This is a genomic window from Bradyrhizobium sp. OAE829, assembly GCF_040546575.1.
In the GTDB taxonomy this organism is placed as follows: Bacteria; Pseudomonadota; Alphaproteobacteria; order Rhizobiales; family Xanthobacteraceae; genus Bradyrhizobium.
This window is the reverse complement of record NZ_JBEPOE010000001.1, coordinates 3,393,009-3,615,209: the sequence shown is the minus strand read 5'-3', so window position 1 is coordinate 3,615,209 and position 222,201 is coordinate 3,393,009. Positions and strand designations below refer to the sequence as shown.

The following is a 222,201-nucleotide window of genomic DNA, read 5'->3' as shown; positions in this document are numbered from 1 at the left end:
GAGCGCCGTCCCGACGGTACCGCCGGTCAACAAGACCAACGCCAGAATGGGATCGATGGATCGTCGCCTCCAATAGGATATCGCGCCCGAGAAGGAGGAAGCCGCGATGTGGCTCGCGACCGAGGCGACGGCGACCGCGGGCGCGATGCCGACGAAGATCAACAGCGGCGTCATCAGGAAGCCGCCGCCGATGCCGAACATGCCGGAGACGAAACCAACCGCCGCGCCCATCGCCAGGATGAGGAAAACATTGACGGGAATGTCTGCGATCGGAAGGTAGAGCTGCACGCGCGTCTGCTTCTCGTTGTCTGCCGCTGACCTGGCCTAACGGCCGCCCAGGGCATGGTTTCGAGCATTTGCCGGCAGTGGAATCCGATTGGCGCGCAGGGTCAGCGCACGCGGACCGGTTGCCGCATCTTTGCATAACCCAGATCAGTGGCAGGGGGGACTAAAGAATGCCCCGGAAGGCAATTATTTGCCGCACCTGCACACATGCGTGACCGGTGCCTGATAATTTTTCGTCGTCCCGGCCTTGAGCTCAGATGTGCAATTGCACATCGGGGGACCCATACTCCGCGGCCTGCCTTGCTGAACGAGGAAGATAACGTTTAGCGCGCAAAACAATTGCGGCCGGTGGTTATGGATCCCCCGATGTGCAATTGCACATCTGAGCTCAAGGCCGGGACGACAGCAATCAGGGCTTCCCCACCGGATCGGTGACGAGGTTCATGGCGAGCGCCTCCTTGGGCGCAAGCCAGCGGATGTCCTTGGTCTCGGACATCGCCTGCACGACCGACGATGAAACCCCCATTTTGGTCATATAGCCGAGCACCGCGCCTGAAATCTTCTGGGCTTCGGCGAGCGGATCATCCACTTGCTTTGTCGTGGTAAACCGGTGCACGCCCAAGCCTGAGCCCAACACGCCAATGCGGCTCTTGCCGCCGGCATAGACCAGCACGCAGGCGCTGGCGCAATAGGAGGGTTTGACGCGGCCCGCGGCATCGGCGGTGCCGACCGCCGTCATCAGTCCGCGCGAGCGAATGAGCTCGCCCATGATCGCGGCCTGATTCAAGTCGCCGCCGGGCGAAGACATCAGGATCACGTCGCCTGCGGCAAGCTGGGCCTCGTCCAGTTTCTCGCGGAACCATCTTGCCGCCCCGGGTCCGATCTCTCCCTTGATGAACAGGGCGCGCCGGTCACGCGCGGCGCCATTGAGATCGAGCTTGGCGACCACGGAGGAGGTCAGGCTCGGCGAGACATACTGGTCTTTCCAGTAATCCCAGGCGTCGGGCCGCGACAGGTCGCGATAGGCTTGAATGCCGATGCTGGCAAGCAAAAGCACGAAGATGAGAATGGAGCCGAGCGGCCATTGGCTCCGCGCCGTTTGCGGTTGCTGCGGAGGAGGCGGCGGCTGAGATCGCCACGGCGAAGGCGCGGACTGCTCGGCCAGCTTGCGCGGCGGCGCGACCGAAGGCCCGGTTGGCGACTTTCGGAAACGGTCTTCCCCGTCCTGACCATCTTCGGCAGACAATCGATCCTCACTGCAAAGCCGCGCGAGGCCACGCCGGCCCCGTCAGATCATACGGCTTTATATGGAGGGATTATCGGGTCGATGCCAGCGGCGCCGCCGCCGAGGCTGCGGCGCGCTTGGTCGAAGCCTGCTTGGCGGCGGGTTTGGTCGCAGCTGCGGGCGCAGGCGCCGGGTCCCAGCCACCGGCCGGGGTTGCGACATTGACGGCGGCGTCGGGCTGCGGCTCCGGCGTAAAGGTCTGGATCGCGAGCTTGGCTGCCGCCAGCGACTGGGCGTCGAGACGCTTGGCGATATCGTCACGCTTGCGGCCGGAATCCGCATCCCCCTGGGCCGCCGCGAGGCTGAACCATTTGAAGGATTCGGCGAGGTTCTGCTCGACCCCGATGCCGCGGGCATAGAGGATGCCGAGGTTGAACTGGCTGTCGGCGACGCCGCGATCGGCCGCCTTGCGGAACCATTGCGACGCGACCTTGTAGTTGGCGCCCTTGCCGCCGCCATCGGCGTCGAGCACGGCCAGATTGTGCATCGCCTTGGCGTTGCCGCGTTCGGCCGCCTGCAGATAGTAACGCCGCGCGACATCGGCGTCCTTTTTGACGCTCATGCCCTTCTCGTAGAAGGTGCCGAGCCGGAAGATCGCGGGCACCACGCCGGCTTGCGCCGCGCGGTCATACCATTTTGCGGCTTCGTCGAGATTGGCTGCTACGCCCTTGCCCTCGGCAAAGCGCACGCCGACTTCATAGGCTGCGGTCGGATCGCCCTTCAACGCAGCGGCGCGCAGCATCGGTCCGCCGATGCCATCGGGCAGTTGCTCGCCCTGCGGCACCTGCACCATTCCAGGCTTGCCGTTGGCTGGCAGGGCCGGGAGCGCGCCGGTGATGTCGCCGGCATTGATCGGCGACATTGCCCCCTGCGCCGGGATGGACATCGCCGCCTGCGGCGCGATCGCGGTCTGGGGAATAGCGGCTTGAGTAATAATGCCCTGAGGAATCGTGGCCTGAGGAATCGTGGATTGGGGAATAGCGACTTGCGCGCCGTCCAGCGTGTTCGGTGCGGAGGAGTTGTTCGATTGCCGTCCGATCGGGGCGGGCGACATCATGGAGGGCCCAGCCGGCGCCGGCATGGCGGGCTTGGCGCTGTTCTCGGCCGGTGCTTTTGAGGCCGGCGCCGGATCGGTGGATTCCATCTGCGGAATTTGCGGCGCGCTGCCGGTGTCGAGCAGCGTCATCGCCAGCTGGAAGGTGCTGAGCACGATCGCGAATACGCTCGCGCCGACCAGCAGCGAGCGGATCTTGGAGGTGATGTTCGACGGCTCCTTGCCGTCGGTCTTGCCCTTGTCGATCGCGGTGACCTTGGCGGCCTTCGCGTTAGCCTTCGCAGCGGCCTTGGCCGCCTTCTCGTTGGCGGGCGCGGCGGCAGCAGCCTGCGCGGCGCGGCGGGCGGCGGCGATAAAGCTCGACGAACTGACCGGCTCCTTGGCGGCCGCGGAAATTTCGTTGATCACGCTTTCGGATGCGGCGATCCGCTCCGATGGCGACGACGCCCGTGCGGTCGGCCGTGTGCCAGGCTCCAGCGGATGATCCGGCGGCAATTCCGGCGCGATCGCGGTGCGCGGCGGGGCTGCGTGCGGCTCGAGGATTTCGCTGATGGCGCGCGGCGTCATCGGCGGAATGGCCGGCGGCGCTACCGGCTCCGCGGCATGGAAGTCGCGCGGCGCGGCGGCAAAATACTCCTGGGAGGCTGCGGGATTCGGCAGCTCAGGTTTCGGCTGCGGCGCAAAGGCCTGCGGCTGAGCCTGAGGGACATAGGCCGGCGGTGCAAAGCTGGGCGGCGGCATCGCCGCACGGGGTGCTTCCGCGGGGGCTTCGAATGCAGAGGGGGCGGGAGCTGCCGCGGGCGGTGCGGCGCGAACCGCGCGCAGATCGCCTTCGATCATCGCCAGCCGATCGACCACATGGCCGAGCGTGCTGTGAACCGTCTCCAGCGAATCCTGCGTGCGGCGATCGGTTTCCGACTGGCTGAAACGGAGGTCCGACAATTCGCGCTTGACGGCTTCGACGATGCCGGAATCCATCGACTGCGGCGCCGCATAGCTGCTGGTATTGTCGGCGAGCCTGACCAAATTCGCGTGCTGGTGTTCGAGATGGCGCAGGATGTCCTGCAGTCCTTCCTCGACACGCCCGAGATTGCCGCTGCCAGAACCGCCCTGGCCGCCGGAGGTCTCCAGGCGTTCCAGCAGATAGGTCACGCGCTGTTCGAGATGGGTGAACGCCGAAGCATTGTCGTTGCCGGCCGGGATCCGATCCAGGCGTTCGGACAGCGAGCGCAGCGCGCCTTCGATATATTCGGAATTGTCGCTTGCGACCGGCCGTTCGCGCGTTTCGATCGACGAGGTCAGCGCGGCAATTCGCGCTTCGAGGCTGGCCAGCGACTCGCTGTTGTCGCCGGCGCGGGACAATTGGTCGACCTTGGCCGACAGCGCATGCAGATCGTCGGAAACCCGTGCCAGCGCATCGTTGGACGCAACGTTGGAGGCGATCGCCCGCATTGCCGAGATCGCGTCTTCGAGCTGACGCACCGTCGACGGATCGTCGTTCGTACGCAGGATCAGGTCGAGCTTGGTGCCGAGATTGCGGATCGCGTCGTCATAGCCCGCGAGTTGCTCCGCCGGCTTCAGCGAACGCAGCGCGTCGTAGATTTCGCCGAGCGCGCGCTCGAGGTTGGCCAGCACGTTGGCATCGGTGCCGTTCTGGCGGGTTTCGTCGATCCGGCGCGACAGCGAGCGGATTTCGTTCTCGATCGAATCGATCGCCTGGCGCGGCATCGCTTCGGTAATGGCGCGGCGGATATCGGCAAGTTCGGTGCGGAAGGCCGCGATCGACTGCTCGACATTGTCGGGGCGCTGCATCGCCTCGATCTGGCTCGTGATCTTGAGCAGATGCCGTTCCAGCGACGAAAAATCCGGACCGGCGGGGATGGGAGCAGATGCGGGCGCCGGTGCAGGCGGCTGCATCGGTGGCGCATAAGCCAAGGCAGGGGCGCTCGGCGCCATCGGCGGCACACCTGCCGCCATCGGCGGCGCGCTGCGCGGCGGCATCTGCCGGGACGGCACCCCGTCCAGTTCGTTCTGGCGCGCGGCGATTTCGGCGATCGCCGAATCAAACGACGCCGGGCTCAGCGGCGGCGAGGGACGATAGACTTGCGTCGCGGCGCGTTCGACCATCTCGGCCTGGCGCTGCCGCTCCTGCACCGTCGGCTGGCGCGGCGCGTGGCTTGAAATCTGCGACAGCCGCGCATCGAGGCGCGAAATGGCGTCGTTCAGCTGCCGCGCGACGGTTGGTTCAGCGCGGGGCGCTTCGGTTCGGGGCGCGTCGCTCCGCGGGGCGGGGCGGGAAATCTGATCGATCTGCCGGGTGATCGAATCGAGCCGCTGGTGAATGTCCGCGACCTCGCGGCTCTCCGCGCTCGGCATCGCCGGCTGCTCGTCATAGGGCGCACGGAAATTCGGCGGGGCGGAATCGCCGATGGTGGAATTGAGCCAGTCGCTCAGCGACATGCCAGCGCGCCGCGCGGCAGCCTCGGCCCTTTCGCGGACCGATGGATCGATGCCCTCTACACTCCACGATACGCGCGAATTCATGCTCTCGTCCGGTTCTGACTCTGGCGCTTCCTGCGCCTTCAGCCTCCCCGCGCGTCCCATCCAGGAGACAATCGAATTTCGCGCAGGTCGTCTGCCTCAGAACCTGACTTTTTCGCGTTACGGTAAATAACGGGTTAAGGAATGCGGCCGCACGGCCCTAAAGTTAACTTTGGAACCCGGCCAGCCGGTTCCGCCGCCGCTCAGCCGTTGTTTTCGCGGCTGGTGTCTTCGAGCAGCAGGACCGAAGCAGGTTTCGCGACGGCGGCCAGGGTCTCGATCGCCTCTTCGCACCATTCCGCCACGGCTTGTTCGTGGCGCAGACCGATGCGCAGTCCCAGCAGCTTACCGGTGTCGGCGACGGAGGTGGCCTTGCCGTCCGGAAACAGCTTGTTCAGGATTCGCTCATAGCGAGCGTAGCGGTCGCGGTGATGTTCCAACCGCGCCATCAGGTCGGCGCGCAAGGGCTCGATGTCGAAGCTGTCGAGCGCGCACAGCCGAACCAGCAGGTCGTCCTTCATCATTGGCGGGCTGCTTGGTCGGGCGCCCCAGTGCCGCAGCGCGGCCCGGCCCTCCTGTGTCAGCGTATAGACCAGCTTGTTGGGCTTGCCGGACTGGACCACCTCGTGGCCCTGGATATGGCCGCGATCCCTGAGCTTCGAGAGTTCGCGATAGATCTGCTGGTGGTCGGCCTTCCAGAAGAACCCAATCGAGGAGTCGAACGTCTTGGCGAGCTCATAGCCCGACATCGGACGTTCCGTCAGACAGGCAAGGATTGCGTCACCGAGCGCCATTAGGCCGATCCCTCAAAATCGCGAAAACAACCCCATGCAAAGAAAGGAAAGTGCCCCGTCGCTCGACCAAATTGTCGCGTTGACTTTATGCATAAAGTTGCATATGCGTCAACGTGCATAAAGATTGGGCTAAACCCGTATCGAGCCGATCGGAGACGCATCATGACCGTGACTGCACTCGACAAATGGTACGGCTACATGAAGTCGCACGATTCCGCGGCACTTTGGGATCTGCTGCACCCCGACGCGGTGTTCGAGAGTCCCGTCGTCCATACCCCGCAGCGCGGGCGTGACATCACCTTCAAATATCTGTCGAGCGCCGAGAAAGTGCTGGGCGGCCCGGGCTTCAGATATGTCGGCGAATGGCGCAGCGACAATGGCGCCGTGCTCGAATTCGAAAAAGAAATCGACGGCATCGTGATCAACGGCGTCGACATCATCACCTTCGCGGAAGGCAAGATCACGCACTTCAAGGTGATGGTGCGGCCGCTCAAGGCGATGAACCTGCTGCATCAATTGATGGGCGCGCAGCTCGCAAAAGGGTGAGGCCGCGTCGTCCGGAACCGGATAAGGTCCGTCTCTGAAATCCGAAGCGCCTGCTGGCTTGCCGACTTTCACCTGAAACGTAATCAGCCGATTCATTCTGCCCTGCCGGGAGAACACCATGCCGACCTACAAAGCCCCCGTTGAAGACGTCACGTTTCTGCTCAACGATGTGTTCCAGATCGACCGCTACGACAATCTTCCGGGTTTTACCGACGCATCCGCGGATGTCCGCGAAGCGATCCTCGGCGAAGCGGCGAAGCTTTCCGAAGAAGTGCTGCAGCCGCTGAACCGGGTGGGCGATCTCGAGGGCTGCGTCCGCCACGATGACGGCCGCGTCACCACGCCGAAGGGTTTCAAGGAAGCCTTCAAGCAGGTCGCCGAAGGCGGCTGGCTCGGGCTGTCGGCTCCATCCGAATATGGCGGGCAGGGGCTGCCGGTCACGCTGAGCCAGGTCGTGACCGAATTCCAGAGCTCGGCCAACATGGCGTTCTCGATGTATGGCGGCCTGACCATGGGCGCGACCGCCGCATTGATGGTGCACGGCAAGCCCGAACAGAAGAAGATGTTCGTGCCGAAGATGGTGGCGGGCGAGTGGACCGGCACCATGAACCTCACCGAGCCGCAATGCGGCACGGATCTCGGTCTGCTCCGCACCAAGGCGGTCAAGCAGGCCGACGGCAGCTACAAGATCACGGGCACCAAGATCTTCATCTCCGCCGGCGAGCACGATCTCGCCGACAACATCATCCATCTCGTGCTGGCGCGCATCGAAGGCGCGCCCGCGGGCATCAAGGGCGTGTCGCTGTTCGTGGTGCCGAAGGTGCTGGTCAATCCCGACGGCTCGCTCGGCGCTCGCAATGGCGTGTCCTGCGGCTCGATCGAGCACAAGATGGGCATCCACGGCAATTCCACCTGCGTGATGAACTACGACGGCGCCACCGGCTGGCTGATCGGCGAAGAGAACAAGGGCATGCAGGGCATGTTCGTGATGATGAACGAGGCCCGCCTCGGCGTTGCCGTGCAGGGCCTCGCGCAATCCGAGGTCGCCTATCAGAACGCGGTCAATTACGCGCGCGAGCGCCTGCAGGGCCGGTCGCTGACGGGCGCCAAAGATCCGGACAAGCCGGCCGATCCGATCATCGTGCATCCCGACGTGCGCCGCGTGCTGCTGACGATCCGCGCCTTCAACGAGGCTGCCCGTGCGATGGTGGTGTGGACCGCGCTGAAGAGCGACGTCGCGCATCGATCCACCGATCCGAAGGATCGCCAGGAAGCCGACGACCACATGGGCCTAATGACGCCGGTCATGAAGGGCGTGATGACCGATGTTGGTTTCTCCAATTCGGTGCTGGCGCAGCAGATGTATGGCGGCCACGGCTACATCGCCGAACACGGCATGGAGCAGTTCGTGCGCGATGCGCGCATCGCCATGCTGTATGAAGGCGCCAACGGCATTCAGGCGCTCGACCTCGTCGGGCGTAAACTGCCGCGCGACGGCGGCCGCGCTGTGATGGCGTTCTTCGGCGAGGTCGGAGCCTTCGCCAAGGAGCACGGCACTGACGAGGCGATGAAGCCGTTCGTGACGCCGCTCTCCACCGCGCTCGGCCATCTGCAGCAGGCCACCGGCTGGCTGATGCAGAACGCGCTCACCAAGCCCGACAATGCCGGTGCCGCCGCCACCGACTACATGCAATTGTTCGGCCTCGTCACCTTTGCCTATATGTGGGCAAAGATGGCCAAGGTAGCCCAGGACAAGATTGCGGCGGGGAGTGCCACGCCCTATCTGACCACCAAGCTGGTGACCGGCCGCTTCTTCATGGAGCGGATGCTGCCGGAAACGACGGTGCACCTCGCGCGCATCCAGACCGGCTGCGCGACTACCATGGAACTGGCGGCGGAAGCGTTCTGAAGCGTCCTGCAAAATTCTATCGTCATTGCGAGCGCAGCGAAGCAATCCATAGACCCACAACGGAAGCATGGATTGCTTCGTCGCTTCGCTCCTCGCACGACGACCTAACGATCTGACTGTTCTGCAATTCGTCTGGCTCGATCAGGGCCTGCACCGAAACGGGAGAAAACCATGCCTGAGGCATATATCTACGATCACGTTCGCACCCCGCGCGGCCGCGGCAAGGCCGACGGCTCGCTGCATGAAGTGACCGCGCTGGCGCTGGCCACCGTGCCGCTGCAGGCGCTGAAGGAGCGCAACAATCTCGCCGTCGACGTTGTCGACGACGTCGTGCTCGGCGTGGTCGATCCGGTCGGCGAGGCCGGAAGCGACATCGCGCGCTTTGCGGCGCTCAAGGCCGGCCTCGGCCAGGCCGTCCCCGGCGTTCAGATCAGCCGCTTCTGTGCTTCCGGCCTCGATGCCGTGAATTTTGCCGCCGCCCAGGTCATGGCCGGCCAGCATGAGCTCGTGATCGGCGGCGGCGCCGAATCCATGAGCCGCGTCGGCATCGGCGCCTCCGGCGGTGCCTGGCCGATGGATCCCTCGATGGCGGTGCCGGCCTATTTCATGCCGCAGGGCGTCTCGGCCGATCTGATCGCGACCAAATACGGCTTTTCGCGCGATGACGTCGACGCCTACGCGGTGCAGAGCCAGCAGCGCGCCGCGAAAGCCTGGGAAGAGGGCCGCTTCAAGAACTCCGTGGTGCCGGTGAAGGACATCAACGGCCTCACCATCCTTGCGAAGGACGAGCATATGCGCCCGACCACGACGATGCAGTCGCTTGGCCAGCTGCAGCCATCGTTCGTGGCGATGGGCCAGATGGGCGGCTTCGATGCGGTCGCGATCCAGTCGCACCCCGAAGTCGAGCGCATCAATTACGTGCATCACGCCGGCAACTCCTCCGGCATCGTCGACGGCGCGGGCGCCGTGCTGCTCGGCAGCAAGGAAGCCGGCGCCAAGCACGGCCTCAAGGCGCGCGCGAAAATCCGCGCCTTTGCCAATATCGGCTCCGAGCCCGCGATGATGCTGACCGGCCCGGTCGACGTCACCGAAAAGCTGTTCGAGCGCTCCGGCATGAAGAAGTCGGACATCGACCTGTTCGAACTCAACGAGGCCTTCGCCTCGGTGGTGTTGCGCTACATGCAGGCCTTCGACATCGACGCTTCCAAGATCAACGTCAACGGCGGCGCGATCGCGCTCGGCCATCCGCTCGGTGCCACCGGTGCGATGATCCTCGGCACCGTGCTCGATGAACTCGAACGCACCAACAAGTCGACCGCGCTGGTGACGCTGTGCATCGGCGGCGGCATGGGCACCGCGACCATCATCGAGCGGGTTTAATTTTTTCCCTCTCCCCTTGTGGGAGAGGGTGGCGCCTCACGCAGTGAGGCGACGGGTGAGGGGTTCTCTCCGCGGAGAGATTTCTCTCATTGGATAGAGACCCCTCATCCGGCGCGCGTTGCGCGCCACCTTCTCCCACAAGGGGAGAAGGAAGACCAAAATCGGGAGCAACACATGGCCTTCAAGAATTTCAAGCTGGAAACCGACGCCGACGGCATCGTGCTCGTCACCTGGGATACGCCCGGCCGTTCGATGAATGTGCTCGACGAGACCTCGGCCACCGAACTTGAGGAGATCGTCAAGCAGACCACCGCCGATGCCGCCGTGAAGGGCGTCGTCATCACCTCGGGCAAGGAAGCGCTGTGCGCCGGCGCTGACCTGTCGATGCTCGAAGGCATGGCCCATCAATATGCCGATTTGCTCAAAGCCAAGGGCGAAGAAGCCGCCAACCAGATGCTGTTCGACCAGAGCCGCCGCTTCTCGCAGGTGTATCGCAATATCGAAATTTCCGGCAAGCCGTGGGTCGCCGCGATCAATGGTCTTGCGCTCGGCGGCGGTTTTGAACTGACGCTGGCCTGCCACTACCGTGTCGCCGCCGACAACCCGAAGACCCGGCTCGGTCTGCCCGAGGTGAAGGTCGGCCTGTTCCCCGGCGCCGGCGGCACCCAGCGCGTGCCGCGTATCGTGCAGCCCGCCGATGCGATGCAGCTGCTGCTCAAGGGCGAGGCTATTAACCTCACCCGCGCCAAGGCGCTCAACCTCATTCACGCCATCGTCCCGCCCGCCGACATGATCAAGGCGGCGAAGGACTGGATCAAGGGCGGTGGCAAGGCCATCGCGCCCTGGGACGAGAAGGGTTTCAAGCTTCCCGGCGGCCCGGTGTTCTCCAAGGCGGGCATGCAGATGTTCCCGGCGGGCAACGCGATCTACCGCCGCGAGACCTACGACAATTACCCGGCGGCGCGCGCCATCATGAGCTGTGTCTATGAAGGCCTGCAGTTGCCGATCGACGCGGCGCTCCGCGTCGAGTCGCGCTACTTCACGAAAGTACTGCGCTCCAACGAAGCCGCCGCGATGATCCGCAGCCTGTTCCTGTCGATGCAGGAACTGAACAAGGGTGCACGCCGCCCGCAGAACGTGCCGCCGACCAAAGTGAAAAAGCTCGCGGTGATCGGCGCCGGCTTCATGGGTGCCAGCGTCGGCTACGTCTCCGCGCGCGCCGGCATCGACGTGGTCTTGATCGACCGCGATCAGGCCAGCGCCGACAAGGGCAAGGGCCACGCCCAAACCGTGATCGACGATCTCATCAAGAAGGGCCGCGCCAAGGAAAGCGACCGCGACGCCGTGATGTCGCGCATCAGCGCCACCGCCGACTATGGCGTGCTGAAAGACTGCGACCTCGTCATCGAGGCCGTGTTCGAGGATCGCAAGGTCAAGGCCGAAACCTACGCCAAGGCGCAGCCGCTCCTGAAGGATGGCGCGATCTTCGCCTCCAACACCTCGACGCTGCCGATCAACTCGCTGGCCGAGGAGTTCAAGGACCAGGGCAAGTTCATCGGCATCCACTTCTTCTCGCCGGTCGAGAAGATGATGCTGGTCGAGATCATCGTCGGCAAGAACACCGGCGATGCCGCGCTTGCCACCGCGCTGGATTACACGCGGATGATCGGCAAGACGCCGATCGTCGTCAACGACAGCAGAGGCTTCTACGCCAACCGCTGCGTCGGCCGTTACATCGCCGAAGGCAACGAGATGTTCCTCGAAGGCGTGCCGCCGGCGATGATCGAGAACTGCGCCAAGATGGCCGGCATGCCTGTCGGCCCGCTGTCGCTCTCCGATGAAGTGGCGCTCGATCTCGGGCTCAAGGTGATGAAGGCGACCGAGGCCGATCTCGGGCCGAACTCCATCAACCCCGATCAGAAGAAACTGATGGTGGAGCTGGTCGAGAAGCAGGGCCGTCTCGGCCGCAAGAACAGCAAGGGCTTTTACGACTATCCCGAGAAGGGCAAGGGCCAGAAGAGCCTGTGGACCGGACTTGCCGATCTGCAGCCGAAGAAGCTCGACCCCGACACGCTCGACATCGAGGAACTGAAGCAGCGTTTTCTCGTCGTGCAGGCGGTGGAAGCCGCACGCACGGTGGAGGATCACGTCATCACCGACATGCGCGAGGCCGACGTCGGCTCGATCCTCGGCTTCGGTTTTGCGCCGTTCACCGGCGGCACGCTGTCCTATATCGACTTCATGGGCACCAGGAAGTTCGTCGAACTCTGCCACAAGTTAGAGGCCAAATACGGCTCCCGCTTCACGCCGCCGAAATTGCTGGAGGACATGGCCGCCAAGGGCGAGACCTTCTATGGCCGCTTCCCGCCGAAGAAGCTGGCGGCGGCGTAACGCTAATCCATCGTCGTCCCTGCGAAAGCAGGGACTCATACGCCGTGTCCTATCGAATGGGCACAACGGCAGCTACCTTCTTTCACCACGAGCATTCGTGGTTATGGGTCCCGGCCTTCGCCGGGACGACATGTGGAAAGAGCACGCCAGATAAAACAAAAAGGGCCGGATCCATCGATCCGGCCCTTATTTTGTGAATAGATTTTTGAGCGAGCTCACGCGACCCGGCGTGGCTTGAGCGTCAAGCGCCATTCTGCGCAGGGCATCCGCGCCTTTTCCACTGTCGCGATCTGGTGCAGCTGCTCGTAGATTGGTTGAAGCAGGACTTTGAAGCAGGACTTTGAAACAGGACTTGGCGACAGGTCGCTGACGTATGCAAAGGTGATCGCAACAATGCGAAGCGTTATCGTTCTCGGCGCCGGAATGGTCGGGGTCACGACCGCGCTGCAGTTACAGCGCCGCGGCTGGTCGGTCGTGCTGCTCGATCGCAATCAGCCCGGCCGCGAGACCAGCTACGGTAACGCCGGCTTCATCCAGGCCGAAGCGGTGCGGCCCTATCCGATGCCGCGCGATCTTACGACGCTGGCGGCGATCGCAACAGGGCGCGCCAACGATGTCCATTACCGCGTAAAATGGCTGCCGCGGCATCTTGGTCCTTTGCTGCGGTACTGGTGGCATTCCGCTCCGAATCGGCACCAGCACATATCGCAGGCCTATGCGCGGATCATCGCACGGGCGACAAGCGAGCATGACGTGCTGATCCGGGAAGCCGGCGCGGACAATCTGGTGCAGCGAAGCGGCTATCATTCCCTGCGCCGCACCCAGGCTGCGCTGGATGAAGTGGCGCTGGTCGCCGAGACGCTGGCTAAAGAATTCGGTGTGCGATCGGAAATTATTAGCCCGGCACAGCTTGCCGCGGCCGAACCCGGGCTAAACGAGACCGGGGCGGGGGCTGTTCACTGGCGCGACCCATGGACGGTCTCGGACCCGGGCGGGCTCGTATCGGCCTATGCCGATCTGTTCACACGCGCAGGCGGCACCTTCGTCAACGGGGATGCGACCACGTTGGCGCCGGGTCCTGCCGGCTGGACGGTTCAGTCGGATGACGGCCCGATCGACGCCGAGGCGGCCGTGGTGTCGCTGGGTCCGTGGTCTCCCGATCTGTTGCAAAGGTTTGACTATCGTTTTCCGATGCTGCGCAAGCGTGGCTACCATCGGCATTTCACCGGGGGCGGAAGGCTCAATCTGCCGCTGCACGACCCCGAATTCGCATACGCCATGGCGCCGATGGCGAAGGGATTGCGGATCACGTCGGGCGCCGAATTGATGGGACCGGAAAGGTCGTCGCAGTCGCGCCAGCTCGAACGGGCGGAACAGGCGGCACGGCGGCTTGTCGATCTCGGCACCGCGGTGGAGGCCGAACCCTGGAGCGGGGTCCGCCCCTGCATGCCCGACATGCTGCCGGTCGTGGGGGCTGCACCGAAGCACAAAGGCCTGTGGATGCATTTCGGGCATGGTCATCACGGCCACACCCTTGGCCCCACCACAGGCCGCCTGCTCGCCGAGATGATGAGCGGCGAGACGACATTTACCGACGCATCAGCGTTCAGTCCGGCGCGATACTGATCGCGACGCCACTGACGAAAAACAAAAAGGGCCGGATCATCGATCCGGCCCTTCCTTCATTCGAATACGAAACCGCTCACGCCGCCTTGAGCAGGCCTTCCTTGGTCAGCGCTTCCTGCACCTTCGGGCGGGCGCCGACGCGGGCCTTGTAGGCCATCAGGTTGGAGAGATCAGCGAGATCCCATTTCATCCGTTCGGCCCATGACAGCATCGTGAACATGTAACCGTCGGCCACTGAGAACTGCTTGCCCATCAGGTAGTCTTTCCCGGCGAGTTCGCCATCGACATATCTGAACTTGCCCATTGCCCGGTCCTTGAAGAATGCCTTGGCGTCATCGGCGAGCAGCGGGCTGAACTGCGGGCCGATGTTCTTGTGCAGTTCGCTGTTGATATAGGTGAGCCAGGCCTGCAGCTTGTAGCGATCGGCATGGTCGCGGGTGGGGGCAAGATTCTTGTCCGCGGCTTTATCGGCGATCATCTGGACGATGACCGGGCCTTCGGTGACCAGTTCGCCGGAATCCAGCGCCAGCGCCGGCACCTGGCCCTTCGGGTTGACCTGCAGATAGTCGTCGCCGTTTTCCAGCTTCTTGGCGCGCAGGTCGACCTTGACCAGATCGTAGGGAAGACCGGCCTCCAGAAGCGCGATATGGGGAGACAGCGAGCAGGCGCCTGGCGAATAGTACAATTTCATTGGATTTTCTCCCTTTGGAAGTTCTTGCGCTTGGAAACCTTGGCTTGGGGCCGCGAAACGACTAAATGCATCTGCATGTAATAGTCAAGATTGATGCAGCTGCATTTAGTGCGGTACACTGACCTGTGACAGACACGTGACCTGTGACGGATACGGACCAGACCATGAAACGCAAACCATCGACCGAGGCGACCAACGCCTGGATCCGCCTGATGCGGGTGCAGAGCCGGGTGCTCGACGCCGTCGAGCACGATTTGAAGAAGGCGGGCTTCCCGCCGCTCGCCTGGTATGACGCGCTGCTGGAATTGTCGCGCGCGCCGTCGGGCGAGATGCGCCCCGTGGAGCTGGAGAAGCAGATGCTGATCCCGCAATACTCGACCTCGCGCCTGATCGACCGTCTGGTCGATGAGGGGCTGGCGGCGCGGCGCGAATGCAAGATCGACAAGCGCGGCCAGTTCGTCGAAATCACCGAGACGGGACGCGAGCTGCAGAAGAAAATGTGGAGCGCCTATTCGGCGGCGATCGAAAAACACGTCGGCTCCAAACTGTCCGACACCGACGCCATCAAGCTCTGCGGTCTGCTCGACCGGCTGGGCTGCTCCTGCAGCGAGGTCGGGGCGGCCGCTGTGCGAGACGGCGTTCCCGCCCGATGATACGCCTTCATCTTATCGTTTTTGCGGATAACGCTGTCCGCAATGCTCCCTGCCACACGGCGCGTTCGGTCGAATCGCCAAAGATCCGGGTTTTTCATGGCGCGTGACCAAATCGATATGACGCCGTTGCAATCGCGCGACGAACTCGTGGCGTGGCTGGCGGCCGGCGTGAAGCCGCCGTCGGAGTTCCGCATCGGCACCGAGCACGAGAAGACCCCGTTCACGCTCGAGGGCTATCACCCCGTGCCATATGAAGGCGCGCGCGGCATCGGCGCGCTGCTGGAGGGCATGCAGCTTCTGCTCGGCTGGGAGCCGATCATGGAGCGCGGCAACATCATCGGGCTGTACGACGTCACCGGCGGCGGCGCGATTTCGCTGGAGCCCGGCGGGCAGTTCGAGTTGTCGGGCGCGCCGGTCGAGACCGTGCACCAGACCCAGGCGGAGCTGATGGCGCACCTGGCGCAGGTGCGCGAGATCGCGACGCCGCTCGGCATCGGCTTTCTCGGCCTTGGTATGACGCCGTCCTGGTCGCGGTCGCAGATCCCCGTGATGCCCAAGGGCCGTTACAGCATCATGCGCAACTACATGCCGAAGGTCGGCCAATACGGCCTCGACATGATGTTCAGGACCTGCACGGTGCAGACCAATCTCGACTTCTCCTCCGAAGCCGACATGGTCAAGAAGCTCAGGGTGTCGGTGGCGTTGCAGCCGATCGCGACCGCCCTGTTCGCCAATTCGCCGTTCACCGAAGGCAAGGCCAACGGCTTCCTGTCGTTCCGTTCCGAAATCTGGCGCGATACCGATAATGCACGTTCCGGCATGATCCCGTGGGCGTTCGAGGACGGCATGGGTTTTGAGCGCTGGGTCGACTATGCGCTCGACGTCCCCATGTATTTCGTCAAGCGCGGCGACAGCTATATCGACGTGTCAGGCTCGTCGTTCCGCGCCTTCTTCGACGGCAAGAGTAACGCGCTCCCGGGCGAGCGGCCGACGCTGTCGGATTGGGCCAATCATCTCTCGACGATTTTCCCGGAAGTGCGCTTGAAGCGTTACCTGGAAATGCGCGGCGCCGACGGCGTGCCGTGGGGCCGTTTGCCGGCGCTGCCGGCGTTCTGGGTCGGCCTGTTGTACGACGACGCCACGCTGGACGCGGCATGGGATCTCGTGAAGCACTGGACGGCGGCCGAGCGCCAGGCGCTGCGCGACGACGTGCCGCGCTTCGGCTTCAAGGCCCGGATCCGCGACCGCTATCTGTTCGAGATTGCCCGGGAATGCGTGAAGCTGTCGCATGCCGGCTTGCGGCGGCGCGGCCGGATCGATCACCTCGGCCGTGACGAAAGCCGTCACCTCGAGCCGCTGGAGCGGATCCTCGAATCCGGCCGCACGCCGGCCGAAGAGATGCTGGAGAAATTCAACGGCGCCTGGGGCGGCTCCGTGGAACCGGCCTACAAGGAATACGCTTTCTAACGCATGATCCGGCAAAGCATGGCCCTGCACTTGATGCGGGGTGGGTACCGGTTTTCCGAGAAAGGTCATGCGCAAACAAAAGGATAGAGCGTGATGAGATCATCACGCTCGGCTCGTTGCCGCGTTTCCGGGCCGTTCATCCGCCGTACAGGTTGATGCCGCTCCAATGGCAATCTTCGGAACGCGCGCATTCGAAAGCAATCACATGGGCATAGGCCGCCTGCTCAGGGCGTGTTTGGTGACGCTCGCCTTTTTGGCGGCGGCAGCACCCGCGCGCGAGGCCGCGGCGCAGGCCAATTTCGACCGCCCCGGCGGCGATTATCTGAGCTCGCCGGTGATCTCGGGCGATCCGGCCGACTGCGCGCTGGTGTGCGAACGCGACAAGCGTTGCCGGTCGTGGAGCTTCAACTATCCGACCGACCTGACCAGCGGCGCGGTGTGCTGGCTCAAGAGCAACGTCCCGTCGCGTGTCCAGGACAGCTGCTGCGTCTCCGGCGTGCGCGGCGCCGGCGTGGTCGAGCCGAGGAACAGCGCGATCGAAACCTCGATCGACCGGTTCGGCGGCGACTACAAGAATTTCGACGTCAAGAGCAAGGACGGCGACGACGCCTGCAAGGCCGCCTGCACCGCCGACAATAAATGCCGGGCCTGGACCTATGCGCGCCCGGGCTATGCCGGCAAGGAAGGCCATTGCTTCCTGAAAAAAGACATCAAGCCGCCGCGGCGCAAGGCCGGCTTTACGTCTGGCGTGGTGCGGTGACCCGTAGCCCGTATGGAGCGAAGCGCAATCCGGGAACCCACGATCCGCAAAGAAAGTCCCGGATTTCGCTGCGCTCCATCCGGGCTACGATCATTCCGTCTCCGCCGCCAGCACCGTCACCTCCGGCCACAGCATCTTCCACCGCGCCGCCTTCTTCGCATAATTCGCTGCGGAAAAATTCGGGCCCGGATTGGGCCGCACGATCAGACCGGCAGCGTCGTCGAAACCATCGGGTGCGTAGACGTCGTAGCCATCGCGCGTGCGGCGGATGCCGATCTGCGTATTTCTCGTCAGAAACCGATCAATGCCTTCGGTCGAGCAGCGCAGCGGCGGGTAGGGCAGACGATGTTTTTCGCCGTACCAGAGATGGACGCGCGCCTGGTTGCGCGCCTCGACCTTGGCGTCGAGCTTGCGGAGCGCGTCGTGCAGGCGGCGGATCACGGCGTCCTCGGCCGCCCAGGATGTATCGGGATCGAAATAGAACACGTCGTAATCGTTGATGCCGTAATCGACATCGCGCCCGGTCAGCACGTTCCACACCGTCTGCACCAGGCATCCCGCCGCGATCCAGGCATCCGGCAGCGCCAGATCGTACAGTTTTTCGGTCATGATTTTGTTGGCGGGGTTGCGTAGCGCAAGGTTGAGGAATTCGTCTTGGGTCATGGATGCTCTTTCCACGTCATTGCGTCGCAACGACGGGATGATCTATGATTCGTCGTATTCCTTCACCGCCTTCTTCGATGCCAGCGTGCGCCAGTGCCGGCGCAGCAGCGGCTCGACGATGGCGCGCCTGGCCTTCGAGAGGCGGATCAGCACGATGGGATAATCGCGATAGTGGTCGGTGAAGTAAAAAATCTTCGGCTGGCTTTCGATCAGCATCTCGCGTTCGTCGAAGGGGACGCCGAACATGACGAGGCTATCGTTGTCTTCGCGCAGCCGCGCCAGCAGCTTCTTGCGCACCTTCAGCGCCGGCGTGCCGTGGGACGTGCCGTCCTCGACCTCGTCCCACAGCAGCGCGAACGTCCTGACGTCGTCGAAGGTCACGTCGTATGCCCCAGCAAATCGTAGCCCGGATGGAGCGAAGCGAAATCCGGGTCCACTCGCCCATGCAAGAGCCCCGGATTTCGCTGCGCTCCATCCGGGCTACGGGTCGCGTTAATGCACCGAGGTAAAAAACCGCGCCATGCGAAAGCCTGAGAGCCAGGTCCATACCGGCTGGCTGCGGATGCCGAGATCCCAGGAGCCGACCACGGCGTCGGCGCGGCCGATCAGATTGTCGATCGGCAACAGGCCCACGCCGCCGTCGCGCACCGCGACGCGGCTGTCGGCGGAATTGTCCCTGTTGTCGCCGAGCACGAACAGTTTTCCCGTCGGCACCGTTACCTCTGGCGTGTTGTCGAGCCGGCCGTTGTCGCGCATCTTGAAGATCGCATGCGTGACCCCGTTCGGCAGCGTCTCGACATAGCGATAGGCCTTTTCGCTGCCGCCTCGATCGTCTTCGGCTTCACCCACGCCATCCGGCTTCAAGGTCGCAGCATGGTCGTTGATGAAGAGCTGGCCCTGCCGCATCTGGATGCGGTCGCCGGGCAGCCCGACCACACGCTTGACCCAGGCCTGCGAGCGGTCGCCGGGCCAGCGGAACACGACGACGTCGCCGCGCTTGGGCGTCTCGCCGAACAGGCGGCCGGTTTCCGGCAGCGTGATCTGGATCGGCAGCGACGCCGCGCCGTAGCCATAGGGGAATTTCGACGCCAGCAGCGCGTCGCCGATCAGGAGCGTCGGCTCCATCGAGCCGGACGGCACGTAAAACGGCTCGGCCAGCGCGCCCTTGGCGACGAACACCACCATCACGATGGCGGCGAGTTGCGCGACCTGCGCGCGCCAGCCTGCAGGTTTTGCCGCAGGTTTTGCGACCGTGGATTCGTTCTCGCTGGTCACTAGCCGGTTCCTCCGACCGTAATGCGCTCCATCCGCAGCGTCGGCTGGCCGACGCCAACCGGCACGCCCTGGCCGTTCTTGCCGCAGGTGCCGATCCCGGTATCGAGCGAGAGGTCGTTGCCGACCATGGTGATGCGATGCAGGTCGGTCGGGCCGTTGCCGATCAGCATCGCGCCCTTCAGGGGCGCGCCGATCTTGCCGTTTTCGATCTTGTAGGCCTCGGTGCACTGGAACACGTATTTGCCCGAGGTGATGTCGACCTGGCCACCGCCGAAATTTGCGGCGTAGATGCCGTTCTTTACCGAGGCGAGGATTTCGGCGGGGTCGCGCTGGCCCGACAGCATGTAGGTGTTGGTCATGCGCGGCATCGGCACATGGGCGTAGCTCTGGCGCCGTCCGTTGCCGGTCGGCTTCATGTTCATCAGCCGGGCGTTCTGGCGGTCCTGCATGTAGCCGACCAGGATGCCGTCCTCGATCAGCACGGTGCGGTTGGTCGGCGTGCCCTCGTCGTCGATGGAGAGCGAACCGCGCCGCGAGGCCATGGTGCCGTCATCGACCACGGTGACGCCCTTGGCGGCGACCTGCTTGCCCATCAGGCCTGCGAAGGCCGAGGTCTGCTTGCGGTTGAAATCGCCCTCGAGCCCGTGGCCAACAGCTTCATGCAGCATGACGCCGGGCCAGCCGGCCCCCAGCACCACGTCCATTTCGCCGGCGGGGGCAGGAACCGATTCCAGATTGACCAGGGCTTCGCGAATCGCGCCGTCGGCGGCATCGCGCCAGGCCTTGGTCTCGATGAAGCGCGCATAGCCCTCGCGGCCGCCATAGCCCTTGCTGCCGCTTTCCTGCCGGTCGCCCTGGCCGGCGACCACGGAAACATTGACGCGCACCAGGGGGCGGATGTCGCGGTAGCTTTCGCCGTCGGGCCGCAGGATTTCCACCACCTGCCAGGTGGCGGAAAGGCTGGCCGTCACCTGCCGCACCCGCGGGTCCTTGTCGCGCACATAGGCGTCGATTTCGGCGAGCAGCTTCACCTTGGCTTCAAAACCCGGCGCATCCAGCGGATTGTCGTCGCCATAGAGTCTCACATTGGTGTGAGCGGGCGCCGCCGCAAAGTTGCCGGAATAGCCGCCACGAACCGCCGCGACCGCGTCCGCAGCGCGGATCAGCGCCGGCAGCGAGACGTCGGAGGAATGCGCGTACCCGACCGCGTCGTCCTTGACCGCGCGCAGGCCAAACCCCTGCGAAGTGTCGTAGGTCGCCTGCTTCAGCCTGCCATTGTCGAACATCAGCGCTTCGGTCTGGCCATATTCCAGGAACAATTCGCCGTCATCAGCGCCTTCGAGCCCGCGCGCGATCTCCCGGCGGACGGAATCGCGGTCGAGATTGGCGCGGTCGATCAGGGAGGTTGTAGCGGGGGAGTTGGTCATTACATTCAGTCCGTTGTCGGAGGGGTGCAACCAAGATAGTTGTTTCCTCGTAGTTTCGCGAGAGGCTGGATCAACACGTTGCAGGCACGATGGCTACGATCGAAATTGTTCCGATAACGCAAGGCCATATCGATAGCTTTCACCGGACCCTCGATATCGTGGCGCGGGAGCGGCGCTATCTGTCGTTCCTGGAGGCCCCCCCGCTGGAAGCGACGCGGGCGTTCATTCTCGACATTATCGAGCAGGGGTATCCGCAATTCGTCGCGCTGTCGGGCGGTGAAGTCGTCGGCTGGTGCGACGTGACCCCGAAGCCGAGGCCGATTTATGCCCATAACGGCGTTCTCGGCATGGGCCTTTTACCACAGTTCCGGGGCCGGGGCATCGGCAAGCGCCTGATCGCGCAGGCGCTCGGCGCCGCACAGGCCTTCGGGCTGCAGCGGGTCGAACTGACGGTCCGGGAAAACAACGTGAATGCGATCGCGCTCTATAAGAAGGTCGGCTTCGAGATCGAGGGCGTGCAGCGCGAGGCAATCCTGGTCGATGGCAGCTACGAAAACCTGATTCTGATGGGGCTGCTGTTCTAGCGGCAGGGCCAAGAAAAACCTGCGAAAACCTGACGACGCCCAATCAGATCAGGGCTGGTGCTGGCGGCGACCGGTTGCCAATCCCGATGCCGCGTCCCGCGGGGACTTCACACTGTGCTCGACGCGCACGATTTCAAACCATTTGCCGCCGGATACGATGTCGAGTTGCTCCCCGGTCAGCTCGCTGTTCGCAGCGTGTGCACGGGTCTCGAACGTACGGTCGTTCGTCATGATGGTTTTCCTCCGCGTTGATGGGGAAACCTATTGCAGGATGACCATTGCTCGGGCTGTGAGCGAGATCACTCAGTTCGCAATGACGGGAACCTACTTTGGCTGCGCCTTTTTGTCGGAAGAAGAACCCTTGTTGTTGGAAGAAGAGCCCTTGGGCTGCGTCGCGGTCGGAAAGCCGTGCTCCTGCGACCAGCGAAACAGTTCATCGAACACCGGTTGCAGGGCTCTCGCCGAGGGCGTGATCTCATATTCGACGCGCGGCGGCACCTCGGGATAGACCGTGCGCTTCACCAGTCCATTGGCCTCGAGATCGCGTAGCTGCGTCGTCAGCATGTGCTGGGTGACGCCGGGGATCGATTGGCGCAATTCGCCGAACCGGTGCTTGCGCTGGACCAGTTGCCAGAGAATGTCGCCCTTCCATTTTCCGGCCAGAACGCCCAGCGCACGATGAAATTGCTCCAGCACCCCGCGCTCGCACGGTTCCGGGGCGGCGATATCCTTGCTTTCTGCAATAGTCATCTTTTTCATACTACCTCACAAAAAGCATCCTACTTGTGCTTTTCATCTTACTCCCGAATTTTGTGTCTCGAAAGCCTTCGCGGGGTCGGCCACGGCGCTGAACTGCTGGAACATATCGGGAGCGACCAATGTCACTTGCTGTTGCATCGGCGCCACCGCGCTGGAAGTCCGCCGGTCTCTGGGTCGTCAGGGGATTGCTGGCCCTTGCCTTTGCAGGCGCAGGCGCCGCCAAGCTCTATGGCGTGCCGATGCTGGTTGAGTCATTTCAGCACATCGGCCTTGGTCAATGGTTCCGCTATTTGACCGGGGCGCTGGAAGTGCTCGGGGCCATCCTGATCCTCACGCCGTCGCTGGCGGCCGTCGGCGCCGTGCTGCTGATCTGCATCATGATCGGCGCGACCGTCACTCATCTCTTTGTGGTCGGCGGCTCGGCTGTGCCTGCTCTGGTGCTGTTGGCACTGAGCGCCGTCGTCGCCTACGCCAAGCGCGGCCAGATCGCATCGCTTGCCAGTCACTTGTGAACAAGCATTTGTGAGGCCGCCGCCATGCGCTTTTCTCGCCGCGAATGGACGATTGCCGCGGGTCTTATCCTGGCCTTCGTGGTGCCGCTGACCGTGACCCTGTTGCTGACAGGATCGGAGGCGGCGAGCCCAAAGCCGCCGGCGAAGCCCGCTCCGGTCGCGATGCATCGGCTGGTGCTGCCGATCAACACCGATGATCCCACCACGATGCGGGCGCTGATCTCGACCTCGCTCAACCTTCCAAAATACTACCAGGAGCGGAACGAGGCGTTCACGATCGAAGTCGTCGCCTACAATGCCGGCGTTCACATGCTGCGCGCCGACACTTCGCCGGTAAAGGACATGCTGCGCATCCTCCGGACGGTCAATTCGAACATCCGCTTCGTGGTCTGCGACGCCACCAAGCTCGGCATGGAGCGCCAGGAGGGACGTCCGGTCATCCTGATCGATGGCGTCGATATCGTGCCGAGCGGGCCGGGGCGCATCATCGAATTGCAGGAAGCCGGCTGGTCCTACATCCGATCGTGATATTTGGATTCAGAACTGCACAGCGGAGTATCCGACATGACCTCGCCCCGCAGCCCGACCCGCCGCAGCTTTGTCGCGGGGATCATGGGCGCGGCCGCCTCGCTTGCGATACCGCCCCTGCCGGGACGTGCCGCGGCCGGCGGGCCGCCGCCATTCGCCACCGCCCGGCATCAGTTCACGCTCGTTCGCGGCGCACGGCCGGTCCCGCCGGTCCCGATCCCGCGTCTCGGCGGAGGGGTGCTCGATTTGCAGTCCTTCCGCGGCAAGGTGGTGCTCGTCAATTTCTGGGCGACCTGGTGTGCAGCCTGCCGCACGGAACTGCCGATACTGGATCAACTCGCGGAAAGCCGCCGCGCCGACCTCGCCGTCGTCGCCATCACCACCGATCGCGATCGATCCGTGGTGCCGCCGTTCGCCAAGAAGTTGAAGCTTCGTCATCTCGGAATCGGCTTCGATCCCGGCGGACTGGTGGGACGTGCCGGCGCAAGCGACGGTGTCGACACGCCCTTCGCGCTGTACGGCATGCCGATCACCTTCCTGCTCGGCGTCACCGGGCAAGTCGAAGGCTACATCACGGGTGAAGCGGACTGGCTCTCGATCGAGGCGCGCCGGCTATTCGACTACTACACCGGCGCCGCGCGCGACTAAGCGAAGCGGATGTTGAGGCGGCGCCCCGGTGCCTCACGGCAGCTTGTCGTATCCCTCGCCGATCCCGTTCAGGCTGAGCGGGAAGCCGATGCCCTCTTCCGGGGTCTCGAAGATAATAAAGGTCGCGGTCTTGGCGGTGCGGAGCTGGCCGAGCAGTTTTTCGTCCATCACGACTTCGGCAACGCAGCCATTGGGCAGGCAGCGGACAAAACCGGCGCGGCCGACGTCCTGGTTGTCCAGTTTCAGGCCGAGCCCGGAGGGCAGCAGCACGCCCAAGGGGGCCACCACCCGCATCAGTTTGCTCTTCTGGTCGGCGGTCTTCAGCACGATCACGGTGAGGCCGGCGTTGGAGCGGTCTTCGGCTACCACGCTCTGGATCAGGGCGCATTGCTCGCCCTGAGCCCCCGGGGGGGTGTCGCAGCGGATCTGCCAGTCGCCATGGACCGAGCGTACCGCGCCCTGGGCGCTGGCAACCTCGGTCAGGCCGAGCAGGAGTATGGTGGCGAGCAGTCCGCCCAGCCAGCGGCCTGGCCCTGGCTTGCGTCCTGCCTGATGTTTTGAACGCCTCATCCGGGTCGATCCTCTGAATGATTACTCGGACTGATACGTAATGACGGCGCCTTGAAGGCGGTCTTTCGCTAAATCTCGAAGCAATTCCCAAGCCTGATATCAAGCCCGATGCGAAGCCGGGAAGGGTGCTTCAGCGGCGAATCAGGTCCCCGCGGCGCACCCTTCCTGTGCGTACATCCAGTAATCCGCCTGTCAAGCGGCGCAGCTGGACAAAAAGGCGGATTTTGCCTGATTCACCGGGAAAACCTGACATGCAGAGATTAGCCGGTGACGCATGGCTTTGGTCCCCACTACTGCATTGCGAGAGCCTGCGAATTATGGTTTGAGAGGCTGGATTTCGAAGCGTTCTAGCGATCTGGCCCCGGTACTTTTGAGGTGTGCTCCCAAGCCACCTCCGGCGGGCTGTTTGTAGGGGCGGATCGTGCGGCATTTCCGGCCATCCGGTGGGGATGCTTTGGGGATTTATCAAGGGAGCGCGAGCGGCATGAAGATGTCGAAGGGCCAGATTGGCCGGCGGTTGCTGGGATTTGCGGTGGCGGGCATGGCCCTTGTCGCCGGCGGTACGGCGTCAGCCGAATTGGGGCAGCCAGCGCCGTGGGAATGGACCCTGCAGGAATCGGCCTCGCCTGTGATGGACTACATCATCTGGTTCCATAACTGGCTGTTCGCCATCATCACCATCATCACGCTGTTCGTGCTGGTGCTGCTGGTCATGGTCGTCGTCAAGTTCAACGCCAAGGCCAACCCGGTCCCCTCCAAGACCACCCACAACACCCTGATCGAAGTGGCCTGGACCCTGATCCCGGTGCTGATTCTGGTGGCAATCGCGGTGCCGTCGTTCCGGCTGCTGTTTCTGCAGCTCGACGTGCCAAAGGCCGATCTCACCATCAAGGCGACCGGCAAGCAGTGGTATTGGAGCTACGCCTATCCCGATCACGGCAAGTTCGAGTTCGATTCGCTGATGGCCGCGGACAAGAAGCCCCGGCTGCTCGGCGTCGACAATGAGATGGTGGTGCCGGTCAACAAGGTGGTCAAGGTTCTGACCACCGGTGCTGACGTCATCCACGCTTTCGCCGTACCGGCCTTCGGCATCAAGATCGACGCCATCCCCGGCCGTCTGAACGAGACCTGGTTCAAGGCCACCAAGACCGGGATGTTCTACGGCCAGTGCTCCGAACTGTGCGGCAAGGATCACGCCTACATGCCGATCGCGGTGCGGGTGGTGAGCGATCAGGAGTTCGCGGCCTGGGTGGAAACCGCGAAGAAGAAATATGCGACCAACCCGGCGAATTCGTACGCCTCGGCTGGTGGCGCGGTGGCGCAGTAAGCCGCAAAGCTCAGGCAAGCTTTAAGGCTTAGGCGCAAGGGACAAGGGCGACGGGACCGCAAGGTCCGAAAAGGGACTGCAAGGCAGGATTTGAACATGGCAACAGGCGCAGCGACACACCACGATCACGCCCATGATGACCACGCGCACGCGCATCCGACCGGATGGCGGCGCTTCGTCTATTCGACGAACCACAAGGACATCGGCACGATGTACCTGGTGTTCGCGGTCATCGCCGGCGTCATTGGCGCGGCGATGTCGATCGCGATCCGCATCGAGCTGATGTATCCCGGCGTCCAGCTGTTCCACGAAGCCCATACCTACAACGTGTTCGTGACCTCGCACGGCCTGATCATGATCTTCTTCATGGTGATGCCGGCGATGATCGGCGGCTTCGGCAACTGGTTCGTGCCGCTGATGATCGGTGCGCCCGACATGGCGTTCCCGCGCATGAACAACATCTCGTTCTGGCTGCTGCCGGCCTCGTTCGCGCTGCTTCTGATGTCCACCTTCGTCGAGGGTGAGCCGGGCGCCAACGGCGTCGGTGCGGGCTGGACCATCTACGCGCCGCTGTCGACCTCGGGCCATCCGGGACCGGCGGTCGATTTCGCGATCCTGTCGCTGCATCTGGCCGGCGCCTCGTCGATCCTCGGCGCCATCAACTTCATCACCACGATCTTCAACATGCGCGCGCCGGGCATGACCCTGCACAAGATGCCGCTGTTCGTCTGGTCGATCCTGGTCACCGTCTTCCTGCTGCTGTTGTCGCTGCCGGTGCTCGCCGGTGCGATCACCATGCTGCTGACCGACCGCAATTTCGGCACCACCTTCTTCTCCGCCGACGGCGGCGGCGACCCGCTGCTATTCCAGCATCTGTTCTGGTTCTTCGGCCATCCCGAAGTGTACATCCTGATTCTGCCCGGCTTCGGCATGATCAGCCAGATCGTCTCGACCTTCTCGCGCAAGCCCGTGTTCGGCTATCTCGGCATGGCCTACGCCATGGTCGCGATCGGCGGCATCGGTTTCGTGGTGTGGGCGCACCACATGTACACGGTCGGCATGTCCAGCGCGACGCAGGCCTATTTCGTCGCCGCCACCATGGTGATCGCGGTGCCGACCGGCGTGAAGATCTTCTCCTGGATCGCCACGATGTGGGGCGGCTCGATCGAGTTCAAGACGCCGATGCTGTGGGCGATCGGCTTCATCTTCCTGTTCACGCTCGGTGGCGTCACCGGCGTCGTGCTGGCCAATGCCGGCGTCGACCGCGTGCTGCAGGAAACCTATTACGTCGTCGCGCACTTCCACTACGTGCTGTCGCTGGGCGCCGTGTTCGCGATCTTCGCGGGCTGGTACTACTGGTTCCCGAAGATGTCCGGCTACATGTACTCGGAAACGATCGGCAAGCTGCACTTCTGGGTCACCTTCATCGGCGTCAACCTGGTGTTCTTCCCGCAGCATTTCCTCGGGCTGTCAGGCATGCCGCGCCGCTACATCGACTATCCGGATGCGTTCGCCGGCTGGAACCTGGTGTCTTCGCTCGGCTCCTACGTCTCGGGCTTCGGCGTGCTGATCTTCATCTATGGCGTGATCGATGCCTTCATCAAGAAGGAGCAGGCGGCGGATAATCCGTGGGGCCCCGGCGCCACCACGCTGGAATGGACGCTGTCGTCGCCGCCGCCCTTCCACCAGTTCGAAGTGCTGCCGCGGGTGCAATAAACCTTATCGTTCGCGGCGCGCTCCTTCGGGCGCGCCGCGGCCTAGAACCAAGCGAGATCAATCTTGTCGGTCGTCGATCACAACGCCATCGAATTGCCCCGGATTTCCGAGGCCGAGGTCGGCGACTACCTCGCGCTGCTGAAGCCGCGGGTGATGTCGCTGGTGATCTTCACCGCGCTGGTCGGCCTTGTGATCGCGCCCGGCCATATCCACCCGATCCTGGCGTTCACTTCCATCCTCTGCATCGCGGTCGGCGCCGGCGCTTCCGGTGCGCTGAACATGGCCTATGAGGGCGACATCGACGCCAAGATGTCGCGTACCGCCAACCGGCCGATCCCGCGCGGCCGCATCACGCGCGAAGAGGCGACCGCGTTCGGGCTGATCCTGGCGTTCTTCTCGGTGATGACGCTCGGCATCCTCGTCAACTGGCTCGCGGGCGGGCTCCTGGCGTTCACGATCTTCTTCTACGTCGTGATCTACACCATGCTCCTGAAGCGCTGGACCGCGCAGAACATCGTGATCGGCGGCGCCGCAGGCGCGCTGCCGCCTGTCGTGGCGTGGGCCGCGGCGACCGGTTCGCTGTCGATGGAGCCGGTGCTGCTGTTCCTGATCATCTTCTTCTGGACCCCGCCGCATTTCTGGGCGCTGGCGCTGTTCCGCAGCGACGACTATGCCCGCGCCGGCGTTCCGATGCTGCCGGTCGTTGCCGGACCCGACGCGACCCGGCTGCAGATCCTGCTCTATACGGTCGTTTTGGTCGCGATCGCCGTCGCCCCCTGGCCGCTCGGCTATTTCGACGCGATCTATGGCATCACCTCGCTGGTGCTCGGCGCCGGCATGATGGCGCTGGCGATCAACGTCTACCGCCGCCGCGAAGGTACCGAGGCGCTGCGCGCGACCAGGCGGCTGTTTGCTTTCTCGATCCTTTACCTGTTCGCGCTGTTTGCGACGCTGCTGCTCGAAGTCGTCGTGCGCGGCGTCATGGCTTTGATCGGGTAGGGGGCGCATGGGACCGGAATGGACGACAAGCGGATGCCAGATGGAATCGTCCTCACCGAGGCGCAGAAAAGAAGCCGGCGCCAGCGGTCGGTCGCGATTGCGCTCGCGCTCCTCGTGCTCGTCGTGCTGTTTTTCGCCGTCACCATGGTCAAGGGGCCGGCCGTTCTAGTGCGGCCCATGTAATCTGGAAACTGTAGACTGGAATCTGGGCAGGTGGACATGGCAGACCAACCGATCGCGCAAAGGGAGCCGGAGGCAAGCCGCAAGGCTTCGCGCCGCGGCCTGACGCGCGATGCGATGGTGGCCTCGATCTGCGGTTTCGTCGTGGTGTTCATGGTCGGCGCGGCCTATGCCGCCGTTCCCTTCTATAACTGGTTCTGCCGCGCCACCGGCTTCAACGGCACCACCCAGGTCGCCACCTCGGCGCCTTCGCAGGGCCCGCTGGCGCGCAAGATCTCGGTGCGGTTCGATGCCAATGTCGGCGCCGGCCTGCCGTGGAAGTTCGAGCCGGAGCAGAACGAGATCGAGGTCAGGATCGGCGAGGTCGTCACCGTGTTCTATAGGGTGACCAACCAGGCGGCGCGGCCCACGGTCGGCCAGGCCGCGTACAACGTGACCCCGCTGACGGTCGGCGCGTATTTCCAGAAGATCAACTGCTTCTGCTTCACCGAACAGACCATGGCGCCGGGCGAAAAGCGCGAGATGCCGGTCGTGTTCTACGTCGATCCGGCGCTGATCGCCGACACCGAGAGCGACGGGCTGAACACCATCACGCTGTCCTACACCTTCTATCCCGTGCGCGATCCGGCGCCGAAGCCGGTGGCTTCGGGCGAGTCGGACAAGCGCAAGGGAAGCCTGTAACTCCGGGAATTTCGGCCTTCCGAAATTCCCGACTTTGAATTTTGAGACGAAGATGTGCCGAAGGATCCGGCACCGCTAACGGAGAGACCGCAATGGCTACGGCGCACGCGAAGCATCACGACTACCACCTCGTCGATCCGAGCCCGTGGCCGGTCGTCGGCTCGATCTCGGCCTTCATCATGGCCGTCGGCGCCGTCGGCTGGATGCACCATATGTATGCGGCGGCGCCGATCGTGTTCGGCGTCGGCACCATCGGCGTGCTCTACACCATGGCGAGCTGGTGGGGCGACGTGATCCGCGAAGCCCAGTTCAAGGGCGACCACACCCGCGTGGTGCAGATCAGCCACCGTTACGGCATGATCCTGTTCATCGCCTCCGAGGTGATGTTCTTCGTCGCCTGGTTCTGGGCCTTCTTCAATTCCGCGCTGTTCCCGGCCGACGCCATTCATGCCACCCGCGACGCGGTGTTCGGCTGTGGCGCCGGCACTGCGGCGGGCGCCTGCAGCGTGCCGGGCACCTGGCCGCCGAAGGGCATCGAGACCTTCGACCCCTGGCATCTGCCGCTCCTCAATACGCTGCTGCTGCTGACCTCGGGCACCACGGTGACCTGGGCGCATCACGCGCTGCTGGAAGGCGATCGCAAGGGCCTGAAATACGGCCTGATCCTCACCGTCGTGCTCGGCGCGCTGTTCACTTGCGTGCAGGCCTATGAATACGCCCACGCCACATTCCACTTCTCCGGCAACATGTATGGCGCGACCTTCTTCATGGCGACCGGCTTCCACGGTTTCCACGTGCTGGTCGGCACCGTGTTCCTGCTGGTCTGCCTGTTCCGCGCCTATGCCGGACACTTCACGCCGACCCAGCATCTCGGCTTTGAATTCGCCGCCTGGTACTGGCACTTCGTCGACGTGGTGTGGTTGTTCCTGTTCATCTGCATCTATGTCTGGTTCCGCGGTGCTGGACCTGTCGCCGGGCATTGAACTGACGTCATTGTGTTACAAGGGGCGGTCGTGCGACCGCCCCTTTTTCATTTTTTACGAAGTGAAGCCATGCCTGATGATGCTCTTCCCACGCTGACCGAGAGCGCATTGCGCGGCATCGCCTGCCGCTGCCCGCGCTGCGGCAAGGGCAAGCTCTATGCGGGCTTCATCGACCTTCGGCCGAACTGCGAGGCCTGCGGGCTCGATTACGCATTCATCGATGCCGGCGACGGGCCGGCGATCTTCATCATCATGATCGCGGGCGCGATCGTGGTCGGAGCGGCCTTGATCGTGGAGATCAAATACCAGCCGCCGTTCTGGCTGCATGCGGCGTTGTGGCTACCATTAATTCTGGCGACCACGCTGTTGCCGCTGCGCTCGATGAAGTCGCTGCTGATCGCGCTGCAGTACCATCACAAGGCCGCGCCCGGCCGCCTGATCGATCGCGAGCCGAAATGACCGGCGTTGTTGCGCGGCGGCGCGGTACGCTCGGCTTTGCCATCTTCACGCTCGTGATGATCGTGACCTGTCTCGGCCTCGGGATCTGGCAATTGCAGCGGCGCGTCCAGAAGCACGCGCTGATCGCGGCCCTGAATGAAAGGCTGGCCGATGCGCCCAAGGCGCTGCCGGAACAGGCGCAATGGGGCACGCTGACACCAGCCAAGGACGAATTCCGCCGCGTCAGTTTCACCGGAACTTACGTGCGGCTTCCCGATGTAATGGTCTATAGCTCCGGCTCTTCGGTCCGTAACGACGTGTCCGGCCCGGGCACCTGGGCGTTCCTGCCGGCGCAAACCGCCGATGGGGCAATCGTCGCGGTCAATACCGGCTTCGTGCAGAACACGATGCAGGACCGTGCGCAGGAAGACCGCGCGGTCGGCCGGCTCGTCACCGGCGAACCGGCAAAACTCACCGGCTATCTTCGCTTTCCGGAAGCCGCCGGCACGCTGACGCCGTCGGAGAATATCGCCAAGCGGCTCTGGTTCACCCGCGATCATCTGGCGATGGCGCGCGCGCTCGGCTGGGGCGAGGGCGGCAAGGCTGTCGCGCCGTTCTATATCGATCTGGAATCCCCTCGGCCCGAGAGCGGCATCCCGAAACCGGGGCCGCTCATTGTCCATCTCAAGGACGACCACATGCAATACGCCATCACCTGGTTCAGCCTGGCGGCGGCAGTCGTGATCGCCTTCGGCGTGTGGTGGCGCGCGCAAGGGCGGAGCGCAGCTTCGTAGCTTCGTGGTGTCGTAGGGTGGGTGAGCGAAGCTAAATAAATTTGTGTCTCGCGGTAAGACCGCGTGAGACAGTGAACGTCGTCGGGCGTTGCCGAGCCGGAATAAAGATCGGTGGTTTGTTTTTCATGGTGCCGCCCTTTCTACCAACCGACGCCGCTCATCCAGGCCGTCGCGTTCGCGCGCCGCATCGCCGTAAATCTTGGTCCTTTTCTTGTAGTTGAATTCATTTAAGCAAACGATTGGGTCCAATCCGCTCGTCATGCCAAGGTCCCCGAGTGAATAGGGACCGGGCACCGGGTTGGCGGCTTTGTGCACGAACATCAGCTAATTCCTCGAAGGATTATTAAGTCTGCACAACCGGTCGAAATGAATGCTTCCCCCATTTGTCGGTGGGGTCGTCTTACCAAAGGACAATGCGACAACAGACCACTGTTTGCGCGGCCGGCACCTGACATCTCTCCCCATGAATTTAGGCATTCTTATTCCGTTGATCTACATCAACGCTCGTCACTGACAGCGCAGCAATTTCCCATCCCGGCAGGGTTTGTAGAAAGAGGTTCAGCCATGCTTCGTTGTATTCTTGCTGCTCTTGCAGCACTCGTTCTACTCACGGCCAGCCTGATCCCGGACGATGCCTACGCTCGCGGTCGCGGCGGTGGTGCCTATCGGGGCGGCGGCGGATTTCACGGTGGCGGTTACCGCGGCGGCGCGGTCGCGGTTCGAGGCGCGCGGGGTAGCGCTGTCGCAGTGCGCGGCGGTCGCTACGGTTATGGCGGCTACGGGTATCGTCGGGGCTACGGTGCGGCAGCGGTCGGCGCGGCTGCTGTTGGAGCTGCGGCAGCAGGGGCCTATTACGGCGGCGGCTGCGGCTACGATACCTACGGCAACTGGGTTTGCCCGCGCTACTAATCCGTATTGAGGCGGCCGCGCGCCGGTGGCACGGCGCTCGGCTGCCGATCTCGGCGGCCCTTTAGTGCATTGGACGGTCGAGAGCGGGTGCCACCCGCGCAGCCGCGCTCGCCGGCATCCGGCGATGGACCGCGAGTTTTAGTTCGCGGGTAGCGGCTTCAGCCGCCTGCGAACAATAGAGCAGCAACCAGCCCGACGTTCATCAGGCCGAGGGCGATGATGCCTGCGCGATAGAGCAATTCGACTACCATGGCGTCGTTCCCTCATGACGCGAGTAGAATACAATACACCCGCGGGGTTTCCCGTGGCATGTGCAGTTTGTGCCATTCGCGGTTTGTCAGCGTGCTTCGTGGATCAGCGCGCCGAGGCGGCTATGGATACGCCGCGACGTTGCAGGTCGTGCAATAGAAGTCTGGGCCTTTGTTGGTAAAAACTAACTCGAAGCCATCCGGAATGACCTCGGCAATCGGCAAATGTCCCTCTTCTTGGGACAGCGTTGCCATGCCAGTCTTGCCGCACTTTGGGCAACGAAGCTTTTCGTACCAGTCATTGGTCATCGAACTGCGGCATGAAACATTCGCCCCGCAAAGCCATGCTCGTCGGCTGTGAATATATACGAAGACTTCAAGTCTGTCCGGTTTCCACGGCGCATCCTACTCGGGATGCAGTTCGGTTTTTTTGATTTCCATTTCCGAAATCAAGGCGGCGATGCCGTCAAGCGTTTGCTTGTCCAGCATTCGAGAGGCCACGTCTCGAAGGTGCGTAATCTTGACGTCGATTTGGTCGCACTGACTACACATGAACGGTCTACGGCTATGGGGCTTTTTGTTACGGCCGCCGGAAATTAGGCCAGGCCGTCCCGCCGGCCCCTAGGTGCGAGCGAATGCCGACAGTGCGCCGGCCTTGCGCTCGGTCCTCAACCGGATTTCGCAAGCTTGCCGCTCGGCCGACGTTGTGCGCCTGGCGCGCTAACCCCCTTGGGTCAGTTGCTGCATAATCTGTTGAAACATTTGGGCCGGGTCGTTCTGACCACCACCCGTTCCTTCGCCGCCTTTGCTGGCTTCCAGCACTTTGACGGCCACTAAAGGGAGCCGCATAAAGCCGCCAGACACCGCATCGAGGTCGCCATCCAGAACTTCGCTGTTCGCATTGATTGCATCGGTCATCGCAGTTCCCCTTGATTTGACCAGCGGGATCATCCGGGCTGGAGCGACCACATTTAGCGACGCCGCTCGCGCGGCGATGTGACGAGGATCACGAAAGGAAAACGAGGATGGCCGCCGCTTGCCTCGAATTGTGCAAGAAAAACTAGCCGCCCCCCTGCGAATTCGAAGAAAATGCGTAGGCGACCAAATCGATTACCCACAGCGGCAGCTTTCGCACCTGCCGAGAACGCGATTGAGCCCAAAGACATTGAGCCTCATCGGGATCGATACCGGGCCGGGGCGCCAAGGCGGCATTGGCACCGCACGCGCGTAGGAAACCGGCAACCAACCGCGCCTCTTGTCCGAGCGGCAGGTGCGACCGATCAGGCACCGGCGTAATGGGCGGGCGCGATGCGCTGTGCAGCACCCCGTTGTGTCTGTCTCTCGCGATCCTCGCGGTATCCCTGCTGTATCTCCTGCTGTATTTTTTCCTGAAATAGCTTCATAGGGTGGGGGTTGGCGTAGCGTAACCCGCCGTCTTCGCCCTTACTGCGTGGAGCGGTCGGCAGAGATTCGATGATTATGACCGAGACGTTGAAAGCTTCCCTCGCGCACCTGCCGGTTACCCTTGGCGATATCGAGGCGGCGGCAGGCGTGCTCGCCGGCTTCGTGAAGCGGACGAGCTTCGAGCCCAGTCGTACGTTGTCCGACATCACGGGCGCGAACATATGGTTGAAATTCGAAAACCTGCAGTTTACGGCGACGTTCAAGGAGCGCGGCGCGCTCAATCGGCTGTCTGCGTTATCGGCCGACGAACGGCGGCGCGGCGTGGCAGCCGCCTCGGCGGGCAACCACGCACAGGGCGTGGCCTATCACGCGGCCCGCCTCTCGATTCCTGCGACCATCTTCATGCCGGTGGGCACACCGATGGTGAAGATCGAGAACACGCGCCGGCACGGTGCGACCGTGATCGAGGGTGGGGCGACGCTGGAGGATACCGCCACCCTCGCCACCGACTACGGTCGAAAACAGGGTTTGACGTATATCCATCCCTATGACGATCCGCTGATCATCGCGGGTCAGGGTACTATCGCGCTCGAGATGCTGGCTTCGGTGCCCGATCTCGACGTCCTGGTTGTTCCGATCGGGGGCGGCGGCCTGATATCCGGCATCGCCGTTGCCGCCAAGACCCTCAAGCCGGATATCGAGATCGTCGGCGTTCAGGCCGCGCTTTACCCCTCGATGTACAACCTCATCAAGGGGGAACATCTTGCGATGCGCGGTGACACGCTCGCGGAGGGCATTGCCGTCAAGGCGCCCGGTCAGATCACGTCTGACATCGTGCGCGCGCTCGTCGATGATATCGTACTCGTCACCGAGCAGCAGATCGAGCACGCGGTGAGCCTTTTTATCACCATCGAGAAGTCGGTGACCGAGGGCGCGGGGGCGGCGGGCCTGGCGGCCGTACTCGCCGATCCGGCGCGCTTCAAGGGCCGTTCGCTCGGCCTGGTGCTGAGCGGAGGCAATATCGACACGCGGCTCCTGTCCGGTGTGCTGACGCGTCAACTCGCAAGGGAAGGCCGCCTTTCGAAGCTGAAGTTCGACATCGTGGATCGGCCCGGACAGCTCGGCACGGTTGTCGCCATCCTGGCCAAGGCAGGCGCCAATATCGTCGAGGTGTCGCATCAACGCATTTTCACCGACCTGCCAGCCAAGGGGGTTGTCCTTGAGGTCGTCATCGAAACCCGAGACCGCACCCATCTTGAGGCGACCATCGCCTCACTGAAGGCTGCCGGCCTCGATGTCGATGTCGGTGGCGACTAGGGGGCGGAAGCGCCGCATGCATGCATGACATGCGTCGGCCGTCTGGACCTCGGAACACCTTCCGCTACTATCCGTGCCGTACCCTCACGACACAGGCCACCGATGTCCGACGCGCCCTCCGCCCATCCCGCACGTCCCCTGCTATTCCAGCCGTTCAGCATTCGCGGCCTGACGCTGAAGAATCGCCTGGTGGTGCCGCCGATGGTGCATTACCGCGCCGATCCCGGTGCGACCTGCGGCATGTTTCATCAGGTGCATCTCGGTCGATACGCGCTCGGCGGTTTTGGTCTTGTCTTTGTCGAGGCCACAGGCGTCGAGGAAGTCGGCCTGATCAACGAGTTCGATCTCGGCATCTGGAACGACGTGCAGGTCGAAAGTTTCAAGCCGCTGATCGCTTTTATGAAACGCGAGAACACCGCGATCGGCCTTCAGCTCGCACATGGCGGCCGCAAATCGTCCTCGCAGAAGGCGATGAACGGCATGGGGCCGCTCACACCAGAAGAGATCAAGGCGGGCGCCAAACACTGGCAACCAGTCGGCCCGACCAGCGAGCCGGTGGCGCCGGGATGGCTTACGCCGCGCCAGCTTACCGCCGAGGACTGCCGCGCCATGGTGAAGACCTGGGAGCACGCCGCCAAGAATGCGGTCAAGGCGGGCTTCGACGTGATCGAGGTTCATATGGCCCATGGCTATTTGCTGGCCTCGTTCCTGTCGCCGATTTCAAATACCCGCAACGACGAGTATGGCGGCGACCGAAAGGGGCGCATGCGGCTGCCGCTCGACATCGTCGAGGCGGTGCGGCGCGAAATGCCTGATACGATGCCGCTGTTCGTGCGCGTGTCCTCGGTCGACGGCGCGCAAGACGGCTGGAACATGGATGACACGGTGGCGCTGGCGTACGAGTTGAAAGCCCGCGGCGTCGACGTGGTCGACTGTTCCTCCGGCGGCATTTCCGGCTCGGCGACGGCAGCGCAGGTGCCGCGCGGCCTCGGCTTCCAGGTGCCCTATGCGGAGCGCGTCCGCAAGGAAGTCGATATCGCGACCATGGCGGTCGGCATCATCCTCGAAGCCGAGCAGGCCGAAGCGGTGCTCGCAAAGGGCCAGGCCGATCTGATCGCGGTCGGCCGGCAATCGCAGTACAACCCCAACATCGCTCATCACTGGGCGCATGATCTCGGCATCAACCGCAGATTCGAGGACTGGGCGCCCGAATATGGCTGGTGGCTGGAAAAGCGCATCCGGACCATGGAAGGGTTTGCCAGCCCGACGGGTGCGGTGAAGCGGTGAGGCTCCGTCATGCCCGGGCTTGTCCCGGGCATCCACGACTTTCCTTTCGCTCGACCTAGTTAAGACGTGGATGGCCGGGTCAAGCCCGGCCATGACGGTGAAAGCGCGACTTACCCCGTAATCGGCAATTCCGTCTCCGGATCGAAGAAATGCAGCCGGCCGGGCTGGGCCGAAACGCGGACCCGATCGCCGCTCGCGATCACCGTTTCCGCCGGCACCCGGGCCACCGTGATGCCGTGGCTGCCGACGCGCGTCTCGAGCAGGATCTCGGAGCCGAGCTGCTCGACGACTTCGACATGGGCATCGAAGCTGGCGCCGGGCGCGCCCTCGCCGAGCGCGAGATGTTCGGGCCGCGCGCCCATGATCACGGGCTTGCCGTTGTACGCCGCGAGCGCGCGCGCATCGGCGCTGCCGACCGTGAGCTTGAGGCCATCGGCCTCGACCGTCGTCGCGCCGCCATCGCTGCGCACGGTGACGTTGACAAAGTTCATCGCGGGCGCGCCGATGAAGCCGGCGACGAATTTATTGGCGGGCTTGCCGTAGACCTGCAGCGGCGTGCCGACCTGCTGCACCCGGCCGTCGCGCATGATCACGACCCGGTCGCCGAGCGTCATCGCCTCGACCTGGTCGTGGGTCACGAAGACAGACGTGGTCGGTATGGCCGCATGCAGCCGCTTGATCTCGATCCGCATCTGCGCGCGCAGTTTTGCGTCGAGGTTCGACAGCGGCTCGTCGAACAAAAACACTTCCGGATTGCGCACGATGCAGCGGCCGAGCGCGACGCGCTGCTGCTGGCCGCCGGACAATTGCTTCGGCTTGCGCGCCAGCAATTCGTGCAGGCCGAGCATGCCCGCGGCGCGGTCGATCGCGGCCTTGATCTCGGCTTCGGAGGTCTTCTTGTTGCGCAGGCCGAAGGCGAGATTGTCGTAGACGCTCATGTGCTGATAGAGCGCGTAGTTCTGGAACACCATCGCGATGTCGCGGTCGCGCGGCGGCAGGTCGTTGACGACCCGGTTGCCGATGCGGATGTCGCCGCTACTGATGTCCTCGAGCCCCGCGATCATGCGCAGCGTCGTCGACTTGCCGCAGCCGGACGGGCCGACCAGGGCCACGAACTCCTTGTCGGCGATCTCGAGATCGACGTCCTTTACGGCGTGGAACAGCGAGCCATAATGCTTGTTGAGCTTGCTGAGTGAAATCGCTGCCATTTACCCGCCGTTACAGTACTAGAGCGTTTTCAAGCGAAGTGGATACCGGTTCGCGTGAAGAAAACGCGTCAAGATAAAGATCATGTTGACCCAAAACAATCCCGCCGCAGCGAGCATGATCCGGAAAAGTGTGAAGCGGTTTTCCGAAAGATCATGCTCAAATAAAAGGCTTCCCGCGGCGGGATTTTGCTTATCGATTATTGCGCCGCCTTGCTGACCAGCGGCGCACCTTCGGCCAGCACCTTTGCGATATCCTCGCGCTTGCCGGTGACGGCCTTGGTGACGGTGTCGTTGAACGCCTTGTGCACGGCGGGCCATTGCGGGAAATAATAGGCGCCGCGCACCTTGTCGGGTGAATCAAGCACCGATTCCTTCAAGAGCTTCATGAACGCATCTTCCGCCGCGATTTCCGCCCAGAATTCGGTGTTGGGCGGCGGCGCACCGGTCGCCTTGAACAGCTTCTTCTGGCCTTCCTTGTCCAGCATCATCGCGTTGAGCATTTCCTTGGCCTTCTTCTTACGCTCCGGCGAGATCGACTTCGGGATCGCCCAGCCCCAGATGTCGTCCCAGGCGAACGGCTTGGCGCGGTCGGGACCGAGCGGGAAGCGCGTGGCAGCGACCTTGCCTGATATCTTCGACTTGGCGGGATCGTTGAACGTGCCCCACCATAGCGAGTCCGCCACCGTGAACGCGGCGTCGCCGGCCATGAACACGGCGTTGGCTTCGTTGCGGTCATAGGCCGGCATGCCGCGCGGCACGATCTTGTGGGTGTTGATCGCATCCCACCAATATTCGACGTTCTTCTGCATGCAGGGCTCGGTCATCCCCGATTTCCAGCCGTTCGCGGCGAGCTTCTTGTTGTCGCGCTCGTAGGGTGGCAGCAGCACGTCGCAATTGTTGCCCCACATCGACCAGAACCAGGTGAACCAGGAGTTGTTCATCGACGCGCCGGCGACATAGCCGAACTTCACCTTGCCGTCGGCCTGCAGCTTCTTGCTCACGGTGACGAGTTCATCCAGCGTCTTCGGCACTTCCTCGGGTTTGACGAGGTCGGATCGGTAGAAGAACACGCTGAAGGTCTGGCCCATCGGCACGACGGTGTTCTGGCCCTTGTCGTTGCCGAACACGATCGGTGACATGCTCCACTTGGAAGCAAATTTGTTGGCTTCGACGTCATCCATCGGCTCGAGCAGATGCGCCCAGGTCTGGCCCCAATCGTCATTGTGCCAGATCACGTCGTACTGATCGGAGTTCGACGTCAGCGACGCCGTCATCTTCTCGACATAGACGCCGTAGGAATTCGGCACCTTGACGATCTTGACGCCGTTCTTGGCGCCCCAGGCCTCGAACATCGCAATCGAATTGTCCTGGATCGGGCTCGGCTGGTAGCCGATCCGCAGTTCGGTCACCTGGGCGCTCGCGCTTCCTGCGGCGGCCCACAGGGCCACCGTCGCTGCGACAGCCAGTTTTGTCAGTTGCTTCATCGCTTCCCTCCCTCGTTTTTGGTGTTGTTTCCTCGTCTTATTCAGCGTCCCCGTCGTTGCTAGATACGTAACCCCCGGATCACATATTTCTGCCCGAACAGCGCGACCAGGAACGCCGGCACCAGCGCCATCACCGCGGTCGCGGCCATCAAATTCCAGCGCAGCCCCATCTCGGTGACGAACTGCGCCATGACCACCGTGATCATCGGCACGCGGTTGCCGGTCAGGATCAGCGCGAACAGGAATTCGTTCCAGGTGAACAGCCAGCACAGCACCGCCAGCGCCGAGATCGCCGGCAGCGCCGACGGTATGGCGACGCGGATAAAGGCGCCCCACCGCGTGCAGCCGTCGATCATCGCGGCGTATTCCATGCTGGGATCGATGCCGTCGAAAAACCCCTTCATCAGCCACGAGAAGAAGCAGATATGCACCGCGACATGCGGCAGCAGCAGGCCGGTATAGGTGTCGTAGAGGCCCCAGCTCTGGGTCACGAAGTACAGCGGCAGCACCCAGGAAATATAGGGGATGCAGCGGAACACATAGATCGTCCCGAACCAGATCCGCGACGCCGGTCCGGTGAAGCGCGACAGCATGTATCCGCTGGAGACGGTGACCAGCAACGAGAAGAAGGTCGCCAGCGTCGAGATCAGCGCGCTGTTGAGGAAGGCCGACACGATGCGGTCGTCGGTCAGCACCTCGGCGAAGCTGGCCAGCGTGAATTCGGTGCCGCGATGGACGTAATAGACGCCGGATTCCGGCCGCAGCGAGGTCAGGATCAGCCACAGCACCGGAAACGCGAACGCAAAGCAGATGCCGAACAGCGCCAGCGCGAACAGCGTCTTGCGGCTCCACTTCGGCAATCCGGGCAGGAAATCGGGGCGGCTTACGATCGGCATCTGATTATGCCTTTGCGATGCGATCGACGAGGCGGTAGAGCACCACGCCGATCACGAGGATGATGAGCCCGCCAATGATCGCCGCCGCCGAGCCGCGGCCGAGATCGAGGTTCAGGAAGGCGTGCACATAGGCATAGAGGCTGAACAGCTCGGTCGAGCGGCCCGGCCCGCCGCCAGTCAGCGTCCATACGATGTCGAAGGTGCGGAAGGCGTCGATGGCGCGGATCACCACGCACACCACGATGACCGGGCGCAGCATCGGCAGGGTCAGGAATCTGAACACGCGCCAGGTCGTGGTGCCGTCGATCGCGGCCGCCTCGAACGGCTCCTTCGGCAGGCTCTGTAATCCCGCGAGCAGCAGCAGCGTGAACCACGGCGTCCACAGCCAGATGTCGGTCAAAAGGATGATGCCGAAGGCGCTCCAGCGCTGCACCAGCCAGGGCTGGCCTTCCAGCCCTATGGCCTCCAGCACCGTGTTGACGATGCCGAACTGGTCGTTGAACATCCAGCGGATCATGATCGCGGCGACGACCGGCGCCACCATCAGCGGCACCAGCAGGATCGTCTGCACCAGCTTTTGCCCGCGAAACGGCCGGTTGAGCAGCAGCGCCAGCGCCAGCCCCGCCACCAGGGCCCCGGCCACGCTCAGGATCATGAACAGGAAGGTGTTCGGCAGCACCACGTAGAGAAACGCCGGATCCGACAGCACCGCGTAATAGTGACTGAAGCCGACCCAGATCTTCTTCGGGTTATAGAGTGCCCAGTCGCGGAAGCTGGCATTGGCGCCGATCACGATCGGCAGCACCTGAAACAGCAGCATCAAGAGTGCCGCCGGCGCAATGAGAAACAGCATGAACCGCTGTTGCTCGCCGAACATTGGACGCCGCGATGCCGACAAGCCTGTTACCCCCGCCTTTGCACTGATTGGTCACGACTCTTGTGGTCGCTACGTGCATAAAGCCCCTTGCATCGGGATTATGGGCGCGGCGTCGGAGGCTAGTCAATCCGCATTGTGGCGCAGGCAGACGCGGGGCGCATGCAGGCGATGCGGCTGCAAGGTGCAAACGCGCTGCCAAGTTTGCATCCGCGTGCTCACCGTTTGCACGGATTGCCGCTACCAGAGATTGCTGGTTCGCGAGCACGGTTGTCGTGAATCCGCTGATCGCGCCTGGAACTTCCATGGACACAAACTGTTTTTGGTTCCAAGCTGAATTGCGGGTAACCGGTGGTTCAGTGCCCGTTCACGACGATCGCCTTAACTCCGTTGCCTTTCTCGACCCATCGAGCCAGGTGCAGCCAATGGACATGTCGAACCTGCCCAAGAATACTGCCAAGGATGTTATCGCGAAGGATATCGATCAGGTGGCTGTTGTCGTCGATTGGCTCGATGCCTGCCGGCGACATGAGCTGGGCCCGCTGCTCGACCTGTACGCGCCCGACGCAAGCCTCGAATGCGACTGCGAGGGCGCAAACACCTATGCGGGTCGGGCTGCGCTGGAATCATATTGGCGGCCCCGGCTCGAGGCATTCTCGCCCAATGCCTTTGGACTGGAAGAGATCATGCCGTCCGCCGACGGGGTCAAGCTTGATTACCTGAACTGCGAAGGCAAGCCCGTTCGCATCGTCTTCACGTTCGACGCTTCCGGGAGGATTTTGCATACCCGCTGCGGCCGGTTCGCGCCGGCAACGGCGCTGGATGGCGTTGGTGTGCCGCATCGCGCCTGGTGACGACGCGGTCGTCACTCCTGCTTGCAACCTGATGTTCTTTCGCCCTGCATCCTTCGCTGCATCGCTGGGGCAGCGGCGCGCCTCACACGCCAGCCGGCAAACGGCACCGGACATAGGTCCGACTGTTCTGCCGCTTGAATTCGAATGTCCCGCTCAGGGCCCGGACGCGCTCGTGCATTCCCGTCAGTCCACGGCCAAAGGGCTGGTGCGGTGTAAATCCGACGCCATCGTCGGAAATTTCCACCATTACCTGGTTTCCTTCGATCGTCGCCTCGACGCTTATCGCGCTGGCATTGGCGTGCCTGAGGACATTGGTCACGCCCTCCTGGATAACCCGGTAGATGGTCTGGGATAGCAGCCCGTCGACGTTGTTCAGACGGGGATCGATCCGCACATTCAGTTTGAGGCCCGGCGCCTGCGATCGCGCATACTGCAGCAGGGTCTGGACACTTTTCTCGAGCCCGATTTCCTGGATATGAAGCGGCCGCAACCGGTCGAGGATACGGCGGTTCGCCAATTGCAGCGCCTCGACCGATCTAAGCATCGCCTCGACCGAAGCGCCGAGTTTCTTGTTCGGTGCCGCGCCATCCTGTAGCGCCACCGCGTTGGCCCGGATCCCGAACAACAAGGGCCCGAGTTCGTCATGAAGGTCGCGCGCGATGTCGCGGCGCTCATCGTCCTGCAGCGAGACGACCTTCCGCAGCAGGCTGCGATTGTCCTGGCTCAGCTGGTTCAGCGTGCGTGCGAGTTCATTGGCCAGTTCGGAACTTTTGCGTATCTCCGGCGGACCCGTCGCCGCGATCAGGTGCTGGTAGTCCCCGGTCCGCATCCGGGTCAGGCCTTCACCCAGATTCCGCAGCGCGTCGACCACGGTTCCTGCGGTCAGATAGGCGATAATGCCGGTCACGAGCATCAGGGCGACGACGGATGAAACGAGGACGAGAAAGCCGACCCATTTCTCGTAGATGTCGGCTGAAAGATCGGGTGAAGACAGGATGTCGCCGACCTGCTTTCCATCGATCCTCACCGGAAACGAGGCGCCGATCTCCGGCAGGCCGAGAAGATCGACGAACCATTGCGGCGCGCGTCCATGGGGAGGGCTTATCGCTGCCGGCGAAGGCGTGGCCGTTTCGATGCCGGCACGGCGGAACCGGATGGCTTCGGATGAGCCCAGCGCCTGCACAAATGCGTCGAGCGTTTGCTGCGGGTTGGCGGACGTCAGCAGCGCGCTGTTGAGCGCTTCGGCAACCACCTTGGCCGATCGCGCTGCCGGCTCGCTTTCATCCACCAGTTGGCCCGGCGCGAAAACCTGCAGCGAGACGGCCCCGAGCACCAGCGCGGCCACGAACATGCTGCCGAGCGCGAAAATCAGCCGCATGCGAAGGGAAAGATTCTGCCACATTCGGACTATTCTAACTCCCGTAGCGCAGGTATCTCTTTTCAATTATCGCGAAATGTCTATTTATCCCATAAGAGGCTGCGAGGATGCAGAACATCGCCAAATCGACAACCAGGATCCTGATCGTCGACGACCATCCGGTGGTCGTTTCCGGATGCCGTTCGCTGTTCGCTTCGGACGCGACGGTGAAAATTGACGAGGCCGCGGACGCAAAATCCGGTCACAAGGCCTTTTTGACGCGACGGCCGGATGTCACAATCATCGATATCAAACTTCCCGACGTCTCGGGTTTTGAGCTTATGCGACGGATCCGCAAGGGGGATCCGGACGCCAAAATCATCATGTTCAGCATGAATGACGACCCTGCCTTCGTGGTTCGCGCGGTGGAAATGGGCGCGCAGGGTTACGTCGCCAAGGGCGACGATCCGCGGACGCTGGTAAAGGCCGTTCGCAAAGTGGCCTCGGGAGAAAATTTCATCTCGCCGCAACTGGCGGAGGCGGTGACGTTCTCGGGCGCTTCCATCAAGGCCAATCCGGCCTCGCAAATGACCGCGCGCGAACTGGAAATCCTGCGCCTGCTGGGCCGCGGCCACAAAATCGTCGAAGTCGCCGACGCGCTCGATATTTCCTACAAGACCGTGGCCAACACCACCTCGCTGCTGAAGCAGAAACTCGGCGCCAAGAACCATTCCGACCTGATCCGGATCGCCGTCGAGATGGAACTGGGCTGACCGGCATCAGAAAACTGAACAGGCCGCGCCTGTCGGCGCGACCGTCCATACCGCCGGTGGCTGCTTTCGTCGGGGCAATGGATCGATGAAAGCAGCACCCGGCGAATCAGCTTTTCAGTAGTGACGACGGTGATGACGCCAGCCGTAATGGTGCCCGCGGCCCCGGCCCCAACCGTAATGGTGACCCCGGCCCCCGCGGCCCATGCGATGTCCGTGACCGTGCCCACGTCCGTGCTTGACCTGGGTCACCCCGTCATCCGGCACGGTGAGCGGCGCAATCCCCAGCCTGGCGGAAGCGGATGCGGTCATTGCCAGCAGCAGGGCGCAGCCAATCAGTGCAATGCGTCTCATTCAGTCGTCCTCCATCGCATGATTGCGATCACGTCTATAAGTTCCCGGTCATATGTTTGTTCCGCTCGTCGGAAAGACGGAGGTCTATATCGGGCGGTATTGCCGACTATTCCCGAACTGTTGCCGGGCCGTCCTGCGGCGCATAGCCAAAATTGAATCCGGGAAGTGGAAACCATTCGGGAAAAAGTGGAACATCCGGTTTCTCCGCGGGTTGCTGATGGCATCACGAAGAATCGGAGGAGGATAAATTGAAGAAATTTCTGATGATCGGCGCACTGGCGTTTGCCGCAACGGGCGTAGCCGGGACTGCGATGGCTGCCGAATATTACGTCGTTCGCGACAGCACCACGAAGAAGTGCACGGTGGTTGAAACCAAGCCGACCAGCACGACGACCACCATCGTCGACAACGGCATCTTCAAGACCAAGACCGAAGCCGAGACCGGCATGAAGACGACCAAGGTCTGCACGGAGTAACGACAGGCCCTTCCAAGGGAAAGTCCAAGAGAAAGTCCAAGCGAAAGGGCCGCGGTGTTGCCGCGGCCCTTTTTGCGTTTCGAGTTGGCTGTGTGTGCCCGTCAGTTACGGTCGCTCGACGTTGGTAATGGTCTTGGTCCCACCCGCGTCGGTGAGCGTAAACTTGACCCGGTCGCCGGCGTGCAGGACGTTCAACAGATTGCCCTGGATCTTGGTCTTGAGCTCTTCGGCAGGACCGTCTGTTTTAGCACCGTCTGTTTTAGCACCGCTGGTGTTGGCGCCGACGGTGCCGCTCTGTGTTGGGGTCCGGTGCAACTGGATTGCGATCGTCCCGTCGGTCCGGTCAATTCGCGTGACCGTCCCCGTCATCGCTTGCTGGGCTGAGGCCGCCGAAACGAGGGTGAGGGTGGCCAGTCCAGCCAGCATGATCTTTGCCGTTTTCATGGAAGTCTCCCGGAAATTCGAAGCGTTGACGATAATGCCGACAGGGCCGGATTGTTCCCGCCGCATTTTCGCTGGTACGTGCAATCTGACTTGTTTGTGTGTTCTTAATCTGATGGGTTTGTGTGTTTTTTGATGCGAGCGGGCTCATTCCGTCCGTTCACGTTGACGGCTGGCCGCGACAAAACGACCCGACGGGCAAATCACTTCTGATTGTCGGAATTCGTGTCAAGCCCCGAACTGAAAAATATTTCTGTTTACCAGAATGAAAATCAGGTGCATATTCTTGGTCATCCCGTCCTACTGAGAAGGGCGTCGGCCGTCGTCACGGACGTTGGACGGGTTGCGGTGGACGCTGGTTTACGCCTCGACGACGGCGTGGACAGGCGTACGGCAAAACCGTGTGGTCCTGGCACCCGTTGCAGGTGTCAATCTGTCGGATAAGCGCAAGCGGAAACGGCAGCGACGGAGCCAACCAAGAACTCGTCTCCGGGGAGATCACGGCATAAGCCGTAAAGCCACTGCGCAGGGAAGGCCGGGTGTTCACCGCTGCCCTGTATGCTCGTGTGCATTTTGTTTTGTGCAAACCGCACGCGAGACCGCGGGTGCAGCGCGCACCCGGTCTTCCCTGCGCCCTCATTTTCGGGGGCCAACGATTTTCAAAACTCCGGGCGCTTTGCGTCGCGAGATCGCGAAGTCGTATCCACTGCTTGAAATTTGAAGCGGAAGTGCAAGCGACACGAACGGTCGGCTCCCTCCTCCCTTGCGGGGGAGGGAACAGAGAGAGCGAACACGATGACGCCAGTGACAGAACCGAGAAGCCGCGGCGTACTGGGTCCCCCGCTTTCGCGGAGGACGACAGCGATGGGTGAGGCGAGGCCAGCCAAATCGCGCCAAAGCCCTTACCCCGCACTCACCTTTTCGCCATTGCGGCATTTCACAAGGAGCGAAAACGCTCTAAGGTGCCGCGCGCTTTGTCGTTGGCGAAGGGTAATAATTCAAATACATCAAAGGGTTAGCGGAAGCTAGCGCCTTTGGAGGGCGGTTTGACGCGGTATATTTCGACGCGGGGGGAAGCTCCCACCCTGGGTTTTTGCGATGTGATGCTGACCGGGCTTGCCCGCGACGGCGGTCTCTACGTGCCTGAAACCTGGCCGCAGCTTTCGCCCGAGACCATCGCCGGATTTTTCGGACGGCCCTATTGGGAGGTCGCGGTCGAGGTGATCAGGCCGTTCGCCGGCGGCGAGATCTCCGACGCCGATCTCGGCCGCATGGCCAATGAAGCCTACGCCACCTTCCGCCATCCGGCGGTGGTGCCGCTGCGGCAGACCGGCTCCAGCCAGTTCGTGCTCGAACTTTTCCATGGCCCGACGCTCGCGTTCAAGGACGTCGCGATGCAGTTGATCTCGCGGCTGATGGATCACGTGCTGGCCAAGCGCGCGCAGCGCACCACCATCGTCGTGGCGACCTCAGGCGATACCGGCGGCGCCGCGGTCGACGCCTTTGCCGGTCTCGACAATGTCGATCTGATCGTGCTGTTTCCGCATGGCCGGATTTCCGACGTGCAGCGGCGGATGATGACGACGACGGGCGCGGCCAACGTGCACGCGCTGGCGATCGAAGGCAATTTCGACGACTGCCAGGCGATCGTGAAGGAGATGTTCAATCATCACGGCTTTCGCGACGCGGTCTCGCTGTCGGGTGTCAATTCGATCAACTGGGCGCGGGTGGTTGCGCAGGTCGTCTATTATTTCACATCGGCGGTGGCGCTCGGTTCGCCCGCGCGCACGGTCGATTTCACGGTGCCGACCGGGAATTTCGGCGACATCTTTGCCGGCTACGTCGCCAAGAAAATGGGCCTGCCGATCCGCTGGCTGCGCATCGCGTCGAACATCAACGACATCCTGCCGCGCACGCTGAAGACCGGTATCTACGAGGTGCGCGAGGTGCACGCTTCTGCCTCGCCCTCGATGGATATCCAGGTGTCTTCGAATTTCGAGCGGCTGCTGTTCGAGGCTGGTCAACGCGATGCCGCCAGCGTGCGGCGGCTGATGGGTTCGCTGAAACAGTCCGGGCGCTTCGTGCTGCCGGACGCGACGCTGGCCGCGATCCGCGAGGAGTTCGACGCCGGCCGCGCCGACGAGACCGAAACCGCGGCCACGATCCGCGCCGCCTGGCGCGAGGCCGGCGACCTCGTCGATCCCCATACCGCGGTGGCGCTGGCGGTGGCCGATCGCGACACCTCGGATTCGAGGATCCCCAATATCGTGCTGTCGACCGCCCATCCGGCCAAATTCCCCGATGCGGTCGAGGCCGCCTGCGGCGTGCGTCCGCAATTGCCGGCCTGGCTCGACGGCCTGATGACCAAATCTGAACACATCACGGTGATGAAAAACGATTCAGCCGAAGTGGAGCGATTCGTGCGCTCGGTGAGCCGTGCCGCGAAGCAGGGAGTTACCGGATGAGCGTTGACGTCACCAAGCTAGCATCCGGCCTCACCGTCATTACCGACAGCATGCCCCATCTGGAGACCGCCGCACTTGGCGTGTGGGCCGGCGTCGGCGGCCGCGACGAAAAGCCGGACGAGCACGGCATCTCGCATCTGCTCGAACACATGGCATTCAAAGGCACCACGCGGCGCTCCTCGCGCGAGATCGTGGAAGAGATCGAAGCGGTTGGCGGCGACCTCAATGCGGGGACCTCGACCGAGACCACCGCCTATTACGCGCGGGTGCTGAAGGCCGACGTGCCGCTGGCACTCGACGTGCTCTCCGACATCCTCGCCAATCCGTCCTTCGTGCCCGACGAACTCGAGCGCGAGAAGGGCGTCATCGCCCAGGAAATCGGCGCGGCGCAGGATACGCCTGATGACGTCGTGTTCGAGCATCTCAACGAGCTCTGCTATCCGGACCAGCCGATGGGGCGGTCGCTGCTCGGCACCACCAAGACGCTGAAGAAATTCGATCGCGACATGCTGCGCGGCTATCTGACCAGGCATTATCGCGGGCCGGACATGGTGGTGGCGGCGGCGGGCGCCGTCGATCACAAGCGCGTCGTCGAGGAAGTGACGCAGCGCTTTGCGAGCTTTGAAGCCACCCCGGCGCCGAAACCGCAAGCGGCGATGTTCGGCCAGGGCGGCTCGCGCGTGGTGCATCGCGACCTCGAACAGGCGCATATGACGCTGGCGCTCGAGGGCGTGCCGCAGACCGACCTGTCGCTGTTCTCGCTGCAGGTGTTCACCAACACGCTCGGCGGCGGGATGTCGTCGCGGCTGTTCCAGGAAGTGCGCGAGAAGCGCGGCCTGTGCTACTCGATCTACACCTTCCATGCGCCCTATAGCGACACCGGGTTTTTCGGCCTCTATACCGGCACCGATCCGAACGATGCGCCGGAAATGATGGAAGTGATCGTCGACGTCATCAATGACGCGGTGGAAACCCTGACCGAGGCCGAGATCGCCCGTGCCAAGGCGCAGATGAAGGCCGGGCTCTTGATGGCGCTGGAAAGCTGCTCCTCCCGCGCCGAGCAACTGGCCCGCCATATGCTGGCTTACGGCCGGCCGCTGACGGCGGAGGAACTGGTCGCCCGGATCGACGCGGTCAGCGTGGAATCGACCCGCAATGCCGCGCGGGGCCTGCTTTCGCGCAGCCGGCCGGCGGTCGTGGCGCTCGGCAGCGGCAGGGGTCTGGACACGGCGGTGACTTTTGCGGAAGGATTGACCAAGGTGAAGGCCAAGACGTTGTTACATTAAGGCCTTGCTACATTAAGAGCTTGCTACATTGGGACATTGCTGCGCTGGAGCATGATCCGGAAAAGTGGGTACCGGTTTTCCGAAGAAATCCAGACAGATAAGAGGATGCTTGGGAGTTAGGGCATGGCCCTGTTTCGGTTGCCATCCAGCGGACCGGCCGCACTCGTGCCGCGCGGCCACGGCCTGTTGCTGCGCGCCCCGCAGATGGCGGATTTCCTGCAATGGGCGCAATTGCGCGAATCGAGCCGGGCCTATCTGACGCCGTGGGAACCGATCTGGCCGTCGGACGATCTTACCCGGGCCGGCTTTCGGCGGCGGCTGCGGCGCTATGCCGAGGACATCGCGGCCGACCGGTCCTATCCGTTCATCATTTTTCGCGAATCCGACGGCACCATGATCGGCGGCATCACGCTGGCCAATGTCCGCCGCGGCATCGTGCAGGCCGGTACCATCGGCTATTGGGTCGGCCAGCCCCATGCCCATCGCGGTTACATGACGACGGCGCTGCGGGTGCTGCTGCCGTCGCTGTTCGGCGAGCTCAATTTGCACCGTATCGAGGCGGCCTGCATTCCCACCAATACGCCCTCGATCCGGGTGCTGGAGAAATGCGGCTTTACCCGCGAGGGGCTGGCGCGGCGCTATCTGTGCATCAACGGCGTCTGGCAGGATCATCTGCTGTTCGGCATGCTGCACGAGGATTTCCGCGGCTAAAACCCATGATTTCAGGGCCGTTATGCGCCTTAGGGCGGCCTTGGGTTCGCCGCCATTGCCCTGCTATAAGGCCCGGCAGAGCGTTTTCGAGCGAAGTGGATACCGGTTCGCGTAAAGAGAACGCGTCAAAACAAGAATCCAGAGCATCGGTTCTGATCCGATGCTCGGGGAACATGACTTCGAGATGACGTAGATGGCAGGGACGTCGCATGGGTGACATCAGGTTGTTGAGAGTAGCGCTCGCGGCCACGGTCGTGGCCGGGCTCGGCTGCGGCCTCGCGCAGCCTGCGTCGGCGCAGTCGCTGACCGACCGCTTCAAGGGCCTGTTCGGCGGCAAATCGGACGAACCGGCTCCGGCCCCAGGCGCTGCGCCGAAAGCCGAACAGGATATTGGCGACCTCACCTGTCCGGAGGTGAGAGTCAGGGCGGGCGCGTCGACCTATGCCGTGGCCGCGCCCGGCAAGCAGCCGGTCGGCAACGATTTGCGCTTCCAGGCGACCATCGGCAAGACGGCGCGGGAATGCAGCCTCAATGGCGGCGTCATCACCGCGCGGATCGGAATTCAGGGGCGCGTCATTGCAGGTCCCGCCGGCGCGCCGTCGTCGGTGCAGGTTCCGCTTCGCGTCGCGGTGGTGCAGGGCGGGATCAGCGAAAAGACCATCGCCACCAAGGCCTATCAGACCACGGTCACCATGACCGAGACCGGGAGCGAGCCCTTTACGCTGGTGGCCGAAGATCTCGTCTATCCGGTGCCTGCGCCCGGGACCAGCGACAACTACATCTTCTACATCGGCTTCGACCCGCAGGCCCTGAAGCCGGAGCGGCCGGCGCCGCGCAAGAAGGCGGCGCCTACGCAATAAAAAAAACGGCGCGAAACGATAGCGCCGGTTTTTGTCTCTTGATTTGAAACCGCTCAGTTCAGCTTGGCGCGAACCTCGGCGATACCCTTGGCCATCAGGTCGTCGGCCACCGAGCCCTTTACCGACTGCGACAGGATGGTCGACGCGGCGGCCACCGCGGCATTGGCCGCGGCGGAACGGACGTCGGCGAGCGCCTGCGCTTCAGCGAGGGCGATCTTGCTCTCGGCGGTCTTGGTGCGGCGGGCGACGAAGTCTTCCATCTTGGCCTTGGCTTCGACCGCGATCCGCTCGGCTTCGGCCCTGGCGTTGGAGATGATTTCCTCGGCCTCACGCTCGGCGCTGGTGCGCTTGGTCTTGTACTCCGCGAGCAATGCTGCGGCCTCGTCCTTCAGGCGGCGGGCGTCGTCGAGTTCGGCCTTGATGCGTTCGGCGCGATGGTCGAGCGCCTTGAACACCGTGCGATGGATGCCGAGATAGGCAAACAGCGCCATCAGGATGACGAACGCAATGGCAACCCAGGTTTCTGGCAGGGCGAACATCATCTATCCCTTCAACGAAGCATCGACGGCGCTGTTCAACGCGCCGCCGTCGGGCAGCACGCCGGTCAGCCGCTGCACGATCGCACCGGCCGCATCCGCGGCAATGCCACGGACGTTGCTCATGGCGGTCTCGCGCGTTGCCGCGATGGTTTTCTCGGCCTGGGCAAGCTTGGCGGAGAGCTGGTCTTCCAGCGTCTTGCGCTCGGCTTCCGAGGCCGCGTTCAACTTCTCGCGGGTCTCGGCGCCGATGGCCTGGGCACGGGAGCGCGCCGAAGCCAGGTCGGCTTCATACGCCTTCAGCGCCGCGGCCGACTCGTCCTTCAGCTTCTGCGCTGCGGCCAGATCGCCTTCGATCGCGTTCTGACGTGCATCGATCACGCCGCCGACGCGCGGCAGCGCAATGCGCGACACGATCAGGTAGAGCGCGACGAACGCGATGACCAGCGACACCAGCTGCGAAGCGAAGGTGCTCGACTCGAACGGAGGAAATCCTCCGCCGTGATGGCCACCATCGGCTTCGGTGTGGGCGCCGGTCTTCTGGCCCTTGGCGGGGGCGCCCTGACTCTTTTCAGCCACGGGGTACTCCTGTTGCTGTCATGCGCGCCGCCGGAGGGCGGCGCGGGAAGGTGCAGCTCAGAGCGGAACGAACAGCAGCAGCAGCGCGATCAGCAGCGAGAAAATGCCGAGCGCTTCGGTCACGGCGAAGCCGAAGATCAGGTTGCCGAACTGGCCCTGGGCTGCGGAGGGATTGCGCACCGCTGCGGCGAGGTAGTTGCCGAAGATGATGCCCACGCCGACGCCCGCGCCGCCCATGCCGATGCATGCGATGCCCGCGCCGATGAGTTTTGCTGCTGATGCTTCCATTTTCTTGAGCTCCTTAGAGGGAAAGACTGACTTGTGGGTGGGAATTCTCCGGACCGCTTAGTGTCCCGGATGAATGGCGTCGTTGAGGTAGATGCAGGTGAGGATCGCGAACACGTAGGCCTGCAGGAACGCGACCAGCAGTTCCAGCGCGGTCAATGCGACGGTGAGCGCCAGCGGCAGGATGCCGCCGATCCAGCCGACCGCGCCCAGCGAGACGCCGAGCATCGCGACGAAGCCCGCGAACACCTTCAGCGCGATGTGTCCGGCCAGCATGTTGGCGAACAGACGCACGCTGTGCGAAACCGGCCGCAGGAAGAACGACAGGATTTCGATGAACATGACCAGCGGCAGGATGTAGATCGGAACGCCGGAGGGAACGAAAATCTTGAAGAACTTGAGGCCGTTCTTGTAGATGCCGTAGAACAGCACGGTGAAAAACACCAGGAACGCCAGCGCGGCGGTCACGATGATGTGGCTCGAAATCGTGAACGTGTAGGGAATGATGCCGACGAGGTTCGAGACGCAGATGAACATGAACAGCGTGAAGATCAGCGGGAAGAACTTCATGCCTTCCGAGCCGGCAGTGCTGCGAATGGTGCTGGCGACGAACTCGTAGGAGATTTCGGCGACCGACTGGAAACGGCCGGGAACCAGCTGCCGCCCGCCACCGAGCATCAGCACCGCCGTCAGCGCCACCGCGATGAACATGTAGAGCGACGAGTTGGTGAAGGCGATCGTCTGATTGCCGATATGGCCGATCGTGAAGAGGGGCTCGATGTTGAACTGATGAATCGGGTCGATTTTCATCCGCGCGGGCCTTGGTCCGCCGGCCTAGCTTGCCGGCAATCGAATTTCAAATGTCGTGACTTCCCGTCGGCGCTCAGCGTTTGCCCGAGGCTACGCCCGCGTATCTCACCACGTTGACCACGCCGGCGACGAAGCCGAGCAGCAAAAACACGATGAAACCGAACGGCGATGTCGACAACAACCAGTCGAAACCCCAGCCAATCCCTGCCCCGACGGCAACGCCCGCAACCAACTCCGAGGAAAGGCGGAAACCAAGCGCCATCGCCGAAGCTCTGGCCGCCCTGTCGCCGCTTTCAGTACCGGGTTGATCAGTCCTGATTTTTCGGCTGTCACGAATTTCGGACAACCGGTGATCGAGACTTCCGAGCCTTGCGGAAAGCGCAGCTTCATCGGACGACGATTGATCGCGATTTCCACCTGCGTTGTCGCTTTTGTCTTCGGCCATGCCCAAGACATTAAACGATGCTGCGGTTGATGGAAATTACGCCCGTCACCCTTAAAAGCCGCGCGGACCATACTTACCGCGTCTAATCAAGTCAAGATTGCGCCGTAACCAGTTAGTGCATTGATTTCGCTGAATTTATTTAGAGATATTCCACGACCCTGTGGACCCGTCATCGCAGTGCAGCAGCAAAAGCGTTTTGAAGTGGAGCAGAGGCTGGTTCGCGCCCGGAAAACCCGTTCGAACAAAAGGCCCTGGCGCGGCAAGGGGCGATCTTGCGCCGATTCAGCTGACCTGTTGGGATAACCGCTAGCGCCTATCATCAGCCGTTCCCGGAGCCCGCATGCCGCGCCAGGTCGATTACTATTTCTCGTTTCAATCGCCGTGGGCCTATATCGGCCATGGGCCCTTCAGCGCACTCGTAAGTGCCTATGATCTCACGGTAAATTACAAGCCCGTGGTGCTGGTCGATCTGTTCTCGGAAACCGGCGGGTTGCCGTTGATGAAACGCCATCCGGTGCGGCAGCGCTACCGGATGGTCGAGCTGCAGCGCTGGCGCGACAAGCGCGGCCTGAAATTCCATCTTCAACCCGCGAACTGGCCGTTCAACGCACGGCTCGCCGATGGCGTCGTGATCGCGGCGATCGAGGCTGGGCTCGATCCCGATCGGTTTCTGCGGCGGGGCTTTGCCGGCGTGTGGGAGGATCAGCTCAATCTGGCCGATCCTGCGACGATTGCGCAACTGGCCGACGAATCCGGGCTGCCCGGCAGGCAATTGGTGGAGCGATCCGCCGTCGAGGCGATCAGCACGGCCTATGAGCAGAATCGCCAGGATGCGCTGGCCGCCGACGTGTTCGGCTCGCCGGTCTATGTGCTGGACGGCGAAGTGTTCTGGGGACAGGACCGGCTAGAATTGCTGGGAGACGCGTTGAAGTCCGGCCGCGCGGCCTATAGCTCAAAGGTCCAGGGTGTTGCGTGAAGCGGCGTCGTGTGATGCGCCTCTGTGTGTGTCCTGGCGGTTGAGGAAACCGGTACTGTCTTTAAGGCGGAGCAAGCCCATGAGCACAGCGTCGTCCTCCAGAATGCTTCACTGCAGATTGTTTCTCTCGGTGGTGGCCGTGCTGGCGCTGGGTGTTGCCGGCGCCGGCGCCGCGCCTCCGAAGGCGATGCCGGATACCGAGAACGGCCGTTATGCGCTGTCCTCGACGCCGGATGGCGTGCTGCGGCTCGATACCCGAACCGGCGCGATTTCGACCTGCAGCAATTCGGGCGCGGGCTGGGCCTGTTACGCGGTGCCCGATGAGCGTGCGGCGCTGGATGCGGAGATCGGCCGGCTGCAGGCCGATAATGAAAAGCTCAGGAGCGACCTTGCTTCGCGCGAGCCGACCGTTGCCGGCAAGATCGAAGAGCCGATGCCGAAATCCGACTCGCTGAAGAAGAGCGAGCCCAAGAACGAGCCCAAGATCGCGGAGGGCGAACGCAAGATCGAAATTCCGCTGCCGAGCGATCGCGACATGGATCGCATGATGTCGTTCCTGGAGCGGGCCTGGAAGCGGTTGATCGAGATGGCCAACCGCGTGCAGAAGGACGTCAACGGCAGGATTTGAAACGGCTGTTGCGGCCTGTCGTCCCTGCGAACGCAGGGACCCATAACCACAGCCGTTGCTTGTTTACGAAAGGTGTCAACTCCGAGCGGCTTTCATCGAGAGCCCGCGGAGTATGGGTCCCTGCGTCCGCAGGGACGACGTGTGGAGAGATAATACGTGTCCCAACCCAAATCGCTCTCCCGCACGCCACCCTCCAGCGTCACCGCGACGACCATCGTCTCCTCGCAGCTGACTGTGCAAACATCAGGAGCAGGCTTTACCGACCTCACGGCCGAGATCGCAAAATTCGTGCGCGAGGCCGGCGCGCGCGAAGGGGCGGTGACGCTGTTCATCCGTCACACCTCGGCGTCGCTGACGATCCAGGAAAATGCCGATCCGACGGTGCTCGATGATCTGACGACGGCGCTCAACCGGGCCGCGCCCGAAAATGCCGGATGGCGCCATGACACCGAAGGCCCCGATGACATGCCCGCGCACATCAAGACCATGCTGACCGCGACCTCGCTGCAGGTCCCGGTGCTGCGCGGGGCGCTGGCGCTCGGAACATGGCAGGCGATCTATCTGATCGAGCACCGGGCGCGGCCGCATCGGCGCGAGATCGTGCTGCAGTTTATCGGTGTCACGGCTTGATTCGCGCCAGCCAAAAGTAAAACCGGCCGCGGATCTCTCCGCGGCCGGTTCGTGTTGTGATCGTCCGGCGGCTGCCCGCCGGACGAAACCTGGTTACTTCGTGATGTCGACGTCCTTGGTCTCCGGCAGGAAGAAGAAGCCGACGACCGCGGTGATCGATGCGAAGATGATCGGGTACCAGAGACCTGCGTAGATATCGCCGGTCGAAGCCACGATCGCGAACGAGGTAGCGGGCAAGAGACCGCCGAACCAGCCGTTGCCGATGTGGTAGGGCAGCGACATCGAGGTGTAGCGGATCTTGGTCGGGAACAGTTCGACCAGCATCGCCGCGATCGGCCCGTACACCATGGTGACGAAGATCACCAGGATGAACAACAGCCCGATCACCGCCGCAACCCGCGGTTTGAAGATGTCGAACGGGTGCGCCATCTTCACGATCTGGGCGTCGCCGGCCTTCGGATAGCCTGCGCCCTGCACCGCCGCCAGCACCGCCGGGTTCGATGTCTTGGCATCCGTGTAAGCCACGTCCTTGCCGTTGACGACGACCTTCACGCCGGTGCCTTCATAGCGGGTCGTATACTTGACCGACTGCTGGGCGAGATAGGCGCGAGCGGTGTCGCAAGGCGCGGTGAAGACGCGGGTGCCGACCGGGTTGAACAGATCGCCGCAGGCCTTGGCATCGGCGACCACCTCGACCTTGACCGTCTCGATGGCCTTTTCCAGCGCCGGGTTGGCGTTGCTGGTGATCATCTTGAAGATCGGGAAGAAGGTCAGTGCCGCGATCAGGCAGCCTGCCAGAATGATCGGCTTGCGGCCGATCTTGTCGGACAGCGCGCCGAACACGATGAAGAAGCCGGTGCCGAACAGCAACGACCAGGCGATCAGCAGGTTGGCGGTGTAACCGTCGACCTTGAGGATCGATTGCATGAAGAACAGCGCGTAGAACTGGCCCGTGTACCAGACCACGCCCTGGCCCATCACGCCACCGATCAGCGCGATAATGACGATCTTGGCGTTGCTCCAGTTGGCGAAGGCTTCGGTCAGCGGAGCCTTGGAGCTCTTGCCCTCGTCCTTCATCTTCTGGAACACCGGCGATTCATTGAGCCGCAACCGGATCCAGACCGAGATGCCGAGCAGCACCACCGAAACCAGGAACGGAATGCGCCAACCCCATGCGGCGAAGTCAGGCTCGCCTAGCGCCGTTCGGGTGAACAAGATCACCAGCAGCGACAGGAACAGGCCCAGCGTTGCCGTGGTCTGGATGAACGAGGTGTAGTAGCCCCGTTTGCCCATCGGGGCATGTTCGGCCACGTAGGTCGCCGCGCCGCCATATTCGCCGCCGAGCGCGAGGCCCTGCAGCAGTCGCAAGCCGATCAGGATGATCGGCGCCGCGATGCCGATGGTCGCTGCGTTGGGCAGGATGCCGACGATGAAAGTCGACAGGCCCATGATCAGAATGGTGACGAGGAAGGTGTATTTGCGGCCGACGATGTCGCCGACGCGGCCGAACACGATGGCGCCGAACGGGCGGACGATGAAGCCCGCGGCGAACGCCAGCAGCGCGAAGATGTCGCGGGTGGCCTGGTTGAACATCGGCTGGTTTGTTGCGGGATCAATGACGCCGAAGAATTGCGCGCCAATCACGCTGGCAAGCGAACCGAACAGATAAAAATCGTACCATTCGAAGACGGTACCGAGTGACGAAGCGAGAATGACGAAACGCTCGTCCTTCGTCATTCCCCCCGCGCGCGTGGGTGTTGCAGCCATTGTGGACATTTCGATCGCTCCCCTGAATATCTATTGATGCAAAGTCCGCCCGTCGCCGAACTTGGCCGGATTGAGCTGTGGGCTTCGTCTTACGGTAACATCCCCGTGAAACCTGCCCCAATACGACTTTTGGCCCTTTGCACGGCTGCAACAGTGGCGTCGGGCATCCCGGCACCGTCGATCCTGACCCGGATCGGGTCGGTCTGGCCCGCACTATTGCGGCGCACAAGCGGGCGGATTAACTGCTTTCAGACGTGATAGGATTGCGCTCTTGCACGTGGCCGCCTGCCGGGAGACAAAGCGATTACGGGCTTACCGCAAGCCGATTGCGAGACATCCATGACGACCGTTGCCAGCACCCATCTCGTCATCGCCGATGACCACCCGCTGTTCCGCGACGCCCTGCGGCAAGCGGTCGCGAGTGTCGTCAGCTCGGCCGTGATCAGCGAGGCGGGCTCGTTCGACGACCTCACGGCGCTGCTGGAGCGGGACTCCGACGTGGATCTGATCCTGCTCGATCTGACCATGCCGGGGATCTCGGGCTTCTCCGGCCTGATTTACCTGCGCGCGCAATATCCGGCGATTCCGGTCGTGATTGTTTCCGCCAGCGACGATGGCGCCACCATCCGACGGTCGCTCGATTTCGGCGCCTCCGGCTTCATTCCCAAGCGCTTCGGGGTCGAGACGCTGCGCGATGCCATCATGAAGGTGATGGAGGGCGACGTCTGGGTTCCGCAGGACATCGATCTGACTGCCGCCGTCGATCCGGACATGACCCGGCTGCGCGACCGGCTGGTGACGCTGACCCCGCAGCAGGTGAGGGTGCTGATGATGCTGTCGGAGGGGCTGCTCAACAAGCAGATCGCCTATGAGCTCGGCGTCTCGGAAGCGACCATCAAGGCGCATGTCTCGGCGATCCTGCAGAAGCTCGGCGTCGAAAGCCGCACCCAGGCCGTGATCGCCGCCGCGAAAATCTCCGGCGGCCAGTGGCGCCAGGGTACGCCGACGGCGTAACGGCAAAGCAATCCGAATGCCGCCAGCATCAGGGAAAGCGCTGCTGTTCGACATTGACGGCACGCTGGCCGACACCGATGCGCTTCATCTGGAAGCGTTCAATCAGGTCCTGGGTCCCCGCGGTCACACCTTTGATCAGGCGCGCTTCACCAAAGAGCTTCAGGGCTTCTCCAACGCCTCGATCAGCGCGCGGTTTCTCGCCGAGGAACCGCCGACGCGCCAGACGGCGATCATCGGCGAGAAGGAGGCAACCTTCCGCAAGCTCGTTGCCGGGAAAATCCAGCCATTGCCCGGCCTGATGGCGCTGCTTGCGCGCGCGGATCGCGCCGGCATCCCCATGGTCGCGGTGACCAACGCGCCGCGGCTGAACGCCGAGATGTTGCTCTCCGGACTTGGGATCACGGATCGGTTCAAGGCGCTCGTCATCGGCGATGAACTTGCCCAAGGCAAGCCGCATCCGATGCCGTATCTGGAAGGTCTGCGCGCGGCGGGCGCTTCAGCCGCCCTGTCGATCGCATTCGAGGATTCCCGCTCCGGCATTCAATCCGCCGCGGCCGCAGGTATTGCGACGATCGGGATAAGAACGAGCCTTGCTCATGCTGACATGGTCGCGGCAGGCGCCGTCACGACGGCCGCGAACTTCGACGATCCGGAATTGGCTCGGATGGTCGGGACGACGATGAACTGGTGATGGTTGGTACGAGCCCGCGCTACGGCTTTCGCCTACTCCGCCGCGACCAGCTGCTGGGCGCGCCACTGGCCGAGCAGCGCCCGGAGCGATGCCGGTTTGACCGGCTTGTTCAGCACCGCGATATTTTCCTCGCGCGCGGCCGCCCGCACATTCGGACTGCGGTCCGCGGTGATCAGGATGGCCGGAATGTTCTCGCCGAAACGGCGGCGGATCTCGCGGATCGCGGCGACGCCGTTGCCGCGGTCGAGGTGATAGTCGACCAGAAGGCCGGTGACGCTTCCGCCTGACGTCTCGATCGCGGCGATCGCAGCCTCGGGGTCGGCCACCGCGATCACCTCGGCGTCCCACGCCGTCAGCAGTGTCTTCATGCCATCGAGGATCGCCGGATCGTTTTCGATGCAGACGATCAATGCGCCGCTCATCGGCGTTTTCGAGAGCGGCGTCGCGCTGGTGACCGCAGCAGTATAGTTGACCGCCTTGGCGACCGGCACCGTCACCGAGAAGACCGAGCCGCCGCCGGCATTGGCTGATAGCGCGATGCCGTGGTTGAGCACCCGCGCCAGCCGCTCGACGATCGAGAGCCCGAGGCCGAGCCCGCGCGCGATCCGCGCGCCCTGTTCGAGACGGTGGAACTCCTTGAAGATCTCGCCGCGCTTCTGCACGGGAATTCCGACGCCGGTATCATAGATGCCGATCTGCAGGGTTTGCCCGCGGCGGCGACAGCCGACCAGCACCCGTCCGCGCGGGGTATATTTGATGGCGTTGGATATGAAGTTCTGCAGCAGCCGGCGCAGCAGCGCGCGGTCGGATTCGACCGGCAGCGAGCACGGCACGAAGGTCAGCTTGAGCCCCTTGGCGCGGGCGATCGGGGCGAATTCGATTTCCAGCGACCGCATCAGGTCGGCCATCTTGAAGCTGGTGATCGAGGTGGTCATCGCGCCGGCGTCGAGCCGCGAGATGTCCAGCAGCGCGCCGAGGATTTCCTCGATCGCCTCCAGCGAGTCGTCGATGTTCTCGACCAGGCGCGAATCCTCGCCGCCGCTCTGGCGCTCGACCAGGCTCGTGACATAAAGCCGCGCCGCGTTCAGCGGCTGCAGGATGTCGTGGCTGGCGGCCGCGAGAAACCGCGTCTTCGAGATGTTGGCGTCCTCGGCGGTGCTCTTGGCCAGCGCCAGTTCGGAATTCAGCCGGGTGAGTTCCTCGGTGCGGTCCCGCACCCGCTTCTCCAGTGTCGCATTGGCGCGCTCCAGCGCTTCCGCGGCCTCGAAGCTCGGCGTGACGTCGGAGAAGGTGATCACGAGCCCGCCGCCCGGCATCCGGTTGGAGCGGACCTCGATCACCATGTGCCGGTCGGGCAGGCGTTCCAGATAGGGCTCGCCCTCGGTGGTGTAGGCTTTCAGCCGTAGCGCCAGCAGGGCGTCGCTGTTGCCGGAGCCGGGCGGGCTGACGGCGTCCATGAATTCGAGGATTTCCTGCAAGGGAATCCCGAGTTGCACCAGATGCGGCGGCAGCGCCAGGATTTCGCCGAACTGGGCGTTCGAGCAGATCAGCTGCAGATCGGCGTCGAATACCGCAATGCCCTGGCGCACATGGTTCAGCGCGGTCTGCAGGATCTCACGGTTGAAATGCAGCGCGGCGTGGGAATCGTCGAGCAGCTTCAGCGCGGCCTTGGCGGAGACGGTGCGCTTGCGCAGCAGCAGCGACATCACGAGGCGCGAGGAGGCCGCCCCGATCGAGGACGCGATCAGGCGCTCGGCATGCTGCAGCAATTCGAAGTCGGCGGGCGCGGCGGGATCGAGATGACCGGGATGCTCGGCGGTAAAGGTCTCGAACGCCTGGCGGGCGCGGTCGGGGCCGAGATATTGCGCCACCGTGCTCTGGATATCCTGCACCGTGACCGTGGTGCGCCAGCGCCGGAAGGTCGGCGTAATCGGCGTCAGCGTGCTCGGCACGAACAGGTCGGCCTGCAACCGTTCGATCGACGACGGCTGGCGCGCCAGCGACATCACGACGTAGGTCAGGATGTTGAGCCCGAGCGACCAAAGCACGCCATGCATCAGCGGCGGCAGATCAGCGCCGAACAGCGCCCGCGGGCGGAGCGCCTCGATGCCGAATGGTCCGTGCTGCAGGAATTGCAGCCCCGCCGTGGTGGTTTCGAGGAAGCTCGGCACGAACAGCGTGTAGATCCACACGGCGACGCCGGCCAGCATGCCGCCCATGGCGCCGCGCGCGGTGCCCTGCCGCCAGAACAGGCCGCCGAAGAAGGCCGGCGCGAGCTGGGCGAGGGCGGCGAACGACAGCAGCCCGATCGCGGCCAGTTGGGTGCTGCCGAGCGCGCGATAGTAGAAATAGGCCATCACCATAATGGCGAAGATCGCAAAGCGCCGCACCTTGAGCAGGAAGTCGCCGAAATCCTGCCGGCCCGGGCGCGCCCGCGGGCTCCGCTGCAACACCAGCGGCAACACGATGTCGTTCGAAACCATGATCGAAAGTGCCACGCATTCCACGATCACCATCGCGGTCGCGGCCGACAGGCCGCCGACAAAGACGATGATGCTGAGCAAGGGAGCGTTTCCCTCGATCGGCAGCGCCAGTACGTACATGTCGCTGTCGACAGCGCCGAACGGGAAGGTGACGAGGCCGGCGATGGCGATCGGGATCACGAACAGATTGATGGCGACCAGGTAGAGCGGAAACAGCCAGCGTGCACGATTGACCTCGTCGATGCTGGAATTCTCGACCACGCTGACGTGAAACTGCCGTGGCAGCAGCATGATCGCGCAGAACGACAGCAGCGTCATGGTCAGGAAATTGCCGATCGAAGGCGTGTAGTTGATCGCGCGCATCGCTTCCGGCGTTTTCATCGCGCGTTCGATCAGTTCGACCGGCGAGAACATCCAGAAGGTGACGAAGAGGCCGGCGGCGAGAAACGCCACCAGCTTGACGATGGATTCGGTGGCGACCGCCAGCATCAACCCGTGCTGGTGCTCGGTGGCGTCGGTCTGCCGGGTTCCGAACAGCACGGCGAAAACGGCCATCGCCAGCGTCACCACCAGCGCGATGTCGCCGATCAGCGGAATCGAGGAGAACAGCTTGTCCTCGCTCAGGATCGTCTCCAGCGACGACGACATCGCCTTGAGCTGCAGCGCGATATAGGGGACCGATCCGACAATCGCGATGACGGCCACGGTCGCGGCGACCGCCTGGCTCTTGCCGTAACGGGCGGCGATGAAGTCGGCGATCGAGGTGATGTTCTGCGATTTGGCCAGCTGGATCACGCGGCGCAGCAGCGGCGTGCATAGTCCGATCATCAGGATCGGGCCGACATAGATCGCGAGGAAATCGACGCTGGTGCGGCTGGCGAAGCCGACCGAGCCGAAGAAGGTCCAGGAGGTGCAGTAGATCGCCAGCGACAGCGGATAGATCATCATGCTGGCGCGGCCGCGTTGGCTCGGCGACAGGCGGTCGCCATAGCTGGCGACGAAGAACAGCAGTCCGATATACGCGAATGCGGCGGCGATCACGCCCCAGTCGTGCAGCATTGCTGCCTGTCTCCCTTCCCGGCCTCTGTTCGGCCGCGCCGGACCGGAACTGACAGTATAAACGCATTGGGCCGGCAGCGCATCGCGCTACCGGCCCGATTTCCGGGAGTTCGGAGTAGGGTTACTCGGCCGCCAGCGATTTCTGCTTCAGCGGCAGGCCGAGGCGCTCCCAGACCTGCAGCAGCGCTTCGGCCAGGTGATCGATCAGGCCGTCATCATGGTAGGGCGAGGGCGTGATCCTCAAGCGCTCGGTTCCCTTGGCGACGGTCGGATAGTTGATCGGCTGGATGTAAATGCCGTGCTCTTCGAGCAGGATGTCGGAGGCCCTCTTGCAGTTCTCGGGGTCGCCGACGAACAGGGGCACGATGTGGGTCTCGCTCGACATCACGGGCAGGCCCGCGGCGTTCAGGATCGCCTTGACGCGGGCGGCGCGGTCCTGGTGGCGCTCGCGCTCCCAGGCCGAGTTTTTCAGGTGGCGGATTGCCGCTGTCGCGGCCGAGCAGATCGCCGGCGGCAGCGCTGTGGTAAAGATGAAGCCCGGTGCATAGGAACGGACGGCATCGATGATGTCGGCCTTCCCGGCGATGTAGCCGCCGAGGCAGCCGAAGGCTTTCGCAAGCGTGCCTTCGAGCACGTCGATGCGGTGCATGACGCCGTCGCGTTCGGCGATGCCGCCGCCGCGCGGGCCGTACATGCCCACCGCGTGCACTTCGTCCACATAGGTCATCGCGCCGTATTTTTCGGCGAGATCGCAGATCCTGGCGAGCGGCGCGATGTCGCCGTCCATCGAATAAAGGCTCTCGCAGGCGATCAGCTTGGGCCGGTCGGGGCCTGCGGCGATCAACAGCTCTTCCAGATGCGCCATGTCGCTGTGGCGGAAGATCTGGCGATCGCAGCCGGCCTGGCGCACGCCTTCGATCATCGAATTGTGGTTGAGCGCGTCGGAGAGAATGAGGCAGTTCGGAATCAGCTTGGCGATGGTCGCGATGCCGGTCTGGTTCGAGACGTAGCCCGAAGTGAACAGCAGCGAGGCTTCCTTGCCATGCAGATCGGCCAGTTCAGCCTCGAGCTGCACCAGCGGGTGATGGGTGCCGGCGATGTTGCGGGTGCCGCCGGCGCCGGTGCCGACACGGGTCGCGGTCTCGACCATGGCGCCGACCACTTTCGGGTGCTGGCCCATGCCGAGATAGTCGTTGGAGCACCAGATCACGACGTTGCGCTGGCCCTTCGGCGAGTGCCAGACCGCATGCGGGAACCGGCCCGCGATCCGCTCGAGGTCGGCGAAAACCCGGTAGCGCCGCTCGTCATGCAGGCGGTTGAGGGCGGCGGAGAAGAATTTGCTGTAATCCATCACAAGACCTGACGAAAACCTGGAACCAACCGGCCGGAGCGGCGTGGGCTCTTTTTAGAGCTTTTCCAGGTTTGGTGTCTATGTGAAATCCCACATTTTAGCGCGCCTCCGGGATCAACCCGAGGCAAGGCAAATCTTGATCTCGATCAACGCGCTAGCTGCGATTTACGGTCCCGGTATTTTGACAGTGCGGCTGAAACCATGAGCGGCCAAAGAGCGCCGCCGAGCCGGTTACGAGTCAAGTTCCCTGATGGCGCGATTGGCCGCGATCAAGGCGTCGTCTTCGGACTTGCTGTCCTCCGCCGTCACAAAGCCTCGGATCGCCGCGCCCCGTGTGATTGTCGGGGGCTGGACGATCGGCGTCATATTGGCCCGCCAAAGCCCGGGCTGCCGCTGAAAGGTAATGATTCGGTAGTCCGACACTTTGGCCATTGTCGTCCTTCTGCGTCGGCCGTGGCTCAGCAGCCGCGACAGATATTGTTCAGTTTGGACGTGGTGAGGGCATTCTCCGCGAGGAAGGGATCCTTGTACTCGGGCCGTGAGTCGCTCTCGATCGCCCTGGGTTTTTCCTTGAATTTTCCGCTGGATATTTCCTTGGGCGTTGCGATTTTCGGAGGCTGCGCCGCGTCGTAGCAGGCGAGCCGTGCGCTGTGGCTTTCGACCGCACGGCATTCCGGGCTTGCAGCGAACGCGTTCTGTGCGAAGGCGCACAGCGCCAGGGCGGCAACAATTATTTTCATCTATTTTCCTTTGCGGGCGTAATTGCCCGGGACAAAAGTTACATTTCGGAAGGTCACATCAGAAAAGTCACATCGACGAATAGCGAACCGCGCTCTTCAGCGCGCCGTCGATCTCGTCAGCCAGTTCGGCCTCTCCGATCCCTTGAAGTGCTGTTGCCATATTCGATGCCTGCACCGCGCTCATCGAAAGCGGCTCGCTCGTCTCATAGCTGAACTTGATGCGCCAAATTCCGCCAGGGTTGCGATGCGGCTCGATCAGCAGCGTCGGAAGATCAGGCAGTCCGTTCTCAAAAAGCAGCGCCGCGCGCGTCAGCATGACGGCGTCAAATCAATGCCGCCGCTGCGCAAGGCTTCAATGTGGAAGTTCGTCTGGCACGACAGCCGGGATAGCATGGCGCGACCGTGCGCTCTTTTAGGCCCAATAGCTATGGATTAGTTGGGCGCGTCAGGTGGTCCGGAAGTACAGCACGCCGTCGGTGACTTCAGAGGTCAGGCGGCCCTCGACCAGCATGTAGTTGACGTGGGCGATCAGTTCGCCGGCGGCAAAGCCCATCTGATGGGCGTCCAGCACGTGCTTGTGGAACACGACCGGCACCAGTTCCTTCGAGGTCTGCGGCACGGTCCGGCAGGCTTCGGCGATCAGGCGGCAGCGGTCCTCGTGATGATCGGCCAGCTGCTTGATCCGGGTCTTGAGGCCGTAGAACGGCACGCCGTGGCCGGGCAGCACCATCACGTCATAGGGCAACGTAGTGGTCAGGCTCGCCAGCGAGGCCAGATATTCCCCGAGCGAATTCTGGTTGGGTTCGACCGCCCAGACGCTGACATTGGGCGAGATCTTGCTCAGCACCTGATCGGCGGAAAGGAACAATTTATCGGCGGCGCAATACAGCATCACCTGGTCGAGCGCGTGGCCGCCGCCGGTGATGACCTTGAAGCGCCGTGTGCCGATGGAAATCTCGTCGCCATGGGCGATGCGGCGATAGGACGGCGGCAGGATCGACACCTGCTTCAGATAATCCTGGCCACGGCTCAGCAGCGTGTCGGTCAGGCTCTCGTCCATGCCATGACGGCGGAAGAACAGCCGTTGCGCGTTGCGCCGCTCCTCGGTGCCGCGGTTCTGGTGATAGACCGACTGCAGATATTCGACCTGCGACATCTGCAAGGGACAGTCGAAGCGCTCGGTGACCCAGCCTGCCAGACCGACGTGATCGGGATGCGAATGGGTCACGATCAGGCGGGAGATTTTCACGTGCCGGAGCGGGCCCTCGAACAGCGTGGTCCAGGCTTCGATGGTTTCCTCATTGCCGAACCCGGAATCGATCATCGCCCAGCCGTCGCCGTCGGCGAGCAGGTAGATGTTCACGTGATTGAGCCGGAACGGCAGCTTCAGCCGCACCCACAACACGCCCGGCACCACCTCGACGACCTGATCCTGGCCGGGGTGATTTTCCCAGGGGTATCGCAGGGCCTCGGCGGAGGACTGAATGGGGTCGGTTTTCGAGTGCATCCCACCGACTTACCCGCACAATTGGTACGGCGCTAGCCGAAAAAACGGGTGCCCGGCGGGATAAAAGGCATGGGTATTAGAGAGCCGTCATTCCGGGGCGCATCGAAGATGCGCACCTCAGGGGCGCACTTGCGCCCCCGGGGAATCTCGAGATTCCGGGTTCTATGCTTCGCATAGCCCCGGAATGACGGGACCTTTTACGCCGCCCGGATATTCCCCAGGAACGCGTCGATTTCCGCGCGCAGCACGTCGGCTTCGCGGCGGAGCGCGCCGGAGGCGGTCAAGACTTCGCTGGCGGCGGAGCCAGCTTCGGTCGAGGCGCTGGAGACTCCGACGATGTTGCTGGAAACCTCGCTGGTGCCGCCGGCGGCATGCGAAATGTTGCGCGCGATCTCGCGCGTCGCCGCGCCCTGCTCCTCGACCGCGGCCGCGATCGCGGTCGTGACGTCGTTGATCTCGCCGATCGTGGTAGAGATGCTGCGGATCGCTGACACCGCCGTCGTCGTCACCGTCTGCATGCTGACGATCTGCTGGCGGATCTCGTCGGTGGCCTTCGCGGTCTGGGTGGCGAGGCTCTTCACCTCGGAGGCGACCACGGCGAAGCCGCGGCCGGCTTCGCCGGCGCGGGCGGCTTCGATGGTGGCGTTCAGCGCCAGCAAATTGGTCTGCGAGGCGATGGTCTGGATCAAATCGACCACCACGCTGATGCGGGCGGCGTTGTCGGCCAGGCCCTGCATGGTGGCGTCGGTGGCGCCGGCTTCCTCGACCGCCTTGCGGGCGATCTCCGCCGAGGTGACGACCTGGCGGCCGATTTCCTCTATCGAAGACGACAGTTCCTCGGTGCCCGACGACACGGTCTGGACGTTGACCGAGGTTTCCTCGGCGGCGGAGGCCACCGCGCTCACCAGCGCGCTGGACTGATCGGCGGTCGCCGACATGCTCTGCGCGGTGGTCTGCATCGAGCCGGCCGCTTCCTGCAAGCTATCCAGCGCCGTGCGCACCGTGGTTTCGAACTCGACGATGTGGGTTTCCATGCGGGTGGCGCGCTCGGCCTTGGCGATGCGATCCTGGTCCTGGTCGGCGGTGAGCGCCCGGCTCTGGATCATGCTTTCGCGGAACACGTGCAGCGAATTGGCCATCGCCGCGATCTCGTCCTTCTGGCTGGACTGATAGATTTCCGCTTCGAGATCGCCGCTGGAGAGCAGCTGCATCGAACGCTGCAGATTGCCGATGCGGCGCAGAATGTTGCGGCCGACATAGAGCCAGACGAACAGCACCGATCCGATCAGGGTCGCCGCACCGAGCGCGAGCATGACCGTGGTCGCCAGCGAAATCTCCTTGCCCGCCTGCCGGGTCGAGGCGTCGGTCTCGCCGCGCACCCCGTCCACCAGTTGCTGCACGCTGATGCCGAGGCCGACATTGAGCTTGCGGGTTTCTTCCAAAATGGTCTGGCCGTAATCCGTGGCGTCGAGTTCCTTCTGGCGGACCTTGAAGACGCCGGTCTTGCCTTCGCCGAGCGCCAGCAGGGCTTTCGAGGCGTTGCTCAGTGCCGTCGTCAGGGAACCCTTGGGAAGCTGGTCGAGGTTCGATTTCACGCGCTGCTGCGTAAGGCGGGTTTGCTTCTCGATGGTTTCGAGCGTGTCGCTGCTTTCGGATGAAAGCGCGGCCATCATGTTGAACGCGGTCAGATTGCCGGCGGCGATGATGTCGCTGATCTGCTCGACCGTTTTCTCCGCCTTGGTGGCTTCGTCCTGGTTGAAGCTGGCGGCGCCGAAGATGCTGCTGAGCTGCGTCTGGGCGTCGACCATCGCGGGCGCGGCGGCCTTGACGAACGCGGCCTGGGCCGTGCGCAGCGCTTCATACAGTTTTTCGTGCTGGGCGCCCGTTTCCAGCCGTTCGCGTGCCGCGCCGCCGAGACTCTTGATCATGTCCTCGATGTTCTTCACCGTCTCGGCGAGGGCTGCGACGGTATCCTTGTTGGCGCCGAGCTTGGTGATCTCGGCGAGCCTTTGCAGGGTGATGCGCTGGGTCTCCTGCATCTTTTTGGAGCGTTCGTTCAGCATCTCCTCGCTGCGGGAGGCGAGCAGCCCCGGCCCCTGGCTGGCAAGGCTGGCGCTCTCCGCCGACAATTGCAGGCTGGCCGCAAGGCGCGGGATGTCCCGTCCGCTCAGGTCGACCATGGCCCCGCCGAGATGTCCGAGCACCAGGCCGGCGCCGGCGCTGATCACGATCGCCATGCCGGCGATGACGGCGAAGGCGGCAAACAGGCTGCCTCTGACGCCGAATTTCGGAAAGCTGAAACCCCTAAGCCTGATCTTGCCGATGCTGAATCGTAACGCCATTTGCCGCCGCCCCGTCCCGCTATCCCTGGATGATTCCCCGCGCGGCAGTATCGTGGTACCCGGTTAACAAGTCGGGAAAATGCGGACGCTTTTCGCGATTTGAGCGCTGGCCCGCCATCGAACAATGTTTGAAAGCAGAAAGTTTGACACATCTTCTTGATGCGAACCGGCAGCCGCTTCGCTGGAAAACGCCATTGCGCAAACAACATGGCGCAAACAAAAAGGCCGGCGTTCAAGCCGGCCTTTTCGCGCCTCCCTGTAGAAGCGATCAGTAGCGCCCGCCCGCGAAGTTGAAGCGATAATTGACGCCAACCTTCAACGTATGCTCGTCGTTATGGAAGGTGCCAAAGGGGACCAGCGCGACCGGGGTCACGAAGCGGGTGGTGCCGAAGTCGTAGTACATGTATTCGGCCTTGGCCGACCAGTTCGGGGCAAACATGTATTCGACGCCGGCGCCGACGGTGTAGCCATTGCTGTGATTCTTATCGAGCGTGAACGCGACCGGCACGCCGGCAAAGGTCAGGGTGTCGCGATTGTTCGAATAGGCGTAGCCGCCTTTGACGTAGAGCATGCCCGGGCCCCAGGTGTAGCCGACGCGGGCGGTGATCGAAGCGATCGCGCGCTGATCGTTGTTGTAGACGAAGCCGTTCGGGAACACCGAACTGAGGTTGTTCTGGCCGAGCCAGCTGTACTGGCCCTCGGCGCCGATGACCCAGTTCGGCGCGAACTGATAATCGGCACCGGCCTGCACGCCGCCCAGCAGGCGCGCGCTGTAGTCGCTGAGCACCAGGCCGTTGAAAGTGTTGCTGCTCGAGAAGGCGCCGCCGAGATGGGCGCCGAGATAGAAGCCGGTCCAGTTGTAGAGCGGCGCGGCATAGGCCGGCGCCTTGTTGTAGTAGGGCCGTGCGCCCATGTCGGCGCCGAGCGCCGGGGACGTCGCGCCGAGGGCTGCAAGAGCGACGATAGCGAGCAGGAACTTCTTCATGGTCGTGGGTCTCCGGAAAATCGTTGGGAGGCGCCGCATGCCGGGCGCCGTCCATGGCGTGCAGTTAGACAGCTTTTGAATAAAATGCTGTCACTTGCCGGGCACACCGGTCGATTACCCAACCCATTGGTGAACAAACGTTTTTTGTGCTTAACGAAGCCTTATTTTCTGTGCTTAACGGTGTCCTAAGGCAAGCTTAATGAAGCCTTAAAATCGGGTCCCTCGGCGCGCGGCGCGCGGCGCGAAAGCTGTGCCTTAAGCAATGCGCCGCCGCACGTCGCCGCGCATCTGCTCGCGGAACGCCTGCCGCCGTGCCGGCCGGTCCTTTTCAGCGACGTCATGGCGGTCGAACACGTTGAACATTTCCAGGATCGGATAGCGGTCGCTGGCCATCGCCAGGATGCGCAGCAGTTCGGCGACGGGCCCGCTCGGGCCGGTGACCTCCCATTTCCGAATCGTGGTGGCGCCGTCTTCAGGCGGCAGCCCGCAGAGCTTGGCCATGTCGGCCACGCCAAGGGGTTGGCCGATTGCCTCAGCGAGGTCTTCGCGCAGTTTCTTCAGTTCCGGACCGGTCACGGGTTCTCCGTTTTAATGCGGGCTTCTGTGAAGTACGTCACACACCGGGGCCGGAGTGCAAGCTATACGCAGCGCAATCAGTTCCTCGAGGAGGAGGCAGTCATGCGCAGCTTGATCGAAAGCCTTACCCCCGACAGCCGCCGGATCTACTGGCGCTGGGTCGGTGGCATCTTCGGCCTTTATGTCGTCTTGATGGTCGGTGCCGCCAGCATGTTCATCAGCCACGAATCATCGCGGAACGTGCGGCATGAACCCGCCGTGACTGTGGCAGTCAAAGGTGACCGCGCGCCATCACATCAGGATTCAATCCCGCAGCCGCAGCTGGTGCGCTATCACTAAGCGGCTTCAGGCGCCGATCGCGTTGCGCGTCACCACGTCGCGATAAAACGACGCACTGAGCTTCGGCGTCCGGCGCTGGGTTTCAAAATCGACGTGGACGAGCCCGAAGCGCTTTTCGTAGCCATAGATCCATTCGAAATTGTCCATCAGGGTCCACAGGAAATAGCCGCGGACCGGCACGCCCTCGGCCACGGCGCGCTGCAGCTGCCGCAAATAGTTGCGCAGGTACATGATGCGGTCGAGATCGTAGATCTTGCCGTCGGCATGCACCTTGTCCTCCGACGAGGTGCCGTTCTCGGTGATGTAGATCGTCTTCAGGTTCCAGACCTTGGCCGCGAGCCGCGGCGCCCAATAGATCGTTTCGGGACCGATACGCAGCCAGTCGGCGCTCATGTGCGGAAACGAGGCGGGGAAGGGCAGCACCGACCAGCCCGGCTTCTTGTCTGACGCTGCGATGTAGAATTGCGGCGCGTAGATGTTGAGGCCGACGAAATCGTTGGGCGAGCCGATGATCTTCAATTCCTCGGCGGTGAATTTCGGCGCATCCTTGCCGGCATATTCGAGGAAGCCGTCGGTGTATTTGCCCTCCAGCATCACGCTGAGCAGGCCTGAGTTCAGTTCGCGGGTCGCGATCTCGGCGGCGCGGACGTTTTCGGGCGTGTCGAAGGCCGGCACGCAGGTCGCGATGTTCTCGGCCGGGCCGACCTTGGTGCCGGCGCGCCCGCGGGCGCGGATCGCCTGCACCGCAAGGCCGTGGCCCAATACGACGTTATGCCGTGCCTGGTTCAATTCTGCATTCGGCAGTTTGAGGCCGGGCGCGTCGATGCCCCATCCGTAGCCGAAATTCAGGAAACGCCCGGCTTCGTTCAGCGTGAAGATGTTTTTGACGCGGTCGGTCAAGCGCTCCGCGATATAGCCAGCGTAATCCGCGAACGCTTTCGAGGTGTCGGTGGACTGCCAGCCGCCGACGCGGTCCTGCAACGCCTGCGGCAAGTCCCAATGATACAGCGTCGCGTAGGGTTCGATGCCTTTGGCCAGGAGTTCGTCGAGCAGCCGGTTGTAGAAATCGAGGCCCTTGGGATTGGGTTTGCCGGTGCCTTCCGGAAACACCCGCGGCCACGCGATCGAGAAGCGGTAGTGCTTGACGCCGAGATCGCGCATCAGGCCGACGTCTTCCTTGTAGCGATGATAGTGTTCGTTGGCGCGGTCCCCGGTGGTCTTGTCCTCGATCTTGCCCGGGGTGTGGGCGAAGGTGTCCCAGATCGAGCGGCCGCGGCCGTCCTCGTTGACCGCGCCCTCGATCTGATAGGCCGACGTCGCGGTGCCCCAGCGAAAGTCTTTCGGGAAACGGGCAGGGGCGTGCGGGTCGGCGGCTGTTTTTTGTTTTGGGGCCGCATTCGCCGATGTCGCCGCCAGACCAAGCGCGGAGAAGCCCGCCAGCTTGGCAAATTGCCGGCGCGAGAATTTCCCGGACATCACGTTCTCCGTCAGCTTCGGTGCTGCCGGCTTGCGCGTCCCGGCCGGTTGCAATGATCAGTATGTATCAATTTGATAAGCCGAAATCCGGTCGATTTCGAATTCCACGACATTGGGAGACAGGCCGTCGACGAATCCGACGCCCTCCATCGTCTTCGAACCCATCGCAAGGTTGACGATCATGTACATGGGAGCGTCGAAGCCGACCGGGACCTTGATCTCCGACACCGGCTGGCGGTCGATGAAATAGATGATGCGATCGCGCTGCCACAGCACACCGTAATTATGGAATTCGCTCCGCGTATCGGCAACCATGAAGTCGAACCCGCAACGTTCGACCCGTCCGGTGGCCGGGATCCGCCAATGCGTGGTCATCACGATGTTGTCGTGCTGCTGTCCGCGGCCCTCCATGACGTCGATTTCCGGCGGCCAGCCGCCATCATCTGCGAGCATCCAGAACGCCGGCCACACGCCGACCCCGGCCGGGATCTTGGAGCGCATTTCGAAATAGCCGTACTTCTGCGTGAACTTGCTCTGCGTGGTCAGGATGCCCGAGATGTACTCATTGTTGAACAGCAGGGACCGCAAGTCGGGCGGAGTCCGGCTGGCGATGATCGAGAGGATGCCATTGCGGACCCGGAACGGGTCGAGCCCGAGCGGCACCGTGCCCCGCCCGCCATACACTGAATCGACGTAAATCTGCTGTTCGCCATTATAGCTGGTCTTGCGCTTGAAATCGGAACCTTCGCCGCCCCAGTAGCGCGACTGCGGCCAGGCGGCGCCTCCGGCGTAGTGCGGCACCCACCGTGCCTCGACCAGCGGATGCACGTCGAAATCGTCGTGGAAGGTTCGATGCAGCGACACCGGCACGCGCGGATCATCAGCTTCGATCTTGCGGCACTGATCTCCGAGCGCGCGGGTCGGCACCTGCAAGGTGAGCTGGGGCAGCGCCAGCGTGGGATCGCTTTGCGGATAAGCCGGCATGGCCGTGAAAAGGCAAAAGATCAATGCGAGTGCGTGCGGTCTCAACCTGTTGATCCCCAGGGTTCGCGCATGCGAATCCCGGGGTTCGCGCATGCGCTGGAGTCGACGGGCGAAAGACATAGCAGATCGCGGAATCGAAAAGGATGCGGCTATTTGATCGTCGCGTTCACGGTAATGACCGAGGTACCTGACGCCGTCGGCCCCTTGCCCGTTGCCTTGATCACAAAAGTGTCGCTCCCCTTGTATTTCGCCTTCGCCCTGTATTCGTAAGTGGATGCGTCGAGCTTCTTCAACTTGCCGCGTGCCGGCTTCTGCGAAATTTCAGAGCTGGTCACCGTGCCGCGTATCTTGATCGGAAACACGCAGCTTTCCCCGGCCGCGATGTCAATGTCGCCGGTCGAGTTCTCGCCCCAGTTCGCCAGTGTCGTTGATGCCGAACAGTCGGAAGCGGCCGGCGCCGAAGATGCCGGCGCCACGCTCGTGGCTGCAACGATCAGCGCCAAAGCGGCGACTTTGGATGGTTGCAAAATGGAGGTTCTCGTTTTCATTCAGATTCCACACTGATCAAGTTTCCCCAAGGGTGGCATATCATATGTCCGAATTGGAAGACGGGGTGGCGTGTGGAAAAAGTTGAGCGATGCATTCGCTCATGAAGACACAGCCAATTCAGAGCCAGGAATGGTGCTGCCAGACAGGATTGAACTGTCGACCTCTCCATTACCAATGGAGTGCTCTACCACTGAGCTACGGCAGCATGCCCGAAAATTAAGAATCGGCCCAAAAGGCCCCTACAGGCGGCCGGTTCTTGCCACAAGGACCCCTCTGGCGCAAGCACGCGGAAGGGTCCGAAAGGGCCCAAAACGGGCAAAAATTGGCATGGTCGCCGGCTCATGGGTTCAAGCCGGGCCAACTCGGGCCGATCGGTTCCATTTCGCCAGCCGACCCCGGACGCCAGCGCCGCCGAATCATTGTGGCGCGTCCGGCAAGGAGGCGATTGCGCGGCGGGTGGACGAAACCCAATATGTCCGGAGAGAAGAAGAGTGCCGCGACGGCACACCTGACGGGCCCAGGATGCAAGACGATCAAGACGAGCGCACGGGAAAAACCGATGGCGGTGTGAAGGATTCGCGACGGCAGCGCTTGAAGCTGGCGCTGCGCGAAAATCTCAAGCGGCGGAAGTCGCAGGCGCGGGGGCGCAACGATGAGGCTGCGGCATCTTCCGAAAGCGCCGATGCCTCCCTAGATGACGCGGGCGGCGAGAAGCCGGGCCGATAGCGGACAGGAAAATTCCCGGCCGCTCGCCGGGTGGTCCGGGACATGCTCTCCGCAAGCTCTGAATTTTAATTGGGTGGCGAGATGAGTGCAGACACCACGACAGCCGGTCCGGCGGCCGGCCAAAATTCCTTCGCGTTTCCGCGCCACGAACAGACCTTCCCGACGCTGACGTCGCACGAAATCGAGCGCATGCGCCGGTTCGGCGAATTGCGCAGCTACAAACACGGCGAAGCGCTGTTCGAGACCGGCAAGCCCGGGCCCGGCATGTTCGTGGTGCTGTCGGGCCACGTCGCGATCACGCTGCGCGACGGCCTCGGCCATGTCACGCCCGTCATCGATCAGTGCGTTGGACAATTCGTGGCCGAGATCGGCCAGCTCTCCGGCCGTGTCGCGCTGGTCGACGGCCATGCCGAGGGCGACGTCGAGACGCTGCTGATTCCGCCGGACCGGTTGCGGGCGCTGCTGATGGCCGAAGCCGATCTCGGCGAGCGCATCATGCGCGCGCTGGTGCTGCGCCGGGTCAGCCTGATCCAGGGCGGCGTCGGCGGCCCGGTGCTGATCGGGCCGGCCTCGCTCGGCGACATGGCGCGCTTGCAGAACTTTTTGACGCGCAACGGTCAGCCGCATCATCTGCTCGATCCCGAGACCGACAAGGACGCCGCCGATCTCGTCGAGCGCTATTCGGCCGCGCGCAGCGATTTGCCGCTGGTGGTGTGTCCCGACGGCACCGTGCTGCGCAATCCGTCAGAAACCTCGCTGGCGCTTGCGATGGGCATGATCACCAACCACGCGCATGACAAGCTCTACGATGTCGCCGTGGTCGGCAGCGGTCCGGCCGGGCTTGCCACCGCGGTCTATGCGGCGTCGGAAGGTTTGTCGGTCGCCGTGTTCGATTCCCGCGCCTTTGGCGGGCAGGCCGGGGCCAGTGCGCGGATTGAGAACTATCTGGGATTCCCCACCGGCATTTCCGGCCAGGCGCTGGCCGGGCGGGCCTACAACCAGGCGCAGAAATTCGGCGCCGAAATGCTGATCCCGGTCTCCATCCGCTCGCTGGACTGCACGAAGCCCGATGGTTTGTTCGCGCTGGCGACCGAATGCGGGCAGTCGCTGAAAGCCAAATCGGTCGTGGTCGCGAGCGGCGCGCGCTACCGCCGGCCCGAAATCGAAAACCTCGACGCCTATGAGGGCCGCGGCGTCTGGTACTGGGCCTCGCCGATCGAGGCCAAGCTGTGCGTCGATCAGGACGTGGTGTTGGTCGGCGGCGGCAACTCCGCCGGACAGGCGGCGGTGTTTTTGTCGAGCCATGCGCGGAAAGTCTACATGATCATCCGCGGCGGCGGCCTCGGCGCCAGCATGTCGCACTATCTCATCGAGCGCATCGAAGCGACTGACAATATCGAGCTGATCTTCAACGCTGAAGTGGTCGGCCTCGAGGGCGAGGACGCATCGCTGCGGCACGTGCGCTGGCGCAGCCGTCTGGCCCCGGACGAGGTGCAGAGCCTCGACATCCGCAATCTCTTTCTGTTCGTCGGCGCCGATCCCGCGACTGGCTGGCTCGAAGGCTGCGGCGTCAAGGTCGACCGCGCCGGTTTTGTTCTCACCGGCGTCCAAGGTGGCCAGATTAGCGAGCGTTCGGTGCCGTTTTTGGAAACCACGGTGCCCGGCGTGTTCGCGGTCGGCGATGTCCGCTCCGGCTCGGTCAAGCGCGTCGGCGGCGCGATCGGCGAGGGCGCGCAAGTGGTGGCGGCATTGCACGGCTTTCTCGCCGACGGCTCGAAGCCGGCGCTTTAATCCGCCTGCGACTTTCGTCGATGCCTCGCGCGTTGCCGCACATGCCTGCGTTGCCGAAGCTGCAACGGACGCGTGTGGCAATTTGTTTTGCTGCGTCGTAACGTGCGGCGGGTTTCCAACGAAGGGGGCACTTCATGATACTGGGTATGAGCACGGCGACATTTGTTCTCGTGCATGTCGTCATCAGTTTGATCGCAATCGTCTCAGGCCTCATCGTGATGTTCGGAATGCTCGGCTCGAAGCGGCAGCCCGGCCTCACCGCGATCTTCCTGCTGACGACGATCCTGACCAGCGCCACCGGCTTTGTGATTCCGCCGCTGCTGTTCGAGAAGATGTTACCGTCGCATTTGTTCGGCCTGCTCTCGCTGGTGCTGCTGGCGATCGCCTGCTTCGCGCTCTACATCATGAATCTGCGCGGCGCCTGGCGCTGGATCTACGCGCTGACCGCGCTGGTGGCGCTCTATCTCAATGTGTTCGTGCTGGTGGTGCAGTCGTTCCTGAAGGTGCCGGCGCTGCATGCGCTGGCGCCGAGCGTGCCGCCGGCCGAGCCGCCCTTTGCGGTCGCCCAGGGCATCGTGCTCGTGTTCTTCGTGATCGTGATCATCGGCGTGATCCGGCGGTACCGGCCGGCGATGGCCGTTTGATTACGTCATTCCGGGGCGACGCGTAGCGTCGAACTACGATGTGCAATCGCACATCGGAGAATCTCTTGCCGAATAACTTCTGGATTCCGGGTCCACGCTTGCGCGTGTCCCGGAATGACGGGTGCAGACAAAAAAGGAGTTTCCCCATGCCCATGATCACAACAAGAGACGGCGTCGACATCTTCTACAAGGACTGGGGCTCCGGTCAGCCCATCGTGTTCAGCCACGGCTGGCCGCTGTCGGCGGACGACTGGGACACGCAGATGCTGTTCTTCCTCCACAACGGCTTTCGCGTCATCGCCCATGACCGCCGTGGCCATGGCCGCTCTGCCCAAGTCGGCGACGGCCACGACATGGACCATTATGCCGACGACCTCGCGGCGGTGACGGCGCATCTCGATCTGAAGAACGCGGTGCACGTCGGCCATTCCACCGGCGGCGGCGAGGTGGTGCATTACATTGCCCGCCACGGCGAGAGCCGGGTGGCGAAGGCCGCGATCATCAGCGCAGTGCCGCCGCTGATGGTGAAGACGGCTGCCAATCCCGGCGGCCTGCCGAAGGATGTCTTCGACGGCTTGCAGGCCGCACTCGCGGCCAATCGCTCAAACTTCTATCGCGATCTCCCGTCCGGCCCGTTCTACGGCTACAACCGGCCCGGCGCCAAACCATCCGAGGCCGTGATCGAGAATTGGTGGCGCCAGGGCATGATGGGCGGCGCCAAGGCACATTACGACGGCATCGTCGCCTTCTCGCAGACCGATTTCACCGAGGATCTGAAGAAGATCAACGTGCCCGTGCTTGTCATGCATGGCGATGACGACCAGATCGTGCCTTACGCCGACTCCGCGCCGCTCTCGGCCAAGCTGCTGAAGAACGGCATCCTGAAAACCTACAAGGGTTTTCCGCATGGCATGCCGACCACGGAAGCGGCGACGATCAATGCGGACCTGCTCGCCTTCATCAAGGGATGAGCCAGGCTCACCCTGACATGAAGGTCATTCTGTTCGGCGCCACCGGCATGGTTGGGCAGGGCGTGCTGCGCGAATGCCTGCTCGACGCCGGTGTCGAGCGCGTGCTGGTGGTCGGGCGCAGCCCGACCGGGCAAAAGCACGCCAAGCTTCGTGAAGTCTTGCACAAAGACTTCACGAACTTCTCCGCAATCGAGTCCGATCTCACCGGATACGACGCCTGTTTCTTCTGCCTCGGCGTTTCCTCGGTCGGCATGGACGCCGAGCGCTACCGGCATCTGACCTATGACGTCACGATGGCCGCGGCGAACACGCTGGTTCGGCTCAACCCCGGCATGGTGTTCACCTACGTCACCGGCCGCAGCACGGATTCAACCGAACAGGGCCCGGTGCGCTGGGCGCGCGTTAAAGGCAAGACCGAGAACGATCTGCTCAAGCTGCCGTTCAAGGCCGCCTACATGTTCCGGCCCGCCGGGATCCAGCCGCTGCACGGCGTGCGCTCGAAGACAGGCTGGGTGAACGCGATCTATGTCGTCGCCGCACCGCTGCTGTCGTATCTCGCCCGCACCTCGCCGAAGTTCATGACAACAAGCGAACAACTCGGCCGCGCCATGATCAAGGTCGCACGCGATGGCTATCCGAAGCCGGTGCTGGAGAGCGAGGATATCAACGCGGTCTGACGAATGTGCATCGTCGCACGTTCACGGGCTGCATGGTTCGAGACGCGCGAAGCCGCGCTCCTCACCATGAGGGAAAGAGGAGTTCCTCATCCCCGCGTGAGCGTAAGCTCATCGCTGGAGAAGGCGCGAAGCGCCGTCTCGAAGGACGAGGCCCCCGCTATAAGATGCCCCTATCGATCACCCCGGCACAAACGCCGTCCCGCTCGCATCCGCAATCACCCGCACCGGCGCGCCGTAAAGCGCTTCCAGCCGCGCCTGCGTCAAAATCTCCTTTGTCGGTCCTTCTGCAATGCGCTCACCGCCGCGCAGCAGGTAGGCGCGGTCGGCAGCGCGCAGCGCGTGGTTGGGATCGTGGGTGGTGAACAGCACGCCAAGGCCGGAAGCGGCCAGCGCGCGGATCTCGCGCATCACCTTGCCCTGGTTGCCGAAGTCGAGATTGGCGGTCGGCTCGTCCAGCACGATGAATTGCGGTTCCTGCGCCAGCGCCCGCGCCAGCAGCACCAGTTGTCGCTCGCCACCGGAGATCATGGTGTAGGGCCGGTTCGCCAGCGCTGCGATCCCGAGCCGGTCGAGCATGGTGGCCGCGACCACGCGATCCCTTGCCGTCGGCCGCGCGAACAGATCGCCATGCGCGGTACGGCCCATCAGCACCACGGCTTCCACCGCGAACGCAAATGTCGCGACGTGGGTCTGCGGCACATAGGCGATCAGGCGCGCGCGTTCGCGGATCGAGCGGGACGACAGGTCAGCGCCGTCGAGCCGCACCTCGCCCGCTTTCGGCGGCAATAGTCCGAGCAGGGTTTTCAAGAGCGTGGTCTTGCCGCCGCCATTGGGTCCGAGCAGCGCCAGCACTTCGCCGGTCTCCATCCGGACATCGAGCGAGGTGCCGACCACGCGGTCCGGATAGCCGATCGTGAGTTTGTCGCCCTCGAGGATCATGACCAGTTCTTTTGCACGCTGGCGAGCAGCCAGATGAAGAACGGCGTGCCGATCACGGCGGTGAGGATGCCGAGCGGAATTTCGACCTGCGCCATGGTGCGCGCCAGCGTGTCGATCAGCAGCAGATAGCCGCCGCCGAGAATTGCCGCTGCCGGCAACAGCCGCGCGAAATCGGGTCCCACCAAAGATCGCGCCAGATGCGGCACGACGAGGCCGACCCAGCCGATGATTCCGGCGGTAGCGACGCTGGCCGAGGTGACGAGGGTCGCCGCCGCGACGATGGCAATGCGCAACGGCCCAGTGGCGACGCCGAGCGCGCGCGCCTCTTCCTCCGGAAGCGACATCACGTTCATGCGCCAGCGCAGCGCGACCAGCACAGCGGTGCCGAGCGCGACCGGGCCGAACAGCGGCAGCAGATCGGCAATGCCGGTCGCCGACAGGCTGCCGAGCAGCCAGAACGTCATGGCCGGAAGCTGGTTGTAGGGGTCGGCGAGATATTTCACGAGGCCGACGCCGGCGCCGAACAGCGAGCCGACCACGACGCCGGTGAGCACCAGCACCAGGATCGGATCGCGCGAGCGCACCGCAGCCCCGATCACATAGACGATCGCGACCGCGATCAGCCCGCCCACGAATGCGACGGCCTGGATCGCGAAGATGCCAAGCGAGAGATAGATGCCGACTACGGCGCCAAGCGCCGCGCCCGACGATGCGCCGAGAATGTCCGGCGAGACCAGCGGATTGCGAAACAACCCCTGAAACGCGGTACCGGCCACCGCGAGCGCCGCACCCACCAGCATCGCCGCGATCACGCGCGGCCCGCGCACCTGGAAAATGACGCTTTCGACCGCGGGATGAACGTCGGCGCGGTGCCCGGCCAGCTTCGCGTAGAGCACGCTGAGGAGATCGCCAAGCCCTACCGGATAGCGGCCGACGGTGAGCGCGAGCAGCAGGCCCGCGATCAGCACCGCTATCGCGATCGCAAATCCGGGCACGGCCGATCGGGCATTGTTCATGCGGACAAGGCTATCAATCCCGGCCCGCAAGTACATGGTCGATTTGCGCCGCCGTCGGGGTGACATGATAGAAGCGGGAATAGAAATCTGATGTCAGCGCGCGCAGGTCTTCCGGAAAGCGCTCGGGGTAAAGCAGCTTGGCGAGCCACCACAGCCCGATCAGGCGATTGACCGAGGGCGGAAAATCCACCCAGCCGAACGGCATTTTCGGCGACAGGTGCACGCGGTTGTCGCGCACGGCTTTGACCGACGCCCAGGCCGGATCGCTCCGCACATTGGCGGCGAACTCCTGGTCGATGGTTACGATCACATCGGGATTCCACACCAGGACCTGTTCGATCGAGACATTGGCGAGCCCTCCCTGCGTTCCGCCCGCGACGTTGCGGCCGAGCATCTCGATGGTCTCGACGTTGATCGAGCCGCCGATGCCGGTCGAGAGCCCGCGCGGCCCGCGCGCGTAATAGACTTTTGGGCGTTCGCCTGCTGCGATCGGCGCGATGCGATCGAGGATGGTCTTCAGCGTGTCTTCGGCATAGCGCGCGAGTTTCTCGGCATCCTCGACTCGTCCGATCAGTTCGCCGAGCGTGCGATAGGTACCGGCGATGCCGGCGAAGCGGCCGTCCAGCAACGCGTAGGGAATGCCGGTCTGCTCCTGCACCTTTTCCGCCAGCGATACGAAGGTGGCGCTGGTCGATCCGACGTCCAGGATGAGATCGGGCTTGGCGGCCAGCACGGTTTCGAGATTGGCGGTGTTGCCGCGGCCGGTGATGCGGCCGACTTCCGGCCGGGCGCAGATATCCGGCAGCATGTAGGCGCATTCTTCAGCCCGGTTGGCGCGCGGCCAGCCGATCAGCAATTCCGGCGCCAGCGTATAAAGCAGTATCGCCGCCGGCGGCCCGGCGGGAAACACGCGCGCAACTTTTGCCGGGATTGGCACCGCGCGTCCCGCAGCATCCCTCACGGTAGCCGCGAATGCGCGGCGCGGCCCGATCAGGGCCGCGGCCGACAGGCCTGCGAGCAGCGTGCGGCGGTCGATCAATCGACACCCACCATCACGTCGCTGGCCTTGATCACGGCCGTCGCGGCCTTACCCTTGGCCAGCTTGAGATCGTCGACCGCTTCATTGGTGATCGACGCGGTGACGGTGACGCCGCCGCCGATGTCGATCCGGACATGCGACGTGGTCGCGCCCTTGACGATGTCGGTGATGGTGCCCTTGAGCTGGTTGCGCGCGCTGATTTTCACAGGAGGCTCCGTGTTGGTGGCAGGCCGGGAGCCGAACTGTCGTGACAGCCAATGCTCCGTGTTGCTGACTCACCATAGCAACTCAGAATACAGCGGTCTAACCGGCCTGGAATCGTGCAACCCCATCAAATAGCCGCAAATTTCAAGGCTTTTGCCATTGGGGTTTCGCGGCCCCCATACGTTCTACATAGCAAAAGGGGGGGTGGCATGGACCGCATTCGGATTGTCGGCGGAAGCCCGCTCAACGGCACCATCGCGATTTCTGGCGCGAAGAATGCCGCGCTGCCGCTGATGATCGCGGGGCTGCTCACCGAAGAAACCCTTGTTCTCGACAACGTGCCGCGGCTCGCCGACGTCGCGCAGCTGCAGCGTATCCTCGGCAATCACGGCGTCGATATCATGTCCGCGGGCAAGCGGCCCGGTGACCGCGAATATCAGGGACAGACCCTGCATATTTCGGCGGCTGATGTCATCGATACGACCGCGCCTTACGAACTGGTGTCACGGATGCGCGCCAGTTTTTGGGTGATCGCGCCGCTCTTGGCGCGGATGCACGAGGCGAAGGTCTCGCTGCCGGGCGGCTGCGCGATCGGCACGCGGCCGGTCGACCTGCTGATCATGGCGCTGGAGAAACTCGGGGCCGAGATCACCATCGACGCCGGCTATGTGGTCGCCAAAGCGCCCGGCGGCCTGCGCGGCGCGTCGATCGATTTCCCCAAGGTGACAGTCAGCGGCACCCACGTCGCGCTGATGGCGGCGACGCTGGCCAGAGGCACGACCATCATCGACAACGCGGCCTGCGAGCCCGAGATATCAGACGTCGCCGATTGCCTGAACAAGATGGGCGCGCGGATCACCGGCGCCGGCACGCCGCGCATCGTGGTCGAGGGCGTCGAAAAACTGCACGGCGCGCGGCATACCGTGCTGCCCGACCGCATCGAGACCGGCACCTATGCGATGGCGGTGGCGATGACCGGCGGCGAGGTGCAGCTGGCCGGCGCACGGCCGGAGCTGCTGCAATCGGCGCTCGACGTGCTGACCGAAGCGGGCGCCGTCATCACCGTCAACAAGGACGGCATAAAAGTTTCCCGCAACGGTGCGGGGATCAAGCCGGTCAACGTGTCGACCGCGCCGTTCCCGGGCTTCCCGACCGATCTGCAGGCGCAGCTGATGGCGCTGATGGCCTGCGCCGGCGGCTCCTCGCAGATCACCGAAACCATTTTCGAAAACCGCTTCATGCATGTGCAGGAGCTGGCGCGGTTCGGCGCGAAAATTTCGCTCGACGGCGAAACCGCTACCATTGACGGCACCGCGAGCTTGCGCGGCGCGCCGGTCATGGCGACCGATCTGCGCGCGTCGGTGTCGCTGGTCATCGCCGCCCTTGCCGCCGAAGGCGAGACCATGGTCAACCGGATCTATCATCTCGACCGCGGTTTTGAGCGGCTGGAGGAAAAACTGTCGGCCTGCGGCGCCTCGATCCAGCGCATCAGCGACTGACGTGTATCCGGCAAAAGCATGTCTTCGGACTTGATCCGGGGATGGGAACCGGTTTTGCGGCTAGGCTACGCACAAATTAAAGGTAAAGTTGGCGCATGGGTTCGCCTGAACAGCTCAAACTGATCGCGCTCGACGCCGATGATCTCTCGGTGATCTCGGCGCATGTCCAGGATGCCCGTGTGCAGGCTTCCGACATCGTCTGGCGACAGGACGAAAAACGCCTGGTGGTCGGCATGTTCAGGCTCGACTGGGAGCAGACGCTGTCCGGCGGCACCACCCCGCGGCGGACGATCGCAGCATTGCGCTTCGACCGGGTGCTGGCCTGCAAGTCGCGCAATATCGACCTGGATGCGCCGGACGCCGTGCTGGAACTGGTCGGGATCGAATTTCACCCCGGCGAAGCCCCCGGCGGCAGCGCCTTGCTGCTGTTCAGCCATGGCGGGGCGCTGCGGCTGGACGTCGAATGCCTGGAATGCGGGCTGACCGACCTCGGCGCCGACGACCTCGGCAGCAGCGATATCGGCATCGCGCCGTCCGGGCAGGAGGCCTGAAAGGCCCCTCCTTCGCCGGGACGACGGGGTTTTGGGCTTGCCCCCTTTGAACCATCCTGCCAGGGCGGACTCAAAGGGTTGACGGCCCTTGGCCGCCGCGCCATTGAGCATAGGCCCGCAAGCCTCCACAGAAAGCCACCATGCCCATTCGCCTGGACAGAAGCAGCGCCGATTTCGACCAGCGCTTTGGCGCCTTTCTCGGCGCCAAGCGCGAAGCATCCGCCGATGTCGAGCGGGCGACCCGCGCCATTGTCGATGACGTGGCCGCGCGCGGCGACGCCGCCCTGCTCGAAGCGACCCGCAAATTCGACCGGCTGGATATCGCAGCCAGCGGCCTGCGCGTCACCGCTGGTGAGATCGCGGCCGCGACCAAAGCCTGCGACAGCGCCACGCTGGAAGCGCTGAAATTCGCGCGCGACCGGATCGAGATGTTCCATCGCCGCCAACTGCCCAAGGACGAGCGCTTCACCGATGCGCTCGGCGTCGAGCTCGGCTGGCGCTGGAGCGCGATCGACGCGGTCGGCCTCTACGTGCCCGGCGGCACGGCGGCGTATCCGTCCTCGGTGCTGATGAATGCGGTGCCGGCCGCGGTGGCCGGTGTGCCGCGCGTGGTGATGGTGGTGCCGTCGCCGGACGGCAAGCTCAACCCGCTGGTGCTGGCGGCAGCTGAGCTCGGCGGCGTTTCGGAAATCTACCGCGTCGGTGGCGCGCAGGCCGTGGCCGCGCTCGCCTACGGCACCGCCACGATCGCGCCGGTGGCAAAGATCGTCGGCCCCGGCAACGCCTATGTCGCCGCCGCCAAGCGGCAGGTGTTCGGCAAGGTCGGCATCGACATGATCGCCGGCCCCTCCGAAGTGCTCGTCATCGCCGACGACACCGGCAATGCCGGCTGGATCGCGGCTGATCTTTTGGCGCAGGCCGAACACGATGCCAGCGCGCAGTCGATCCTGATCACCGACAGCGAACGTCTCGCCGCCGAGGTCGAACTGGCGGTGGAAGCGCAGCTCGTCACCCTGCCGCGCGCGGAAATCGCGCGCGCCTCGTGGCAGGATTTCGGCGCCATCATCATGGTGAAAAAGCTCGACGACGCCGTGGAGTTGGCGAACGCCATCGCCGCCGAGCATTTGGAAATCATGACCGCGGACGCCGAAGCGCTGTCGGCAAAGGTCCGCAACGCCGGCGCGATCTTCCTGGGGGCCCATACGCCCGAGGCGATTGGCGACTATGTCGGCGGCTCCAACCACGTGCTGCCGACCGCGCGCTCGGCGCGGTTCTCGTCGGGCCTCGGCGTGCTAGACTTCATGAAGCGCACCTCGATTCTCAAATGCGGGCCGGACCAGTTGCGCGCGCTGGGACCCGCCGCGATGACCCTGGGCAAGGCCGAAGGTCTCGATGCCCATTCACGCTCGATCGGATTGCGCCTCAACCTGTCATGACCAAGCCGCCCGCAGAGGAAGACCCGCAGAACCGCATTGTCGCGGTGACGCTGGACGAGGAATCGATCGGGCGTTCCGGGCCTGACATCGAGCACGAGCGCGCGATCGCGATCTACGACCTGATCGAGCAGAACCTGTTCGCGCCTGACGGGGCGGAGAGCGGCCCGTTCACGCTGCACCTTGCGATCACCGGCAACCGGCTGATGTTCGACATCCGCCGCGAGGACGGCACGCCCGTGGTGGCGCATCTGCTGTCGCTGACGCCGTTCCGGCGGATCGTGAAGGACTATTTCATGATCTGCGACAGCTACTACCAGGCGATCCGGACCGCGACGACCGACAAGATCGAGGCCATCGACATGGGCCGCCGCGGCATCCATGACGAGGGCTCGCGCACGCTGCAGGAGCGGCTGAAGGGCAAGGTACGCGTCGATTTCGAAACCGCGCGGCGGCTGTTCACGCTGATCTGCGTGCTGCACTGGAAGGGGCAGGACGCATGACCCCGAAAAGTGCGAAGCGGTTTTCTCGGACAAACGCCTTCGTTTGTCCTGAGGTCATGCGTCAAATAAAGCGCGGGATCCGACTTTCGGAGAGGCTCGCGCCCCGAACAAGAGAAGACTGACCGCATGGACGCGCCGTCCCGCGCGCGCAATCCGCAGGCCGTATTGTTCTCATGCGGCCTGAACAGCGTGCGTTCGCCGATGGCCGAAAGCCTGCTGCAGCAAATGTTTCCGCAGGCGCTCTATGTGAAGTCCGCCGGCGTCAAGAAGGGCGAGCTCGATCCGTTCGCGGTCGCGGTGATGGCCGAACTCGGCCAGGATATTTCGGGCCACAAGCCGCAGACGTTCGAGGAACTCGAGGATTGGGAAGGGCTCAATTTCGACCTCATCATCACGCTGTCGCCCGAAGCGCATCACAAGGCGCTGGCGCTGACGCACACGCTGGCCGCCGATGTCGAATACTGGCCGACGCCGGATCCGACCGACACCGAAGGCAGCCGCGAGCAGAAGCTGCAAGCCTATCGCGACGTCTGCGACGGCCTCTCGCTGCGCATCCGCCGGCGATTTTCGAAGGTGGGCGCGGCGAGCGGGTGAACCACCCTCGGTGTCGTCCCTGCGAACGCAGGGACCCATACGCCGCGGCGGGTGTGATTTGGAGTGATGGCTGTGGCAACTTCCTTTCCAGCCGTAACCGCCGGTGGTTATGGGCCCCTGCGTTCGCAGGGGCGACGCGAGATTTTTCTACGCAGCAACAACCACTTGCCACCCGGTTGTGAAAACCACGCCCTTCCGATAGGTTCCGCGCGCATTCGCCCCTCGATTCCTCCGCCTCCCAAAAATCAGCATGCTTGGCCGTCCCAAATTCGTTCTTGCCTCCGGTTCGCCGCGACGGCTCAGCCTGCTCAACCAGGCCGGCATCGAGCCCGACGCGCTGCGTCCCGCTGACGTCGACGAGACCCCGAAGCGGGGCGAGCTGCCGCGCGCCTGCGCCAACCGCCTGGCGCGCGCCAAGGCGGATGCTGCGCTGAAATCCGTGCAGCTCGATGACGAGCTGCGCGGTTCCTTCATCCTCGCCGCCGACACCGTGGTCGCGGTCGGCCGCCGCATCCTGCCGAAGGCGAACCTGGTCGACGAAGCCTCGCAGTGCCTGCGGCTGCTGTCGGGCCGCAACCATCGCGTCTACACGGCGATCTGCCTGGTGACGCCGAAGGAAGCCTTTCGCCAACGCCTGATCGAGACCCGCGTGCGCTTCAAGCGGCTCAACGAGGACGACATCCAGGCCTATATCGGCTCCGGCGAATGGCGCGGCAAAGCCGGCGGCTATGCGGTGCAGGGCATCGCTGGATCGTTCGTGGTCAAGATGGTCGGCTCCTACACCAACATCGTCGGCCTGCCGCTCTATGAAACGGTCACGCTGCTGGGCGGCGAAGGTTTTCCGATCCGCTTCGGCTGGTTGAATGCCAGCTGACCCGCCCAAAGATACGGGCCAGGAAACGGGCAAGGATGCCGGCCAGGCCGGATCGGGCGTGTCGAAACCGGCATCGAAGCCTTCATCGAAGCCTTGCCCGGAATGCGGCAAGCCCGCCGAAAACCCCAAAACCCTGCCGTTCTGTTCCCCGCGCTGCCGCGACGTCGACCTGAACCGCTGGCTCTCCGGCCGCTACGTCATCCCCGGCAAAGAGAATGAGGCAGAAGACGAGGAGTAGGGGCGATCCTTCCCTCTCCCGCTTGCGGGGGAGGGTGCCGAGCAAAGCGAGGTGGGTGGGGGCTCTCTCCACACGAACAGTCTGACTTGCGGCAACACCCCCACCCCAACCCTCCCCCGCAAGCGGGAGAGGGGGCGCAGCCGAGTTCGTCGCCGCCGACTGGCCCAGAAACCATATCCCCCGACACCAAATACCGCTTATTCCCCAACAATTTGGCGGATAACTCCCAAGCGGGCCTGCCGCGCCGTAGCCGAAGGCGAAGGCGGGTGGACACGGCCCTCTCGCCCCACTATAAACCGCCCGCTCCGGGCCGTTTTCGCCCCGCAGTGCCCAGGTAGCTCAGTTGGTAGAGCATGCGACTGAAAATCGCAGTGTCGGTGGTTCGATCCCGCCCCTGGGCACCATCAATCTCAGTATCGCCGCATCCCGAAGAAGTCGCCGAGCAAGGGCTTGTCCCGGCGTAGCCCGTTCGGGCGAAGCCGGATGGTTCGATCCCGCCCCTGCGCGCCGCAGGATCGCGGCTATCTCAGTGATGTTACGGGGTTTTTGAAATAAACATTAAGCTTGTCCGAACACCAAAGCTTAAGGCTGCCGACGCTACGTTCGGGGATTGCAAGATCTCGGCGGTGCCCGGCCCGCGGCCATGCGGAACTCGGGCGGTTCAGGCGAAGATAGTCGATGTCATATTTGAAGGCGTTGCTATGCTCTGAGAGCGCAACCGTGGGTTTCCGGATCGCGCGGGATTGCGTGCTGTGATTCATGCCCGCAGATTGCTCCGCAAGGCCGCAAAAGGAATCCTGCGAAATGCCCCGCTGCAAATCGCGCTGTTCTTTTTGCCGCTGGTGTGGATCGGCTACTTCGCGATCACGTCTTCGGAACGGACGGAGGCGCTGCAACAGGCGCGGGCGCACGGAAACAGTGTCGCTCAACTGTTTGAGGAAAATACCGAGCGGATATTCGAACGGGTAGATCAGTCACTGCTGGTCGTGCGTGCGCTTTACGCACAGGACCCCGCCGCCTTCAGCCTGAAATTCTGGGCCGGTAAGGCGCAGATGGCGAGCGGCGACGTGGTGCAGTTCTCGCTGATCGGACCGGACGGCTATTTGTCCGATACGACGACCGGCTACTCCGGCCCGCCGCTGTATCTCGGGGACCGGGAGCACTTCGTTAAGGTAATGGAGCTGGCCGAAGATCGGCTCTATGTCGCAAAGCCGGTGTTCGGGCGGGCGTCGAACAAATGGACCATCCAGATCGCAAGAAAGCTGTCCGACCACGGCAAGGGTCCGGCGGGCGTCGTCGTCGGCTCGATCAGTGTGGACCTGGTCGGCAGGTTCTACGACACCGCAAAGCTCGGTGTCGGCGGAACCCTCGTTCTCAGAAATGCCGACTACATCGTGCTCGCCGCGCGGGGAATAGACCAGAGCACGGTGCTGGGACAGCGCAATCCCGGCCACGTCGAAGGCGCGTTACGGGACAGCGCCTATAGCCAATATTGGAACTGGAGCGGGAGCGAAGGCCGCGCGAACCGGAGCAACCGGTTGATCACCGCGCGCCGATCGCGCGTTTTTCCGCTGATCTTTACCGCCGGCCTTTCGGAGCAGGAGATCTATTCGCGCTCTCAAGCCAGGCAGAAAATCTATCTCGGTGGCTCGCTTCTGCTCACTTTCATCATCCTGATGGCGACCGCGCTGCACTGGCGAAGACAGAAGGCGCTCGACGCGGCACAGCGCGAATTGCGCGACTCCCTGAGCAAATTCGAGGACGCGCTGCGAAACCTTCCGCAGGGGTTGAGCATGTTCGATGGCGAGGATCGCCTGATCGCGTTCAACCGGCAATGGCTCGATGCCTATGAGCTTTCGCCTGACAACATCAGGGTCGGCATGAACTTCCGCGAGGTGTTTGCACACCAGGAGGCGGTGCGTGATCTCGACGCCTATCTGGTTGACCTCAAGGACCGGCTCGCCAAATCGGAAAACACCTCGAACACGGTGCAGTTTCCGGACGGGCGCGTCATCCATATTTCCTATGGACGGCGCGAGAGCGGTGGCTGGGTTGCGACGCATGAAGACATCACCGAACGCAAGGCTTCCGAGGACCGCATCGAGAGGCTGGCGCACTATGACAGCCTGACCGGCCTTGCGAATCGCAACCTGTTCAAGGGCTGCCTTGACGAAGCGCTGGACAAGTATCTTCTGCACCATGCGCCGTTCGCCGTGCTCCTGCTGGATCTCGACAAGTTCAAGTCCGTCAACGACGCGCTCGGCCACCACTGCGGCGATGCGCTTCTCAAGCAGGTCGCTGGCCGGATCAAGGCGCAGGCCCGGACCGTCGATACGGCGGCCCGGATCGGCGGCGACGAGTTTGCGCTGATCGTGGCGCCGGGCTCGTCCGCGCTGCAGGACGACGCCGCAACACTTGCCGCGCGCCTGGTCAAGGCCATTGCCGAACCCTATGAAATAGACGGCCATCCGGTCGTGATCGGATGCAGCATCGGTGTCGCCGTGGTGCCCGAGCATGGCACGCGCGTCGATGAAATTCTTCGCAATGCCGATCTTGCGCTCTACAAGTCGAAGAATGCCGGTCGAAATGGTTTCCATCTCTACTCGCCGGAGCTCAAGGCCGAAGCCGACCAGCGCGACATCCTTGAAATCGAGCTTCGCGAGGCAATCTGGCGCGAAGAGATCGAGGTGTTCTATCAGCCCATATTCGAGCTCTCCACGGGCCGCGCGACGTCGGTCGAGGCCCTGGCGCGCTGGCGCCACAAGACCAGGGGCCTGATCCCTCCCGCTGAATTCATTCCGGTTGCGGAACAGGGGGGATTGATCGGCGAGCTCGGCGATCTGGTGCTCGCCAAGGCGTGTCGCCATGCCGTGATGCTGCCGGACGATATCAAGGTTGCCGTCAACCTCTCGGCTCTGCAATTTGCGGGCGGCAATCTCGTCGATTCCGTCATGGCCGCGCTGGCAGACAGCGGACTCGCCGAGACACGGCTGGAGCTCGAGATCACCGAGAGCGTCTTTCTGGCCGACAGCCAGGAAAATCTCAAGACGCTCGAACGCCTGAAGCGGCTTGGCGTTTCCATCGCGCTCGATGATTTCGGCGTCGGCTATTCGTCACTGTCCTATCTGACCGCTTTTCCGTTCAACAAGGTCAAGATCGACAAGTCGTTCATCGACAGGATCGGCCGCGCCGAGACCGTTGCCGTCCTCGGATCGATCGTCCAGCTTGCGAAGACGTTGAACCTTTCGATCGTCGCCGAAGGCGTCGAGACATCCGAACAGGTCGAAAAGATCCGCGCGCTCGGAATTGCCCTGGGCCAGGGATATCTCTTCAGCAAGCCCGTGCCGTTCGGCGAACTATTGCTGCAGGTCCTTCCCGAGAGCGAGCGGCAGGCCGTGGCGTGACAGGTCGGTGGGACCTTCTACCCGCCCGGTTCGCCAACGTAAGCGACATCCGGGAATTGGTTGGCCCATCCCCGCGCATCGCTCTGCCCATGCGGGCCGGCATCCGAAAACCTTCACGTTTTCCTGCAACGGCGTGGTAGCGTGCAATCCGCGGGCTGAGGAGCCCGCATCCGTGGTACGCCGGCTCCATTTCCTGGAATCGTATGGCGCCGGAGAAGTCGGGATTGGCGAAGGCGGTCGAGGAACGATCACCGTGCTGAACAAACCGGTTTGGCGCTTTGCACTTTGGCTTGTGTTCATTCCGGTGGGAGGGGTCCTCGGTGATTTCGCGGGACGGTGGCTCGCATCCGGCACCGATCAGATTTACCTGTTTCGTTCCGTTGGCTCGGTCGTCGGCGCCTGCCTCGCCACCTGGATATTGCTGAAGATCACCGGGCCGCCTGGCCCTGATCGGCCCAAGGACATGCGTAGCGGCAATTGATTTCCAACAGGCGGTTTGCCGCGGCCAAGACGCGGTGCTGGAGGAAGCGGAATCCGCTCAGGACGGAGGACTTCATATGCGCGTTGTCCCTGGGGGCCCCGTCTTGTCTAGGCTGGTTGCGACAGCGCTGACGCTTGCCGTCGCGTTCGGGTCCGCCGGCAGAACGGCGGCAGCTTTCGAAGCGCGCGATCTCGTCGGCTGGTGGATTTCCGTTGACGATACCTTCCCCGCGTTGATCCGCGGCGACACGGTCGTGTCGATGGAGGAGCTTCTCGTCATTGGCGAGGACGGCGTGGCCGAGAGCCGCATCATGAAGTTTCAGCCGACCGGCGCCGTCATTTGCGCGCAACTCGGCGCCAGCGCTTGCAGCGATGCACCCCTCGCCGGACGTGCCCGCCTTACGCTCGACGGCAATCGTCTGCAGATGCGAGAGCGTACCGCCGCGACCGACCCGATCGATACGCCGCAAATGGATCCCCATATCCGCAACCTCGCGGTCTCGACCACGTCCGAATGGACTGTTGTGCCCGAGCGTGAGGGCCGCCGACTGGTCCTGCATTCCGCGGCGCCGGCCTGGACGGCGGAGTCGGCGGCTGACGGCGGTGCCCGCATCAGGCTCAAGTCAAATCAAGGGGACGTGCGGCGCACCCTGGTCAAGATTGATCCGGCCGCGTTGCGCGCGATCTGGGCGGGCATCGTGTATTCCGGACTCCCGCCGCACAAGCACTGGCGCTGCTACCTCGCCAACGCAACCGCTTCGGACCCGGCATTTGCCGACGTCCTCGCGCCGCGGCATCCGCCATTGTCGCATCTCGCCGGATACCTGCGGGTCGCGAGCTACATGACGGCACTGGACGCCTTCCTCGTGCAGCCGGTCGGCGACCATCCTGATCCGGATGTCCGCAAGCTCGTCGGACGGCCGGTTGATCAACTGATGCACACACGCTTCGCAGGGCTGCAGCCGCCGGCGGCATTCGCCGAAGTGCGTACCGTCGCTGCCCGCAAGGCCTACGTCGCTGCGCGTGCCCAAGGCGCGAGCGACGAGGCAGCGAGGGCTGCGATCGCCGCCATCACCCGCGGTGAGCCGCTCCAGATTCATGTCAGCGACGAAGAGATCGCCGCCTACGCGAGCCTGCACCCGGGTGGCGCCGATTTCAAACGGCTGTTCTGCAGCGAATAAGCCAGCGGGCGTAGGGCGGATTGGAGGCGAAGCCGTAATCCGCCGTTGTGTGCTTCTAGAGTGGCGGATTACGCCTTCGGCTCCAATCCGCCCTACCGCACTTCTTAAGCCGCGCTATTCGAGCTCAAGCGTCTTCGTTCGACGGATAAACGGGGAATAAACCGGACTATCCGGCGTGATGAGGCCGTCAGCACCCCAATGCGCCATCTTGTTGAAGGGGATGGACGGGATGCTGTCGAGGTTATGAAGCAGGGAAGACCAGTCCGTCGTGATCTTGTTCAGGCGCGCGTCCACGGTCGCCGAATCCGAATAACGTAGTCCGGCCTCGACGCCGTAGGCGACGAAATGATTGAGAACCTCGAAACCGACATAGGCCAATGAAAAATTGATTGGCCACAACAGCAGGTCGATATCGCCGCTGCGTCCGTTATGCGCGTAGGTTGCCTCGCTGGTACCCACGGTGACCGAGATCATGGCCCGCCTGCCGACGAAGCGGCCATGCTCGAAGCGCTGCTTGCTCGTGTAGACGTCGCCATAGATGAAGACGCGGTCCATCCAGCCCTTCAGGATGGCCGGCGGCAGATGCCACCACATCGGATACTGCAGGATAACGAGATCGGCCTTTTCGAGCAGCGCAATCTCGCTCGCCACATCCGCAGGGATGGTTCCGCCGCCGGAGGCGTTCCGTTGCTCGGACTGGACGTCAAACCGTTGCGGCGCGATGCGCTCGACGTAGTGAGAGGCCCGTTCGCAGGGGTCGAAGTCCAACTGATACAGGTCGGAGATGCTGACGCTCCATCCCTGCGCTTCGAGTGCGTGGCGTGCCGTCGTTGCCAGATGCGCGTTGTAGGATTGCGGCTCGGGGTGGGCGAGGACGATATGGGCGTGCATCGCAGTTTCCTTCGTATATGGCAGGACCGCGCCGCCCTGCTAACGCGGGCGTAGCGCAAGTGTTACTGGGATGCGACCGGAACCGTGTAGTTCAGGATCAAGCGCCCTCCGTCCGGATAGATGGTTTGCCCGGTAATGTAGGACGCGTCCTTGCTGGCAAGAAAGGCCGCGACGGAAGCGATCTCGGACGGATCTCCGCAGCGTCCCATCGGTGTCCGCGACAGGATTGAATGCCGAGCCTCGTCAGAGGTCATGATCGATTTCGCGACCATGTCGGTCAGGATCGTGCCCGGTCCGATGCCGACGACGCGAATACCGTGAGACGCCAAAGCAAGTGCGGCCGTCGTCGTGAGCTGGTTCAATCCGCCCTTCGAGATTGCGTAGGTCGCAATCGAGGGGTTTGCGAGGATGGCGTTGATCGACGACATGTTGATGATGACGCCGCCGTTGCCGCCGGCAATCATCGCCCGTGCAGCAGCCTGAACCCCGAGAAAAGGCCCCTTCAGGTTCACGCCCAGGACCTTATCGAAATCGTCTTCGGTGATCGTGAGGAAGTCCTGGCTGCGAACGATCCCTGCGTTGTTGATCATCACGTCGAGTCGGCCGAACTCCTGGACAGCGATGTCGACCGCACGCTCGACGTCGGCGCGCTTGCTGACGTCGGCGATGACCGTGCGCAGGCGGCTTGCCGGACTGTCTGACTTGCTGCTGAGATCGGCGAGGCTTGATTCATCGAGGTCGACGGCGACGACGCGCGCGCCGTCATTCAGAAACCGTTCGACGCAGGCCCGGCCCAATCCGCGCGCGCCACCCGTGACGATGACGACCTTCGAATGCTGCGACGGGACGACGCCGGAGCTGTCGCTGTTTCCTGAGGTCATGATGCCAAGCGCCTGTTGCTCCGCTCTTGCCAATGCAGAGCTGAGCCGACACTGCCATGTCCGTTGCCGGCGGGCGTCTAGCATATGGCGCGAACAGCTATAGCGAAATTGGATCGGTCATGGACCTGCATCAAATTCGCAACTCGGGCGGATTGGAGGCGAAGCCGTAATCCCTCGTTGTGTACCCTCCTGATGGGGCGGATTACGCCTTCGGCTAATTCGTCCCACCGCGCTTCGCGCGCGATGCATTCGATCCGGGTGCGCCGGACGTGCAGCGCGACCAATCCAATCTACCCCGCCACCTGCAACCGCAACACCGCATCATACCGAATCCCTTGTTCCCCAACCAAGGCCATGGCATCGACCTTGGCACCGGCGTCGTTGTAGGTGCCGAAAAATCCGATGTATTGGACCCGGGCCACCATCGGTCGGTCTGTCGGGGTATGTTCGTTGCTGGTCATCTTGCCTTTCCAGCTTCCACCCGAGCACTCATAGCTGCCGGTGTAATAGACATACGCGTCGCCGCCATGGATCTGGCCGTCGCGGAAGATCAGGACGCCGCCAACGTCGTCGGCTACGCCGTCGCGGGATTTGGCATGTAACGAATAGAGCCCGTTTTTGATCATGATTATTTCCACGCCTGATCGCCGGCAGACATTGCCGGCGCATACAAGCTGCTTTCCTGCGCGACTTGTCGCCCTGGGATGCGCAATTTAAGCTTATAACTGGCGGACACCGAAATGGCGACGCAATCGCCCGGGAAGCCTGATATTGCCGAAACCGCGATCACGTGAGGTTTTCCTATGCTGCCCATTCCCGCCGACATCTTTACCGAGCCTGACAACGTGTCGCCTGATAGCCTCGCCAATCTCGGACCGCTCCGTCATCTGGCGGGTATCTGGCAGGCGGACAAGGGCGTGGACGTCAACCCCAAGGCCGACGGCCCGGAGCGTCGGGTGTTTCGCGAGCATGTCCGGATGGACCCGATCGATCCACAGGCCAACGGACCGCAGCTGTTTTACGGTTTGCGCTATCACATCCACATCAACACGCCGGAGGAAGACATCACCTTCCACGATCAGGTCGGCTACTGGCTCTGGGAGCCCGCAACCGGCCTGATCCTGCAAAGCGTGACCATTCCGCGAGGCCAGGTCTTGCTCGCGGCGGGCCATGCCAAGCCGGATGACAGGCGAATCTCGGTAGCGGCCAAGCGCGGCGATACGCGTTACGGAATCTGCTCGACGGAATTTTTGGACGAAGCTTTCCGCACCGAGAGCTATCGATGCGACATCACCTTCAACGACGACGGCAGCTGGACCTATCTCCTTGAAACCGAGCTTCTGGTGAAGGGGCGAGACCTGCCCTTCAATCATCACGACACCAACACCTTGAAGCTTGTCGGGGCGGCGGCACCCAATCCGCTGGCTGTCATCCTGAAAGATCGGGCGGAGACAAAATAGCGAAATCCGACGATCTACCTGTCGTGCGGTCCGCCCGCTACCGGCTCCGCCAGATGCAGGAATTCGTCGAACGCGACGGCGCCTTCCGCAAGGGTGTGGCACGCGCGACTGTCAATAAAGATTTGCGCGTCATGGTCGAAGATCTCGACGATAAAAAGGGGCTGCCTTGCGGCGCAAGCCGCTGAGGCTGCGCGCAAGCGAATTTCATAGTCGCCGATCCACGCCAGGGAAATCGCCTCACCCTCAGGGCGGGACACCAGGCTGACATAGGCTCGGGAAATTCGCAGCGTTGTAAAATTGTATTCCAACGCACGTCCCACAACGAAACCTCGCGCTTTGTTGGTCTGGCGCAGGAATATCAGCCCCGCCATTACGGGACGCTGGCGGTGAAGTTAATGTTTCGAAAGATGGGCCGCGGAATGACTGCCTAATCTGGACGACATGGAGACAGTAGTGCGACAAATTAACCCGACGGGCAAAATTCCGCTTTCCTCGTCGGGCAAATCATCTCTACGAATTCGCGCATCCCGTCCTATCAAGAGGGGCGTCGGCCGTCGTCACGACGAGGGGCGGGTTGCGGTGGACGTGACAGTTGCGATTGACGGTCGCGGCTGGAGCGTACGGCGAAAGCGTGTGGTCCTGGCGCCCGTAACGGCGTCAAGTCTTTCGGGAGCTAACGCTTCCGAGGGGCGACGGTGGCAATAGAGGCCGTCTCACCGGGGAGAGCGCGTTATAAGCCGTAAAGCCATTGCGCAGGGAAGGCCGGATGCTCTCCGCTGGACCTGTATGCTCGTGTGCGCATTCTTATGCACAATTGCACACGAGACCGCGGGTGCAGCGCGCACCCGGTCTTCCCTGCGCCCTATTGATGAGAGGGCAAGGAGTTTCTGGCAAAGCTCGGGCGCAATGCGTCGCGAGAACGCGAAGGCATATCCGCCGTCATTGCCTGCAACAAACGCGAAGCGTTTGTGCAAGGGAGCGAAGCGACGAAGCAAGCCATGCCTCCGCAAGTGGATAGAGGGATTGCTTCGCGGAGCCTGTCATCGGGCGCGCATTCGCGCGACCGGTGGCTCGCAATGACGGCTTTGGCTGTTTGAAAATCAAATCAGAACGATTCTTCTCGCCTCCCGCAGCGCAGCCCATCCCCCGAAGCCGGGCCGGGTTCCTCCCTTAACCTCTATGGCGATCTTTCACACCAGGGTCGTATTGGAGTCACGTTGCCGCGCTACATGAGCGCCAACGGGAGCGCGCATGACCAAGATTTCGCCGAACAACTTCAATCCGGAACTGGTTTCAATGATGAGATCGGTGCTGGAAGCGGCGTCGGCCCATGTCGACACTGCGTCGGGCAAGCCCGCCACGCCGGCGATCAAGGTCAAGATGGCGTCGCGCATCCTGGCAACCGCGGCGGCTGGCGTCACCGATGCCGGCCAATTGCAATCGGCCGCGATCGAAGAGGGGCTGTGCCCGGCGGATTGAGGCCGCAACTTCCTTTAGAAGTTCGCCGCGCCGAGATCGTAGGAGCCGCGGGTGCCGCGCACGTAAACCTTGGCGGCGGCGGCGCAGATCCTGTCGCGATTGGCGTCGAAGGCGTTCAGGAAGCCCGTTTCATCGAGCTGAACCCCGGGCTGCATTCGCGCCAGCGCAGCTTCGTTCACGTAGAACGAGGCCTCGATCGCGCTGTCATAGCCCCAAAACCGGACGGCGCGCCGCGTGTGGTCATAGCTGCGGCTATGGTTCGGAAAATCGATCATGGTCATTCTCACCGGTGGCCGTGACGCCGGCCCCAATAGCTCCCGCCACCAAACAGGAGCACCACGACGATAACAAACAGGATCGGTTCAAAACCCAGGATCGGTTCCATCGGAATCCTCCGCTGGCCTGTGGCTGCGTTCACCGCGAGTCAGGGGACTCAACGGCCCATTCAGGCCGTTGTTCCCAGCAGAGCGTTTTCCAGCGAAGTGGACACCGGTTCGCGTGAAGAAAACGCGTCAAAACATGAATCTAGAGCGTCGTTCCGATTCTATCGGAACGGGGCTCTAGCCCGGGAGAACCCGGCGTCCCCCGGCCTCAACCGCCGTACAGATATTTCGGCAGCCACAGCGTCATGCCCGGCCACATATACATGATGACCATGCAGATGATCACGATGAACATGTAAGGCATCATGCCGGAAAAGATCTGGTTCAGCGTGACGTGCTTGGGCGCGACGCCTTTCAGGTAGAACGCCGACATCGCCACCGGCGGCGACAGGAAGGCGGCCTGCAGGTTCACGAACACCAGCACGCCCCACAGGATCGGATCGACGCTGAAGTGCTTCAGCATCGGCAGGAAGATAGGCACGAAGATCACGATGATCTCGGTCCATTCCAGCGGCCAGCCCAGCACGAAGATGATCGCCTGCGACAGGATCATGAACTGGACCGGCGTCAAATTGAGCGACAGCACCCAGCTTTCCAGCAGCGCCTGGCCGCCGAGAATTGCGAACACCGCCGAGAACAGCGCCGAGCCGACGAACAGCCAGCACACCATCGACGTGGTCTTGAGGGTGAGGAACACTGCCTCCTTGGTCTTTTTCCAGTTCAGCGTGCGGGCATGGAACGCCAGCAGGAAGGCGCCGGCAGCGCCCACCGCCGCCGATTCCGTGGCGGTCGTGATGCCGAACAGGATCACCGCGAGCACGATCACGGTGAGGAGACCCAGCGGCATCACCGAGGTGATCAGCAGCCGCAGCACCTCGAACTGCTCGGCCTCCATGATCGCGTAATAGTAGAACAGCAGCAGCAGCAGGACCGCCGCCGTGAACCCGAAATACAGATAAAAGCCTTCAGGCGGCCCGGACGCCGACGGCGGGGCGGCGCTTTCACTCTGCAGATTGCCCATCTGCTGCAGCACTTCCGGCTCGCCCTTTTTGGCTGCGCCGGACTGCTGGACCGAGCTGCCCAGTTCCTGAAGCTTTTCCTCGACCGGCTCGCTGCTCGGCGCGCCCTGTCCGAGCGGGGTCGGAGCCTCGCTGCGCTCGATGGCGGTGGGCGCGTCCGGCTGCTGGTGGATCACGACGTACCACCAGATGCCCCACAGGGTGCCGAGCGTCATGACCAGCGGGACCAGCGCGAACGACAGGCTCTTGAGGATCGTGCCGTAGCCGAGCCGGGCGCCATCCACCGTGATGGCAAGGGCCCGCGACGGGACCACCGTCGCGGCCAGCAACGTCGGCAGCATCTTGCGGGAATAGAGCTGCTGGATCTGCGTCACCCACGGCCGCACCGGCACCCGGGTTTCGCTCTCCGGCAGCTTCGGCGCGATTTTGGGGTTAATCAGCGCCCAGCCGACGATGTAGACGAGATAGAGGAACGCCAGGAAGAAACTCGGAAACATCGCCGCGGCGTACAGCTTCACCACCGATTGTCCGGCGACCGCCGCATAGACGATGATCATGACCGAGGGCGGGATCAGGATACCGAGCGTGCCGCCGGCGGTGATGACGCCGGAGGCGAGCTTCACGTCATAGCCGGCCTTGAGCATCGGGTTGAAGGCGATGACGCCCATCAGCACCACGACGGCGCCGACCAGGCCGGAGGCAATGCCCCAGAAGGTGCAGACGATCAGCGAGGCGACCGCGAGCGCCGCCGGCACCCGCCGGAACGCCAGCTGGATCGCGTAGAACATCTTGTCCACCAGGGCGCCGCGTTCCATCACGTAGCCCATCAGGACGAACAGCGGGATGGAGATCAGGACGTCGTTGGTCATCGCGCCATAGGTGCGCTGGACCATCAGGTCGAAGATGTGGTTATCGGCCCAGGATTCGCCGGCGCGGTAATAGGCGAAGAAGCCGAAGAACATCCCGAGCCCCATCAGCGTGAACGCCGTGGGGAAACCCATGATGATGACGACGACGATGAGTCCGAGCATCAAAAGCCCGAGTGCCGGATCGCTCATGGCTGTGACGCTCCGCCCAAGCCGCGCTGGCGCGCGCTTTCCTCGATGTTCTGCGCATGCTCGATCGCGTTTCGGCGCGTTTCGTCGTCGACATGCTCGCTCAGCGCCAGTTGCTCCTCGACGACGTCGATCTCGCTGACGTCCTTGAGGCGGCTCGGCCACACGCCGGTCTTGAGGCAAATGACGCAGCGCGCGATTTCAGCGGACCCTTGCAGCAGCAGCAATATGCCGGCCAGCGGGATCATCGCCTTGAAATGATAGACCGGCGGCCCGTCCGCGGTCACGTTGGAGTGCTCGTTGATGCGCCAGGACAGCGCGGCGTAGTCCCAGCCGGAATAAGCCAGCGCCGCGATACCGGGCAGGAAGAACACGACGTAGAGCACCAGATCGAGCCCGGCCTGGGTGCGCGGCCGCATCGAGGAATAGAGAAAGTCGCCGCGGACATGGGCGTTCTGCGCCAGCGTATAGGCGCCGCCAAGCATGAACGCCGCGCCGTACATCATGTTCGACGCATCGAAGATCCAGGCGGTCGGCATGTTCAGGATGTAGCGCTTGAAAACCTCGGCGCAGACGAGAAGCATCAGCGCCATGATCAGCCAGGCGGCCGCCTTGCCGGCAAAGGTGCTGATACCGTCGATGGTATGCAGAAAACGGTCGCTGTTCATGAAATCTGGACTGCTTGGTACGGGCTGCAGGAATGATCCGGACGGGGCGGGCGTAATGGCCGACCTGAAGCCCGGCGCCGCGTCGGAGCGCGTTCACGTCGTGACTGCGCAGGCGATGGCCAGCCGACGATACAAGACCCCGCCCGGGATTGCCATCCCGGACGGGGTCTGTTGGCCGATTCTATTGCCTTTAGGTCCGCTTCTTGGCGTTGGGTCCGAAGTAGTGGTTGTACGCCATCCGGCGGTTCACCACGGTGTCCTGCTCCCACTGCGTCGCACGCTTGGCGAACGCCAGCTGGGACGCGACGATCTCCTTGAACAGCGGATTCTCCGCCGACTTTTTCTCGACCACCTGATCGTAAATATCGAGCTGCGCCTGCAGCACCGAGTCAGGGGTCTTGTAGAACTTGACGTTATCCTTGGTCTGCATCTCGGCGTAGTCTTTCGAATAGCGATCGATCGCCTTCCAGGCCATGTCCTGTCCGGCCGCTTCGGCGGCGTTGTCGAGGATCGCGCGGATCTTCGCCGGCAGCGCGTCGTACTTGTCCTTGTTGAACATGATCTCGAACTGCTCGGCGTTCTGGTGGAAGCTCTGCAGCATGCAGATCTTGGACACGTCGGGGAAACCGAGGATGCGGTCCGACGTCGCGTTGTTGAATTCGGCGGCATCGAGCAGGCCGCGATCGAGCGCAGCGACGATTTCACCGCCGGGCAGGGCGTTGACCGCAGCGCCCATGCCGCTGAACACGTCGATCGAAATGCCGACCGTTCGGAACTTGACGCCCTTCATGTCGTCAGCCTTGGTGATCGGCTTCTTGAACCAGCCGAGCGGCTGGGTCGGCATCGGCCCATACGGGAACGAGACGACGTTGGCGCCGATCGAGGCGTACAGCTTGGCCAGAAGCTCCTTGCCGCCACCGTACTTGTGCCAGGCGAGCAGCATGTTGGCGTCCATCGCATAGCCGGGACCGGAGCCCCACAGCGCCAGCGCGTTCTGCTTGCCGTAGTGATAGACCAGCACGCCGTGTCCACCGTCGAGCGTACCCTTCGAGACCGCCTCGAGCAGGCCGAAGGCGGGCACCACGGCGCCGGCCGGCAGAACCTCGATCTTGAGATCGCCGCCGGTCATGTCGTTGACCTTCTTGGCGTAGTCGAGCGCGTACTCGTGGAAAATATCCTTGGCCGGCCAGGTGCTTTGGAAGCGCATGCTGGTCGCGCCTTGCGCGCTTACGACGCTGGGGGCTGCGACCGTTGCTGCAGCGCCCGCGGCGGCCACTTTCAGGAAGCGGCGGCGGCTGGAAGTGGTGTCTTTTTTGGATGTCGTCATGATTTCCTCCCCGTTTTGACGGCGATCCAACCAAGGATGCGCCCCTTATTATTGGAAGGGAGACAAAGGCTTGCGCAGGTGTTTGGCAAGAATGTTCGGGAAGATGCGACGCTTCGACGCGGCAGATGGTGAACAACGTCGATGGCGGCTTCCGGATTTATTCCGAAGGCGCTGAATTAAATTTTTGCAGGCGACGATGCCGTATGCGACTTTCGTTTAAGTCGCCGTGCGCGCGCGCCGTCCCTCGATCGGATAGGCAGGATCGTTGAACCCCGGTGTGGATGGATGCCCGCTCGCGACCAGCCGGTCGATCAGCGCCTCGTCCTCCGCCGTGAAGCGATAGTCGAGCGCCTTCAGGTAAACGTCCCACTGCTCCTCGGTGCGGGGACCGGCGATCACGCCGGACACGAACGACGAGTTCAGCACCCATGACACCGCGAACTGCCCGGCGGTGACGCCGCGCCCTTCGGCGTGCTCCTTGATTTGCTGCGCGAGCAGCAAGGATTCCGGCCGCCATTCGGTCTGCATCATGCGCTTGTCGTTGCGGCCGGCGCGGCTGTCCTTGTCGGGCGTTGCATCGGGCAGGTACTTGCCGGTCAGCACGCCGCGCGCCAAGGGGCTATAGGGCACGATGCCGAGACCGTAATAACCGCAGGCCGGGAAGTGCTCGACCTCCGGCATCCGGTTCATGGCGTTGTAATAGGGCTGGCTGACGACCGGGCGGTCGATGCCGTTGCGGTCGCAGATGTTGCAGATCTCGGCGACGCGCCAGGCACGGTAGTTCGAAACGCCGAAATAGCGGATCTTGCCCTGCCGCATCAGGTCACCCATCGCGCGCACGGTCTCATCCAGCGGCGTCGCGTGGTCTTCCTTATGCAGATAGTAGATGTCGATATGATCGGTGCCGAGCCGCTTCAGGCTCTCTTCCGCCGCCTGCAGCACCCAGCGCCGCGATAGCCCGCCGCAATTGGGATCGTCACCGATCTGGTTGGCGAGTTTTGTCGCGAGCACCCAACTGTGTCGGTTATTGGCAATGGCGCGGCCGACCACTTGCTCGGACTTGCCGCCATTATAGGCGTCGGCGCTGTCGATGAAATTGATCCCGGCTTCGCGTGCCTTCGCCACGATCCGCGACGACGTCGCCTCATCGGTCGGCCCGCCGAACATCATGGTGCCGAGGCAAATCGGCGAAATCTTCAGGCCGCTGCGGCCGAGTTGGCGATATTGCATGGTGCGGGCTCCTTATGGCCGTCGTCATTGCGAGCGCAGCGAAGCAATCCATAGGCGCAGACAAGAAAGGTGGATTGCTTCGTCGCTTTGCTCCTCGCAATGACGGATGGATCACGTATCGTTCTTCAATATCTTAAACACGCCCGACGCCATCGCGATACAGCGCTTGTCGACGGTGACTTCGGTGGTGATGAAAATCAGGCTGCGGGTGGCGCGCACCACGTGCGGTTTGGAAATCAACACCTCGCCGATCTTGCCGGATTCGACGAAATGCGTATCGAGCTGCACGGTCGCCAGCGTCGGCTTGCCCGAGACGTGTCGCGCGGTGATGCCGCAGGTGCGGTCGGCGAACGTCATCAACACACCGCCCTGCACCAGTCCGCGGCGGTTGTGGTGCTTGTCCTCGGTGATCAGCGCGAATTCAAGCTCGCCGTCGACTGTTCGCTGCCACAGCGGTCCGATCAGATGCAGGAAGCCGGTCGTTTCGACGATTTTCCAGCCATCGGATTTGAGCTTCTCCGTGGCGGCCCTGGTCGTCATCTGATGCATTCCGTTTCCTGCAGGCGGTCATGTCTCGACAGTCATTTCATCAAACGCGGGAGTATTGTAGTCAAGCGTCATGGCCCGTTCATTTGATGATGCCACCCGGCGAAATATCGCAGAGCTCGTTGCAGCTTTTTCGCGGGCGACGGCGGATGAGCCAGAGCCAGAGCCTGCGCTGAAGCGGGCCGCCGTCGTCATCGCGCTCACCGAAAGCGAGAATGGTGGCGAAACGGCGTTTCTCCTGACGCGGCGTGCCGAGGGCCTGCGCTCCCATTCGGCCCAATGGGCGCTGCCGGGCGGACGCTGCGATCCCGGCGAGACGCAAGTCCAGTCGGCATTGCGCGAGCTTCACGAAGAGCTCGGCCTGGAGCTCGGGGAGGGCGATGTACTGGGCCTGCTCGACGACTATCCGACGAGGTCCGGCTATTTGATCACGCCGGTCGTGGTGTGGGCGAGCACGAAGGCCGCGCTGGTGCCGAACCCGGCGGAGGTGGCTTCCGTGCACCGCATCGCGCTTGATGAGATCGAGCAGCAAGATGCGTTCAGCTTCACCAAAATTCCCGAAAGCACGCGGCGCGTGATCCGCTTTCGCCTCGCCGGTCAACACATCCACGCGCCGACGGCGGCACTGATCTATCAATTCAGCGAAGTGCTGTCCGGCCGCAACACCCGCGTGGCCGAGCTGGAACAGCCGGTGTTCGCCTGGAAATAGGGCTCAACCGTCATTGCGAGCGAAGCGAAGCAATCCATGCATCCGCGGAACGACGGATTGCTTCGTCGCTCCGCTCCTCGCAATGACGGTGGGACACGGGTTGCGGATGCCGATTGATTCAGCGACCATGCGGCCAACAACAAATTCAAAAGGGAGGATGCCGCATGCGCGTCTGGAACGCTTTAGCCATCGCCGCCGCGCTAGGCTCGGTCATCGGCATTAACACTGCGCATGCGCAAAACTATCCGACGCGAGCGATTACGCTGGTGATTCCGTTCGCACCGGGTGGCTCGACCTCGATCGTCGGCCGCGGCATCGCCGACAAGATGAGCGAACTGCTCGGCGAGAAGGTCGTGGTCGACAACCGCCCCGGCGCCGGCGGCACGATCGGCACCAAGGCCGTCGCCAAGAGCGATCCCGACGGCTACACGCTGGTGCTGGGTTATACCGGCACGCTCGCGATCGGGCCGTCGCTCTACAAGAGCGCCGGCTACGATCCGCGCAAGGATTTCGCGCCGATCGGCCTGATCGGCAATGCGCCGAATTCGCTGGTGGTGCATCCGTCGTTTCCGGCCAAGACGGTTGCCGAACTGATCGCGCACGCAAAGGCCAATCCTGGCAAGGTCAATTTCGGCTCTGCCGGCGCCGGCACGGTCAGTCACATCACTGGTGAATATTTCGCACGCACCGCGGGGATCACGCTGGTGCATATTCCCTACAAGGGAACCGGTCCGGCGCTGACCGATCTGTTGGGTGGCCATATCCCGATGGCGTTCGCGCCGATCCCGGCCTCGCACCCCAACGTCTCGGCCGGCAAACTGCGCGCCCTCGCGGTGACCAGCACGACCCGCTCCAGCCTGCTGCCGGACGTGCCGACGATGGCGGAAGCGGGTCTGGCCGGCTTCGATGCGTCGCTGTATTACGGCCTCGCGGCGCCTGCGGGCACGCCGCGCCCCATCATCGACAAGCTCAACAAGGTGCTGCGCGACGCGCTTGGCTCCGACGAGGTCAAGAGGCAATTGGCCAATGACGGCACCGAGATTACGCCGGGCACGCCGGAGGATTACGCCGATTTCATCGACAAGGATGAAAAGAAGTGGTCGCAACTGATCAAGACCAGCGGCGTCGAGCAGGAGTGAGCGGCACCGCGCCGCGCCGTTTCGGGCACTTTGTTAACTGACTTGAGCCCGGCAATTGATACAACGGGGCCATGCGCCTGCAATTGATTCGCCTTTATTTCTGCCTTGTCGCGCTCGCGCTTCCCGCGGGCGCGCCGGCTTTGGCCATGGACGCGCTGCCGGCCTCGACGGCGGATGCGATGGCGCAGGCGGCTTCGCCGCAGGCGATCGCGGAATATCGCCGCAAGCTGAAGGAATATCAGGCCGCGCGCGCCGCGTTCGAGCAGGAAGCCGAACCTTACTGGAGCGCGATTGCCGAAAAACGGCGCGGCCGCAACGCCAAGCGGCGCGAGCGCCAGGCCATCACGCTCGATGATTATGTGCTGACTCAGCCGCCGCTGTACGACGGGCCGAAGCGGCCGGTGGATCCGGAGCCCGACGACAAGCCCCGCGAGCGCAAGCCGCTTCCGGTGGTCGCCGATTTCCTGCAAGCCGCTGCGGCGCATTTCCAGTTTGCGCCGCAGCGGCCCGCCAGCGAGGTCGAGTTCAAGCGCGCATATGGCCGCGTCGCATTGGCTTCCGGGCTGACGCGCGAACAGATCGTGCGGGTCTATTCGTTCGAGACCGGCGGCAACGGCAATCACGACATGCAATCCGGATTGAGTTCCTCGCGCCCAGGCTCGCGCGCGATCTCGACGGCGGTTGGCTACAACCAGTTGCTCACCACCAACACCGTCTCGCTGCTCGCCGAACAGGGGCATGACATCGTCAAGGCGTTGACGGAAAAGGCCGCTGGCCTGTCAGGGCCGGCGCGCAAGGCGATGGATCATAAACTGGCGGTGTTGAAGCGGATGGTGGCGTTCACGCGCTCGGTGCCGGTGCAATGGTCGGAGCACGAAAAGCTCGCCAACACGCCGCAGGGCTGGGGGGTCCACGCCATGGTGCTGGACATCGACGTCGGCCCGCTGCTGCAGACCCACAAGCTGCTGACCTCGGTGCTGTTCGCGCGCGCCAAGGGCTATACCAGACCGCTCAGCGCCGCCGAACTCGAGATGATGAACCTGACCGGCGACAGCACCGGTCTCGACATGGTGACGATGCCGCAGGCGATGCGCGAGCAGGTGCCGACCTCGAATTTCTTCCAGCGCGGTGGCTACGAGCGCAACCCGGTCGCGATCCGCCACAACACGGTGGCGAAACTGCTGGCGATCACCGACGAGCGGATGGACGTCAACAGCAGCAAGCCCGGCGCGAAGGAACTGGCGGCGTCGTTTTAGCTAGCGCGGAGTGCTTCTTCCCCTCTCCCCTTGTGGGAGAGGGTGGCACGGACGCGAAGCGTTCGTGACGGGTGAGGGGTTCTTTCCGCGGATACAGACCCCTCATCCGGCGCCATAGCCGATGCAAGGCATCGGCGTTCTAAGGACGGCGGCCGAAGGCCGCCTATGCCACCTTCTCCCACAAGGGGAGAAGGGAAAACTCAATTCGCGCCGAACTTGAACTTGCCGTCGTCTTCGAGGTAGGGGCCGGTGCGCATGTAAAGCTGGCCGTTCTCGCCGACGAAGAACAGCGTGCCCTTCGGCACTTTCTTGGCGCCCTTCAGCAGCGTGCCGGCGTTGTTGGTGCCCAACTTGTACGCAACCGTCTTGCCGTCCTTGCCGTACGCATAGCCCGTGCCGGAGTTCAGCTCCCAGGGCGTTGGCGCGGCGGCCTGTGCGAATGCGGACGACGTCAGCCCGCCGAGCGCGGCCGCGATCAAAAAGGTCCTGGCTGAAATTCCCGTCATCGTTGTCCCTCCCAGCGGCCAAAATTGGCTTCTGCCCCATTCGTTTGAACAAATCACGAACGTCATTATTCCGTCAATGGTACCTTTGCCGCATCACGCCTTCTCTGCGACTTTGTGATTTCCCGCCTTCGACTTCGCGACTATGTTCCGGTTTCCGGTTACAAACGCGCAATTGCCAGAAACGTTATAGGGATGATTCGGATGAACCTCGTCGTGAAGATTGGTTTCGGTGTTGCGCTGTCTTTCATGACGCTGGCTTCCGCTGTCCAGGCCGACGAATTCAAGCTCAGCAACAACCAGCGGATTGCCTGCAGCCGCGGCCTGAGCCCCGGCAAGCTCAACACCGCAACCTGCAGATCGTATGCGTATGTCTTCAACATCAAGACCTCGGAATATTACCGCTGCCAGGTCACGCTGGCGCTGACCCGCGACAACAAGGAAGTCATCAACGTGCAGGCCGACGGCAACTGCGCCAAGAAGCCTCGCATCTTCGAGACCGATTCGAACTATTCGTTCGACGCCACCGAAACCGAACCGCCGAACACCAACTCGTTCTTCGGACCCGGCGGCTATGCGGTGTGGGCCAGCGACAACAATGCGCGCAAGGTGCGCGGATGCATCATCATCTCGTCCGGCCTCGGCTCCGACATCTCGAAATGTCTCGACATGAAGTTCGATTGATGGTCGGCGGGCGTGACAGCCGCCCCCTCTGCGCCGGGCACGCCGCCACCGCCCTGGCCGTTTCCTGAACGAATCCGGTTTGAGGGACGCGCGATGTCCCTCGAACCGCTTCGCGCCGGACACGCGGACGAGCTCTGGCACGCCGCGCAGGGCGCCGATGCGTCATTTGCCTATTTGCGTTACGGGCCGTTCGCGCAGCAGTGCGACTTGCTGGCGCTGGTCACCGAATTGGCCGGGCGGGCGGATCAGCCGTTCTGGGTGGTGCGGCCGAACAGCAGCGGCGTGGCTCAAGGCTGGTTATCGCTGTGCGATATCTATCCGGCCGAGGGGGCGATCGAAATCGGGGCGATCTGGTTTTCGCCGCGGCTGCAGCGAACCCGGGCCGCGACTGAAGCGATCTTTCTCCTGATGCAATATGCGATGGAGGAGTTGCAGTACCAGCGGCTGGTCTGGCGCTGCAACGCGGCAAACCAGGCGTCGCTGAACGCGGCCGTGCGCTACGGTTTTACGCCGGAGGGTACCTGGCGTGGCTCGGCCCTCAGCAAGGGGCGTCGCTGCGACGTGGCGTGGCACTCGATCATCGCCGCCGAGTGGCCGGCGCGCCGCGCCGCCATCGCCGCGTGGCTCGCGGACGAGAACTTCGATGAACATGGCCGCGCGCACACGCGGCTGGTTCATCCGCGAGCCAGTGCTTGATGAAGTTCGGGTGAGCCGGACCGAGCGCCCCCTCACGGCTTTTACCCGGCGGGGGATGGCAGCACCGGGGGCGAGCGGGCAAATTTCTTGACCCCGAGCGGCTTGCTGAACAGATAGCCCTGGACCAGATCGAAACCCATGTCATGCGCAGCGAGAAAATCGGTGCGGGTTTCGACCCCCTGGGCGATGGCGCGCGCACCATGGTCCTGCGCCAGCTCGACAATGTGCCGGCATACGGTCTGCTTCAAGCGGTCATCCGCGCAGCCGGTGACAAACTGATGATCGACTTTCAGCTCGACGAACGGAAAGTTCCGGAGGCCCATGAGCGCCGGCCATTCCGGCCCGACATTGTCGACGGCAATCGCGATATTATGCAGGCGCACCTGTCTGGCGACGTCGATCACGAGATCCAGATTGTCCGTCACCTCGGCGCTGTCGATCTCGATGATCAAACCGCCGAACGCGGGATGGTCGGGCATTCCGAGACAGAGGTCGCGCACCGTTTCGCGGCCCCTTAAAAACGAAACCGGCAGGTTGATCGAGAGATCGACCGGGCCATGCTGCTCCAGAAGGTAATGCCAATCCTCGATCGCGCGGCCGATCACGAACTCGGACAGCGCGCGATAATGCGGATCCTTGTCGTCCGGAATGAAATACGCCGGTGGAACGACCCCCCAGGCGGGATGTCGCATCCGCACCAGCGCCTCCGCGCCGCTCGGAACCAGCGTGCGGGCATTGATCTTTTGCTGATACCACAATTCGAGCCAGCCGGCCTTCAGCGCCTCGGCCACGTCCACCGCCGGGCTCGGCGCCGGTTCGGCGGGGAGCAGCGAAGCGACGCTGGCCCGCAACGTTCCGGCGCTGAAGGGCGTCGGCAGCGAGGGCAGCATCGCGATATCGTATTCCTCGGCAATTTGCCGAACCGCCTTTACCATAATCGAGTCCGGTGGACCGATGATGAGCACCTTGCCGCCGAAATTTTTCCGGACCAGAACTTCGAGAATTTCGCCGACCTCGGTCCCGTTGACGGACACACCGAGCACGACGAGGTCAGGCTGTTGTGCGTCAAGCACTCCCGCCAACTCGCTCGCACACGCGCATGCGCTGGTGATGAAGCCGAGCTCCTCGAGCGCGTCAGAGAGGAACAACCGCAGGTGTTTCTTGGCGTCGGCCACGCAGGCGCGGGGCATCACCCTTCGCAGCCCGAAGCCACCGGTGCGCGCATGCGCTTTAGCATTGATCAGATTCATTCCGTCCCCCTGCACAGATATCGACGCTAGTCGTACATCCGCGCGGCGGCGCTAATCATGGAGTTTTAGGGACACGGTGATGAATGCACGGGTAAGGTTAAAGCAGCCAATGAAATTAGAATTTTAACGAAAGCGGCAAGTCATCTGGCTGTAACATGGCAACTCGGGAGCCCGATGGAGACCGATCCGTGCACGTTGCTGTCGTAGGCAAGCTCTATGAACCGTGGCGTGCATTTGCGCGCTGTTTCATTGCTGGACGCGCGTTAACGCCTGTGGTCGCTTGTCGGCGCGGCCACAGTATATGTTCGCGCCGAACAGAGAATCACCTCGACGCGCGGCGTCAGCTGAACGCGATCGTCACTCCGGCTTGATGCCGGCGAACTTGGCGACCTTGCCCCACTTCTCGGTTTCCGCCAGCACGTAAGCCTGCATGTCCGCGGGCGACCCGCCGGCGGGTTCGGCGCCGAGCTTGCGCAGCCGCGCGATGCCGTCCTCGGTCTTGAGAAACTTGTCGACGCTGACGTTGAGCCTGTCGATGATCTCCTTCGATGTCTTGGCCGGCGCACCGATGGTGAACCAGGAGGCCGCCTCGTAACCGGCTACGCCGGCTTCCGCGATCGTCGGCAGATCCGGCAGGCCCGGCCAGCGCCTGGCAGAGGAGACCGCCAGTGGACGGATCGAGTTGGATTCGGCGAACGGCTGCGAGGCCGGCAAATTGTCGATCGTCAGCTGCAGGCGGCCGGCGATCAGGTCGGTCAGCGCCGGTGCGCTGCCCTTGTAGGGCACATGGGTCATCTCGACGCCGGTCATCGACTTGAACAATTCGGTCGAGACATGCGCGGTGCTGCCGAGCCCGGGCGTGCCGTAGAACAACTCGCCCGGCTTCGATTTGGCATAGGCAATCAGTTCCGCGACCGATTTCACCGGCAGCGAATTGGTGACCGAACAAAGATTGGGCACCCGCGCGATGATGATGACCGGAGCGATATCCCTGGCCTGGTCGTAGTTCATGTTCTTGAACACGAACTGGTTGATGGCGTGCGTGCCCGGCGTTCCCACCACGAAGGTGTAACCGTCGGGCTCGGCCTTCGCGACGAATTCCGCCGCGATGTTGCCGCCGGCGCCGGTCTTGTTTTCTACGATGAACTGCTGGCCGAACTCCTCCGAGACTTTTGCCGCGACCACGCGCGCCAAAATGTCGGTGGTGCCGCCGGCCGCGAACGGCACGACCAGTTTGACCGGCCGCGTCGGCCATTGATCGGCGCCCGCCCGGCGCGGCAACAGCGACATACCGCCTAAGGCAGCCGCGCCGGTCAGCACAGCGCGGCGGCTCAGGCGGTACGGATGGATAATCTTCGAAGTCATGTCGGTCCCTCCAAAATTTCTGCGGACCGTATTTGTTAATCGGCGCGACCACCACCCCCGTCGAGGTCATGCCCGGGGTCTTTGGCATCATGGCGCAAAACCCGATCAGGCCGACAGCGGCGACTGCAGCGAGAAACAGCAAACTCAAAGAAATGACCGCGGCCCTTGGCAGGCCGCGGTCAAAATGGAAACGCGTAGTCCGGATGAGCGAAGCGAAATCCGGGTTAACCCGTGACTGTCCCGGATGTCGCTTTACTCATCCGGCTACGTGTCAGGGCATGAACGAAACTTAGCCGCCGATGCCTTTTTCCTTGAAATACTTCAGCGCACCGGGATGGAACGGGATCGGCGAGCGGTCCTGCACCTGGTTGTCGAGCGAGAAGCTCTCGGCTTCCTTGTGCACGGCAACGATGTCGGCCTTCTTCTCCACCAGCGTCTTGACGATCGTGTAGGCGTCGTCGTTGCTCATCTTGTCGCCGGTCACGATCAGGTTCCAGACCTCGGCGATGGAATTGTCCTTGTCGTAGCCGGGATAGGAGCCTGCCTTGATCTTGCTGGACGTGTAGAGCTTGCCGTACTTGGCGTTCATCTTCTCGGCGAGATCGCCGTGGTCGACCAGCTTCATCTTGATGCCTGGCGTTGCCGCCAGATCGGTCACCGCCGCGGTCGGGATGCCGCCGACCCAGAAGAACGCGTCGATCTTGCGGTCCTTGATGGCGTTGACGGATTCCGCGACGCCGAGCCGCTCGCGCTTCATGTCCTTGTCCTTGTCGAGGCCGGCGGCCTCGATGACGCGGAACGCCATCACTTCGGTGGCGCCGCCGGGCGATCCGGTCGAGACGCGCTTGCCTTTCAGGTCCGCCATGGTGTTGATGCCGGTGCCTTCAACGGTCACCACGTGCATGCGGTTCGGATAGACCACGAGCAGCGCCTGCAGCGGCAGCTTGCCACTCTTGAACTTGTCCTGGCCCTGCAGCGCGTCGAGCGCGGCATCGGCCATGGTGAAGCCCATCTCGCTCTGCCCGCTGCCGATCAGCTTGAGATTGTCGATCGAGCCGCCGGTGACCTCGGCCGTGGCCTGCACGTTGGGAAGGCTCTTCGACAGCACGTTGGCGACGGCGCCGCCAAGCGGATAGTAGACGCCGCCGGTTCCGCCGGTACCGATCGACATCGTCTTCTGCTGGGCATGGACGATGCCCGCGAAGGCGAGTCCGGCCGCAACAGTCACAGCCAGCACGGCCACGGTCTTTTTCATTATTTTCATCTCAATTACTCCCTTGACCCTATCCTTGACGTTATTCTTGGACTTAAGTTGTAAGCGCCGGTCGTTTCGGCGCCGGCGTTCTCGACTGCCACAGCAACACGCCGAAGCCGATAATCAGCCCCGGCACGTAGGTGTAGCTGATATCGCGGCCGATCATCCATTCGACGATCGCCTCGATCAAACTCGGAAACACCAGCAGCAATCCGGATAGCAGAAGCAGGCCGCCCTCGACCCGCGTATTTTGTCGCAGCGCCCAGTTCTGGGCAACTGAGGCCAGCGCCAGCAGTCCCAGTGTGGTCTTGATCGTGATTTCGAGGATGTCGAGCCATGATCCGCCCTTGGGGATCGCGAGCAGCAATCCGACGCCCTGCGGGTCGAGCACGAACACGAACGGCACCAGGAACGCCGGCAAGGTGTATTTCCAGGACTGCAGCGTGGTCTTGTAGGGATCGCCGCCGGTGATGGCAGCCGCTGCGAACGGCGACAGCGCGGTCGGCGGCGACACTTCCGACAGCACGGCGTAATAGAAGATGAACATGTGCGCGGCGTAATCGGGCACGCCGAGTTTGATCAGTGCCGGTGCGGCGATCACCGCGCAGATGATGTAGGAGGCGGTCACCGGCACCGCGAGACCGATGATCCACACGATCAGCGCGGTGTAGATCGCCGTCAGCAGCAGGCTGCCGCCGGCATAGCTGATCACGATCGCCGAGAATTTGAGACCGAGACCGGTCAGCGTCACGATGCCGACCACGATGCCGGCGCAGGCGCAGGTGGTCGCCGCGTTCAGCGCGCCGGTCGAGCCTTCCGCCAGCGCCTTGACCAGTTTGCTCGGCACCAGCGCGGTTTCCTTGCGCAGGAAGCTCAGCGCGAAGGTCACGACGATGGCATAGAACACCGACAGCGACGGCGAATAGCCGATCACCATGAATACGACCACGGCAAGCAGCGAGATGAAATGAAAGCCGTAACGCCGGGTCATCTGTCCGAGCGACATCTCCGGCGTGAAGTTGACGTCCTTGGCGCCGAACTTCTTCGCGTCCAGTTCGACCATGAACAGCAGCGACATGTAATAGAGGCAGGTCGGGATCGTCGCCATCCAGATCACGTCGAGATAGCTGATCTTGAGAAACTCGGCGATCAGGAACGCCGCGGCGCCGAGCACCGGCGGCGACAGGATGGCGCCGAGGCCGCCAGCCGCCAGCAGACCGCCGGCGGCGTTTTTCTCAAAGCCGGCCTTGGCCAGCATCGGGGAGGCCACGGTGCCGATCATCACGGTCGTGGCGACGCCCGATCCGGAGGGGCCGCCGAGCAGGAACGAGGACAGCACCACGGTTCTGCCGGCGCTGTTCGCCTTGCCGCCCATCAGCGCCAGCGAGAAATCGATGAAGAACTTGCCGGCACCGGATTGCGCCAGGAACGCGCCATAGATCGTGAACAGGATGATCAGGGTCGCCGACACGTCGACCGCGACACCGAAAATACCTTCCAGCGTGATGAAGAGATGGCCGACCAGCCGGGGCAGATCGTAGCCGCGATGGGTCCATGGCGCCGGCAGATGCGGGCCGAGCATCGCATAGGCGATGAACAATATTGCCACGACGGGCATGATCAGCCCGGTGGTGCGCCGCGTCGCCTCCAGCACGAGCACGATGAAGACGACGCCGACGATGACGTCCCAGCGGTCGGGCGAGGTGGCGCGGTCGGTAAAGTCCTCGCCGCCCCACAGCGCATAGACGATGGTCGCGACCGCAAAGATGCCCGGCACCACGTCCCACCATCGCACCCGGTTGCGAAACCGCGTCGCCAGCGGAAACAGCAGGAAGCTCAGCACCAGCGTAAAGGCGACGTGGGTATAGCGCAGTTCCTGGGTCGGAACGATCGCGTAGGCCGCATAGAGGTGGAACAGACTCATCACCACCGCAATGGTGGTCGAGATCCGTCCCGCCCATCCCATCAGGCGGTTGGCCGCGCCTTCCTCGGCCTCGATGAACAATTCAGCCTTATGCAACGCCTCGTCGGAAACGGCGACGACGTCGTCATTGGGCAACGAATTGCCTGGTGGTTGACCCTGTGCGGCCATGCTTCCCCCGGAGCGCATTGATAACTCCCGGCTGGATCGCCGGGGCCTTTAACGGCGGCGCATTCATGCCGGTTTGGGCAGGCGTGGCAAGGGCTTAAATCGAGAGACTTTGGGATGGCTGCATCCATGCGAGGGTTGCATCGGCCGCCACGCACCGGACGGGTTGACCGCGGGCCTGTGCCCGTTCAACTTCCCGGCCAAATCAAGGGGAGAGAAGTCGATGGAACGGCTCAAGGGCAAGACGGCGATGGTGGTCGGCGCGGGTTCGATCGGGCCCGGCTGGGGCAACGGCAAGGCGACCGCGGTGACTTTTGCTCGCGAGGGTGCGCAGGTGTTTTGCGTCGATCGCAACGCGGCGGCAGCCGAAGAGACCGTGAAGATCATCACGGGCGAGGGCGGCAAGGCGGCGGCCTTCACCGCCGACGTTTCCCGCGCCGCCGATGTCGAGGCGATGGTGGCGGCGTGCCTGAAAACCTATGGCCGTATCGATGTGCTCGACAACAATGTCGGCATTGCCGAGATGGGCAGCGTGGTCGAGACGACGGAGTCCGAATGGGACCGCGTGTTCGCGGTCAATCTCAAGAGCGCCTTCCTCGCCATGAAGCACGTTATTCCCGTGATGCAGAAGCAGGGCGGCGGCTCGATCATCAATATCTCTTCGATCGCCTCGATCCGCCATGTCGGGATTTCCTACGTCTCCTATGGGGCGTCGAAGGCGGCGATGAACCAGATGACGCGCACCACGGCGGTGCAGTTCGCAGCCGATCATGTCCGGGTGAACTGCATTCTGCCGGGCCTGATGAAAACGCCGATGGTCGAGCACTCCGCAGGTCTGGCGGCGAGCTATGCCAAGGGCGATGTCGAGGCGATGTGGCGGGCAAGGGATTCGCAAGTGCCGATGGGGCACATGGGCGACGCCTGGGATGTCGCCAATGCGGCGCTGTTTCTCGCTTCCGACGAATCCCGCTACGTCACGGGGCTCGAACTCGTGGTCGACGGCGGGATGACGGCGAGGTCGGCATAAGCGAAGCGCAGGTTCGGGCTACTGCGCCATCGCCAAGATGCCGCCGGCAAAGGAGTGCCACATCGGCGTCATGCTGATCGGCCAGTTCAGCAGCTTGACGGTGATCAGCGCGGCGCCGCCGTAGATATAGACCGGATGCGGGCGGCCGCGCGTGCGCCAGTCGTGCACGATGGCAACCACGAGCAGCAGATAGGCGACGATGGCAGGCGGGATGGTGACGGGCACCGGCGGCGGGCCGAGCGGCCCGGGAGGCGCCAGGAAGGTGAGAAACCAGCGCGCCACGGCCGCATCCAGCAGCGAAATGCCGGCCAGCAACATCAGCCGCTTGTGAATTTCGCCCCGGCGAATGTTCGCAATGGCCAGCGCGAACACCACCGCAAAGAAAAGAATGCCGCTGAGCGGGACGATCGCAAAGGCGATGCCTTCACTGGTCAGTCCGGCGGCGGCCGATCGCTTCATCGCGTTGACCGCAACCAAAAAGCCGAAGATCGTCATCGCGGTCGCCAGCGACACGCCGATCATCCCGATCGCGCGGTGGCGGGTGACATTTCCCGATGCGGCGAGCCAGGTCTGGAACGCAAATAGAGCGACCAGGCGAAAAACAGCAGGCCGTGAAAATGCACGACGGGCGAGGCTGACAGCGATCGTGACATCATCGGCAGCCAATAGGTCGGGGCAAAACCGAGAAACGCCACGGCCGTGCAGGCCAGCGCCATGTAGAAGTAAAAATAACCGGTTTGGGAATACGCGGTCGCGCGCGGCGGAGTGGTGTCGGTGAGGATAGCCATGGTTTTGAGTCGATCATGAACGGGAAAGGTTCAACGAAAATTCTTCAATGGATAGGTACACTTGCAGGCGAAAATCGCGGCTTCCCGGACGTCATGTTTCAGCCAGGATTTGGTTTCGAACGGCTTACGAAATTCTCGTTGGCCGCTGTCGGAAGCGCACCCCGCTTGCTAGGATTGTCAGTCGTCGAGAGTGTTTTTTGGATCTGTTGATGCGAGGTTGTCCTATCATCCGCAATATGGTCGTCGCTTCCCTGCTGTCGACGGCGTTCGTGCAAGCTGCCTTCGCAACCGGCGCCGAGCCAGCCAGGGATCCGCAAGTCGATCCCGCGCCTTGCGTTGCGGCTGCGGCCGCCAATGACGACGACAAGACCATCAGCGTTTGCGGCGCGTTGATCGGCAACGAAAAGACCGCGAGGTCCGACCGCATCAAGGCATTGATCGCTCGCGGCGGCGCCAACGATCGCAAGGATCTGATCGACCGCGCCATTGCCGATTATGACGGCGTGCTGCGGCTCGATCCGGCGCGGGTCGATATCTTCAACGCGCGCGGCGAACTCTGGCGCAAGAAGGGCGACCGGCCGAAGGCATTGCAGGATTTTGGCATGGCGATCAAGCTCAACCCGGAGCATCCCACCGCGCGCGGCAATTACAAATCGCTGGCGCAGGAGCTCGAGCGTCTCGGCGCGCTGATGGCGGTCTACAACAAGCCGAGCTTCAACTGCGCCACCACGAAGCAGCCGGTGGAGAAGGCGATCTGCGCCAGTCCGGACCTTGCCAAGTTTGACCGCGAGATCAGTGCCGTGAACACCAAGGTGGTCCGCGATGCGAGCGCCGACAGCTCGCGAGCCCGTGCCCTGCAGCGAGAGCAGGATGATTTCGTCGCCCGCCGCAGCGCCGCCTTCGGCCAGCCGGGTTACGATTTGCGCAGGGCCATGAAAGAACGGCTCGACCAATTGCTCGCGATTGAGTCGCGCTGAATGGTAGTCGGGCTTTAGCCGATCGCCAAGCTGTTCCGGCTTGATCTGGCGCCACTTCCCATGACAATGCGTGGCAAATATGATTGTCGCCCGCGCCGTCATGGCCAGGACAAGCCCGGGCATGACGAAGGAGGAGGCGACAGACCGGGAGCGCGCCATGAACGTCCACGACAAAAGCAGGTATCACGAAATCCACGCCCGCTCGCTCAGGGATCCCGAAGGATTTTGGGCCGAGGCGGCGCGCGAAATCGACTGGATCGAGGCCCCAACGAAAATCTTCGATTCCACGATGGGCCCCTATGGCCGCTGGTTCACGGATGGTGTCGTCAACACCTGCTACAACGCGCTCGACCGCCATGTCGCGGGCGGGCGCGCCGATCAGGTCGCGCTGATCCACGACTCGCCGCTGACCAACACGGTCACCAAATTTACATATGCGCAGATGCTGCAGGAGGTGCAGACGCTCGCGGCCGTCATGCAGGATTTTGGCGTCACCAAAGGGGACCGCGTCATTCTCTATATGCCGATGGTGGTGGAGGCCGTGTTCGCGATGCTGGCCTGCGCGCGGATCGGCGCTGTTCACTCGGTGGTGTTCGGCGGGTTTGCGGCCAAGGAGCTCGCGAGCCGGATCGAGGATGCGAAGCCAAAACTGATCTTCTCGGCGAGCTGCGGCATCGAGCCCGGCCGCATCGTGCAGTACAAGCCGCTGCTCGACGAGGCGATCCGGCTGTCGAGCGTCAAGCCGCAAACCTGCATCATCCTTCAGCGGCCGCAGCAGGCCTGCGAACTTAACGAGGGACGCGACCACGACTGGGCGCAATTACGTGGCGCCGCGCTCGATGCCGGCAAAACCGCACCCTGCGTGCCGGTCAAGGCGACCGATCCGCTCTACATCCTCTACACCTCAGGCACCACGGGGATTCCAAAGGGCGTCGTGCGCGACAATGGCGGGCACCTGGTCGCGTTGAAATGGTCGATGTTCAACCTCTACGGCGTCAAGCCCGGCGAGGTCTGGTGGTGCGGCTCCGACATCGGCTGGGTCGTCGGCCACAGCTACATCATCTACGGGCCGCTGATCCATGGCGCGACCTCGATCATGTACGAGGGCAAGCCGGTCGGCACGCCGGACGCCGGCGCATTCTGGCGCGTCATCTCCGAGCACCAGGCGGTCGCCTTCTTCACGGCGCCGACCGCGTTCCGCGCCATCAAGAAGGAAGACCCTGATGGCACCTTTATCCGGAAATACGACCTGTCGAAATTTCGTACGCTGTTCCTCGCCGGCGAACGCGCCGATCCGCCGACGGTGGAATGGGCGGAGCAGCAGTTGAAGGTGCCTGTCATCGATCACTGGTGGCAGACCGAGACCGGCTGGTGCATCGCAGGCAATCCGGTGGGGCTCGGCATGCTGCCGGTCAAGCACGGCTCGCCGACGGTGCCGATGCCGGGCTATCAGGTCGATGTGGTCGACGAAGCGGCAAGACCGGTGCCCGTGGGCACCATGGGCTCGATCGTCATAAAACTGCCGATGCCGCCGGCCTGCCTGCCGACGCTGTGGGAGCAGGAGGCGCGTTTCAGGGAAGCCTATCTCACCGAATTCCCCGGCTACTACAAAACCTCCGACGCCGGCTACAAGGACGAAGACGGCTATGTGTTTGTGATGGGCCGTACCGACGACATCATCAACGTCGCCGGCCACCGGCTTTCCACCGGCGGCATGGAGGAAATTTTGGCCTCGCATCCCGACGTCGCCGAGTGTGCGGTGCTCGGCATCAAGGATGCGATCAAGGGCGAGGTGCCCTGCGGCTTCCTGGTGCTGAAGGCCGGCGTCACGCGCAGCCACGCCGATGTCGAAAAGGACGTGGTGGCGCTGGTGCGCGACAAGCTTGGGCCCGTTGCCGCCTTCAAGCTTGCGATCACGGTCGGCCGCCTGCCCAAGACGCGCTCGGGCAAAATCCTGCGCGGCACCATCAAGAAAATCGCTGACGGCGACGCCTGGACCATGCCGGCGACCATCGAGGATCCCAAGGTGCTCGACGAAATCGGCGACGCGCTGAAGGGCAGGGTGTGACGGCCAGGCCCCTCGTCATTGCGAGCGAAGCGAAGCAATCCATCTGACCACGCAACGAAAGAATGGATTGCTTCGTGGCTGACGCTCCTCGCAATGACGAAGGAGGGACTTTATTCCGTCTCCGATCAGGCAAAATGCCTTGATTTCGATGGATTGCCGGGTCAAGCCCGGCATAACGAAACCGGACCCATGGATCAGTCATGCGACATACCCCCGCTCGACTTCTCATCGCCCTGCTGCTCACCGCGCCCTTGCTGGCGGGCTGCCTGGAGCGGGGCCAGCCGACCATGGTCGATACCAGCGCCGACGACGATGCGTTCTGCCGCGCCAACAATGTGGCGCCGGGGTCGAACGACTACGTCATTTGCCGCAAGAACCGCGACGTGCAGCGCGGCAATGCCAACGCCCGCACCGACCGTGCCCAGCGAAACCTCGCCGAGCAAATGCTGAACAATCCGACCAGGCCCTGATCAGGAGGTCATCATGAACGAAGACGTTTTCAACACCAGCCTGCGCGGCTTTCTCAAGAAGGTCGGCATCACCTCGCAGCGCGAAATCGAGAAAGCCGTCCGCGACGCGCTCGCCAGCGGCCGCCTCAAAGGTAATGAAAAACTGCCGGCCAAGATGACGCTTACGATCGACGGCGTCAGCTTTACTCATGACATCTCCGGCGAGATCGAATTGGGCTGAGGCGCGACTCTGTCTTCCCCTCTCCCCTTGTGGGAGCGAGACGAGCGAAGCTCGCTCTTGGGGTGGCGAGATGCGAAGCATCTCGACGGGTGAGGGGTTGCCTCCGCAGACACAACTCCCTGTACGGATAAAGACCCCTCATCCGGCGCCATAGCCGATGCATAGCATCGGCGTTCTAAGAACGGCGGCCGAAGGCCGCCTATGCCACCTTCTCCCACAAGGGGAGAAGGAAGAGAGCACCTCATTTCTCGTAAGGACTTTCCATGGACATCAAGGTCAGAGATTCCAACGGCGCGCTGCTTGCCGAGGGCGACACCGTCACGCTGATCAAGGACCTGAAGCTGAAGGGCTCGTCCACCGTGCTCAAGCGCGGCACCGTGATCAAGAACATCCGCCTCACCGAGAACGAAGACGAGATCGAAGGCCGTACCGACAAGGTCAAGGGCCTGGTGCTGCGCACGGAGTTTCTGAAGAAGGCGTGAGCGAAGTTCGCCGCAGCGAGGCACGGAGCCAACTACCGCTCATTCTTCGAATCGATGTTATAAGAAGCCCATGGAACCGATTGTCATCAAGCTGCTGGGGTTCGCCGCCGCAACGTGCACGACGCTGGCTTACGTCCCGCAATTCGTAAAGGTCTGGCGAACCCGCTCGACGGAAGACATTTCGCTGGGAATGTTTCTGGTCATGGTGGTCGGCATCCTGCTGTGGCTCGTGTACGGCCTGCTTTCCGGAGATGGGCCGTTGATCGTGGCAAATGCCATCACGATCGTGCTGGCCGGCGGAGTTTTGTTCATGAAGCTGAAATACGGCTGACCGCCCAAGCCTTGAAATGAAAAGGCGCACAAATACAAAAACGCGGCAGGTTGCCCCGCCGCGTTTTGAAATTCCGTAACCGGAATGCGGAAACCTACTCCTCGTCGTCGTCCTGCTTCTTGCCGCCGATCGTCTTCAGCTTGGCGAACACGGCGTCGACGTTGAGGTCATCGCGCTGCTTTTCGGTCGGCTCGAATTCCGGTTCCTTCTTGGTGGTCTCGGAGGCCGGCAGCAGGGTGGCACCGCCGTAGGCGGCGGGGACCGGCTTTTCCTTGGCGGCGCGCTGCACCTCGAAATCGAGCTCGATCTGCGAGCACAGGCCCAGCGTCACCGGGTCCATCGGGGTCAGGGTCGAGGCGTTCCAGTGGGTGCGGTCGCGGACCGAGGCAATGGTGGTCTTGGTGGTGCCGACCAGGCGCATGATCTGGGCGTCCTTCAGCTCGGGATGGTTGCGCACCAGCCAGAGGATCGCGCTCGGCCGCTCATGGCGGCGCGACACCGGGGTATAGCGCGGGCCTTTTTTCTTGGCGGCCGGGGGCAGGGTAACCTTGCTCTCGCCGAGCTTGAGGCGGTAGTTCGGGTCCTTTTCGCCCCTTTCGATCTCGTCGCGGCTCAATTGGCCGGTCGAAATCGGGTCCATGCCCTTGATGCCCTGGGCCGCGTCGCCGTCGGCGATGGCGCGGACCTCCAGGGGGTGCATTTTGGTGAAATCGGCCACCTGGTCGAAGGTCAGCGCGGTATTATCAACCAGCCACACGGCAGTCGCCTTTGGCATCAGCGGTGCATTGCTCATGGCAAATCTCCTTTGTGCCTCGCCCACCTCTTTTTGGAGGCGAAGTCTGCGGTCATCGGTGATGACGGGAATTCCGGGCCTATATACCCCTTGAGGGCCCATTGGCGCAATGGCCTGCTAAAGTGCCTTGACAGCGCCCAAAAGCAGCCCCAAGTCCTTATACGAACTGGCCGTTCCCCGCCCGCCGGCGAGGGGTGATTCGGTCCCCGAGATGGCCCCCATGACCTCTTTATCGGCGTCAGCCAAACCAGACCTGAAAATCGTGCTTTGTTCCCCCCGCGGCTTCTGTGCCGGCGTGGTACGGGCCATCGACACCGTCGAGCGGGCGCTCGCGATCTATGGCGCCCCCGTCTATGTCCGCCACGAGATCGTGCATAACCGCTATGTCGTGGACAGCCTGAAGACCAAGGGCGCGATCTTCGTCGAGGAACTGGCCGAAATTCCCGACAATACCAACGCACCGGTGGTGTTCTCCGCCCACGGCGTGCCAAAGTCGGTTCCAGCCGACGCCCGCGCGCGCAATTTCTTTTCGCTGGATGCCACCTGCCCGCTGGTCACCAAGGTGCACCGCGAGGCCGCGATCCATTTCAAGCGTGGCCGTGAAATCCTGCTGATCGGGCATTCCCATCATCCGGAAGTGGTCGGCACGCTCGGCCAGTTGCCGCCGGGCGCGGTGACGCTGATCGAGACCAACGAAGACGCCAAGACGTTCACGCCGAAGAATCCGGACAACCTTGCCTTCGTGACCCAGACGACGTTGTCGATCGACGACACCGCCGAGATCGTCGCGATGCTGAAGGAGCGTTTCCCGAACATCTCCGGCCCGCACAAGGAAGACATCTGCTACGCCACCACCAACCGCCAGCTTGCGGTGAAGAAGGTGGCGCCGGTGGTTGACGCCCTGATCGTGGTCGGCGCGCCGAACTCGTCGAACTCGCAGCGCCTGCGCGAAGTCGCCGAGCGCGAGGGTTGCCCGGTCTCGGTGCTGGCGCAGCGCGCCAGCGATCTCGACTGGTCGCGGTTCGAAGGCATCAAGAGCCTCGGCATCACGGCGGGCGCCTCCGCGCCGGAAGTGATCGTCGAGGAGATCATGGGCGCGTTCGCCGAGCGCTATACGTTGCATGTGGAGACGGTCTCGGCCGCGGAAGAAAACGAATTCTTCCCGCTGCCGCGTTCGCTGCGGCCCGACGCAGCTTAGGGCGCGTCTGCCATGGCGGTTTACACGGACGTTGCCGCCGAAGACCTCGCGGAGTTCCTCAAGAGTTACGACATCGGCGAATTGCTCTCCTACAAGGGCATCGCCGAAGGCGTCGAGAATTCCAACTTCCTGATGCACACCAGCAAGGGCGCCTACATCCTCACGCTGTATGAAAAGCGCGTGGCGGTGGACGATCTGCCTTACTTCCTGTCGCTGATGGCGCATCTGGCCGAGCGCGGCGTGCATTGCCCGCAGCCGGCGAAAAACCGCCAGGGCGAAGTCTACAGCCATCTCGTCGGGCGGCCCGCTGCGATCATCAATTTCCTCGAAGGCATGTGGCCGCGGCGGCCCAACGCCGCGCATTGCAGCGGCGTCGGCGAGGCGCTCGCCAAAATGCATCTGGCGGGCGGCGACTTTCCTCTTGTCCGGAAAAATCCGCTGTCGGTCGAGGGATGGCGGCCGCTGTTCGAGCTGTCGGCGCCGCGTGCCGACACCGTGCAGCCGGGTTTGCGCGATTTCATCGCCCGCGAACTCGACCACCTCGAGGCGAACTGGCCAAAGGATCTGCCGCTCGGCGTCATCCATGGCGATCTCTTCAACGACAACGTCTTCTTCCTCGGCGACAAGCTGTCCGGGCTGATCGACTTCCCGTTTTCCTGCAACGACATCCTGGCCTATGACGTTGCGATCTGCCTCAACGCGTGGTGCTTCGAGCCGGATCATTCCTTCAACGTCACCAAGGCGCGCGCGCTGCTGGGCGCCTATGGCCGCGAACGGAAATTGTCCGATGCCGAGCAGGAAGCGCTGCCGCTGCTGGCGCGCGGTTCCGCGCTGCGCTTTTTGCTGACGCGTCTGGTCGATTTCCTCGACGTGCCGCCGGGCGCGCTGGTGAAGCCGAAAGACCCGGTCGAGTATGTCCGCAAGCTGCGCTTCCACCAGAGCGTCCAGTCCGCGCGCGATTACGGCCTGATGCAGGCGGGATGCGCTGCGTGAGCGATTCCAGGCCGCATGTCACGGTATTCACCGACGGCGCCTGCTCGGGCAATCCCGGCCCGGGCGGCTGGGGTGCGATCCTGAAATTCGGCGACACCGAAAAGGAATTGAAGGGCGGCGAAGCGCACACCACCAACAACCGCATGGAATTGATGGCGGCGATCTCGGCGCTGGAAGCGCTGAAGAAAGCCTGCGTCGTCGACCTCACCACCGACAGCCAGTATGTCCGCAAGGGGATCACGGAGTGGATCCATGGCTGGAAGCGGAACGGCTGGCGCACGTCCGACAAGAAGCCGGTCAAGAACGTCGACCTGTGGCAGCGCCTCGACGCGGCGCTGAAGGCGCATGAGGTGCGCTGGCACTGGATCAAGGGCCACGCCGGCCACGATGAAAACGAACGCGCCGATCAGCTGGCCCGCGACGGCGTCGCGATGGCACGGTTGAAGGCCTAGGCTGACGCATCGCGCGATGCCGCGACAGCCGCAGCTGTCATCACCCGCGAAGGCGGGTGATCCAGTATTCCAGAGACGGTTGAGATAAAATCGAGAGGCCGCGGCGTACTGGATCGCCCGGTCAAGCCGGGCGACGACAGTTGTGTGTGCGACTACACCATCAACCCGTCATTGCGAGCGAAGCAATCGATAGTGCGGCAAAGCAAGTAAGGATCGCTTCGTCGCTACGCTCCCTTGCGCAAACGCTTCGCGTTTGTCGCAGGCAATGACGAGTAACTTACAGCTGCCCCAAGAGCGTATCGCCGCCGGAAACCTCGACCTTGCCGGGGGCCGGCTCGAGGTTGAGCTTCTTGACCACGCCGTCTTCCACCAGCATCGAATAGCGCTTGGAGCGGATGCCGAGGCCGTTGCCGGAGGCGTCGAGTTCCATGCCGATGGCCTTGGTGAAGTCGGCATTGCCGTCGGCGAGGAAGGTGGCTTCGTCGCGCTGGTCGGTGTCGCGCTTCCAGGCGTTCATCACGAAGGCGTCGTTGACGGAGACGATCGCGATGGTGTTCACGCCCTTGTCCTTGATGGCGTAGGCGTTGAGGAAGATGCTCGGCAGATGCATCTTGTGGCAGGTGCCGGTATAGGCGCCGGGCACCGCGAACAGCGCGACCTTCTTGCCCTTGAAAATATCGTCGGTGGTTTTGACCTGCGGCCCTTCCGCCGTCATCACGCGAAACTTGGCTTCCGGCAGCTTGTCGCCAACTTGGATCGTCATCGTGAATTCTCCCTCAATGTGCGGATGTGTCTTATAGCGTTTTCGAGCGAAGTGGGTACCGGTTCGCGTGAAGAAAACGCGTCAAAACAAGACTAACCTTTGCGGATGACCGGCACAATATTCGGTGTCCCGGAAACGGCAATGCCGCCGTGCGTTCACTGTTCTGTCATCAGCCGGTAAACCCGCCGGCGTCGAGGAATGCCTGTTCTTCGGGCGTCGTTTCGCGCCCCAGGATACGGTTACGGTGCGGAAAGCGCCCGAACCGGCGGATGATGTCGGCGTGATGCTCGGCATACTGCTTGTTTTCGGTATTGGCGGTGCCGCCGAACAGCTCGATGCAGCGCAGTTGGTCGGGCAAATGCTCCGAATGCATGAACGGCAGATAGAGGAATTCGAGCAACGCCGGGTCGATGCGCCTGTCGCTGCCCCGGTCGATGGCGCGGGCTGCGACGTCGCGCGCCTGCCTGTCGCTCGCATAGGTCAGGGCGTCACCGCGAAACATGTTGCGGGGAAACTGGTCGAGCACGATGGTGAGCGCCAGTGCGCCGTCATCGCTGGCTTCCCAGGACGACAGCTCGCCCGCGGCCGCCTTCCGCCACAGCTCGAGATACCGCTGACGCACTTCGGCGTCGAACGCGTCGTCGCGCTCGTACCAGCGGTCGTGGCCGGCTTCGCGCCAGAACTTCAGGATGTCGGCCGGCGCGGTATCGCGAGCGTCAGTCATGATCCGACGCTCGCTCCACGGTTCGGTCTCAGGCCGCGGCCTTCTTTTCGTCGCGCAGTTCGCGGCGCAGGATCTTGCCGACATTGGTCTTGGGCAGGTCGGCCCTGAACTCGATCTGCTTGGGCACCTTGTAGGCGGTCAGCTGCGTGCCGCAGAACTTGATGACGTCCTCGGCCGTCAGGTTCGGGTCCTTCTTGACGATGAAGGCCTTGACCGCTTCGCCCGACTTTGCGTCCTGGACGCCGATCACGGCGCATTCCAGCACGCCCGGATGGCTCGCGATTACTTCCTCGATCTCGTTCGGATAGACGTTGAAGCCGGAGACCAGGATCATGTCCTTCTTGCGGTCGACGATCTTGGTGTAGCCGTCCGGCGTCATCACGCCGATGTCGCCGGTGCGGAAGAAGCCGTCCGCCGTCATGACGTTCGCGGTCTCTTCCGGCCGGTTCCAGTAGCCGGCCATCACCTGCGGTCCCTTGGCGCAGATTTCGCCGGCTTCGCCGAGCGGCACTTCCTTGCCGTCGTCGTCGCGGATCGAGAGGTAGGTCGAGGGCACGGGAATGCCGATCGAACCGGAGAACTTGTCGGTGTCGGCCGGGTTGCAGGTCAGCGTCGGCGAGGTTTCCGACAGGCCGTAGCCTTCCGACAGCGCGCAGCCGGTGACCTTGAGCCATTTCTCGGCCACGGCCTTTTGCGTCGCCATGCCGCCGCCGAACGAGGTCTTCAGCTTCGAGAAATCGACCTTCTCGAAACCGGGCGAGTTCAACAGGCCGTTGTACAGCGTGTTGACCGCCGGGAAGCTGTTGACCTGGTATTTCATCAGCTCCTTGATGAAGCCCTGCATGTCGCGCGGGTTCGGAATCAACAGATTGACGCCGCCGGCCCGCACCCCGAGCAGGAAGCACGCCGTCAGTGCGAAGATGTGATAGAGCGGCAGCGCGCAGACGATGAACAGTTCGTCGACATGCGGCGGCTTCTTCAGCGCCGGCTGCAGCCAGGCGTCGTTCTGCAGCACGTTGGCGAGGATGTTGCGGTGGAGCAGCGTCGCGCCCTTGGAAACGCCGGTCGTGCCGCCGGTATATTGCAGGAAGGCGACATCATCGCGGCTGAGCTGCGGCTTGTTGAGCTTCATGCCGCGGCCGGCGGCCAGCGCGTCGTTGAAGGAGATGGAGCCTGGGATCGACCAGGCCGGCACCATCTTCTTCACCTTGCGGACCACCAGATTGACGATCACGCCCTTGAAGCCGAGCAGGTCGCCCATGCTGCCGACGATCACATGCTTGACCGCGGTCCTGGCGATCACCTGCTGCACCGTGGTGGCGAAATTCTCCAGCACCACGATCGCCTCGGCGCCGGAATCCTTGAGCTGGTGTTCGAGCTCACGCGGGGTGTAGAGCGGGTTGACGTTCACCACCGCATAGCCGGCGCGCAGCACGGCGGCGGTCGAGACCGGATACTGCAGCACGTTCGGCATCATCAGCGCGACGCGGGCGCCCTTTTGCAGGCCCTTGCTCTGCAGATAGGCGCCAAGGGCAGCCGACATCTGGTCGAGGTCGCGGTAGCTGATCGACTTGTCCATGCAGATGAACGCCTTGCGGTCGGCGAACTTCTTGAAGCTCTCTTCCAGCAACTCGACGAGCGACGAGTACTGATTGACGTCGATATCGGCGGGCACGCCGGCCGGATATTGCTTGAGCCAGATCCGCTCCATGGTATTTCCCCTCTGGTTAGTTCCCGATTTCTCGAATTCTTGGGCCGGGATGCCTCGTTTTTGGCAGTATTGTGAATGCCGCCGCCGATGGCAAGCGGCTGCGCGCTATCGACGCATTGGGAATCGACAAGTCTACGTCCGGAACGGGCGAAAACCGCCTGATTGCGGGGCCTTGCGGGCCGGTTAACCAGCCGGTTTGGATTCGCTCTTAGGTTTTGCGGCGGCGTTGGGCTTGGCGGGCTTCGCGGCCGGCTTATCGCCCGAAGCGGCAGGTTTCTCGGCCGGCCTGGCGGCGGGCTTGGCAGCTGCGGCAGGCTTTGCAGCGGCCACAGGCTTGGCGGCGGCAGCAGGCTTTGCAGCGGCGGCGTCCGGTTTGACATTCGCGTGCCGGACCGCTGCCGGCTTGGACGCGGGTTTTGCGGCTGTCTTGGCATCGGTCTTGGGCTTATCCGCGTCAGGCTTCTTCGCCGCGACCGCGACCCGCGATTTCTTTCCGCGCCGCGTGGTCTGCTTTTGGTCATCCGCGGCCACGGCGGCAATCAGCTCCGTGCCGGTCTTCTTCGGGCCGGTATAGACCACCATGGGTTCGCCAGCGGTGTACGCCGTCGCGAGCAATTCCGAGGGCTTTGCCGTCGGCGCCTGCAGTCCTGCGGAAAAGAAGGCCAGCGCCGGGCTTTCGCCCGCACCGCTGGCGGCCATTGTCGTGTCCGCATCCTCATCGGTGGCGGGCCGCTTGCGCTTGCCGTTGCACATCTCCTCGCGCAGGTTCGGCGGCGTGGCGTCGATCGGCACCAGATTGTCGACGGTGCCGAGCGAAGGCCGCAGCCATCCCAGCCCGTTGCTGGCAAAACCGCGCTCCAGGAGCTGGGCGGCGCGCACCGCGCGCGCCTGGCCGGAGGTCGAGCCGAGCACGACCGCGATCAGCCGCTTGCCGTCGCGCGTCGCCGAGGCCACCAGATTGTATCCGGACGCGCAGATGAAGCCGGTCTTGAAGCCGTCGGCGCCGGCATAGCGGCCGATCAGCTTGTTGAAATTGTTGGTGGTGCGGCGGCCGAAACGGATCGCCGGGATGTGCATGAAATATTCGTATTCGGGTAGATCGCGAATCACGGCACGCGCCAAGATCGCAAGGTCGCGCGCCGAGGTGATCTGGCCATCGGCGGGCAGGCCGTTCGGATTGACGTAGCTCGTCTGCGTCATGCCGAGCCGCTGTGCGGTCGCGTTCATCATCCCCGAAAAACCGTCGACGGAACCGCCGACGCCTTCGGCGAGCACCACGGCCATGTCGTTGGCCGACTTCACCATCACCATCGCCAGCGCGTTTTCGACGGTGACTTGCGTGCCCGGCTTGAAGCCCATCTTCGACGGCGACTGCGAGGCTGCCACCGGCGAAACCGTCAGCACGCTGTCGAGGCGCAGGCGTCCTTCCTTGACGGCCTTGAGCGTGACGTAAGCCGTCATGATCTTGGTCACCGATGCCGGATACCAGGGCATCGTCGCATTTTCGGCCTGCAACACCTTGCCGGTTTCGGCTTCGACCACCAGCAACGCCTCGGCATGCGCGGCGCGAGGCGTTGCGACCGCAAGCGCGGCGACGAGCAGGATCAGGTTCAACAATGGATGGCGAAGCAGCGGGCGAAGAAAATGCACTTTTGCGTTCCGGTCCTTTGAGACCCGCCTTCGAGGAAGGAGGTCCTGAAATCTGACGTTCGGGTTTCAAGCGTGCGATCTTGAAACCTAATTGCGCCGTCGCTCACGGCGGCTGCAAACCTATACCGGCTTGGTGATCGAGAACAGAGGCCGGGCAATTAAATCGTGGACGAAATAGACGCAATTTCGCCGATAATTCAACGTGGATGGCGGCGCAGGGCGGGCTGCAGGGGAGGGCTATTGTGTCTCAATGCTGGCCCGCGCGTCGGCCTGCACCATGAACTGGGCCCGCGCGAGTTCCGCAAAGCGGCCGCCTTTGGCCACCAGTTCATCGAAAGTTCCGCTTTCGATCACTCGGCCGTTGTCGAACACCAGGATGCGCGTCGCGTTGCGGATGGTCGAAAGGCGGTGCGCGATCACGAAGGTCGTGCGGCCCTTCATCACTTCGTCGAGAGCGGCGTTGACTTTGGCTTCGGTGACCGCGTCGAGCGCGCTGGTGGCCTCGTCGAGGATCAGGATCGGCGGGTCCTTCAACAGCGCGCGCGCGATCGACAGCCGTTGCCGTTCGCCGCCGGACAGCATGCGGCCGCGCTCGCCGGCATGGGTCTCGAATTTCTTGTCGCTGCGTTCGATGAATTCGAGCGCCTGGGCCCGCGACGCCGCGATGCGCATTTCCTCTTCAGTGGCGTCCGGTTTGCCGACGCGCAGATTGTCGGCGAGCGAGCGGTTGAACAGCAGCGCCTCCTGGAACACCACGCCGATATTCCGCCGCAGCGCGGTCAGCTTCAGGGCGCGGATATCCATGCCGTCGATCTTGATGATGCCGGACTGCGGATCGAACGCGCGATGCAGCAGCGCGATCGCGGTCGATTTGCCGGCGCCAGTCGGCCCGACCAGCGCGATGGTCTGGCCGGGCAAAGCGGTGAAGGAAAGATCCTCGATCGCGGGCCGCTTGCCGTCATAGGAGAACGAGACGTCGTTGAATTCGACCAGGCCCGAGAGCCGCCCGGTGTCGACGGCGCCGGGCCGGTCGCGCACCGCGGGCACGGCGTCCAGCACGTCGAAGAATTCCTGCAGGCGCGGCGCTTCCATGAACACGCTGTTGATGAAGCTGACCACCTGTTCGAGCTTCTGGATCAGCATGGTCGCGAAAGAAACGAACATCACGATCTCGCCGACCGTGGTCAGCCCCTGCTGGTGCAGATAGATGCCGACGGTGAAGATCGCGAGCACGGTAATGGTGGTGGAGGCTCGGGTGATCACGGTGACCAGCGCCCACCAGCCGAGCACCGGCATCTGCACCGCGAGCAGCTTGTCGGCGACGTAGCGCAGGCCCTGCACCTCGGCGTCGATGCGCACGAAGCTCTGCACCAGCGCGACGTTGCCGAGCGCGTCGGAAGCGCGCGCAGAGAGGTTTGAGTAATGCTCCTCCACCTCGCTCTGCATGCCATAGGTCTTGCGCACCACCAGCGTGGTCAGCACCGTGAATATCACGCACAGCAGGAACAACAGGATCGCCATCCGCCAGTTGATGTAGAGCGACAGCGGCAGCAGCACCACCAGCGACATGATCGCGGCAAAATGCTCGCGGAAGAATCCGAGCCAGAGCCGCCACAGTGAATCCGTGCCGTTCAGCATCACCTTCATCAGCCGCCCGGAATGGGTGCCGGTGTGGAAGGTCAGCGGCAGCTGCATGATGTGTTCGAAATAGTCGGTCAGCACCGCCTGGCGCTGGCGGTGCGCCAACTTGTCGGCGTGCAGCGCCACCGCGGCGCTGCACAAGATGGTGAACAGTCCGAACGCCACCCAGGCCGCCAGCAGCGGCCAGGCCCCTGACGACGACAGCGGACCCGGCGCCGGCTTGCCGGAGAGCACGTCGATGATCTTGCCGAACAGCACAGGTTCGGCGAATTGCGCGCCGGCCAGCAGCAGATTGGCGCCGGCCAGAATCCAGCCCAGCCGCGCCTCTTTGCCGAGCAGCTCGAGCACGCGGGTGTAAAGGCGAATCATGGACATGCCGCAAGCACTGGAGGGGGCAACGGGGCGATCAGTCGAGCCGCATTCTAATCAGGGATCGCCGCCGAGAACCAGCGTCCGCGCGACTTTTACTCAATTGATCAATCTGCCGTTGACGGGGGGCAGGAACTGGTCGTCGAAAATATCCGCTGTTACCGGCCGCTTCTGGAATTTGAAGCCTTCCGCGAGCTGATCGATCGACCGCTCGAACCTCGCAACATCGATGCCGCCGATGCCGTTGCGCCTGACCTCGCCGGTCAGGATATTGTCGCGCAGGATGGCGCTCAGCCGTTCGAGCTCCAGCTCGCGCGAGCCGCCGTCCATGCGGTTGACGACCTCGGTCACGGCGGCCGCGGGGTCCTTGATGGCCAGGTGTGTGCCGCCGATCACCGCCCGCACAAATCCCTTCACGGCTTCCGGCTTGGCGGCCGCCAGCGCCGGGTTGACGACAATGGCGAAACCGTAGGCGTCGCAGCCATAGTCGGCGAATTTCAAGACCGCCAGATCGTCCGCCGGCACGCCACGGTCTTTCAGGTTGATCGCCGACAGATAGGAAAATCCGGTGACGGCATCGATCTGGCCCGCCGACAGCATCGGCTCGCGCACCGCGGCGCTGATATTGCTCTGCTTGACGCTCGCGATCTTGATGCCGTTCTGCTTCGCCACCGCCGGCCACAGCCGAATCGAAAGATCGCCCTCGGCGACGCCGAGATTCTTGCCTTCGATGTCCGACAGCGCCCGGACGCCACGGCTCTTGCGGGCGATGATGGCGTAGGGTGCCTTGTTGAACAGCATGAACACCGCCTTCACCGGCGGGACCCCCTGCTTGTCCTTGTCGCGAAAGCGCACCAGCGCGTTGATGTCGACCAGCGCGAAATCGCTGGTGCCGGCCGCGACGCGCGCGATCGCATCCGGCGATCCGCTGGCGAAGTTGATGGTGACGGCGAGCCCCTCGGCGGTGAACAGGCCGCCGGTGGCCGCCATCACGAACGGCGCGTCCGTCGCATCGATCGGCCGGTCGAGCGAGAGCTGGATCGCGAGCGGCGGCCGTGGTTCGTCCGCGGCAAGGCTCGCCCCCGCACCAAAGCACACCACTCCGCAAAGGCCTGCAAGCGAGGCCAGCATCGAGCGAAGGGCGTTGGTTCGGCGTGCACGCATTGAGCTTACGTCAGCAAGAGATGGGACAAGTTGCCGCGTGGGCCAGGTTTGTTGGATCGCAGGTCTGTTTCAGGACAAGAACACCGGCATTACAAGCCTTAAAGGCAGGCATTCTGTCGCATCCAACGTGAACGGGCGATGACTGCCACGATTTGGCCAGAGATCGTTCAGCTTGCATTGGGTTTGGGGAACCTAATATCCGCCCAGTGGTTAGCAATTCGAGGCCTGTCAGGCCAAGCTCCCACGGAGGACATTGAGATGTTTGCACGAACAGGAGTGTTTTCATCGATCGGCCGCGCCGGCGCGGTGGCGACGGTTGTCGCGGTGGCCCTGACGGCCTACCAGCCGTCGGCAGCTTTCGCTGGCTCCGCCGCGCCCGCCAAGGGTGTAACGGCCACGACCGGGACCAGCGACGCGAGTGACTTCAGTTCGCGCGGCAGGAGATATCATGGCGGCGGTGGCGCCGCGGCGGCTGCGGCCTTCGCTGGCATCGTCGGCACCGGCATCGCGATTGCGGCCGCCCAGAACCGCCGTGATTACTACTATGACAACAGCTATGGTTACTACGGTGGCGGCCCGGCCTATTACGCTGCTCCCCCGGCCTATTATGGCGGCGGCCCCTACTACTACGGCGGCTACGGTAACCGGTCCTATGGCGGCTACACGAATCCGAACGCCTGGTAATCACCGGCGCTGCTAGGCGGCTGTTAAACAAGAATCCACCGGCCGCACCCCGGCCGGTGGATTTTTTTGGTTGTGAGCCCGGCCGTTAACACGCCGGCCACGGCTTTCCACTAGGTTCGAAGAATGAGTGATTCGCTCGAGCGGCTCTATCAGGCGGTGATCGCGGCCAGGGATCTTGATCCGGCTACGTCGCGTACCGCCCGGCTGTTTCAGCGCGGCCCGGCCAAGATGGCCAAGAAGCTGGCCGAGGAAGCCATCGAAGTTGTGATCGACGCCGTCAACGGCAAGACCGATGCGGTGGTCCGCGAGAGCGCCGACCTTCTCTACAACCTGACCGTTCTGTGGGCAGCCGCCGGTGTGAAGCCCGAGGACGTCTGGCGTGAGATGGCGCGGCGCGAGCACATGCTCGGCATTGCCGAGAAGCTGCCGAAATCGACGGTCAAGCCGCCCAAAGCGATTCCTGACAAGGCGACCTCCGCCAAGGCGTTACCCAAAGCGGTGACACCACCTGCGGTTCGGCGGCGAATTGTCGCGCTGGAAGGCCGCAGCCTGCGAAAGCGGCACTAAATCTCCCGAAATTCCATCATTTGCCGGCATGGACAAATCCGCTCCATGATGGTTCATGCGGCCATGCTTAAACGATCCTACGACTGGTTTATCGCCGCCGCCGACAAGCCCTACGCGCTCTGGATTTTGGCGGCGGTATCGTTCGCGGAAAGCTCGTTCTTCCCGATCCCTCCCGACGTCATGCTGCTGCCGATGTCACTGGCGCGGCCGAAGCGGGCGTGGTGGTTCGCGACCGTGTGCACGATCGCCTCGGTTGCCGGCGGTGTGGTCGGATACGCGATCGGCGCGCTGCTGTACGACTCGCTCGGGCAGTGGCTGATCAACATCTATGGTCTCAGCGGCAAGGTCGAAGCGTTCCGGCAGTCCTATGCCGACTGGGGCGCGCTGATCATCATCGGCAAGGGATTGACGCCGATCCCCTACAAGCTTGTCACCATCACGTCAGGATTTGCCGGCTACAACATCTGGCTGTTTATCGTGTGCTCGATCATCGCGCGGGGCGGCCGGTTCTTCGTGGTCGCGATCCTGCTCAACCGTTACGGCGACCTCATTCGCAGCGAGCTGGAAAAGCGCCTCGGCCTCTGGGTTGCAATCGGCGCCGCGGTGCTGGTGCTCGGATTCGTCATCGCGGTCAAACTGGTCTGATCTGCGCGCGGGGCGCTGTGCCGGCCCAGTGGCTTCAGAACACGCCCGCTTCAGGCTACGCTCGCTCCATGCCTGATCGAATCGGCCATCTTTTCCAGTCATTCGGGACGGCGTTCGCGGTCCCTTGCCTTGCGCTGTCGATGCTGGCGCTCGCCTCGGACGTCGGCTGGTCGCAAGGCGCGCCCCAGCCCTCGCTCGGCGTGCAGTCGCCGGCCCAGCAGCCGGTGCCGCAAGGACCGGCCCCGCAGCCGATCGAACCGCCGCCGCAGCAGCCGGAAAATCCCGGTCTCATCAATGAAATCGGCAAGCTGCTGGAGAAGTCCAAATCGATACTGCCGGGCTTGAAGAGCCCAGGCGAGACCATGGATGACCTCAACAGCCGCGCCAAAGATGCCGGCGAGAGCCTGTCGAACATGGCGCGGCCGTCGATCATGGTCACCGGACGCGCGGCCTGCCTGGTGTCGGCCAATGGCGCGCCGGACTGCAAGGCGGGGGCCGACAGGCTGTGCCAGACCAAGGGTTACAGGGAAGGCAAGAGCCTCGACACCGACGCCGCCGAGAAATGCTCGCCGAAAGTGTTCATCCCGGGCCGTAAGCGCGAGCCGGGCGACTGCAAGACCGAAAATTACGTGACCCGCGCGATATGCCAATAGCGTATGATGCGGACCCGCAGGGCCGCGTCAGCGCAAAGCGGGCGGCGGTTTTTGCTCGGGACAAACGCGGGAGCGTTTGCCTGGAGATCATGCGCAAAAAAATAGCGCCAAAACGCAATACTTGACACTGGAAAGATTGCCTTGTTGGTATGACGTCTGGCATCTCTTGAGACATCTCTTGGGTTCTGCCCATGCCAGTTCCGGAACACGCGAAAGGATTGCTTCGAATGTCCATGCCTGCCTTGTTCAAGGGCCGTCTGTCGATCCCCGTCATCGGTGCGCCGCTGTTCATCATTTCCGTGCCTGACCTCGTGATCGCGCAGTGCAAGGCGGGTGTGGTCGGATCGTTTCCGGCGTTGAACGCACGGCCTCCGGCGCTGCTCGACGAATGGCTGGCGCGGATCAAGGAAGAACTCGCGGCTCACGACAAGGCGCATCCCGACAGGCTCTCGGCACCGTTCGCCGTCAACCAGATCGTGCACAAGTCGAACAACCGGCTCGATCAGGATCTGGCGCTTTGCGAGAAGCACAAGGTGCCGATGATGATTACCTCGCTCGGCGCGCGCGAAGAGCTCAACCAGGCGGCGCATGGCTGGGGCTGTGTCGTGTTCCACGACGTCATCAACCAGAAATTCGCGCACAAGGCGGTTGAGAAGGGCGCCGATGGCCTGGTCCTGGTGTCGGCCGGCGCCGGCGGCCATGCCGGCGAGATTTCGCCATTGGCCTTCGTGGCCGAGACCCGGCAATGGTTCGACGGTCCCATCGCGTTGTCGGGCGCGATTGCTAACGGCCGGGCCATTCGTGCAGCACGCATACTGGGTGCCGACTTCGCCTATATCGGCTCGGCCTTCATCGCCACCGCGGAGGCCAATGCGGTGGAAGGCTACAAGCAGATGATCACGGCCTCAGGCGCCGAAGACATCGTCTATTCCAACCTGTTCACCGGCGTGCATGGCAATTATCTGAAGCCGTCGATCGTCGCGGCCGGCATGGATCCCGAAAACCTGCCGACCTCGGATCCGTCGAAGATGAGTTTCGGCACCGATGCTTCGGGTGAGCGCGCCAAGCCGAAGGCCTGGAAGGAAATCTGGGGCAGCGGCCAGGGCGTCGGTAGCGTCGCAAAAGTCTTGCCTGCAGCCGAACTGATCGCGCGTTTCAAAAAGGAATACGACGAGGCAATCGATCCGCCGCTGTGATTCTTTCTTCCTTCTCCCCTTGTGGGAGAAGGTGCCTTCGCGAGAGCGAAGGCGGATGAGGGGTCTCTATCCGCGGAAAGAACCCCTCACCCGTCCGCGATGCTCCGCATCGCGTCCACCCTCTCCCACAAGGGGAGGAACGCGATGCTCTCGCATAAAGCATCACACGTTCAGATTCATCCACACCGCTTTCGGCTCGGTGAAATTCTCGATCGCGGCCGAGCCGTGTTCCCGGCCGAAACCGGAATCGCGCACGCCGCCCCACGGCAGCCGCACATCCGTATAGCCATACGTGTTGATCCAGACCGTCCCGGCCTTTGCATTCCTTGCGAAACGCTGCACCCGCCCGATGTCGCGGCTCCACACTCCGGCGGCGAGGCTGTAGTCGGTGCCGTTGGCGATCCGCAGCGCATCGGCTTCATCTCTAAATTTGATGACGCTCACCACCGGACCGAAAATTTCCTCCTGCGAAATGCGCATCTCGTGTTCGACATTGGCGAACACGGCGGGACTGATGAAATAGCCGCGGGTGCCGACGCGTGTCCCGCCGGTGGTCAGCAGCGCGCCTTCCCTTTGGCCGATATCTACATAATCGAGGATGCTCTTCATCTGCTTTTCGGAGATCACGGGCCCGAGCGCCGTGGCGCGATCAGAGGGATCGCCGATGCGGATCGACTGAGCGCGTTGCGTCAGCCGTTCGACCACTTCATCGTAGACCTTCTCATGGACCAGTACGCGGGAGCCGGCCGAGCACACCTGTCCGGCGTTGAAGAAGATTCCTGAAGCCGCCGCCTTGCTGGTCGCCTCGATATCGGCGTCGTCGAAGATCACGTTGGCGGACTTGCCGCCGAGTTCGAGCGACACCCGTTTGAAGTTACCGGCGGCGCCGCGCAGGATGCCGCGGCCGACGCCGGGCGAGCCCGTGAACGTGACCTTGTCGACATCAGGGTGGTTGACCAGCGCGTCGCCGACGACCCGGCCGGGGCCGGTGACGATGTTGAGCACGCCGGGCGGCAGGCCGGCTTCCAGCGCTAGTTCGCCGATCCGCAGCGCCGACAGCGACGTCAGTTCGGCGGGCTTCATCACGATGGTGCAGCCGCAGGCGAGCGCGGGCGCCAGTTTCCACATCCCGATCATCAGCGGAAAATTCCAGGGAACGATCGCGGCGACCACGCCGACCGGCTCGCGCAATGTGTAGGTCAGTGCGTCGTTCCGCGTCGAGACCACCTCGCCGTGGATCTTGTCGGCCCAGCCCGCGTAGTAGGTCAGCGTATCGATGGCGGCCGGAAGATCCTGCCGCAGCACACCTGATATCGGCTTGCCGGCATCGAGGCTTTCGAGCGCTGCGAGTTCGTCCGCGTGCTTCTTCATCAGCTCCGCAAGCCGGAGCAGGATCTGCCCGCGCTCGGAGGCGCGCATGCTGCGCCAGGGGCCTTCGAAGGCGCGGCGGGCCGCGGCCACGGCGCGATCGACGTCGGCCTCGTTGCCTTCCGCCACGGTAGCGATGACCTGTTCGGTGGCTGGATTGAGCGTCTTGAAGGTGCGCCCGGAGATCGAAGGCACGTGCTGGCCGTCGATCAGCAGCAACCGGGGTTTGGCAGCCGCGATCGCGGGCGCTGTCGCGGTGTAACCATATGCAATGGACATCATATTTCCTCCGTTTCTGTATCTCAAATTAGGAGGATATTCGGCACAGTAAATATGATATGATCTGCCTATCAGCTGCAAAGATATGTAGTAGATTTCATAGGTTGAGCGCCAATGCACCACATCGAGATCGAGACCGTCTGGCGATTTCACAAGGAGGGCAGCCCGCAAACCGCCGTGGTGATGCTCGGAATTCTCAACGAGATCCGTAAAACCGGAAAGCTCACCAGCGCGGCCACGCACGCCCAGCTGTCCTATCGCCACGTCTGGAATCTGGTCGAGCAATGGTCGGAATTTTTCGGCGTGCCGCTGGTCGAGACCCATCGCGGCAAGGGCACGACGCTGACCGCGTTCGGCGAAAAACTGGTCTGGGCCGGCGAGCGGATGCAGGCCCGTCTCGGCCCGCAGCTTGAAAATCTGGCGCAGGAGCTCGCGACCGAGATCAAGCCCTTCCTGCACCAGCGTCCGTCCGTCATCCGCGTTCACGCCAGCCATGGTTTTGCGGTCTCGAAACTGCGCGAACTGCTCGATCGTGAACCCGGCATCGGCGTCGACCTGCGCTATGTCAGCAACCAGAATTCGCTGCTGTCGCTGGCGCAGGGCGCCTGCGATCTCTCCGGCGTGCATCTGCCGCGCGGCGAGTTGCGGGCGCAGGGCATCCGGGCCTGCAAGGAATGGCTCGATCCGCGCGAGGACCGCGTCATCAGTTTCGTGACGCGCGAAATGGGATTGATGGTCAAGCCGGGCAACCCGCTCAAAATTTCATCCATCAAGGATATCGTCGATTGCAAGGCACGGTTCGTGAACCGCGATCATGATTCCGGAACGCGGTTGCTGTTCGATCAGTTGCTGGCGTTGCACAGGATCGACGAAGCGAAAATCAACGGCGCCCAGCAGATGGAATTCACCCACGCGGCGGTCGCCGCCTACGTCGCCAGCGGCATGGCCGATGTGAGTTTTGGCGTCGAGGCGGCCGCGCGGCAGTTCGGGCTCGATTTCATCCGGCTGCTGACCGAGGATTATTTCTTTGTCTGCAAACGCGCGTTCCTGGAGACCGAGCCGATGCGGCGCGTCATCGACATCATGAAGGGCCGCGAGTTCCAGCGCGAGGTGGCGAGCCTGCCCGGCTATGTCGCGACCGACACGGGCACGGTCAGTAACGTCAAGGCGTTTCTGGAGAGCGTGGGTAGCGGAGTGGCGTGAGAATGGTATCGTTACGACCATCGCACGCTTGCGATGGATGGGATCGATGACGACCAAACAGGATCTGAGCGCGCGTGTCGCGCTGGTGACGGGTGGCTCGCGCGGCATCGGCGCTGCGATTGCGTTGACGCTCGCCGAACTCGGTGCCGCAGTCGCGGTCAATTATCGTGAGCGGGCGGATGACGCGGAAGCTGTCGTCGCCAAAATCAAGGCCGGCGGTGGCCGCGCCATCGCTGTTGCCGCCGACGTGTCGCAGGCCGCTGCCGTCGCAAAAATGATCGAACAGGTCGCGCGTGACCTCGGTCCGATCGATATTCTCGTCAACAATGCCGGCATCGCGATTCCGCGCAGCGTCGACGAACTTTCCGAGGCCGATTTCGACCGCACCATCACGGTCAACCTGAAGTCGGTCTTCCTGTGTACGCAAGCCGTGCTGCCGATGATGCGGGCGCGCAAATGGGGCCGCATCGTCAACATTTCCTCGGGTGCCGCGCGCGGCGCCGGCGCCATCGGCCCGCACTACAATGCCTCCAAGGCCGGCATGGAAGGACTGACGCGAGGGTATGCGGCGCGGCTGGTGAAGGAGGGGATCACAGTCAACAATGTGGCGCCGTCGCTGATCGAAACCGACATGATGCGCGGCCGCACCGATCTCGCCCGCAACATTCCGCTGGGCCGAATGGGGCAGCCTGAGGAAGTGGCGCAGGCTGTCGCGATGGTGCTCGGCAACGACTACATGACCGGCCAGACCATTATCCTCAACGGCGGCATGGCCTTCATTTGACGCAAGGCGTGAGTGTGCCGTTGCGTGCGATTGGCGCGCAAGGGTCTGTGCCGCCGGGCTCTCGACTCTGGCGAGCGGAGCGGGCAGAAAAGCACTTTCCTTCTCAAGGGATCATTGATGGACGCTATCTTTCGCGTGGACGGGAACAGCGTCCTCACCAGCCCTCACGCGGCGGGGCCGTGGGACCCGAGCATGCAGCACGGCTCACCGCCGGCGGCATTGGTGGTGTGGGCGGCAGAAGCATTGCCGACGCCGGTACCGATGCGGATCGCGCGGGTGACGGTGGATCTGATGCGCCCGGTGCCGGTCGCACCGCTGACGATCGAGACAGAGATTTTGCGTGAAGGCCGCAAGATCCAGCTTTGCGCGGTAAAACTTCGCGCCAACGGTGTGATCGTGGTCGCGGCCACTATTTTGAAGATCAAGCTGCAGGCCAACGAGTTGCCGCCCGAGGCCGAGATCGAACAGGTCACGTTGCCGGGACCGGAGCAATCGCGGGCCGAGCCCGCGGATTTTTCTTCCAGCCCGTTCGTAACAGGCATGTCGCTGCGCGCCGCCCGCGGCCGGTTCGGCGTCCCCGGTCCGGGCGCGATCTGGTATCGCGTCGATCGCCCGATCGTCGAAGGGGCGGCGGTCTCTCAGGCAATGCGCGCGATGGTGGCCGCGGATTTCTGCAACGGCACATCGGCGGTGCTGGATTTCCGGCAATGGACGTTTCTCAATGCCGACCTCACGGTGAATTTCTCGCGCCAGCCGGTCGGCGACTGGATGCTGCTTGACGCCGAATCCTGGATCGGCCCCGACGGCGCGGGCCTCGCAATGGCGCGGCTGGCCGATGAACGCGGCTATTTCGGCCGTGCCGTCCAGAGTCTGGTGATCGAGCGGCGTTGACGCGAGGGCGATCGGGTGGTCAGCCGATCCGGCCGGCACGAATCGATCAAATTGCCACCACTTTCGGTGACCGCCACCGCTCACCTGTAACTTCGGGTAGCTCTCGTGTCGCTTTTTTGGCACCAAACGGCCGCTGAATGAGCTGTCATAATTAATCAACCATTAACCAAATCAGTCCCATCCTTAATTATTCAGTAACCAGGAATGGGTGGATCCACCATGCAGGCAACAGCGGGGGCAACGCGACAATTGGTTCGCATGCGGGGCCGCTCGTATGTCGCCTTCGTGTTCACGCCGGAGATCCCGATCGTCGGCTGGCTCGAGGAGATCGATGCGACCTTGGCTCGTTCGCCGGGCTTCTTCGTCGGCAAGCCTGTCGTGCTCGACCTGGCCGCGCTGGACCTCAGCCGCGCGGCCATCACCCACCTCGTCAATAATCTGGAAGAACGCAACATCCGCGTGCTGGGGATCGAGGGCGTGGATGCCGAGAAGCTCACCACCAGCATGCCGCCGCTGCTGACCGGCGGTCGTTCCTGCGTGATCACGCGAACCGAGCCTGCGGAAAAGCCCGAGGAAAAGGTCGAGGCCAAGCCGAAGCCGAATTCGCTGCTGCTCGAAAGTCCGGTCCGCTCGGGCCAGTCGATCGTCTTCACCGATGGCGATGTCACCGTGCTGGGCTCGGTCGGCTCGGGTGCGGAAATCGTCGCCGGCGGATCGATCCATGTTTACGGCACGCTGCGCGGCCGGGCGATGGCCGGCGTCAACGGCAATTCGTCGGCCAGGATTTACTGCCAGAAGATCGAGGCGGAACTGCTCGCCATCGACGGCTACTACCAGACTGCTGAAGAAATCGACGCCTCGCTGCGGAATCGCCCGGCCCAGGCCTGGCTGCAAGGCGACACGATGAAAATTACACCGCTGAATTAATCGGCTACGGAGATCAATTATGGCAAAGGTCCTGGTCGTTACATCAGGCAAGGGCGGCGTTGGAAAGACGACGTCCACCGCCGCGCTCGGTGCGGCGCTGGCCCAGGCCGGCGAGAAGGTCGTCGTCATCGACTTCGACGTCGGCCTGCGCAACCTCGATCTGGTGATGGGCGCGGAACGGCGCGTGGTGTTCGACCTCATCAACGTGGTGCAGGGCGTCGCCAAGCTTCAGCAGGCCCTGATCCGCGACAAGCGCCTGGAGAATCTGTGGTTACTGCCAGCTTCCCAGACCAGGGACAAGGACGCGCTGACCGACGAAGGCGTCGGCCGGGTCATCGCTGAGCTGCGGACCAAGTTCGACTGGATCCTGTGCGACAGTCCCGCAGGCATCGAACGCGGCGCGATGCTGGCGATGCGTTATGCGGACGAAGCCGTGATTGTCACCAACCCGGAAGTCTCCTCGGTGCGCGACTCCGACCGCATCATCGGGATGCTCGATTCGAAGACCGTCAAGGCGGAGCAGGGCGAGCGGGTGACCAAGCACATCCTGATCACAAGGTTCGATCCGGTGCGCGCGGCGCGCGGCGAGATGCTCAGCATCGATGACATCCTCGAAATTCTCGCCACGCCGCTGCTCGGCATCATCCCCGAGAGCCAGGATGTGCTTCGCGCCTCGAATGTCGGCTCGCCCGTCACCCTGAACAATGTGGCCAGTGCACCGGCTCGCGCCTATACCGACGCGGTCCGCCGCCTGATGGGCGAAACCGTCGACATGGTCGTGCCGGCCGAACGCAGGGGATTTATGAACCGATTGCTCGGACGGAGGGCGGCATGAGTATGAATCTGCTTCGCCTGTTCAGCGGCCGCAAGGCAACCGCCCCGGTGGCGCGGGAGCGGCTGCAGATTCTGCTGGCGCACGAGCGCGGCCTGCGCGGTCAACCGGACCTGCTGGCGACGCTGCGCGAGGAAATTCTCGCGGTGGTCTCAAAGCACATCCAGCTCGATCCCGACAAGGTCACGGTCAAGCTGGACCGCGGCCCGGCGGTGTCGACGCTCGAGGTCGATATCGAAGTGCCGAATAATTTCGAGAAGTCCAAGGCTCACGCCGAGAGGCGAGCAGGGGCGGCTTGATACGGCCATGAGGCCGGGCCATGGCGCGGCAAGCGGGGACCGCCGTTTCCCCGCTTGCTGTGAAGCCGGCCGTCCAACGCTGGTCATGTCACCGAGGGATTTCCGGCTGCTGGCCGGAAAAATGGCGCGATTTGATCAGAATTTTCCCCTCCTGGTTCCATCTCCGGGGAACCCCCTGATATCGCCGGAGTTGCCCTCCGTTAGGGGGCCTTATGAACGCAGCTGCAATACCCACGGACAAGGCAAAATCGGGCGTGTGGGGGCTGGACGACATCCTGTCCGGCGGCTTTACGCGTGGCCATCTGTTTTTGCTCGAAGGCGAGCCCGGCACCGGCAAAACCACCATTGCGCTGCAATTCCTGATGGAGGGTGCACGCGCCGGCGAGAAGTGCCTTTACATCACGCTGTCTGAAACCGAACGCGAACTGCGCGAGGGTGCGGCGTCCCATGGCTGGGCGCTCGATGACCGGATCGCCGTGTTCGAATTATTGCCGCCGGAGAGCCTGCTCGATTCCGACCAGCAGCAGAGCCTGCTTTATTCGTCTGATCTCGAACTCGGCGAGACCACCAAGCAGATATTCGAAGCCGTGGAACGCGAGCGGCCAGCCCGGGTGGTTTTGGACAGTCTCTCCGAAATCCGGCTGCTGGCGCAGAGTTCGCTGCGCTATCGACGTCAGATACTCGCGATCAAGCATTTCTTTGTGAAGTTCAATGCTACCGTCGTTCTGCTCGACGATATGACGACCGAACTGGCGGACAAAACCGTGCACAGCGTCGCGCATGGCGTGGTGCGGCTGGAAGAGCTGGCGCCGGCCTACGGCGCCGAGCGACGGCGCGTGCGCATCATCAAATACCGCGGCGTCAAGTTTCGCGGCGGCTATCATGACGCGACGATCACCACCGGCGGGATGAATGTTTTTCCGCGGCTGGTGGCCTCCGAGTTTCGCAGGACCGTTGAGCGCACCACGATGTCCAGCGGCATCATGGAGCTCGACAGGCTGTTGGGTGGAGGTGTCGAGACGGGATCGAGCACGCTAATCCTCGGACCGGCGGGTACCGGCAAGTCTCTCGCTGCCATCACGTTCATTGTCGCGGCGATCGCGCGCGGTGAAAGGGCTGCGTTGTTCGTGTTCGACGAAGAACTTGGGCTGTTGTTTTCGCGCATGATCGGGCTCGGCATCAATCTCGAGGAGATGCAGCGCAGCGGAAGCCTGTTCATCGAACAGGTCGATGCCGCGGAGCTGTCTCCCGGCGAGTTCGCCCATCGCGTTCGCAGGCGGGTCGATGAGGACCGGATCAAGACCGTCGTGATCGACAGCCTCAACGGCTATCAGGCCGCCATGCCCGAAGAAAACTCCCTGATCCTGCACGTGCATGAATTGCTGCAGTATCTGAACCGCCAGGGCGCTGCGACATTCATGACGGTGGCGCAGCATGGATTGATCGGAGATATGAAGGCGCCGGTCGATGTCACCTATCTTGCCGACACGGTCGTGCTGTTGCGTTATTTCGAGGCATTGGGCAGCGTGCGGCGTGCGATGTCGGTCATCAAGAAGCGCACCGGCATGCACGAAGCGACGATTCGCGAATATCGCATCGACAATCGAGGATTGACGATCGGCGAACCGCTGGACGGTTTCCATGGTGTTCTGCGCGGCGTTCCGGTTTATGTTGGCGAAGGCCAGCCCTTGCTGCACGACCGGTCCTTGTTCGAGGAGCAGGAGCCGTGAAACCGGGCGCATCATCCGAGCGCGCCGTCATTCTCGCGCCGACGGGGCGCGATTCGTCCGTGGCCGCAACGCTCATCAAGGAAGCAGGCTTTTACGCCAATACCTGCAGCGATCTTGCCGGCTTGATGCATGAGATCGAACGCGGTGCTGGCCTCGCCGTTATCGCCGACGAGGCGGTCAAGACCGCGGATCTTCGGGCATTGGTGATCTGGCTGAACGGTCAGCCATCATGGTCGGATTTTCCGATCGTGCTGCTGACCCGTCAGGGTGGCGGTCCCGAACGTAATCCCGACGCCGCGCGGCTCGGGCAAATCCTGGGCAATGTCACTTTCATCGAGCGGCCGTTTCATCCGACCACGCTGGTGAGTATCGTCGGCTCCGCGGTCCGCGCCCGGCGCCGTCAATACCAGACCCGCGCCATTCTGGCCGAACTGACCGAAAGCGAAGGCCTGTTGCAGACGGCGCTGAACGCCGGTCATCTCGGGGCGCTTGAATTGCATTTGCCGGAATACAGACTCGAAGCATCGGAAACCTGCGCGCGCTTTTTCGGCCGCAAGCCGGGCGAGTCTTTTACCTTTCAGGATTTGTCGGCGTCGGTCCATCCCGACGACCGGGAGCGCCGTCTCGAAGCCATCGATCAGGCGATCAAGAGCGGTGCGGACTACCGCATCGAATATCGGATTATATGGCCCGACGGTTCGCAGCACTGGGTGGACACCCGCGCCCGCGCGGTGCGGCGGCCGGACGCCAGCATCAAGTCACTGGTCGGCGTCTGCTCCGATATCACCGCGCGCAAGATTGCGGAAATCGAGCGAGAGGCCCTGCTCGCGCAACTCGCCGCCGAACGCACCGCGCTGGCGGAACTGACGGCGACACTGGAGCAGCGCGTCGAGCAGCGCACCGCCGATCTGATGAAGGAAGTCGCCGCGCGTGAAAAGGCGCAGGAACAATTGCGCCAGGCGCAGAAGATGGAGACGATCGGACAGCTTACCGGCGGCGTGGCGCATGATTTCAACAATCTGCTGATGGCGGTGATGGGTAACCTCGATCTGTTGCGCAAGCGCCTTCCCGACGATCCCCGGCTTCACCGGCTGGTCGACGGCGCCATGCAGGGCGCGGAACGGGGGGCGTCATTGACCCAGCGCCTTCTGGCCTTTGCGCGTCAGCAGGATTTGCGCGCGGTCTCGGTCGACCTCCGTTCGCTGATTCAGGATATGACCAACCTGCTGGAGCGGTCGCTCGGCCCGCGCGTGGAAGTGCGGTTGGACATCAGGGACGGCCTGCCTCCGGCGCGTATCGACCCCAACCAGCTTGAGCTTGCGATCCTCAATCTGGCGATCAACGCACGTGACGCGATGCCCGACGGCGGTTCGATCGAGATCAGGCTGGACGAGCAGAAGATCACCAGGGATGCGGTGTTGTCGCCTGGCCGTTATCTCAGGCTGTCCGTCGTCGATACCGGCACCGGCATGACGCCAGAGACGCTGGAGCGGGCGATTGAGCCGTTCTTTTCGTCCAAGCCACTCGGAAAGGGCACCGGCCTTGGCCTGTCGATGGTGCACGGGCTGGCGGTGCAACTCGGTGGCGCCTTGCGGCTTGCAAGCGCCGTCGGAAAAGGCACCACCGCGACGCTGATACTCCCGATAGCTACCGCCGCACCGGAGGTCGAGGCTCCGGCGCCGGCGACGCAAGGCACCAAACGCTCGGCTGTGATCCTGTTCGTCGACGACGATCCGCTGATTGCCATGTCGACGATGGAGATGCTGGAAGACCTCGGTCACCACGTGATCGGCGCCAATTCGGGCCTGCATGCGCTCGACATTCTCAGGAGCGAGCAGCCGATCGATTTGATGATGACCGATCACGTGATGCCCGGGATGACCGGTATTGAACTCGCGGCAGCGACGCGCCAGGTGCGCCCGTCGCTGCCCATCCTGCTGGCAACAGGTTATGCCGAATTGCCCGACGGCGCGCAGCTCGATCTGCCGCGGCTTGCAAAACCTTATCACCAGGACCAGTTGCGCGAGCGGCTCGACCAGCTGCTGGCCTGAGCCGGCGAGCTACCCCACCATCCGGTCGCGGCCGGTCCAGAAGCCGGCCTTCAGTACCTTCTTGTCGACCTTGCCGACGCCGGTCATCGGCAACTCCGTGACGAATTTGATGTGCTTCGGCGCATGCGCCGAGCCTTTTTTCGTTTTCACGAGATTGATCAACTCATCCGCATTCGGCTTCGCACCTTCGCGCGCCACGACCACCGCCGTGACCGCCTCGCCCCATTTGTCGTCGGGAACGCCGACCACGGCGACCATCGCCACATCCGCATGCTGCGACAACACATCCTCGATCTCGCGCGGAAAAATGTTGAAGCCGCCGGAGACGATCATGTCCTTCTTGCGGTCGAGGATGAAGAGGTAGCCGCGCTCGTCCTTGCGAGCGATATCGCCGGTATGCAGCCAGCCGTTCTTGAGGGTTTCGGCGGTCTGTTCCGGCCGCTTCCAGTATTCAGCCATCGCATGCGGCCCTCGCACGCAGATCTCGCCGGCTTCGCCGGTCGCGACTTCCTGATCGTTGTCGTCGAGCACCTTGACCTCGCAGGCCGAGACCGGAAAACCGCAGGACAGGAACATTTCCGGCGTCTTCGGATCATGATCGGCCTTGCGCAGCACCGAGATCGGGTAGCACTCGGTCTGGCCGTAGAGCTGCGAGAACACCGGCCCGATCCGCTCGAGACCCTCGACGAGGCGGCTCGGCGACATTGCGGAGGCACCGTAGAGCAGCAATTCGAGCGAGGAGAGGTCGTGCTTGTCGAGCGCGGGGTGGTCCAGCAGCACGTAGATCATCGTCGGCACGAGCAGGGTAAAATTGATGCGCTCGCGCGCGATGGTCTTGAACACCGCCTCGGGATCGAAACCCTTCAACATATGCACGGTGCCGCCGCGCATCAGCGTCGGCAGCACCTTGGTGCCGGCGACGTGGCTGATCGGCGCCACCGCGAGATAGCTCGGGGTATCCGGGATTTCGAAATCGGCCAGCGTAGCGTTGGCCCAGCCGCCATATTCGCGATGAGTGCGCAGCACGCCCTTGGATTTTCCGGTAGTGCCGCCGGTGTAGTTCAGAATCGCGAGATCGTCCGGCGCGGCAAAATTGCGCGGGCTGGCGGTGCCGGCGGCATCGACCGCGGCCAGCAGATCAACCCCGCAAGCGGCCGGACCGAGCGTGAACACGGTCTTCAGGCCTGTGGCCTTGGCCGCCAGCTCCCCGCCGCGATCGCGAAACGTATCGGCGTCGATCACCAGCATCTCGGCTTCGCAATCCTCGATCTGGAACAGTTGGTCGTCGAGCGAGCCCAGCGGATGCAACCAGGTGATCGACAGCCGCGACAATTGCGCCGCGACGCCGGCGCACCAGCTGTCTGCGCGATTGGCGGTGAGGAACGCGACGCGCGCGCCGGGCTGAAGCCCGGTCTGCATGAACACTTTCTGGATGCGGCCGATCAGGTCGGCGGCGCCCTGATAGGTGATCGATCCGCCCGGCCAGGAGAACGCGACCCGCGAGGGATAGCGCGCTAGCGCCCGCAGCGTCTGCGTGCATGCTGGTGGAAACGCATGAAGCGGATTGCCCATCTTAAAATTCCTCCCTGTTGATGACATGTTGGTCACTCCGCCGTTGACCGGCTCTCGGATGTGAACGGATCCGCGCTATGGCAACGCCATCACGCTTTCTTCTTTCGGCTGGCACGCGGGGCGAGCCCGTTGACCAGGGTGGCGACGCAGGCATCGGCGACCTCTTCGGGCGTACCTGACCCATCGGGGTCGTACCAACGTGCAATCCAGTTCAGCGCGCCCGTGAGCGTGAATGTGATCATCCTGGCGTTGCCCTGTCCGATCGAACCATCCGCCATGCCGACTTCGACCACACGGCGCACGATCAGGTCGATCTCGCGCTTCAGCGCCCGGAACTTTGCGCGGCCCTCGATGGAAAGCTCGTGGTCGGCTGTGCGTGTCACGCACATCCCGAAGTCCTTCGTCATGATGACCGCATAGTCACGCATCAGCGCCGTGAGGCGTTCGAGACCGCTGCCGCCGCGGGATTCCACGGTCTCGGCGGCCTGACGGATGCTCTCGAGACCGAGCCGCACGCACTCGAACAGGATTTCGTCCTTGTTGGCGAAGTAATGGTAGATGGTGGGCTTGGTGACGTTGAGCGAGGTGGCGACGTCATCCAGCGAGGTCGCGTGGAAGCCGCGCTCGTTGAAGAATTGCACGGCGGCGTGCAGCACCGCTTCCCGCTTCGCGCCGCGCTCCTTTTCCCGTTCCTCCGCCTTTCGCCAAGGCGACTGCCGCGCCGTCGAACCCATGAACGATCCATTTTTCGGAGGAAACGACCTTGAACTTTCCAATGGGTAAGTCCTATACTTGCGAGTATACAGATGTCAAACGCTACGGCGTGGACCGGCAAACCAGACCGCCGATATGGAAACGCATTTGAATTCTCCCGATCTTCTCGCGCGCTTTCAGGACCGCCTCAGCCTGCCGCTGATCGCAGCGCCGATGTTTCTCGTCTCCGGCGTCGAGCTTGTGGTCGCCGCCTGTCGCAACGGCGTGATCGGCTCGTTTCCGACGGTGAATTGCCGCAGCCCCGAACAGCTCGACGAATGGCTCAGCGAGATCGACGGCCGTTTGCGCCGCCATTCGGACGAGAGCGGTAAGCCCGCCGCGCCGATCTGCGCGAACCTGATCGTGCATCGCTCCAATGCGCGGCTGGCGCAGGACCTGGCGGTGCTGCTGCGGCACAAGCCCGAGATCGTCATCACCTCGGTGGGATCGCCGGCACAGGTCGCGACGCCGTTGCATGATGCCGGCGCGCTGGTGTTTGCCGACGTCGCGAGCATCCGGCATGCCGAACGCGCGGTCGCTGCCGGCGCTGATGGGTTGGTGCTGCTGACCGCAGGTGCGGGCGGCCAGACCGGCTGGCTCAATCCGTTCGTGTTCGTGCGCGCGGTGCGCGGCTTCTTCGACGGGCCACTGGCGCTCGCCGGCGGCATCAGCGACGGCCACGCCTTGCGCGCGGCGCAGGCGCTCGGCTGCGACCTCGCCTACATGGGCACCAGGTTCATCGCCACGCGCGAGAGCATGGCGGATCCGAGGTACAAGGAGATGCTGGTCGCGAGCAGCGCCGACGATATTCTGCTGACCACGGCTTTCACGGGCTTGCAGACCAACATGCTGCGGCCATCCATCGAAGCTGCCGGCCTCGATCCCGACGATCTGCCGGCGCGCGGCGCCATCGATATCGGCAAGGACATCGACATCGGCGCGCGCGAAAACCGCCCACAGCGCTGGAAAGACATCTGGAGCGCCGGACATTCCACCTCGGGCGTGACGGAAGTGCTTGGCGTCGATGAACTCGTTGCACAGACGCTTGCGGAGTACCGCGCTGCGACGGCGAAAATTCAGATCACCTAATTCGCCACAAAATACCAATTCTTGTCGTAGTGAACGAGCAGGCTCGGCGGTTTGTCGTCGAACTCGAAGAAGTCCTTGGGGTCGTTGCCCGGCGGCACGTGCAGGAAGCCGGTGAAATAGTGTTTCAGGCCGCGCGAGGTCAGGAACAGCACGTAGGTGCCGTCCATGGCCGTGTCGATGACGATGTCGTTTCCGCCGGCGGAAACGTTGGGCTCGGTTGCGCCCAGCGCGATCATGGATTTGTTGTAGGGGACGTTCGGCTTGAGCTCGCCGGCCTCGACGCGGGCCACGATCCGTTCGCGATCGGCGCGATGCCAGTAGAAATTCCGTTGCAGCGCGACTTTCTGTAACGGTGCGTAGACCAGCAGCGCCAGCGCCGCCGCGCACATCAGGAACGGGATCGCGAATTTTGCACCGCCCCGTGGGATGCGAAGCAGCAGCGTCGTCGTCCAGAGGCAGCAGCCGAAGAACAGCAGCGCCGTCAGCGGCAGGATGCCGAGCAGGACAAAACCGGACGGCCAGTCGGCCATCGACAATTCGAAGGTCGCGAGCAGCAGCGTGCCGATCGAAATGCCCGCGGCCGCCAGCAGCGCTGATCGGACCGACGGCCCGTCCGTGGCGGTCGTCGCTTCCTGAGTTGTTTCCGCCATGCAGGGTTGTTTCTCGTGCCGTTCCCGGATTAACGGGCCATTAACCAAATCCGCCCCAACAATAGAACCACAGGATAGCCGGCCGCACCGCCGGGCGATCCGCAAATAAGGGGGCGCAAGATGGATTTCGATCAGTTTTATGCCAAAACCCCGGCCACCATCGACGAGATCAGGTGGCGGGTGACCCGCGCGCTGGACCGGCATCCGCTCTGCCGCAACGTCGAATTCGACATCGTCAGCATGCCCCGCACCGGCAAAAGCAACTGGACCATCAGCCTGCGCTCGGTCGCCCCCGACGCGCTCTGGGAGGCCTCCGACATCGTGGCCGACATCCAGGAAGCCTACGATCTGGCCGCGGCGGCTTGATTTTTTGCCGATTCGACGCGATTCTCGCACTTTTCAGCGGGCACTACCCCTTGAGCGGCATGGTAAAGCCTTAATTACCGTCCAGTTTTCGGGCATCCTGGGTCGCGTTTCCGGGCGAAGTGGATACCGGTTCGCGTCAAGAAAACGCGTCAAAAATTATAAAGACTGGAGCCGACAGGCTCCAGGATCGGCGGAATGGAGACGTTTTTGACCAAAGCCATTACGATCGTTGCGTTGACCTGTTTCCTCGTAGTGGCCGCCGCCGCCACCGCAATTCTCGGCCGCGACACCCTGTTCGCCGCGAGTTACGAACTGGCCTCCGCACCGGCCGCGGTCCAATCTCCGGTCTCCAACAAGGAAAGCAAGAAAGACAAGCTCGCCATTGCGACGATGGCGCTGGCCGCGTTCGAACCACCGCAGGCCGCACCCGTGCTGAGCGAGCCGCTGCGCCAGGCCTACGCCTCGACCGGGCCGGCCGATCTCGGAATTCCAAAAGTCGCGGCACCCGCCATGGCGCCTGCAGCCGCACCGCCCAAGCCCAAAGCCGCAGCCAAGCCGGCCCCGCAAAAGAATTACGCGCTGCTCAGCGACGTCCAGATCGCCGGGATCAAGGAGCGCCTCAAGCTTTCTGCCTCGCAGGAATCTTATTGGCCTCCGGTGGAGACCGCGTTGAAGGCTGTCGCCCGCAAGATCCACGCGAAGCGTCAGGCCGATCCCAATGCGGCGGGCGGCATTCCGATCGATCCCGAAGCGGAAGAAGTCCAGCAGCTGAAATCGGCGGCGATGCCGTTGTTGTTCCAGTTGCGCGAAGACCAGAAGAGCGAAGTGCGCTCGCTCGCCCGCATCATCGGGCTCGAAAAAGTAGCCTCCATGATCTGAGCGATTGCGGCGGCCGCAGCTCGCGCCGCCGGTTCCATCGTTTTCCACATTTTCCCGTATCGGAACATCGGTCCTATCCGCGCGTTTTCCCGCGTGGATTAAGGAGCCGAGTCAATGCGCATTTCGACCGCATATTTCGCAGGCGTGGGAACCGTGGTCGCGGCTGTTGTCGCGGGCCTTGGCGGCGGCATGTTGATTTCGAACATCGTGAGCCCGCATGCGCCCAAGATCGAAACGAGCAAGCTCGAGCTGCGGATGTCGGAGAAGCCGATCCCGGTGAAGGCTTCGTCGGAACCGGCACCGAACGTGGCGGCGGTCGCACCGAATGCAGCGCAGACCCAGCCGCAGAGCGAACCCGTCACTACGACCTCGACGCAGGCACAGTCCGCTGGAGCCGCAGCCAGCACGCCCGCAGCGTCACCGCAACCGACGACCGCGGCACCCGTGACGCAGGCGGCAACGTCTGAAAAGACCAACCCTGAACCGGTCAAAACGCCCGAAGCCGCTTTTGCCAAAACGCGCGATAGCGATATCAGGGCGCGCGACACCGCCGACGTGAAGTCACGCGACGCCGATATCAGGCGAGAGGCAAGACGCGCCGCCGAGGAGAAGCGCAAGGCCGAGCGTCGTCAGCACTGGGTTGAACGACGCCGGCCGCGGCAGGATCAGGAGCTTCGCGAGGTCGAGGAGAAGATCCGCGAAGAGACCGAACCGCGGCAGGTCTTTGCGGCCGAGCCGGCGCGACTCGAAACGCCCCGGATCAGATTGTTCGATCTGGACTGATCGAACCCTGCGGGCCAAACCGTTAAGTTGCGGGGTAAAAAAGTAATCCGGCGGCAAGGAGCGCGCCCCACACTTCGGGACAGCTCGCCAGGGCCGGATCAGGGATCCTTTCCAAGTGACGCCCAAAAATGAAATCCAGGCCGATCGGATCCGAAAATATCTCGGTCATTTGACGTTGCATGCGCGCAGCAGCCTGCTCGTCGAAATCGAACGGATGCAGATGTTTGACGAGGACATTTCGGGCTTCGAAATCATCCTGGCCGAACTCCGCGCCGAGTTTCGCAAGAGCGGCGAGACCCACAATCGCATCGGCAATCCATCGCGCTACTTCTTCAAGCCGATCGAAGCATTGTTCGTCGACCGCTCGCCCGAGCGCGCCAATTCCGGGCAGATATCGCGCGGCTCGCTGTCGGCGATCTGGGAATGGATCAACCAGGATCAGCTGCCGTCGATGGCGCGCGATTATTGCGAGCAGATGAAGCAGCTGATCGTGAAGGAAAATCCGGACGAAGCCAGGCTGATCGTCGCCGGATTCCAGTCCAAGGGCCGCAATTTGATCGGGCTTGGGCAGGGGTAGGATGGGCTGATCCCTCCCGCGGACCTATCAGCATCGATGCAGCCGCGACACTCTGACCCGACGGGCAAATCACTTCTGGTTTACGGAATTCGTGTCAAGCCCCAAGATAAAAAATATTTCTGTTTACCAGAAGGAAAATCAGGGGTATGTATCTGCCCATCCCGTCCTGGTCAGAAGGGCGTCGGCCGTCGTCACGGACGTTGGGCGGGTTGCGGTGGACGCTGGTTTACGCTGAGACGACGGCGTGGACTAAGCGTACGGCAAAACCGTGTGGTCCTGGCGCCCGTTGCTGGCGTCAAGCCGTCGGCTAGGCGCAAGCCGAACCGGCGGTGACGGAGTCAACCAAGAACTCGTCTCCGGGGAGATCACGGCATAAGCCGTAAAGCCATTGCGCAGGGAAGGCCGGGTGTTCTCCGCTGCCCTGTATGCTCGTGTGCAGCATTTCTTGTGCAAACCGCACACGGGACCGCGGGTGCAGCGCGCACCCGGTCTTCCCTGCGCCCTCTGTATCTAGGGCGGGAAGTTTCCAGAATAACTCGGGCGCAATGCGTCGCGAGAACGCGAGGGTGTGCCTGTCGTGTACTGTCGATTCCGTCATCCCCGCGCAACGGCGAAGCCGTTGCGCGGGGATGACGGATCACTAGGAAAAACCCCTATCTCCTGATCTTATCAACCCCCGAGACACTCCGGCGAAAAGGTCCCCCCAATGACGACGCGACGCGAGCACGATCTCCTGGGCGACTGCGATGTTCCGGCAGAGGCCTATTACGGCGTCCACACCTTGCGGGCGGTGGAGAATTTCCCGATCAGCGGCACCCCGATCTCGATCTATCCGGATCTCATTGCGGCCCTGGCCTCGATCAAGATCGCCGCGGCGAAGAGCAACCGCGAACTGGGATTGCTCGATGCCAAACTCGCCGACGCCATCGTCGCCGCCGCGGAGGAAGTGCGATCGGGTGAACTGCACGACCAGTTCGTGGTCGACGTCATTCAGGGCGGCGCCGGTACCTCCACCAACATGAATGCCAATGAGGTGATCGCGAACCGCGCACTGGAGCTGCTCGGCCGGCCCAAGGGCGATTACAAATTCCTGCACCCCAACGAGCACGTCAACATGAGCCAGAGCACCAACGACGTCTATCCGACGGCGCTCAAGCTCGCGGCTTACGGCGGCATCATGCGGCTGGTCGAAGCGATGGCGGTGCTGCGCGAGGCGTTCGAGCGCAAGTCCGACGAGTTCAGGGACATCATCAAGATGGGCCGCACCCAGTTGCAGGACGCGGTGCCGATGACGCTGGGGCAGGAATTTTCCACCTACGCCGTCATGCTGGGAGAAGACGAGCAGCGGCTCAGGGAAGCCGTGCTGCTGGTGTGCGAGATCAACATGGGCGCGACCGCGATCGGCACCGGCATCAACTCGCACCCGGACTATGCCGGTCTGGTGTGCCGGCATCTGCGGTCGATCACCGGCATTCCGGTGGTGACCGCGTCGAACCTGGTCGAGGCGACGCAGGATTGCGGCAGCTTCGTGCAGCTTTCCGGCGTGCTCAAGCGCGTCGCCGTCAAGCTGTCGAAGACCTGCAACGATCTGCGGCTGTTGTCATCAGGACCGCGCGTCGGGTTGAACGAGATCAATTTGCCGCCGATGCAGGCGGGCTCCAGCATCATGCCGGGCAAGGTCAATCCTGTGATTCCCGAGGTCGTCAACCAGATCGCCTTCGAGGTGATCGGCAACGACATTACGGTCAGTTTTGCGGCCGAGGGCGGCCAGCTGCAGCTCAATGCGTTCGAGCCGATCATCGCGCACAGCCTGTTCAAGAGCGTCAATCATCTGCGCGCCGGCTGCCTGACGCTGGCCGATAAATGCGTCAACGGCATCACCGCCAACGCTGCGCACCTGCGCCGCGGCGTCGAAAACTCGATCGGCATCGTCACCGCGCTCAATCCCTATATCGGCTACGCCAACGCCACCGAGATCGCGCAGCAGGCGCTGGTCACGGGCGAAAGCGTCTACGATCTGGTGCTGGCCAAAAAACTGCTCACGCCGGAGCAACTCGACCAGATCCTGCAGCCGGAAGTGTTGACCCGGCCACGCGCGATCACGGCGACGTTGGTACAGGGCAAGGCGGAGGTAGGGACCTCAGGACCGAGTCAGATCGACTGATCGCGCATGCCCATGTGGATTCGATCATGATTGCTTGAGGCGTAGCGACCGTTCGCAGGCGTAGTCCGCGCTGGCGGCGCGTTGTGCTGTTCATCATTGCTTGTGCGGCGCGAAAAGCGTCCGTACTTCCACGGCAAAGTCACCCGATCAGGCCATTTCAACCTGTTCCGCGAATAATTTGTGAACCACATGGGGCGAATTCACTTGGCCTTTAACGCGGAACTCGTTCCATCGGCGCACAAGAGGCGAAGGCAACGTCTTGCAAGGTGAATTCCGTGGCAATAGCGGAAGCCAACAAACCAGCGTGGAAGTCGCTCTGGTCGCGCGAACCCGACGAGGCAGGTGACGCTTCCGGCTGGGCATGGACGCAGTCGCATCACCGGATGACCATCTCGGTCATTCTATTGGCGCTGAGCTTCTCCGCGGTATGCGGCTGGGTGCTGCTGGAGGCGCGGCGGGCGACCGAAGCGCGTGCCACCGAGGTCGCCACCAGCCTCGCCAATTCGCTCAAGGCGGATATCGCCCGCAACGTAGATCTGCTCAATCTCTCGCTCGAGGGATTGATGAGCAATTTGAAATTGCCCGGTCTCGATCGTCTCAGTCCGGAAATGCGCCAGCTGGTGCTGTTCGACTATTCCGCAACCGCGCGTCATCCGACATCGATGTTCGTCATCGATGACACCGGACGGATCACGCACGATTCCAAGAATCTGATCCCGCCGCGACACAACATGTCCGACCGGGATTATTTTCAGTTTCACAGAGACAATGAATATCCCGGCCTGTACATCAGCCGTCCGATCGCATCCCGTGTCACCGGCCTCTCGCTGGTGGCGTTCAGCCGGCGGCTGTCGCATCCGGACGGCTCGTTTGCCGGCGTCGTCCTCACGGCCATGCTGCAGGACCATTTCCAGACGATGTTCAAGGATGCTTCGCTCGGCCCCAATGGCACGGTGACATTGGCGCGCACCGACGGCATCGTGCTGATGCGCTGGCCGTTCCGCCAGGATTTCATCGGCACCAGCATCAAGCGCGCCGAACTGTTCACGCACTTCCCGAAGGCTCCCAGCGGCCACTATGAGTCGAAGGCGGTATCGGACGGGATCAAACGGCTGTTCGTCTATACCCAGGTCGGCAATCTGCCGCTGATCGTCGTGGTCGGCCAGTCGCTCGACGATGTCCTTGCGGCGTGGTGGCGGCAGGCGGTCGCGATCGGCGTCCTGATGGCGGTGCTGTGCGCCGTGACGGTGATGCTGGCCGCGTTCCTGCATCGCGAATTCGCGCGCCGCAGTGCCGCGGAAAAGAAGCTCACCATTCTGGCCACGATCGACGGGCTCACCGGTCTTGCCAACCGCCGGCATTTCAACCGCGCGCTGGCCTATGAATGGCGCCGCGCGATGCGCAGCCACGCGCCGGTCGCATTGCTGATGATCGATGCCGACCATTTCAAGGTTTACAACGACGCGCATGGCCATCAGGCCGGCGACAGGCTGCTGCAGGACATTGCGGCGTCGATCGCGGCGAATGTGAAGCGGCCTTCGGATATGGGTGCGCGCTATGGCGGCGACGAATTCGCCGTTCTGCTGCCGGAAACACCGCTCGGCGACGCGGCAGCGCTGGCGGCGCGGATTCGCGAGGATCTGATCGTCCGCTGCGGCGCGGACGAGATTGTGCGCGGCCATGCGAAACTGAGCATCGGCGTCGCGTCGCTGGTGCCCGGCGCGGAAACCAGGCATCGCGATCTCATCGCCGCCGCCGACAAGGCGCTCTATGAGGCCAAGCGCCTCGGTCGCAACCGTATTGAATTGGCGGAAACCGACGCCGGCTCGCTTGTGCCCGATGCCGGCGCATATTTGAATGAAGCGAGCGGGGCGGGTCGAGAGCGATCTTCCGCGGTCGCCCGGATCTGACGATCACTTGACCTACAGCAGCCCCCGATAGATCCCCGGCTCCGAACCTTCGATGGCCACCGCACCGACCGCCTTCGAATAAAACTCCGCCGGCCCCACGCCGCCGATGATGGCGTAGCCAAAGCCCTGTTGCCGCATGTCCTCGAGGCAGGCGAACAGCAGGGCCTTTCCGACCCCGCCTTGCCGGGCCTTCGGATCGACGCCGGTCGGACCGAAGAAGTTGGGACAGGCCGCGTCATGGCAGGCGAAGCCGATGATGTTTTTCTCCCGGACCGCGATGAAGCAGGAGACCGGCTGGCGGCTGAACGCGACATCGGTTTCGCTGGCCCATGCCTCGCTGAAATTCTGCCGCACCCAGCCTGTGACCTTGTGTTTCTCGGGAGCCAGCGCACGGCGCATGACGATCCCGGCGTCGCGCAATCGATCATAGGCGGGCCGGGAATCCGGCAGCGCATAGAGTTTGACGAGCATGTCCATCGGGTGGCCCTGGTGATTCCTGACCGAGGTGGCAGTCCTCCGGACGGTACGAGGCGATCGCTTCGCTTCGCAAGAGGCTATGCCGGGCACGCTTCGTCTGCGGCGGCGTTGCCGCGCCACGCGAAGCCCGAAAGGGCGAAGCGTGGTGCCCCTGGCCGGCACATAATCGCAATATCACGACACATCATCTAGTCTCGCACGCAATCGCTACGCTTGGCTATCGTTGATCCGAATTAGTAATTCGTCATCGGTGCGGATCGCTGATTGTCATTCGATCTCATTCCATCTAAATCTTGAATGTGGAAAGAGGTGTGTAAAGGGGGCGATGATGGCGAGCGGGCGAAACAAGCTCTCGGCGGTGATGGTGCGGCAAGCGCCTGCCGGCAAATACGGCGACGGCGGCGGCCTCTGGTTATTCAAAGGCAGCAAAGACGCCGGAAGCTGGGTGCTGCGAGTGGCCGTGCATGGGCGGCTGCGGCACATGGGGCTCGGCTCGATTTCCGATGTTGGCCTGAAGGAAGCCCGCGAGGCCGCTGAGAAGTGGCGGGCCACCGTGCGCGCCGGCAACGATCCGATCAAGGTCAGGGAGCGAGCCAAGCGTGAGGCCGCGCGCAACCTGCACATGCTGAAGGATGTCGCCGACGACTTCTTTGAGGGCTACAAGGCGCGGCTGAAGGGCGATGGCACGGCTGGTCGTTGGTTCTCGCCGTTGACGCTGCATGTCCTCCCTAAGCTCGGCAAGGTGCCTGTCGCGAACCTCGATCAGGTCGATATTCGCGACACGCTCCGGCCGCTGCGTGACACAAAGCCCGAGACGATGCGAAAGGCACTCAACCGGCTCAACCTGGTCGTTCGCCATGCCGCTGCGCTCGGCCTCGACGTAGATACGCAGATCATCGACAAGGCCCGGGCTCTGATCGGCAGCGGCGACAACAAGGCGGGAAGAATCCCGGCCATGGCGTGGCGGGACGTTCCCGCCTTCTATGCGAGCCTGGACGATGGCAGCGTGACGCATCTCGCTCTGCGCCTCCTGATCCTGACGGGCGTTCGCTCCGCTCCGCTGCGGTTCATCCGCGAGGATCAGATCACACGCGAGAAGATCGATGGGCACGAGATCGACATTTGGACGGTGCCGGCAGAGGCAATGAAGGGGCGAAAAGGCCAGACGGAGGCCTTTCGGGTGCCATTGTCGGCAGACGCTATGAACGTGATCGAACTTGCAAAGCGGCTCGCTCGCGGCGGCTATCTTTTCCCAAACGTCACTGGCAAGGGCGTAACCAGCGATATGACGCTCAGCATGTTCATGCGCCGGGCCGACCTTGAGGCGCGTCCGCACGGCTTCCGATCCTCCCTTCGCGTGTGGCTGGCCGAGTGCACCGATGCGCCGCATGAGGTCGCTGAGACGGTTCTACAGCACGCGGTCGGCAATAAGGTGACGCGCGCCTATCAGCGATCGGACCACCTGCTCCAACGTGCGGCGCTGATGGAGCGATGGGCCGATCACGTGACCGGCAAGAGTGGCAAGGTTGTCCAGCTTGCGGAGGCGCGCGGCTGATGGACACCCCCGGCACGGCGTGGGACATCGAGGCGCTTCTTGCTGCCCGAGACCACGGGCTTTCAGTTGACCATGCTCGCAATATCGTAATTCTAGACTGGCTGGCGAAGGGCGACACGCGGCCCTTCGCGGACTGGATCATATGCGGCCATGTCCCATCTCGCGAAGTGCTGCTGGCGCTGGCGGTTATGATGACGCGCGGCGACAATCCCCGTTTCGATCCTGCCGGTTTTGTGAACCCGAAGATGCGCGAGATCGCGGCGATTTTTCCGCTCAGCATCAAAGTGAACGGCAAGGTCAGCCGTGGGGCGGACCTGGAGAATGTGGTGCGCGACAAGGGCATTGCGTTGGAGGTTCGGCGCAGCATGGAGGATGACGGGCTCAGCCGGGAAAAGGCAATCGAGCGCCTCACTGATGATCTGGCTTCCATCGGCGTCCACATGGGCGGCGACAATATCGAAAAGGCGTACAAGGCCCACAAATCAAAAATCCGACGCAGCAAGCCAAAGCACAGCGGTACGAACTCGCGCTAAACCGTACCGTGATCTCATAACTCGCATCGGCAATGATCAGCCCCATCGAAACCGATGAGGCTGAAAATGACCACAACCGAACTCACCACCCTGCCCGATCCGCTGCTTAACGTGGGAGAAAGCGCGCGCCTTGCCGGTGTCTCTGTGCCGACGTTCTGGCGGCGCGTTGCTGACGGCACCTTTCCGCAACCCGTGAAGCTGGGGAAGCTTTCGCGTTGGCCGCGCTCGGAAATAATCGACGCTTTCGAACGCATGAAGGCCGCGCGCAACGCTGCCTGACCGATCCGCCATGCCGGCACGAAAACGCCCGGCCATCTCTGACCGAGCGGATCAATCGTTAAGCGTGATGTGGTGTTGCGCTTTATACAACGATTGGCCGCCGATCGCAATATGCGAGGCACCCTATGACTTCTGAGTTTTCTCCAAAATTCCCGCGATCCATTGCGGGCGGCGACTACCGCACTCCGCTCGATCGACCCGACGTCGAGGCCGTCGCCGCGCGGGCTGATCACCTTTACCGGACGTTTTCCCTTAGCGATGAGGACCGCGCGCTGCTGATCGAGCGGTACGCAATGATGGCTCGGGACTTCGGTCTGGTTTTTCGATACCGCGCCTACGTTGAGCGGCTGGAGAACAAATATGGCCTCACGGCGTTGCGCAAGCTCGGCGAGATCGTGAACCGTGAGGGCGGCGAGGTTTATGACGCGAGCCACGGCGTGCCGCAGCTTGTCGATGATGAGATTTGATCGGCCGCGCCATGGATGATGAATTGCCGGCTTGGGTAAAAAACGGGCCTCAGGTCGATATCTACGAAACAGACGGGCGGATCGACTTTGCATCGCCAGCGCCGGAGAGGGCCGCCGACGAGCGGTCAGCCCCTGCCGGTCCCTTCGTCCAGGCTGTGGCGGCAAAGCCTACCCGCCTCGCTGAGGTGTCGGAGTTTAAACGTCAAAACAGACTTGGAGCGCTGGCGGAAGATATCCGCATGTCCGAGGGCATGGGCGACATTTCGCACGACACATTAGCCAATGAGCTGGGCGCGCTGGGATGGAATGCTGACGCCAGACATGTCGCGGCCTGGGGAAGGTGGCTTTTCTGGACCGGTTCGAGGTGGCGCACGGATGATCGTCTCGAACATATGACGCGGACCCGAGACTTCTTGCGGGCCGTCGCCAGCGATCTGATCAAGGTCGCGAACGAAAGGGCACCGGGGAACGATGAGAAAGAGGCGAAGCGCATCCGGGCGCAAGGACGCGCGATGGCGGCTCGATTGAAGGACAAAAAGACTGTGGCCGCCGTCTGTGATCTCGCCCGCTCAAACCAGCAAAGCGTAGCGGTGGCCGATGACTTCGACAGCGATTTGTTTCTGCTCGGAACGCCGAACGGGACGGTCGATCTTCGCACCGGTCACTTTCGGGCTGCTCTCCGATCCGACATGATCACCAGGACGACGGCGGTCGCGCCTGCGAATGCCGGGGAGAGGCCGTTTCTGTGGCTTAAGTTCCTCAACCGTGTGTTTGCCGGGAACGTTGAGCACATCGAATTCATGCAGCGCGCGGCCGGCTACGCCCTGACGGGCTCGGTAAGCGAGCATAGGCTGTTGTTTGCGTTCGGTGGCGGACGCAACGGCAAGGGCGTGTTCCTCAACACGCTGCGCGATATTTGGGGCGATTATGGCCAGAAAGCGTCCGCCACAACGTTCCTGCAATCCCACAACGATCAGCACTCCACCAGCATCGCGGCGCTACGTGGCGCTCGGCTCGTGTTCGGCTCGGAACTGCCAAAGGGGCGATCCTGGAATGAGGCTGTTATCAAAGACCTGACGGGTGGAGACCGGATGCGAGCGCGGTTCATGCGGCAGGACGATTTCGAATTCATGCCGCAACTGACGCTGTTCATTGCCGGCAACACCAAGCCGTCATTCCACGGCGTTGATACCGCAATCCGAGAGCGCGTCGTCCTGATCCCGTTCACGGTGACGATCCCCGAGGGTGAGCGTGATCCGCATCTGCTCGAAAAGCTCAAGGCGGAATGGCCGGCGATCCTGCGCTGGGCCATAGACGGGGCCGTTGAATGGCAGCGGCGCGGCCTCGACGTTCCGGTCGACATACGCGCGGCGTCGAAGGAATATCTCGACAACGAAGACGTAATCGGCCGGTTCTTGACGGACAAGACGGAGGCCGACGCCAACACCGTTGCTGCTGGCGAATGGCTGTACGAAACGTTTCAGAAATGGTGCGAGGCCGAGGGTATGAAAAGCCAGTGGTCAAAGGCCGCATTCGAAAAAGCGATGGAGGAACGTGGGATTAAGCGGGGCAGGAAGAACAATTATCGCGGATGGTCCGGACTGCGCATCAAAGACCATGCCGCACATGACACCGGTGACACTTGTGACGGCTTTTGACATATGAGACGTACACCAATTTTAGAATTCTATAATGTGTGCCGCGCGTAAAAATATTGTACGTACCATATGCAAATTGCCGTCACAGGTGTCACGGGGTATATACCGCTATACTGTTGCAGCAAACGCAACACTGATGGGTGCTCGCGGAAACTTCAGCGCTCGACCGCTGCCGGTAAAGTCTATCGGTATCGGAATTGGCAGATCATCTGATGCGCCCTCACTGCCAGCCCCGACGCCGATCCACTGGACCGGCAGGCGTGACCCGCTGAAGGTCCTCGATCCTCGCGCGCCACATCGTAAATTCTCGGGCTCGCGATTAAACGGCTCCTTATGAAAACTTATGCCGAGTGGTGGCGGCAACTGTTGACGGGCCATGTCTCTCCGCATGGCTCTGACCGCGAAGCAACATCAATTCGTCCGGGAATTTCTACTGGATTTGAACGCCACCCAGGCCGCGATCCGTGCTGGGTACAGCGCCAATTCGGCGCAGGAACAGGGCTCGCAGATGTTGTCCCATCCCGAGATCAAGGCCGTGGTCGAGGCGGCTATGGCGAAACGGTCCGCCAAGACTGAAATCGACGCCGAGCGCGTACTGGAAGAAATCGCCGCCATGGCGTTCTATGATCCAGCCGAACTTATTGGCGTATCGCGCGAGCTTGCAGATGGCGAGGAATGCAGCGAGGGCGAGGGCGTCATTTCGTTCAACGGCAAGCGGTATGCGGTAAGCGGCATAAGCTCGCCCGCGCACATTGCGGGGCTTCCTGAGAACGTGCGCCGTGCGATCGTCGGCTGGAGTTGGGATCGCAACGAGAACTTCACCTTGAAGCTGGCGGACAAGTCCAAGGCGCTCGATCAACTTGCTCGGCATCTGTCGCTTTACAACGATCGAATTGAGGTCAGCGCCTTCGCAGGGCTCGCCGATCGCCTGGAGCGGGCTAGGGATCGCGGTAACGCTGATGATAGACTTGCGCCCGCTACTTCACCCTCTTTGCCGGCTCCGCCGTTGGCGGCCGTTGCGACTGCCTCGGCTGTTTTCCCGGCAGGGCGGACCGAACCCGCTGCACCGGCCGCACCGCCGTCACCGCCGAAACCGTACCGCCCGATTATGCCGGCCCCTGTGCCGGTCACGTGGCCCTCGTTCTGCGGTAACGCATCCACCGACTATGACCCTACCTAACGAGGCCCTTTGGCTTTGGAAAAACTCCGCATAGAAATGCGCGACGCTTGGGCCAGAAGCCGCGCGCCTTGGCTTGATAGGATAAGCGGCAAACACCTCCAACGAGGGCACATCATATAGCTGGCCAACCCATAAGGCGCTTCTTCCGGTGGTAAGGTCAGTGCTGGTGTTAGGGCTATCGGAGCTGGATTTGCTGACCGACCTCTCTATCTCCACGTTTCCGGTCAATTTCCATATACTTTTCGCCACGCTTGTTTCTTGCCTCAAGTTCTCGCTGGTCGAAAAGCACTGTCTGAATACCGACTACTGCCCATTCTCCTCCGCTGTAGGTCACGTAGGCGTCCACACGTAGAGCAGGATGGGCAAAGCGGATCTTATCGACATCCTGAGGGAGCCAGAAGGGATTGCGGATCCAACCCTCCAGTTGTTCTTTGTCGAGTTTTTCGGCGGGGCTTCGCCAGAGCCAAGACGCGACTTGCGAGCGACCTCCGACTTCCTGGAGTTCCCAATCTAGCGGCTGATCTCGCTTGGATAGATGAGTGGATTGTCCAAACGCGGACAAGACACGCTCCTCGAATACTCCCATGGCAATCGGACGAGCGAAGCGTTGGCTAAGCGTGATTGACACCAAAGGGTATGGTGGAAGATCACTGGAAATGGCTCGCAACGAGGAGCAGGGAGGCTCGTAAACAAACCGTTGCCAGCCGCATTCATAATCACCAGCATGAAACATGTGCAACGCCCCACCCCGAGGTGGCGTGACCACACCAGACCTTGCTGAGGGCCTAAGATCTGGCGAGATCTCTCGAAGAGCCTGTTCAATATTCATGCCCAAGCGAAGACCCTTCAGTGTGAAATCTTCTGCGGCTCCGCTAGTCGTTGAGCCAAACACAGTCATGCACACCAAGAGTGCCGCCAAAAATCGTGCAAACACAGTGATTTCTCCCAGCAAGAGAGACAGCTAAGTTAAAAAGGAATTTGAAACAATTTAGCATGCGCGCCTTTTCTGGCGTGGCTAGTTACTAAAAGTGTTTAGACACGCGTGGGAATCGAATGCGGTGAGCGAGCCGCCCGCCGCAGGAGCGCCTGCAGGGCTTTTGGAGAACACAGGTGTTCTATCGGCTCGCTCTAGTGCCAACTATCTCCGCTCGTAGCGGAAGATAATCCCATTGAGGAAATGCCCCGATTGATCGTGCAAGGACGAGACTTTCGACGCGGTCCGCGCTCGGGTGCTGCGCAATATCGAGATCGAGGCGGCGCAGGCGGGGAAGAGGAATTGTAGGGAGCGGTCGGTCTGTTCACATTAGTTCGGAAAGTAGTATGGCGCACTCTCGTTTATGGAGGACTTATCGCCAGTCTTCCAATCAATCACATTATAACCTCCGGCATTATTCGGAAACTTCAAGTAGCGAATACCCTTTTCATATATCGTTTCTTTCGATTTGCCTATCGCGGCCATCACGGCCGCCACGTGGATTATTTTAGTCTCTGATGTCCAGTCTAGTCGAAGTGTGCTTGAAAAAAATCCCTCAATTTTAGCCCTACAAATTCGGCCGAATTGCTCGTTGATTATGTGGGCTACATCAGCCCGACCTAACATACTACGAGGCGTCGGCAGATCGGGTGGTCGAGTTTCGAGTTGCTGGGCACGCGGTTGATCATCCTTCGGTGTTTCAATCCTGGCACTCGGGGGAGTCGATGGTCGTATCTGACCAACCTTACATTCACCGGTTAGGGTTCGTCTGGAAACAATTGGTTTGGTCAAAACCTCAGACACCGTAATGGCTCCGGTATCTCGGGTGAGCCGAAACGTTCTCTTGCCGCCTTCGGATATGGGGCACTCGGCTGCAATACTGATCTCCGAAAATTCCTGCACAACAATCCCGGAGACCGAGCGAAAACATTCGACGACGCGACGTTCTTGTTGGTCAATTTTGAGTTCAAAAATGCTCGGGCTGTCATCCTTGGGAGATTTGACCCTGCATACGAAATCAGTCGCCTCAGCATTTACGTTGGTCGGGATGCAAGCGAGGGCTAATACGACCGTGACAATGGGCTTCATGTGACGCCCCCAAAAAAGAGCATCCTCCCGTAACCAGAGCGGGCGCGCAAGCGATATGGCGCGGCCTGACGCGCAGGGTTCAAAAGTGAACAGACTCCCAGGATCGGCGCGCTTAACTAGGGCGTGAACTCATAAATTCAGGGTAGTCGGTAGACGTCCGCTTTGGTGCGCATTCCGGACTCAAGTCGGACATTACGGCACTTCCGAAAAGTGCCGATTTTGTTGCAAAAGTCAGTTGAGACAGGCCGCGAAGCGTGATTCCGTTGAGGTGACGCGATTCTCGGTGAGGTCGATCCATGATGGGCCGTCTGCAGAGTGACCAAGGTCAACTGTTCTACGAGTTTCGTCTTGGCGATGCGGTCCCCGAAGATCATCTGGTGCGGAAGATCGACACTGCGCTCGATCTGTCGTGGCTTCGCAGCGAGCTTGGGCCTCATTATTCGTCGATGGGTCGCCCCTCGATCGACCCGGAACTGATGATCCGGATGCTGGTGGTGGGGTATGTGTTTGCGATCCGCTCGGAGCGATTGATCTGTCGTGAAGTGCAGGTGAACCTGGCCTATCGCTGGTTCTGCAAGCTCGGTATCGAGAATGCTGTCCCGGATCATTCGGCGTTCTCGCGTGCCCGGAACGAGCGTTTTCGCGAGGGGGATATTTTTCGCCGGGTGTTCGAGCGGGTCGTCGAGGCGTGCATTGCGGCCGGTCTGGTTGGCGGCGAAGGCTTCGCCGTCGATGCGAGCCTGATCCAAGCCGATGCCAACAAGCAGCGCTCAATCGCAGGTCAGGATTGGCGCAGGGATCGTGATCCGGCGAGATCAAGCCGCGCTGTGAAGGAGTATCTGGCGACCCTCGACGATACGGCGTGGGGCGCCGCCAGCGACGTTGTGCCAAAGTTCGTCTCGCCGTCCGATCCCGCGGCCCAGTGGACCGGGGCGCACAAGGGGCCGGCATTCTTCGCTTACTCCGACAACTATCTCATCGACGTGAAGTTCGGCGTGATCGTTGACGTCGAGGCCTCCCGCTCCATTCGACAGGCCGAGGTCGGCGCGGCAAAGACCATGATCGAGCGAACAGAGGAACGCTTCGGCCTTAAGCCGGAGCGGCTTGTCGGAGATACCGCTTACGGGGCAGCTCCGATGCTGAACTGGCTGGTCGAGGAGAAAGGCATCGCGCCACATATCCCCGTGTTCGACAAGTCGAAGCGAGATGACGGCACTTTCTCGCGCAGCGACTTTCGATACGACCAGATGAGTGACGTTTACCATTGCCCCGGCGGGAAGCGACTTGGTACGAGTGGTACCGTGCATGAGGGCAAGACGCTTCTATATCGCGCCAGCAAGCTCGACTGCGACGTATGCCCGCTCAAACCGCAATGCTGTCCGAAAGACCCATCGCGCAAGATCCCGCGCGACATCCATGAACACGCCCGAGACGTCGCCCGTTCGCTTGCGGAGACTGAAGCCTTCGAGCAGTCACGCCGTGAGCGCAAGAAGATCGAGATGCGGTTTGCGCACCTCAAGCGCATCCTGAAGCTCGGCCGCCTTCGACTGCGCGGTCCACGAGGCGCCCAGGATGAGTTCGTTCTGGCTGCCATCGCCCAGAACCTGCGGCGGCTCGCATCGCTGGTTGCGCGACCGCCACCCGCTCGGGCTCTCTGTATTGCGTAAGCGTAATAGTTGCGTAGAGAGTGTCAGGGTCGAGGGACCAAACCCCGTTGCCCGAAGTCAAATGGCCGAACGACATCATCAGTCACAGCCGACTTTTGCAACAAAATCTGCCACAAACAGACATCAAAGTTTAGTGCCATCGTCCACAAACCGCGATGTTACGCTGCGGCAGGCCTGTCGGGATCAATGGTTGATACGGCGTCATCGGCGGCCATCACCGTCCATCCCCGATCCTCGCACGACACAACGAAGCCCGATATGACTTGTCGAGCTATCGACCTGCTCGGCTTGGCACGCCGCAGGGCGGTAGCGCACACAGATGCGAACCGCCCTTCACCACCCTGCGCGGAATTTTGATCTCCGGCTACCGCGGGTCAAAACTCGCCGCCTCGCGCCCGCCGCGCGGATTTGACGGCAGGCAGCAGGTCTTTGGCGAGTCCGCCTCGTGCTTTGCCGCATAAAAATCCGACATCCACTCCCAGACGTGCCGACCATATCGTAGACGCCGGAACCTTTGGGCGGAAACGCTCTCACTGGCGAGGTGCGCTCGTAGCCGTCAGCGGCAAGATTCTGCCGCGGGAATTTACCCTGCCAGGTATTAACGAACGAGGGCTCCTTCTGCCAGTTCTCCAACAGGCCCGCCAATCGGAGATATGCCACAGCGGTCCGACGATAACGCCCTATTGTCGGACCGCAGAAGGTAACATGATGAGTCATTTCCCCTCGTTCAGCTTCGCCATGACTTCGTCCAGATTGAAGCTGGCTGCTTTTTGCCGCTGAGGGTATTCGCGGAAGGATGTCAGAAACTGGCCAACGTAATCCTGTGCGGGGACGAGCAGGAACACGTGATCGAATATCCAATCGTAATAGGTATTCGAGGTAACGTCCGCCCGCTCATAGGGATCAGTCCGAAGATTGAAAATCTTTGGAAGGCGCAGATTGGTAAACGGATTGGCCCAGAGCAACAGCTGTCCGGCGGCCCGCTGTTCCATGAAGACGACCTTCCAGTTGTCATACCGCAATGCGACCAATTGCTGATCATCGTTGACGTACAGGAACGACTCCCGTGGATTCTTTGCGGTCTGCCCGGTCAAGTACGGGACGAGATTGTATCCATCGAGATGCACTTTGTAGGTCATGTCACCAATTTTGTATCCGGCGCGCAGTTTTTCGGTCACCTGCGCGTCACCAGCAGCAGCCAGAATGGTTGGAAGCATGTCGTGGTGAGCGGCTATTCCATTTGACACCTGCCCTGCCTTGATCTGGCCGGGCCACCGAAGAATCGCTGGCACCCGGTAAGCTCCTTCCCAGTTTGTGTTCTTCTCACTGCGGAAGGGCGTCATTCCTGCATCCGGCCAGGTGTTCATGTGCGGCCCGTTGTCAGTCGAATACATGACGAACGTGTTGTCGGCGATCCCAAGGTCATCCAGAGCCTTAAGCACCGTCCCCACGTTCTTGTCGTGATCCAACATCGTGTCATGGTAAGAGCTTTGCCAGCGGCCCGCCTGGCCGACGCTTTCCGGCTTCGTATGCGTACGCAGGTGCATGTGCGTGAAATTCACCCAGACGAAGAATGGCTTGCTCGCATTCTTCTGCCTCTTTATGAAATCGGCAGCTCGATCCGCGGTGTCGTCGTCGATGATCTCCATCCGTTTTTTGGTCAACGGGCCGGTGTCTTTGCAGACTTGCTTGCCGACCTTGCCGAAGCGCGGATCAACCGTCGGATCGTCCTTATCCGAAGCTTTACAGTCCAAAACGCCTCGCGGCCCGTACTTGGCTTTGAATGCAGGGTCCTTCGGGTAGTCCGGTAACTCCGGCTCTTCCTCCGCATTCAAGTGGTAGAGATTTCCGTAAAACTCGTCGAATCCATGCACCGTCGGCAGGAACTCATTGCGGTCGCCAAGGTGATTCTTGCCAAACTGGCCGGTGGCGTAGCCGAGTGGCTTGAGCAACTCGGCCACGGTGGGATCTTCTTTCTGCAGCCCGAGAGTGGCGCCAGGCAGCCCGACCTTGGTCATTCCAGTCCGCAAACCGGATTGGCCCGTGAGGAACGAGGCGCGCCCGGCAGTACAACTCTGCTCCGCATAGTAGTCCGTGAACATCACGCCCTCGCTTGCGAGGCGGTCGATATTGGGCGTTTGATAGCCCATCATCCCCCGTGAATAGGCGCTGACGTTCGATTGGCCGATGTCATCGCCCCAGATGATAACGATGTTGGGTCTTTGCTGCTGTTGTGCGACCACCGGTGCAGTGGTTATAGCTGCAACGGATATCGTCGTAAGCAAAAACAGAGCCTTGGTGATCCTCATGATGAAAGCCTCTCTGCTGCAACGACAGTAGTGGTGACTTGTCGGAAGATTCCGGTCGGACCGGCTCGTGTTGGCTTGACGTCATTCCCCCAAAAACGTTTGCCTGGATCAGGCGAACAGGAGCGCAACTGCAACAATGCGCTTACGACGCCTCAAATGGCTTCCGCATCCGGGCGGCATGTCGTAGTCGGCGCAACTGACTGAAGAAAGCTGGACCTTGGTCCAGCACGCGCGGACACGGCCGTGCGACGGCGTCGACTTGCTTTAACATGAATGAGGCGGTGCGCGGCCGGCCAGCAGGAAGCTATTGCTTGCCGATCTCGGCAGGCGTCGAGGGTCGCGAAAGTCTTCGCATCAATGAGCGTGACTCGCGCCGCAACGCCGCGCACTGCCGCCATGAACCCTCAAAAACGTCAGCAAATCTGACGCGCACGCGGATTGGCGTGAAGTCCGAAAACGGGCGACCTGCGCCTTTTCACGCCGATATCGACAAAGGCTGCTGACCGGACTCGACAGATACAACCCTATGTTTTAACTTAGCTATTGATATTTTAGGACCGGATCGAACCTCGTGTGGGCAGACGGTCAGGCTGATGGGTCGAGTGTCAAACACGCGCACCGTCTGCGCGCGGCATTTCTGTTGATCGTCGCCATCCTTCTGGGATCCGCTGTAGCATCCCGAGCGGCCGATGCGCCGAAGCGCGTGCTGATCCTGCATGCGTACAATTACACATTTCCAGCTACGACGATTGCCTCGGAAACGGCCCGCAAACGGCTGCTCGCAGGCTCACGGCAAGCGATCGAGATCGAGGCTGACTTTCTGGACCTGGCAAGGATGCCGGGGGACGTGCACGCCATGCGCACGGCGAACTTTCTGCGGGAGAAATACGCCAAAATGCATTTCGATCTGGTGCTGGTGATCGGCACCGAGGGAGTGCCTTTCATCATCAAGTACCGCGACGTTATCAGCCCCGGAGTACCCGTCGTGTTTGCCGGCGGTTCAGCTGAAAACTATGCGGCCATCCAACTGCCGCCCGATGTCACCGGAGTCATGAGTGGTTTCGACCTTGACAAAATGCTTGAACTGGCAGAGCGCCTTCAGCCGAACGTGACGCGGTTTGTGGTGATAGGTGGAAGCGGCAGAGCCGATCGCGGTTGGCAAGCGGCTACGAGGAAGGCCATCGAAGCCCGCAAGCGAAAGTTCGAGACGGCCTTCCGAGTCGACTTGACCTATGATGCGATGTTGGCGGAGGTATCGCGTCTGCCGAGCGACACAATCGTGTTGCTGCTGTCCGTTTACGCCGATAGCGCGGGCCGCCCTCTCATTCCAAGGGACGTTGCCGGTGCGGTGGCGAAGGCCTCCGCCGCGCCGGTCTACGGCCCCTTCGGAACATTTCTAGGCTCGGGTGTCGTTGGAGGATATGTCGAAACATATGAATCCATGGGTATCGCTACTGCCGATCTGGCCCTTGAGATTCTTTCAGGCAAAGACCCGGCTACGCTTCCACCACGAATAAATCCCGGGCAAGACTTCCGCGTTGACGCGAGGGCCATGCAACGCTGGGGCCTGAAGCAAAGCAACCTTCCGCCCGACAGCATTGTCATGTTCCAGGAACCCGGCCTTTGGGATGAGCATCGCAATCTCGTTCTGGGAACGATATCTATCATCGTGCTCCAGGCTTTATTCCTGGCAGGTTTGTTGTTTCAACGGCGCAGACGGCGGCAAGCAGAGACTTCGCTCAGGGAAAGCGAGGAGCGCATGACATTCACCGCCGCCTCCGTGAATGTCGGCTTGTGGCAGTTCGATCGGACGACCGATGAGTTGTGGGCGACCGAACATTGTCGGTCGATGTTCGGCCTCGCGAAGGATGTTCCACTCACGCGCGAGACGTTCATCGCCGCCGTGCATCCCGAAGATCGCCGCGCTGCCGTGGGCACGCTGCGGGGGGCATTGAGGGGCCAAGCTGCCATGACCGACGTCCGCGTCGTCTGCCCCGATGGCGGGGTGCGCTGGATCAGGGTTCGAGCTCGTTCACACCTCGATGATAAGGGAACGCCGGACCAACTTAATGGACTTTTCGTGGACATTACCGACCAGAAGACGGCCGAAACCGAGGCGGAGCAGCAGCGTCAGGAAGTCACCCATTTGATGCGGGTTTCAGTGATGGGCGAGCTATCGGGCGCCATCGCCCATGAGGTCAACCAGCCGCTCACCGCGATCCTGACGAACGCGGAGACGGCGCTATATCTGCTGGACCAGGATTCGCTAAACCACGCAGAAATGCGCAACACGTTGCTCGACATTGTAAGCGAGGATAAACGCGCCGGCGAAGTGGTCCAGCGGCTACGGGGGCTGCTCAAGAAGGGCGAGAGCCGGTCCGAAGAGGTTAATATCAACGAGCTGGTCGACTCGACTACGGCGCTGCTTCGCAGTGAATTGATCCGTCGGCAAGTCCTGGTCGAGAGCGACCTTGGGGCGAACCTCGCCGTCGTACTCGGCGATTCCGTGCAACTGCAGCAAGTGCTGCTCAATCTGGTCGTGAATGCAATGGATGCAATGTCCACGACGCCCGCGCCGCAGCGACGCGTCATGATCCGTACCCTCCAGACGCCGACTGGAGACATTCAGGTGCTCATCAAGGATCACGGGCATGGAATCAAGATGGCAAATGGGAAGCAGGCGTTCGAACCGTTCTACACCACCAAGGACCATGGCTTGGGGCTTGGCCTGTCCATTTGTTCGACGATCGTGCGCAAGCACGGAGGAACGATCAATCTGAGGAATGATGACGCCGGGGGTGCCGTCGCGGAGTTCTCGCTGCCCGCCCGCGTCATGATGATGGCGGCGCAATGACGAATGGCCGGTTTACAGTCTTCCTGGTCGATGACGACGCCGGCGTACTTAAGGCGCTCGACCGGGCGTTGCAATTGAGGGGATACGAAGTCCGCTCGTTCACTTCGCCGCAGGCATTTCTCGCCAGTCACGACGCATCGGCTCCCGGATGCGCTGTTCTTGATGTCGCCATGCCCGACCTAGACGGATTGGCGCTGCAGCACGCGTTGACCGCGGAAGGATCGCAACGGCCGGTCATCTTCCTCACGGGCGAAGGTGATATTCCAACCAGCGTACGGGCAATGCGCGCCGGAGCCGTCGATTTTCTGACCAAACCGGTCAGCTACGTTGACCTGCTGGCGGCCATTGCACGGGCCGAGAAGGAAGATCTCGAAAACCGCGCTGCGAGCGCCAGCCTGAATTCGATTAACGCCAGGCTTGCGATGCTGACGCCTCGGGAACGTGAGGTGATGACGCATGTGGTCGCTGGCCGGCTCAACAAGCAGATTGCCGGTGATATCGGAACCGTCGAGAAGACAGTGAAGCTCCACCGCGGCAGGATGATGCGCAAGCTCGGCGTGCGGTCGGTTGCCGACCTCGTCCGCCTGGCCGAAAGGGCCGGAATTACCGCAGGCGAATCCTAGCCGCGATGTTTCGGTGATGGACCTTGGGCTAGCTCGACAATCCGCCGCGACGAAGCCGATAATTCGCCACATGGCGCCACCCTCGCCCTGGATTGCAATCGTCGACGACGACCCGTCAGTGCTGAAGGCCCTGGCGCGGTTCCTGCTGGTGCGAGGGATTGACGTCAAGACATACCAATCGGCCCGGGACTTCCTGGCATCGCTGCGCGACGGAATGCCAGACGAGTTACCGGAATGCCTGATCGTTGACCTGCAGATGCCGGAAATGAACGGCCTTGAGTTGCAACACCATCTCAATCGCACAGGGATCCGCATTCCGACCATCGTGATTACCGCGAATCGCGAAGCCGAAATGCGCGAACAGTGCGAAGCCGCGGGGGCCGAAACCTACCTCCTAAAGCCGTTCCCCAAAACTTCCCTGCTCGCAGCAATCGAGGACGCCAGAGCCAAGCCCGCTCGGCGCAGGCTGCCGCGATGACCACCGAACCCAGGACTTCACAAGCTACCGTTCAATCGGTCCGCAAGGACTTGAGCCGCAGGACGTTCCCTGCGGGAGCGACCATCTTTGCCGAAGGCGAGGCCGGGACGGTCGCCTATATCCTGCTCCGCGGCGATGTCACGATTTTTATCGGATTTGGAACGCCCCATCAGCGCACTGTAACCTCGTTGGAGCCTGGAAAAATGTTCGGCGTGCACGGACTTATGGCCGGAGCGCAACGTAAGGCCACGGCGGTGACGGCGCAGGGTTGCGAAGTGCTTGCGGTGAGCGAGGCGAAGCTGAAGCAAAAACTGGACGAAGCCGATCCATTTCTTCGGTACTGGGTCGACTATTTGTCGAAACGGGTCATTGACCTGTCGACGCAATAGCGCAGCGGGGACCAGCCCAGATGCCTACCTCCCCCTCGTCCGGCCCGCGCATCACGTTATTCGTCACGGTATTGACGCTGTTCCTGATGGTTGCGGTGCTTGTGGGCACGGCCGTCACGACCGCCAACTATATCGAAGCTCGCCAGACCGCGGTCAAGGTTGCGAGCGACACGTTCCAACTGAAGATCAACCAGATCAATGAACGGCGCCTCGCGTTCTTTGCGCCAGCTTTCATCATCGCGGATGTGTTTCCAAACTCCCCCGCGCTGCGGCAGGCGGACGGCTCCAGGCAGTCGATCATGAACCTGGTCCTGTCCAGCATGAAATCCAGCCCCCAGATATCTGCGGTGTATGCGGGCTACCAGAATGGCCATTACGTCCAGGCCCTGTCGATCTCGGAGACCGAGAAAGCCTTCGTCGCGCGGCTGGGCGGTCCGGTCCTTACCCGATACGCGATCCAAGAGATCCGCGCCGACCAAAACGGCATCCTCTACCAGACCTGGACCTTCCTCGACAACGATTACCGTGAGATCGGGGCAACGTCCGGGCATGCCGCCATATATGATCCTCGTCGTCGTGACTGGTATCGAGACGCATTGGCGAACCCTAGCAACACCATCCGTACTCCCCCCTATCTCTTCGCCACCACCTCTCAGATCGGACTAACGATCGCAAAGGCCTTTCCGGACGGCAGCGGCGTTATAGGCATCGATATTACCATCGACCGGTTGATGTCTTACGTTCGCACCGTTCGAGCCAACGATGCCCATCGCTTTGTGGCATTCGATGACAAGGATCGCCTGCTGGCTCACCATGATCCCGCTGAAATGCTCAAGCGCAGCGGTACCGGCGAAACCGAAATAATCAGGCTTGCCACTACTGCCGACGTAACCGACCCGGTTGTTCGGGAGGCGCTGAAGATATTCGCGCGCGAAGGCCCCTCCAGCCTGATGGATTTCAAGGTCGACGGCATCGACTATCTTGCTACTGTCGTGCGTCAGGTCGCCAGAGATGGTGGCGTCTTCTTCGTGCTATACGCAGCTCCGCTTTCCGACTTCCAGGGCAGTATGATCGATGCCGCCAAACGCAGCATTCCCATCGCCTTGTTCGTCTTCATCCTCCTCGTGCCGGCGATTATTTACCTCGCGCGATCGATATCCAGGCCGCTCGCCAGGCTTTCCGATGAAGCCGGACTGATCCAATCGTTCCAGCTCGACGATCCGATCAAAATGAACTCGCGTGTGGTCGAAATCAACAAGCTGATCCGGTCAATGTCCGGAATGAAGAACACGATTCGTGAAGTGTCCAAGTTCGTGCCGAAAGCATTGGTCAGGGATATTCTCGAAAGCGAAGATACAGTTGCCGTGGGCGGCCAGACCCTCCGCATCAGCATATTGTTCACCGACGTGAAGGATTTCACGCCGATTGCCGAGGGTATCCCTGCGCAGGATCTGATGGCAAACATGTCGGAGTATTTTGAGGAGCTCGCCTCCCTGATCATCAAGCGGGATGGAACGGTCGACAAGTTCATCGGCGATGCGATCTTCTCGTTCTGGAATGCGCCGCTGACGGTTGCGCAGCACGAGCACACCGCTTGCGCAACCGCGCTTGAGTGCCACGCCGCGTCGCGGCGCCTGAATGCGCGCTGGACCGACAAGGGAGTAGCAGCCTGGAAGACGCGGTTCGGTATTCATGTCGGTGAAGCCGTGCTGGGAAATGTTGGATCGGCCGACCGGATCGACTACACGGCCATCGGCGATAACGTGAACATTGCCGCCCGCCTCGAGGGAATGAACAAGTTCTATGGCAGCAGTATTCTCGTGAGCGGAGAGATCGAAGCCATCTGTTCGAACGAGTTCCTGTTCCGGCGCGTCGATCGCAGTCGCCCGAAGGGCGTCGGCCATTCGCTCGACATCTTTGAACTGCTCGGCCGAACCAACGGCTCTGACGAATTCCGCGTAACGCCGGCAATGACGAAGCTCGTCCAGGACTGGGATACTGTCTACGCGGTATATGCCAGCCGCGACTGGATGGGAGCACTGGATGCCTTGGAGGCGTTCGCTGACGAGTACCCGGATGACGTGCTGGCCGGAATCTATCTCGACCGCGTGGTTGAATTCATGCTGGAGCCCCCAACGGAGGCTTGGGACGGGGTCATCCACTTCAGTCGCAAATAAACGCGACTGGCAAAAGGGGCCGCTTGGTTGGCACGGCAGCCTGATCTCAGTTGAGTAATTAGAGGCATCCATGAAGACGCTCAATCGCAGCAAATGTCTGATGGTGACATTCCTGACCGTTCGGCCCGGACTTCGAGTTTCGATCACACCGTACGCCCTCCGGTCGGCGCAACCGCCGTGATCTCATCATCCCTGTCAACAACCAGTGCGGCTCGCTATTGCTCGGCGTCGACGCCGAACCCCTCTTCAATGCGGGGGCTGCCGCAGGCCCCAATACGCTTACTGCGCTGACCGCCTGGATCGAGTTGCGCATCGATCCCGGCCCAACGCACTGCTCAACACGGGTGCGCTCACGAACGTCAAGAGCGCTTCAGGTATCCTCACTCGGTCAGGATGCGTATCTCGACTTGGGCCCGCCCTTACCGGCGGGTTTCTTACTGACGTTAGGAACGATCCGGCGCCGCAGGAATGGATTCTGCGCTCCCGGTAGGCTCTCTGTCTCCTGGCCGGGAGAAAACCCCAACTGGGTTGGCGGCCTTAGATTCAGCGTGGCGTTCTCTCCGCGCCGGGGCCGTTTGCATGATCGCGGCCTGCGGGAGTGGCCTTCTATGCCAAAAAAAGGCCTCCAGCGCTCTAGGGAAGGCGGGCAACACTCGTCATTGCCACTTGTTTCCGAAATTGGCATCGCAAAAGAAGCGGCCCCAGCGTAGACGCTAGAGCCGCCAACCCAGTTGGGGTTTTCTCCCGGTGGCTTTAAGGGGCGTGAAATCTGGGAGCGTTGAATCGACTCTTCGGGAGCTGCGAAGTTCCAACTGCAATGGCCCCAGCGCCTTTCGGGGGACGCGCTTTGCAACGTAAAGGCCAGCGCGCCCGGGAAGAATACCGTCAGCAAGACTGCCAAACCTGCCTGGCCAACAAACCACTGCCGCGTCAACAAGGGCACGGGATTTGGGAAATGACTGAACCGAGTACAACGAAGGCTGTCCCGAGACAAGGACACCCGCGACCGGAACCGCAGGCAATAAGACCGTGCGCGAAGTGTATTTAGAAGAGATAGCCAACCCTCAGTGGCGCGATACTACCGCGATACTACGGAGGCTCGGGTGAGCTTTGTTATCAGTGCGTCACGCCGCCGTAAGACACAGCAGGATCGACACGCCGGATCATTCCGGGCTTATAAGGCCGATCGTGCTGATCCACTGATCGAGGCAGGCGGCATTTTGGTGGCTGAGGCACAAGCGCACGATATCCGCCGACGTGCAGGAGATCATTGGGTACGTTCACGACGCTTCCTCAACCTTCTCACCAATGACTGCCAATCAGCTTGCCGATGGCATGGCCAAGGGAATGAAAGAGCTTGCGGACGTTCCAGCCGCCGACCTCGATCTAGCGCGTGAGCTGATAGGGCAGATGTCCGAAAAAATGCCGTCGCTGCCTTACCAGCTTGAAGCCACTGGCCTGGGAAATCGGCCCGACTTCATTCGCGCGGTGATCCGCGAGGCCAAGCGGCGCAATCGGGGATGAGATCATGAAGGTTGAACCCATCTTGTGTCCGTGTTGCCGACGACAGGTGGACGTGCCGTCGCTCGATATCGTCATCGACCATTACAAGGTGCCACCGATGCAGGCGCGCATTCTCGGCGCGATTTGGAAGGGCAAAGGCTCCATCCGGTCCAGACGGAAAGAATTTTCGGTGCCATGTACCGTGACGATTCCGATGGGGGACCGTCGCCGACGCGCATGTATGAGGCATTCAAGGTCGCGCTTTGCCATCTGCGCGCTCGGCTTGAGGGCTCGGGGATCACTATCGAAATTGTGGGCTATAGACGTGGCTATAGGTTGGTGATCGGGGCAGCGGGTCGGTCGCAACGGCTGTTGTGATCTTAGCAACAGCGATTGCGATCTTGCCCACAGACGCAGCGGGGCTCGCGCTGCTAGTCTCTTCTCCTGGCCGAATGGTTCGGCTGAAGGAGATCGTCACAATGAGCTTGCAACATCTCGAATTCGAAGCGCTGAAAATTCTTACCGCGCTTGTGGACATGAACAGCGCTAGGGTGACGGCAGCGAGGGCCGCCGCTGACGCACTCGCCGAAGCTCTGGCCGATGCTATCGAGGCGGCCGACCGCGCTGCGAAGATCGCGGCTTAAACGCCGCATCGCCGGAAGGCGGTGAAAATCTCTCCAGAGCCCGGCCGATCGCCGGGCGTTTTCTATTGGACTATCGCCGGGCATCAGTAGATGAAGAAAGGCCGCCCGCTGAGGCGCGCCGCAGAAAAGGTGGATGCCTGTGAACGATCGATTTAGGCGTGTTGCCGTTGCGATCTGGGTCTTTGCAAGATCCAGGTCGAAAGAGTGTCATTGGTCGATCTATGGATTTTTGGCGGGGGCCTTCGTGGGATTCATTTTCATTGGCGGAATTGGCATAGCCGTTCTCGGAACTGCCGTCGGTTTATGGGCCTGGGTTGGTCCAGGCTTCATCGGATCATTAATTGGCAATCGAGTAGGTATTTGGAAGGACAAGTCAGCACTAAGGCAAGAGGCGCAGGGCGGCGGTGAGGAAATATCTCCGCTGACGACAGGGAGCCCGGCGCTCGGCCGGGCTCTCTGTCGTCCCAAATCGTAATGTCGGCCTCATGTCAAAAATGGTCTGCTCCGAGGGCTACCCCGTTGCGCTCGGCTATAAGCCTGACGTAACCGCGCAGCACATTCTCCTTGAATGCGTACCAGGAGTTCCGCTTACGGACGATAATGCCGCCGTGCGCCTGATCGCACAGGCGATAGAGGCGAGTGCGGAAGCGCTCTATGTCCAGCGGCTTGCGCCCCTTCGGCTTCCGGTGGTCCATGATGGGTAGATACGACCTCTCGTAAATGTCCTTGATCTGGCGTTCCAGATGCGTCGATTCCGCGATCGACCAAAGAGCTTCCTCGTAGTCCTCGGAATTGGTCGTCTTCTGGATGGCGTAGTTATAGGCCTCGCGCAGCGGGCTCTCGGCGCGCTCGATCGCGCGGCTGATGGCCTTGTGGAAGTCATCGCTGGAGGCGACCGTGCTGGTCTTCTGGTGGTCGAATATTTCCCACAGAAGGTTCTCAGCGATCAGGTGCACGTAATACGGAAAGCCGTCGCTGATCTGGCTGATGCGGATGAGGAAGTCGCGATCAACCTCGAAGCCGAGCTTGGTCGCAGCGTTCGTCACGATGGCCCAGCGGGCATCGTAGGAGATTGGCGCGAGCTCGAATCCCGTAATCGCGCGGCTGGCCGACAGGTGGCTGCCAATGATCTCATCCAGCGTCTTGCCGATCCCGCACATCACCAGCTTCAGCGGCAGGCGCATATCGTGCATGGCCTTGATGAGTTCAGCCAGCTTGCCCTTTACCTCATGGGATTCGATGCGGTCGATTTCGTCGACAACGATGATCGGCTCGTCAGGCGCGCGCGTTGCAGCGGCTTCCTTAATGAGATTGGCGGCGTGGTTGATACTGGTCAACCTCTCGGGGATGACGTATTGCCCCGGTACGCCAACTTTGCCTTCGACCTTGAACAAGCCGACGTTGATGCCGGCTGTGCCGCTCAGTTCGCGCGGCTTTTGCAAATAGGTCTTCTCGACTAAGGCACCGCACACGTCGCCGACGATGCCTTCGAAGGTCGATTTCTCGTCGCAACCGACCCACGGCGGATCAGCGCGGAGATACGTCTTCGCGGCGGTCAGCGCGATCGAGGTCTTGCCGATGCCGCGTTCGCCGTGAATGAAGACGTGCATGCCCGGTGAGTGCAGCGTGCGCCGTATATCACGCAGGATGGTTCGCGGCCCTGCAGGAGTTCGGGCACGTCGATAGGTTGCGCTGGACGGATATTCTGCTTCAGGATGCTGACAAACTCATACTCAGCGAGCACTTGAGGTCACCTTTCTTAGGGAGGTGCCATGGTAGCCTAGATTCGCGCCCCGCCGACGGCCCTGTCCTCGCTTACTCCCAGCCAATGAGAGGGGGCTAGTAATTCCGAACGCGCGATGCCCGCCAAACAGTCCATCGCAGATTGAAATGTGGGAACAGGTGTGTAATGGGCCTTTGCCGACGGCGCTATCTATTTGATTTTATTATTATTTTTTCCATATAATGGTGCCCCTGGCCGGAATCGAACCAGCACTCCTTGCGGAACTCGATTTTGAGTCGAGCGCGTCTACCAGTTCCGCCACAGGGGCCCTCGGGGCGCCGGCCAGAAGGCCGGTACCGCGAAGCCGGCGGAATATAGCGGGCGGTTTCGGCGGGTCAACCCGCGCGGATGTGATTGTCCCGCGCCTCGACAGCGCCGTATCAGCGGGATAGGACGTTGTTATCGTTGGAGAACGCCCGTGACGCTTCATGCCACCGCAAATCCGTCACATGCCGGGCTTGGTGCCAATCCCGTCGTTGTCGCCGCACTGGCGATCGCGGCCATCGCGGCGGCGACCCTGGCGGGCGCCTGGTTCTTCCAACTGGTGCTGGATATCCGCCCCTGTCCGCTCTGCCTCGAACAGCGCTACGCCTATTATCTGGCGGTCCCGCTCGCCCTGCTGGTCGCGTTCGTGGCCTCGCGGGACGCGCCGCGCCCGGTGCTGCTGGCCGGCCTCGCCCTGCTGGCGCTGGCTGCGCTCTACAACGCCTGGCTCGGCGGCTACCACGCCGGCGTCGAATGGAAGTTCTGGCAGGGCCCGACCGATTGCTCGGGCTCGGTCGTCGATCTCGGCAGCGCCGGCACGCTGCTGGAGCGCCTCGACACCGTGAAAGTGATCCGCTGCGACGAGGTGCAGTGGCGCTTCCTCGGGCTCTCGCTCGCCGGCTACAATGTGCTGATCTCGCTGGCGATGGCTGCGATCGCGGCGTGGGGCATCAAGTCAGCGAAGCGAGCCTAATCATCCACATCGTCCTGCGGCCGTCCGAACAGATGGACGATGCCCGGCGTCGTGATGGAGACGAACACGAAGCGCGACAGATGGTGCGCACCGACGAAAATCGGGTCGATGTGCAGCGTCAGGGCCAGCGCCAGCATGGCGTCCATCGCGCCCGGCGCGAACGCCACCAGCACGTCAGCCAGCCGCACATTCGTGGTCAGCGCGATGATGGCGACGAAGATCGCCGAGATCAGAATCGCGACCGCGAACGAGCCGAACCCGGCATTGACATGGCTGAGCAGCGTCGACCGTTTCACCCGCGCAAAGCGCGTGCCGATCACCGCGCCGATGCCGACCAGCGCCACGCCGCGCATCCAGGGCGGCAGCCCGCCCTCGATCATCTCGGTGCCGTGCAGCACGCTCGAGGCGATCATCGCGCCGAACATCCAGCTCGCCGGAAATTTCATCAGCAGCAACAGCAGCGCGACCGCGACCGCAGCCGCGATCAATACGGCCAGTTCGAGCGGCGAGGCGATGATGGCGGCGATGTTCGGCGGCGCCGATGGCGCGATTCCGGTCAATGCCAGCAGCAGCGGCAGGGCGGCAGTGAGGATGATCACGCGCATGGTCTGAACCACGGCGATACCAGCGACGTCGGCGCCCTTCTCGGCGGCGAGGATGGTGATTTGCGACAGCGCGCCGGGGCTTCCGGCCAGCAAGGCCGAGGTCTGGTCCCAGCCGTGGAAGCGCTGCAGGTAAAAGCTGCTGCCGAAGGTCGAGCAGAAGGTGGCGAGCGCCAGAAGTCCGATGGTCAGCGGATAGGAGCTCATGTGCTGGATCAGCTGCCGCGACACCAGCGAGCCCAGCGTGATTCCGAGCAGCAGCAGCACGCTTTGCGTCAGGATCGGCGGCATCGCGAGCGGCCGTCCGCAGATCGCGGCGATGCCGACCGCGAACATCGCGCCGGAGATCAGTCCACCGGGCAGGTTTGCCCAAAGAAACAGCAAGCCGCCAGCGGCGCCGAGGACGATTGTCTCGATCGTGGAGAGAATCCTGGCGCGGTCAGGAATCGCAGACGTCATCGATGCGGGGATCAGGCTCACGCCGCCTTATGGCAAATCCCGCATCGTGCGACAAATGCACCACGCGATTGCTGCAATGCGTACGCCAGCCATCGTCCGGCCTGGGGGCGGACGTCAATTCGCGGACAAGCGATGGCCGCTCGCGAGGGTCCGCGGGCGGCAACCAGCACCATCAACCATGCAGATGCGAACTGGTCCTTGCCCTGAAGCAGCAAGGGCAGGTGATCACTTCGCTCCCGCCGCCTTTTCCTTGTCGGCGAATTCCTTCTTGCAGGCGGAACGGAATTTCTTGCGTTCCTTGCCCTTCAGCCCCTTCTCGTCGGCTTGCTTGGAGCATTCGAGCGAGCCTGGCGTCCGCGGCTTCGCCGCGGCCTTCTTGTCGGCCGGTGCCTTGGTTTCGGTCTTCGGCGCCTCGGTCTTGGCAGCCGGCGCGGCGGTTTGCGCCGACGCCGCGCCCATCAGCAGGAACGAAGCAATCGCGGTCGCGGTGACAAGGGAAGAGATCTTCATGGGGTACCTCGGATTGAAGACAAGGGCGCGACCGTCGCGCCGTGATGCTGAACGTTAAGTGAATGGACCGGACTATCCGGGTCTTTGACAGCCACATTATTTTGAACGGAAAATCGCGGCTTTCGTTGCCGCAAGCTTTGGTTGCGTTAGGATGGCGGTGCAGGTCAAAACCCCTGAATGATTGCACAGTAACTGCACAAGGACGATCTGCCCAAGTTGAATGGCCCAAGCTAAATTGCCCCAGTTAAACTGCCCCAAGGGAGCCTTAGGATGACCAATCAAGCAAAAACACTCTGCGCAATGGTGGTGTCGGGTTTTGCGGCGTTCATGGTGACGTCGCCGGCACAGGCCCTTACCGCGCAGGAATGCAGCGCGAAATACCAGGCCGCCAAGACCGCCGGCACGCTCGGCGGCCAGAAATGGAATGACTTCCGCAAGGCGCAATGCGGTGCGGATGCCACCGCCGCAGCGCCCGCAGCCGCGCCGGCCGCGGCACCCGCTGCCGCGCCCAAGGAAGCCAAGGCCAAGAAGGAAGCCGCGCCCGCCAAGGAAGCTGCGGCGCCGGCGGTGCCGTCGGGACCTGCGGTGTATCCGAACGCTGTCGATCCGAAATACGCCAAGGAGACCGCCGGCAAGCAGCGCATGCACACCTGCCTCGATCAGTACAACGCCAACAAGACCAGTAACGGCAATGGCGGCCTGAAGTGGATCCAGAAGGGCGGCGGCTATTACAGCGAATGCACCAAGAAGCTGAAACCCACGGCCTGATGCATCGCTGAGTTCTCAGGGCGCGGCCAATCGTTCGGCCGCGCCTAGCCTTCATTCTCAAGCAGCTTCTCGGCTGATTTTGCGATCAGCTGCGCGCGCTTGCGCGGGCCGCGTTCGAGGAACAGCAGGCTCTGGCCGAAGATGAAGCAGTATAACAGGAACGCCTGCGCGTCGGCTTCCTCCGCCGCCAGCCCCGCCGCCCGATAGAGCTGCCCGACATTCTGCAGGCGCGCGGCATCGACGCTGGCGACCGCCGCGGCCGCGGCCTCGTCGGATCGCGCCCATTGCCGGATCGCAAGCTCCACCGCCATGCCCTCGGTATTCATGCGTTCCGAATAAAGCGCGACCAGCGCCCGCAAGCGTTCGCGCGCGGTGGCGCCATCGAGGCTGGTCTGCCTTTCGATCGCGGCGATGCGCCCGGTGCTCCAGTTCTGCAGCATGCCGTCCAGCAGCGCCGCGCGATCCTTGAAGCGGCGATAGAAGCCGCCCTTGGTGACGCCAAGATTCTTCGCCAGCACCTCGACCCGCACGCCCTCGACGCCGGTGCGGGCGATTTCCGCCATGCCGGCCTCGATCCAGGTTGCGTCCTTACGGTTCTCGCTCTTGCCGTCGGTCATTGATTCGAGCCTCACCGATTCTTGATACGGTACCGTATTGCTAACCTGCATCCGCCCTGATACGCTACCGTATCAAGAATCGAAAGCCGGCCAGCGGCAAGCGGGAGCGAGACGATGGAGACGGACGCGACCTATCGCGGCACGGTCTATCCGTGGCAATGCGATCATGTCGGGCACATGAACATCATGTGGTATGTCGGCAAATTCGACGAGGCGAACTGGAATATGTTCGCACGGCTCGGGCTGACGCCTTCCTATTTGCGCGAATCCGGCCGCGGCATGGCCGGCGTGCAGCAGAACATCAGCTACAAGCGCGAACTTTTCGCCGGGGATATCGTCGAAGTCAAAAGCCGCCTGCTGGAAATCCGCGAAAAATCGATTCGCTTCCTGCACGAGATGCGCAACGCCGAAACCGGCGAGATATCAGCGACCTGTGAAATCACCGCCGTGCACCTCGACCGGCAGGCCCACAAATCGATGCCGTTCTCGCCCGAGATCCGCAATACCGCGCTGAAGCATCTCAGCCCGAGCGAGGCGGTGCCGGCATGAGCAGCATGGCGCGTTTCGAGCCGAAAAACCCGGACTATCGCAGCATCGCGACCGATACGTTCGAGCGCCAGCACGCGATGCGCACGCTCGGGATTTCGATCGCGCGGCTGGAGCCGGGCGAGGTCGAACTCGCGATGGCCTATTCGAGCGACTTCACCCAGCAGAACGGTTTCGTGCATGCGGGTATCATCACCGCCGGGCTCGACAGTGCCTGCGGCATCGCCGCCTTCACGCTGATGCCCGTTGGCTCCGACATCCTGACCGTGGAGTTCAAGACCAACCTGCTGGCGCCGGCGCGCGGCCAGCGCTTTGCCTTCCGCGCCACGGTCGTGAAGCCGGGTCGTACGCTCACCGTTTGCGAGGGGCGCGCCTATGCGGAGCACGAGGGCGTTGAAACCCTGGTCGCGACCATGACGGGGACGCTGATGGCGCTGCCGCGCCGCGCCGGCGCACCATTGCAGGACAAGGCGCTCGCGCCCGACTGACGTCGGACATTGCCCGGAGCATCACACATGCGCTGAACGCCTGTTGCAGGGCAGATTTGTGCTGCAGCCATGGCAGTCCATAGAAATTCCTTCTATGGTTCTGCCGTGCACATGAGTCTTCCATCTTGATCATCTCCACGACGCAAAGCGTTCTGGGACTGGCGTCGGGGATGCTGGTCGGGTTTTCGCTCGGCCTGGTCGGCGGCGGCGGTTCGATTCTGGCGGTGCCGCTGATGGTCTATGTGGTCGGCGTGCCCGAACCGCACGTCGCGATCGGTACCAGCGCCATCGCGGTCGCCGCCAATGCCGCCGTCAATCTGTCCAACCACGCGCGCGGCGGCACGGTGGTGTGGTCCTGCGCGCTGACATTTGCTGTCGCGGGGATGGCCGGCGCCTTCGGCGGCTCGATCCTCGGCAAGATGGTCGACGGCCAGAAACTGCTGGCGCTGTTCGCGCTGGTCATGATCGTGATCGCGCTGCTGATGCTGAAGACGCGTTCGCGGATCGGGTTGCCCGACGTCAAGATGTCGATGGCCAACATGCCGGCCATTGTCAGCCTTGGTCTGGCGACCGGAACGCTATCGGGCTTCTTCGGAATCGGCGGCGGATTCCTGATCGTGCCGGCGTTGATGCTGGCGACGGGGATGCCGATCATGAACGCGGTCAGTTCCTCCCTGGTCGCCGTCACCGCGTTCGGCATGACTACCGCGGCGAGCTATGCCTGGTCCGGCCTCGTCTCCTGGGCGCTGGCGGGGTTGTTCGTCGCAGGCGGTATTACCGGCGGCTTGGCCGGCACCCGCTCCGCCCGTCTCCTCGCCGAGCGGCGCGGCGCCCTCAACATTGTGTTCGCCGTGGTCATTATTGCGGTGGCGCTCTATATGCTGGCGCGTAACATATCCTCATCCTGGGCGTAGACAGGGGTGAGGCCGTCGCGAGAGCAGCAATGAACCAGCAGAAAAAACCAGCCGCAACCAATCCGGGACCCAGCCGGCGCGAAGCGCTCGGCCTGATGGGCGCCGGAGCAACCTTGCTCGGCACCGCGGCGATGCCACATCAGGCGTTTGCGCATGATGACGCGGTGCTGACCGAAGCGCTGGTGCTGCGCGACCCGGATATTCCCGCGGCCGGCAACCCCGATGGCGACATCAACATCGTCGAATGGTTTGACTATAATTGTCCCTATTGCCGCAAGATCGCGCCCGAGATCGCGCAGGTGGTGCAGGACGACGGCAAGGTCCGCCTGGTGCTGAAAGACTGGCCGATCCTCGGCGAAGTTTCCAAGATCACAGCGCGGATGGCGCTGGCCGCCAAGTATCAGGACAAGTTCATGCAGGCGCACGAGGCGATGATCGGCGTCAGTTCACGGCTGACCGAGGCGCGCGCCCGCGAGTTGCTCGCCGAGAAGGGCATCGACATGGACCGCCTCAACCGCGACCTCACCACCAACGCCAAGGCGATCGACGCCATCCTGGCCCGCAACCACGCCCAGGCCGAAGCCTTCGGTTTCCGCGGCACGCCGTCCTTTATCGTCGGCAAGTTCCGCGTGCCCGGTATCCTGACCATGGCGGAGTTCGAAATGGTCATCAAGGACGCGCGGAAGGCGAAGGCAGCGAACTAATCGCACCAATGGAAAGAGCGCCCTCGTCGGTGACGAGGACGCTCTGGTTTCCTGCGCAACGGGTCCGTGTGATTACTTCGACGCGATCTTGGTCCATTCCTCATGGGCGCGCGCCTTCAGCGCCTTCCAGTCGGTCGCTGCCACATCCCAGTTGACGATGGTGCGGCTGTTCTGTGCGACCTGACCGTTTGCCACACTCGACGTGTTCATCGAATCATAGACGTAGACGCCGCAGACCAGCAGCAGCGCGCCCAAAATCATTCCCACAAACGTTCGCATGACATCCTCCGATGATGCGCCAACAACGCTGAGTGTGGCGGAAAGTTCCGTGGCGAACTTATTTGCCGATCCGGCTCATGCGTTCCACAAGGAAATCGACGAATAGTCGCGCCCGCACCGGCAGTTGCCGACCAAAGGCGTGCACGACGTGCATCGGAACCGACGGCATCGCGACGTCAGGCAGTATTTCGACCAACCGACCGGCAGCAAAGTCGTCCTCGACGGCGAAGCGGAGCACCTGCGCGATTCCGGCGCCGTGAAGCGCTGCGTGATACAGCGTAATGCCGTCGTCTGAATCAAGCGCGCCTTCCGGCGTGATGGTGGTGCCATCGGCGAAAGCAAACGGATAGGGCTTTCCGGCGAGCAGATAGCGCAGACATGCATGCTGGCGCAGATCTTCGACGCTGCGGGGCACGCCGCGCGCGGCGACGTAACCGGGCGAGGCGATCATCACCAAGGCAAGATCGGCCAGCTTGCGCGCGGTCAAATCGGTATCGGCGAGATCGCCGATGCGCAACGCGACATCAAAACCTTCCCGGATCAGATCGGCATGGCGATCGCTGACGCTGAGTTCGAGTTTGACGTTGGGATGCCGCGCCAGGAAGGCTTGCGACCATTCACCGACCAGCGTTCGCCCGACAAACACCGGCGCGGTCACGCGCAACAGGCCGCGCGCGCTTGCGGCCATCTGCACGACGTCCTCGGCGTCCTCGATCGCGCGGAGTAGCGGCGCGACGCGTTCGTAATAGGCCGCGCCCTCGGTGGTGAGGCTCAGCGTCCGCGTCGACCGCTGCAGCAGCCGGACGCCGAGCCGGCGCTCCAGCCGCGCCACGCTTTTCGAAACGGCCGATGCGCTGGAGCCGATCGCACGGCTGGCGTTCGAGAAGGAGCCGGAATCCACGGTTCGGACGAACGCGACCAGACCGGCAGTTTTCTCCAGAATTGTCGTCATTTCCGAATTTCAGGCACAAATCCTGCGATCGATGCGATCCTAATAAGCCATTTGATCCGAAGTAGATAGTCGGTCACAAGACGCCGGCTACTGGGCCGGCCCGTCAGGAGAATCCAAATGAGTGACCTCAAGGGCAAGGTGGCGATCGTCACGGGGGCGTCGAAAGGCATCGGCGCCGGTATCGCAAAAGGTTTGGCCGCGGCCGGCGCCGCGGTCGTGGTGAACTACGCGTCCAGCCGCGAAGGCGCCGATCGCGTCGTCGCTCACATCACGGCCAAGGGCGGCAAGGCGATTGCGGTGCAGGGTGATGTTGCTGATGCCGCCGACGTCAAGCGCCTGTTCGAGCAGACCAAGACCTCGTTCGGCAGGCTGGATGTGCTGGTGAACAATGCCGGCGTCTATCAGTTCGAGCCGCTCGAGAAGGTGACCGAGAAGGAGTTTCATCGCGAGTTCAACACCAACGTGCTGGGAACGCTGCTGACCATCCAGCAAGCGCTGAACTATTTCGGCCCGCAGGGCGGTAGCATCATCAACATCTCGTCGATCGCGAGCCTCAATCCGACGCCGGATTCAGTGGTCTATTCCGCTACCAAGAGCGCGGTCGATTCGATCACGCGCAGCCTGGCGAAAGAGTTCGGCGCGCGACAAATCCGCGTCAACGCCGTCGCGCCGGGAGCGACGGCATCGGAAGGGCTCGAGAGCGCCGGCCTGCTCGGAGGCGACGTCAAAAAGCAGGTCATCGGCATGACGCCGCTCGGCCGCTTTGGCCAGCCCGACGACATCGCGAAGGTCGCAGTGTTCCTCGCGTCGGATGATTCCGCCTGGCTCACTGGCGAACGAATCTCGGCGTCCGGTGGCTGGCGCTAGTCCTGCCCATGACTTGCGGGCGTTCGCCGCTCAAATGCGACCGAACACCCGCATCACATACTCGATGAACACGCGCACGCGCGGCGAGAGCTGGCGGTTGCGCGGATAGAGCAGCGATACCGGCACCGATGGCGGCGGACAATCCGCCAGCACCTCTATCAACGTTCCGTTCGCCAGATCGGTCTCGGCGTGAAAGCGCGGCACTTGCACAAGCCCAAGGCCGAGCCGCGCTGTGGCGAGATAACTTTCGGGTCCCGTCACTGACATCACCACCGGCAACGGGATCTCGCGCAACGCGTCGCCGATCATGAACTCCATCGGCCGCAACCGTCCCGTGGTGAGCGAGCGCAGGCCGATCATGCGGTGACCGTCGAGCGTGTCCGGATCAGTCGGCGTGCCGCAGCGCGCGAGATAATTCGGCGCGGCACAGGTCAGCCGCTCCAGCACCACCACCTGCCGCGCGATCATGTCGCTGTCGGGCAGATGGCCGAAGCGCAGCACGCAATCGACGCCTTCGCGGATCAGATCGATCCAGCGATCGCTCTCGCTCATATTGATTTCGACGTCGGGGTATTGCGCGAAAAAGCCCGGCAGGTTCGGCAGCAGGAAGTGTCGCGCCAGCGTGCCCTGCACTTCGAGCCGCAACATTCCCTTCGGCCTGGCGCCGCCGAACGCGCCTTCGGCATCCTCGAGATCGGCAATCAGGGAAAGGCAGCGCCGGTAATGCGCCTCGCCATCCAGCGTCGGGCGGACCTGCCGCGTGGTTCGCTCCAGCAGCCGCACGCCAAGACGCGCTTCCAGCGTCTTCACGGCGTCGGTCACCGTCGAGCGCGGCAGGCCGAGATCATCGGCGGCGAGCGAAAAACTGCGCCGCTCCACCACCCGCGTGAACACCCGCATCGCGTCAAATCGGTCCATGCTATTATTCGTTATTTTCGGATAGTGATGCCAATTAATGCATGATTATCCGGGCAGGGGAAAGCCATAGGTTTCTTCCATCAGCAGCGGCCAAGCCGCTCAGTTGTGGGAGAGATGAAATGCCAAACGAAACCAATAAGGTAGCCATCGTAACGGGCGCTTCGCGCGGGATTGGCGCTGCGGTCGCCGAACGGCTCGCGGGCGACGGCTTCACCGTCGTCATCAACTATTCCGGCGACACCAAATCGGCCGAGGCGCTGGCGCGCAAGATCGAGGGCAAGGGCGGCCGGGCGCTGACCGCCAAGGCCGATGTCAGCGACGCGAGCGCGGTGCGCGGCATGTTCGATGCGGAAGAAGCCGCCTTCGGCGGTGTCGACGTGCTCGTCAACAATGCCGGCATCATGAAGCTCGCAAAAATCGCCGACAGCGACGACGCGTTGTTCGACCAGCAGGTCGCGATCAATCTCAAGGGCAGTTTCAACGCGATGCGCGAAGCCGCGAGAAGGCTGCGCGACGGCGGCCGCATCGTCAACATCTCGACCAGCGTGGTCGGAACCCGGATCGAGACCTACGGCGTCTATGCCGCGACCAAGGCTGCGATCGAAACCATGACGGCGGTTTTGGCCAAGGAGCTGCGCGGCCGTTCGATCACCGTCAACGCGGTGGCGCCCGGACCGACCGCGACGGACCTGTTCCTCAAGGGCAAGACGCAGGAAGTCATCGACCGCTTCGCCCAGATGAATCCGCTGGAACGGCTCGGCACGCCCGAGGATATCGCCGCCAGCGTCGCCTTCCTCGCCGGTCCCGACGGCTCGTGGATCAACGGCCAAACCCTGCGCGCCAATGGCGGCATGGTCTGAGCGAGCAAAGAACAAACGCATCAAAGAAAATGAGCCGGCAGCGTGTCGTGCGCCGCCGGCCTGAATTATTCCCCGCGCAGCCAGGCCAGCATTGGCGCGTTGATCTCGCGCGGGTAGGTGTGGCTGAGATCGTCGATCTCGCGGTAGGTCACGTTGGCGCCTGCCGCCGATAGCAATTGCTGGGTTTGCCGCGCCACCTGCACCGGAAACATCCAGTCGAGCTTGCCATGCACGAGGTAGATCGGCAGGCCGCGCAGTCTCTCCGCATCCGCCATTTCAGCCATCAGCGGATGGAACGTCGCTGAGACCGGCGCGAGATGCGTGAACGGTGAGCCGCTTTCGAGCCCGCTGACATAGCAGAAGGTGCCGCCGTCGCTCATGCCGGTCAGCAGCATTTTTGTGGCGTCGATATTCCAGCGCGAGCGCACCTGTTCGAGGATGCGCATCAGGTTCGGCGTGTCGGTGTCCTCGCCCATCAATGCCCAGGTGGTTTTGCTGTTCGAAGCATTTCCGGTCGCGGTCGGCGCGATCAGGATGGCGCCCTGGCTTCGCGCGTCGCGCAGCCAGCTCCACAGAAAACCGCGGCCATTGCCGCTGCCGCCATGCAGCGCCATCACCAGCGGCCAGGCGCGGTCCGGAGTATAATATTCCGGCACATAGAGCGAGAAGCCACCGCGGCTGCCGGGCTCGTTATGGTCGTGGAAGATGCCGGTGTTTTCATTGGCCGGTTGCGCCAGCCGTCCGGCGAGATCGGCATCCTCGCGGAGCGAAGGCTCGACAAAGAACTCGCTGACCGGCGGCAATTTTTCGACCAGCGCATAGAGCGCCTCCTGCGCGCGCGGCGAATAGCGCAGCGAGCGAAACACGCTGACTAGGTCGCCATTGCCGTTCTGCACTTCGCGTAACCCTGCGAAGGCGGCCAGCGCCGCGTCGCTGGCGGTCTCGAGCGCGGTCCTGATATCGCTGAATTCCGCGGGCCACTGCGAAAGCCGCGGGCGCACCGCGCGCAGCACCTCGTCCGGCGTGCCGGCAGCTTCCATCACGCGACCGAAATCCGGCGGGTTCAGATGGCGTGCGACAAAGCCGAGCGCTTCGAGCGATTGCAGCAGCGGCGGCAGCACAGCCACGATGTCGTCCACCACGGCCTCGCTCATTGCGCATTCCCTGTTTATTGGAGCTTTTGTTCTGGCGCAGCGTTCACGGTGCAGTCTTGTTAGTGCAGTCTTGCTCAGTGAAGTCTTGGCGCCTTCAGCAGCTTGGCGCGTTCGACCGAGGTCAGCACCACGTCGAAAGTGACGCCCTCATGATAGACCGTGAGCGGAACGTCGACGCCGGCAGGCCCCAGCGACCAGAGCTTTCGGTAGAAGCCGGTCTGGCTGGTGATCTTGTCGCCGTTGATCGCGAGGATGACGTCGCCGGTCTTGATTTCGGCGCGTGCCGCGGGACCTTTGCCGGCGACGCCGACCACCACGATGCGGTTGTCGATCTCGGTCGAAAACATCCCGAGCCACGGCCGCGCCGGCTTGTTGACGCGGCCGAACTTGCGTAAGTCGTCGAGCACCGGCTTCAACAGGTCGATCGGCACGATCATGTTGACGTGTTCGGCCTTGCCCTCGCGCTCGCGTTCGAGCTGCAGCGAGCCGATGCCGATCAGCTCGCCCCGGCCGGAGATCAGCCCGGTGCCGCCCCAGTTCGGATGCGCCGGGTGGGTGAAGATCGCTTCATCCAGCAGATATTCCCAATAGCCGGCGAATTCCTGCTTGGCCGCGATCTGGCTTGCGACCGATCGCGTGCGGCCGCCGGCGCCGCCGAGCACGACGCGGTCGCCGACCCTTGTGATGGCGGAAGAGCCGAGTGGCAGCGGCTCGATGTCGAGACGCCCGAGCGCCTGCACCAGGCCGAAGCCGGATTCGAAGTCGAAGCCGAGCGGATGGCCCTGCATCACGCGGCCGTCGCCCAGATGCAGCCACACGGTCTCGGCCTCGGTGATGAGATAGCCGATGGTCAGCACCAGGCCGTCGTCGATCAGCACGCCATTGCCGGCGCGCTCGGTGCCGAGCGTTTCCGCGCTGAAGGCGTCGGCGGGGATAATCGAATGCAGCCCGACCACCGAGGCCAGTGCGCGGTCGAGATCAAAACTGTAATCGCCCGGGCGCGGCTGGTTGGCCGGCGGCACTTTCCATTCGGTCAAAGAGGGCATGAAGGGTCTCCCATACGGTTGCGCGCAGCTAACCAACGCCGCGCAACCCGAATAGATCATGGTCCTGTCAGCGGCAGCCTTTGCTGGATTATATCAGCGAAACGGCCGCGGATCGAGATCGCGGATCGAACGCGGCTTGCGATCGGTGCACCGATGGAACGCGCGTCAGCTCCGCCATTCCCGATAATCGCGCTTGACTTTGTCGGCCGCAACCGCGGCGGCGGCGTTCAGCCAGCCGCGCGGGCGTTTCGCAAGGTCGGCCTGCAGCGCCTCGACCGGCACTTTGCCTGCCGCGTGGACCGACGCCACTTCCAGTCCCATCGCCTCCAGCAGCTTGAGGTGCAATTTCCTGCCGGCGGCATCACCCAGCTCGATCTTGCGGGAATCGGCGGCGATGCGCCGAAAGATGAATTGATGGCGCACGTCAAGAAACGGATCCGGCGCGCGATAGCGGCTGTTCGCCAGCGCCAGAAAATTCGACTTGCTGGATTTCTTGCCAGATTTCTTGCCGGATGTTTGGCCGTTGGCATATGTCCACGCCGAGGGCACCAGCGCCTTGGCCTCGCGCAGTACCTGCCCGCCGCGCCAGTCGCCGACCGCGACGTAACGCGGCCGCCCCAGGCTGCCGCCACCCTTGCGGAGCAGGCGGCACAATCGAATGCGCTCTTTGTCCACGCCGTCAGGCAGGCTTTCGATCAGCGCCTTGGCGATTGCGGGCGGCGGCTTGTAATCCGGGTAGTCGGCAACTTCCTTCCAGAACTCCTTCAGCTTCTCTTCCTCAGGCTCGGCATAGGGCCGCAACCAGCTTTGCGCTTCGAACAGCAGCGCCGGCCGTGGCGCTTTAAGGCCGTCGCGATAGCCTCGGAGCAGGGCGTTGGCGGCATGCCTGGGATCGACCGCCGGATTCGGCGCAAGCTGGATGCTGGCCGCAAGCCGGACCAGATCGAGCACGTAGGGCATCACGGCGGCTTCGTCGAAATCGTTGATGCCCCAGACCAGGCGGCCGTCCGCATCGCGCCAGGTCCCGAAATTCTCCAGATGCAGATCGCCGACCGAAAGCAACTGCGGCGCATCCATCAGCTCCGGACACCAGTCGCCGATTTTTCTGGCCCAGCGGAAATAGGTCGCCCGCAGAAAGATGAAGGGGTTCTTCTTCATCCGTTTGTGTTTGTAGGCGATATCCTTTTTGACGACGTCGCACTGCGTGCCGAGCCAGGCCTCATATGCCTTGTTATCCCTGCGGAAAGACATGTCATATTCCAATGCGGGGCGGCCGATCGGAAGTCGGCACGCCGATCGGAGCATCCTACGTCAGGGTGTGGCGTGTTGAAATGTCGCGAAGAGCGAGAGTTGGCTTTTTTGGAAGCTTAGGACGGTCGCTGCCGTCGGACCTGCTCCACTCCGCCCTCACTCCGCCTTGGCCCGCGCCCGCGCCGGCAATATCCGGAACGCACGATTCTCCTTCAGCCAGGCGGCGCGCTCGTCGCGCAGCAGGGTGCGGCGGACCTTGCCGGAATCGTCGCGCAGGCCGACGCTGACCACTTCAAAACTTTCCGGATGCTTGTAGCGGCTGAGCAGGTCGGAGAGGAAATCGCCCATGCCGTCGGCGACCGATTGCGCGTCGGTGTCGGGTCCAAGTTCCAGGATTGCGTGCACGCGCTGGCCGAATTCCGGATCGGGCAGGCCGACCGCGACGCAGGAGCGAACTAACGGATGCGCGGATACCGCGGCTTCGATTTCGGCCGGGTAGATGTTGGCGCCGCCGCGCAGGATCATGTCGGCGAGCCGGTCGCCGAGATAGAGATAGCCGTCGGCATCCAGCCTTCCGATGTCGCCGAGCGATTCCCAGCCGTCGGCGCGGCGTTTGGGTTCGGCGCCGAGGTAATGATAGGAGCTGCCGGCGCCGTCATTGGGCAGGAAATAGATTTCACCGGTCCCGCCCGTCGGGACCTCGTTGCCGTCCTCGCCGATGATGCGCAGGCGGGAGGTCTCGGCGATCCTGCCGACCGATCCCCTGTGTTCGAGCCATTCGACGCCCGAAATGATGCAGGCGCCCTGCGCTTCGGTGCCGCCATAGAGCTCATAGATGCGCTCGGGTCCGAGCCATTCGATCCATTTTTCCTTCAGCCAAGGCGGCATCGGCGCGGCCATGTGAAACACGATTTGCAGGCTCGACAGATCGTAGCGGCTCCGCACCTCGCCCGGCAGCGCCCAGATCCGGTGCATCATGGTCGGCACGAAATTGACCCACTGCACCCGGCTCGCTTCGATCAGGCGCAGGCATTCCTCGGCGTCGAACTTGACGAGGCCGGTGACGCGCCCGCCATGGAACAGCGCGGTGTGCGAAACAATGAAGGGCGCGTTGTGGTAGAGCGGCCCGGGGTTGAGCAGGGAAGCGCCGAGCGGCATGCCGAGCGCAGCGGGACCTGCGGTATCGATCACGGCGGGCCGGTGGTCGAGGATCACCTTCGGCCGGCCGGTCGAGCCGCCAGAGGTCATCGCCTTCCAGTAGCGCGCCACCGGGTTGTCGATCGGATCTCCGGAAAAGCCCTCCGGCCTGAAATCAATCGGTAGCGCGTTGGGCGCATTCCAGTCCGGCTGGCCGCCGACGACAAGCGAAGGCTTGAGAATCTCCAGCACCGCAGCGGCCTCGCCGCGTGGCAACCGCCAGGTCAGCGAAGTCGGCGTCGCGCCGCATTTCCATACCGCAAACGTGGTCTCGAAAAATGCGTTGCTGTTGGGCAGGCCGATGGCGACGAAATCGCCCGGCTTGACGCCCTTGGCCGCAAAGGCGCGGGCACGGGCGTTGGCATTGCGCTCCAGTTGCTCCCAGGTCAGCGTCTCAGCGCCATGGCTGATCGCGATCGTGTCTTTCGGTTTGCGCTCGGCATACCAGCGCGGCACGTCGGCGAGGGGGATCAGCATGGGGCGTTTCCATTGCGGGGCGTCTTGATGCCGCTCTTGTGTTTCGTATCAGGCGGCATATCGCCACCGCTGGCACTTCGCCAACAGCAGACATTGTCACTCAAGACGGCCGCGGCGTCCATATTGCCACAGACAATAGCAACCCCCGATCACGAGCGTTCACCTCATCGCGCGGCTCGGGCGCCTGATTGCCGACGACTTCCGTTCACGGACATTCTCTGGGTCCACCGTCATGTCTCAAAAGTGCTACCTGCTGGTATCGCAATGGGCTCGCGCACCGATAGGTCGCGTCCGCTTCCATCGTGTGCCGTGCGCCGGAATTGGAACCACGCGTTCCGCATTACTACGGAGCTATGCATGCGCATTTTGTTGTTGCGTCCGTCGCATTTGCATCTAACTCTTTGCGATGCTGCGAGGAGAAATCCACATCGCGGCCGATGGTTAGGAGTTTTGTTATTGGGGGAAAATTTGTTGTCGAGAGTAAAGGCGTACCAGGGTGGGTTTGATCTCGGAGCAAGATCGCCGTTTCGCGACGCTCCAAATGAAGAAGGCCGCGAATGTCTGATCGCGGGCTCGCTTCAGTGAAACCTGTGGGCGGAACAGGTAACCGCCTCCTTGCAACGCTGTCGCCGTCGGACCTCGATCTGCTGGGGCCCGTGCTGGAGACGGTCGCACTCGATCCGGACGCGGTCATTTCGCGAGCGGGTGACCCGATCGAGCATGTCCTTTTCCCTCATAGCGGCGCCATCTCGCTGATGATCGACATGGCGGACGGGCAGACGGTCGCCACCGCCGCGGTCGGGCGCGAGGGGGCAATCGGCATTCTTTCAGTGCTCGGGCCGTCACCTTCGGCCGTTACCGCGGTCGTTCGTGCGGCGGGCATCGCCTCGCGGATTCCCGCGTCGCGTTTTCACGCCGCTTTCAATCGCAGTCCGGCGATCCGGCACCTGGTCCAGAATCATGTCAGGGCGATGCTGGTACAGTTCCAGCTCGGCTCGGCCTGCAATGCGCTGCACCCGGTCGAAGCCCGCATGGCCCGCTGGCTGCTGCAGTTTCGCGACCGCATCGACCACGACGTGCTCCCGCTCACCCAACAGGCGTTGTCGCAGATCCTTGGCGTGCGACGAACGACGGTGACGCTCCTGATGGGCAAACTGCGCGCTTCCGGAGCGATCAGGTCCGATCAACGAGGCCGGATCGAGATCGACCGATCGCGACTCGCGGCGGCCTCGTGCGAATGCCACGGCACCATGCGTCTCGAAGTCGAAGAGATCTTTTCGTCGAACACGGGCCGATCACGCGCGGCGGCCGCGCCCGCTGCTGTGCGCATCCCGGAAACTGAATCGGGCGATGTCGTGTGAGCGCGACCGCGGACCTATCCGCGCTGCGATTGGCCGTTGCGTCGTTTCTTCCCGTTGTGTCGTTTCTTCGCCTCGAGCTTGGCAATCTCGTGCAGCACCTTCGCCGTCTGGCGCAGCTCGTTGCGCGCGGGGCCCGGCTTCAGCCGTCGTGCTTCTTCAAGAAAGTCCCTGGCCTGCAGCAGCCAGGTCGATGTTTCAGTTGAGATTTCCATGCGCGCCATGGTGTCCCCCATTGCGCCGCGACGGTCAGGCGCTGGAGCCCGCGCCGAGACGCCGCGTCCGGATGCTCGGCTCGTGAACCCAGGCTTCCCGCGCGAACCAGTCGTGATAGGTGCTGCAGATCGGGCAATGGGTGCGCGAGAAGAACACCGCGCTGCGTCCAAAGCTCTCGCGATCGATCTTGATACCGGTGGGGATCGCGCGTCCGCTTTGCGGACATTTCACCATAACCATACCCATGTGTCCCTCCGTTGAAATGGTACTTGCTGTCTTTGCAGCAAAGCACCGGCCGGTTGGATTTGCGCCTCTTGTCGGTGCGGTGACTGGGGGGCATAGCGCACCTGTGCCTTTGTGTGATCGAGCATGGGGTGGGCATGCTCGTTGCAGGGCTTAATCCAACCGGCCGGATCCCTCCTTGAACGAATCCTCTTTATTGGGCGCCGCTTTTCTAGCTGGCTTTGTGCAGAATCCTGGCGAAGTGATCCCTGATCGGCTCACCCGTTTCCGTCGCAAGCTTCTGGGCAAGGGCCAGCAATTCCTTGTTCTGGCCGGATGCGGCGTCGAAGGTCTTGCGCGCTTGGGACGCGGACAGGGTAAAGACATCCGAAACCGACTTGCTGCCCAGCAGATTGACGAAGAAATCGATCGCGGAGGCGGCATTGGCGTTTGAGATTTCCAGCACCTTGAGGCCGTAGTCTGTCGTGCTTCTGGCATTGCTCGAATAGCTCTCGCGCAGCGCTTCCGTCATCGCCTCTGATGCGACCTTCATCTTCTCGTAACCTTCCCGCGCGCGGGCAAAACCCTGCTCGGCCAGCTCGAAGCTCACGCCAGGCAACGCGATCTTCGGGAGTTCCAACAGCGGCATCCCGAATACATTGGTTCCGTTCGGTGCAACTTTCGTTTCGCTTTCACTCACTGCGGCATTACCTCTCTCAAGCGAAAGCCCTTTCCCGAGACGCTCGCTTGCGTCACGAGAGCTCACGCTCCGCGTTCGATCTGTTTTTTGATGAGCTTTAATTTAGCCCCGCACCACTGTGCCCTGCGAAAACGGGGCGGTCGGTTCGATTTGCGACTCTCGATTAAAATTTTTTCGACGATGTCAATTCACACCATCGTATATAGGTATGGTTAACGGGGATGATGTTGTGAATTAAGTGGACACTGCGAGGCGCGGGCTTTCGTTCGTTTCCGCCGCTGTCTTGGGCGGCCGCGTCGCCCAGGGGTAACCCAATAGGGCGCGTCTCAGGGACATGCCCGGGCGGTAAAATTGCTGCCGATCGGCATGCACGCAGTATCGGAGCGGAGACCGTGATTACGCGAACCGACAGAGGAATTGCATTCAACAAATGGAGCTGACCATGAGCAGGATGGCACTGGTGATTGCATTCGTGCTGGCGTTGATCGGACCAGCGTCGGCACAGAAGGCGGAGATCGAGGCGACAAACGCCAAATGGATCGAATTCTTCAACAAGGCCGATTTCGCCGGGATCGCGTCATTCTACACCGCTGATGCCATCGCACTTCCGCCCGGTGCTGCGATGGTGCAGGGCCGAGCCGCGATCGAGGCAATGTGGAAAAGCATGGCCGAACAAGTTGGCGATCCGAAACTCACAGTCCTGGACGTCAAGCCGCTCGGCCCCTCTGCGGCACGCGAGATCGGGAATTTCAGCCTGAAGACCAAGGGCCCGACGCCACAGGAAGTGAGCGGGAAGTACGTTGTGGTTTGGGAAAAGGTCGGAAATGACTGGAAGATGGCGACCGATATCTGGAACGATGGCAAGTAGGCCTTCTCTTTGCGTTGCCCGGTGCACTCGCTGCTTGCGCACGTGTCGGCATGCAAAGCTGATACGCAGGCAAGACGGGAGCGAAGGGCAGCTCACACCGATGTTGCCAATCACTTGATCTCCCATGCCCGTGATTCGTTTAGGCCGCGGGGGCAACTATGGGTCTTTTCGCAATCAATGTGCGTCGGTCGTGAATCAAGTTCTCCAGCCGGTGGGCTGCCACGTTCAATGTGGCATCAACCACCGCGCTCTCGTCTCCACCAGCGGATTTGGCGCGCTCCGCCCTTAGAATGCCGTCGATTTCCTCTTCGATATCCGAAAGCTCAGCCTCCGTATCGACTTTCCGAATCCGACGCGCCAGAGCATAGAGAGAATCGAGCGGGCCCTCGGTTGCGCGGTTGCCGATGCTCAGGAATTTCCACGCCGCCGCAAGCATGGTGGCAAGGCCACCCAGTATCATCGGCGTCAAATAGATCCAGTTGCCGTATTCATCCATGAAGCTCTGCGTCGTGCTGTTATAGACGGCTGCCGCTCCAGGGTGCAGCGGAAGGTAGGCATCCTGGTCGGTGCTGGGCGCGGTGATCTGAGCGAAAATCGGCTGATCGCGCAGGAGAGTCCTGCGCGCGCTCATGATCGCCTGCGTGAGGCTGGTTACCAGATCGGTGCCGAGCTTCTTCTGCGCAACCAGGTATAGTGAGGTCCTCAAGGTCGTCAGGTCATCTTCCGGGACCGGCGGCGATCCCCGCAGCGTGCCCTTCGGGACATCGAAGCTTTCAAAGGCACGTTCGGTCTCTGCGATCGCTGCTGCGGACTCGATGGGGATCAGTACCGGGACCTTTTTATGCTCGAGCTGAAAAAATCCGCGAACGAGCGAGAGGTATTTTTCGGCGAGCGGGGTCGTGACGAGCAGGGCGCTGACCTGTTTTGACTGAATGGCCTGCCGTACATCCGTCAAAGCAAGGTTCTTGAACGCAACTTTCGCGCTTGCCAGGTTATATTCCTTGGTCAACGCATCGACAATTTTGGCGTTCACTGCTCCGCCGACCACGCCGACCGTGCGGCCCTTCAGGCTGCCAATGCTGTCGATGGACGATCCCGGCGGCGCAATGATCAGTACGACCATATGGCTGACGACGACGACGGCTTGCGCCTGCGACAAGTCGCCGACATCGCCGCGAACCACAGCGAGATCGACCTTGGTCGCGGAGAAAGCGGCGGCAGCCTCAAGCGCTGTGCCGCTGTCGATGACCTTGAGCCGGACCGGCGCGTTCGTTGAAACGAACTCGCTTGCGATGGCTGACATTGCCTTGGCAGCCTCGCCGTCGATCGAGCCAACCGCCACGGTCAGCGTTACCGGATGAGTGTAGTACCGATAGGCAAGGAGACCTGCGCCTGCCGCAAAGACGGCGACGCCGATAAGCAGGAAAAAGCGTAGCCAGAGCGGCAACTTTATCGACATCATGTCCGTCACTCCAGACGCGTCGGCCGATAGACATCGCTGTCCAGGCCCATTACCGCTCGGTTATGGCTCGGCAATCCAGGTCCGAAAGTGCCGGAAGCGGAACTCTAACTTATTCTTCGTTTGGTCAGGATCTGCGCCCGCGCGTGCGCGTCGTCGGCGACCCTGACCACGTAGGGGTTCTCAAGTTTGCGCTCTACATCAAACTCGGAGCGTCCAGTGTAGTTGATGTGCCGGCCGTAAGTGTGCAGCGACATCGAGATGCCTGTTCCTACGTTCCGGACGCTATGTATGTGTTCAGGATAACAACAAGCCGCGTCACCAGCGGTCATCACTTGTTCACCGCTGCGTGTCAGGTCGGCATAGCCGGGCTTACCACCGTCATCGCGCCGGTCGTAGTTGACCTCCTGTTCCTGGCCTTCGATACCGACCACCACGGCCCAGGTTTTGTGATTATGTGGGGTGGTGCCGCGGTCAGGCAGCCACGAGACCAGGAAAACGGCCAGATCGTGATTGGGCTCTTCATGGAGCAGGTGAACGCCGAAGCCTTGCTCGGCATCGCATTCACGATATTCGGGGCGGCGCAGTTCCGGCGATTGCGCAAATTCCCTGGCGAGCGGTACGACGAGGTCCGTGATTTCGACAGGATCAGAATGCCGAGCAGTAATCTCCCGCAGGTCGCGCACATACTGGTCGAGGGTCATTGCATCTACCTCCAGGGTTTCAAGGCGTTGCAATCCGGACGAAGTTTACGACGTTCGCTGCGAAACTCAATGTCCGCTACGGGTCCAAAAGCCGGCATCGTCGCGCGACGCCCTGTGTGGGATACCTCCGTGTTGCCCGACGGGCAAATCAGTTCCGGTTTTCAGAAATCGTGTCAAGCCCCGAAATAAAAAATATTCTGTTTTACAGAATGGAAAATCAGTTTATATGTGAGTCATCCCGTCCTACTCAGAAGGGCGTCGGCCGTCGTCACGGACGTTGGACGGGTTGCGGTGGACGCTGGTTTGCGCTGAGACGATGGCGCGGACGAGCGTACGGCAAAACCGTGTGGTCCTGGCACCCGTTGCAGGTGTCAAGCTGTCGGAGAAGCGCAAGCGGAAACGGCAGTGACGGAGTCAACCAAGAACTCGTCTCCGGGGAGAGCACGGCATAAGCCGTAAAGCCATTGCGCAGGGAAGGCCGGGTGTTCTCCGCTGCCCTGTATGCTCGTGTGCAGCATTTCTTGTGCAAACCGCACACGGGACCGCGGGTGCAGCGCGCACCCGGTCTTCCCTGCGCCCTCTCATTGGAGCGGGCAAGGAGCTTCCAGCAGGACTCGGGCGCATCGCGCCGCGAGATCGCAGGCGCATATTCATCGCGTCGGCCGCATGGCAGGTCACCCGCGCGGCGCTAGGCCGGGCCTGACGAAGCTGATACGATTTCATCCAACCAACGATCGGGGACCGTAGCATGGACAATCGCAGCGACATCTGGCGGGGCATTGACGTCATCAAGCCGCGCTTCATCGATTTGGCCGACAGGGTCTGGGCGATGCCCGAGGTCTGCTACACCGAGGCGCGCTCTGCCGCCGAACATCTGACTGAGCTGCGCCATCAGGGTTTCCGCATCACCGAGAATGTCGCCGATATTCCCACCGCCCTGATGGGCGAATGGGGCGAGGGCGGTCCCGTCATCGCCTTCCTTGGCGAATATGATGCGCTGCCCGGTCTCAGCCAGGAGGCGGGTGTCGCGGAACATCGCCCCATCGAGGCCGGCGGCCATGGCCATGGCTGCGGCCACAATCTGCTGGGTTCGGCGGCACTGCTCGCCGCCACCGCCGTGAAGGATTGGCTTGCCGCGAGCAAGATTCCGGGGCGCGTGCGCTATTACGGCTGCCCCGCCGAGGAGGGTGGTGCGGCGAAAACCTTCATGGTGCGCTCGGGCGCCTTCGATGATGCCGACATCGCCATCACCTGGCACCCCAACAGTTTCTGGGAAGTCGCGGTGACGCCATCGCTGGCCAACACCCGCGCCGATTTCATCTTCACCGGCCGTGCCTCTCACGCCGCGGTCTCGCCGCATCTCGGCCGCAGCGCGCTCGATGCGGTGGAGCTGATGAATGTCGGCGTCAACTACATGCGCGAGCACATGCCGAGCGAAGCCCGCGTCCACTACGCGCTGCTCGACACCGGCGGCATTGCCCCCAACGTGGTGCAGGCCCACGCCCGCGTGCGCTATTCGATCCGCGACCGCGATCTGCCCGGAATGAACGCGCTGGTGGGACGCGTTCACAAGATCGCGCAAGGCGCCGCGCTGATGACCGAAACAAGCGTGGAGATGCGGATCATTTCCGCCGTCTCCAATGTTCTGGACAACACCCCGCTCGAGCAAACCCTGCACCGCATCATGACGGACCTCGGCCCCCCGCATTTCGACGAGGCGGACAAGGAATTCGCCACAAAAATCCGCGCAACCCTGACCGACAAGGACATCGCCTCCGTCTATCATTCGATCGGCATGGATCCGACCGACCGGCCGCTGGCTGATTTCATCGTGCCGCTGGATGCCAAGCGCAACCCGCAGATCGGCTCGACCGATGTCGGCGATGTCAGCTGGGTGGTCCCGACCGTTCAGGTCCACGCTCCCACGGTTGCGATCGGAACGCCGTTTCACACCTGGCAGATCGTCGCCCAGGGCAAGAGCCCGCATGCCCACAAGGCCATGGTGCAGGCCGCCAAGGCGATGGCCGCGCTCGGCGTCCAGGCGCTGGGCGAGCCGGAACTGATCGCAGCCGCGAAAGCCGACCTCAAGAAGCGCACCGCCCGCACGCCCTATGTCTGTCCGTTACCGGATAATGTCGCGCCGCCGCTGGATATGTCGTTGGGTTGAGCGGGCCTGACCTGGCGAGCGAACGTTTCGCATGAGGGGCGGCGCGAATGGAATTCCCACCACTTCCCTACGTCGCTGTTGCCGAATCGTTCAAGCTGCCGCCGGGCATGAATTTTCGCGGCACGTCGGGCGTTGCCTTCAATTCCAAAGGCAACATCTTCGTCATTCATCGCGGGCTGATGCCGCTGATGGAATTCGATCCCGACGGCCATTTCATCCGCGGGTTCGGCGAGGGCATGTTCGAACGCTCGCACGGCCTGCGGATCGACGCGCAGGATAACATCTGGGCAACCGACGTCGCGGCGAACCTGGTCTACAAGTTCAATCCGTCCGGTCGGCTGGAAATGGTGCTCGGCGTCAAGGGCCACACCGGCGAGTGGCATCCGTTCGGGCACCTGCGGCTGTTCCACGAACCGAACGAGGCCGTGGTCGGTCCGAGCGGCGACATCTTCGTGCTGCAGGGGCACGGCAAGGGCACGTCGTGCGTGATCAAGTTCGATCCTGACGGCAACTTCATCAAAAGCTGGGGCAGCAACGGCAAGGGGCCGGGCGAATTCGATCTGCCGCACTCCCTGGTATTCGACGCGCAAGGGCTGCTCTACATCGCCGACCGCAAGAACGAGCGCATCCAGGTGTTCGACGCCGACGGCAATTACATCCGCTGCTCGCAGCATCCCGGCGCGCCTTGCGGGCTGTTCATGGGCGACGATCAGCACATCTGGCTGGCGGCCGGTCACACCGGCCAGATCATGAAGCTCGATCTGAACGGCAAGGTGGTGGGGATGATATCAGGCGCTGGGCAGGGCAAAACGCCCGGTAAGTATGGTGAAGCCCATTACATCGCGGTGAGCCCGCGCGACGAGATCTTCGTCGCCGATACGCTGAACTGGCGCATCCAGAAATACGTGAGGGAATAACTGCCGGTGACCGCGCATGACTGACCAGGAGTACGACACGATCATCATCGGCGGCGGCTCTGCCGGCGCCACGCTGGCCGCGCGCCTCAGCGAGGACCCCGCCCATCGCGTGCTGCTGCTCGAGGCCGGGCAGGACCTGCGCACATCTGATACACCGGAGCACATCCAGATCCCGAACCCGATGCGCGCCATCGGCGATGACAATTTCCGCTGGCCCAGGCTCTTGGCAAGGCGAACCGAGCGGCAGGCGCCGCGCCTGCTGTGGCGCGGGCGCGCCATGGGCGGCAGTTCCACGATCAACGGCCAGATCGCCATCCGCGCGGTGCCCGACGATCTCGACCGCTGGGAAGCCAGCGGCTGTGAGGGATGGGGCTGGGACGCGATGCTGCCCTGGTTCTGCAAGCTCGAGACCGACAAGAATTTTCCGGACGCGGCCTATCACGGCGATCGCGGCCCGATCCCGGTGTACCGCGCGCCGGTGCCGGATTGGGGAAATGTGGACCGGGCGCTGCGCCAGTCCGCGCTTGGCCTCGGCTATGGCTGGTGCGACGACCACAACGCGCCTGATGGCACCGGTGTCTCGCCCTACGCCATCAACAGCGAGGCCGGACGCCGCGTCTCCACCAATGACGGCTATCTGGAGCCGGCGCGCGGCCGCGAGAATCTGCGGATCGTCGGCGATGCCCTGGTCGAAGGAATCGAATTCGAAGGCAACCGGCTCCACGCCCGCGCGGTCCGGGTCCACATCGGTGGCAAATCATATGCACCCGCGGCCAAGCATGAGGTGATCCTCTGCGCCGGTGCCATTCACTCGCCGGCGATTCTGCAGCGCTCCGGCATCGGTCCTGCGGCATTGCTGGAAGGGTTGGGCATCCCTGTTCTGGCCGACCTACCGGTCGGCGAAACCCTGCTCGACCATCCGATCATGGATGCGCTGCTGCATCTGCGCGAGCACGGTCAGGTCAACACGCTGATGCACCGCCACACCAATTGCTGCCTGCGCTACAGCTCCGGCCTCGCAGGCGCCGGTGAGAACGACATGATCATGATCGCCGGCAACCTCGCCCGCGACGTCAATCAGACGGCCAGCACCGCGCGCGGCCGCATCGCGGTGTCGGTCTATCAGGCGTTCAGCCAGGGCCACGTCCGCATCACCACGACAGACCCGACCATCGATCCGGCGGTGGAGGAGCGCATGCTGTCCGATCGCAGCGATCTCATTCGTATGCGCGACGGCGTGCGCCGCCTGCGCGAGATCTGCCTGCAGCCCGCCATCACCGACATCGCCCACCGCGTCGAGTATGGCGCGACCGGACGCTCGATGGACGAGGCGCTCAGCGAAGCCGAACTCGACGACTGGCTGTTCACCGAGTGCAGCGACGCCCAGCACGCCAGCGGCACTTGCCGCATGGGCGCGCCTGACGACCCGCGCTCGGTAGTTGATCCCGAATGCCGCGTGATCGGCTGCACCGGCCTCCGCGTCATCGACGCCTCCATCATGCCCGAAGTCCCGCGCGCCAACACCCACCTGACGACGGTGGCGATCGCCGAGCGAATGGCGGACAGGTTGAGGGCGGAAGGTGAGGAAGACCGACGCAAGCCGGGCGTCAGGTGAACTGCCGGCAGGATGCATTCCCGGGTTGCGCATCGGCAGAAAACTGGCTATTGGGACGGCTCCGCAACGCCATCGATGGAGGCGACCATGTTTACGTCTGCGCGCTTCCCGGGTTCGATACGCGATATTTGACGCGCTTCCCGGGATTCAAACCCCGGGTGAAATATTCAAATCCTCAACGCGATCGAATCTTCGCTGCGGACCTCTGAGTCCGAGCTGCGGAATTGTTGTCATGACTTCGAATCTGTTGCTGGCCCCTCGCCGGGAGGCCGCGCGCTCCGACCTGCTTGAACGTCGGCTCCGGAGATATCATCCCCGGTTCCAGGCAGAGGTGCGTGTTCTGGCAATGGGGCACTCGCGCATTGCGGACCTTGCCGCGAGCTTTCCCGCGCTTCTCTTCGCGCTGGCCGTCCCGCGGCCCGGGCTCGATCCCGCGCCGGCGCTCGCGCACGTCGTCGATGGCCTCGGTCTAGCTGAGGCGGCGGTGGCGGCCGATGTGCCGATGTGGCTGCGAAAGGTGCCGCCGGAGGCGCTCACGCGTCCGATCGGGAGATTGCCTGACGGCGAGCTGTTTCGCCGGCAGATCGCGAACCATTTTCCGCGCTCGCCCAAACTCGCCCCGATTTGGCTGCAGGTCGTGGCTGATGTTGCCGATCTCGCGCATGAGGCGGCGGCGGTGTGGATCGCGCGCGAGCTTGTCCGCGAGCAGCGGCGTGTGAATCCGGCCCGCTTGCGGCTGATCAGTCTCTGGTCATGGTTTTCCAGCCAGCCGGCAACGTACGGGCACGGTTTGATCGGCAAGCCGTGGACGCCGGACATGCGCATCGGTCCGGCCCTTGCAGCTGCAGACGACTGGCGAATGCTCATCGCATTGCAAGTGAATCTCGGTCGCCTGCCGATCAGCGACATGTGGCTCCGGACCGGTCGCGTGGCCGGCTATGATTTCCTGCCCTTGGACACCATCGTCGCTATCGCCGAAGAAGCGGACGCCATGCGGAATTGCCTGCACACCTATGGCTACAACCTGGCGCATAATCGCTCGCGGCTCTGGAGCGTTCGGCGCGACGGGGAGCGCGTTGCCACGCTGCGCGTTGCTTCGCGTTATCGCGATCCGCTGCCGAATATCGTCGAGCTCAAAGCCGCTGGGAACGCAGAGGTGCCGCGTGAGCTATGGTGGGCGGCGCGCCAATGGCTGCACATGCATGACCTGTCGCAGGTCGAAATGGGGCGGCGTGACTGGGGCACGGCGCCGCTCGACCGCGCCGCTTGGCAATCGCTCTGGCGACCATATTGGATCGCGAAGCGCCGTATCCCGGAATTCCTACCGATGACACCATCGCGCAGCGCACTTGAAGCGTTATGAATTCGAACGCGAAATTGCCGGTTGCCCGCCGAATCGCAATGGTTCCTTGGCCCGAACGGAGCGTGCATGCGCGGACGTGCCGGCCACCAGTCGGCCAGGTGCGCGAGCCGGGGCTTCTCACTCGAGGCCGGCGAGAAGGGAGTTGATGAACGGCGCCTTGTCCGCAAGATACTGGTGAATGCCGTCGGCATTTTCCCGTTCGAGGGCGAGCTTCAATTCCTGATACCTCAACCGATCGGCCGGATGCCCGCGAAGATGGTCCCGGAATTTAAGCATTCGCGCGATCGTCGGATAGCCTTCGCGGCAAACGTGGAGCTTGTGCGTGCGGACGCCGCCGACATCCCGCTTGAAGAAATGGTGGTCTGGCGAAAGGTCGCCGCCGCGCCGGTAGCCAAGCGCTTCAAACGTTCGGGTCCACTCCTCGGGAACGTTGCCGGATGTGACCACGGCCAGGATGTCGATCTCAGGTTTCGCCGCCAATCCCGGCACGGCTGTGCTGCCGACGTGATGGATCCCCTGCAATGCCGATCCGAAGGTCGGAGACAATCGCTCGGCTTCCTCCGCATACCGTTGCGGCCACTCAGGATCGTAGGGCGTGATCGAACTCGTAAGGGGCATGGGAAAGCCCGGCCGCGGCGCACCCGCTTGTCTCAGATGGAATTATCGGAAACTCAAAGCAGGAGCGGCGAAAACGTGACACTATGATTCCCACGATAACAGCGTCCCCGGAACTACGGATCGAGCTCGGTATCCCAATAAAGATAATCCAGCCAGCTATCGTGCAGATAGTTCGGCGGGAACAGGCGGCCGTTGCGGTGCAGTTGGTGCACGGTCGGGGCGAACGGGTGCTGCCGCGGGAACATCCGGGCCTGCTGCGGCGTCAGATTGCCCTTACGCAGATTGCACGGCGAACAGGCCGCGACGACGTTCTCCCAGGTGGTCTGGCCGCCCTTGCTGCGCGGGATGATGTGATCGAAGGTGAGGTCGTCATGCGCCAGGCAATATTGGCAGCAGAAGCGATCGCGCAGGAAGACGTTGAACCGGGTGAAGGCAGGATGCGTGGTCGGCTTGACGAAGGATTTCAGCGACACCACGCTCGGCAGCTGGATCTCGAAGCTCGGGCTGTGCACCGCGCGGTCGTAATGCTCGACGATGTTGACGCGGTCGAGGAACACCGCCTTGATCGCGTCCTGCCACGACCAGAGAGACAGCGGGTAGTAACTCAGCGGCCGGAAATCCGCATTCAGCACGAGTACCGGCCAACCGCCTTGCGAGACGTGTGCGTTCAAGAAACGCTCCTGACTCCCATGTTAGCTGCGAAGCAGCATGCGCCCTGCATACTACAGGCAGCGTGACGGGATTGTGAAGAGCGTTCCGGGCCTTATCCAGCATGAGCCGCCCACGAATCGCCACGATTCCGCGGGCCTCCAAAGCGCCTCCACGGGCGGGCATCCGCGGTCAATCCATCGTGATCGGGTGTGCCGAGCCCCGAGCCGCGCGGCCGGCTAAACCTTCTCCAGCTTCTGCAGGCAGCGGCCGATGCCGACCTCCGATGGCATCGGCGTGTCCGGAAAGCTGGTCTTCCAGTTGGTGACGCCGACTTCGCCGACATAGATGTCGCCTCTGGAATCCAGCGCCAAGCCGTGGGGCGCGAGGAATTTGCCGGTCTCGATCCCCGGGCCGTCCTCGCCGCCGAGCCGGGCGATCCGCCGGCCTTTGGCGTCGACGATGGAGAGCCGCGGCCCGAGATTCGGTACGTTCAGGTTGACGGGCATGCCGGGGCCGAGCTCGCCGACGATGAAATGCGGCTGCTTGCCGCCGCAGCAATGCAGTGCGCAGGGCCGGTGCAAATTATTCCACTGGGTCTCGTATTTGCCGTTGCCGTCGAACACCTGCACGCGGTGGTTCTCGCGGTCGGCGACATAGACGAAGCCGTCTACGTCGGTTGCGATGTTGTGGACGATGTTGAACTGGCCGGGATCGGAGCCCGGCTCGCCCCAGGTCTTCAGCAGCTTGCCGTCGGGCGTGTATTTGTGGACGCAGGCATTGCCGTAACCGTCCGAGACGTAAATCTCACCCTTCGGCGACAGTGCCGTATGGGTGCAGCGGTGGAACGGCTCGCCGCTCATATACGGTTTTGGCCGGTTCGGGATGCCGATCGTCAGCAGCACCTTGCCGTCGACCGAGCACTTGCGCACGGTGTGGTCGCCGTCATCGGTGCAGTAGAGATTGTCGTCGGCGTCGATGTGCAGCCCATGGGCGCGGTTGAACAGGCCTTCGCCCCAACTCCTGAGGAAATTCCCCTCACGGTCCAGCACCACCATCGGATGGGCGCCGCGGTTGAAGACGTAGATGCGGTCGCGGCTGTCGACCGCGACGGAAGCGACGTCGGTCAGGCTCCAGCCATCGGGCAGCTTCGCCCAGTTCTCCACCACGCGATAGCGGTGTTCGCCCGAGCCGAGAATGGACGGCATGTTTATTCCCCCATGATGTTAGCTGTGATTCACGCGACGGCCGCCGCCGGCTTCGCGCCGCAGCAACCCTTCCTCGATCGCCTTGATCTGCAGCGCCAGATGCTTCGAGCCGATGCGGCATTGCGCGAGGCCGCCGGCGATGAACCACAGGCCGGGCTGGCCGGTGCGGGTGTACATGTTGCGCAGTTCCTGGCCGTCGCCAAAGCCCCAGATGGTGCCGACGCGGTTCATGACGGCTTCGCCGAACAATAGCCGCACCAGCTCTTCCTGCCGCTTGTAGCCGGTCGCCAGCACGACGAGATCGGCGGTGATGGTCTCACCACTCTTCATCTTCGCGCCATCGGCGACAAAGCCCTCGACATCGGCGAATTGCTTCAGAGCGATATCGCCTTTGACGATCAAATCGGAGCAGCCGACGTTGAAGTAATAACCGCCGCCTCGGGTGAGGTATTTGAACTGCCAGCCGGTATTGTCCTCGCCGAAATCGAGTTTGAAGCCCGCGCGCGCCAGCCCCTCCAGCAGCTCCTTGTCGAGCTCCTTCGATTTCTCCGTGGTCAGCGCATGGCTCCGCCGCGCCACCTTCAGCGGCATCGAGGTCGCGATCAGGTCGTTGTCCTCGAGCGTGCCCTCATTGTAGGGCGCGTACACCAGCTGCGCCGAGGGTTCGATGCTGACGACCAGCGTCGATGAGCGCTGAAACAGCGTCACCTCAGCGCCGCTCGAATGCAGGTCCTGCGCGATGTCGTGGCCGCTGTTGCCGGTGCCGATCACGATCGCGCGTTTGCCCTTCCAGTTCTCGCCGTCGTCGTACTGGCTGGAATGCATCACAGTGCCGCGAAAATCCTTCAGGCCGGCAATGTCGGGCCGGCTCGGGATACCGCTGACGCCGGTCGCCAGCACCACGTGGCGCGGATGCATGGTGCGCGTGGTGCCGTCGGCGCAGCGCAGCGTCACGGTCCAGCGCTGCTCCTTCTCGTCGTAGCTGCCGCCCTCGAATTCGGTCTCGGTCCAGAAGTTCAGCTCCATCGCCTCGACATAGGCCTCGAACCAGTTGGCGAGCTTGTCCTTGGGGATATAAGTCGGCCAGTTCGGCGGGAACAGCATGTAGGGAAGGTGGTTGACCTGCACCTGGTTGTGCAGCGTCAGAGCGTGGTAGCGCTTGCGCCAATTGTCGCCGATGCGCTTCTCGCGATCGACGATCAGCGTATCGACATTCAATTGCTTCAGCCGCGCCGCGATCGAGAGGCCGGATTGTCCGCCGCCGATCACGAGCACGGCCGGATCGTGTTCGGCATAGCCGGCGGAAGCCTTGCGCAGATCGAGCCAGTTGGGGCCGCGGAAATCGCGCGAATAGGCGTTGCCGCGTGGCCGGGCGACGCCGATCTGCTCTTCAAAGCCCTTGAGTTCGCCGAGCTCGGTCAGCAGCGTCCAGGCCTTCAGGACATTGGCGGCATCCGGGATCAGGCGGATGATGCCGCTGCCGCGTCCGACCCTGGTCTCGAATCTGAAGATCGCCTCGATTGCGTTGGTGCCGGCGCGCGTCACCTTGCGCGGCGCGGCGCGGTTGGGATCGACCGCAAATCCAACAGGGCCGGCGGCCGGCGCGTGAAGCGCGAGCTCTTTCAGGATCGCGTCCGCGCCGTTGACGGTCTGGATGCTCCAGCTCAACGCCAGCACGTCGCGCCAGTGGCTGTCGGCATGAAACAGCGTCTTCAGCAAGCCGCTATCGGATTTCGCCAGCGCCTCCTCGAACTGCGCGAGCCAGTTGTCGGCGGCTACCGAAATGTCGTCCGTCCTGTCGAGCATGCGCGTTTCTCGTCACCGGCCGTCTGTGCGGCGTTTTCCCTGTTCCTGCGAGCCTATACCCATTTGGGAGACTGCAGGAAGGGCGTGAGGAGATAGCGGACATTCGCTAAAGAGCGAGGATATGCCCTTGGTCCGGCGGCACGCGGCCGTTGAGGGTGTCGAGATAGACCTGTTGCACCGCCGCCGGCCCGCGGCCTTCGGTCACGGTGAGCCATTGATCGAGTTTCGGCGCGAAGCCCGCCCATGCCGCACCAAAGCGCATATCGACGCCGCCCGGTCCCCATTCCCTGGCGCGCTTGCGGATATGGTCCGGCGCAAAGAACCAGCTCGGCTTGGCGCCCGGCAATTCCGGCTCTTCGGGCGAGGTGCTGCGGTGGGTGAGGCCGACGCGTCCGGAATATTTCATCTGGCCGCCGAAGTGCCGGTGCAGGCGCTCGCGCAGATCGCTGTTGCCGGCCATGTCGACATAGGCGACCGGCGAATCCGCAGGAAGCGATGTTACCGCGTCGTAGGTCACGACCTCGTCGTAGCAGCCGAGCGATTTGACGAATGCCACGTTCGGAGCCGAGGTCAGCCCGATCACCTTGATCCCGTCACGCCGGTGCAAGAGATGCGCGAGGCCGTACGCGGTCTTGCTCGAGGCCGACGACAGCATCACGCGGCGCGCGCCATAGAAATCATTTTCGGCGAGAAAGTCGTCGACCAGGAACGACAGCATGAACAGCGGCCGAAGCAGCGCCTGATAGTCGCCCTGCTTGCCGGTGAACGCCGGATCGCCGCTGACGCGGGCATAGGCGTTGTAGACCGGCGCTGCGACTTGCCGATGCGCGGCGCCGTCGCGCAAACCCCGTTTGGTGACGTCGGCGGCCTCGATCACGAGATGCGTCGCCATCGGGAAATAGCCGAACAGGGTTTCGCCCACGGCAACGTTCGGATGCTTCGAGGCGATCACCTCGCCAAAACCCCACACCGGAATATTTCCAAAATCCTTTGGCGCCGGAAACAGCTGCCAGTACTTCAACGCATCGCCCATCACCGCATAGGTGATGTTATTGGCGGTGAAGGCAAAGCGCGTCACTTTCACCAGCAGCGCGTCGGCCGGCAACGCGGCGGCCTCAGGCGGTTGCGTTTCGATCGATTTGCATTGCTGCAGATCGTTGCGGGAGACGATGAAGTCGGTGGCGTTCATTTGCTCGATCCCTGCTTGTGATGTGCGGTGATCTTTGCGCCATCCGATGAACGTTTTGCAACAGCAATGCTGTTTAAAACGCCGTTCGTTTCAAACGCCGTTTGCATGCGCGCCTTCACGCGATGGCGCGCAGACGGCCCTCGGCATGGAGATCCCTGAGCTTGCGCTTAAATATCTTGCCGGTGGCTTCGCGCGGCATCGCGTCCATGAACTGGATGTCCTTTGGCACCTTGAAATTGGCGAGGCGGGTGCGCAGGAATTCCTGCACCGCCGCCGGCGACAGCGCGGCATTGGTGTCGGGCTCGATACAGGCAAACAGCCGCTCGCCGAATTCGTCGTCGGGAATGCCGAACACAGCGCAGTCGCGCACGCCCTCCATTCCGATCAGCGCATTCTCGATTTCGGCGGGATAGATGTTGACGCCGCCCGAGATCACCATGTCGCGTTTGCGATCGCACAGGAACAGATAACCGTCCTCGTCGAGATAGCCGACGTCTCCGACGCTGACGAGGCCGTCGCGCCCGGCCTCGGCGCGCGCCTCGGCCTTGCCGTGGTAGTCGAAATCCGGCACCGAGACCTGCCGCATGAAGATTTCGCCGGGCTCGTTGACGCCGCACAGTTCGCCGTCGGGCCGGAAGATTTTGACGACGCCGCCCTCGATCGCGCGGCCGACGGTGCCGGGTTTGGCTAACGCCTCCTCGGCCGAGTGCCACACCGGGATTCCAGTTTCAGTCGAGCCGAAATATTCGTTGATGACCGGTCCCCACCAGTCGATCATGGCGCGCTTGACCTGCGGCGGGCACGGGGCCGCGCCGTGGACGATGAAGCGCAGCGACGACAGATCGTAACGCTGCTTCACCTCGTCCGGCAGCCGCAGCAGCCGCACGAACATCGTCGGCACCATGTGCATGTGGGTGACGCGATGGCGTGTGATCAGTTGCAGCATGTCCTCTGGATCGAAGCGCGGTTCGAGCACGATCGTGCAGCCGCTGCGAAACGCCAGCATGCCGTAGGAGCTTGGCGCCGAATGGTACATCGGGCCGTTCATCAGGACGACCTGATCGTCATCGGCCTTGATGCCGTAGGCGATGGTGCCGACACGCGCCGAGGCCGCTTGCTGTTCCGGCTTCATCGGCTTGCGCCGCACGCCCTTGGGCAGGCCCGTGGTGCCTGACGTATAGAACATCGGCGCGCTGCCGATCGGCGGCTCGGGCAATGGCGCATGGGTGTCACGCCAGACGTCCCAGTCGGTCATGCCGTCAGGGATTTGCGTCAGCGCGGGGGAAACATTGAACGCCGCAGCGATCTCCGGCGGGGTGGTCACGATCAACAGCTTGATATGAGCCGATAGCCCGTCCCTGATCTGCGGCAACAGGTCCGCGTGGCAGACCAGAATCTCGGCGCCGCTGTCGGCCAGGATGTATGCGACTTCCTCGGCCTTCAAATGCCAGTTGATCGGCACCACCGGGCTGCCGAGCGCCGCGGCTGCGCCGGTAACCTCGAACAACGCAAAATCATTGCGCAGCATCATGGCGACCGGCGTGCCGCCGCGAAGGCCGAGGCTTCGAAATCCCGTCGCCGCGCGTGCGATGCGGTCATGGATCTGGGGGTAGCTGATGGTCCGCTCGCCGCCGATGATCACCTTGCGTGCTCCTTATCGGTCGTCCAGAATTTCGCCGAAACCGACCCAGCTCTTGCCGTCGAACCGCCGCAGCCGCAACTGCTGGAACGGCAGATAATCCTCGGCATCGGTGGACACCGTAATATCAGGCAACAGCAGCGGCAGCGAAACCTGGCGCAGCGAGGCCGCCTGCCGCATGATGTTCTCGCGGCTCAAATCGTCCTTGCACGCCGCCAGCACCTTCGTCATCAGGTTGGCATAATGGTAGCCCGCCGCGTAGTTCGAATTGTTGAGGTCGGCGTTGGGCAGATACTGCTTCATGAACGCGAAATACTCTTTCACGCCGGCATCATTGGCCCATTGCGCGTCCATCGTGTCCTTCTGATTGCTCGACGAGATCAACCCGGCCGCGTTTTCCAGTCCGCCGGGCTCCAGGAACGAGATCGATGACGCCGATGTCGGCACGAACAACAGGTCCGGCTTCCAGTTCAGTTCGGCGACGCCCTTGATCATCTGGGAGGTAAACTTCCCGAGCACAACGCCGAACATCACATTGGCGCCGGAGGCCTTCAGCGTCGCGAGCTGCGAAGCGATGGTCGGCGCACTGGTCTCATAGCTCGCCTCGGAGACGATCATGGTCGCGGCCTTGTCTCCGAGCGCGCGCTTGAAACCCGCGACATAGTCGCGGCCGAAATCGTCGTTTTGCGCCAGGATGGCGATCTTCGCGTCCGGCTTGGTCTGCAATATGTACTTGGCATAGACGACGCCCTCGGACTGATAGGTCGCCATGCCCGGCATGGTCCACGGGTAATGCTTCGGGTCGGCCCATTTGGTGGCGCCGCTCAGCACGAACAGCTGCGGCACTTTCTTCGAGTTGAGGTAGCGATGCACCGCGTTGTTGGTCGCGGTGCCCAGCGAGCCGAACATGACCAGCACTTCCTCCTGCTCGACCAGCTTTCGGGTCTGCTCGACGGTCTTGGGCGGCGAGTAGGCATCGTCGAGGGTGATGAGCTTGACCTTGCGGCCGTTGATGCCGCCGTCCGCGTTGACCTTCTCGAAATAGGCCTCCTGCGCCCGGCCGATAACGCCGAAGCCGGATACCGGGCCGCTATAGGGCAGCGTCTGGCCGATGCGGATTTCGCCCTTGTCGTTGGCGGCGACGGCTGCGGTCGCCAACAATGCGAACACAATGCTCAATGCAGTGCGCAATACGCTCATCGTTCCCATCCCTTGTTGATTTGTTATTGAAGCCGAGCGCGCGCCGCTTAAGCGCGCGCCCTTCTCAGAAAGTCGCTGCCGGCGTCGTCGAACTCTGCCTTCAGGCGCTGTACCAGTTCGGCGACCGGCGGCGCATCATTGATCTGGCCGATACCCTGGCCTGAGCCCCAGATGTCGCGCCAGGCCTTGGACTTGGTGTTGCCGCCGGAGCCGAAGTTCATCTTGGTCTTGTCGGCGACTGGCAGATTGTCGGGATCGAGGCCCGCGGCCACGATCGAGGGGCCGAGATAATTGCCGTGCACGCCGGTGAACAGGTTCGAATAGACGATGTCGTGGGCGGCGTGCTCGGTCAGCGCCTTCTTGTAGGCGAGGTCGGCATTGGCCTCTTCGGTGGCGATGAAGCGCGTGCCCATGTAGGCAAGGTCGGCGCCGAGCGCGAGTGCGGAGGCAATGCTCCAGCCGTCGGAGATCGCGCCCGACAGCAGGATGGTGCCCTTGAACCATTGCTTGACCTCGCGCAGCAGCGCGAACGGCGACAGCGTGCCGGCATGCCCGCCGGCGCCGGCGCAAACCAGAATGAGCCCGTCGACGCCCTGTTCGGCGGCCTTGCGCGCATGCTTGACGTTGATGACGTCGTGGAACACGACGCCGCCATAGGAATGCGCGGCTTCGACGATCTCCTGTGGCGGCCGCAGCGAGGTGATGATGATCGGAACCTGGTGCTTGACGCAGGTCTCCATGTCTTTCATCAGCCGGTCGTTGGAGGCGTGGCAGATCTGGTTGACCGCATAGGGCGCGACCTTCTTGCCGGGGTGCAGCGCCTTGTACTCGCCGAGTTCATTCTTGATCCGGCTCAGCCATTCGTCGAGTTTTTCGACCGGCCGCGCGTTCAGCGCCGGAAACGATCCGACGATCCCGGCCTTGCACTGGGCGATCACAAGCTCCGGCCCCGACACGATGAAGAGCGGCGAGCCGACCACCGGCAGTTCAAGCGAATTGGCAAGCGACGGGGGCAACGGCATTCAATCCTCCCTTTGGGTTTCGAGCCGGCGAGCGGTTCCGCTCCAGCCGGCTTGGTTATGCGCTGCATTATAGGGCTGGACGGGTCGTCTCCGACGTTCAATATTGAACAGCTGACCATTCAGTAATGAACATCTGGGCCTGATCGCCAATGGACTGGGACCTGTGCAAGACCTTTGTCGCGGTGGCCGAAACCCGTAGCTTCGCCGCGGCGGCGCGCCAGCTTCGTTCCAGCCATCCGACGGTCGGCCGCAAGATCGCCGAACTGGAGGGCCAGCTCGGCATACCCCTGTTCGCGCGCTCCAACGAAGGCCTGTCGCTGACCTCGCAGGGCCGCAAATTCCGCGAGCATGTCGATGCCATGGCGGCGGCCGCGCTGCGCGCCGAGGCCGCGGTGTCGGCGACCGGTGCGGACGCCCGCGGCGTGGTCAAGCTGTCGATTGGCGCGACCTTTGCCTCGCACTGGCTGATGCCGCGGCTGGGCCCGTTTCTGCGGGCGCACGACCACATCCAGATCGAGATCATCACACATCCGTTTCCGGCCAGCGTGCGCCGCCGCAAGGCTGATGTCGTGCTGCGTCCGGTGGACAGCGGCGAGGAGAATTTGATCGGCCGCAGGATCGGCCGGCTCGGCACCGGCTTCTACGCCTCGCGTGCCTATGCGGCAGGGCGGCGGCTGCCCGAGCGGCGCGACGAGTGGAAGGGGCACAGCGTGATCGGCTTTGCCGACCGGGCCTCCAACGAACGGCTGGCGCGCTGGAGCGATCTCATCACCCGGCAGGGAACGGTGGTGCTGCGCTGTTCGTCGCAGGGCGACATGCTGGCCGCGGCGAAGGCCGGCCTCGGAATCTCGGCGCTGTCATGCTTCGTCGCCGCTGAAGATCCCGATCTGGTGCGGGTTGCCCCGCAAAAGCTCGTCAGCGTGGCCGATCTCTTTCTGCTGGCGCATCCGGATCTCGTCGAACTCCCCGCGGTGCGCGCGGTGATCGATTTCGTCACGTCATGCGCGCGCGAAGACCGGGTCAGGCTGCGCGGCTAAGCCTATTTCGCGATCACGCCCTCGCGCTTCTTCACTACGCGATAATAGCTCCACCACAGATGCGCCGCGGCGCCGCGCAGGGGGCGCCACGGTTCGGCCAGCGGCGCCATCTGTTTGGCGGTTGGGCGCGTTGGCAGGCCGAGCCCGACCTTGATTGCTTCCTGGATCGCGATATCGCCGGCCGGCCAGGCGTCGCCATGGCCGAGGCAGAACAGCAGGTAGACGTCGGCGGTCCACGGTCCGATGCCATGCAGCGCGGTCAACGTATGGTGTGCGGCATCGGCGTCCTCTTCCGCCAGCACGTCGAGGTTCAACCGCTCCGCGGCCAGTTCGCGCGCGATGTTCTTCAGCGTCTTGATCTTGGCCGCCGAAAGGCCGAGCCGTCCGAGGCGCTCGGCGCGCGCCTTGCGGATGGGTTCGGGATCGAACGGATCGAACGCGGCGGTGAGGCGTCCCCAGATCGCCCCGGCGCTGGCGGTGGAGAGCTGCTGGCCGCACACGATATGCGCCAGCCCGGCAAAGCCCGGCTCGCGCTGGCGCAGCGCCGGCATGCCCGTGAGTTCGAGAATCGGTTTGAGCCGCTTGTCCTGTACGACGAGGGCCGCAATCGCGTCTTCGAGGTCGGCCTGGGAGTTGAGGTGAATGGTCATGTGGAAGGTCAATCAACTTGCAGAGCTTGTCATGCGCGGGCTTGACCCGCGCATCCATCTCCTATCGTAACAGAGCAAGCATGATTTCAACTTGATGGATTGCCGGGTCAAGCCCGGCAATGACGATGAGTGTTGAGAATGCCGTCACCTGTGTTCCGATTTGCGCCAAGCCCCAATGGCTACCTCCATGTCGGCCACGCTTTTTCGGCGCTGTTGAATTTCGAGCTGGCGCGCGAGAGCGGTGGAAGATTCCTGCTGCGCATCGAGGATATCGACGCGACGCGGTGCCGGCCGGAATTCGAGGCCGCGATCTATCAAGACCTCGAATGGCTCGGCATTGGCTGGGAGGCGCCGGTGCGGCGGCAATCCGAACATCTTTCCGACTTTCGCGAAGCGGTAGAAAAACTGTCGGGCCGCGGCCTGATCTATCCCGCCTTCGAGAGCCGCGCGGAAATCGCCCGTCTGGTGGCCGAACGGGAAGCCGCCGCGAAAGCCGGAGCGTCCTGGCCGCGTGATCCCGATGGCGCGCCGCTCTATCCGGGCGCCGCGAAGTCGTTTTCCGCGCCGGTGCGGCGGCAATTGATCGACCAGGGCCTGCCTTACGCATTGCGGCTCGATATGGCGGCGGCCATGGCACAAGCGCCCGATCTCGCCTGGATCGAACACGGCGAGGGCGCTGGCGGCGAAACCGGCCTCGTGGCCGCCCGGCCGGAAGCCTGGGGCGACGTCATCCTGGCGCGCAAGGAGACGCCGACCAGCTATCATCTGTCAGTCGTGATCGACGACGCCCTGCAGGGCGTCACCGACGTGGTGCGCGGCCAGGACCTTTTCTGGTCGACCAGCGTGCACCGGCTGCTGCAATCGCTGCTCGGTATTCCGCAACCGGCCTACCGGCATCACCGGCTGGTCCTCGACGACGCCGGACAGAAACTGTCGAAGTCGACCAAGGCCACCGCCTTGCGCGAATTGCGTGGGCAGGGCGCCACGCCGGCCCACATCCGCCGTCTGGTAGGACTTCCGTAATTCTGCTGAGGGTTGCCAAAAAGGCCATCGTGACTCCGGCTGCCGTGGCATGCCATGATGCAAGCTGGGGCAAGGCGGACCATGGCGGCATCACCGCGTTCACGGCGTACAACGCGGCTGACCAAAAAACAGCCGAAGAAGAAGCGCGTATCGCGCGTTGGCGCGAAGAAACGCGGTTCGCGGAAAGCGGCAGCCGGGCCCGGCGTGGTCGAAGTGGCATTGGCGGCCTTTGCCCACGAGGTGCGCACGCCGCTGACCGGCATTCTGGCGATCAGCAATCTCCTGGCGACATCCGACCTCGACGAGCGCGAACGGCGCTGGGTCGACACCATCAAGGCCGGCGCGGAACATCTGGCGAGCCTTGCGACCTTGTTCGTCGATGCCGCGCGCAGCAGCGGTCCCGGGCTCACCGTGCGCCACGATTTCTTCGATCTGCGCACGCTGGCGCGCAACGCCGGCGATTCGCTGACGGGGCGGGCCGCGGCGAAGGGTCTGCAGTCGTCGGTCGAGATTTCCGAAAAGCTGCCGGCATTCGCCGTCGGCGATCCCGTACGGCTGCGGGCGGCGCTGGAGAACCTGATCGACAATGCGGTGAAATTCACCGAACAGGGCAGCGTCACGCTTGTCGTGTCGCCGCTGCGCGCGCCCAAGGGCAAAATCGGCGTCGCCTTTGCGGTTTCCGACAGCGGCATCGGCCTCACGCTCAGCGAGATCAAGCGCCTTTTCCGCCCGTTCTCGCAGGCCAATGTCTCTATCGCCTCAAAGTTCGGCGGCACCGGGCTTGGGTTGTCGTCGGTCAGGCAACTCGCGCGCGCCATGGGCGGCGACATCGTGGTGACGCAACGGCGCGGCGGCGGCACCATTTTCACGCTCAGCGTCGTGATGTCGCCGGCCAAGGGCCCGATTACGATCATGACCGGGGCCGACGGCGAGCCGTCGACCGCGGCGCTGCGGTCCTTGCGCCTGCTCAGCGTCGAGGACAATCCGTTCGGCCGCGTCGTGCTGAACGCCATCCTGACCGAACTCGGCCACCAGACCGAGTTCATCGGCCAGGGCGAGGCTGCGCCGGAGCGGATTGTGCAGGGCAGTTTCGACGCGGTGCTGATGGATATGGTGCTGCCGGGCATCGACGGCATCGAGGCTATCAGGCGCATTCGGGCGCTCGCTCCGCCGCTCGGCCGCATCGCCATCATCTGCGTGTCGGGGCGCGGCGAGGACGAGGTGGCCTCGCGCGCTGCGGGGGCCGACGCCTTCCTGGTCAAGCCTGTCAGTCCACGTGCGCTAGCGACTGCGCTGCTTGAAGCGACACGCCGCGCGGCAGCCGCGACTTGATGATCGCTGCGTTGAGTTCGCCGCCGTAAACGAAGATCGCGGCGATGAAATACAGGAACACCAGCGCGATGATGACGGATGCCAGTCCCGCATACATCGTCACGTAGTTGCCGGCGAAGCGCGTCAGATACTGGCCGAACACGATGCCGGACAGCAGCGACGCAACCAAAGTGAAGATAATACCGGGCAGGATCTGCAGAAAGCTCCGGCGGCCCGCCGGCAGCCACGCGTGCAGGATGAAGAGGGCTATGATCAGCGCGCCGATGGTGACGCTGTAACGGGTGACGTTGAGGAAGTGCTCGTTGGTCTCGACGAAGAAGGGAATGTGGCGCCGCGCCGCTTCCAGCATCAACGGAAACAGCACGATCAGGAACGCCATCGCCAGCGCGGTGAAGGCGGCGACCAGCGTGTAGCCGATCGATTCCAGCCGCAGCCAGTACCAGCTTCGCGGCTCGATCACCGAATAGGCGCGGTTCAGCGCCACCCGCAGCGCCTCGACGCCGTTCGAGGCGAAGTACACCGCCAGCACCGCGCCGATGGTCAGCAAGTCACCGCGGGTCGTGGTCAGCACGTCGTGAATTTCGCCTGAAAGCGAATCGGCGACCTGCTGCGGCCACACCTGCAACAGCAGTTCAACAGACTGGTCGGCAAGTTCCTTGGAGCCGACAAAAGCGGCCAGCGAGGTCAGCACGATCAGGAACGGAAACAGCGCCATCAGCGTCGACAGCGCGATATGGCTGGCGATCGCCCAGCCGTCATCGGCGAGGAACGTATAAAATGCATCCATCACGACGTGATAGACGTACTTGACCTGCCTCACATGCCACCCTGGCCTTGCGATTGACGGTTCGATCGGAACATCACCCTAGCTTCTGATATTATTGGGCTAAAAGCCAGATCGATCAGGCATCTGTGCAGGCTCTGTGAACATATGGCGGCCGGCCCGGCACGGTGTTATGTAGCGCCGATGGCTTCCTTTTTTGGTTCGATTGTTCTGCCCATCGCGGTCGCTGCCGTTGCGATCGTGCTGCTATTGGGTCTCATCAACATGATGCGGGGCGGCTCGCCCAGCCGCTCGCAGAATCTGATGCGGCTGCGGGTGTTGCTGCAATTCATCGCCATTGTCATCACGATGGCCGTGGTCTGGGCGATGGGCAAATAGGGCAAGTAAGAGGGGATCCGCCAATGGTCGTGCTTAATCGAATCTACACGCGGACCGGCGATGACGGCACCACCGCGCTCGGCAGCGGCGAACGCCGCCCGAAATACGATCTGCGCATCAGCGCCTATGGAACCGTGGACGAGACCAACGCCGCGATCGGCGTGGTGCGGCTGCATCTGGCGCAGGCGCGCGAACTCGATGCGATGCTGGGCCTGATCCAGAACGATTTGTTCGATCTCGGCGCCGATCTCGCGGTGCCCCAGCGCGACGGCAAGGCGGAGCGGCTGCGGATGCTGTCCAGCCAGGTCGAGCGGCTCGAGCGCGATATCGATACGCTCAACGCCCATCTGGCGCCCCTGACCTCCTTTGTGCTGCCCGGCGGCACCCCCGCTGCGGCATACCTGCATCTCGCCCGCACCATATGTCGCAGAGCGGAACGGATCATGGTGGAACTGGCGGCCAGCCCGGAAGAGCCGGTCAGCGAGCCTGCCATACAATATATGAACCGCCTGTCGGATTTCCTGTTCGTCGCCAGCCGCGCCATGAACGATAATGGCGCCGGGGACGTGTTGTGGGTGCCCGGCCAGAACCGCTAAAGTGGTCGTCTGAAGGGGTCGATTTTTAGCTTTCGCGCGTTGACCGCCGATAGCGGGACCTTTAGGTTCCGCGCCCAAGCTAATAGAAAGCTCACCAAACCCCAGAATTCAAGCGAAAGAGGATCGATGAAGGTTCTTGTGCCGGTAAAACGGGTGGTCGATTACAACGTCAAGGTCCGCGTCAAGAGCGACGGAACGGGCGTGGAACTCGCCAACGTGAAGATGTCGATGAATCCGTTCGACGAAATCGCCGTCGAGGAAGCGCTGCGACTGAAGGAAGCCGGCAAGGCGACCGAAGTGGTGGTGGTATCGATCGGGCCCGCACAGGCCTCGGAGACGATCCGGACCGGTCTTGCGATGGGCGCCGACCGCGGCATCCTCGTCAAGGCCGAAGGCAATGTCGAACCGCTGGCGGTCGCCAAGATTCTCAAAGCCATCGTCGACGAAGAGAAGCCCGGCCTCGTCATCCTCGGCAAGCAGGCGATCGACGACGATTCGAACCAGACCGGCCAGATGCTGGCCGCACTGCTCGGCTG

General features: G+C 62.8%; 222 protein-coding genes, 3 tRNA genes and 2 pseudogenes (2 of these 227 running past the window's edge). 125 read left to right on the top strand and 102 right to left on the bottom strand.

Annotation, left to right across the window (positions count from 1 at the left end):
- From ABIE49_RS17710 to ABIE49_RS17695, 4 genes are all read right to left on the bottom strand, one after another.
- A protein-coding gene (locus ABIE49_RS17710; RefSeq protein ID WP_192735409.1) for a sulfite exporter TauE/SafE family protein crosses the window boundary here: on the bottom strand, window positions 1-288 show its 5' end (the start). The gene continues 639 nt to the left of window position 1, outside the view; the window shows 288 of its 927 coding nt (coding positions 1-288); it begins with the start codon at window positions 286-288; the stop codon falls past the left edge of the window.
- 406 nt (window positions 289-694) lie between these two features.
- Window positions 695-1,531 (bottom strand): COG3904 family protein, encoded by an 837-nt coding sequence (locus ABIE49_RS17705; protein WP_192735408.1) that lies wholly within the window; start codon window positions 1,529-1,531, stop codon window positions 695-697.
- A 70-nt stretch (window positions 1,532-1,601) separates the two neighbouring features.
- The gene (locus ABIE49_RS17700; protein ID WP_192735407.1) at window positions 1,602-5,168 is read right to left on the bottom strand and encodes an SEL1-like repeat protein; all 3,567 of its coding nucleotides are present in this window, start codon (window positions 5,166-5,168) and stop codon (window positions 1,602-1,604) included.
- 200 nt (window positions 5,169-5,368) lie between these two features.
- Window positions 5,369-5,959 (bottom strand): PadR family transcriptional regulator, encoded by a 591-nt coding sequence (locus ABIE49_RS17695; RefSeq protein ID WP_192735406.1) that lies wholly within the window; start codon window positions 5,957-5,959, stop codon window positions 5,369-5,371.
- A gap of 162 nt (window positions 5,960-6,121) precedes the next feature.
- Here ABIE49_RS17695 and ABIE49_RS17690 point away from each other — a divergent pair, with 162 nt between their 5' ends.
- The 5 genes from ABIE49_RS17690 to ABIE49_RS17670 all read left to right on the top strand — a co-directional run bounded on the left by ABIE49_RS17690 (window position 6,122) and on the right by ABIE49_RS17670 (window position 13,811).
- Complete coding sequence (locus ABIE49_RS17690; protein WP_192735405.1) at window positions 6,122-6,505, top strand: nuclear transport factor 2 family protein; 384 nt, start codon at window positions 6,122-6,124, stop codon at window positions 6,503-6,505.
- A gap of 118 nt (window positions 6,506-6,623) precedes the next feature.
- Window positions 6,624-8,414, top strand: coding sequence for an acyl-CoA dehydrogenase C-terminal domain-containing protein (locus ABIE49_RS17685; RefSeq protein WP_192735404.1), 1,791 nt, complete (start codon window positions 6,624-6,626; stop codon window positions 8,412-8,414).
- A gap of 171 nt (window positions 8,415-8,585) precedes the next feature.
- Window positions 8,586-9,794, top strand: coding sequence for an acetyl-CoA C-acetyltransferase (locus ABIE49_RS17680; protein ID WP_192735403.1), 1,209 nt, complete (start codon window positions 8,586-8,588; stop codon window positions 9,792-9,794).
- A gap of 174 nt (window positions 9,795-9,968) precedes the next feature.
- Window positions 9,969-12,185, top strand: coding sequence for a 3-hydroxyacyl-CoA dehydrogenase NAD-binding domain-containing protein (locus ABIE49_RS17675; RefSeq protein ID WP_192735402.1), 2,217 nt, complete (start codon window positions 9,969-9,971; stop codon window positions 12,183-12,185).
- A gap of 393 nt (window positions 12,186-12,578) precedes the next feature.
- On the top strand, window positions 12,579-13,811 hold the full coding sequence (locus ABIE49_RS17670) for an NAD(P)/FAD-dependent oxidoreductase (protein WP_192735401.1): 1,233 nt from the start codon (window positions 12,579-12,581) through the stop codon (window positions 13,809-13,811).
- A gap of 76 nt (window positions 13,812-13,887) precedes the next feature.
- On the opposite strand, the gene gstA is transcribed toward ABIE49_RS17670, so the two are convergent.
- Entirely contained in the window at window positions 13,888-14,502 is a 615-nt protein-coding gene (gene gstA, locus ABIE49_RS17665; RefSeq protein ID WP_192735400.1) for a glutathione transferase GstA, read from the bottom strand.
- Between the two features lie 164 nt (window positions 14,503-14,666).
- On the opposite strand from gstA, the gene ABIE49_RS17660 reads away from it, so the two are divergent.
- From ABIE49_RS17660 to ABIE49_RS17650, 3 genes are all read left to right on the top strand, one after another.
- A complete protein-coding gene (locus ABIE49_RS17660) occupies window positions 14,667-15,155 on the top strand; it encodes a MarR family winged helix-turn-helix transcriptional regulator (protein WP_192735399.1) in 489 nt (162 codons plus the stop codon).
- Between the two features lie 96 nt (window positions 15,156-15,251).
- Window positions 15,252-16,622, top strand: coding sequence for a glutamate--cysteine ligase (locus ABIE49_RS17655; protein WP_192735398.1), 1,371 nt, complete (start codon window positions 15,252-15,254; stop codon window positions 16,620-16,622).
- A 205-nt stretch (window positions 16,623-16,827) separates the two neighbouring features.
- On the top strand, window positions 16,828-17,382 hold the full coding sequence (locus ABIE49_RS17650) for a PAN domain-containing protein (RefSeq protein WP_192735716.1): 555 nt from the start codon (window positions 16,828-16,830) through the stop codon (window positions 17,380-17,382).
- A 90-nt stretch (window positions 17,383-17,472) separates the two neighbouring features.
- Here the strand turns inward: ABIE49_RS17650 and ABIE49_RS17645 are convergent, their stop codons facing one another.
- The 4 genes from ABIE49_RS17645 to tldD all read right to left on the bottom strand — a co-directional run bounded on the left by ABIE49_RS17645 (window position 17,473) and on the right by tldD (window position 20,747).
- A complete protein-coding gene (locus ABIE49_RS17645; protein ID WP_192735397.1) occupies window positions 17,473-18,045 on the bottom strand; it encodes a nucleotidyltransferase family protein in 573 nt (190 codons plus the stop codon).
- 42 nt (window positions 18,046-18,087) lie between these two features.
- Window positions 18,088-18,426 carry an MmcQ/YjbR family DNA-binding protein gene (locus tag ABIE49_RS17640; RefSeq protein ID WP_192735396.1) on the bottom strand — a complete coding sequence of 113 codons (339 nt, stop codon included), beginning with the start codon at window positions 18,424-18,426 and terminating at the stop codon, window positions 18,088-18,090.
- A gap of 111 nt (window positions 18,427-18,537) precedes the next feature.
- Window positions 18,538-19,320, bottom strand: coding sequence for a signal peptidase I (gene lepB, locus ABIE49_RS17635; protein WP_354066863.1), 783 nt, complete (start codon window positions 19,318-19,320; stop codon window positions 18,538-18,540).
- Window positions 19,320-20,747 carry a metalloprotease TldD gene (tldD, locus tag ABIE49_RS17630; protein ID WP_192735395.1) on the bottom strand — a complete coding sequence of 476 codons (1,428 nt, stop codon included), beginning with the start codon at window positions 20,745-20,747 and terminating at the stop codon, window positions 19,320-19,322. Before tldD ends, lepB begins: the two co-directional genes overlap by 1 nt.
- An 89-nt stretch (window positions 20,748-20,836) precedes the next feature.
- Here tldD and ABIE49_RS17625 point away from each other — a divergent pair, with 89 nt between their 5' ends.
- The gene (locus ABIE49_RS17625) at window positions 20,837-21,331 is read left to right on the top strand and encodes a GNAT family N-acetyltransferase (protein WP_192735394.1); all 495 of its coding nucleotides are present in this window, start codon (window positions 20,837-20,839) and stop codon (window positions 21,329-21,331) included.
- A 48-nt stretch (window positions 21,332-21,379) separates the two neighbouring features.
- Here ABIE49_RS17625 and ABIE49_RS17620 read toward each other — a convergent pair whose 3' ends face one another.
- Both ABIE49_RS17620 and ABIE49_RS17615 read right to left on the bottom strand, forming a co-directional pair.
- Window positions 21,380-21,562: a hypothetical protein gene (locus tag ABIE49_RS17620; protein WP_192735393.1), complete on the bottom strand. Its 183-nt coding sequence runs from the start codon at window positions 21,560-21,562 to the stop codon at window positions 21,380-21,382.
- Window positions 21,563-21,655: 93 nt separating this feature from the next.
- Window positions 21,656-22,081 carry a winged helix-turn-helix transcriptional regulator gene (locus tag ABIE49_RS17615; protein ID WP_192735714.1) on the bottom strand — a complete coding sequence of 142 codons (426 nt, stop codon included), beginning with the start codon at window positions 22,079-22,081 and terminating at the stop codon, window positions 21,656-21,658.
- Window positions 22,082-22,209: 128 nt separating this feature from the next.
- Here ABIE49_RS17615 and ABIE49_RS17610 point away from each other — a divergent pair, with 128 nt between their 5' ends.
- The 3 genes from ABIE49_RS17610 to ABIE49_RS17600 are packed head-to-tail and all read left to right on the top strand — an operon-like array spanning window position 22,210 to window position 23,778.
- Window positions 22,210-22,602 carry a DoxX family protein gene (locus tag ABIE49_RS17610; RefSeq protein ID WP_192735392.1) on the top strand — a complete coding sequence of 131 codons (393 nt, stop codon included), beginning with the start codon at window positions 22,210-22,212 and terminating at the stop codon, window positions 22,600-22,602.
- A 24-nt stretch (window positions 22,603-22,626) separates the two neighbouring features.
- Window positions 22,627-23,130 carry a DsrE family protein gene (locus ABIE49_RS17605; RefSeq protein ID WP_192735391.1) on the top strand — a complete coding sequence of 168 codons (504 nt, stop codon included), beginning with the start codon at window positions 22,627-22,629 and terminating at the stop codon, window positions 23,128-23,130.
- Between the two features lie 36 nt (window positions 23,131-23,166).
- Complete coding sequence (locus ABIE49_RS17600) at window positions 23,167-23,778, top strand: TlpA family protein disulfide reductase (RefSeq protein ID WP_192735390.1); 612 nt, start codon at window positions 23,167-23,169, stop codon at window positions 23,776-23,778.
- Between the two features lie 33 nt (window positions 23,779-23,811).
- Here the strand turns inward: ABIE49_RS17600 and ABIE49_RS17595 are convergent, their stop codons facing one another.
- Complete coding sequence (locus ABIE49_RS17595; protein ID WP_192735389.1) at window positions 23,812-24,348, bottom strand: invasion associated locus B family protein; 537 nt, start codon at window positions 24,346-24,348, stop codon at window positions 23,812-23,814.
- Window positions 24,349-24,832: 484 nt separating this feature from the next.
- Between ABIE49_RS17595 and coxB the strand changes: the two genes are divergently transcribed.
- The 8 genes from coxB to ABIE49_RS17555 all read left to right on the top strand — a co-directional run bounded on the left by coxB (window position 24,833) and on the right by ABIE49_RS17555 (window position 31,466).
- Window positions 24,833-25,675 (top strand): cytochrome c oxidase subunit II, encoded by an 843-nt coding sequence (gene coxB / locus ABIE49_RS17590; RefSeq protein WP_192735388.1) that lies wholly within the window; start codon window positions 24,833-24,835, stop codon window positions 25,673-25,675.
- A gap of 96 nt (window positions 25,676-25,771) precedes the next feature.
- Window positions 25,772-27,391, top strand: coding sequence for a cytochrome c oxidase subunit I (ctaD, locus tag ABIE49_RS17585; protein ID WP_192735387.1), 1,620 nt, complete (start codon window positions 25,772-25,774; stop codon window positions 27,389-27,391).
- A 63-nt stretch (window positions 27,392-27,454) separates the two neighbouring features.
- Window positions 27,455-28,390, top strand: a complete 936-nt coding sequence (locus tag ABIE49_RS17580; RefSeq protein WP_192735386.1) for a heme o synthase — start codon at window positions 27,455-27,457, stop codon at window positions 28,388-28,390.
- Between the two features lie 18 nt (window positions 28,391-28,408).
- Window positions 28,409-28,573: a cytochrome c oxidase system small membrane protein gene (locus ABIE49_RS17575; protein ID WP_192735385.1), complete on the top strand. Its 165-nt coding sequence runs from the start codon at window positions 28,409-28,411 to the stop codon at window positions 28,571-28,573.
- 36 nt (window positions 28,574-28,609) lie between these two features.
- The gene (locus ABIE49_RS17570) at window positions 28,610-29,251 is read left to right on the top strand and encodes a cytochrome c oxidase assembly protein (protein ID WP_192735384.1); all 642 of its coding nucleotides are present in this window, start codon (window positions 28,610-28,612) and stop codon (window positions 29,249-29,251) included.
- Window positions 29,252-29,343: 92 nt separating this feature from the next.
- Entirely contained in the window at window positions 29,344-30,234 is an 891-nt protein-coding gene (locus ABIE49_RS17565) for a cytochrome c oxidase subunit 3 (RefSeq protein WP_192735383.1), read from the top strand.
- 69 nt (window positions 30,235-30,303) lie between these two features.
- Window positions 30,304-30,693 (top strand): DUF983 domain-containing protein, encoded by a 390-nt coding sequence (locus tag ABIE49_RS17560; protein ID WP_192735382.1) that lies wholly within the window; start codon window positions 30,304-30,306, stop codon window positions 30,691-30,693.
- Window positions 30,690-31,466: an SURF1 family protein gene (locus ABIE49_RS17555; protein ID WP_192735381.1), complete on the top strand. Its 777-nt coding sequence runs from the start codon at window positions 30,690-30,692 to the stop codon at window positions 31,464-31,466. The genes ABIE49_RS17560 and ABIE49_RS17555 overlap by 4 nt, the downstream gene beginning before the upstream one ends.
- A gap of 123 nt (window positions 31,467-31,589) precedes the next feature.
- Here the strand turns inward: ABIE49_RS17555 and ABIE49_RS17550 are convergent, their stop codons facing one another.
- Window positions 31,590-31,787: a hypothetical protein gene (locus ABIE49_RS17550; protein WP_192735380.1), complete on the bottom strand. Its 198-nt coding sequence runs from the start codon at window positions 31,785-31,787 to the stop codon at window positions 31,590-31,592.
- A 243-nt stretch (window positions 31,788-32,030) separates the two neighbouring features.
- Here ABIE49_RS17550 and ABIE49_RS17545 point away from each other — a divergent pair, with 243 nt between their 5' ends.
- Window positions 32,031-32,375 carry a hypothetical protein gene (locus ABIE49_RS17545; RefSeq protein WP_192735379.1) on the top strand — a complete coding sequence of 115 codons (345 nt, stop codon included), beginning with the start codon at window positions 32,031-32,033 and terminating at the stop codon, window positions 32,373-32,375.
- Between the two features lie 968 nt (window positions 32,376-33,343).
- Here the strand turns inward: ABIE49_RS17545 and ABIE49_RS17540 are convergent.
- Window positions 33,344-33,541 (bottom strand): hypothetical protein, encoded by a 198-nt coding sequence (locus tag ABIE49_RS17540; RefSeq protein ID WP_192735378.1) that lies wholly within the window; start codon window positions 33,539-33,541, stop codon window positions 33,344-33,346.
- Window positions 33,542-34,102: 561 nt separating this feature from the next.
- Between ABIE49_RS17540 and ABIE49_RS17535 the strand changes: the two genes are divergently transcribed.
- The gene (locus ABIE49_RS17535) at window positions 34,103-35,344 is read left to right on the top strand and encodes a threonine ammonia-lyase (RefSeq protein WP_192735713.1); all 1,242 of its coding nucleotides are present in this window, start codon (window positions 34,103-34,105) and stop codon (window positions 35,342-35,344) included.
- A 102-nt stretch (window positions 35,345-35,446) separates the two neighbouring features.
- On the top strand, window positions 35,447-36,631 hold the full coding sequence (locus ABIE49_RS17530) for an NADH:flavin oxidoreductase/NADH oxidase (RefSeq protein ID WP_192735377.1): 1,185 nt from the start codon (window positions 35,447-35,449) through the stop codon (window positions 36,629-36,631).
- A 110-nt stretch (window positions 36,632-36,741) separates the two neighbouring features.
- On the opposite strand, the gene ABIE49_RS17525 is transcribed toward ABIE49_RS17530, so the two are convergent.
- The 4 genes from ABIE49_RS17525 to ABIE49_RS17510 form a co-directional block, all read right to left on the bottom strand.
- Window positions 36,742-37,839 (bottom strand): ABC transporter ATP-binding protein, encoded by a 1,098-nt coding sequence (locus ABIE49_RS17525; RefSeq protein ID WP_192735376.1) that lies wholly within the window; start codon window positions 37,837-37,839, stop codon window positions 36,742-36,744.
- Between the two features lie 197 nt (window positions 37,840-38,036).
- On the bottom strand, window positions 38,037-39,323 hold the full coding sequence (locus tag ABIE49_RS17520; protein ID WP_192735375.1) for an ABC transporter substrate-binding protein: 1,287 nt from the start codon (window positions 39,321-39,323) through the stop codon (window positions 38,037-38,039).
- A 59-nt stretch (window positions 39,324-39,382) separates the two neighbouring features.
- Complete coding sequence (locus tag ABIE49_RS17515; protein ID WP_192735374.1) at window positions 39,383-40,219, bottom strand: carbohydrate ABC transporter permease; 837 nt, start codon at window positions 40,217-40,219, stop codon at window positions 39,383-39,385.
- A 4-nt stretch (window positions 40,220-40,223) separates the two neighbouring features.
- A complete protein-coding gene (locus ABIE49_RS17510; protein WP_192735373.1) occupies window positions 40,224-41,096 on the bottom strand; it encodes a carbohydrate ABC transporter permease in 873 nt (290 codons plus the stop codon).
- Between the two features lie 272 nt (window positions 41,097-41,368).
- Between ABIE49_RS17510 and ABIE49_RS17505 the strand changes: the two genes are divergently transcribed.
- Window positions 41,369-41,947: a nuclear transport factor 2 family protein gene (locus ABIE49_RS17505; RefSeq protein ID WP_354066860.1), complete on the top strand. Its 579-nt coding sequence runs from the start codon at window positions 41,369-41,371 to the stop codon at window positions 41,945-41,947.
- A gap of 82 nt (window positions 41,948-42,029) precedes the next feature.
- Here the strand turns inward: ABIE49_RS17505 and ABIE49_RS17500 are convergent, their stop codons facing one another.
- Window positions 42,030-43,349: an ATP-binding protein gene (locus ABIE49_RS17500; protein ID WP_192735372.1), complete on the bottom strand. Its 1,320-nt coding sequence runs from the start codon at window positions 43,347-43,349 to the stop codon at window positions 42,030-42,032.
- Window positions 43,350-43,432: 83 nt separating this feature from the next.
- Here ABIE49_RS17500 and ABIE49_RS17495 point away from each other — a divergent pair, with 83 nt between their 5' ends.
- Together ABIE49_RS17495 and ABIE49_RS17490 are read left to right on the top strand one after the other, a co-directional pair.
- Window positions 43,433-44,077 (top strand): response regulator transcription factor, encoded by a 645-nt coding sequence (locus ABIE49_RS17495; protein WP_192735371.1) that lies wholly within the window; start codon window positions 43,433-43,435, stop codon window positions 44,075-44,077.
- Window positions 44,078-44,691: 614 nt separating this feature from the next.
- Complete coding sequence (locus ABIE49_RS17490) at window positions 44,692-44,904, top strand: hypothetical protein (protein ID WP_502915997.1); 213 nt, start codon at window positions 44,692-44,694, stop codon at window positions 44,902-44,904.
- Between the two features lie 105 nt (window positions 44,905-45,009).
- On the opposite strand, the gene ABIE49_RS17485 is transcribed toward ABIE49_RS17490, so the two are convergent.
- Window positions 45,010-45,348: a hypothetical protein gene (locus ABIE49_RS17485; RefSeq protein ID WP_192735369.1), complete on the bottom strand. Its 339-nt coding sequence runs from the start codon at window positions 45,346-45,348 to the stop codon at window positions 45,010-45,012.
- A 1,043-nt stretch (window positions 45,349-46,391) separates the two neighbouring features.
- Here ABIE49_RS17485 and thrC point away from each other — a divergent pair.
- The 4 genes from thrC (at window position 46,392) to ABIE49_RS17465 (ending at window position 50,667) form a co-directional block, all read left to right on the top strand.
- Window positions 46,392-47,810, top strand: coding sequence for a threonine synthase (gene thrC / locus ABIE49_RS17480; RefSeq protein WP_192735368.1), 1,419 nt, complete (start codon window positions 46,392-46,394; stop codon window positions 47,808-47,810).
- Complete coding sequence (locus ABIE49_RS17475) at window positions 47,807-49,096, top strand: M16 family metallopeptidase (protein WP_192735367.1); 1,290 nt, start codon at window positions 47,807-47,809, stop codon at window positions 49,094-49,096. The genes thrC and ABIE49_RS17475 overlap by 4 nt, the downstream gene beginning before the upstream one ends.
- 123 nt (window positions 49,097-49,219) lie before the next feature.
- Window positions 49,220-49,807 (top strand): GNAT family N-acetyltransferase, encoded by a 588-nt coding sequence (locus ABIE49_RS17470; RefSeq protein ID WP_192735366.1) that lies wholly within the window; start codon window positions 49,220-49,222, stop codon window positions 49,805-49,807.
- Between the two features lie 209 nt (window positions 49,808-50,016).
- Complete coding sequence (locus ABIE49_RS17465; RefSeq protein ID WP_192735365.1) at window positions 50,017-50,667, top strand: hypothetical protein; 651 nt, start codon at window positions 50,017-50,019, stop codon at window positions 50,665-50,667.
- Between the two features lie 53 nt (window positions 50,668-50,720).
- Here ABIE49_RS17465 and ABIE49_RS17460 read toward each other — a convergent pair whose 3' ends face one another.
- The 5 genes from ABIE49_RS17460 to ABIE49_RS17440 all read right to left on the bottom strand — a co-directional run bounded on the left by ABIE49_RS17460 (window position 50,721) and on the right by ABIE49_RS17440 (window position 53,322).
- Entirely contained in the window at window positions 50,721-51,206 is a 486-nt protein-coding gene (locus tag ABIE49_RS17460; RefSeq protein WP_192735364.1) for a F0F1 ATP synthase subunit B family protein, read from the bottom strand.
- A gap of 3 nt (window positions 51,207-51,209) precedes the next feature.
- Entirely contained in the window at window positions 51,210-51,782 is a 573-nt protein-coding gene (locus ABIE49_RS17455; protein ID WP_192735363.1) for a F0F1 ATP synthase subunit B family protein, read from the bottom strand.
- Between the two features lie 57 nt (window positions 51,783-51,839).
- On the bottom strand, window positions 51,840-52,070 hold the full coding sequence (locus tag ABIE49_RS17450; RefSeq protein ID WP_192735362.1) for a F0F1 ATP synthase subunit C: 231 nt from the start codon (window positions 52,068-52,070) through the stop codon (window positions 51,840-51,842).
- A gap of 57 nt (window positions 52,071-52,127) precedes the next feature.
- Complete coding sequence (locus ABIE49_RS17445; protein ID WP_192735361.1) at window positions 52,128-52,877, bottom strand: F0F1 ATP synthase subunit A; 750 nt, start codon at window positions 52,875-52,877, stop codon at window positions 52,128-52,130.
- 73 nt (window positions 52,878-52,950) lie between these two features.
- Window positions 52,951-53,322, bottom strand: coding sequence for an AtpZ/AtpI family protein (locus tag ABIE49_RS17440; protein ID WP_192735360.1), 372 nt, complete (start codon window positions 53,320-53,322; stop codon window positions 52,951-52,953).
- 340 nt (window positions 53,323-53,662) lie between these two features.
- Between ABIE49_RS17440 and ABIE49_RS17435 the strand changes: the two genes are divergently transcribed.
- The 3 genes from ABIE49_RS17435 to ABIE49_RS17425 all read left to right on the top strand — a co-directional run bounded on the left by ABIE49_RS17435 (window position 53,663) and on the right by ABIE49_RS17425 (window position 55,556).
- Window positions 53,663-54,298, top strand: a complete 636-nt coding sequence (locus ABIE49_RS17435; RefSeq protein WP_192735359.1) for a 2-hydroxychromene-2-carboxylate isomerase — start codon at window positions 53,663-53,665, stop codon at window positions 54,296-54,298.
- A 79-nt stretch (window positions 54,299-54,377) separates the two neighbouring features.
- Entirely contained in the window at window positions 54,378-54,926 is a 549-nt protein-coding gene (locus ABIE49_RS17430; RefSeq protein WP_354066859.1) for a hypothetical protein, read from the top strand.
- Between the two features lie 156 nt (window positions 54,927-55,082).
- A complete protein-coding gene (locus tag ABIE49_RS17425; RefSeq protein ID WP_192735358.1) occupies window positions 55,083-55,556 on the top strand; it encodes a secondary thiamine-phosphate synthase enzyme YjbQ in 474 nt (157 codons plus the stop codon).
- A gap of 93 nt (window positions 55,557-55,649) precedes the next feature.
- Here ABIE49_RS17425 and ABIE49_RS17420 read toward each other — a convergent pair whose 3' ends face one another.
- Window positions 55,650-57,332, bottom strand: a complete 1,683-nt coding sequence (locus ABIE49_RS17420) for an MFS transporter (RefSeq protein WP_192735357.1) — start codon at window positions 57,330-57,332, stop codon at window positions 55,650-55,652.
- A gap of 330 nt (window positions 57,333-57,662) precedes the next feature.
- Between ABIE49_RS17420 and ABIE49_RS17415 the strand changes: the two genes are divergently transcribed.
- The gene (locus ABIE49_RS17415) at window positions 57,663-58,337 is read left to right on the top strand and encodes a response regulator (RefSeq protein ID WP_192735356.1); all 675 of its coding nucleotides are present in this window, start codon (window positions 57,663-57,665) and stop codon (window positions 58,335-58,337) included.
- A gap of 16 nt (window positions 58,338-58,353) precedes the next feature.
- A complete protein-coding gene (locus tag ABIE49_RS17410; RefSeq protein ID WP_192735355.1) occupies window positions 58,354-59,028 on the top strand; it encodes an HAD family hydrolase in 675 nt (224 codons plus the stop codon).
- 32 nt (window positions 59,029-59,060) lie between these two features.
- Here the strand turns inward: ABIE49_RS17410 and ABIE49_RS17405 are convergent, their stop codons facing one another.
- The 9 genes from ABIE49_RS17405 to ABIE49_RS17365 form a co-directional block, all read right to left on the bottom strand.
- Window positions 59,061-62,570, bottom strand: a complete 3,510-nt coding sequence (locus ABIE49_RS17405; RefSeq protein ID WP_192735354.1) for a PAS domain-containing hybrid sensor histidine kinase/response regulator — start codon at window positions 62,568-62,570, stop codon at window positions 59,061-59,063.
- Between the two features lie 121 nt (window positions 62,571-62,691).
- A complete protein-coding gene (gene hemA, locus ABIE49_RS17400; RefSeq protein ID WP_192735353.1) occupies window positions 62,692-63,921 on the bottom strand; it encodes a 5-aminolevulinate synthase in 1,230 nt (409 codons plus the stop codon).
- Window positions 63,922-64,152: 231 nt separating this feature from the next.
- The gene (locus tag ABIE49_RS17395; RefSeq protein WP_192735352.1) at window positions 64,153-64,353 is read right to left on the bottom strand and encodes a hypothetical protein; all 201 of its coding nucleotides are present in this window, start codon (window positions 64,351-64,353) and stop codon (window positions 64,153-64,155) included.
- Between the two features lie 26 nt (window positions 64,354-64,379).
- The gene (locus ABIE49_RS17390; protein WP_192735351.1) at window positions 64,380-64,661 is read right to left on the bottom strand and encodes a hypothetical protein; all 282 of its coding nucleotides are present in this window, start codon (window positions 64,659-64,661) and stop codon (window positions 64,380-64,382) included.
- A 67-nt stretch (window positions 64,662-64,728) separates the two neighbouring features.
- Window positions 64,729-64,977, bottom strand: a complete 249-nt coding sequence (locus tag ABIE49_RS17385) for a hypothetical protein (RefSeq protein WP_192735350.1) — start codon at window positions 64,975-64,977, stop codon at window positions 64,729-64,731.
- Window positions 64,978-65,106: 129 nt separating this feature from the next.
- Window positions 65,107-66,168, bottom strand: a complete 1,062-nt coding sequence (locus ABIE49_RS17380) for an MBL fold metallo-hydrolase (protein WP_192735349.1) — start codon at window positions 66,166-66,168, stop codon at window positions 65,107-65,109.
- Between the two features lie 197 nt (window positions 66,169-66,365).
- Entirely contained in the window at window positions 66,366-68,510 is a 2,145-nt protein-coding gene (locus ABIE49_RS17375) for a methyl-accepting chemotaxis protein (protein ID WP_192735348.1), read from the bottom strand.
- Window positions 68,511-68,778: 268 nt separating this feature from the next.
- On the bottom strand, window positions 68,779-69,495 hold the full coding sequence (locus tag ABIE49_RS17370) for an outer membrane protein (protein WP_192735347.1): 717 nt from the start codon (window positions 69,493-69,495) through the stop codon (window positions 68,779-68,781).
- Between the two features lie 255 nt (window positions 69,496-69,750).
- A complete protein-coding gene (locus tag ABIE49_RS17365; protein ID WP_192735346.1) occupies window positions 69,751-70,071 on the bottom strand; it encodes a helix-turn-helix domain-containing protein in 321 nt (106 codons plus the stop codon).
- 102 nt (window positions 70,072-70,173) lie between these two features.
- On the opposite strand from ABIE49_RS17365, the gene ABIE49_RS17360 reads away from it, so the two are divergent.
- Window positions 70,174-70,410, top strand: coding sequence for a hypothetical protein (locus ABIE49_RS17360; protein WP_192735345.1), 237 nt, complete (start codon window positions 70,174-70,176; stop codon window positions 70,408-70,410).
- Window positions 70,411-70,416: 6 nt separating this feature from the next.
- Here the strand turns inward: ABIE49_RS17360 and ABIE49_RS17355 are convergent, their stop codons facing one another.
- The 3 genes from ABIE49_RS17355 to ABIE49_RS17345 all read right to left on the bottom strand — a co-directional run bounded on the left by ABIE49_RS17355 (window position 70,417) and on the right by ABIE49_RS17345 (window position 73,232).
- Entirely contained in the window at window positions 70,417-71,886 is a 1,470-nt protein-coding gene (locus ABIE49_RS17355; RefSeq protein ID WP_192735344.1) for a GH1 family beta-glucosidase, read from the bottom strand.
- 57 nt (window positions 71,887-71,943) lie between these two features.
- Window positions 71,944-72,915, bottom strand: coding sequence for a glycoside hydrolase family 16 protein (locus tag ABIE49_RS17350; RefSeq protein WP_502915911.1), 972 nt, complete (start codon window positions 72,913-72,915; stop codon window positions 71,944-71,946).
- 104 nt (window positions 72,916-73,019) lie between these two features.
- Entirely contained in the window at window positions 73,020-73,232 is a 213-nt protein-coding gene (locus ABIE49_RS17345) for a hypothetical protein (RefSeq protein WP_354066858.1), read from the bottom strand.
- 25 nt (window positions 73,233-73,257) lie between these two features.
- On the opposite strand from ABIE49_RS17345, the gene ABIE49_RS17340 reads away from it, so the two are divergent.
- The gene (locus ABIE49_RS17340; RefSeq protein ID WP_354066857.1) at window positions 73,258-73,434 is read left to right on the top strand and encodes a hypothetical protein; all 177 of its coding nucleotides are present in this window, start codon (window positions 73,258-73,260) and stop codon (window positions 73,432-73,434) included.
- Between the two features lie 115 nt (window positions 73,435-73,549).
- On the opposite strand, the gene ABIE49_RS17335 is transcribed toward ABIE49_RS17340, so the two are convergent.
- Window positions 73,550-73,624 (bottom strand) — tRNA-Thr (locus ABIE49_RS17335).
- 251 nt (window positions 73,625-73,875) lie between these two features.
- On the opposite strand from ABIE49_RS17335, the gene ABIE49_RS17330 reads away from it, so the two are divergent.
- From ABIE49_RS17330 to ABIE49_RS17310, 5 genes are all read left to right on the top strand, one after another.
- Entirely contained in the window at window positions 73,876-74,145 is a 270-nt protein-coding gene (locus tag ABIE49_RS17330; protein WP_354066856.1) for a hypothetical protein, read from the top strand.
- Window positions 74,146-74,226: 81 nt separating this feature from the next.
- Window positions 74,227-75,936 carry an FAD-dependent oxidoreductase gene (locus tag ABIE49_RS17325; RefSeq protein ID WP_192735342.1) on the top strand — a complete coding sequence of 570 codons (1,710 nt, stop codon included), beginning with the start codon at window positions 74,227-74,229 and terminating at the stop codon, window positions 75,934-75,936.
- A 134-nt stretch (window positions 75,937-76,070) separates the two neighbouring features.
- The gene (locus ABIE49_RS17320) at window positions 76,071-76,580 is read left to right on the top strand and encodes a hypothetical protein (protein WP_192735341.1); all 510 of its coding nucleotides are present in this window, start codon (window positions 76,071-76,073) and stop codon (window positions 76,578-76,580) included.
- A gap of 146 nt (window positions 76,581-76,726) precedes the next feature.
- Entirely contained in the window at window positions 76,727-77,551 is an 825-nt protein-coding gene (locus tag ABIE49_RS17315) for an alpha/beta fold hydrolase (RefSeq protein WP_192735340.1), read from the top strand.
- Window positions 77,552-77,568: 17 nt separating this feature from the next.
- Window positions 77,569-78,228, top strand: coding sequence for an NAD-dependent epimerase/dehydratase family protein (locus ABIE49_RS17310; RefSeq protein WP_192735339.1), 660 nt, complete (start codon window positions 77,569-77,571; stop codon window positions 78,226-78,228).
- Window positions 78,229-78,405: 177 nt separating this feature from the next.
- On the opposite strand, the gene ABIE49_RS17305 is transcribed toward ABIE49_RS17310, so the two are convergent.
- The 4 genes from ABIE49_RS17305 to ABIE49_RS17290 are packed head-to-tail and all read right to left on the bottom strand — an operon-like array spanning window position 78,406 to window position 81,428.
- Window positions 78,406-79,167, bottom strand: coding sequence for an ABC transporter ATP-binding protein (locus ABIE49_RS17305; RefSeq protein WP_192735338.1), 762 nt, complete (start codon window positions 79,165-79,167; stop codon window positions 78,406-78,408).
- Complete coding sequence (locus tag ABIE49_RS17300) at window positions 79,164-80,183, bottom strand: FecCD family ABC transporter permease (protein ID WP_192735337.1); 1,020 nt, start codon at window positions 80,181-80,183, stop codon at window positions 79,164-79,166. Before ABIE49_RS17300 ends, ABIE49_RS17305 begins: the two co-directional genes overlap by 4 nt.
- A 13-nt stretch (window positions 80,184-80,196) precedes the next feature.
- Window positions 80,197-81,222, bottom strand: a complete 1,026-nt coding sequence (locus tag ABIE49_RS17295; RefSeq protein WP_192735336.1) for an iron ABC transporter substrate-binding protein — start codon at window positions 81,220-81,222, stop codon at window positions 80,197-80,199.
- The gene (locus ABIE49_RS17290) at window positions 81,219-81,428 is read right to left on the bottom strand and encodes a TOBE domain-containing protein (RefSeq protein ID WP_192735335.1); all 210 of its coding nucleotides are present in this window, start codon (window positions 81,426-81,428) and stop codon (window positions 81,219-81,221) included. Before ABIE49_RS17290 ends, ABIE49_RS17295 begins: the two co-directional genes overlap by 4 nt.
- 207 nt (window positions 81,429-81,635) lie before the next feature.
- Here ABIE49_RS17290 and murA point away from each other — a divergent pair, with 207 nt between their 5' ends.
- The 11 genes from murA (at window position 81,636) to ABIE49_RS17235 (ending at window position 92,183) form a co-directional block, all read left to right on the top strand.
- Complete coding sequence (murA, locus tag ABIE49_RS17285; RefSeq protein WP_192735334.1) at window positions 81,636-82,925, top strand: UDP-N-acetylglucosamine 1-carboxyvinyltransferase; 1,290 nt, start codon at window positions 81,636-81,638, stop codon at window positions 82,923-82,925.
- Between the two features lie 95 nt (window positions 82,926-83,020).
- On the top strand, window positions 83,021-83,476 hold the full coding sequence (locus tag ABIE49_RS17280) for a DUF2948 family protein (protein WP_192735333.1): 456 nt from the start codon (window positions 83,021-83,023) through the stop codon (window positions 83,474-83,476).
- A 140-nt stretch (window positions 83,477-83,616) separates the two neighbouring features.
- Window positions 83,617-84,912, top strand: a complete 1,296-nt coding sequence (gene hisD, locus ABIE49_RS17275) for a histidinol dehydrogenase (RefSeq protein ID WP_192735332.1) — start codon at window positions 83,617-83,619, stop codon at window positions 84,910-84,912.
- Entirely contained in the window at window positions 84,909-85,412 is a 504-nt protein-coding gene (locus tag ABIE49_RS17270; RefSeq protein WP_192735331.1) for a UPF0262 family protein, read from the top strand. Before hisD ends, ABIE49_RS17270 begins: the two co-directional genes overlap by 4 nt.
- Before the next feature lie 126 nt (window positions 85,413-85,538).
- The gene (locus ABIE49_RS17265; RefSeq protein WP_192735330.1) at window positions 85,539-86,006 is read left to right on the top strand and encodes an arsenate-mycothiol transferase ArsC; all 468 of its coding nucleotides are present in this window, start codon (window positions 85,539-85,541) and stop codon (window positions 86,004-86,006) included.
- Window positions 86,007-86,256: 250 nt separating this feature from the next.
- Window positions 86,257-86,880, top strand: a complete 624-nt coding sequence (locus tag ABIE49_RS17260) for a Maf-like protein (protein ID WP_192735329.1) — start codon at window positions 86,257-86,259, stop codon at window positions 86,878-86,880.
- Entirely contained in the window at window positions 86,870-87,118 is a 249-nt protein-coding gene (yacG, locus tag ABIE49_RS17255; protein WP_192735328.1) for a DNA gyrase inhibitor YacG, read from the top strand. The genes ABIE49_RS17260 and yacG overlap by 11 nt, the downstream gene beginning before the upstream one ends.
- 328 nt (window positions 87,119-87,446) lie before the next feature.
- Window positions 87,447-87,522, top strand: a tRNA-Phe gene (locus ABIE49_RS17250).
- Between the two features lie 348 nt (window positions 87,523-87,870).
- Window positions 87,871-90,522 carry a bifunctional diguanylate cyclase/phosphodiesterase gene (locus ABIE49_RS17245; RefSeq protein WP_354066855.1) on the top strand — a complete coding sequence of 884 codons (2,652 nt, stop codon included), beginning with the start codon at window positions 87,871-87,873 and terminating at the stop codon, window positions 90,520-90,522.
- Between the two features lie 253 nt (window positions 90,523-90,775).
- Complete coding sequence (locus ABIE49_RS17240; protein ID WP_354066854.1) at window positions 90,776-91,003, top strand: hypothetical protein; 228 nt, start codon at window positions 90,776-90,778, stop codon at window positions 91,001-91,003.
- Window positions 91,004-91,106: 103 nt separating this feature from the next.
- Window positions 91,107-92,183, top strand: coding sequence for a hypothetical protein (locus ABIE49_RS17235; RefSeq protein WP_192735325.1), 1,077 nt, complete (start codon window positions 91,107-91,109; stop codon window positions 92,181-92,183).
- Window positions 92,184-92,297: 114 nt separating this feature from the next.
- On the opposite strand, the gene ABIE49_RS17230 is transcribed toward ABIE49_RS17235, so the two are convergent.
- From ABIE49_RS17230 to ABIE49_RS17220, 3 genes are all read right to left on the bottom strand, one after another.
- Window positions 92,298-93,074 (bottom strand): NAD(P)H-dependent oxidoreductase, encoded by a 777-nt coding sequence (locus ABIE49_RS17230; protein WP_192735324.1) that lies wholly within the window; start codon window positions 93,072-93,074, stop codon window positions 92,298-92,300.
- A 62-nt stretch (window positions 93,075-93,136) separates the two neighbouring features.
- The gene (locus tag ABIE49_RS17225; protein WP_192735323.1) at window positions 93,137-93,955 is read right to left on the bottom strand and encodes an SDR family NAD(P)-dependent oxidoreductase; all 819 of its coding nucleotides are present in this window, start codon (window positions 93,953-93,955) and stop codon (window positions 93,137-93,139) included.
- A 290-nt stretch (window positions 93,956-94,245) separates the two neighbouring features.
- The gene (locus ABIE49_RS17220) at window positions 94,246-94,581 is read right to left on the bottom strand and encodes a GrlR family regulatory protein (RefSeq protein WP_192735322.1); all 336 of its coding nucleotides are present in this window, start codon (window positions 94,579-94,581) and stop codon (window positions 94,246-94,248) included.
- A gap of 177 nt (window positions 94,582-94,758) precedes the next feature.
- Between ABIE49_RS17220 and ABIE49_RS17215 the strand changes: the two genes are divergently transcribed.
- Window positions 94,759-95,415 carry an FABP family protein gene (locus tag ABIE49_RS17215; protein WP_192735321.1) on the top strand — a complete coding sequence of 219 codons (657 nt, stop codon included), beginning with the start codon at window positions 94,759-94,761 and terminating at the stop codon, window positions 95,413-95,415.
- Window positions 95,416-95,429: 14 nt separating this feature from the next.
- Here the strand turns inward: ABIE49_RS17215 and ABIE49_RS17210 are convergent, their stop codons facing one another.
- On the bottom strand, window positions 95,430-95,786 hold the full coding sequence (locus ABIE49_RS17210; protein WP_192735320.1) for a hypothetical protein: 357 nt from the start codon (window positions 95,784-95,786) through the stop codon (window positions 95,430-95,432).
- Between the two features lie 880 nt (window positions 95,787-96,666).
- Between ABIE49_RS17210 and ABIE49_RS17205 the strand changes: the two genes are divergently transcribed.
- Window positions 96,667-96,894, top strand: a complete 228-nt coding sequence (locus ABIE49_RS17205) for a hypothetical protein (protein WP_192735319.1) — start codon at window positions 96,667-96,669, stop codon at window positions 96,892-96,894.
- Between the two features lie 14 nt (window positions 96,895-96,908).
- Here the strand turns inward: ABIE49_RS17205 and ABIE49_RS17200 are convergent, their stop codons facing one another.
- From ABIE49_RS17200 to ABIE49_RS17175, 6 genes are all read right to left on the bottom strand, one after another.
- Window positions 96,909-97,169, bottom strand: a complete 261-nt coding sequence (locus ABIE49_RS17200) for a DUF1488 family protein (RefSeq protein ID WP_192735318.1) — start codon at window positions 97,167-97,169, stop codon at window positions 96,909-96,911.
- A gap of 316 nt (window positions 97,170-97,485) precedes the next feature.
- Window positions 97,486-99,354, bottom strand: coding sequence for a TRAP transporter large permease (locus tag ABIE49_RS17195; RefSeq protein ID WP_192735317.1), 1,869 nt, complete (start codon window positions 99,352-99,354; stop codon window positions 97,486-97,488).
- Complete coding sequence (locus tag ABIE49_RS17190; RefSeq protein ID WP_192735316.1) at window positions 99,351-100,019, bottom strand: TRAP transporter small permease subunit; 669 nt, start codon at window positions 100,017-100,019, stop codon at window positions 99,351-99,353. Before ABIE49_RS17190 ends, ABIE49_RS17195 begins: the two co-directional genes overlap by 4 nt.
- A gap of 190 nt (window positions 100,020-100,209) precedes the next feature.
- Window positions 100,210-101,346, bottom strand: coding sequence for a TRAP transporter substrate-binding protein (locus ABIE49_RS17185; RefSeq protein WP_192735315.1), 1,137 nt, complete (start codon window positions 101,344-101,346; stop codon window positions 100,210-100,212).
- A gap of 216 nt (window positions 101,347-101,562) precedes the next feature.
- Complete coding sequence (locus ABIE49_RS17180; protein WP_192735314.1) at window positions 101,563-102,576, bottom strand: aldo/keto reductase; 1,014 nt, start codon at window positions 102,574-102,576, stop codon at window positions 101,563-101,565.
- Between the two features lie 111 nt (window positions 102,577-102,687).
- Entirely contained in the window at window positions 102,688-103,116 is a 429-nt protein-coding gene (locus tag ABIE49_RS17175; protein WP_192735708.1) for a PaaI family thioesterase, read from the bottom strand.
- A 79-nt stretch (window positions 103,117-103,195) separates the two neighbouring features.
- On the opposite strand from ABIE49_RS17175, the gene ABIE49_RS17170 reads away from it, so the two are divergent.
- The 3 genes from ABIE49_RS17170 to ABIE49_RS17160 all read left to right on the top strand — a co-directional run bounded on the left by ABIE49_RS17170 (window position 103,196) and on the right by ABIE49_RS17160 (window position 106,226).
- Window positions 103,196-103,831 carry an NUDIX hydrolase gene (locus ABIE49_RS17170; RefSeq protein ID WP_192735313.1) on the top strand — a complete coding sequence of 212 codons (636 nt, stop codon included), beginning with the start codon at window positions 103,196-103,198 and terminating at the stop codon, window positions 103,829-103,831.
- Window positions 103,832-103,995: 164 nt separating this feature from the next.
- Window positions 103,996-104,970: a Bug family tripartite tricarboxylate transporter substrate binding protein gene (locus tag ABIE49_RS17165; protein WP_192735312.1), complete on the top strand. Its 975-nt coding sequence runs from the start codon at window positions 103,996-103,998 to the stop codon at window positions 104,968-104,970.
- Window positions 104,971-105,041: 71 nt separating this feature from the next.
- Complete coding sequence (locus tag ABIE49_RS17160) at window positions 105,042-106,226, top strand: hypothetical protein (protein ID WP_192735311.1); 1,185 nt, start codon at window positions 105,042-105,044, stop codon at window positions 106,224-106,226.
- A gap of 200 nt (window positions 106,227-106,426) precedes the next feature.
- Here the strand turns inward: ABIE49_RS17160 and ABIE49_RS17155 are convergent, their stop codons facing one another.
- Window positions 106,427-106,732: a hypothetical protein gene (locus ABIE49_RS17155; protein ID WP_192735310.1), complete on the bottom strand. Its 306-nt coding sequence runs from the start codon at window positions 106,730-106,732 to the stop codon at window positions 106,427-106,429.
- Between the two features lie 201 nt (window positions 106,733-106,933).
- On the opposite strand from ABIE49_RS17155, the gene ABIE49_RS17150 reads away from it, so the two are divergent.
- Both ABIE49_RS17150 and ABIE49_RS17145 read left to right on the top strand, forming a co-directional pair.
- Window positions 106,934-107,413 carry a hypothetical protein gene (locus ABIE49_RS17150; protein WP_192735309.1) on the top strand — a complete coding sequence of 160 codons (480 nt, stop codon included), beginning with the start codon at window positions 106,934-106,936 and terminating at the stop codon, window positions 107,411-107,413.
- A gap of 93 nt (window positions 107,414-107,506) precedes the next feature.
- Window positions 107,507-108,109 carry a GNAT family N-acetyltransferase gene (locus ABIE49_RS17145; RefSeq protein WP_192735308.1) on the top strand — a complete coding sequence of 201 codons (603 nt, stop codon included), beginning with the start codon at window positions 107,507-107,509 and terminating at the stop codon, window positions 108,107-108,109.
- Window positions 108,110-108,150: 41 nt separating this feature from the next.
- Here the strand turns inward: ABIE49_RS17145 and ABIE49_RS17140 are convergent, their stop codons facing one another.
- From ABIE49_RS17140 to ABIE49_RS17125, 4 genes are all read right to left on the bottom strand, one after another.
- Window positions 108,151-109,359, bottom strand: a complete 1,209-nt coding sequence (locus tag ABIE49_RS17140; RefSeq protein ID WP_192735307.1) for an EAL domain-containing response regulator — start codon at window positions 109,357-109,359, stop codon at window positions 108,151-108,153.
- A gap of 357 nt (window positions 109,360-109,716) precedes the next feature.
- Entirely contained in the window at window positions 109,717-110,724 is a 1,008-nt protein-coding gene (locus tag ABIE49_RS17135; RefSeq protein ID WP_192735306.1) for a Bug family tripartite tricarboxylate transporter substrate binding protein, read from the bottom strand.
- A gap of 289 nt (window positions 110,725-111,013) precedes the next feature.
- A complete protein-coding gene (locus ABIE49_RS17130; RefSeq protein ID WP_192735305.1) occupies window positions 111,014-111,988 on the bottom strand; it encodes a TAXI family TRAP transporter solute-binding subunit in 975 nt (324 codons plus the stop codon).
- Window positions 111,989-112,031: 43 nt separating this feature from the next.
- On the bottom strand, window positions 112,032-114,089 hold the full coding sequence (locus tag ABIE49_RS17125) for a TRAP transporter permease (RefSeq protein WP_354066853.1): 2,058 nt from the start codon (window positions 114,087-114,089) through the stop codon (window positions 112,032-112,034).
- Window positions 114,090-114,291: 202 nt separating this feature from the next.
- Here ABIE49_RS17125 and ABIE49_RS17120 point away from each other — a divergent pair, with 202 nt between their 5' ends.
- The gene (locus ABIE49_RS17120; protein ID WP_192735304.1) at window positions 114,292-115,095 is read left to right on the top strand and encodes an SDR family NAD(P)-dependent oxidoreductase; all 804 of its coding nucleotides are present in this window, start codon (window positions 114,292-114,294) and stop codon (window positions 115,093-115,095) included.
- 18 nt (window positions 115,096-115,113) lie between these two features.
- On the opposite strand, the pseudogene ABIE49_RS17115 reads toward ABIE49_RS17120, so the two are convergent.
- Window positions 115,114-115,883: pseudogene (locus ABIE49_RS17115) on the bottom strand (hypothetical protein).
- Window positions 115,884-116,092: 209 nt separating this feature from the next.
- On the opposite strand from ABIE49_RS17115, the gene ABIE49_RS17110 reads away from it, so the two are divergent.
- The 6 genes from ABIE49_RS17110 (at window position 116,093) to ABIE49_RS17085 (ending at window position 120,431) form a co-directional block, all read left to right on the top strand.
- Window positions 116,093-116,860 carry a hypothetical protein gene (locus ABIE49_RS17110; RefSeq protein ID WP_354066852.1) on the top strand — a complete coding sequence of 256 codons (768 nt, stop codon included), beginning with the start codon at window positions 116,093-116,095 and terminating at the stop codon, window positions 116,858-116,860.
- A 157-nt stretch (window positions 116,861-117,017) separates the two neighbouring features.
- Window positions 117,018-118,928, top strand: a complete 1,911-nt coding sequence (locus ABIE49_RS17105) for a propionyl-CoA synthetase (RefSeq protein ID WP_192735303.1) — start codon at window positions 117,018-117,020, stop codon at window positions 118,926-118,928.
- A gap of 200 nt (window positions 118,929-119,128) precedes the next feature.
- On the top strand, window positions 119,129-119,398 hold the full coding sequence (locus tag ABIE49_RS17100) for a hypothetical protein (RefSeq protein ID WP_192735302.1): 270 nt from the start codon (window positions 119,129-119,131) through the stop codon (window positions 119,396-119,398).
- 13 nt (window positions 119,399-119,411) lie between these two features.
- Window positions 119,412-119,618, top strand: a complete 207-nt coding sequence (locus ABIE49_RS17095; RefSeq protein ID WP_192735301.1) for a DUF6494 family protein — start codon at window positions 119,412-119,414, stop codon at window positions 119,616-119,618.
- Between the two features lie 263 nt (window positions 119,619-119,881).
- Complete coding sequence (locus ABIE49_RS17090; RefSeq protein WP_192735300.1) at window positions 119,882-120,100, top strand: alkylphosphonate utilization protein; 219 nt, start codon at window positions 119,882-119,884, stop codon at window positions 120,098-120,100.
- Window positions 120,101-120,170: 70 nt separating this feature from the next.
- Window positions 120,171-120,431 (top strand): SemiSWEET transporter, encoded by a 261-nt coding sequence (locus ABIE49_RS17085; RefSeq protein WP_192735299.1) that lies wholly within the window; start codon window positions 120,171-120,173, stop codon window positions 120,429-120,431.
- A gap of 94 nt (window positions 120,432-120,525) precedes the next feature.
- Here ABIE49_RS17085 and ABIE49_RS17080 read toward each other — a convergent pair whose 3' ends face one another.
- Entirely contained in the window at window positions 120,526-121,224 is a 699-nt protein-coding gene (locus tag ABIE49_RS17080; RefSeq protein WP_192735298.1) for a DUF1013 domain-containing protein, read from the bottom strand.
- Between the two features lie 220 nt (window positions 121,225-121,444).
- Between ABIE49_RS17080 and ispH the strand changes: the two genes are divergently transcribed.
- Genes ispH through rnhA form a run of 3 tightly spaced genes read left to right on the top strand, consistent with a single transcriptional unit; the run spans window position 121,445 to window position 123,867 of the window.
- Window positions 121,445-122,422: a 4-hydroxy-3-methylbut-2-enyl diphosphate reductase gene (ispH, locus tag ABIE49_RS17075; RefSeq protein WP_192735297.1), complete on the top strand. Its 978-nt coding sequence runs from the start codon at window positions 121,445-121,447 to the stop codon at window positions 122,420-122,422.
- 12 nt (window positions 122,423-122,434) lie between these two features.
- Window positions 122,435-123,415 (top strand): homoserine kinase, encoded by a 981-nt coding sequence (locus ABIE49_RS17070; protein WP_192735296.1) that lies wholly within the window; start codon window positions 122,435-122,437, stop codon window positions 123,413-123,415.
- Complete coding sequence (gene rnhA, locus ABIE49_RS17065; RefSeq protein WP_192735295.1) at window positions 123,403-123,867, top strand: ribonuclease HI; 465 nt, start codon at window positions 123,403-123,405, stop codon at window positions 123,865-123,867. Before ABIE49_RS17070 ends, rnhA begins: the two co-directional genes overlap by 13 nt.
- Window positions 123,868-124,144: 277 nt before the next feature.
- Here the strand turns inward: rnhA and ABIE49_RS17060 are convergent, their stop codons facing one another.
- From ABIE49_RS17060 to ABIE49_RS17035, 6 genes are all read right to left on the bottom strand, one after another.
- Window positions 124,145-124,630 carry a peroxiredoxin gene (locus ABIE49_RS17060; RefSeq protein WP_192735294.1) on the bottom strand — a complete coding sequence of 162 codons (486 nt, stop codon included), beginning with the start codon at window positions 124,628-124,630 and terminating at the stop codon, window positions 124,145-124,147.
- Between the two features lie 169 nt (window positions 124,631-124,799).
- Window positions 124,800-125,354: a DUF924 family protein gene (locus tag ABIE49_RS17055; protein WP_192735293.1), complete on the bottom strand. Its 555-nt coding sequence runs from the start codon at window positions 125,352-125,354 to the stop codon at window positions 124,800-124,802.
- A gap of 28 nt (window positions 125,355-125,382) precedes the next feature.
- On the bottom strand, window positions 125,383-127,065 hold the full coding sequence (locus ABIE49_RS17050; protein ID WP_192735292.1) for a long-chain fatty acid--CoA ligase: 1,683 nt from the start codon (window positions 127,063-127,065) through the stop codon (window positions 125,383-125,385).
- A gap of 183 nt (window positions 127,066-127,248) precedes the next feature.
- Entirely contained in the window at window positions 127,249-128,715 is a 1,467-nt protein-coding gene (locus tag ABIE49_RS17045) for a D-alanyl-D-alanine carboxypeptidase family protein (protein WP_192735291.1), read from the bottom strand.
- A gap of 237 nt (window positions 128,716-128,952) precedes the next feature.
- A complete protein-coding gene (locus tag ABIE49_RS17040; RefSeq protein WP_192735290.1) occupies window positions 128,953-130,731 on the bottom strand; it encodes a glucan ABC transporter ATP-binding protein/ permease in 1,779 nt (592 codons plus the stop codon).
- Window positions 130,732-130,824: 93 nt separating this feature from the next.
- Window positions 130,825-131,889, bottom strand: coding sequence for an ABC transporter substrate-binding protein (locus ABIE49_RS17035; RefSeq protein ID WP_192735289.1), 1,065 nt, complete (start codon window positions 131,887-131,889; stop codon window positions 130,825-130,827).
- Between the two features lie 258 nt (window positions 131,890-132,147).
- Between ABIE49_RS17035 and ABIE49_RS17030 the strand changes: the two genes are divergently transcribed.
- The 5 genes from ABIE49_RS17030 (at window position 132,148) to ABIE49_RS17010 (ending at window position 135,634) form a co-directional block, all read left to right on the top strand.
- Window positions 132,148-132,573: a hypothetical protein gene (locus ABIE49_RS17030; RefSeq protein ID WP_192735288.1), complete on the top strand. Its 426-nt coding sequence runs from the start codon at window positions 132,148-132,150 to the stop codon at window positions 132,571-132,573.
- Between the two features lie 123 nt (window positions 132,574-132,696).
- Window positions 132,697-133,140, top strand: a complete 444-nt coding sequence (gene hisE / locus ABIE49_RS17025; protein WP_192735287.1) for a phosphoribosyl-ATP diphosphatase — start codon at window positions 132,697-132,699, stop codon at window positions 133,138-133,140.
- 45 nt (window positions 133,141-133,185) lie between these two features.
- On the top strand, window positions 133,186-133,785 hold the full coding sequence (locus ABIE49_RS17020; RefSeq protein ID WP_192735286.1) for a YqaA family protein: 600 nt from the start codon (window positions 133,186-133,188) through the stop codon (window positions 133,783-133,785).
- 68 nt (window positions 133,786-133,853) lie between these two features.
- Window positions 133,854-134,438, top strand: a complete 585-nt coding sequence (locus tag ABIE49_RS17015) for a hypothetical protein (RefSeq protein ID WP_502915910.1) — start codon at window positions 133,854-133,856, stop codon at window positions 134,436-134,438.
- Between the two features lie 227 nt (window positions 134,439-134,665).
- Entirely contained in the window at window positions 134,666-135,634 is a 969-nt protein-coding gene (locus ABIE49_RS17010; RefSeq protein ID WP_192735285.1) for an NAD(P)H-dependent flavin oxidoreductase, read from the top strand.
- A 162-nt stretch (window positions 135,635-135,796) separates the two neighbouring features.
- Here the strand turns inward: ABIE49_RS17010 and ABIE49_RS17005 are convergent, their stop codons facing one another.
- Entirely contained in the window at window positions 135,797-137,281 is a 1,485-nt protein-coding gene (locus ABIE49_RS17005; protein ID WP_192735284.1) for an aldehyde dehydrogenase family protein, read from the bottom strand.
- Between the two features lie 114 nt (window positions 137,282-137,395).
- Between ABIE49_RS17005 and ABIE49_RS17000 the strand changes: the two genes are divergently transcribed.
- The 8 genes from ABIE49_RS17000 (at window position 137,396) to ABIE49_RS16965 (ending at window position 145,998) form a co-directional block, all read left to right on the top strand.
- Window positions 137,396-138,484 (top strand): substrate-binding domain-containing protein, encoded by a 1,089-nt coding sequence (locus ABIE49_RS17000; protein WP_192735283.1) that lies wholly within the window; start codon window positions 137,396-137,398, stop codon window positions 138,482-138,484.
- Between the two features lie 46 nt (window positions 138,485-138,530).
- On the top strand, window positions 138,531-139,268 hold the full coding sequence (locus ABIE49_RS16995; protein WP_210337210.1) for an SDR family NAD(P)-dependent oxidoreductase: 738 nt from the start codon (window positions 138,531-138,533) through the stop codon (window positions 139,266-139,268).
- Window positions 139,269-139,385: 117 nt separating this feature from the next.
- Window positions 139,386-140,159 (top strand): thioesterase family protein, encoded by a 774-nt coding sequence (locus ABIE49_RS16990; RefSeq protein ID WP_192735281.1) that lies wholly within the window; start codon window positions 139,386-139,388, stop codon window positions 140,157-140,159.
- A gap of 219 nt (window positions 140,160-140,378) precedes the next feature.
- Complete coding sequence (gene minC, locus ABIE49_RS16985; protein ID WP_192735280.1) at window positions 140,379-141,086, top strand: septum site-determining protein MinC; 708 nt, start codon at window positions 140,379-140,381, stop codon at window positions 141,084-141,086.
- 19 nt (window positions 141,087-141,105) lie between these two features.
- Entirely contained in the window at window positions 141,106-141,921 is an 816-nt protein-coding gene (gene minD, locus ABIE49_RS16980) for a septum site-determining protein MinD (RefSeq protein WP_192735279.1), read from the top strand.
- On the top strand, window positions 141,918-142,217 hold the full coding sequence (gene minE, locus ABIE49_RS16975; RefSeq protein ID WP_192735278.1) for a cell division topological specificity factor MinE: 300 nt from the start codon (window positions 141,918-141,920) through the stop codon (window positions 142,215-142,217). The genes minD and minE overlap by 4 nt, the downstream gene beginning before the upstream one ends.
- A 212-nt stretch (window positions 142,218-142,429) precedes the next feature.
- Entirely contained in the window at window positions 142,430-143,947 is a 1,518-nt protein-coding gene (locus ABIE49_RS16970) for an ATPase domain-containing protein (protein ID WP_192735277.1), read from the top strand.
- Window positions 143,944-145,998 (top strand): ATP-binding protein, encoded by a 2,055-nt coding sequence (locus tag ABIE49_RS16965; protein WP_192735276.1) that lies wholly within the window; start codon window positions 143,944-143,946, stop codon window positions 145,996-145,998. Before ABIE49_RS16970 ends, ABIE49_RS16965 begins: the two co-directional genes overlap by 4 nt.
- 9 nt (window positions 145,999-146,007) lie before the next feature.
- Here the strand turns inward: ABIE49_RS16965 and ABIE49_RS16960 are convergent, their stop codons facing one another.
- Entirely contained in the window at window positions 146,008-147,570 is a 1,563-nt protein-coding gene (locus tag ABIE49_RS16960) for an AMP-binding protein (protein WP_192735275.1), read from the bottom strand.
- Window positions 147,571-147,659: 89 nt separating this feature from the next.
- Window positions 147,660-148,304, bottom strand: coding sequence for a TetR/AcrR family transcriptional regulator (locus tag ABIE49_RS16955; RefSeq protein WP_192735274.1), 645 nt, complete (start codon window positions 148,302-148,304; stop codon window positions 147,660-147,662).
- Between the two features lie 115 nt (window positions 148,305-148,419).
- Between ABIE49_RS16955 and ABIE49_RS16950 the strand changes: the two genes are divergently transcribed.
- Window positions 148,420-149,412: an NAD(P)H-dependent flavin oxidoreductase gene (locus tag ABIE49_RS16950; RefSeq protein ID WP_192735273.1), complete on the top strand. Its 993-nt coding sequence runs from the start codon at window positions 148,420-148,422 to the stop codon at window positions 149,410-149,412.
- Here the strand turns inward: ABIE49_RS16950 and ABIE49_RS16945 are convergent.
- Window positions 149,409-150,062, bottom strand: a complete 654-nt coding sequence (locus ABIE49_RS16945; RefSeq protein ID WP_192735272.1) for a hypothetical protein — start codon at window positions 150,060-150,062, stop codon at window positions 149,409-149,411. The two genes, ABIE49_RS16950 and ABIE49_RS16945, sit on opposite strands and share 4 nt — an antisense overlap.
- 120 nt (window positions 150,063-150,182) lie before the next feature.
- On the opposite strand from ABIE49_RS16945, the gene ABIE49_RS16940 reads away from it, so the two are divergent.
- The 6 genes from ABIE49_RS16940 to ABIE49_RS16915 all read left to right on the top strand — a co-directional run bounded on the left by ABIE49_RS16940 (window position 150,183) and on the right by ABIE49_RS16915 (window position 156,741).
- Window positions 150,183-150,428: a hypothetical protein gene (locus ABIE49_RS16940; RefSeq protein WP_192735271.1), complete on the top strand. Its 246-nt coding sequence runs from the start codon at window positions 150,183-150,185 to the stop codon at window positions 150,426-150,428.
- Window positions 150,429-150,635: 207 nt separating this feature from the next.
- On the top strand, window positions 150,636-151,307 hold the full coding sequence (locus ABIE49_RS16935; protein ID WP_192735270.1) for a hypothetical protein: 672 nt from the start codon (window positions 150,636-150,638) through the stop codon (window positions 151,305-151,307).
- 114 nt (window positions 151,308-151,421) lie between these two features.
- Window positions 151,422-152,090 carry a hypothetical protein gene (locus ABIE49_RS16930; RefSeq protein ID WP_192735269.1) on the top strand — a complete coding sequence of 223 codons (669 nt, stop codon included), beginning with the start codon at window positions 151,422-151,424 and terminating at the stop codon, window positions 152,088-152,090.
- 115 nt (window positions 152,091-152,205) lie between these two features.
- Window positions 152,206-152,667, top strand: a complete 462-nt coding sequence (locus ABIE49_RS16925; RefSeq protein WP_192735268.1) for a hypothetical protein — start codon at window positions 152,206-152,208, stop codon at window positions 152,665-152,667.
- Between the two features lie 706 nt (window positions 152,668-153,373).
- Complete coding sequence (gene aspA, locus ABIE49_RS16920) at window positions 153,374-154,831, top strand: aspartate ammonia-lyase (protein WP_192735267.1); 1,458 nt, start codon at window positions 153,374-153,376, stop codon at window positions 154,829-154,831.
- A 275-nt stretch (window positions 154,832-155,106) separates the two neighbouring features.
- Complete coding sequence (locus tag ABIE49_RS16915; RefSeq protein ID WP_192735266.1) at window positions 155,107-156,741, top strand: sensor domain-containing diguanylate cyclase; 1,635 nt, start codon at window positions 155,107-155,109, stop codon at window positions 156,739-156,741.
- Window positions 156,742-156,753: 12 nt separating this feature from the next.
- Here ABIE49_RS16915 and ABIE49_RS16910 read toward each other — a convergent pair whose 3' ends face one another.
- Complete coding sequence (locus ABIE49_RS16910) at window positions 156,754-157,218, bottom strand: GNAT family N-acetyltransferase (protein ID WP_192735265.1); 465 nt, start codon at window positions 157,216-157,218, stop codon at window positions 156,754-156,756.
- A 328-nt stretch (window positions 157,219-157,546) separates the two neighbouring features.
- On the opposite strand from ABIE49_RS16910, the gene ABIE49_RS16905 reads away from it, so the two are divergent.
- The 6 genes from ABIE49_RS16905 to ABIE49_RS16880 all read left to right on the top strand — a co-directional run bounded on the left by ABIE49_RS16905 (window position 157,547) and on the right by ABIE49_RS16880 (window position 162,890).
- Window positions 157,547-158,773, top strand: a complete 1,227-nt coding sequence (locus ABIE49_RS16905) for a tyrosine-type recombinase/integrase (RefSeq protein WP_192735264.1) — start codon at window positions 157,547-157,549, stop codon at window positions 158,771-158,773.
- Window positions 158,773-159,306, top strand: a complete 534-nt coding sequence (locus ABIE49_RS16900; RefSeq protein WP_192735263.1) for a hypothetical protein — start codon at window positions 158,773-158,775, stop codon at window positions 159,304-159,306. The genes ABIE49_RS16905 and ABIE49_RS16900 overlap by 1 nt, the downstream gene beginning before the upstream one ends.
- 66 nt (window positions 159,307-159,372) lie before the next feature.
- Complete coding sequence (locus ABIE49_RS16895) at window positions 159,373-159,585, top strand: helix-turn-helix transcriptional regulator (protein WP_192735262.1); 213 nt, start codon at window positions 159,373-159,375, stop codon at window positions 159,583-159,585.
- 125 nt (window positions 159,586-159,710) lie between these two features.
- Window positions 159,711-160,052, top strand: coding sequence for a hypothetical protein (locus ABIE49_RS16890; protein ID WP_192735261.1), 342 nt, complete (start codon window positions 159,711-159,713; stop codon window positions 160,050-160,052).
- The gene (locus ABIE49_RS16885; RefSeq protein ID WP_192735260.1) at window positions 160,049-161,710 is read left to right on the top strand and encodes a phage/plasmid primase, P4 family; all 1,662 of its coding nucleotides are present in this window, start codon (window positions 160,049-160,051) and stop codon (window positions 161,708-161,710) included. Before ABIE49_RS16890 ends, ABIE49_RS16885 begins: the two co-directional genes overlap by 4 nt.
- A gap of 388 nt (window positions 161,711-162,098) precedes the next feature.
- Window positions 162,099-162,890 (top strand): terminase small subunit, encoded by a 792-nt coding sequence (locus tag ABIE49_RS16880; protein ID WP_192735259.1) that lies wholly within the window; start codon window positions 162,099-162,101, stop codon window positions 162,888-162,890.
- A 175-nt stretch (window positions 162,891-163,065) separates the two neighbouring features.
- On the opposite strand, the gene ABIE49_RS16875 is transcribed toward ABIE49_RS16880, so the two are convergent.
- Complete coding sequence (locus tag ABIE49_RS16875) at window positions 163,066-163,623, bottom strand: hypothetical protein (protein ID WP_192735258.1); 558 nt, start codon at window positions 163,621-163,623, stop codon at window positions 163,066-163,068.
- A 570-nt stretch (window positions 163,624-164,193) separates the two neighbouring features.
- Window positions 164,194-164,952, bottom strand: coding sequence for a hypothetical protein (locus ABIE49_RS16870; RefSeq protein WP_192735257.1), 759 nt, complete (start codon window positions 164,950-164,952; stop codon window positions 164,194-164,196).
- A 296-nt stretch (window positions 164,953-165,248) separates the two neighbouring features.
- Between ABIE49_RS16870 and ABIE49_RS16865 the strand changes: the two genes are divergently transcribed.
- Window positions 165,249-166,619 (top strand): transposase, encoded by a 1,371-nt coding sequence (locus ABIE49_RS16865; protein WP_354066850.1) that lies wholly within the window; start codon window positions 165,249-165,251, stop codon window positions 166,617-166,619.
- Window positions 166,620-166,820: 201 nt separating this feature from the next.
- Here ABIE49_RS16865 and ABIE49_RS16860 read toward each other — a convergent pair.
- Both ABIE49_RS16860 and ABIE49_RS16855 read right to left on the bottom strand, forming a co-directional pair.
- Window positions 166,821-167,219 (bottom strand): annotated as a pseudogene (locus ABIE49_RS16860) (SUMF1/EgtB/PvdO family nonheme iron enzyme); the annotation flags it as partial.
- A 113-nt stretch (window positions 167,220-167,332) separates the two neighbouring features.
- A complete protein-coding gene (locus ABIE49_RS16855) occupies window positions 167,333-168,928 on the bottom strand; it encodes an arylsulfatase (RefSeq protein WP_192738372.1) in 1,596 nt (531 codons plus the stop codon).
- Window positions 168,929-169,239: 311 nt separating this feature from the next.
- Between ABIE49_RS16855 and ABIE49_RS16850 the strand changes: the two genes are divergently transcribed.
- The 8 genes from ABIE49_RS16850 (at window position 169,240) to ABIE49_RS16815 (ending at window position 177,596) form a co-directional block, all read left to right on the top strand.
- Window positions 169,240-169,431: a hypothetical protein gene (locus tag ABIE49_RS16850; RefSeq protein ID WP_192738371.1), complete on the top strand. Its 192-nt coding sequence runs from the start codon at window positions 169,240-169,242 to the stop codon at window positions 169,429-169,431.
- Window positions 169,432-169,568: 137 nt separating this feature from the next.
- Window positions 169,569-171,782 (top strand): sensor histidine kinase, encoded by a 2,214-nt coding sequence (locus ABIE49_RS16845; protein ID WP_192738370.1) that lies wholly within the window; start codon window positions 169,569-169,571, stop codon window positions 171,780-171,782.
- Entirely contained in the window at window positions 171,779-172,405 is a 627-nt protein-coding gene (locus ABIE49_RS16840) for a response regulator transcription factor (RefSeq protein ID WP_192738369.1), read from the top strand. Before ABIE49_RS16845 ends, ABIE49_RS16840 begins: the two co-directional genes overlap by 4 nt.
- 70 nt (window positions 172,406-172,475) lie before the next feature.
- Complete coding sequence (locus ABIE49_RS16835) at window positions 172,476-172,883, top strand: response regulator transcription factor (protein ID WP_192738368.1); 408 nt, start codon at window positions 172,476-172,478, stop codon at window positions 172,881-172,883.
- Window positions 172,880-173,272 carry a cyclic nucleotide-binding domain-containing protein gene (locus tag ABIE49_RS16830; RefSeq protein ID WP_192738367.1) on the top strand — a complete coding sequence of 131 codons (393 nt, stop codon included), beginning with the start codon at window positions 172,880-172,882 and terminating at the stop codon, window positions 173,270-173,272. Before ABIE49_RS16835 ends, ABIE49_RS16830 begins: the two co-directional genes overlap by 4 nt.
- A gap of 20 nt (window positions 173,273-173,292) precedes the next feature.
- Window positions 173,293-175,449 (top strand): adenylate/guanylate cyclase domain-containing protein, encoded by a 2,157-nt coding sequence (locus ABIE49_RS16825; RefSeq protein WP_192738366.1) that lies wholly within the window; start codon window positions 173,293-173,295, stop codon window positions 175,447-175,449.
- A 1,257-nt stretch (window positions 175,450-176,706) separates the two neighbouring features.
- The gene (locus tag ABIE49_RS16820; RefSeq protein ID WP_192738365.1) at window positions 176,707-176,973 is read left to right on the top strand and encodes a hypothetical protein; all 267 of its coding nucleotides are present in this window, start codon (window positions 176,707-176,709) and stop codon (window positions 176,971-176,973) included.
- A gap of 458 nt (window positions 176,974-177,431) precedes the next feature.
- The gene (locus ABIE49_RS16815; protein ID WP_192738364.1) at window positions 177,432-177,596 is read left to right on the top strand and encodes a hypothetical protein; all 165 of its coding nucleotides are present in this window, start codon (window positions 177,432-177,434) and stop codon (window positions 177,594-177,596) included.
- 488 nt (window positions 177,597-178,084) lie between these two features.
- Here the strand turns inward: ABIE49_RS16815 and ABIE49_RS16810 are convergent, their stop codons facing one another.
- Together ABIE49_RS16810 and ABIE49_RS16805 are read right to left on the bottom strand one after the other, a co-directional pair.
- On the bottom strand, window positions 178,085-179,206 hold the full coding sequence (locus ABIE49_RS16810) for an AAA family ATPase (RefSeq protein ID WP_192738363.1): 1,122 nt from the start codon (window positions 179,204-179,206) through the stop codon (window positions 178,085-178,087).
- A 356-nt stretch (window positions 179,207-179,562) separates the two neighbouring features.
- Window positions 179,563-179,647 (bottom strand) — tRNA-Leu (locus ABIE49_RS16805).
- Window positions 179,648-179,797: 150 nt separating this feature from the next.
- Between ABIE49_RS16805 and ABIE49_RS16800 the strand changes: the two genes are divergently transcribed.
- Window positions 179,798-180,337, top strand: coding sequence for a disulfide bond formation protein B (locus tag ABIE49_RS16800; RefSeq protein ID WP_192738362.1), 540 nt, complete (start codon window positions 179,798-179,800; stop codon window positions 180,335-180,337).
- Here the strand turns inward: ABIE49_RS16800 and ABIE49_RS16795 are convergent.
- Both ABIE49_RS16795 and ABIE49_RS16790 read right to left on the bottom strand, forming a co-directional pair.
- On the bottom strand, window positions 180,334-181,419 hold the full coding sequence (locus ABIE49_RS16795) for an AbrB family transcriptional regulator (RefSeq protein WP_502915909.1): 1,086 nt from the start codon (window positions 181,417-181,419) through the stop codon (window positions 180,334-180,336). The two genes, ABIE49_RS16800 and ABIE49_RS16795, sit on opposite strands and share 4 nt — an antisense overlap.
- 204 nt (window positions 181,420-181,623) lie before the next feature.
- Entirely contained in the window at window positions 181,624-181,908 is a 285-nt protein-coding gene (locus ABIE49_RS16790) for a PsiF family protein (RefSeq protein WP_192738360.1), read from the bottom strand.
- A 270-nt stretch (window positions 181,909-182,178) separates the two neighbouring features.
- On the opposite strand from ABIE49_RS16790, the gene ABIE49_RS16785 reads away from it, so the two are divergent.
- The gene (locus tag ABIE49_RS16785) at window positions 182,179-182,676 is read left to right on the top strand and encodes a hypothetical protein (protein ID WP_192738359.1); all 498 of its coding nucleotides are present in this window, start codon (window positions 182,179-182,181) and stop codon (window positions 182,674-182,676) included.
- A 44-nt stretch (window positions 182,677-182,720) separates the two neighbouring features.
- Here the strand turns inward: ABIE49_RS16785 and ABIE49_RS16780 are convergent, their stop codons facing one another.
- Entirely contained in the window at window positions 182,721-183,293 is a 573-nt protein-coding gene (locus ABIE49_RS16780) for a TetR/AcrR family transcriptional regulator (RefSeq protein WP_192738358.1), read from the bottom strand.
- A gap of 114 nt (window positions 183,294-183,407) precedes the next feature.
- Between ABIE49_RS16780 and ABIE49_RS16775 the strand changes: the two genes are divergently transcribed.
- The 4 genes from ABIE49_RS16775 (at window position 183,408) to ABIE49_RS16760 (ending at window position 185,945) form a co-directional block, all read left to right on the top strand.
- Window positions 183,408-183,842 carry an acyl-CoA thioesterase gene (locus ABIE49_RS16775; protein ID WP_192738357.1) on the top strand — a complete coding sequence of 145 codons (435 nt, stop codon included), beginning with the start codon at window positions 183,408-183,410 and terminating at the stop codon, window positions 183,840-183,842.
- Window positions 183,843-183,847: 5 nt separating this feature from the next.
- Window positions 183,848-184,327, top strand: a complete 480-nt coding sequence (locus ABIE49_RS16770; protein WP_192738385.1) for a PaaI family thioesterase — start codon at window positions 183,848-183,850, stop codon at window positions 184,325-184,327.
- Between the two features lie 128 nt (window positions 184,328-184,455).
- Entirely contained in the window at window positions 184,456-185,241 is a 786-nt protein-coding gene (locus ABIE49_RS16765; RefSeq protein ID WP_192738384.1) for a sulfite exporter TauE/SafE family protein, read from the top strand.
- A 29-nt stretch (window positions 185,242-185,270) separates the two neighbouring features.
- Window positions 185,271-185,945, top strand: a complete 675-nt coding sequence (locus ABIE49_RS16760; RefSeq protein WP_192738356.1) for a DsbA family protein — start codon at window positions 185,271-185,273, stop codon at window positions 185,943-185,945.
- A 72-nt stretch (window positions 185,946-186,017) separates the two neighbouring features.
- Here ABIE49_RS16760 and ABIE49_RS16755 read toward each other — a convergent pair whose 3' ends face one another.
- Window positions 186,018-186,224: a hypothetical protein gene (locus ABIE49_RS16755; RefSeq protein ID WP_192738355.1), complete on the bottom strand. Its 207-nt coding sequence runs from the start codon at window positions 186,222-186,224 to the stop codon at window positions 186,018-186,020.
- Window positions 186,225-186,282: 58 nt separating this feature from the next.
- The gene (locus ABIE49_RS16750) at window positions 186,283-187,176 is read right to left on the bottom strand and encodes a LysR family transcriptional regulator (RefSeq protein WP_192738354.1); all 894 of its coding nucleotides are present in this window, start codon (window positions 187,174-187,176) and stop codon (window positions 186,283-186,285) included.
- A gap of 117 nt (window positions 187,177-187,293) precedes the next feature.
- Between ABIE49_RS16750 and ABIE49_RS16745 the strand changes: the two genes are divergently transcribed.
- The gene (locus ABIE49_RS16745) at window positions 187,294-188,043 is read left to right on the top strand and encodes a glucose 1-dehydrogenase (protein ID WP_192738353.1); all 750 of its coding nucleotides are present in this window, start codon (window positions 187,294-187,296) and stop codon (window positions 188,041-188,043) included.
- A gap of 30 nt (window positions 188,044-188,073) precedes the next feature.
- Here ABIE49_RS16745 and ABIE49_RS16740 read toward each other — a convergent pair whose 3' ends face one another.
- A complete protein-coding gene (locus ABIE49_RS16740; RefSeq protein WP_192738352.1) occupies window positions 188,074-188,961 on the bottom strand; it encodes a LysR family transcriptional regulator in 888 nt (295 codons plus the stop codon).
- 119 nt (window positions 188,962-189,080) lie between these two features.
- Here ABIE49_RS16740 and ABIE49_RS16735 point away from each other — a divergent pair, with 119 nt between their 5' ends.
- Window positions 189,081-189,821, top strand: a complete 741-nt coding sequence (locus ABIE49_RS16735; RefSeq protein ID WP_192738351.1) for an SDR family oxidoreductase — start codon at window positions 189,081-189,083, stop codon at window positions 189,819-189,821.
- A 65-nt stretch (window positions 189,822-189,886) separates the two neighbouring features.
- On the opposite strand, the gene ABIE49_RS16730 is transcribed toward ABIE49_RS16735, so the two are convergent.
- From ABIE49_RS16730 to ABIE49_RS16715, 4 genes are all read right to left on the bottom strand, one after another.
- The gene (locus tag ABIE49_RS16730; RefSeq protein WP_192738350.1) at window positions 189,887-190,975 is read right to left on the bottom strand and encodes a carboxylesterase family protein; all 1,089 of its coding nucleotides are present in this window, start codon (window positions 190,973-190,975) and stop codon (window positions 189,887-189,889) included.
- 74 nt (window positions 190,976-191,049) lie between these two features.
- Window positions 191,050-192,021, bottom strand: a complete 972-nt coding sequence (locus tag ABIE49_RS16725; protein ID WP_192738349.1) for a S1C family serine protease — start codon at window positions 192,019-192,021, stop codon at window positions 191,050-191,052.
- 165 nt (window positions 192,022-192,186) lie between these two features.
- Entirely contained in the window at window positions 192,187-193,272 is a 1,086-nt protein-coding gene (locus ABIE49_RS16720; RefSeq protein ID WP_192738348.1) for a DUF2252 family protein, read from the bottom strand.
- A 156-nt stretch (window positions 193,273-193,428) separates the two neighbouring features.
- On the bottom strand, window positions 193,429-194,946 hold the full coding sequence (locus ABIE49_RS16715; protein ID WP_192738347.1) for an AMP-binding protein: 1,518 nt from the start codon (window positions 194,944-194,946) through the stop codon (window positions 193,429-193,431).
- A 557-nt stretch (window positions 194,947-195,503) separates the two neighbouring features.
- Here ABIE49_RS16715 and ABIE49_RS16710 point away from each other — a divergent pair.
- Complete coding sequence (locus ABIE49_RS16710) at window positions 195,504-196,307, top strand: Crp/Fnr family transcriptional regulator (RefSeq protein ID WP_192738346.1); 804 nt, start codon at window positions 195,504-195,506, stop codon at window positions 196,305-196,307.
- A gap of 14 nt (window positions 196,308-196,321) precedes the next feature.
- Here the strand turns inward: ABIE49_RS16710 and ABIE49_RS16705 are convergent, their stop codons facing one another.
- The 3 genes from ABIE49_RS16705 to ABIE49_RS16695 all read right to left on the bottom strand — a co-directional run bounded on the left by ABIE49_RS16705 (window position 196,322) and on the right by ABIE49_RS16695 (window position 197,382).
- A complete protein-coding gene (locus ABIE49_RS16705) occupies window positions 196,322-196,528 on the bottom strand; it encodes a hypothetical protein (protein WP_192738345.1) in 207 nt (68 codons plus the stop codon).
- Window positions 196,529-196,553: 25 nt separating this feature from the next.
- Window positions 196,554-196,766: a hypothetical protein gene (locus ABIE49_RS16700; protein WP_192738344.1), complete on the bottom strand. Its 213-nt coding sequence runs from the start codon at window positions 196,764-196,766 to the stop codon at window positions 196,554-196,556.
- Between the two features lie 208 nt (window positions 196,767-196,974).
- Entirely contained in the window at window positions 196,975-197,382 is a 408-nt protein-coding gene (locus ABIE49_RS16695; protein WP_192738343.1) for a phasin family protein, read from the bottom strand.
- 502 nt (window positions 197,383-197,884) lie between these two features.
- Between ABIE49_RS16695 and ABIE49_RS16690 the strand changes: the two genes are divergently transcribed.
- Entirely contained in the window at window positions 197,885-198,310 is a 426-nt protein-coding gene (locus tag ABIE49_RS16690; protein WP_192738342.1) for a YybH family protein, read from the top strand.
- Window positions 198,311-198,449: 139 nt separating this feature from the next.
- Here ABIE49_RS16690 and ABIE49_RS16685 read toward each other — a convergent pair whose 3' ends face one another.
- Window positions 198,450-199,772: a TAXI family TRAP transporter solute-binding subunit gene (locus ABIE49_RS16685; RefSeq protein ID WP_192738341.1), complete on the bottom strand. Its 1,323-nt coding sequence runs from the start codon at window positions 199,770-199,772 to the stop codon at window positions 198,450-198,452.
- Window positions 199,773-199,876: 104 nt separating this feature from the next.
- Window positions 199,877-200,473: a cysteine dioxygenase family protein gene (locus tag ABIE49_RS16680; protein WP_192738340.1), complete on the bottom strand. Its 597-nt coding sequence runs from the start codon at window positions 200,471-200,473 to the stop codon at window positions 199,877-199,879.
- A gap of 748 nt (window positions 200,474-201,221) precedes the next feature.
- On the opposite strand from ABIE49_RS16680, the gene ABIE49_RS16675 reads away from it, so the two are divergent.
- The 4 genes from ABIE49_RS16675 (at window position 201,222) to ABIE49_RS16660 (ending at window position 206,535) form a co-directional block, all read left to right on the top strand.
- Entirely contained in the window at window positions 201,222-202,640 is a 1,419-nt protein-coding gene (locus ABIE49_RS16675; protein ID WP_192738339.1) for a M20 family metallopeptidase, read from the top strand.
- Window positions 202,641-202,687: 47 nt separating this feature from the next.
- Window positions 202,688-203,557, top strand: coding sequence for a peptidyl-alpha-hydroxyglycine alpha-amidating lyase family protein (locus ABIE49_RS16670; protein ID WP_192738338.1), 870 nt, complete (start codon window positions 202,688-202,690; stop codon window positions 203,555-203,557).
- Window positions 203,558-203,573: 16 nt separating this feature from the next.
- Window positions 203,574-205,172, top strand: a complete 1,599-nt coding sequence (locus ABIE49_RS16665; RefSeq protein ID WP_192738337.1) for a GMC family oxidoreductase — start codon at window positions 203,574-203,576, stop codon at window positions 205,170-205,172.
- A gap of 232 nt (window positions 205,173-205,404) precedes the next feature.
- Window positions 205,405-206,535 carry a hypothetical protein gene (locus tag ABIE49_RS16660; RefSeq protein WP_192738336.1) on the top strand — a complete coding sequence of 377 codons (1,131 nt, stop codon included), beginning with the start codon at window positions 205,405-205,407 and terminating at the stop codon, window positions 206,533-206,535.
- Window positions 206,536-206,652: 117 nt separating this feature from the next.
- On the opposite strand, the gene ABIE49_RS16655 is transcribed toward ABIE49_RS16660, so the two are convergent.
- The 8 genes from ABIE49_RS16655 to ABIE49_RS16620 all read right to left on the bottom strand — a co-directional run bounded on the left by ABIE49_RS16655 (window position 206,653) and on the right by ABIE49_RS16620 (window position 215,865).
- Complete coding sequence (locus ABIE49_RS16655) at window positions 206,653-207,153, bottom strand: GrpB family protein (protein WP_192738335.1); 501 nt, start codon at window positions 207,151-207,153, stop codon at window positions 206,653-206,655.
- A gap of 113 nt (window positions 207,154-207,266) precedes the next feature.
- Window positions 207,267-207,824, bottom strand: coding sequence for an HNH endonuclease (locus tag ABIE49_RS16650; protein WP_192738334.1), 558 nt, complete (start codon window positions 207,822-207,824; stop codon window positions 207,267-207,269).
- A gap of 216 nt (window positions 207,825-208,040) precedes the next feature.
- Window positions 208,041-209,009 carry a peptidyl-alpha-hydroxyglycine alpha-amidating lyase family protein gene (locus tag ABIE49_RS16645; protein WP_192738333.1) on the bottom strand — a complete coding sequence of 323 codons (969 nt, stop codon included), beginning with the start codon at window positions 209,007-209,009 and terminating at the stop codon, window positions 208,041-208,043.
- Window positions 209,010-209,027: 18 nt separating this feature from the next.
- Window positions 209,028-210,815, bottom strand: coding sequence for a flavin-containing monooxygenase (locus ABIE49_RS16640; RefSeq protein WP_192738332.1), 1,788 nt, complete (start codon window positions 210,813-210,815; stop codon window positions 209,028-209,030).
- A 106-nt stretch (window positions 210,816-210,921) separates the two neighbouring features.
- A complete protein-coding gene (locus ABIE49_RS16635; RefSeq protein WP_192738331.1) occupies window positions 210,922-212,004 on the bottom strand; it encodes a DUF2855 family protein in 1,083 nt (360 codons plus the stop codon).
- 115 nt (window positions 212,005-212,119) lie between these two features.
- Window positions 212,120-213,646, bottom strand: coding sequence for an acyl-CoA synthetase (locus ABIE49_RS16630; protein ID WP_192738330.1), 1,527 nt, complete (start codon window positions 213,644-213,646; stop codon window positions 212,120-212,122).
- Window positions 213,647-213,658: 12 nt separating this feature from the next.
- On the bottom strand, window positions 213,659-214,852 hold the full coding sequence (locus ABIE49_RS16625) for an ABC transporter substrate-binding protein (protein WP_192738329.1): 1,194 nt from the start codon (window positions 214,850-214,852) through the stop codon (window positions 213,659-213,661).
- 38 nt (window positions 214,853-214,890) lie between these two features.
- On the bottom strand, window positions 214,891-215,865 hold the full coding sequence (locus ABIE49_RS16620; RefSeq protein WP_192738328.1) for an NAD(P)H-dependent flavin oxidoreductase: 975 nt from the start codon (window positions 215,863-215,865) through the stop codon (window positions 214,891-214,893).
- A 149-nt stretch (window positions 215,866-216,014) separates the two neighbouring features.
- On the opposite strand from ABIE49_RS16620, the gene ABIE49_RS16615 reads away from it, so the two are divergent.
- Complete coding sequence (locus tag ABIE49_RS16615; RefSeq protein ID WP_192738327.1) at window positions 216,015-216,902, top strand: LysR family transcriptional regulator; 888 nt, start codon at window positions 216,015-216,017, stop codon at window positions 216,900-216,902.
- Between the two features lie 2 nt (window positions 216,903-216,904).
- Here ABIE49_RS16615 and ABIE49_RS16610 read toward each other — a convergent pair whose 3' ends face one another.
- Window positions 216,905-217,552, bottom strand: coding sequence for a DNA-3-methyladenine glycosylase family protein (locus ABIE49_RS16610; protein WP_192738326.1), 648 nt, complete (start codon window positions 217,550-217,552; stop codon window positions 216,905-216,907).
- A gap of 138 nt (window positions 217,553-217,690) precedes the next feature.
- On the opposite strand from ABIE49_RS16610, the gene gluQRS reads away from it, so the two are divergent.
- Window positions 217,691-218,575 (top strand): tRNA glutamyl-Q(34) synthetase GluQRS, encoded by an 885-nt coding sequence (gluQRS, locus tag ABIE49_RS16605; protein WP_192738325.1) that lies wholly within the window; start codon window positions 217,691-217,693, stop codon window positions 218,573-218,575.
- Window positions 218,576-218,656: 81 nt separating this feature from the next.
- Window positions 218,657-219,907: an ATP-binding protein gene (locus tag ABIE49_RS16600; protein ID WP_192738324.1), complete on the top strand. Its 1,251-nt coding sequence runs from the start codon at window positions 218,657-218,659 to the stop codon at window positions 219,905-219,907.
- Here the strand turns inward: ABIE49_RS16600 and ABIE49_RS16595 are convergent.
- Window positions 219,843-220,694 (bottom strand): YihY/virulence factor BrkB family protein, encoded by an 852-nt coding sequence (locus tag ABIE49_RS16595; protein ID WP_210337436.1) that lies wholly within the window; start codon window positions 220,692-220,694, stop codon window positions 219,843-219,845. The two genes, ABIE49_RS16600 and ABIE49_RS16595, sit on opposite strands and share 65 nt — an antisense overlap.
- Window positions 220,695-220,874: 180 nt before the next feature.
- Between ABIE49_RS16595 and ABIE49_RS16590 the strand changes: the two genes are divergently transcribed.
- The 3 genes from ABIE49_RS16590 to ABIE49_RS16580 form a co-directional block, all read left to right on the top strand.
- The gene (locus tag ABIE49_RS16590) at window positions 220,875-221,069 is read left to right on the top strand and encodes a twin transmembrane helix small protein (RefSeq protein WP_192738322.1); all 195 of its coding nucleotides are present in this window, start codon (window positions 220,875-220,877) and stop codon (window positions 221,067-221,069) included.
- A 23-nt stretch (window positions 221,070-221,092) separates the two neighbouring features.
- Entirely contained in the window at window positions 221,093-221,665 is a 573-nt protein-coding gene (locus ABIE49_RS16585) for a cob(I)yrinic acid a,c-diamide adenosyltransferase (protein ID WP_192738321.1), read from the top strand.
- A 126-nt stretch (window positions 221,666-221,791) separates the two neighbouring features.
- A protein-coding gene (locus tag ABIE49_RS16580) for an electron transfer flavoprotein subunit beta/FixA family protein (RefSeq protein WP_192738320.1) crosses the window boundary here: on the top strand, window positions 221,792-222,201 show its 5' portion. 340 nt of this gene lie beyond the right edge of the window; only the first 410 of its 750 coding nucleotides appear in the window; its start codon is at window positions 221,792-221,794; the stop codon falls past the right edge of the window.

What these genes read in the sequence shown, in the direction of transcription:
- ABIE49_RS17700 (WP_192735407.1), bottom strand. Translation starts at nt 5,168, where the DNA reads ATGAATTCGCGCGTATCGTGGAGTGTAGAGGGCATCGATCCATCGGTC.
- ABIE49_RS17695 (WP_192735406.1), bottom strand. Translation starts at nt 5,959, where the DNA reads ATGGCGCTCGGTGACGCAATCCTTGCCTGTCTGACGGAACGTCCGATG.
- ABIE49_RS17690 (WP_192735405.1), top strand. Translation starts at nt 6,122, where the DNA reads ATGACCGTGACTGCACTCGACAAATGGTACGGCTACATGAAGTCGCAC.
- ABIE49_RS17685 (WP_192735404.1), top strand. Translation starts at nt 6,624, where the DNA reads ATGCCGACCTACAAAGCCCCCGTTGAAGACGTCACGTTTCTGCTCAAC.
- ABIE49_RS17680 (WP_192735403.1), top strand. Translation starts at nt 8,586, where the DNA reads ATGCCTGAGGCATATATCTACGATCACGTTCGCACCCCGCGCGGCCGC.
- ABIE49_RS17675 (WP_192735402.1), top strand. Translation starts at nt 9,969, where the DNA reads ATGGCCTTCAAGAATTTCAAGCTGGAAACCGACGCCGACGGCATCGTG.
- ABIE49_RS17670 (WP_192735401.1), top strand. Translation starts at nt 12,579, where the DNA reads ATGCGAAGCGTTATCGTTCTCGGCGCCGGAATGGTCGGGGTCACGACC.
- gstA (WP_192735400.1), bottom strand. Translation starts at nt 14,502, where the DNA reads ATGAAATTGTACTATTCGCCAGGCGCCTGCTCGCTGTCTCCCCATATC.
- ABIE49_RS17660 (WP_192735399.1), top strand. Translation starts at nt 14,667, where the DNA reads ATGAAACGCAAACCATCGACCGAGGCGACCAACGCCTGGATCCGCCTG.
- ABIE49_RS17655 (WP_192735398.1), top strand. Translation starts at nt 15,252, where the DNA reads ATGGCGCGTGACCAAATCGATATGACGCCGTTGCAATCGCGCGACGAA.
- ABIE49_RS17650 (WP_192735716.1), top strand. Translation starts at nt 16,828, where the DNA reads ATGGGCATAGGCCGCCTGCTCAGGGCGTGTTTGGTGACGCTCGCCTTT.
- ABIE49_RS17645 (WP_192735397.1), bottom strand. Translation starts at nt 18,045, where the DNA reads ATGACCCAAGACGAATTCCTCAACCTTGCGCTACGCAACCCCGCCAAC.
- tldD (WP_192735395.1), bottom strand. Translation starts at nt 20,747, where the DNA reads ATGACCAACTCCCCCGCTACAACCTCCCTGATCGACCGCGCCAATCTC.
- ABIE49_RS17625 (WP_192735394.1), top strand. Translation starts at nt 20,837, where the DNA reads ATGGCTACGATCGAAATTGTTCCGATAACGCAAGGCCATATCGATAGC.
- ABIE49_RS17620 (WP_192735393.1), bottom strand. Translation starts at nt 21,562, where the DNA reads ATGACGAACGACCGTACGTTCGAGACCCGTGCACACGCTGCGAACAGC.
- ABIE49_RS17615 (WP_192735714.1), bottom strand. Translation starts at nt 22,081, where the DNA reads ATGACTATTGCAGAAAGCAAGGATATCGCCGCCCCGGAACCGTGCGAG.
- ABIE49_RS17610 (WP_192735392.1), top strand. Translation starts at nt 22,210, where the DNA reads ATGTCACTTGCTGTTGCATCGGCGCCACCGCGCTGGAAGTCCGCCGGT.
- ABIE49_RS17605 (WP_192735391.1), top strand. Translation starts at nt 22,627, where the DNA reads ATGCGCTTTTCTCGCCGCGAATGGACGATTGCCGCGGGTCTTATCCTG.
- ABIE49_RS17600 (WP_192735390.1), top strand. Translation starts at nt 23,167, where the DNA reads ATGACCTCGCCCCGCAGCCCGACCCGCCGCAGCTTTGTCGCGGGGATC.
- ABIE49_RS17595 (WP_192735389.1), bottom strand. Translation starts at nt 24,348, where the DNA reads ATGAGGCGTTCAAAACATCAGGCAGGACGCAAGCCAGGGCCAGGCCGC.
- coxB (WP_192735388.1), top strand. Translation starts at nt 24,833, where the DNA reads ATGAAGATGTCGAAGGGCCAGATTGGCCGGCGGTTGCTGGGATTTGCG.
- ctaD (WP_192735387.1), top strand. Translation starts at nt 25,772, where the DNA reads ATGGCAACAGGCGCAGCGACACACCACGATCACGCCCATGATGACCAC.
- ABIE49_RS17575 (WP_192735385.1), top strand. Translation starts at nt 28,409, where the DNA reads ATGGACGACAAGCGGATGCCAGATGGAATCGTCCTCACCGAGGCGCAG.
- ABIE49_RS17570 (WP_192735384.1), top strand. Translation starts at nt 28,610, where the DNA reads ATGGCAGACCAACCGATCGCGCAAAGGGAGCCGGAGGCAAGCCGCAAG.
- ABIE49_RS17565 (WP_192735383.1), top strand. Translation starts at nt 29,344, where the DNA reads ATGGCTACGGCGCACGCGAAGCATCACGACTACCACCTCGTCGATCCG.
- ABIE49_RS17560 (WP_192735382.1), top strand. Translation starts at nt 30,304, where the DNA reads ATGCCTGATGATGCTCTTCCCACGCTGACCGAGAGCGCATTGCGCGGC.
- ABIE49_RS17555 (WP_192735381.1), top strand. Translation starts at nt 30,690, where the DNA reads ATGACCGGCGTTGTTGCGCGGCGGCGCGGTACGCTCGGCTTTGCCATC.
- ABIE49_RS17550 (WP_192735380.1), bottom strand. Translation starts at nt 31,787, where the DNA reads ATGTTCGTGCACAAAGCCGCCAACCCGGTGCCCGGTCCCTATTCACTC.
- ABIE49_RS17545 (WP_192735379.1), top strand. Translation starts at nt 32,031, where the DNA reads ATGCTTCGTTGTATTCTTGCTGCTCTTGCAGCACTCGTTCTACTCACG.
- ABIE49_RS17540 (WP_192735378.1), bottom strand. Translation starts at nt 33,541, where the DNA reads ATGACCGATGCAATCAATGCGAACAGCGAAGTTCTGGATGGCGACCTC.
- ABIE49_RS17535 (WP_192735713.1), top strand. Translation starts at nt 34,103, where the DNA reads ATGACCGAGACGTTGAAAGCTTCCCTCGCGCACCTGCCGGTTACCCTT.
- ABIE49_RS17530 (WP_192735377.1), top strand. Translation starts at nt 35,447, where the DNA reads ATGTCCGACGCGCCCTCCGCCCATCCCGCACGTCCCCTGCTATTCCAG.
- ABIE49_RS17525 (WP_192735376.1), bottom strand. Translation starts at nt 37,839, where the DNA reads ATGGCAGCGATTTCACTCAGCAAGCTCAACAAGCATTATGGCTCGCTG.
- ABIE49_RS17520 (WP_192735375.1), bottom strand. Translation starts at nt 39,323, where the DNA reads ATGAAGCAACTGACAAAACTGGCTGTCGCAGCGACGGTGGCCCTGTGG.
- ABIE49_RS17515 (WP_192735374.1), bottom strand. Translation starts at nt 40,219, where the DNA reads ATGCCGATCGTAAGCCGCCCCGATTTCCTGCCCGGATTGCCGAAGTGG.
- ABIE49_RS17510 (WP_192735373.1), bottom strand. Translation starts at nt 41,096, where the DNA reads ATGTTCGGCGAGCAACAGCGGTTCATGCTGTTTCTCATTGCGCCGGCG.
- ABIE49_RS17500 (WP_192735372.1), bottom strand. Translation starts at nt 43,349, where the DNA reads ATGTGGCAGAATCTTTCCCTTCGCATGCGGCTGATTTTCGCGCTCGGC.
- ABIE49_RS17495 (WP_192735371.1), top strand. Translation starts at nt 43,433, where the DNA reads ATGCAGAACATCGCCAAATCGACAACCAGGATCCTGATCGTCGACGAC.
- ABIE49_RS17490 (WP_502915997.1), top strand. Translation starts at nt 44,692, where the DNA reads ATGATCGGCGCACTGGCGTTTGCCGCAACGGGCGTAGCCGGGACTGCG.
- ABIE49_RS17485 (WP_192735369.1), bottom strand. Translation starts at nt 45,348, where the DNA reads ATGAAAACGGCAAAGATCATGCTGGCTGGACTGGCCACCCTCACCCTC.
- ABIE49_RS17475 (WP_192735367.1), top strand. Translation starts at nt 47,807, where the DNA reads ATGAGCGTTGACGTCACCAAGCTAGCATCCGGCCTCACCGTCATTACC.
- ABIE49_RS17470 (WP_192735366.1), top strand. Translation starts at nt 49,220, where the DNA reads ATGGCCCTGTTTCGGTTGCCATCCAGCGGACCGGCCGCACTCGTGCCG.
- ABIE49_RS17465 (WP_192735365.1), top strand. Translation starts at nt 50,017, where the DNA reads ATGGGTGACATCAGGTTGTTGAGAGTAGCGCTCGCGGCCACGGTCGTG.
- ABIE49_RS17460 (WP_192735364.1), bottom strand. Translation starts at nt 51,206, where the DNA reads ATGTTCGCCCTGCCAGAAACCTGGGTTGCCATTGCGTTCGTCATCCTG.
- ABIE49_RS17450 (WP_192735362.1), bottom strand. Translation starts at nt 52,070, where the DNA reads ATGGAAGCATCAGCAGCAAAACTCATCGGCGCGGGCATCGCATGCATC.
- ABIE49_RS17445 (WP_192735361.1), bottom strand. Translation starts at nt 52,877, where the DNA reads ATGAAAATCGACCCGATTCATCAGTTCAACATCGAGCCCCTCTTCACG.
- ABIE49_RS17440 (WP_192735360.1), bottom strand. Translation starts at nt 53,322, where the DNA reads ATGGCCGAAGACAAAAGCGACAACGCAGGTGGAAATCGCGATCAATCG.
- ABIE49_RS17435 (WP_192735359.1), top strand. Translation starts at nt 53,663, where the DNA reads ATGCCGCGCCAGGTCGATTACTATTTCTCGTTTCAATCGCCGTGGGCC.
- ABIE49_RS17430 (WP_354066859.1), top strand. Translation starts at nt 54,378, where the DNA reads ATGAGCACAGCGTCGTCCTCCAGAATGCTTCACTGCAGATTGTTTCTC.
- ABIE49_RS17420 (WP_192735357.1), bottom strand. Translation starts at nt 57,332, where the DNA reads ATGTCCACAATGGCTGCAACACCCACGCGCGCGGGGGGAATGACGAAG.
- ABIE49_RS17415 (WP_192735356.1), top strand. Translation starts at nt 57,663, where the DNA reads ATGACGACCGTTGCCAGCACCCATCTCGTCATCGCCGATGACCACCCG.
- ABIE49_RS17410 (WP_192735355.1), top strand. Translation starts at nt 58,354, where the DNA reads ATGCCGCCAGCATCAGGGAAAGCGCTGCTGTTCGACATTGACGGCACG.
- ABIE49_RS17405 (WP_192735354.1), bottom strand. Translation starts at nt 62,570, where the DNA reads ATGCTGCACGACTGGGGCGTGATCGCCGCCGCATTCGCGTATATCGGA.
- hemA (WP_192735353.1), bottom strand. Translation starts at nt 63,921, where the DNA reads ATGGATTACAGCAAATTCTTCTCCGCCGCCCTCAACCGCCTGCATGAC.
- ABIE49_RS17395 (WP_192735352.1), bottom strand. Translation starts at nt 64,353, where the DNA reads ATGGCCAAAGTGTCGGACTACCGAATCATTACCTTTCAGCGGCAGCCC.
- ABIE49_RS17390 (WP_192735351.1), bottom strand. Translation starts at nt 64,661, where the DNA reads ATGAAAATAATTGTTGCCGCCCTGGCGCTGTGCGCCTTCGCACAGAAC.
- ABIE49_RS17385 (WP_192735350.1), bottom strand. Translation starts at nt 64,977, where the DNA reads ATGCTGACGCGCGCGGCGCTGCTTTTTGAGAACGGACTGCCTGATCTT.
- ABIE49_RS17380 (WP_192735349.1), bottom strand. Translation starts at nt 66,168, where the DNA reads ATGCACTCGAAAACCGACCCCATTCAGTCCTCCGCCGAGGCCCTGCGA.
- ABIE49_RS17375 (WP_192735348.1), bottom strand. Translation starts at nt 68,510, where the DNA reads ATGGCGTTACGATTCAGCATCGGCAAGATCAGGCTTAGGGGTTTCAGC.
- ABIE49_RS17370 (WP_192735347.1), bottom strand. Translation starts at nt 69,495, where the DNA reads ATGAAGAAGTTCCTGCTCGCTATCGTCGCTCTTGCAGCCCTCGGCGCG.
- ABIE49_RS17360 (WP_192735345.1), top strand. Translation starts at nt 70,174, where the DNA reads ATGCGCAGCTTGATCGAAAGCCTTACCCCCGACAGCCGCCGGATCTAC.
- ABIE49_RS17355 (WP_192735344.1), bottom strand. Translation starts at nt 71,886, where the DNA reads ATGTCCGGGAAATTCTCGCGCCGGCAATTTGCCAAGCTGGCGGGCTTC.
- ABIE49_RS17340 (WP_354066857.1), top strand. Translation starts at nt 73,258, where the DNA reads ATGTCGCCGGTCGAGTTCTCGCCCCAGTTCGCCAGTGTCGTTGATGCC.
- ABIE49_RS17325 (WP_192735342.1), top strand. Translation starts at nt 74,227, where the DNA reads ATGAGTGCAGACACCACGACAGCCGGTCCGGCGGCCGGCCAAAATTCC.
- ABIE49_RS17320 (WP_192735341.1), top strand. Translation starts at nt 76,071, where the DNA reads ATGATACTGGGTATGAGCACGGCGACATTTGTTCTCGTGCATGTCGTC.
- ABIE49_RS17315 (WP_192735340.1), top strand. Translation starts at nt 76,727, where the DNA reads ATGCCCATGATCACAACAAGAGACGGCGTCGACATCTTCTACAAGGAC.
- ABIE49_RS17310 (WP_192735339.1), top strand. Translation starts at nt 77,569, where the DNA reads ATGAAGGTCATTCTGTTCGGCGCCACCGGCATGGTTGGGCAGGGCGTG.
- ABIE49_RS17305 (WP_192735338.1), bottom strand. Translation starts at nt 79,167, where the DNA reads ATGATCCTCGAGGGCGACAAACTCACGATCGGCTATCCGGACCGCGTG.
- ABIE49_RS17300 (WP_192735337.1), bottom strand. Translation starts at nt 80,183, where the DNA reads ATGAACAATGCCCGATCGGCCGTGCCCGGATTTGCGATCGCGATAGCG.
- murA (WP_192735334.1), top strand. Translation starts at nt 81,636, where the DNA reads ATGGACCGCATTCGGATTGTCGGCGGAAGCCCGCTCAACGGCACCATC.
- ABIE49_RS17280 (WP_192735333.1), top strand. Translation starts at nt 83,021, where the DNA reads ATGGGTTCGCCTGAACAGCTCAAACTGATCGCGCTCGACGCCGATGAT.
- hisD (WP_192735332.1), top strand. Translation starts at nt 83,617, where the DNA reads ATGCCCATTCGCCTGGACAGAAGCAGCGCCGATTTCGACCAGCGCTTT.
- ABIE49_RS17270 (WP_192735331.1), top strand. Translation starts at nt 84,909, where the DNA reads ATGACCAAGCCGCCCGCAGAGGAAGACCCGCAGAACCGCATTGTCGCG.
- ABIE49_RS17265 (WP_192735330.1), top strand. Translation starts at nt 85,539, where the DNA reads ATGGACGCGCCGTCCCGCGCGCGCAATCCGCAGGCCGTATTGTTCTCA.
- ABIE49_RS17260 (WP_192735329.1), top strand. Translation starts at nt 86,257, where the DNA reads ATGCTTGGCCGTCCCAAATTCGTTCTTGCCTCCGGTTCGCCGCGACGG.
- yacG (WP_192735328.1), top strand. Translation starts at nt 86,870, where the DNA reads ATGCCAGCTGACCCGCCCAAAGATACGGGCCAGGAAACGGGCAAGGAT.
- ABIE49_RS17230 (WP_192735324.1), bottom strand. Translation starts at nt 93,074, where the DNA reads ATGCACGCCCATATCGTCCTCGCCCACCCCGAGCCGCAATCCTACAAC.
- ABIE49_RS17225 (WP_192735323.1), bottom strand. Translation starts at nt 93,955, where the DNA reads ATGACCTCAGGAAACAGCGACAGCTCCGGCGTCGTCCCGTCGCAGCAT.
- ABIE49_RS17220 (WP_192735322.1), bottom strand. Translation starts at nt 94,581, where the DNA reads ATGATCAAAAACGGGCTCTATTCGTTACATGCCAAATCCCGCGACGGC.
- ABIE49_RS17215 (WP_192735321.1), top strand. Translation starts at nt 94,759, where the DNA reads ATGCTGCCCATTCCCGCCGACATCTTTACCGAGCCTGACAACGTGTCG.
- ABIE49_RS17210 (WP_192735320.1), bottom strand. Translation starts at nt 95,786, where the DNA reads ATGGCGGGGCTGATATTCCTGCGCCAGACCAACAAAGCGCGAGGTTTC.
- ABIE49_RS17205 (WP_192735319.1), top strand. Translation starts at nt 96,667, where the DNA reads ATGACCAAGATTTCGCCGAACAACTTCAATCCGGAACTGGTTTCAATG.
- ABIE49_RS17200 (WP_192735318.1), bottom strand. Translation starts at nt 97,169, where the DNA reads ATGATCGATTTTCCGAACCATAGCCGCAGCTATGACCACACGCGGCGC.
- ABIE49_RS17195 (WP_192735317.1), bottom strand. Translation starts at nt 99,354, where the DNA reads ATGAGCGATCCGGCACTCGGGCTTTTGATGCTCGGACTCATCGTCGTC.
- ABIE49_RS17190 (WP_192735316.1), bottom strand. Translation starts at nt 100,019, where the DNA reads ATGAACAGCGACCGTTTTCTGCATACCATCGACGGTATCAGCACCTTT.
- ABIE49_RS17185 (WP_192735315.1), bottom strand. Translation starts at nt 101,346, where the DNA reads ATGACGACATCCAAAAAAGACACCACTTCCAGCCGCCGCCGCTTCCTG.
- ABIE49_RS17180 (WP_192735314.1), bottom strand. Translation starts at nt 102,576, where the DNA reads ATGCAATATCGCCAACTCGGCCGCAGCGGCCTGAAGATTTCGCCGATT.
- ABIE49_RS17175 (WP_192735708.1), bottom strand. Translation starts at nt 103,116, where the DNA reads ATGACGACCAGGGCCGCCACGGAGAAGCTCAAATCCGATGGCTGGAAA.
- ABIE49_RS17170 (WP_192735313.1), top strand. Translation starts at nt 103,196, where the DNA reads ATGGCCCGTTCATTTGATGATGCCACCCGGCGAAATATCGCAGAGCTC.
- ABIE49_RS17165 (WP_192735312.1), top strand. Translation starts at nt 103,996, where the DNA reads ATGCGCGTCTGGAACGCTTTAGCCATCGCCGCCGCGCTAGGCTCGGTC.
- ABIE49_RS17160 (WP_192735311.1), top strand. Translation starts at nt 105,042, where the DNA reads ATGCGCCTGCAATTGATTCGCCTTTATTTCTGCCTTGTCGCGCTCGCG.
- ABIE49_RS17155 (WP_192735310.1), bottom strand. Translation starts at nt 106,732, where the DNA reads ATGACGGGAATTTCAGCCAGGACCTTTTTGATCGCGGCCGCGCTCGGC.
- ABIE49_RS17150 (WP_192735309.1), top strand. Translation starts at nt 106,934, where the DNA reads ATGAACCTCGTCGTGAAGATTGGTTTCGGTGTTGCGCTGTCTTTCATG.
- ABIE49_RS17145 (WP_192735308.1), top strand. Translation starts at nt 107,507, where the DNA reads ATGTCCCTCGAACCGCTTCGCGCCGGACACGCGGACGAGCTCTGGCAC.
- ABIE49_RS17140 (WP_192735307.1), bottom strand. Translation starts at nt 109,359, where the DNA reads ATGAATCTGATCAATGCTAAAGCGCATGCGCGCACCGGTGGCTTCGGG.
- ABIE49_RS17135 (WP_192735306.1), bottom strand. Translation starts at nt 110,724, where the DNA reads ATGACTTCGAAGATTATCCATCCGTACCGCCTGAGCCGCCGCGCTGTG.
- ABIE49_RS17130 (WP_192735305.1), bottom strand. Translation starts at nt 111,988, where the DNA reads ATGAAAATAATGAAAAAGACCGTGGCCGTGCTGGCTGTGACTGTTGCG.
- ABIE49_RS17125 (WP_354066853.1), bottom strand. Translation starts at nt 114,089, where the DNA reads ATGCGCTCCGGGGGAAGCATGGCCGCACAGGGTCAACCACCAGGCAAT.
- ABIE49_RS17120 (WP_192735304.1), top strand. Translation starts at nt 114,292, where the DNA reads ATGGAACGGCTCAAGGGCAAGACGGCGATGGTGGTCGGCGCGGGTTCG.
- ABIE49_RS17110 (WP_354066852.1), top strand. Translation starts at nt 116,093, where the DNA reads ATGCGAGGTTGTCCTATCATCCGCAATATGGTCGTCGCTTCCCTGCTG.
- ABIE49_RS17105 (WP_192735303.1), top strand. Translation starts at nt 117,018, where the DNA reads ATGAACGTCCACGACAAAAGCAGGTATCACGAAATCCACGCCCGCTCG.
- ABIE49_RS17100 (WP_192735302.1), top strand. Translation starts at nt 119,129, where the DNA reads ATGCGACATACCCCCGCTCGACTTCTCATCGCCCTGCTGCTCACCGCG.
- ABIE49_RS17095 (WP_192735301.1), top strand. Translation starts at nt 119,412, where the DNA reads ATGAACGAAGACGTTTTCAACACCAGCCTGCGCGGCTTTCTCAAGAAG.
- ABIE49_RS17090 (WP_192735300.1), top strand. Translation starts at nt 119,882, where the DNA reads ATGGACATCAAGGTCAGAGATTCCAACGGCGCGCTGCTTGCCGAGGGC.
- ABIE49_RS17085 (WP_192735299.1), top strand. Translation starts at nt 120,171, where the DNA reads ATGGAACCGATTGTCATCAAGCTGCTGGGGTTCGCCGCCGCAACGTGC.
- ABIE49_RS17080 (WP_192735298.1), bottom strand. Translation starts at nt 121,224, where the DNA reads ATGAGCAATGCACCGCTGATGCCAAAGGCGACTGCCGTGTGGCTGGTT.
- ispH (WP_192735297.1), top strand. Translation starts at nt 121,445, where the DNA reads ATGACCTCTTTATCGGCGTCAGCCAAACCAGACCTGAAAATCGTGCTT.
- ABIE49_RS17070 (WP_192735296.1), top strand. Translation starts at nt 122,435, where the DNA reads ATGGCGGTTTACACGGACGTTGCCGCCGAAGACCTCGCGGAGTTCCTC.
- rnhA (WP_192735295.1), top strand. Translation starts at nt 123,403, where the DNA reads ATGCGCTGCGTGAGCGATTCCAGGCCGCATGTCACGGTATTCACCGAC.
- ABIE49_RS17060 (WP_192735294.1), bottom strand. Translation starts at nt 124,630, where the DNA reads ATGACGATCCAAGTTGGCGACAAGCTGCCGGAAGCCAAGTTTCGCGTG.
- ABIE49_RS17055 (WP_192735293.1), bottom strand. Translation starts at nt 125,354, where the DNA reads ATGACTGACGCTCGCGATACCGCGCCGGCCGACATCCTGAAGTTCTGG.
- ABIE49_RS17050 (WP_192735292.1), bottom strand. Translation starts at nt 127,065, where the DNA reads ATGGAGCGGATCTGGCTCAAGCAATATCCGGCCGGCGTGCCCGCCGAT.
- ABIE49_RS17040 (WP_192735290.1), bottom strand. Translation starts at nt 130,731, where the DNA reads ATGTCCATGATTCGCCTTTACACCCGCGTGCTCGAGCTGCTCGGCAAA.
- ABIE49_RS17035 (WP_192735289.1), bottom strand. Translation starts at nt 131,889, where the DNA reads ATGCGTGCACGCCGAACCAACGCCCTTCGCTCGATGCTGGCCTCGCTT.
- ABIE49_RS17030 (WP_192735288.1), top strand. Translation starts at nt 132,148, where the DNA reads ATGTTTGCACGAACAGGAGTGTTTTCATCGATCGGCCGCGCCGGCGCG.
- hisE (WP_192735287.1), top strand. Translation starts at nt 132,697, where the DNA reads ATGAGTGATTCGCTCGAGCGGCTCTATCAGGCGGTGATCGCGGCCAGG.
- ABIE49_RS17020 (WP_192735286.1), top strand. Translation starts at nt 133,186, where the DNA reads ATGATGGTTCATGCGGCCATGCTTAAACGATCCTACGACTGGTTTATC.
- ABIE49_RS17015 (WP_502915910.1), top strand. Translation starts at nt 133,854, where the DNA reads ATGCCTGATCGAATCGGCCATCTTTTCCAGTCATTCGGGACGGCGTTC.
- ABIE49_RS17010 (WP_192735285.1), top strand. Translation starts at nt 134,666, where the DNA reads ATGTCCATGCCTGCCTTGTTCAAGGGCCGTCTGTCGATCCCCGTCATC.
- ABIE49_RS17005 (WP_192735284.1), bottom strand. Translation starts at nt 137,281, where the DNA reads ATGTCCATTGCATATGGTTACACCGCGACAGCGCCCGCGATCGCGGCT.
- ABIE49_RS17000 (WP_192735283.1), top strand. Translation starts at nt 137,396, where the DNA reads ATGCACCACATCGAGATCGAGACCGTCTGGCGATTTCACAAGGAGGGC.
- ABIE49_RS16995 (WP_210337210.1), top strand. Translation starts at nt 138,531, where the DNA reads ATGACGACCAAACAGGATCTGAGCGCGCGTGTCGCGCTGGTGACGGGT.
- ABIE49_RS16990 (WP_192735281.1), top strand. Translation starts at nt 139,386, where the DNA reads ATGGACGCTATCTTTCGCGTGGACGGGAACAGCGTCCTCACCAGCCCT.
- minC (WP_192735280.1), top strand. Translation starts at nt 140,379, where the DNA reads ATGCAGGCAACAGCGGGGGCAACGCGACAATTGGTTCGCATGCGGGGC.
- minD (WP_192735279.1), top strand. Translation starts at nt 141,106, where the DNA reads ATGGCAAAGGTCCTGGTCGTTACATCAGGCAAGGGCGGCGTTGGAAAG.
- minE (WP_192735278.1), top strand. Translation starts at nt 141,918, where the DNA reads ATGAGTATGAATCTGCTTCGCCTGTTCAGCGGCCGCAAGGCAACCGCC.
- ABIE49_RS16970 (WP_192735277.1), top strand. Translation starts at nt 142,430, where the DNA reads ATGAACGCAGCTGCAATACCCACGGACAAGGCAAAATCGGGCGTGTGG.
- ABIE49_RS16960 (WP_192735275.1), bottom strand. Translation starts at nt 147,570, where the DNA reads ATGGGCAATCCGCTTCATGCGTTTCCACCAGCATGCACGCAGACGCTG.
- ABIE49_RS16955 (WP_192735274.1), bottom strand. Translation starts at nt 148,304, where the DNA reads ATGGGTTCGACGGCGCGGCAGTCGCCTTGGCGAAAGGCGGAGGAACGG.
- ABIE49_RS16950 (WP_192735273.1), top strand. Translation starts at nt 148,420, where the DNA reads ATGGAAACGCATTTGAATTCTCCCGATCTTCTCGCGCGCTTTCAGGAC.
- ABIE49_RS16945 (WP_192735272.1), bottom strand. Translation starts at nt 150,062, where the DNA reads ATGGCGGAAACAACTCAGGAAGCGACGACCGCCACGGACGGGCCGTCG.
- ABIE49_RS16940 (WP_192735271.1), top strand. Translation starts at nt 150,183, where the DNA reads ATGGATTTCGATCAGTTTTATGCCAAAACCCCGGCCACCATCGACGAG.
- ABIE49_RS16930 (WP_192735269.1), top strand. Translation starts at nt 151,422, where the DNA reads ATGCGCATTTCGACCGCATATTTCGCAGGCGTGGGAACCGTGGTCGCG.
- aspA (WP_192735267.1), top strand. Translation starts at nt 153,374, where the DNA reads ATGACGACGCGACGCGAGCACGATCTCCTGGGCGACTGCGATGTTCCG.
- ABIE49_RS16910 (WP_192735265.1), bottom strand. Translation starts at nt 157,218, where the DNA reads ATGGACATGCTCGTCAAACTCTATGCGCTGCCGGATTCCCGGCCCGCC.
- ABIE49_RS16905 (WP_192735264.1), top strand. Translation starts at nt 157,547, where the DNA reads ATGGCGAGCGGGCGAAACAAGCTCTCGGCGGTGATGGTGCGGCAAGCG.
- ABIE49_RS16900 (WP_192735263.1), top strand. Translation starts at nt 158,773, where the DNA reads ATGGACACCCCCGGCACGGCGTGGGACATCGAGGCGCTTCTTGCTGCC.
- ABIE49_RS16895 (WP_192735262.1), top strand. Translation starts at nt 159,373, where the DNA reads ATGACCACAACCGAACTCACCACCCTGCCCGATCCGCTGCTTAACGTG.
- ABIE49_RS16890 (WP_192735261.1), top strand. Translation starts at nt 159,711, where the DNA reads ATGACTTCTGAGTTTTCTCCAAAATTCCCGCGATCCATTGCGGGCGGC.
- ABIE49_RS16880 (WP_192735259.1), top strand. Translation starts at nt 162,099, where the DNA reads ATGGCTCTGACCGCGAAGCAACATCAATTCGTCCGGGAATTTCTACTG.
- ABIE49_RS16875 (WP_192735258.1), bottom strand. Translation starts at nt 163,623, where the DNA reads ATGTTTCATGCTGGTGATTATGAATGCGGCTGGCAACGGTTTGTTTAC.
- ABIE49_RS16870 (WP_192735257.1), bottom strand. Translation starts at nt 164,952, where the DNA reads ATGAAGCCCATTGTCACGGTCGTATTAGCCCTCGCTTGCATCCCGACC.
- ABIE49_RS16865 (WP_354066850.1), top strand. Translation starts at nt 165,249, where the DNA reads ATGATGGGCCGTCTGCAGAGTGACCAAGGTCAACTGTTCTACGAGTTT.
- ABIE49_RS16855 (WP_192738372.1), bottom strand. Translation starts at nt 168,928, where the DNA reads ATGAGGATCACCAAGGCTCTGTTTTTGCTTACGACGATATCCGTTGCA.
- ABIE49_RS16840 (WP_192738369.1), top strand. Translation starts at nt 171,779, where the DNA reads ATGACGAATGGCCGGTTTACAGTCTTCCTGGTCGATGACGACGCCGGC.
- ABIE49_RS16835 (WP_192738368.1), top strand. Translation starts at nt 172,476, where the DNA reads ATGGCGCCACCCTCGCCCTGGATTGCAATCGTCGACGACGACCCGTCA.
- ABIE49_RS16830 (WP_192738367.1), top strand. Translation starts at nt 172,880, where the DNA reads ATGACCACCGAACCCAGGACTTCACAAGCTACCGTTCAATCGGTCCGC.
- ABIE49_RS16825 (WP_192738366.1), top strand. Translation starts at nt 173,293, where the DNA reads ATGCCTACCTCCCCCTCGTCCGGCCCGCGCATCACGTTATTCGTCACG.
- ABIE49_RS16815 (WP_192738364.1), top strand. Translation starts at nt 177,432, where the DNA reads ATGAGCTTGCAACATCTCGAATTCGAAGCGCTGAAAATTCTTACCGCG.
- ABIE49_RS16810 (WP_192738363.1), bottom strand. Translation starts at nt 179,206, where the DNA reads ATGCACGTCTTCATTCACGGCGAACGCGGCATCGGCAAGACCTCGATC.
- ABIE49_RS16790 (WP_192738360.1), bottom strand. Translation starts at nt 181,908, where the DNA reads ATGAAGATCTCTTCCCTTGTCACCGCGACCGCGATTGCTTCGTTCCTG.
- ABIE49_RS16785 (WP_192738359.1), top strand. Translation starts at nt 182,179, where the DNA reads ATGACCAATCAAGCAAAAACACTCTGCGCAATGGTGGTGTCGGGTTTT.
- ABIE49_RS16780 (WP_192738358.1), bottom strand. Translation starts at nt 183,293, where the DNA reads ATGACCGACGGCAAGAGCGAGAACCGTAAGGACGCAACCTGGATCGAG.
- ABIE49_RS16775 (WP_192738357.1), top strand. Translation starts at nt 183,408, where the DNA reads ATGGAGACGGACGCGACCTATCGCGGCACGGTCTATCCGTGGCAATGC.
- ABIE49_RS16770 (WP_192738385.1), top strand. Translation starts at nt 183,848, where the DNA reads ATGGCGCGTTTCGAGCCGAAAAACCCGGACTATCGCAGCATCGCGACC.
- ABIE49_RS16760 (WP_192738356.1), top strand. Translation starts at nt 185,271, where the DNA reads ATGAACCAGCAGAAAAAACCAGCCGCAACCAATCCGGGACCCAGCCGG.
- ABIE49_RS16755 (WP_192738355.1), bottom strand. Translation starts at nt 186,224, where the DNA reads ATGCGAACGTTTGTGGGAATGATTTTGGGCGCGCTGCTGCTGGTCTGC.
- ABIE49_RS16750 (WP_192738354.1), bottom strand. Translation starts at nt 187,176, where the DNA reads ATGACGACAATTCTGGAGAAAACTGCCGGTCTGGTCGCGTTCGTCCGA.
- ABIE49_RS16745 (WP_192738353.1), top strand. Translation starts at nt 187,294, where the DNA reads ATGAGTGACCTCAAGGGCAAGGTGGCGATCGTCACGGGGGCGTCGAAA.
- ABIE49_RS16740 (WP_192738352.1), bottom strand. Translation starts at nt 188,961, where the DNA reads ATGGACCGATTTGACGCGATGCGGGTGTTCACGCGGGTGGTGGAGCGG.
- ABIE49_RS16735 (WP_192738351.1), top strand. Translation starts at nt 189,081, where the DNA reads ATGCCAAACGAAACCAATAAGGTAGCCATCGTAACGGGCGCTTCGCGC.
- ABIE49_RS16730 (WP_192738350.1), bottom strand. Translation starts at nt 190,975, where the DNA reads ATGAGCGAGGCCGTGGTGGACGACATCGTGGCTGTGCTGCCGCCGCTG.
- ABIE49_RS16725 (WP_192738349.1), bottom strand. Translation starts at nt 192,021, where the DNA reads ATGCCCTCTTTGACCGAATGGAAAGTGCCGCCGGCCAACCAGCCGCGC.
- ABIE49_RS16720 (WP_192738348.1), bottom strand. Translation starts at nt 193,272, where the DNA reads ATGTCTTTCCGCAGGGATAACAAGGCATATGAGGCCTGGCTCGGCACG.
- ABIE49_RS16715 (WP_192738347.1), bottom strand. Translation starts at nt 194,946, where the DNA reads ATGCTGATCCCCCTCGCCGACGTGCCGCGCTGGTATGCCGAGCGCAAA.
- ABIE49_RS16710 (WP_192738346.1), top strand. Translation starts at nt 195,504, where the DNA reads ATGTCTGATCGCGGGCTCGCTTCAGTGAAACCTGTGGGCGGAACAGGT.
- ABIE49_RS16705 (WP_192738345.1), bottom strand. Translation starts at nt 196,528, where the DNA reads ATGGCGCGCATGGAAATCTCAACTGAAACATCGACCTGGCTGCTGCAG.
- ABIE49_RS16700 (WP_192738344.1), bottom strand. Translation starts at nt 196,766, where the DNA reads ATGGGTATGGTTATGGTGAAATGTCCGCAAAGCGGACGCGCGATCCCC.
- ABIE49_RS16690 (WP_192738342.1), top strand. Translation starts at nt 197,885, where the DNA reads ATGAGCAGGATGGCACTGGTGATTGCATTCGTGCTGGCGTTGATCGGA.
- ABIE49_RS16685 (WP_192738341.1), bottom strand. Translation starts at nt 199,772, where the DNA reads ATGATGTCGATAAAGTTGCCGCTCTGGCTACGCTTTTTCCTGCTTATC.
- ABIE49_RS16680 (WP_192738340.1), bottom strand. Translation starts at nt 200,473, where the DNA reads ATGACCCTCGACCAGTATGTGCGCGACCTGCGGGAGATTACTGCTCGG.
- ABIE49_RS16675 (WP_192738339.1), top strand. Translation starts at nt 201,222, where the DNA reads ATGGACAATCGCAGCGACATCTGGCGGGGCATTGACGTCATCAAGCCG.
- ABIE49_RS16670 (WP_192738338.1), top strand. Translation starts at nt 202,688, where the DNA reads ATGGAATTCCCACCACTTCCCTACGTCGCTGTTGCCGAATCGTTCAAG.
- ABIE49_RS16665 (WP_192738337.1), top strand. Translation starts at nt 203,574, where the DNA reads ATGACTGACCAGGAGTACGACACGATCATCATCGGCGGCGGCTCTGCC.
- ABIE49_RS16660 (WP_192738336.1), top strand. Translation starts at nt 205,405, where the DNA reads ATGACTTCGAATCTGTTGCTGGCCCCTCGCCGGGAGGCCGCGCGCTCC.
- ABIE49_RS16655 (WP_192738335.1), bottom strand. Translation starts at nt 207,153, where the DNA reads ATGCCCCTTACGAGTTCGATCACGCCCTACGATCCTGAGTGGCCGCAA.
- ABIE49_RS16645 (WP_192738333.1), bottom strand. Translation starts at nt 209,009, where the DNA reads ATGCCGTCCATTCTCGGCTCGGGCGAACACCGCTATCGCGTGGTGGAG.
- ABIE49_RS16640 (WP_192738332.1), bottom strand. Translation starts at nt 210,815, where the DNA reads ATGCTCGACAGGACGGACGACATTTCGGTAGCCGCCGACAACTGGCTC.
- ABIE49_RS16635 (WP_192738331.1), bottom strand. Translation starts at nt 212,004, where the DNA reads ATGAACGCCACCGACTTCATCGTCTCCCGCAACGATCTGCAGCAATGC.
- ABIE49_RS16625 (WP_192738329.1), bottom strand. Translation starts at nt 214,852, where the DNA reads ATGGGAACGATGAGCGTATTGCGCACTGCATTGAGCATTGTGTTCGCA.
- ABIE49_RS16620 (WP_192738328.1), bottom strand. Translation starts at nt 215,865, where the DNA reads ATGCCGTTGCCCCCGTCGCTTGCCAATTCGCTTGAACTGCCGGTGGTC.
- ABIE49_RS16615 (WP_192738327.1), top strand. Translation starts at nt 216,015, where the DNA reads ATGGACTGGGACCTGTGCAAGACCTTTGTCGCGGTGGCCGAAACCCGT.
- ABIE49_RS16610 (WP_192738326.1), bottom strand. Translation starts at nt 217,552, where the DNA reads ATGACCATTCACCTCAACTCCCAGGCCGACCTCGAAGACGCGATTGCG.
- gluQRS (WP_192738325.1), top strand. Translation starts at nt 217,691, where the DNA reads ATGCCGTCACCTGTGTTCCGATTTGCGCCAAGCCCCAATGGCTACCTC.
- ABIE49_RS16600 (WP_192738324.1), top strand. Translation starts at nt 218,657, where the DNA reads ATGGCGGCATCACCGCGTTCACGGCGTACAACGCGGCTGACCAAAAAA.
- ABIE49_RS16595 (WP_210337436.1), bottom strand. Translation starts at nt 220,694, where the DNA reads ATGGATGCATTTTATACGTTCCTCGCCGATGACGGCTGGGCGATCGCC.
- ABIE49_RS16590 (WP_192738322.1), top strand. Translation starts at nt 220,875, where the DNA reads ATGGCTTCCTTTTTTGGTTCGATTGTTCTGCCCATCGCGGTCGCTGCC.
- ABIE49_RS16585 (WP_192738321.1), top strand. Translation starts at nt 221,093, where the DNA reads ATGGTCGTGCTTAATCGAATCTACACGCGGACCGGCGATGACGGCACC.